Consider the following 222130-nt stretch of genomic DNA (forward strand, 5'->3'; position numbering starts at 1 on the left):
CGACCTTCGTGTTCAACGTGACCTCGAAGAGGTTGGAATGAGGAATGTTGCCGAGCGCCAACAGCCCGGTGTGCACTGCCTCCACATCCGCCTTGCGCCTAGCGCTGAAGAAAACGATATGCCGGATCAATCCCGCCTCCTGATCTGAATGCCGGGGTCTTTTGTGACGATGGGCTCTTCGCGTCAACCATCCATGGCGACACGCGTCCTTGCGACGCGCCCAGGACAGCAGGGACCTCGTCTCGCGGCTACAACATCCTGGATGAGGGACCTGGCCGCCACCTTTGGAGCGTATCTCTAGGCTTTGCCGGTGACGTAGCGCACGACATGGGAGAGTTCCCTGACCGAGATGTCGAGATACCGGCCCTGATTGTAGAGGCCGTCCCAGATCAGGAAGAACGCGATGGCGGCAATGACGATTACATAACGCATGGCTAACGCTATCGCACATGCGTTGCGGCGGCCATAGGCGTTTTTGATATCTCAGCGTCTACTCCACGCTCGCCTTAAAACAGGCAGAAACATCCGGGCTGTTGGGGATATCCAGGCCATGTCGTTGCGATGGCACAACAAGCCTGTGCGAGGAAACCAGCTGTCAAACGCTACGTGGCCCAGCCCAGCCAATGGCTTGCCTCTTGAAGTTCCCCATAACGATGTGGAAGATTGTCGCGGGGATTCACCGGCAAACGCTGAAACTCTGGTTAGTGGGCGAGCGTTTTTATTGGAGTCTGCCTGTCGCCGTTTCTGCCGTATACGGCGGATAGGCAACGACGTTCGAACCCGGCCTATGAACTGTGAGACGCGGTTGGCAATTGCGCTGGCCGCGCAGGAAATTCAAGGGTGTGACATGGCTCACAACGAACTTTCTGGCACGATGCCGGGCGAAGCCGTCAGGCTGGACGAGTTCAATTTCGCTGAGATCGTCAAGGGACTGCCGGCCAAGGCGCGCATGGTGCTGTCGATGGCGATGAACCTGCCGCGCGGTTCACTCAAGGTCAGGATGCCGGACGGCCGCGCCGTCCTTGTCGGCGGCAAGGCACCAGGTCCCGATGCCGAGCTGGTGCTCAAGAACTGGCGCCTGCCCGGCCGTGCCTTTTCCGGCGGTACGATCGGCGTCGCCGAATCCTACATGGACGGCGATTGGGAGAGCCCCGATGTCACCAGTTTCCTCGAACTCTTCGTCGTCAACTCCGCCTTTGGCGAGAAGATCGCCGGCGGAGCGAGCTGGCTGATCAACACGGTCCAGCGCATACGCCACTGGTTCAACGAGAACACGCGGTCGGGTTCGAAACGCAATATCTCGGCGCATTACGATCTCGGCAATGCCTTCTACAAGGAATGGCTCGACCCGAGCATGACCTATTCCTCGGCGCTCTACGCGAACGGCGCCAACGACCTGGAGAGCGCCCAAGCCGCCAAATACCGGGCACTGGCCCGGGATACAGGGATCAGCAGGAAGGACCATGTTCTGGAGATCGGCTGTGGCTGGGGCGGCTTTGCTGAATTCGCGGCGCGCGAAATCGGCTGCCGCGTTACCGGGCTGACGATCAGCCGCGAGCAACACGACTTCGCCAAGGCGCGCATCGCCAAGGCCGGGCTTGCCGACAAGGTCGACATCAAGCTGCAGGATTATCGGGACGAAACGGGGACTTACGATCGCATCGCCTCGATCGAGATGTTCGAGGCCGTGGGCGAGAAATACTGGCCTGTGTTCTTCTCGAAGATGAAAGCCTGCCTGAAGCCCGGCGGCACCGCGGGCCTGCAGATCATCACCATCAACGAAGCCGCCTACGACACCTATCGCGCCAGGCCGGATTTCATCCAACGCTACGTGTTTCCGGGCGGCATGCTGCCGACACCGTCGATCTTGAAGGCGCTCGGCAGGGATCATGGCCTCGCGCATCTGCGTGAGCGCGTTTTTCCCGACGACTATGCGCGCACGCTCGCCGAATGGCGCAATCGCTTCTGGGCTTCGTGGGAGAAGATCGTGCCGCTCGGGTTCGACGATCGTTTCAAGAAGCTCTGGGAATTTTACCTGCACTATTGCGAGGCCGGATTCCGCGCCAGCTACATCGACGTGCGCCAAGTGGTCTACAAGGCGTAAGCCGGTTCGCTCATCGAGTTCCTTCCCAAGGCAGCACGGCTGGACATGACGGCAGGTCGATTGCCGACTGGCTCGCTTGGCCATTTCGATCGCGATTTCCTGATGCCAACGTGATGCAACCGTGAGCATTTGGCAGGCGTTCTCACGCATCCGACGCCCCGCGCCAAAATCAACGCCGAGCGCCTCTGACCATAGGAGGCTTCCTTGAAGCGAACTGTTGCCGTGATTACCATCCTGCTTGCCGCCATATCCGCTGCCGACGCACGGCGCATAGCGCCACCCACTGTCATGAACGATCCGCTGGGCCACAGCATCAGCCCGACAATGACGCCTGGTGCCAGTGATCTCATCGACAACACACCGACCTCGACCATCCACGAGGTTCATGCTCCAGCCGGGATGGCGCCACTGACCGTGCCCAGCGACCCGAATGGCATGTCGCTTGAGCCCACTCAGCCAGTCAGCCCGCAAGCTCCCGCGACAGCCTTGCCGCTAACGCCTGCGACCAACTGAGCCTTTGCATAAAAACAAACAGACAGAGCGGTTCGGCGTTTCGGTGAAACGTCGAACCGCTCTGGACGGCTTCATCAGAGCAGGATGCGATATCTGGCGAAACCCGCTTCGCCCTCGCCCGCCGATTCGATCTTCAGCGACTTCACATCGGCGATGAAATCCTTTGCCTTGACGCCTGTCTCGAACACGACGCTGGCTCCTGGCAGCGGCGCGAACGACCAGTTGTCGTCGGCCGACGGATTGATGGTGCCCTGGCTTACGATATAGCGAACGATGACATCGCGGTTGGTGTCCGGCGCCTCGTAGATGATCTTCGAGGCATTGATGCCGGGGAAATTGCCACCGCCGCCGGCCCGGTAATTGTTGGTCGCAACGACGAATTTCTGATTTGGATCAATCGGCTTGCCATCGAACATCAGGTCGACGATGCGGTTGGCACCGGCATTCGCCACGCCGCCCTTGGCATCGTATTTCGGCGGCTGCGACAGGTCTATCTTGTAGGTGACGCCATCAATGACGTCGAAATTGTAGGATGGGAAATCGGTGTTGATGAGCACCTGGTCGGCCTTCCCTGCCTCGATCCTGTTGAAGATGCCGGCCGACATTTCCAGCCATTCCTTCACCTGCACACCGTTGATTTCGACGGCCCGCACGGTGTTGGGGTAGAGATAGAGGTCGGCGACGTTCTTGATGGCGATGTCGCCGGCCGGCACGTCGGTATAGTAGTCGGCGCCATTGCGCCCGCCGGCTTTGAAGGGCGCGGCGGCCGACAGCAGCGGCACATCCTTCCACTGCGTGCTCTTGAGAATGTCCTTCAAGTACCAGGTCTGTGCCTGGTTGACGACCTGCACCGACGGATCGTCGGCAACCAGCGAGAAATAGGAGTAAAGCGGCGCTGAGGTTTTACCGACGGGACGGCGCACATAGGCCAAGGTCGCCTGGTGGTCCTGTTCGAGCGCAGTGATGATGCGCTTGTCGTCCGGAACCGTCGGCTTGTTCTTGTTGTCGACGCGCTCGAAGATCGGCCGCGCCTCGGACGTGGCGGAAACGACCCGCCATTTCGATCCGTCGCGCTCCAGCATCAGGTCGATCAGCCCCATATGCGAGCCCCAGAAACCACCCATGACGGCGGGCTTGCCCTGCAAGGTGCCTTTTTGCGTGTCGACGCCCTCGAGCGACTGGAAATCCTTCTTGCCCGGAAAGACCAGATGCTGGTGGCCAGTGAACACGGCATCGATGCCATCGACGCCGGCAACGAAGAACGACGCGTTCTCCATCATGTCGCCCTGCTTCACATCGATGCCGGAATGGGAGAGGGCAATGATGATGTCAGCTCCCTCCTCCTTCATCTGCGGCACCCATGCCTTGGCCGCCTCGACAATGTCTCGCGTCTTGACGTTACCTTCCAGATTCTTGAGGTCCCAGACCATGATCTGCGGCGGCACGAAGCCGATGATGCCGATCCTGATCGGCTGCTCGGCGCCCGAACCATCCTTGATCTTCTTGTCGAGGATCACATAGGGCTTGAGATAGAGCTTGTCGTCACGCGGGTTGGCGGCAAGCGCGGTGCCGCGGATCAGATTGGCGCAGACGAACGGGAAATTGGCGCCGGCCAGCGCCTTGTCCAGGAAGGACAAGCCGTAGTTGAACTCGTGGTTGCCGAGCGTCGAGCACTCGTAGCCGAGCAGGTTCATGCCCTTCATGATCGGATGGAGATCGCCGTCCTTCAGGCCCTTTTCGTAGGCGATGTAGTCGCCCATCGGGTTGCCCTGCAGCAGGTCGCCATTGTCGATCAGCATCGAATTGGCGGCTTCCTTGCGCACTGCTTCAATCAGCGATGCCGTGCGCGACAGGCCCATCGTGTCGTTGGCTTTGTCGGCGTAGTAATCATAAGGCAGTACATTCACATGGATATCGGTTGTCTCCATGATCCGAAGATGCGCCTGATTGGCCTGCGCACGGGCAGAGAAGGGATGAAGCACGATCAGCGCCCCTGTGGCTGCGACGCCAGCGAGGAAATTGCGGCGAGAGACGGGATGGAGCAGTTGTGACATATTTTCTCCTCTTCGACGACGTGACGCCCTGCCCCCGAAGCAAACTTGGCGCTGAAATGGGCTCAAGTCCACTCAAGAAGTCGCGTGCGTCCGGACATCAGTCCATCAGCCAGAGATGACGCGCGGATGAATGGGACGGTGAAGAAAGTCAGGTCTTGTCGTCGTCGCCCTGGGTGATCAGCCGGGCGCTGCGCTGGCCCGTGACGTAGATCCATAGCCAGCTCAGGGAAACCGCAAGCCGGTTGCGGAAGCCGATCAGAAAATAGATGTGTGCAATTCCCCACAGCCACCAGGCGAGCCAGCCGGTGAGTTTGATCCAGCCGAAATCGATCGCGGCGGCGCGTTTGCCGATCGTCGCCAGATCGCCGGCGTGTTTGTAGCGAAATGGCCGCGCGGCATTGTCACCGCCGAGCCTGGCCTTGATGGTGGCCGCAACATGTCGGCCCTCCTGCTTGGCGGAAGGCGCTACACCGGGCACCGGCCGTCCATCCGGCCGCAGCACGAGGGCGGCGTCGCCGATGACGAAAATCTCCGGACTGCCGGGCACGCTGAGGTCAGGCTCGACAAGCACCCTGCCCGCGCGGTCCGCCTTCGCTCCCAGCCATTCGGCGGCGGGCGAAGCGGCAACGCCGGCTGCCCACAGGATCGTTCGGGCCGCCAATTGCTTGTCGCCGAAGACGACGCCCTCGGCATCGCAGCGCGTGACAGCCCGCCCGAGCTCGACCGTCACGCCGAGGCGTTCGAGCGCCTTGCTGGCATAGTCGGAGAGTTTTGGCGCGAAATTGGCAAGGATGCGGTCGCCGGCCTCGATCAGCACCACGCGCGTTTGCCGCGTATCGATGTTGCGGAACTCGCCGCGCAGCGTCTCGTGCGCCAGTTCGATGATGGTGCCGGCCAGTTCCACACCGGTCGGCCCGCCGCCGACGATCGCAATGGTCAGCAGCGCCTGGCGCTTGACGGGATCGGTTTCCCGCTCGGCCTGCTCGAAGGCCAGCAGAATGCGCCGCCGAATGGTGGTGGCGTCCTCCAGCGTCTTCAGGCCCGGCGCGAAAGGCTCCCATTCGTCATGGCCGAAATAGGCGTGGCGCGCGCCGGTGGCCAACACCAGCGTGTCGTAGGCGACGGCGCTGCCGTCATCGAGCAGCACGCGTTTACCGGCACGGTCGACGCCGGTGACGTTGGCCAGCAACGTCGTCACGTCCTTGCGCTTGCGCAGGAGATGGCGGATCGGCCAGGCAACCTCGGAGGTTGCCAGCGCGGTCGTCGCTACCTGGTAAAGCAGCGGCTGGAAGAGATGATGGTTGCGCTTGTCGATCATGGTGATGCGCACCGGCGCGCCAGCAAGCGCGCGGGTGCATTCGAGACCGCCGAAACCCGCACCGACAACGACGACATGATGGCTGGCTTCACTCATCTCATTCACCCCGTTTGTCTGCCAGTTATGTAGTGGTTTTTGTGCATTGCAACAACGTCGTGGCGCGCAGGGCTGCCCTGCACTAAGGGGCTGCCCGGAGCTCGCCTTCCCATGTCGTTAATGCACGTGTCCGCGGGCTCATAGGGGGTATAGCCTCCCCGAAACGAGATCACGGGAGTGAGGCATGGCCAACGGTCATGACGACGCCGAGGACTGGGCCGACGTCAGGCGCTGGCGCAAGGCCGAGCGCGAGCGACTGATCGCGGCGCGTCTCGCAGTGCCGGCGGACGCGCGCACCGCTATGTCGCAACGCATTGCCGAATGCCTCGATGCGATCATCGGCGAGATCGCCGGCCGCATGGTGAGCCTCTACTGGCCGTTTAGGGGCGAGCCGGATTTGCGGCCATGGATGACATCCGTCAATGAACGCGGCGGCCGCACCGCACTGCCCATTGTCATCGAGAAAGGACAGCCGCTGATTTTCCGGGCCTACAAAGCGGGCGATCGGCTGGAAAAAGGTATCTGGAACATTCCGATCCCGGCCGAGGGCGATCCGGTGCTGCCGGACATCGTCATCTCGCCGATCGTCGGCATTGATCCGGCAAATTTTCGCCTGGGATATGGCGGCGGCTTCTTCGACCGCACGCTGGCCGCCATGCCGTTCAAGCCGCTGGTCATCGGCGTCGGCTACGAACTGCAGCGCATCGCCACCATCTATCCGCAACCGCACGACATTCCGATGGATCGGATCGTCACCGAAGCCTGAGGGCCCGTCGCCGCGTAGCAGCGCATATGTCACGTGACAAAAATCCGACTTGGTCAATAATATGGTCTCTGGGACCATGCGCGGAGGGCCGTTTCGACGTGCGTTCTGGGCGGATCCAACAGCGTCCGGTCGCTCTTTGGGAGGAGGATACGATGCGATATCTCTGTAGAGCTATTTTCGTTTTTTCGCTTTCATTAAGCGTCGCAACTCCGGCTTTTGCGAGCGGCAAGCTGGTGTCAGGACCGCGCATCGGGGATGAGGTCGATATTGTCAGCAGCTCTGGAATAGGCACGCGCCACGCGGTCATAAAAGTAAAACTTGACGAAGGAGACGAAAAGTATCTTACAGATCATATTGAAGGTGACTGTGTAAGCGGATGGTTCACAATGCTATATATTGGAATGGGTCGTCTCCGATTCCTTGGAAAGTTGAAACATCCCGCAAGTGCCGGTGCTCATTACCTCATAGTAAGCAGCAAATATGGTCCACTCGATGGGTCTACCGTCTCTAGTTATGGCGAAGCCCTTGAACAATATAATGCCCTCTGCCCTGGCCATGCAGATATGACGCTCGACCAATAAACGGAGCCGTAAAGTTAAATTGGTCAAAATTGGGGTGCCGGATCGGCCTTTGGTTAAGCCATTTCCGGCTTCATGCCCATCGCCGTTCGGTCGACGATTTCACGCAAGGCGAATGACGAGTTGATCTTCGTCACATGCGGCATGGCCGATAGCCACTCCTTGTGGATGCGCTCATAGTCGACGAGATCCTTGGCCGCGATACGCAGGATATAGTCGTATTCGCCCGACATCAGGTGGCAGGACAGCACGTTGGGGCAACGCTTGATCGCCGCTTCGAAATCCGACAGCGTCTTCTCGAACTGGCCCGACAGCGATATATGCACGATCGCCGTCATCTGGTGACCAAGGGCCGCATTGGACAGCCGGGCGTGATAGCCGCGAATGGTTCCGGATTTCTCGAGATTGTCGAGCCGGCGCGAACAGGCCGACTGCGACAGGCCAACCTTCTCGGCAAGCGCCGCATTGGGTATCCTGCCATCCTTCTGCAAAGTCTCCAGAATGGCGATATCGATCCTGTCGAGCGGCATTTTTCGTGAATCCTGCTGATATTCTGCTATTTTGCGCAATGATTATCGAAACCGGCCTTCCTGCGCAAGCGCATTCGCAAACACCTGCAGCCCGATTCATGGTTCACTTAACCAATACAGGGAGTGAGCCCAAAAGGGCCTGGATCAGGAGAAGAAAATGCGCGTCGGCTGCCCCAAGGAAATCAAGAACCACGAATACCGCGTCGGCCTTACGCCCGGCTCGGTGCGTGAATACGTTGCGCACGGCCACGAAGTGCTGGTCGAGACCGGCGCCGGTGCCGGCATCGGCGCCGATGACAATGCCTATCGCGCGGCCGGCGCCACTATCGCCAAGACCGCCGCCGACGTGTTCGCCAAGTCGGACATGATCGTCAAGGTCAAGGAGCCGCAGCCCAACGAATGGGCCCAGCTGCGCGACGGCCAGATCCTGTACACCTATCTTCACCTGGCTCCGGATCCGGAGCAGACCAAGGGCCTGCTCGCTTCCGGCGTGACCGCGATCGCCTACGAAACCGTGACCGACGACCGCGGCGGCCTGCCGCTGCTCGCACCGATGTCGGAAGTCGCCGGCCGCCTGTCGATCCAGGCCGGCGCCACGGCGCTGCAGAAAGCCAATGGCGGCCGCGGTGTGCTGCTCGGCGGCGTGCCCGGCGTGCTGCCGGGCAAGGTTACCGTGCTCGGCGGCGGTGTTGTCGGCCTGCATGCGGCCCGCATGGCGGCCGGCCTTGGCGCCGACGTCACCATCATCGACCGTTCGATCCCGCGCCTGCGCCAGCTCGACGACCTCTTCGCCGGCCGTGTGCACACTCGTTATTCCACGGTCGAAGCGCTTGAAGAAGAATGCTTTTCGGCTGATATCGTCGTTGGCGCCGTGTTGATCCCGGGCGCCGCGGCACCCAAGCTCGTCACCCGCGAAATGCTTTCGGGCATGAAGAAGGGCTCCGTGCTGGTCGACGTCGCCATCGACCAGGGTGGTTGCTTCGAGACCTCGCATGCGACGACTCATGCCGAGCCCACCTACGAGGTTGATGGCGTTATCCACTACTGCGTCGCCAACATGCCGGGTGCAGTGCCGGTCACCTCGGCCCATGCTCTCAACAACGCAACGCTGCACTACGGCCTGCAACTCGCCGACAAGGGCCTGAAGGCCCTGGTCGACGACCATCACCTGCGCAACGGCCTCAATGTCCACAAGGGCAAGATCACCAACCGCGCCGTCGCCGACGCGCTCGGTTACGAGCTGGTCGAGCCGAAAGCCGTTCTGGCTGCGTGATCTAAGTTACAAGAGGTTCCCTCCCGTCAGCCCGCCGGTTTATGCCGGCGGGTTTTTTCTTGGCCCGTGACACCGCAGGCAACAAAAAAGCGGAGCCAAAGCCCCGCTTCCTCGATATCGAGATTGCCGCCGGTTCATCCGCGGTCGGCCAATCGATCGACACTTGCCTTTTATCGCCTCTATGCGACGGGAGTACGACAGAACGCCTGCCGGCAACCTTTGCCGCTTAGGCGCGCTCGATACGGCATTGATAACAATTGTTGCGCGCCGAGCGGACATGCACGTAGGCAATATCGTCGCGTTCGAACAGCGTCTCGGCCCGCGCAGCAATCGCCTCAGTCGGGATGACACCGCCGCTGCCGTAGACGATGCGGTTATCCCTGCCATAGCCGCGCACGATATAGTCCGGGCTTTCGAGAATCTCGGGAAGCGCCCCGGTCTCGTTGGCCCGGCCGCATTCTTCGGCATGCAGAAAAATCGGCCCGGTTTCAGCATAGGGCTGAAGGTCCGGAAATGGCCGGTAAGCCAAAATGAGATAGGCGTCGCCCGCGGCGATGTTCTTCAGACAGTGCCGGCAAGGCATGCCGTCACCGTCGGAGATCTTTCGCTCGGGCGTGTGGCCGTAGGCATCCGGGCCGCCAAACTGCAGGGCCCTGACATCCTGGGTCGGCAGTGCTTTGAACTGAATGGTCATGGTGAAATCTCCGGTGTGGTTGGCGGAAATTATTCACTCAGACCGAAACTTCCCACCCGATTCCTGCCAAGTGACGAAGGACCGATCGGCGTTCTACAATCGGTCCTGACGCGCTTGGCTCGACTGAATGATCAATGATAATCCGACTAATAAATTCGCACGGGCGCTCGCGTATCAGCGGATAAAGTCGTCAAAGCGGCGCAGCGTTACGCGGCGATTCTGCCAGTTTTCGTTCTGCGTCTGCACGAGCAAAAACTCCTCACCATAGCCGACTGTCTCCAGTGCATAGCCGGGCACGCCGAATTCACGCACCAGCGTGCGCTTCAGCGAGCCCGCGCGCTGTTCCGACAACACCTGGTTCGACTGGGAGGAGCCGACGGCATCGGTATGACCCTCGATCAGCACACGGGCACCCGGATCGCGGCGCAGGATGCGCTGCAGCGCGTCAGCGACATTCTCGATCTTGTCGTATTGCGAACTGGAAATGGCGGCCGAGCCGAAGGCGAAATTGATCGACTGGATATCGATGGAGCGCGCTATGCGGCGAAGATCCGGCCGGCGCTTGAATTCACGAATGGTGACGCGCTCGCTCGGCCGCAGCTTCACCCGGGGCGCGGCCTCGAGCTTTCGCTCGATCGTCGCGGCCGAAGGCGTTGTCGCCTGGGCAGCGGCAAGGCTCGGCATGGCAATCGCAGCGATCAGCGCGGCGGCAAGTGTACGGCGAGTCAGCATGTCTTTTCTCCTTCGGCGTCAGCCGCATTGATGGTGCGGGCAACATGCCAAAGGCAGGCTGAAGCGGCGATGAACGACGGGTTCAGGATCCGGCTGGCGTCGGATTCCGGTTGAAATCAGGGCCGCATGACGCTGGCCGAGCGCTCGAGGAACGGCAGCGGATGCACAGTCTCTTTCTTTTGCGCCACCGGTGCAAAACCGAGTTTCTGGTAGAGCGGCAGAGCCGCGGGATGATCGAGCGTGCAGGTCTGCACCGTCACCCGCTTCGGTCCATACGACCATGCGGCGGCAATCGCCGAGCCCAGGAACCAGCGGCCGAGGCCCAGGCCGGTGGCATGTTCCATCATGCCGAAATAGGCGAGTTCAACTTCTTCCGGCAGATGCGGCTTGAGGTCAAAGAAGCCGGCCGGCGCACCGTCGAGGTAGAGCACCCGGATGTCACGGTCCTCGCGGTGGATGCCGGCCGAAAGCTCGTCGTCGTCCAGCCTCAGGACATTCACCCAATGCCATTTGCGGCCGACCCGATCCATTAAATAACGGTAGAAATGCAGGGGAATGTCCTTGGTCTTCAGCAGTGCGACCTGCCTGTTATAGGGCGCCGGCGGCGTATAGGTCGGCGGCACATGCATCTCGAGAAATGTAACGGTGACTTCTATGTCTTCCAGCACGCCATTTTGCATCGTCTTTATTCCTTGCCGGTCACGACAGGCGTGTCGGAGAGCCCGCCCCACTCGGTCCATGAGCCGTCATAGAGCCTGTTGTCAGTGTGGCCAAGCGTCTCCAGCGCCAGAGTGATCACCGCGGCGGTGACTCCGGAGCCGCAAGATGTGACGACGGGCTTCGACAGGTCAATGCCGGCCTCCTCGATCACTTCGCGCAAACGGTCCTTCGACAACAACACGCCGTTTTCCGACAGTGCGGAGTACGGCACATTGCGCGCGCCTGGCATGTGGCCGGAGCGGACACCCGCACGGGGCTCTGCCTCGGCACCGGTGAAGCGGCCCGGTCCACGGGCATCGGCGATCTGACTGGCGCTGGTATCGACGATCCGGCGCATGTCCGCCAGGCCGACGACGCGAGCGGCGTCGAAATCGGCGTGAAACACGTTTGGCGCGATCTTCGTGGGTTCGGCCGTTACAGGCCGGCCGGCCGCTTTCCAGCCATCGAAACCACCGTCCAGTATGTAGACCTGAAAAACGCCCATGACACGAAACATCCACCATGCGCGAGGCGCCGAGAAGAAGCCCGGGCCGTCATAAACGACGATGGTATCATCGGCCGAAACGCCCATCGCACCGACATACTGGGCAAAATGCTGGGGTGACGGCAGCGTATGCGGCAAGGCTGCGTCCGGATGCGAAACCGCATCCTGATCCAGGAATCGCGCGCCTGGAATGTGCCCTGCCTCGTACTCCCCGCGCGCGTCGCGTTTTTGCGCCGGGAGATACCAGGACGCGTCAATGATCGTCATGCCCGGCTCGCCGAGGCGCGTCTGCAGCCAATCCGCGTCGACTGTGAAAGGGCTGTCTTCGGCCATTCTTGTTCTCCTGCTTCGGCTTCGGCAAATTTTGTTCAGCTTGGCAATTTGGACGCGTTCAGAGCACGCGACATTCGCTTTGGATACGCGGCATAGTCAGCCGCGGCAGTCCATTGATTCCGATTGTTTTCATGTTTCGTGGCGAGTACGGATTGATCGTTATGATCTGGGGTGGGCGGGGTCAACAATCTCGGCATGAGCAATCTTCTGTTTTCGCGTATTCCCAGCAATCCGGTTTCGCTGGGACTCGTTTGCAACTTCATCGCGCATTATCCGCCATTCGATGGTTACGAGTTCGGCTTGATGGTGAAGACGCTGCGCTACCAGCTGGATCAGCAGACACACATGATCGGCTCGATCGACGACGCCATTGTCGCTTACGTCGGCTGGATCCAGACCAGCCGCGAGATAGCCGAGGCCTGGGCGACGAATGGCGGGCCACTCAATCCCTTTCCCGGCGGCGACGCCACGGCAGTGACCGTTCTGGCGACGCGGTCCTCGTCCCACATCCTGCCGATGATCAAGGAGGCCAAGCGCATCAACCTGGACAAGTCGGTATTCTGGAAACGCGACTTCATCGACAACCGCGGCTCGGTCAAGCGTGCCGTCCGCAAGCGCGACGTCTGATGCACCCGAAAGGCTCCGCCGAGGCGCTGACGCAAGAGATCCTCATCCGGCTGGATGACCGCTATGCCGCGATGTTCGTGCGCATCTGGCGGCCGGCCGGCACGCCGCGCGCAACAGTGTTCTGCCTGCACGGCTTTACCGGCAATGGTGCCGACTTTGATTACCTCGCCACTTTCCTGTGCCGTAACGGCTTCCTTGTGATCTGCCCCGACCTATTGGGACGCGGGCGCAGCGCCTATCTAGGGTCGGGTTATGACATCAACGTCTACACCAAATGCCTGCGTGCGCTGGGCGAGTTCGCCGGCACGGAGAACCACTTCATCGGCACTTCGTGGGGCGGTACGATCCTCCTGTTGTTTCTGCAGATGACCGGCTCCAGGGGCTCGAAGATCGTCCTCAATGACGTGCCCATGCGCGGAGGACCCAAAGTCGACGCGATGAGAAACGAGGTTTTGGCCGAGAGTGCGCTTACATTTCCCACACGTGCGGCCGCCAAGGATTATGTGAGCGCCACTAGAGCCGTCATGGGCCCGGTCGAGGACACGGTGTTCGACCGTTATGTTGAAAACAGGATATCCGCGGGAACGGACGTCTTCCGGCTTGCCTATGACCCCTCAACGACCGGCAATTTTGGCGCCCTGGCCGGACGCGAATATGATCTGTTCCCGATAGTCGCCAAGATCGACGCACGCACGCTGATGATGCATGGCCGCGGCAGCCGTGTTCTGGACCGGGAGGCCATCGAGCGCACCCGGCTGGCACGGCCCGATCTATGGCTCATCGACAACATGGATGCGGGTGATCCGCCGTCGCTTATGACACTGGACCAGGCCCTGCTTATCCTGGGGTTCCTGTCTGCCGCGTGAAAGTTTGAATTCTGTCGAAGCGGAGTTGGGTCCGGAGATGAATTTCGACGATCTGTACAGTGAGTATGTCGATGCGACTTATGATCGGCGGAGCTCCAACGAAAACCCCGCCAAGATCCTGATCTGCACAACGCCTCGCACTGCCGGGCATTCCTATTGCCAGGTGTTGCAGCAGTTTGGCCTGGGAATACCGACCGAGTATTTTCAGTGGCAGTATGCGTTGCCGTTGATGAGGCGTTGGTCGGGTGACCATGCCATGGACCTTGAAACACTCAATGAGCAGGCGCCAGCCTACGGTCGGCATCTCCTGAACAACAGGAGCGAGAATGGCATATTCGGCGCCAAGATCTTCTTTGAGAATCTGCCATTCGCACGCAGCGCAATCGGCGATGACGACGGCAATTCGTTCTATGTCTTCCTGTCACGGAGAAACAAGGTCGATCAGACCATAAGCCTGCTGTCGATGCTCCACACGGGCCAGCCGTTCGACAGCCACGAGCATCTGCCTGGCATTCCGAAGGTAGCAGTTTTGACCGAGAGGATCGTCCGGGATACCGCGCAGCATATTTTCGACAGCGAGATACGTTGGAAAAACTATCTGAACACTCTTGATCGCCACAGGGTGGCTCACGTGGGCTACGAGGATTTTGTCGCAAACCAGCGGGAAAACGTATCCGCCACGATGCGCAACTGGTTTCCGGGCCTCGAACTGAAGTCAAAGGCGGTATCGGCAAGCACTCGCTATGCGCATGACGTCGAGTTCAAGACCATGATCAAAAGGCAATTCGGGAACTATCTGCAGCGGTTCTGGCAGGATCATACAGGGCCTGAATCGTCACCGCCTTGAAACGCTGATTGAAGCCCCCTGCGCCGGACGGAGAGCCAGCGCATAATCGAACCGGATCACATCGTCGGCTCGACTGAAGGCAAACTGGCGCACAAGGGCGACAACTGCCTCCTTGATTTCCAGGCGGCCGAGACGCGCGCCTCCACACATGCGTGGTCCGGTCAGGAAAGGAATGAAGGCCCGGCGATCAAAGCTGTTGTCGAGGAATTCCTTCCGGCTGGCGTCGAAGACACGCGGGTTCGACCAGAAGGATGGATTCTGGTGCACGCCGACGATCGACACCATGATCAGTTGCCCGGCATAGAGCTTTCTGCCGTCGAGAACCGTATCGGCGCCGACTTCGCGGGTCAGGAACGGGATCGGAGGAAAGTAGCGCATCGTTTCGTTGATGATGCAATCGGTGTACGGCGTCTGCGCCTCACCCGAGAGAATCTCGGCATGGATACGCTCCTGTACCTGCTGGTTGGCCCCCAACCGATCGATCACCCAAAGTGCCGTTGTCACTGTCGTCTCGACGCCGGCAAAGAAGTTCATGACGAACTCCTCCACCGGGGAGAAGCCTTCCAGGTCAGGCGCCTGATTCTTGAAACGGTCCATCTCAGCGGCAGCGCGGGGCTCAGCCATCAGCAGCGATGTGAAATCGGCGATCACCGCGCGGGAGTCCTCGATAACATTGGTGCGCTCGACGTTCGTCGGCGACACCCAGGAATAATATTGGAGACGCCGCAGCACGTTGCGGACCCGGTCCAGCAGCAAAAGCGTCGCCGCCATATCGGGGACAAGGCCGAAAGCCCGGTAAAATATCGTCATCGACGCTGCGAACAAAGCCTGTTGGATGGAGGGCAGTGTCGCGTCGCTCTCAGAGAGACTGGCGGTATAGAGTTCCGCCACGAGACGTTGCTGCGCCGGCTTGGCAGCAGCCAAATAGGTGTCCTGGGTGATGGCGCGCCGGACCGACCAGTCCTCGCCATTGGTGTTGAAGCGGCTGAAACCGAGTGCCGAGATCAAGGAGAAGTTCTTGCGGAAGAGTTCCGGCGCCTTGACGATGGTGTCGACGGCTTCCGGGTTATCAAAGACAATCAGATTGCCGAGGTCGCGAGCCCGTCCATTCGTTTCCGCCTGCCCGCTTTGGGCAAAAAGTGCATAGACGAGGTTGTTGAGAACGCTTTCGATTTGCGTCTGATTGTCCATCAATGCTCCCAAGCGGCCATGAACGCCAAGCGGATGGCGCTGACATCTCGACCAGAAAACCCGGCGCTATCCTATTTGATTCGCTGGGATAAATCGTCTTCTGTGGCAAACGCGTAACACTGCCGGATCAAATTATTATAGCAGCTATGATGCGCGATGCCGCTGCGGTAATGTGCGAGTGGGCTAATATCAGTTCACTTTGATTGATTCCAGGCGGGGAAAAATGCGAAATCACGTTTCTAGCAAGCTTCTTGCTACGGTTGCGGCGTCTGCTGCTTCGGTAGCATCTGTTGGTGTGGTCACGGCTCATGCAGCCGATGCGGTGGCCGTCGACCCTACGGTGGTCGATTCCCGCATCAAGATTGCCTTCGAAGGCGCGGTCTATCAGTCCAATGTCGACAAGCTTGGTGACACCAGCGACAAGCTGGGCAACGGCAACAGTTTCGGCGATCTGTATGGGTCGGTCGCGCTGACCAAAGCAATTTCTGCGGATGTCGACTGGCGTCTCGCTGGCTCCTATCACGCGGGCCAGGATAATGACTTCAGCCTGAACATCCCAGAGACCAACCCCAACGGAAACGCCAATGTCTCGTTCGGGAACAGCTACAACTTCCAGACGCTGGATTTCGATCTCGGCAAGCACGTCGAAGTGCAGGCTGCAGACATTCGGTTCTTCGGTGGGCTGCGCTTCCTGCATTCGAAAGAAAAACTGAATTTCCACGAAGGCTTTACGCCTGACGATCCGGCGAATGACAAGTCCGGCAATGCCGACAAGCTCGGCTCGTCCGAGTTCTACGGTATCGGCCCGCGTGTCGGCGCTGAAGTCTATTACCCCTTGGGTGAGACATGGGGCTTGACTGGAGCACTTTCCGGTTCGGCCATGTGGGGCCGGCGGACCAACGAACTCTCTTTCGATTCTGTGACCAACGATCCCAATGGTACACCTCCTCAGCCAAGAGAAACACATGTCAGCGAAAGCCAGCATTCCAGCGAGGTCGTGACCAATATCGACCTTTCCGGCGGCGTGACTTTCAAGCCTTGGGAAAACACGACGTTCACTGCGGGTTATCGGGTCGAACAGTGGCACAATCTGCTCCAACTTTCGGACAAGAGCACCCAGACGTTTGACGGCCCGTTCCTGCGCCTCGAAGTCAAGATGTAAGCTAGCCGTTCGAGCTTCCGAGTTCGGACTGCAGCGTCGAATGGATTGCAATTGACTGAACTGGACGTGGCGTTTGAATCCAGGGTTGCCGTAAACGGCAACGTCAGACTGCACTACACGGCGGCGGGCTCAGGCCCGCCGATTGTGTTTCTGCATGGCTTTCCCGACCACGGCATGGGCTGGCGCCGGCAGATGCAAGCGCTTTGTGGCCGCTACCGCGTGATCGCGCCGGACCTGCGGGGTTTTGGGCAAAGCGACGCGCCGGAGGGGTACGGCAACTATGTGCTGACAAATCTGGTCAACGACGTGCTGGCCGTTCTTGCAGCCGAAAAACTGACCCAGGCGGCCGTTGTCGGCCATGACTGGGGCGGCATCATTGCATGGTGGCTGGCCATACGGGCGCCTCAGGTCGTGCGCCATCTCGTCCTGCTGTCGACGCCGCATCCACGCAATCATCTGAATGCCATTGCCGATCCGGCCAACGCCGAGATGATCGCTTACATACGCAGCTTCCAGGTGCCCGGTGCAGCCCAGATGCTGAACACCGACGAACTCGCCACCTGGGTCGCCGATCCGCAGGACCGGCAGGCGCTGATGGACTCGCTCAGGCGATCCAGCCCGGAAGCGATGCTAGGCTACTACAGAGCCAACATACCGCTCGGCAAGGTACCCAGCCTGGGACAACTGCCGATGGTCAAGGCGCCGACCCTGGTGCTGTTTGGCACTGCCGATCCCTATGTTCCGGTCAGCGCTTTCGATGGCACGTTCCGCGAGGTCGACAATGTGACCGCGCTGGTGGCACTGCCCGGCGCCGGTCATTTCATCCACCATCAGGCAGCCAGGTTCGTCACCGAGCAGATCGAAGCGTGGGTGGAGCGACCACTTTCCAGTTTCCGACACCTTGGGTAAGTGTTTCAGGATCGACCGAGCAACTATAGAAAGCCGAGGGCTGTCTGACCTCAGGCCGCCGGCATCGGGCCAAAGCGGATCCGGAAGCGCCTGTTCTCGCGGCCCTTCTTTTCGATCTTGCCGATGTGGATTTCACCGATTTCGCCGGTGCTTTTCACATGCGTGCCACCGCAGGGCTGGCTGTCCACAGCCCCATTCTCACCGATGCAGACCAGGCGGATCTTGCCGGTGCCGACTGGCGGCCGGACGTTCTTCGATTTCACCAGGCCAGGGTTGGCAGCGAGTTCCTCTTCGCTGATCAGCCTGGTGAAGATCGGGTGATCGGCCCGCACCAAATCCATCAGGCTCGCCGTTACCTCCTCCTTGTTGAAGCTGGCGTCAGGAATATCGAAATCGACACGGCTGTCGTCGTCTGAAACGGAAGCGCCGGTGATCGGGAACGGGCAGACGACCGTGAGCAGGTGGCAAGCCGCGTGCATGCGCATCAGCAGGTGCCGGCGTTCCCACAGAACCGCCAGTTTAACCTTCTCGCCGACCGTCAGGGCCGCCTGCGCCGGTGCCGGCACATGGATGATCTCATCCTTGGTCTCACCGGTGATGGTGGCGGCAATCTCTATGCGATTTCCGTCGGCGCACTCCAATAGCCCGGAGTCACCCGGTTGGCCGCCCGAGGTGGCATAAAAGATCGTCCGGTCGAGGATGATGCCACCCCGGTCGTTGATGGCAACGACCGTGGCGTCAGCTGTCTTCAGATAAGCATCGTCGCGAAACAGTGTTTCAGTCTTGTGCGCCATCACGCGATCTTTTCGAACGGCACCGAAATGGTGCTCTTCAGCTCCATCCAGCCCGGCACCGGCAAATTCTTCTCGCGCAGGAATTCCGGATTGAACAGCTTCGACTGGTAGCGCGTGCCGTAGTCGCAAAGAATGGTCACGATGGTGTGGCCGGGACCCAATTCCCTGGCCAGCCGGATCGCGCCGGCGATGTTGATGCCGGTCGAGCCGCCGACGCAAAGGCCTTCTTCCTGGATCAGGTCGAAGACGATCGGCAATGCGTCCTCATCCGTGATCTGGAAGGAAAAGTCCGGCGTGAACCCTTCGAGATTGGCGGTGATGCGCCCCTGCCCTATGCCTTCAGTGATCGAACTGCCTTCGGCCTTCAATTCGCCGCTGGTGTAGAAATTGTAGAGTGACGCACCCAGCGGATCGGCGAGCGCGATCTTGACGTCCTTGCTCCTGGCCTTCAGTCCTAAAGCGACACCGGCAAGCGTGCCACCCGACCCAACCGCCGAGACGAAACCGTCGACCTTGCCACCCGTCTGGTTCCAGATTTCCTCGGCGGTGGTGCGGATATGGCCATCGCGATTGGCGACATTGTCGAACTGGTTGGCCCAGATGGCACCGTTCGGTTCGGTTCGCGCCAGTTGCTCAGCGAGCCTTCCCGACAGCTTCACATAATTGTTGGGATTCTTGTACGCCACAGCCGGCACCTCGATCAGCTCGGCGCCAAGCAGCCGGATCGTGTCCTTCTTCTCCTGGCTCTGTGTGTCGGGAATGACAATGACCGTGCGGTATCCCAGCGCCTTGGCGACCAGCGTCAACCCGATGCCTGTATTGCCGGCCGTGCCCTCGACAATGACGCCGCCCGGCTGCAACAGACCGCGCTGTTCGGCGTCGCGGATGATGAACAGGCCGGCGCGATCCTTAACCGACTGTCCCGGATTCATGAACTCGGCCTTGCCCAGTATCTCGCAGCCGGTTTCTTCGGACGCTTTGTTGAGGCGGATCAGAGGCGTGTTGCCGATCGCGTCGATCACAGAACGAGGCATTCAGGATTCCTTGTGTGCATGCGCCGAAACCCTAGAAACCCGACGCTTCGGTTTCAAGGCAAGAATTTGTCTGGTCCAGTCGCATTTCCAGCACAGCCGTGCATGGACACCCCCAAGACCGGGTGGATATCGCACAGTTCATTTGCACCTGGCGTCGAAAAGCACTCTTTTCATTCGATTCCTTCGTCGCTAGAGCAAGACACCAACAAGTGACAGGGCACAGCATGACACTCTATCGGGCCGATCCGAAACATGGCGTCGCCTGGGTCACTGGCGGCTCAAGCGGCATTGGCCGCTCGCTGGCCAGGGATCTGGCGTCCCAGGGCTATGCTGTGGCGGTGACCGCGCTCGACGACGATCCGATCGACACGCTCATCGTCGAGACCGCGCAGATGCCGGGCAGCGTCACGGCTTTTCCCTGCGACGTCAGCGACGAACCGCGCATGGCAAGAACGGTTGCCGCGATCGAGAACGAACTCGGCCCGATCGTGCTCGCCATCTTCAATGCCGGAAACTACATTTCGACGCCCGGAGAGGCTCTCGTCGTCAAGGATTTTCGCCGCTCCTTCGAGGTCAATTATTTCGGCATCATCAACGGGTTGGTACCGGTCGTGGACTATATGCGCGTTCGGTCGCGCGGCCATGTCGTGCTCGTCGGATCGGTCACCGCCTATTTCGGCTGGCCGACCACGGCCGCCTATGGCGGGACCAAGGCAGCGATCAACATCCTGGCGGAGTCGCTGAAATACGATTTCGACAAGATGAACATCCGCGTCCAGGTGATAAATCCCGGTTTTGTCGACACGCCGCTGACCGAAAAGAACATGCTGCCGATGCCCGGCCTGATGCCGGTCAGCCGTGCGACGCGCCGGATGGTGAAGGGAATCAAATCCGGTGGCTTCGAAGTCACTTTTCCATACCGGACGAGCTGGCCTCTGAAATTTCTCAGTCTGCTGCCGAGGCCGGTGTGCAGAGGAGTGATCACCCTGATGACCAGTTGGAAGGCAAGGCCGCTGAACTACGACCGCAGGCCGCCAGGCAAATAGTACGCCGCCGAAATTGTTGCGTGCCGCGCCTCGGCCGGCGTTGCCTGATTGTGGCCGTCGCCATACGTTGAGATAATCTTGCGTGGAGTTTGCCATGGGGCGACGGATCGTGCTTGCCGTGCTGGGTCTCGTCGCCATCCTTGCACTGGCCTTCGTGCTTGGCCCACGCGTTCCCGTCGACACCACGATCCGCTTCGATCCCTCCGTCATCGGTGACGATCCGCAGGCCTATGTGGCCAAGGTGGAGGCCGCCGTGCCCGGCATCCGCGACGGGCTGGAGAAGGAGATCGTCTGGGCCGATCCGATGGTGCATGCCAGGACGCCGCTGTCGATCGTCTATATCCACGGCTTTTCCGCATCGAAGGGCGAGGTCCGCCCGCTGCCCGACGATGTGTCCGACCAGCTCGACGCCAACCTGTTCTACACCCGCCTTACCGGACACGGGCAGGACGGCGCAGCGATGACGCAAGGCAGCGTCAATGCCTGGATAAACGACTATGAGGAAGCGCTCGCCGTCGGACGAGCGATCGGCGATAAGGTGATCGTCATCTCGACTTCGACCGGCGGCTCGCTCGCGGCATGGGCGGCGACACAGCCCGGCGCTTCGGATGGGGTGGCGGCCATTGCGTTCATCTCGCCGAATTTCGGGGTGAAGGCATCCGGCGCCGAGATCCTGACCATGCCATGGGGCAAACAGATCGCCGAACTCGTTGCCGGCAAGGAACGCAGCTTCGTGCCGCGCAACGCACTGCACGAGAAATTCTGGACCCCCAAATATCCGATCGCCGCGACGATGCCGATGCAGGCGCTGACGGAACTTGCCTATGGCGCGCCAGTGGAGAAGGCTGATATCCCGGCCTTGTTCATTTTCTCGGACATGGACAAAGTGGTGCGGCCCGACCGCACGCGTGAGATCGCCGCCCGCTGGGGCGGCGCGCATGAGCTGGTCCCTATCGAAAGCTCTGGCGATCCCGACAATCACGTCATTGCCGGCGACGCGCTGTCGCCGTCGACCACGGCTTTCCTTGCGCAACGGATTGCCGTCTGGATCGAGGCGGTGGCGAAGTGAGGCTCTGAGACGAAAAAGGGCGGCTGAAGCATCGCTTCAGCCGCCCTTTCTTTCAGCCATCGTCAGTCAGGACGGACCGACTGGTCCGCCCCAACGGATGATGGGTCAAGCGGCGCGCGCTGCCGGACGCTTGCCGCCGAAGCGGCGCTTGTTGTTGCCCTTGAAGGCCGGCTTGGCGCCTTCCGGCTTGCGCTCACCGGCAAAGGCCGGCTTGTCGCCGAAGCGCTTCTTGCCAAAACCGTTGCCCTTGTTCTCGCCGCCGGGACGCCTGCCATCACGGCGACCGTTACGGTCGTTGCGATCATTGGCGGGCTCGAAGCGCTCGTTCTTTTCAGCCGGATTGCGCTGAGGATCGGGGCTGCCGAGATGGTCGGCAACGATCGGCAGCTTGGTGCGGATGATGCGCTCGACCTGGCGCAGCTTGCTGTTTTCGGAAGGATCGCAAAGCGTGATCGCAATGCCATCCATGCCGTTGCGGCCGGTACGGCCGATGCGGTGGACGTAGCTTTCGGCTTCGTCCGGCAGATCGAAATTCACGACATGGCTGATGCCGGGGACATCGATGCCGCGCGCGGCAATGTCAGTCGCGACCAGAATGCGCACCGAGCCCTCACGGAAGTCGTTGAGCGCCTTCTGACGGGCATTCTGCGACTTGTTGCCATGAATGACGGCGGCCTTGAAGCCGTCGCGCTCGAGGTCCTTGGTCACCCGGTCGGCACCATGCTTGGTACGCGAAAAGATGATGACGGACTTCATCGCCTCGTCGGCGAGCATCGTCGACAGAACCTGGCGCTTCTGCTTCGTGCGGGCGAAGACGACGCCCTGCACAATCTCGGCGGCAGCGGTGCTCTGCGGCGAGACTTCGATGCGGACGGGGCTCTTCAACAGGCCCTTGGCCAGTTCGGCGATCTCGTCGGGCATGGTGGCCGAGAACAGCGCCGTCTGGCGATCGGGCGCGGTCGCCTTGGCGATGCGCTTGACGTCGTTGATGAAGCCCATGTCGAGCATGCGGTCACCCTCGTCCAGCACCAGCCATTTGGTGTCGGAGAGGATGAGGTCACCCTCGCGCACGAGATCGGTCAAGCGACCGGGCGTGGCAATGAGGATGTCGACGCCGGGAGCAACCTTCTTTACCTGGCTGAAGCGCGAGACGCCGCCCAGTACCAGTGCGGTCGAGACGTGCTGGCCCTTTGCGAGGATCTTTATGGTGTCTTCGATCTGCACGGCGAGTTCGCGCGTCGGCGCCAGGATGAGCGCGCGGGTCGTCTTGGCGCGCCGCTTGGTGCCGAGTGCGATGATCTTGGAGAGAATCGGCAGTGCAAAGGCCGCGGTCTTGCCGGAGCCGGTCTGTGCGATGCCGAAAATGTCACGGCCTTCCAGCTGAGGCGGGATGGCCTGCGTCTGGATCGGCTTCGGTTCGGTGAAGCCGGCGGCATGGGTGGCCTTGAGCAGCGCACCCGTAATTCCCAGCGCCGCGAAACCGGAGAGTTCCCCAGTATCCTTGGCGGGTGAATTGTTTTCGTTGGTCAAAATAATCTTCTTTCACGCGGCCTCTTGGCCGCAAACATCGATGGCGGCAGGGCGCAACCTGCCGTCGAAAAATTTGATATGAAACGACAAGGCGGGCGGACGTAAACGTCCACTCGGCTGCGCTGTCGTGCCCGCAGGCATCATGCCACGGGGCTTTTTCACCGCTTGCCAACCAATCGGGGGCCGATCAGCCGAAAAAGAGGGAAAACAGACGCAACCAGTCTCATTTGTCGAGAAGGCCGGAATCTCCCGGCCCAAGCGCCTATGGGCTGCATATGGCTGAGTTCGCCCCGGAATGCAAGGGGCGTCATGTTGCAGCGCAGCAAAAACCGACCAAAAGCCAACGCTTGCGCTCACCGGCGGGCATCATTACCACAAATGCAGCTTCCATGTGGGGACCGAACGATGAAGGACGTGCTGAAGGAACTCGAGCGGCGCCGCGAGATCGCCCGCATGGGTGGCGGCCAGGCGCGCATCGATGCCCAGCACAAGAAGGGCAAGCTCACGGCGCGAGAGCGCATCGAGGTGTTCCTCGACGAAGGCTCTTTCGAGGAGTTCGACATGTATGTCGAGCATCGCTCGACCGATTTCGGCATGGAAAAGACCAAGATCGCCGGCGATGGCGTCGTCACCGGCTGGGGCACCGTCAACGGCCGCCCGGTCTACCTCTTCGCCAAGGATTTCACCGTGTTCGGCGGCTCGCTGTCGGAGGCGCACGCCGAGAAGGTCATCAAGGTGCAGGAAATGGCGCTGCGCAACCGCGCGCCGATCATCGGCCTCTACGATGCCGGCGGCGCGCGCATCCAGGAAGGTGTCGCGGCTCTCGGCGGCTATGCCGAGATCTTCCAGCGCAATGTGCTGGCGTCCGGCGTCATTCCGCAGATTTCCGTGATCATGGGCCCGTGCGCCGGCGGCGACGTCTATTCGCCTGCCATGACGGACTTCATCTTCATGGTGCGCGACACCTCCTACATGTTCGTCACCGGGCCGGATGTGGTGAAGACAGTGACCAACGAGACGGTCACCGCCGAGAGCCTCGGCGGCGCCTCGGTGCACACGACGAAATCCTCGATCGCCGACGGCGCCTACGACAATGATGTCGAGGCGTTGCTGCAGATGCGCCGGCTGGTCGATCTGCTGCCTGCTTCGAACACGTCGGAGCTTCCCGAGATCGAATGCTACCAGTCGGTGACCGACCATGATCTGTCGCTCGACCGGCTGATCCCCGACAACGCCAACAAGCCCTATGACATCAAGGAGCTGATCCTGAAGGTCGCCGATGAAGGCGATTTCTTCGAGATCCAGCAGAGTTTTGCCAAGAATATCGTCACCGGCTTCGGGCGTGTCGAAGGCCGCACGGTCGGCTTCGTCGCCAACCAGCCGATGGTGCTGGCCGGCGTGCTCGATTCCGACGCCAGCCGCAAGGCGGCCCGCTTCGTGCGTTTCTGCGACTGTTTTTCGATCCCGATCGTCACCTTCGTCGATGTGCCCGGCTTCCTGCCCGGTACCGCTCAAGAGTACGGCGGACTGATCAAGCACGGCGCGAAACTGCTGTTTGCCTATGCCGAGGCGACCGTGCCGAAGATCACCGTCATCACCAGAAAAGCCTATGGCGGCGCCTATGACGTCATGGCCTCAAAACATCTGCGCGGCGACATGAACTATGCGTGGCCGACTGCACAGATCGCCGTCATGGGCGCCAGGGGCGCGGTCGAGATCATCTACCGCAAGGACATCGGCGACGCGGAAAAGATCGCAGCCCATACAAAGGCTTACGAGGATCGCTTCCTGTCGCCTTTCGTCGCAGCCGAGCGCGGCTATGTCGATGAGGTGATCATGCCGCACTCGACCCGCCGCCGTATTGCGCGCGCGCTCAGGATGCTGCGCAACAAGGACATGCAGAACCCCTGGAAGAAGCATGACAACATCCCGCTGTGAGAGGTAGCTGTCGAGCCCTCACTCTTCCTCCGCAGCGCCGAACCCTGCGTCCAAGGTGGTGCTGGTAGGGCTCGCCCAGGGTGTCGCGTGGTTGTCGATGCGCATCTGGAAGATGAAATAGGTCGGCGAGCAGAAGCCGATGCCTTTCACTTTTGAAATGCCCGGCGTGTCAGGCGGCATTGATTGGCACATATAATCCTCGCGGCAGAAATGCTCGGCATCGCAGGCTGGCCGGTTGCCGCGATTGACGGCGCCGCCGAGGCACTGGTCGAAATTGTTGGTCGCCACGCAGACATCGAATTTCTTGCCGCCGACCAGCCCGCAGATCTCGTTCGGCATCGGTTTGCCGGCCTTGAAAGCCGTGAAAGCACGATCCTTGTCGTCGCAGGCGCGATAGGCGATGCCGGCCGGCACGCCGATCTTCGGCGGGCGGCACGTATAGGCGGTGCGCGAGACATCCGGCGCGAAGGCCGCGAACTGACCCGTGATGCCGTAGCGGTCGTTGAACGGTTGCGCCGCGTTGCTGGTGATAGACCCGGTCAGGCAGGGATGGCCGGAAAACATCTTTTCGCTGTCCTTGGGCAACAGACATTGCGCCAGAGTGGTGCGCACACCTGATGCGGTTGCCAGCGGCGTGCAGACCGTGCCGCTGCCGCATTGCCAGGTCGCGCCGAAGCGCTTTGCATCGTCCGGCATCAGGCATGGCATCGTCATCTCGGCCGGCGCGTAGTCGACATCGCCTGCATCGGTCCACGTGGCAGGCGGTGCGAAGGACAGCGGCCGGAAGCGGTTCGGCTCCTTGCCCTCGGCAGTAGCGTGCAGCCAAGCCTGGCGGCGCGGGATCTCGGCATGGAGATGCGGCGAGATGCCGACCTCGATGTGGTTCAAAGGCGACGTGGTCTTGTCGTCGAGGCCGATGAAATGAAAACCGGCGGTGGAACCTGCCTGATGACAGCCCTGGCAGGCGCCATTGTCCAGCCGCTCGACCAGCGCCTCCGGCGTGCGGACCAGTTTTAGCGCCGCATAGTCCAGTCGGGCGAAATCCGCTGGCTGGAACAGTGGTGTGAACGGATGGTTGGCCTGTCTGGCGCTGCCGAAGGTCGACCACGAGATGACCTTCTTCGCCAGGAATTCATCGGGGATTTCGTAGGCGCCAAGATCGACCGCCGTAACATTGGCGCTGACGTAATCGGCGAGCCTTTTCTTCAGCGTCGCATCATCCGAGAGCCGCGCGACGTCAGGCGTGTTCTCCAGCGGCTTCTCGCTGACGGTGGCGCCATCGATGGCGAAGATTCGCATGAGGTAGGCGGCCTGCCCGCCGAATTCGGTCTCCTGGCCGGAGGGAAAGCGCACCACCTGTGCGTTGAGTTCGAGCTGCTTGAAGGTCAGCCCCGTCTTTTCCAGCGGCCCACCGATCAGCCAGCCGGCGTCGACGCTCTCGTCCAGCTGCGGCGTCCAGCGCCCGGCAACCCCGACGCAGCCACCATCGGCATCGGGCGCTACGCTGTAGACGGCGTTGAAGTTGAACGGCAGCCGCGAGGCCAGCAGTTTGCCGCTCTTCCGGAAGCTGTAGGCCAGTCGATAGATGAAACGCACCTCGCCGCAGCTCTTGTCACCCAGTAGCGCGGCAAAGTCGCGACGGTCGAGCCTATTGACGACGCCGACCAGCCGGAAGCGTGCCGCCTCGGTCTTCAGCCAGCGCATATCCATGATGCGGCCGACGTTGCCGTCGGTCACCTCGTAGAGCGTGCGCCCGCCGGCCTTCATCTCGGCGCGCAGCGTGGCAATGTCTGATGCCACGGTATCGACGATCGCATGATAGGCTGGCGCCTTCTCATAGAGGGTTTTCAAATCGCCCTCGCCCGCCACGCCAAAAAGTGCGGCGAAGCCGTAGCCCTTGGCATCGAGGGTGGCGAGCACCGCCGGGTCATCGACGATGGTCACCGGATTTTCGGCGGCATTTGCCAACTGTGCCGCGAGGGCCACCATGACGAGCGTGGTGAGAAGGAGAGCAAGTCGTCTCATCGAAGGTCCGGCTGGCTTTCGATCAGGTCACGCAGCACCGGGACCAGGGCCATCGGCAAATCCTCGGCAATCAATCCTGGCCCGAAACGGCGGCCGGCTTCAGCGTGGATCCAGACTGCGGCACAAGCTGCCTGGAAGGGCGCCATGCCCTGCGCCAGCAATCCAGCGGCGATACCCGACAGAACGTCACCCGACCCAGCCGTAGCGAGCCACGGCGCGCCGTTGGCGTTGATTGCCGCCCTACCATCAGGAGCCGCGATCACGGTGTCGGCGCCCTTGTAGACGACAACTGCGTTCGCAAGCTTAGCAGCCGCTCGCGCTTTGGCCAATTTGGAGCTTTTTTTGTTGCCTGCAATGTCCGGGAACAATCGGCCAAACTCGCCTTCATGCGGTGTGATGATCAAAGACGGTGCTCCGACACGGCCTGCCGCCCCGAACAATATCGCAGGATCGTCTCGAAACGCCGTGATGCCATCGGCGTCCAGCACGATACCACCCAGATCGATTCTACGTTGCATGTCATAGAGAGGTTCTTGGGCAAGCAACCACAAGGCAAAATCGCGAGCCTTATCGCCAAAGCCAAATCCGGGGCCGAGCACATATGCCGATGGCTGGCGTTCGCTCATGAATTCGTCGATGTCCGCAGTTGTGTCGGCCTTGCGCAACATGATCGATGTCAAATGCCCGGCGTTCACCTGCATGGCATTCCCGGGCGAAAGGATGGTTACCGCCCCCGCCCCGATTCGAGCTGCAGCCAAGGCCGACAACCTCGCAGCCCCGGTCGAGCTTGGCCCACCGGAAAAGACAGCAACATGGCCGCGTTTGTATTTATGGGCATCGACAGCCGTTCTCGGGAAGTACCATCGCAGCCAAAGGTCGGGCGTGTTCTCGAACGCCTCGACCTTGAGCTGTTCGACGATCCCATCCGGGATGCCGATATCGGCGACGATGATCTCGCCGCACACCCTGCGTCCCGGCATTAGAAGATGGCCGGGCTTTTTTCGCACGAAAGTCACCGTCACGGCGGCGTCGAAATACCCTCTCATCTGCCCAGTCTCGCCGGACACACCTGAAGGCAAATCGATCGCCACGACTGGCACTTTCTCCGCACCGCTAATCCCTGAAGCCGCCTGAGCGTAGGGAGAAAGGTTCTTTGAAAGTCCGGCGCCATAGAGCGCGTCGACGACAACCTCGCCTTCTGTGGTATCGAAATAATTCAGATGGTTGACCGGCAGATTGCAGGCCTCGGAAGCCAGCGACGCATCGCTCCCAGCTTCTTGCTTGCCTTCGGCCCAGACGGCGACGTTCATGCCAGCCTCGGCCAGCAACCGCGCCACCACATAGCCATCGCCGCCATTGTTGCCGGGACCGCACAGCACGTGCACGCGGCTCGCCGCGGGATAGCGCGCCAGGACGATGGCAGCGACCGCCTCGCCGGCGCGCTGCATCAGGCCATAACCGTCAAGTGGGCCGGCTGCGATTGCCAGCCGGTCCGCCTCGCTCATTTCGGCGGGAGAAAGAAGTTCGTTGCTCATGGATTGCCGATCCGCATTCGATCAAGCATTGTCCAGTTTGTGGTTCGAAGCAAACAGGAGGAGTTGCAACGATCTGCCGCCATACCGTTCAGATGGATGTCGCGGCGCAGAACTGCCCGCAACATGGGCGATCTGCCTAATTTTTGTGCGGACATGAGGGCGACAACCGATCGGGCTTCAGCAGCCATGCCGCATCCGGTGCAGCGAATGACGCGAAAGTGCATCTCGGCGTGGCGCGACTTTGAAATCATATGATACCGCTTCGAATCCGTCTATCTGGCACAGTTCGTGCTTGAAAGAGGCGCAAGCGGGGGGTCAAAACCCGTTTTTTGGCAGTGGAGGCCACTTTTTACATGAAAAAGATCGAAGCGATCATCAAGCCATTCAAGCTCGACGAAGTGAAGGAAGCGCTTCAGGAGGCCGGACTGCAAGGCATCACGGTGACCGAGGCCAAGGGTTTCGGGCGCCAGAAGGGCCACACCGAACTCTACCGTGGCGCCGAATATGTCGTCGATTTCCTGCCCAAGGTGAAAATCGAGGTCGTGCTCGGCGACGATGCTGTCGAAGGCGCGATCGAAGCCATCCGCAAGGCGGCCCAGACCGGCCGCATCGGCGACGGCAAGATCTTCGTCTCCAACATCGAGGAAGTCGTGCGCATCCGCACCGGCGAGACCGGAATGGACGCGGTCTGACGAGGCCATCCTCCAGGAAACGTCATCCATCAAAAAACACGTCACCAAACAGGGATACATGACATGACGACAGCCAAAGACATCATGAAGCAGATCAAGGACAACGACGTGAAATTCGTCGACCTGCGCTTCACCGACCCGAAGGGCAAGCTGCAGCACGTGACGATGGATGTCGTCGAGGTCGAGGAAGACATGTTTGCCGACGGCGTCATGTTCGACGGCTCCTCGATTGCCGGCTGGAAGGCAATCAACGAGTCCGACATGGTGCTGATGCCCGATCCGGACACGGTCCACATGGACCCGTTCTTCGCGCAGTCGACCATGGTCATCCTGTGCGACATTCTCGACCCGGTCTCGGGCGAATCCTACAACCGCGATCCGCGCGGCACAGCCAAGAAGGCCGAAGCCTACATGAAGGCCGAAGGCATCGGCGACACTATCTATGTCGGCCCGGAAGCCGAATTCTTCGTCTTCGACGACGTCAAGTACAAGGCCGATCCCTACAACACCGGCTTCCAGCTCGATTCCACCGAACTGCCGTCCAATGACGACACCGACTACGAGACCGGCAATCTCGGCCACCGCCCGCGCGTCAAGGGCGGCTATTTCCCGGTGCCGCCGATCGATTCCGCGCAGGACATGCGCTCCGAAATGCTGACCGTGCTCGCCGAAATGGGTGTGCGCGTCGAAAAGCATCATCATGAAGTCGCTGCCGCCCAGCATGAGCTTGGCATCAAGTTCGACGCGCTGGTGCGCAACGCCGACAAGATGCTGATCTACAAATATGTCGTGCACCAGGTCGCCAACGCCTATGGCAAGACGGCAACCTTCATGCCGAAGCCGATCTTCGGCGACAACGGTTCGGGCATGCATGTCCACATGTCGATTTGGAAGGGTGGCAAGCCGACCTTCGCCGGCAATGAATATGCCGGCCTGTCGGAGAATTGCCTGTTCTTCATCGGCGGCGTCATCAAGCACGCCAAGGCGGTCAACGCGTTCACCAACCCGCTGACCAACTCCTATAAGCGCCTGGTGCCTGGCTACGAAGCGCCGGTGCTGCTCGCCTATTCAGCGCGTAACCGCTCGGCCTCGTGCCGCATTCCGTTCGGCTCGTCGCCGAAGGCCAAGCGCGTCGAAGTGCGCTTCCCCGATCCGGGCGCGAATCCCTACTTGGCCTTCTCCGCGTTGCTGATGGCCGGTCTCGACGGCATCAAGAACAAGATCCATCCGGGACAGCCGATGGACAAGGATCTCTACGACCTGCCGCCGAAGGAACTGAAGAAGATCCCGACCGTCTGCGGGTCGCTGCGTGAAGCACTCCAGAGCCTCGACAAGGATCGCGGCTTCCTGAAGGCCGGCGGCGTCTTCGACGACGACCAGATCGACAGCTACATCGAGCTGAAAATGGCCGAGGTGATGCGCTTCGAAATGACCCCGCATCCGGTCGAATACGATATGTATTATTCGGTTTAAGATCCCGCTGGGATAACAATGAAAGCCCTTGAAGGTTTTCCGCCTTCAAGGGCTTTTTGCTGTCACCCAATGGCCATCGATCGCGTGGCGGGCCACGCAACAACGGGCACTCTCTTCTGGTTTTAGGGATCGTTTGATAGCTGGACTTGCCTGGGCCTGTGGCCACCAGCAGAAGCCGCGAATAAAGGCTGGCCGGCGACTCTTCGATCGCAATCGATCGCCAGGAGCGAGCGGCGCACTGCCTCAGGCTGCAATGCCCGCTCGTCCGGCGCCCCCGCCAATGCCGTCGTTCAAGAAACCCCGCCCCGTTCGAACAGCATCGCTTTGGCGTAACCCCGGCCACGAATACGCATGCCGCGGCGTGATCTGTCAACGCCGCCGGCCAGAGGTGTTGAACGTCGATTTCGGTGTTTGATCAGAGGCTTATATAACTGATCATTGGTGTACGGACGACCTGAAACAGGCCGTTTTCCGGGCTTTTTCCGGGAACGCGGAACAGCATGCCACCCGTGGTGGCATTCAGCGTCAGCCAAAAGCCTCTCGGCCCGGTGAATTTACCCGATCCTTTTCAACCTGACTTTTTTTGGGGGAATTCGCTTCGCCGGGCCAGCAGGACAAAAAGAACCCCGGCAAGGGCCGGGGTTCTCGCACAGACAGAGCGTCGGAGGGCGACGCCTATCCGGCAAGCTCGTCGGGGCCGTGCAGGTTCCAGTCCGTTCGCCTGGCCAGCACCAGCACATAGTAGATCGCCGCCACGGCCATGATCAGCAGCGTCGCAATCAGGCTCGGGCGCCCGAAGGCGGCATCGAGCAGGTTCTGGTAGGCGACATAGATCAGTGCCACGAAGGCAAGGATGGCTGGAACCGGAAACAAGGGCATGCGGTAGTGTCCGCCAGAGGTGCTGCCGTTGCGGCGCCCGGCAAACACCGCCACGCACAGAAGCGCGTAGATCACCACCAGCGAGGTGCCGCTGACCACCAGCAGCAGGTTGATGTCGATGAAGCAGGCGATCGCCGCCAGTACCGACACGACAATGGTGGCGATCCATGGCGATGCGTAGCTGCCATGGACGGACGCGACCGCGGCATTGATCGGGCCGAACCAGGTCTTGTCGCGGCCGGAACTGAACAGCAGCCGCGCCGCCTGCAGGATGATGGCGATGACCGCGTTGAAGATGGCAACCGCGACGGCAAGGCTGATCAGCACCGTCAACGCATGGCCACCGCGCGCCTCGAGGAAATATTCTATCTTCTGGGGCGCGGCGAGCAATGCTGCAATATCCGGCGACCCCAGCAACACGGCCGTCAGCGGAATGAGTTCCGCCGCGACGGTGATCAAAAGCGCCCAGACCACGACCTTGCCGATGTTGCGCTTGGCGTCCTGCGTCTCCTCACCAAAATAGGCGGCCGCGCCATAGCCATTATAGGCAAACAGCGAAACGGCGGTGGCCGCTAGGATGATCCCGGCCGACGCCGGCACCAGCGTGTTGGTGGCATCGAGCAATTGCGGCGACGTGAACAGGCTCGACAGCGGCCGCTCGACATGGGCAAAGCCGAGCCCGGTCAGGACCAGCAGAGCCAGCATTTCGATGCCGAGGAAGATGCCGGTGACGAAGGCGTTGAGCTTGATACGCATGGCCGCGACCGTGCCGGCCAGCGCGATCGTCACCACGCCAACCCATTGCGGGCTCAGATTGGGAATGAGCACACCGAGATAGGTGCCGACGCCGAGCGCGATGACGGCGACGATCAGCACGATCGAGACGAACACCAGCACCAGTGTGACAAAGCCCCAGAAGTGGCCGAGCGTGCGGCCGATCATGGTGTATTCACCACCCGCCATCGGATAGGCCGACGACAATTCGGCATAAACGAAGGCCATGAACAGCCCGATGACGGCGGCAATGACGAAACTCAGGAATGAGCCGGTGCCAGCGAGCGCGATGACGCCGGGCACGATGATGAACACCGAGGATGCCGGCGTCACGGCCGACAGCACGATCATCAGCGTGCCCAGAGCATTGAGCGCCCGATCCAGTCCCTTGGCGGTTGGAGCAGCCTTGTCGGCCGCTCCTGTTGTTGCTTCGTTTGTAGACATCGTCCTCCCCTTTTTTTAATAAGATAAAAATTATCCTCCGCAGCGGAACCTATCGATGGAGTCAGATATCGTCAACAAATATGGTTCATTGGTGCTTGCAAAATTTCGCGCACTCGCTTTAAACTGAATTGAATTCAGGAAACAGAAATGGGACGACCCAAAACTCAGACCGATCGCCGCCTCACGCTCGTCGCGGCGGCAGAATCGATGATCGCCAGGCGCGGCCTCGCCGCCGTCACGCTGCGCGACGTTGCCAATGAGGCAGGGATGAGTTCGAGCGCCCTGCTCTATTACTATCCCGGCCTGAAGGACCTGCTGGACGATGTGCAGCGCAAGGCTGTCGAGCGGTTCTGCACGATACGTGCGGCGTCGGTCACCGAGATCGCCGATCCCCGGTTGCGCCTGAAGACGATGATCGAGAACGGGCTGCCGACCGATGCGGACGACCAGCTCTGCCGGCTGCTGCTCGAACTCGGCGCCTATTCGCGCTCGGATGCGAGCTATGCTGCCCGCCACATCACTTTGTTCGAGCGACAGGTGTCGATCTATGTCGGCATTCTGGAAGCGGGTGCCGCCACCGGCATCTTCAAACTGCAGGCCACCAGCGAGACGATCGCGCGCAGCCTTGTAGTGCTCGAGGACGGCCTGGGGCTGCATCTCGTCAATCTCGTGCCGGCGGTCGATCAGGCTTCGGCGCTGGCAATCCTGACCAGCTATGCCGAGCTCGCGACCGGCTGCAGCCTTCGCTGAGCCGGCTTACATCAGCGGAGCGAGACCCAAGCATGGACCAACTGCCGACCCACACCGCCACACCAGCCGGCAAAGCGCGGGCCCGCGCGCTCGGCATTCTCTTGCAAGGCACGCCCGGCCCCGCCAATGCCATCACCGATGTCGGTGGCGTCCTGGTCGGTTACTCCACGATCGTCAAGGGCGAAGGCAAGCTCAGTCTCGGACAGGGACCGGTGCGCACCGGGGTGACGGCCATCCTGCCGTTCGGCCATGACGGCGTCGGCATTGCTTGCGCCGCCGGCTATCATTCCTTCAACGGCAATGGCGAAATGACCGGCGCATCATGGATCGAGGAGGCCGGCAGCATCAGCCTGCCGATCCTGATCACCAACACCCATGCGGTCGGCCCTTGCCATCGCGGCGTCATCGACTGGGTGGCGCGCCACAAACCGGATCTCGCCAACCAGTGGCTGCTGCCGGTGGTGGCCGAAACCTGGGACGGCTATCTCAACGACATCAACGGCTCGCATGTCACTGTCGATCACGCCATGGCCGCAATCGACAACGCGGCTGGCGGCCGCATCGAGGAAGGCTCGGTCGGCGGTGGCACCGGCATGAACTGCTATGCCTTCAAGGGCGGCTCGGGTACGGCCTCGCGGATCGTCGACTACGGCCATCGCTCCTACACGGTCGGTGTCTTCCTGCAGGCCAATTTCGGGTCGCGGCGCGAACTCACCATCGCCGGCGTACCGCTTGGTGATCAGCTGGCAGACGACAACCCGATGGAGGCGTACTTCCGGGGTGGCCCGACGGGCGCTGGCTCCTGCATCGGCATCATCGCCACCGACGCGCCACTCTTGCCGGGCCAATGCAAGGCGCTGGCCCGGCGCGTGCCGCTCGGCCTGGCGCGGACCGGGACTACAGGCTCGCATTTCTCCGGCGATATTTTCCTCGGCTTCTCAACCGCCAACCGCGATGCGCTCACCGGCCGTTTCCCGAAGGGGCCGGCCGGCGAATTGAGCTACAGCCACATGGACTTCATCCCGTGGGGCCGCATGGATGATTTCTACACCGCCGTCGTGCAAGCGACCGAAGAGGCGGTGCTCAATGCGCTCGTCGCCAACAGCGACATGACCGGCCGCGACGGCAACCGCAGTCCCGCCTTGCCACATGCCAAGGTGCTGGCCGCGTTGAAAGCACGCGGAGCTGTTGCCGCTTGAAGGCGGCCAGCTAGACACCTTGCGCGAGCATCACGAAAAAGGCCCCGGCGTTTTGCGCCGGGGCCTTTTTTCGATCGGTTGTTTCTCTGCAGCGAGGACCTTGCGATCCGCGCCGCGAAACAATCAGGCAGCGGCCGAAACCTTCGCGTCGGTCGCAACTTCCGAGATTGTCTTCAGGATCTGCGAGGCGATCTGGTAGGGGTCGCCTTGCGAATTCGGGCGACGGTCTTCCAGATAGCCCTTGTAGTCATTCTTGATGAAGGAATGCGGCACGCGGATCGACGCGCCACGGTCGGCGATGCCATAGCTGAACTTGTTCCATGGCGCGGTCTCGTGTTTGCCGGTCAGACGCTTGTCGTTGTCGGGACCGTAGACGGCGATGTGGTCCATCAGGTTCTTGTCGAACTGCGCCATCAGCGATTCGAAATACGCCTTGCCGCCGACTTCGCGCATATAGGCAGTCGAGAAGTTGGCATGCATGCCCGAGCCGTTCCAATCGGTATCGCCGAGCGGCTTGCAGTGGAACTCGATGTCGATGCGGTATTTTTCGGTGAGGCGCAGAAGCAAATAGCGGGCGATCCACATCTGGTCGGCGGCCTTCTTGGAGCCCTTGCCAAAGATCTGGAATTCCCACTGGCCCTTTGCCACTTCGGCATTGATGCCTTCATGGTTGATGCCGGCTGCAAGGCAGAGGTCGAGATGGTCCTCGACGATCTGGCGCGCGACATCGCCGACATTCTTGTAGCCGACGCCGGTGTAGTACGGACCCTGCGGTGCGGGATAGCCGGTCTCCGGGAAGCCGAGCGGGCGACCGTCCTTATAGAAGAAATACTCCTGCTCGAAGCCGAACCAGGCACCCTCGTCGTCGAGGATGGTGGCGCGCTTGTTGGAGGCGTGCGGCGTGACACCGTCGGGCATCATGACTTCGCACATGACCAGCACGCCATTGGTGCGGGTCGGGTCCGGATAGGCCGCGACCGGCTTCAGAACGCAGTCGGAGCTGTGGCCCTCGGCCTGCATCGTGGAGGAGCCATCGAAACCCCACAGCGGAAGTTCTTCGAGGGTGGGGAATTCGGCGAATTCCTTGACCTGCGTCTTGCCGCGAAGGTTGGGGACCGGGGTGTATCCATCGAGCCAGATATACTCGAGCTTGTATTTCGTCATTCTAGCCTCTCGTTGCTTGTTCACCGAACACCAAACGGCGTCGACATGCGTGCGCCGTCAGCAGCCGGCGCTGCCGATTCCTAAAATGCAAATCGTGTGCCACTCCGACATCGTCGGGTGCGGCAAAATGGCCGCGATATCGCGCTGAATTTGCTGAGCCGCCTCATCACTGGATCGAGATCGATCAGAGGCATCAAATGCACAAATAGTAGGCAAACAATGATCTTTTCGTAGGCATATTGCCTAAAGGAATCGCAAGACTTATCTTCATTGAAAGATGAATCGCAAAACTCCTGAAAGAGAAAGGAGGCCGCTTATGGAAGCCACCATCTCCCGTCCGTCGGCAACAATCCTGATGTTCCCTCTGGCAGGGCGCAAATCTGCCTCAAATTTAGGCGCCAAGGCCAAATTCGCGGCAGAAGTGGCCTCGTTGCGTTATACGCACGCCGATTTTGACGGCTGGTATCACGAAGCGGCGGTCGAGGAAGACAATCAGCGCAAGAGCTGACCGCTTCTTCAGGTCTCAGATATGAAAAGCCCGGCGTGATTGCTCACCCCGGGCTTTTCATTGGACGATGATCCGCTGGCTACTCCTTGGCGTGCAGATTGGTGCCAAGCGTATCCTTGACGAAGATCATGCCGATGACGAGCGTGAATGCCGCGATCACCACCGGATACCAGAGGCCGTAGTAGATATCGCCCTTGTAGGCACTGAGCGCGAACACTGTCGCCGGCAGCAAGCCGCCGAACCAGCCATTGCCGATGTGATAGGGCAGCGACATGCCGGTATAGCGAATGCGGGTCGGGAACATCTCGACCAGGATCGCCGCGATCGGCCCGTAAACCATGGTCACGAACAGGATCAGGATGAACAGGATGCCGATTGTCATCGGCCAGTTCACCGCCGCCGGATCGGCGAACATGGCAAAGGCGCCGCCGCCCGGTATGTTGTAGACGGTGACCTCGGGTGCGCCCGTTGCCTCATCGCTGGTCAGCAGCTTGTCCTTGACTGCCTGGTCGGCCGGCACGGCTGTCTTTTCGCCACCACGGATGGCGGCCGCGTCCAGCTTGAGCTCAGGGTTGGCCGCGATAAACGCATCGAGTTTCTGGTCGGCAACCTTGATCGCCGCACGCTTCAGAGGATAACCGCCGTCCTGCAACGACATGTTGACGGCCTTGACGAAGGCGGCGTCCTTGGCTTTGGCCTGATCGCCGGCGGCGACAGCATCGTAGGACGCCACAGTTTCTGTTCCGATCTTGACTGATGCAGCGGTTCCGGCCGCGGCCGTCGACACCACGTCATAGGGAACCGAGTTCTTGGTGAGGAACGAAGTCGCGATGTCGCAGGACGTCGTGAACTTGGCGGTGCCGACCGGATTGAACTGGAACTTGCAGTCGCCAGGCGCCGCCGTCACCGTCGCCCGCGTGTTCTGCTGGGCCTTGGCAAGTGCGGGATTGGCAGCCCAGGTCAATGCCTTGAACAGCGGGAAAGTACAGACGATGGCGAGCGCAAGCCCAGCCATGATGATCGGTTTGCGGCCGATCTTGTCGGACAGCCAGCCGAAGACGACGAAGAAGATCGAGCCGAGCGCCAGCGCGACGGCGATCATGATGTTGACCGACTGCGCGTCGACCTTGAGCACGTTCTGCAGGAAGAACAGAGCGTAGAACTGGCCATTGTACCAGACGACGGCCTGGCCGGCGGTGAGGCCGAGCAATGCCAGCAGAGCGATCTTGGCGTTCTTCCACTGACCAAAGGCTTCCGAGAGCGGCGCTTTGGAGCCCTTCCCCTCGTCCTTCATCTTCTGGAAGGTTGGAGACTCCGAGAGAGACAACCGAATCCAGATCGAAACGGCGAGCAGCAGGAAAGAGACGATGAACGGAATGCGCCAGCCCCAGGCGGCGTAGGTCTCCTTGCTCAGCGATCCCTGCACGATGAGGATGACGATCAGCGACAGGAACAGGCCGAGCGTCGCTGTCGTCTGAATCCATGAGGTGTAGAAGCCGCGGCGGTCATCGGGCGCGTGCTCGGCGACATAGGTCGCCGCGCCGCCATATTCGCCGCCCAGCGCCAGGCCCTGCAGCATGCGCAGGACGATCAGGATCACAGGAGCCGCGATGCCTAGGGTTGCATAGCCAGGCAGCAGACCGACCAGGAAGGTCGACAGACCCATGATCGTCATGGTGACGAGGAATGTGTATTTGCGGCCGACAAGGTCGCCGATGCGACCGAACAGCAGCGCACCAAACGGGCGCACCAGGAAGCCTGCGGCAAAAGCCAGCAGCGCGAAGATGTTGCGCGTCGCCTCGGGAATGGTCGGGGCGAAAAAGGTCGAGCCGATGAAGGCCGCCAATGAGCCGTAGAGATAGAAATCGTACCATTCGAAAACGGTGCCGAGCGAGGAAGCGAAAATGACCTTCTTCTCTTCCCGCGTCATGCCGCGGCTTGCTCCGCCGGCGGTCGATGCAATTGCCATGGAATTGTCCTCCCGTGAGACCCTGTCCTCGATGCTGCGCCTATTCCGTCCGCGTTCTCCTCCGAGCGCGGACTCACGACAGCCATCAAGGAAAAAATGACAGAAAGCGCTCGCCAACGGCAGAGCGCCTTTGGGATTATGACTTTGGTATTAGGTGCGCTGCGGTAAAGCCTTAAGCGCTTCGAGAAGATCGACGGCAGCGATCATGTCGCGCTTGCGGGCGGCGCGGCGCGCGACAGCTTCGGCGTCCTGTCCCCACTGTTCGATCTGCCAGTCCTCGTCGACATGGCCGGCGGCCCAGGCGGCCTCCACGTCGAGCTCACCGAAGTCGACGGCCAGCGCCAGCAGCGCCGAACCGGTCAGCGACGTCATGACGTGGATGGCGGCCAGCCGCAGGGGTTCCGCACGCTGGCTGAGATGGACACCCAGCACCGCAATGGTTTCGCGCGGCTGCTCGACATGGATGATCCCCTCGGCAAGGTTGAAGCGTGCCCCTAGTGCGGCGCGTGCCCAATCGATGACCGGATCCCAGTGCTCGTTCTGCCGCTCGACCAGCCCTTGCGGTGCATCCGTGCGGTAACAGAGCAGATCGGACGAGGCAAAGCGCAATATGTCTTCCAGCACCGCCTGCGGATCGCTGGCGACGCCATCGATGGCGGTGTTGACCAGGCGCATCACCGGCATCGACACCGGATTGATCGTCTCGCCTTGCTCGGCGAACTCGTTTGCAACCAGCGTTGCAGCCGCTTCGGTCGGCAGCGCCAGCAGCGCCTTGCCCGGCGTGCGCACCGGCTTGCCGTCGAGATGCACGGCAAAACCGCCCTCCACCGGCGCAACGGAAACGGTCTTGTAGAAGCGCTTGGGCAGCGGCGTCTTCATCTGGATCTGGGCGCGACGCACCGGATCCGGATCGGAAAGATACTTGCCCGCTTCGAGGTCGCTGAGGATGTCACGCATGAAGAACCTCACTCACACCGGGGTCAGCTTGCGAGCTGGTCGGTTGACGATGATCAGGCCCGCCGCAATCAAGCCAAGTGCCAGGAAAATGCGAATGGTCAGCGGCTCGTTCAAGATGACCGCGCCGCACAAAACACCGAAAACCGGCGACAGGAAGGTGAAGCTGGACAGGCCGGAGGCCGGATAGCGGCGCAGCAGCCAGAACCACAGGACATAGGTGAAGGCAACGATAAAGACCGCCTGAAACAGCAGGGCCGACGTCGCCAACATCGTGGGATCGCGCACCGGTGGACCGGCAAGAGGCATCACCAGCATACCAACGACCGCCGCGCCCGCGAGCTGGTAGAGCAGCAGTTTTTCGGCGCTCGCCTCAACCAGTTTCGATCGCTTGATGAGGATATTGGTCAGCGCCCAGAAAAACCCGGAGCCAAGGCTCAACAGGTCACCGAACAGCATGTCGCCGCCGCCGCCGAGCTTGTCGGAAAAGACGGCGGCAAGGCCGGCGAAGGCCAGCAGCAGGCCAAGGAACTTGCGCAAGGTGATCTGTTCGCCAAGCAGGAAGTGGCCGCCGACCAGCATCCAGAACGGCATGGTGTTGACCAGCAGCGTGTTGCGGGCAACGGTCGTGTGCTCCAGGCCGACATAAAGGCAAAGGAACTCGATGCCGAACAGCACGCCAACCAGGATGCCGGCCAGCAATGTGCCATCGCGCGTGAACAGCGCGATGCCGCGCCAGCGGCACCAGAGGAAGACGCAGAAGCCGCCGATGACGGAGCGCGCGATCGACAGGAAGACCGGGTCGTAGCCGGTGTAGGAGATTTTCGCGGCGACGTAGTTCAGGCCCCAGGAAAAGGTCAGGCCGACCATGATGGCGGCGGCGGCCATGTCGACTGTGTCGCGCCGATCCAGCGCGTCGGCGGCGCCACTCAAGATCAATCCTCCGCGCTGGCGTCGTCGAAGCCGATCAGGTTCCAGCTCTGGCGCATATGCGGCGGCATCGGCGCGGTGACATCGATGACGCCCTTGTCGGGATGCGGAATGATGATGCGGCGCGCATGCAGATGCAGGCGGTTTTGAATGCCACCAGGGAAATCCCAGTTGGTGTCGGCCTCGAAATATTTCGGGTCGCCGATGATCGGGCAGCCGATATAGGCGGCATGAACGCGAAGCTGGTGGGTGCGGCCCGTATAAGGCTCCATCTCCAGCCATGTCATGGTCTGCGCCGCCTGCTCGATGATGCGGTAGTAGGACACGGCGTGGTCGGCGCCCTTTTCGCCATGCGCGGCCACCCGCACGCGGTCGCCGTCCTCGGTCGGCTCCTTGATCAACCAGGTCGAGATCTTGTCCTCGCGCTTCGGCGGCACGCCTTTGACCAGGGCCCAGTAGGTCTTCTTCGTTTCGCGGGCGCGAAACGCTTCCGATAGCTTCATGGCGGCAAGCCGGCTGCGCGCGACGACCAGAACGCCCGACGTGTCGCGATCCAGACGATGGACCAGCCGCGGCTTCTCGCCCTTCTGGTTGCGCCAGGCTTCCAGCATGTCGTCGACATTGCGGGTGACGCCAGAACCGCCCTGCACCGCGAGGCCTGCCGGCTTGTTGAAGACGAAAACCTTCGGGTCCTCATGGATCAGCATTTTTGCCAGGACGTCGGCATCGCCCTGGTTGCGGATCGAGTGGCCGGTCAGCGCGCTCTCGCCCTTCTTGTCGACCTCGAGCGGCGGAACACGGACCACCTGGCCAGGCTCGACACGGCTGTCGGCCTTGACCCGGCCGCCATCGACGCGAATCTGGCCTGAACGCAGCAACTTCTGCAGATGGCCGAAGCCAAGCCCCGGGAAATGGGTCTTGAACCAGCGATCGAGCCGCATGCCCGCCTCGCCGGCCTCCACCGTGATCTGTTCAACGCCTGCCATATTGTCTTCGCTTATCCGTTTTTTAGCAGCGCTTGGCCTGCTCTTGGCGCGGCAATAGCACTAAGGCAGGCTTCTTGCGAGCCAAAGTCCCAGGAACAGGGCGATAATGGCGCCAATGACGCTGGCCAGCGCGTATCCAAATGCCGGCAGCGTGGCTCCCCGCTCCCACAGCGTCGCGAAATCCAGTGAAAAGGCTGAAAAGGTGGTGAAGCCGCCAAGGATGCCGGTGGCGACGAAAAGCCTTAGTTCGTTCGACCCGCCACGGCGCATCAGGGCGGCGATAAACAGGCCCATGGCAAAGGAGCCGACGATGTTGATGACGATCGTGCCCCAGGGATAATTTGGCCCGATTAGGCGCAGCGCGCCGATGTTGGTGAGATGTCGGATGCCAGCGCCAATGCCGCCGCCAATGACTACGAGAAGCAGATTGAACATCGTCGTTTATTGCCCCTGCCGGGGCAGCAACGTCAATCCCTTCAAGCCTGAGTTGATACTTCCGGAATGGCACAGACGGTTGAACGTGTCAGGAATCGCCTCTCGCGACCGTTGTCGAGCGAGAACATCCCGCCCCTGCCCGGCACCACGTCGATGATGAGGTCGGTGTGCTTCCAGACCTCAAACTGCGAAGAACTGATATAGACCGGCGTCTCGCCGATCTCACCCAGCATCACATCATTATCGCCGACGATAAAATCGTTCTGGGGATAGCACATCGGCGAGGAGCCGTCGCAACAACCACCCGACTGGTGGAACAGCACCGGACCGTGATCGGCGATGATTTCTGCCAGAAAAGCTCTGGCCTCCGGCGTCGCCGAGACTTTTCCGAGGGAAACCTTGTCGAGCATGCCGTCCTCCTTCGTGAATGGATCAAGGCGAGGCCCGTGAGCCTCGCCTTGCAAGTAGAGCGCGCATGATCCCTCGGAAAGGATCATGCGCTGCCTCGGGAGGCTCTCAGAAGAAGCCGAGCTTCTTCGGGCTGTAGCTGACCAGCATGTTCTTGGTCTGCTGATAGTGGTCGAGCATCATCTTGTGGTTCTCGCGGCCGATGCCGGATTGCTTGTAGCCGCCAAACGCCGCGTGTGCAGGATAGGCGTGGTAGCAATTGGTCCACACACGGCCGGCCTGGATGGCGCGGCCGAAGCGGTAGCAGCGGTTCGCATCGCGGCTCCAGATGCCGGCGCCGAGGCCGTAGAGCGTGTCATTGGCGATCGACAGCGCCTCGTCGTCATCCTTGAAGGTGGTGACGGACACCACCGGCCCAAAAATCTCCTCCTGGAAGACGCGCATCTTGTTGTGGCCCTTGAACACGGTCGGCTTCACGTAATAGCCGCCGGCAAGATCCCCAGGCAGATGGTTCTGCTCGCCACCGATCAGCACCTGGGCGCCTTCCTGCTTGCCGATGTCGAAATAGCTCAGGATCTTCTCCAGCTGTTCGCTCGATGCCTGCGCACCGACCATGGTTGCCGGGTCGAGCGGATCGCCCTGGACGATCGCCTCGACGCGCTTCAGCGCCTTCTCCATGAACTTGTCGTAGATCTTCTCATGCACCAGCGCCCGGCTGGGGCATGTGCAGACCTCGCCCTGGTTGAGCGCGAACATGACGAAGCCTTCGATCGCCTTGTCGAAGAAATCATCATCCTCCGATGTCACGTCCTGGAAGAAGATGTTGGGCGACTTGCCACCGAGTTCCAGCGTCACCGAGATCAGGTTCTGGCTGGCATATTGCGAAATCAGCCGGCCGGTCGTGGTCTCGCCGGTGAAGGCGATCTTGGCGATGCGGTTCGACGAGGCGAGCGGCTTGCCGGCCTCGAGGCCAAAGCCGTTGACGATGTTGAGCACGCCGTCCGGCAACAGATCGCCGATCAGGTCCGCCCACAGCATGATGGTGGCCGGTGTCTGTTCGGCGGGCTTCAGCACAACGCAATTGCCGGCGGCAAGTGCCGGCGCCAGTTTCCACACGGCCATCAGCAGCGGGAAATTCCAGGGAATGATCTGGCCGACGACGCCCAGCGGCTCATGGAAATGATAGGCAACGGTGTCATCGTCGATTTGCGACAGGCTGCCTTCCTGAGCGCGAGCGGCAGATCGGCGGCGGTCGTCTCGCGGATCGGCTTGCCATTGTCCCAGGTCTCGGCCAGCGCCAGCAGGTCGAGATTGTCTTCCATGCGGTCGGCGATCCGGTTGAGGATCAACGCGCGCGCAGCCGGGCTGGTCCTGCCCCAGGCGTCCTTGGCCTTATGGGCGGCATCAAGTGCCAGTTCAATATCGGCGGCATTGCCGCGGGCGATCTCGCCCAGCGGGCGGCCGTTTACCGGGGATATGTTCTCGAAATACTGTCCCGACGACGGAGCGACCCATTTGCCGCCGATATAGTTGTCGTATCGCTTGGCGAAGGGAACCTTGGCCGTGCGGGAAAATTCAACTTTGTTCATCGTCTTCCTCCCAAGAAGCAGCGCCACGGAATGTGACGCGTCATCGTGAAGAGTTGGCGATGATGTCCGGCTTGTCAGCCCTGGCCGGTCACTCGCCGTGGCCGACTGTCGCAGATCTGCGACAGTCGCCAACCGGAAAGCTCAGTGCGGTCGGCGAATGCCGAAACGGGCAAGCTTGCGGTGCAAGGTCGCCCGCGAGATTCCGAGACTGCCGGCCGCCGCCGAGACATTGCCTTCGGCCCGCGCCATGGCGCGCTGCACCACGCCACGCTCGGCTTCATCCAGGTCTTCAGTTGCCTTGGCCGAGCCGCCGAGGATATCGGCGGCAGGCAGGCCCTTGGCCAAGGCCTGCTGTGTGATCCCAAGACCGAGGCGCGCCGAACGCGTTGCGCCGACCACCAGATCGTCGGCATCGACGGCGATCAATGCGCTGGCGCTGCGTTCGGCGACCGGCGCCAGCAGGATGCGGGCATCGGAAAATGCCAGGCGAAAATTCTCGGCCTCGATGCGGCGCGCGGCGTCGCCCACGGCCATGGCGATCAGGTTGACGAAGCCTTCGGTCAGGTCTGACCGGCAGGATGACACATCGAGCGCAGCGGCCAGATTGCCTTCGTGATCGTAGATCGGCGCCGTGGTGCAACTGAGCAGTGTGTTGCGTGAGAAAAAATGCTGGTCGCGGTGGATGGTCAGCGCGCGCTGGTCGGCAAGGCAAGTGCCGATGCCGTTGGTGCCCTCGGAGTCCTCGCTCCACACCGTGCCCGTCCACAACCCCCACTCGTCGAATGTATCGTCATCAGCGACGGCGCCGCGGCGTTGGACCGGAATACCGTCACGGTCGGCAAGCAGCACACAGCAGCCAACGCCGCCAACGGCAAGGTAAAGACGGTCAAGGCTCGCATCCGCGGCGCGCAGCAATGGCTCGATGCGTTGCCGGGCCTCGCTCAACTCGCTTTCGGTGAGACGTCGCGGCGCCTTGCGTTCGGCCGGATCGAGGCCGTGCAGAGTGAGCGAGCGCCGCCACGACGCAACCAGCGCCGAGCGCGCCGCATCGTTGCTGGCGATGGAGGCCTGGATGAAATCCGCATGGTGACCCGTCGGCTGCCGTCCGCTCACCTCATCCTCCCAAGGCGATTGTCGCTTCCAACTCAAGCAGCGTTATATCCGTTCAGATATATCCGCAGCATTGAGTTTTAGAGGACCGGGGCTTGAGGGCGCTATAGGACGATGGTGCAAGAGCGGCTGCGCAGTGCGGCCAGGCCGGGAACCTGTACCGGGATAGGCCGTCGATCGTCACCGTTGAGGCGTTGTCCAGTCCGGATATTTCTTTCTGAACTCGGCGTAGAGCGCTTCGATCTCGGCTTTGCTGACCGGGCGCATCTGCTCATAGAGATAGCCGGCGACGCCGCCGGAGAGCTGATAGGTTTCGATACGTTTGTATGCCGCCCCGATGCCCTTGCCTTCGAGGATATATTGATCCGGGATCGTGATGCAGAGCTGCGCGCCCGGCTGCAAATGCGCCACAGGAGGATCGGTTGCGACGATGTATCTGGATTGCAGTGTCTCGGGCCTGAATTGCTCCCGGCTGTCCACCTGGCAAGCCAGGCTTACGTGCGGGGACAAATCCTTGTTCATCTCGTAAAGCAGCGCCTCGTTCATCACAGGGCTCGAAGCAAACACCGAGAAACGGTCCTCGGGTCCCATCCTGCTGGCGAGGTCGTCCATCAGCCGTCCGTATTCAGGGAGATTGTCGAGGTGAAGAGGAAGCGTGTCTTCCCTGGCAAAAACGAAGCTGACCGGTGACAGCAACTGGCGACCGATCGGGAAGAACGTGCCTGCAAAAGCCAATATGGCGGCAATGGCTATGACTGCGGTTGACCACCGCCATCGCAACGCCGGCATTGAAACGATCGCAACGATCGCCTGGGCATAGGCAGGAAAGAGCCAGAGAAACATCGGCAAGGAATGGTGGCGGTCCGGATCCTGCGTGTGCGAAAAAATCAGAAAGGTGAGCACCGAGGCAACGGCGCACAACAAGGAAAATCTGTTGCGGCGTACAACAGAGATGCAGAGGCCCAACAGAATCAGCAGCCAGTTCAGATAGCTCAATCGCGAGCCTACCTCGGCAAGCTGCGATACGAAGGTGGTCCTGTAGCCGCTGTAGAGGTCGGCGTAGCTGGTTCCCATGATCCTGACGACCAGAGGCTGCTGGAAGATCAGCGCGGCCGCGACAATGACAAGGATTGCATAGATCCCTCCCAACGCGGCGTTCCGCAAGGGCAAAAACTTCCGCTCCGTTGCAGCCTGAAACAAGCAAAAGAAGGCAGCCGAAATGGCGATCCCCATGACAGCGAAGGCGTACCAGCGACGCAGCATGAATGCCAACCACAGATAGGCGCCGACGCGTACACCGCTGCTCACCGGTTCACGGGTGAGGAATTCTGATTTCCAGAGATAGTAGGTCGCGCCGGCGAGCGCGAGGCAACCGGCAATGTCCGGCAGCCCACGCAGCGTCGGCGCCCAGAACGGCGTATAGAGAAAGGCTGCGATCCAGACGGCAAGCACAGTTCGCGATGAAGGAGCCCCGGAAACCGCCTCCATATGGCTCATTCTTCCGATGAAAAGAGCCGTGGGAATGAGGTAAACCGTGACGATCCCGGCGATGTATGAAAGCCTTGAACCGCCGAAAACGACGTGAAACGGCATCAGCGGCGCAAGGATGGCGGCACTCAAATCTTCCGTCGCTATCGAGGTTTTCAGTTGGCCGAGCCACTGAACGGGACTAGCGGCCAGGAGCGCGCCCTGTTCGTTGAACCTGTCGAAATAGCCGGCGAAATCCCAATAATAAACGGCGTCTTCGAGATTGAGGTAAATCGCGGTCAATGCTGCGCCAAGCAGCGCGCTGACGATGTAAATTCCCGACCAGAATCCGAAAACCTTATTCTCTCGAGGCCGCCGCCCGCTCGGGCCGATCGTCACCATTGCGGCGTTGCCCAGTCCGGATATTTCTTCCTGAACTCGGCGTAGAGCGCATCGATCTCGGCTTTGCTGACCGGGCGCATCTGCTCATAGAGATAACCGTTCACGCCGCCGGACAATTGGTACTGCGCAATGCGCTTGTATGCGGCACCGATGCCCTTGCCCTCGAAGATATACTGGTTGGGAATCGTGACACAGATCTGCGCGCCCGGCTGCAGATGCGTAACAGGCCGGTCCGTCACGACGACATACCTGGATTTCAATGCGTCCGGCTGGAAGCGATCACGACTGTCCACCTGGCAAATCCACCCGACATACGTAAACAGGTCCGGTTTCATGCCGAACAACAGCGCGTCGCTCATCACAGGACCCGAGGCAAACACCGAAAAACGGTCCTGCGGTCCCATCCTGCCGATGAGGTCATCGATCAGGCGTTTGTATTCAGGAAGATTGTCGAGGTGCAGGGGAAGCGTGGCTTCCCTGGCGAAGACGAAGCCAACCGGCGACAACAGCTGACGGCCGGCTGGAAAAAACGTGCCCAGAAAAGCAAGTCCGGCAAAAGCGGCCATGGCGGCGGTCGACCATCGTGATTTCAGGGTTGGCGCCGAGACGATGGAGACGATTGCCTGGGCATAGGCGGGAAAGAGCCAAAGGAATATTGGCAGCGAATGATGACGTTCCGGGTCCTGCGTCCGGATAAAGATCAGGAAGGTGAGCACCGAAGCCATGGCGCAGAACAAGGCAAACCCGTTGCGGCGCACTACGGAGAAGTAGAGGCCTGCTATGATCAGCGCCCAGTTCAGATAGCTGAGCCGGGATCCGATTTCACCGAGTTGGGTGACAAAGTTTGTCCTGTAGCCGCTGTAAAGGTCGCCGTAGCTGGTTCCCAGGATCTTGCCGATCAGTGGCAGCTGGAAGTTCAACGCTGTGGCGGCAATGAGGAAAAACACACACGCGCCGCCCAGAGCCGCGTTGCGGAAGGCCGGCAAATCCCGGTCTCTTGCGATCTGCCGCAAACCCAGCAATGCCGCCGAAACGGTGATCCCGATGGCGGCATAGGCGTACCAGCGGCGTAGCATGAACGCCAACCACAGGCACGCGCCGACGGACATTGCGCTCAACACGGGTTCGCGGGTCAGGAACTTTGACTTCCAGAGAAAATAGGTTGCCGCGGTCAAAGCGAGACAGCCGGCAACATCAGGCATTCCACGCAGCGTCGGCGCCCAGAACGGAGTATACAGAAAGGCGGCACTCCAGACGGCGATCCAACTTCGGGAAGGCGTCTCGGACGTCGCCTCCAGATAGCTTATTCTGCCGATGAAAAGAACCGCCGGGACCAGGTAAACCGCGACAATCCCGAAAACGAAGGAAAGTCGTGAGCCGCCAAAAACGATGTGAAACGGCATCAGGGGCACCAGGATCGCCACGCCGTAATCTTCGGTCGCGATAGAGATGCTCAATTGGCTCAGCCACTTGAAGGGGCTCTCGACCATGAGAGCGCCCTGCTGGTTGAACATGTTGAAATAGGCAGCGTAGTCCCAATAGTAGACGGACTCTTCGAGATTTACGTACACAGCGCTGAGGGCGACCCCAATCAACACTGTGCATAGGTAGGTACCCGTCCAGAATCCGAAGATCTTGTTCTTTGTCACTCGAAGCCGCCAAGGAGGGGAAGAGAACTGCCGGGACCGAACCGAAGCCATCCCCTGACACCGCCAGGGGCCGCTCCAGCGAATCTTGTGACTAGATTCATATAGTGAATTGTTGAGAGCCCAAATGGGCCGATGCTTGAAACGCGCACGTCGCAAGCATAGAGAACGCCCATAAAGGGCCCAGGAAGCTGCCGTTAGCGGCGCTGCCGGCAGCGTTGACGGGCTCTCAGTTCAGGTGGTTTCGACCTTCTTCGGCTTGGTCGAGCCGATCATCTTCCAGTTCTTGTAGAACATCGAATTGATACGCTCGACGCTGACCGAGACCACCGCGAGCATGCCTGCGATCAGCCCCGGGAACGGGGACGGCCTGATAATGTCCATGAACACGCAGTAGCGGCGGCCATCATATTCATTGACCGAGCGATGCAGCAGCGTGTCGTCGAAAATGAACAGCGGATTGTCGTACCAGTAGTTCTTGACGCTGCCGCATTCGACGAAGATCTCCGACTTCACCGGGACCAGATTGTAGAGGATGCGCAGACTGAGCCGCAGCGGTCCGAAATGCCAGGAGGTCGATTCGCGCTTGCTGAAAACGGAAACGGCGATCGTCTTGATGTATTTGAAATCCTTGTTGAACTCGGCGACGTTGTCGATTTTGTGCTTGCCGTACCACTGGTAGACATACATGCCGCGTCGGCCGGCGCCGAAATTAGCGTCGATGTCGGCGATGATCTCGTCCTTGCGCGCTTTGAAGATGTCCAGGACCTCATTGACCTCGCGCTGATAGTCAGCGGGAAACTGCTCCAGCTTCCACACGCCGGGATTTCTGTAGCAGAAGAGATCGACCAGTAGATTGAACGGCGACAGCAGCCAGGTGAACAGGCCGTTGCCGAGGAAGTAGCCTGAGAACAGCGACAGATCCTTCCTGTCGTTGCGCAGCACGTCGATCAGGCCGCAAACGATGAAGATCGTCGTCAGGATGGGGATGAAATAGAAGCCAAGGGCGAGAAGCGGGATGGCAATGGCGAATTTGCGAAGCGATTTGCGAAGGGTTTTTGTCATTTTTCCACGCGCGGAGCGCGATCCTGTTGCGAATGAGGTGCCAAAATCTCGGCAACGACCACCGCCCGGTCGTGCGCCTTGATAAGGTTTTTTGGGTCACCACACAACGGCCACGGCATTGTGGCCAGGCGGCTGCCTGGTGGAGCCCGCCGGATTTCGGTTAGTGCACCGCCGGCAAGCCAAGCTCGTCCCATTTTTCCCTGGCCACGGGATCGCCGACCAGGAACTCAAAGCCGATGACGCTTTCGCCGTCCTGTGCGAGCTGGCATTTGAATTTCAGACCATACCAGTTTCTGCGACTGCGGAAAGCCGCACCAGTTGCTGCAATCGTGGTTCCTGTGATTTTTTCCTCCGCCATTGCATAGGGCACGACCCGCTCCGGCTGAAAGTCCGCGCGCCAGCGGCGAATCTGGTCCATGGCTTCAAGATTGCACAATTGCACCATTCGTTCGTCGGAGGCGAAGGTCGCGAGATCGGCGCGCGCCTGCCGGCTGCGCGGATCGGCAAGCGTCTTGGCCGACAGCATTTCAGTCGGCCGGATCATGGCCGGAGCAGTGGGCAGTTGAGTTTGAGGGGCATTCGGCGGTGGCGTTGGTGTTGGTGCCGGCGCTCGCGCCTCTGGCGCCGGAAGCGGTGCTGGCGCTGGCCGTGGCCTTGTCGAAGCCTCGAACTGCTGCGGTGTCAGGATGTCGACCGACACCCGCTCTTCCTCCAGCCGTTTGGGCGGCTTGGGCAATGGCATCAAGGCCAGAGTGGCGGCGAGCAGCGTGTGGAGAACGACCGAGGCTGGAATGCCCCAAGGCGAGGCCTCGGTTCGCAGCGTGACGACCACCGGGCCGCGCAAGCCTGTTATTCCCGCTCTTTGCGCAGCTTCGCCCAATAATCGAGCCGCTTTCGGATGTCGCGCTCGAAACCGCGCTCAGGCGGATCATAGAAAGTCTGGCGGCCCATTTTCTCCGGGAAATAGTCCTGACCCGAAAAGGCGTCCGGCTCATCGTGATCATAGCGATAGCCAGCGCCATAGTCCTCTTCCTTCATCAGCTTGGTCGGCGCGTTGAGGATATGCTTCGGCGGCAGCAGCGAGCCATGCTCCTTGGCGGCGCGCGTGGCCGCCTTGAAGGCGGTGTAGACGGCGTTGGATTTGGGCGCGGTGGCGAGATAGACAGTGGCCTCGGCAAAGGCGAGTTCGCCCTCCGGTGAGCCGAGATAATCGTAGGCGTCCTTGGCGGCATTGGCGATGACCAGCGCTTGGGGATCGGCAAGGCCGATATCCTCCATCGCCATGCGCACCAGCCGGCGGCCGAGATAGAGCGGATCCTCGCCAGCATCGAACATGCGGGCGAGATAGTAGAGCGCGGCATCGGGATCGGAGCCGCGTACCGACTTGTGCAGCGCGGAGATCAGATTGTAGTGCCCGTCCTGGCCCTTGTCATAGATCGGCGCACGGCGCTGGACGATGCGCTGCAGCCCCTCAGGATCGAAGATCTCGCCAGGCTTGGCGGCACGCCAGACTTCCTCGGCGAGCGTCAGTGATGCGCGTCCATCGCCATCGCTCATGCGGATCAGCATCGTACGCGCCTGGTCGTCGAGCGGCAGCGCCCTGCCCTCGGTCTCCTCTGCCCGCGTCATCAGCTTGGCGATGCTCTCCTCGCCCAGCGAATGAAAGACCATGACGCGCGCACGAGACAACAGAGCCGCGTTGAGTTCGAAGGACGGGTTTTCGGTTGTGGCGCCAACCAGGACGACCGTCCCATCCTCCATGACAGGGAGAAAGGAATCCTGCTGGGCCCGGTTGAAGCGATGGATCTCGTCAACGAAAAGCAGCGTCTGGCGGCCGTTGGCACGACGCAACTTGGCGCCCTCGAACACTTTCTTCAGGTCGGCAACGCCGGAAAAGACCGCCGATATCTGCTCGAAGGCCAGGCTGGTCTCGCCGGCCAGCAGCCTTGCCACCGTGGTCTTGCCGGTGCCGGGCGGACCCCAGAAAATCATCGAACCGAGCGAGCCCGAACCGATCAGCCGCGTCAGTGCGCCATCGGGGCCTGTCAGATGCTCCTGGCCGACAACTTCGTCGAGGTTTTTCGGTCGCAGCCTGTCGGCCAGCGGCCGCCCGGGCGGCACCTTCTCCGGTTCGTCAACGCTGAACAGATCGGCCATTTATGTCTTCAGGTTGGGGCATATCTTCAGGTTGGAGCCCGGCCCTTCCGGATCGAGCTCAGTAACGCAATACCTGGCGCAGTATCTGCCCGCCGCGCTCGACGGTAAAGCGCCACCAGCGCGTATCCTGCTGGGCTACCTGCGCCAGCGTTGTGGCGGTGTCGATGGTGGTGCCGTTGACCTCGCGCACGATGTCGCCCGGCTGGAAGCCGAAATCGGCGGCCGGCGAATCGCGATTGATGTCGATCACCGTCACGCCCTTGAGATCGGTGCGCAGGCCGAGCTTCTGGGCAAGCCGCGGGGACAGTTCCGCAACCTTGGCGCCCGAGAACGGGCTGCGGCCATGCAGCGTCACTTCCGAGGCTTTCGCCCCCTCCGGCGCGCGCTCCAGCGCGATGTCCATCGCCGCCTGCTGGCCCTTGGTCAGGATTGCGAAATTTGCCTTGGTGCCGATCGACAGCGTCGCCATACGATAGTCCAGCGCCTCGATGCTTTCGACGGGCTTGCCGTTGATCTGCAACACGACATCGCCCGGCTTCAACCCGGCCTTGCCGGCAGGCCCTGTCGCCTCGACCGAGGACACCAGGGCGCCAGTCGGCTTTTCCATGGCAAGCGATTCGGCGATCTGCGGCGTCACTGCTTCGAATTCGGCGCCGATATAGGGCCGTTCGAAGAAGTCGAGGCCGGCCTTGGCGGCATCGGCGAAAGCCCGCACCATATTGGCGGGGATGGCAAAACCGATGCCGATCGAGCCGCCACTGCGGCTATAGATGGCCGTATTGATGCCAACCAGCTGGCCGCCCATGTTGATCAGAGCACCGCCGGAATTGCCGGGGTTGATGGCGGCGTCGGTCTGGATGAAGTAGCCCGAATCCGAGACGCCGATATGGCTGCGGGCAAGTGCCGAAACAATGCCGCTGGTGGTGGTCTGGCCGACACCGAAGGGGTTGCCAATGGCCAGCACCAGATCGCCGACCTCGAGCGCGTCGGAATCGCCGATGGCGATGACCGGAAACGGCTTGTCGGATTCGATCTTGAGCACTGCGAGATCGAGCGTCTCGTCCTTGAGCATCACCTTGCTGGTGAATTCGCGCCCATCGGCGGTCGCCACCTTGACCTCGTCGGCATCCTTGATGACGTGGAAATTGGTGACGATGACACCGCTTGGGTCGACGAGCACGCCCGAGCCCAGCGATGACTGCGCGCGCGGCTGGGCGCGGCCGAAAAACTCCTCGAAGAATGGATCGCCTTCAAAAGGTGATGTGACCTTGGCCGTCTGCGAGGCGTAGACGTTGACCACGGCGGGCGCCGTCTGCTTGACCAGCGGCGCGAACGAAAGCTGCACCTCCTCACGGCCGAACGGCACCCGCTTGTCCGGGCCGGAGGTCGAGTTTTCGCCCTCGACGCCGTGCAACAGGTCGGTCAGCACATCGGAGAGACCAGGATCAGCCTTGGGAGCGGCGGCGTCCTCGGCAAGCGCTTGCCTCACTGCCGGCGCGGCTGCGAACACCATGAAGGCGCAGAGCAGAACAAGGGACAGTCTTTTGGCGCGCATTCGCGAATCCTCCAAGGCAAGTTCGGGCGCATTGTCCCGACGATTGTGCAAAATGAAAGGCTAAGCCGCTGAAATCCGACTATTTTTAGCAGCAAAAGAGCTACAGCTGAACTTGAAACCGAAAAACCGCGCCGGACCTCATGAAAACACAACTGGTGTCATTCCGTGACTTTTTGAAGACCGGCAGATTGGGTGCGGTCTCTCCTGATATGACAATGGCCGAGATTGCCGACGTGATCGGCATACCTGAGCATGCCGATCCGGACTACTGGACGTTCGGAAAACTCGAAATCTCCTTTGATGTCGAGCCGCCTTACCGGATGAACTGGTTTCAAATCGAAGAGGCCGGTTACCTCAAAGGCGATTTGGAGGTTCTCACCGATCGCTTGGTACTTTCCCTCGACGGCTTCAGCGGAAAGACAAAGCCATCAGAGTTCCTGGAGGCCGGCCTTTGGACACCAGATCAGGCCAAGGTTTTCTACGCCGCGTCCTGCTATGACATCGGGATGAATATCTGCGCCGGAACTATCCAGATGCATTTTCATGTACCCACCGACTTCATCGCCGACCAAGACGCCGAAGCATATTTGAGCGCGTCCTCCCCGTCGCAATCGATGGCGAAAATCGACTCCCGAGCCGTCCTCGACAGTATCTATTCATACCCGCACCCGAAGACTGAAGAGGTACCGGGTGCATTCAATTGGAAGCTGTTGAGCGGAAGCCAGTACCTGGCGCTGGCCGATGGACGGTAAACCTGACGAACAAAAAGGGGCCCGCAGGCCCCTTTAATTCTCTCCGGAAAGACCGAGCCTTATGCGGCTGCGGCCTCGTCGGTGCCTTCGGCTTCGATGCGGGCGCGATCGCCGGCGCCCTTGGCCGAGGTGTCGCGATCGACGAATTCGATGACGGCCATAGCGGCATTGTCGCCGTGACGGAAGCCCGCCTTCATGATGCGCAAGTAGCCGCCATTGCGGTTGGCGTAGCGCGGCGCGATCGTGTCGAACAAGCGCTTGACGACGCCTTCATTGCCGATCTGGGCAATGACCTGGCGGCGGGCGTGCAGGTCGCCGCGCTTGCCAAGCGTCACCAGCTTCTCGACGATCGGACGCAGGTCCTTGGCCTTCGGCAAGGTGGTGACGATCTGCTCGTGCTCGAGCAGCGACACGGCGAGGTTGGCGAACATCGACTTGCGATGGCTAATGCTTCGGGCGAAGCGGCGGCCTTTGAAACCGTGGCGCATGGCTCTTTTCCTTCTTCAGTTGTTCAAGAGGCCGCGGCCTCTGATGGTTTTCCGCATGACCGTCGGATCGGGCGGCCCACGCCGCCGATCCTTGGAATTCATGCTCAATATTGGTCTTCGTAACGCTTGGCGAGGTCTTCGATGTTTTCCGGCGGCCAGTCCGGCACTTCCATGCCGAGGTGCAGGCCCATCGCCGCGAGCACTTCCTTGATCTCGTTCAGCGACTTGCGGCCGAAGTTCGGGGTGCGCAGCATCTCGGCTTCGGTCTTCTGGATGAGATCGCCGATATAGACGATGTTGTCGTTCTTCAGGCAGTTGGCCGAACGCACCGAAAGCTCGAGCTCGTCGACCTTCTTGAGCAGCGCCGGGTTGAAGGCGAGCTCGGTGACAGCTTCGGCAGCGACTTCCTTCTGCGGCTCGTCGAAGTTGACGAACAGTCCGAGCTGGTCCTGCAGGATACGGGCGGCGAATGCCACCGCGTCCTCGCCGGTGATCGAGCCATCGGTCTCGATGGTCATGGTCAGCTTGTCGTAGTCGAGAACCTGGCCTTCGCGGGTGTTCTCGACCTTGTAGGACACCTTCTTGACCGGCGAATACAGGCTGTCGACCGGGATGAGGCCGATCGGCGCGTCTTCAGCGCGGTTGCGCTCTGCCGGAACGTAGCCCTTGCCGGTGTCGACGGTGAATTCCATGCGGATTTCAGCGCCTTCGTCCAGCGTGCAGATGACGTGGTCGGGATTGAGGATCTCGACATCGCCAACCGTCTGGATGTCGCCAGCCAGAACCGCACCCGGTCCCTGCTTGCGAACGACCATGCGCTTGGGGCCATCGCCTTCCATGCGGATGGCGATTTCCTTGATGTTCAAGACGATGTCGGTCACGTCCTCGCGCACACCGGCGATGGACGAGAATTCATGCAGAACGCCGTCGATCTGCACGGCGGTGACAGCCGCACCGCGCAGCGAAGACAGAAGCACGCGGCGCAGCGCGTTGCCCAGCGTAAGGCCAAAGCCACGCTCGAGCGGCTCGGCGACCAGCGTGGTCAGAGTCTTCTTCTTCGACGAGAACTCGATCTTGTTCGGCTTGATCAGTTCCTGCCAATTTTTCTGGATCATGATGCTTTCCTTCCGTTGACCCGCCACCATCCAATCGTGGCGGGCGACCTGGAATGCCGTGGAGGAGCGCCCCGGGGGGCGCTCACGCGGCGTTCGATAAATTGCTTAGACGCGGCGCTTCTTGCGCGGGCGGCAGCCATTGTGCGGGATCGGCGTCACATCACGGATCGAGGTGATGGTGAAACCGGCCGCCTGCAGGGCGCGCAGAGCAGACTCACGACCCGAGCCAGGTCCGCAGACCTCGACTTCGAGCATGCGCATGCCGTGTTCCTGGGCCTTCTTGGCAACATCTTCGGCAGCCATCTGGGCAGCGAACGGGGTCGACTTGCGCGAACCCTTGAAGCCCTGGGCACCGGCCGACGACCACGCAATCGAATTGCCCTGCGCGTCGGTGATGGTGATCATCGTGTTGTTGAAGGTCGAATTGACGTGGGCAACGCCCGACGAGATATTCTTGCGTTCGCGACGGCGAACACGAGCGGCTTCCTTGGCCATGATAGTCCTTTCAGTTGATCTCTACACCGCCGTAATGCCAGCGGCTCCACCGGGGAGAAGGCAGTAGGGGAATATGGCAGTAGGGCAGTATGTCTGCCGATCCTATTGCCTTACTGCCCTACTCCCTTACTGCCCAAATTACTTCTTCTTGCCGGCGATCGACTTGGCCGGGCCCTTGCGGGTACGCGCATTGGTATGCGTGCGCTGGCCGCGAACCGGCAGCGAGCGGCGGTGGCGCAGGCCGCGGTAGCAGCCGAGGTCCATGAGACGCTTGATGTTCATCGACACTTCGCGGCGCAGATCGCCCTCGACCTGATAGTCGCGGTCGATAGCCTCGCGGATCTGCAGCACTTCCGCATCGGTCAGCTGGTTGACGCGGCGCTCGGCCGGGATGCCGACCTTGTCGACGATCTCCTGGGCGAACTTCTTGCCAATGCCGTGAATGTACTGAAGCGCAATGACGACGCGCTTGTTGGTCGGAATGTTGACGCCGGCTATACGAGCCATATTCTTCTCTTCTCCATTTGGGCGGACCAACCCTCAAAACGAGGTAGGCCCGGCGCTGTCAAAGTTGCCCCGCGTCCGGTGGAGGCCGGCCCTTGCGGGAGTTTCCAGTTCAAAGCGACCGCCTTGCCCTTGCGGACAAGCAAAGTGCGCATCTGATAGGAAGACGGGCCGCCATACCGCAGCGAACCGCCTTCGTCAAGTGCAATCTTTATTTTCCCCTAACGCGCCTTGGCGGCCGCAGCGAGCACGGCTTCTATCTCGGCGGTCACCGCGTCGATGCTGGCCATGCCGTCGACAGTCTTGAGCCTGCCCTTGGCGTAGTAGTAGCCGGTCAGCGGCGCGGTTTTCTTGTAGTACTCGCGCAGGCGCTCTTCGAACACCGCGGGGTTGTCATCCTTGCGCACTGGCTGGCCAGCGGCTTTGGCATCCTCGGCGCGCTTGACGATCCGGCCGACCAGGGCCCTGTCGTCGACGACCAGCTCGATGACCGTATCGAGGCTGATGCCACGATCCGAAAGCATCGATTCAACCGCATCAGCCTGCACCAGCGTGCGCGGGTAGCCGTCGAGGATAAATCCCTTGGCGCAGTCGGCCTGGTCGATCCGCTCGGCAACAATGGCGTTGACGATGGCGTCGGATACCAGCTCACCGGCATCCATCACCGCCTTGGCGCGCTTGCCGACTTCGGTACCGGCCTGAACGGCGGCACGCAGCATGTCGCCCGTCGAAAGCTGGGGTATGCCGTATTTGTCTACCAGTCTTTGTGCTTGTGTCCCCTTGCCCGCCCCTGGCGGCCCAAGCAAAATCAACCTCATCTGGCTTTCTTCCCCCCGCGCAGCTTCGACTTCTTGATCAGGCCTTCATACTGGTGCGCAATCAGGTGGCCCTGAATCTGCGCAACCGTATCGAGCGTTACACTGACCACGATCAGAAGCGATGTGCCACCAAGGTAGAATGGTACGCCAGTCGCCGAGATCAGAAACTCCGGCAGCAGGCACACCAGCACCAGATAGATGGCGCCGACGACGGTGATGCGGGTGAGAACGTAATCGATGTAATCGGCGGTACGCTCGCCCGGACGGTATCCCGGGATGAAGCCCGAATGCTTCTTGAGCTGGTCGGCGGTGTCCTTCGGGTTGAAGACAATCGCAGTGTAAAAGAAGGCGAAAAACACGATCATCGCCGCATAAAACAGCATGTAGAGCGGCTGGCCGTGGCCAAGCGAGGCCAGAATGGTGCTCGCCCAGGCCGGCATGTTGGTCGTCTGCGAGAAGCCCGCAATGGTAGCCGGCAGCAGCAGCAGCGACGAAGCGAAGATCGGCGGAATGACGCCTGACGTGTTGAGCTTGAGCGGCAGGTGCGAGGTGTCGCCCTGGAACATGCGGTTGCCGACTTGCCGCTTCGGATACTGGATCAGCAGCCGGCGCTGGGCGCGCTCAAAGAACACGATGAGCGCGATGACGACAATGGCCAGAACGATGATCGCCAGGATCAGGCCGGTGGACAGGGCGCCGGTGCGGCCCAGCTCCAGCGTGCCGGAAATGGCATGCGGCAGGCCGGCGACGATGCCGGAGAAGATAATCAGTGAAATGCCGTTGCCGATGCCACGCGCGGTAATCTGCTCGCCGAGCCACATCAGGAACATGGTGCCGCCAACCAGCGTGACGACGGTGGAGATGCGGAAGAACATGCCGGGATCGCTGACGATGCCGGCGCCGTTCTCCAGACCCACCGAAATGCCATAAGCCTGCACCAACGCCAGCAGGACCGTGCCGTAGCGTGTGTACTGGTTGATGACCTTGCGGCCCTGCTCGCCTTCCTTCTTCAGCGCTTCCAGCGAGGGAATGACCGATGTCATCAGCTGCATGATGATGGAGGCGGAGATGTAAGGCATGATGCCGAGTGCAAAGATCGCCATGCGCTGCACGGCACCGCCGGCGAACATGTTGAACATGCCGAGCACGCCCTTGCTCTGCGAGGAGAAGGCCTGGGCGAAGGCGTCGGGATTGATGCCGGGAAGCGGGATGTAGGTGCCGAGGCGATAGACGAGCAGCGCGCCAATGGTGAACCAGATGCGCTTCTTCAGGTCCTCTGCCTTGGCGAAGGCCGAGAAATTCAGATTCGAGGCTAGTTGTTCAGCAGCCGAAGCCATGCCTGATTCTCCGCTTGGTAACGCTTGATGGCCCGTGAGGTCAGGCGGTGCGTTTCACCGAAGCTCACGAGATAAGCTCCGGGCCCTAAACATGCAAGCGGCCGCGTTGACGCGGCCGCCTAATTGAACACATCAAAGCTTGATCGTAAGCAAAAACGGGATCCCATTCCTGCCGATCGCGCTTCAAATTGCCGTTACTCGGCAGCTGCCTTTTCCGGCAGCTTGACCGAACCGCCAGCCTTTTCGATCTTCTCGATCGCGGCCTTGGAGGCACCGGCGACGTCGAAGGCGAGCTTCGCCTTGATCTCACCGTCCGAGAGGATGCGCACGCCGTCCTTGACGCGGCGAATGACGCCGGCGGCAACGAGCGATTCAGCCGTCACGGTTGCCTTGGCGTCGAGCTTCTTGGCGTCGATGGCGACCTGGATGCGAGCCAGCGACACGACGGTGAAGCTCTTGGCGAAGATGTTGTTAAAGCCACGCTTCGGCAGGCGACGGTAGAGCGGCATCTGGCCACCCTCGAAGCCGTTGATGGCGACGCCGGAGCGCGCCTTCTGGCCCTTGACGCCGCGACCGCCGGTCTTGCCCGAGCCGGAACCGATGCCGCGGCCGAGACGCTTCTTGGAGTGCGTCGCGCCGTCCTTGTCACGCAGATCGTTGAGTTTCATCTGGGTTCTCCTGCGCTTTGGCTCAGCCCTCGTCCACGACGCGGACGAGATGCTGAACGGCGGCGATCATGCCGCGCACGGAAGGCGTATCTTCCAGGGTGCGCTGCTTGTGCATCTTGTTGAGGCCGAGGCCGACCAGCGTTGCGCGCTGTTCCTTCGGGCGGCGGATCGGCGAACCGATCTGCTCAACGGTGATGGTCTTGGTTGCTTTCTTGGCCATGGTCAAAATCCCTGGTCAGATCGACTATTCTTCAGCCGCTACGGCGGTGCCGCGGCGGGCCTGAAGGGTCGAATACTTGATGCCGCGAGCAGCAGCCACATCCTTGGGATGCATCTGGCTCTTCAGCGCGTCGAAGGTGGCGCGAACCATGTTGTAGGGGTTCGACGAACCCATCGACTTGGCAACCACGTCATGCATGCCGAGCGTCTCGAAGACGGCGCGCATCGGGCCGCCAGCGATGATGCCGGTACCCTGCTTGGCAGCGCGCAGCAGCACGCGTCCAGCACCCCAGCGTCCTTCGACGTCGTGATGCAGCGTACGGCCCGAACGCAGCGGCACGAAGATCATGTCGCGCTTGGCCGATTCAGTTGCCTTGCGGATAGCCTCAGGCACTTCGCGCGCCTTGCCGTGACCAAAGCCGACACGGCCCTTCTGATCACCGACGACGACGAGTGCCGCAAAACCGAAGCGACGGCCGCCCTTGACGACCTTGGCGACGCGGTTGATGTGAACAAGCTTGTCCACCATCCCGTCATCGCGTTCTTCACGATCGCGGCCGCGGCCGCCATCCCTACGTTCCTGTGCCATATCCTGTTCCTTGTTTTTTTCCGGAAGCACGGTTGCTGATAAGATCCGGCGCCTCTGTGGGTCACCGGGGGCGAAAGCTTTTTAGAAGCTGAGACCGCCTTCACGGGCAGCTTCAGCCAGGGCCTTGACGCGGCCGTGATAGATGTAGGCGCCGCGATCGAAGACGACTTCCTTGACGCCGGCCTTGGTGGCGCGCTCGGCGATCAGCTTGCCGATCGCTGCAGCAGCCGCGGTGTCGGCGCCGGTCTTGAGCGAACCCTTGAGGTCCTTCTCGAGCGTCGAAGCAGCAGCGATGGTGTGACCCTTGGCGTCGTCGATGACCTGAACGTAGATGTTCTTCGACGTACGGTGGACCGAGAGACGCGGACGCTCGCCGGCGACCTTCTTGATCTGACGGCGGACGCGCTGCGCGCGGCGCTGAATGGATTCCTTGGTAGCCATGATAGTTCCTTGCCTTCAAAAAACGGGGGCCGCCATATGCGGTAGGCGAAAGCGCCTCCCGCGACCGCTCCCCGCGGCGTTACGTTTCTCTGGCCTGGTTCTTTCCGAAAAGTCCGCGACTTCCCGGGGCCAAGCCCACTACTTCTTCTTGCCTTCTTTGCGGACGATCTTCTCGCCTGCGTAGCGGACGCCCTTGCCCTTGTAAGGCTCGGGGCCGCGGTATTCGCGGATCTCGGCAGCCACCTGGCCAACCTGCTGCTTGTTGATGCCGGTTACGGTGATCTCAGTCGGCTTCGGCACGGTGATGGTGATGCCTGCCGGCGTCTCGTAGACGACGTCATGGCTGAAGCCAAGTGCCAGTTGCAGGTTCTTGCCCTGAAGTGCGGCGCGATAGCCGACGCCGGTGATCTCGAGCTTCTTTTCGAAGCCGTCCTTCACGCCCTGCAGGATGTTGACGATCTGCGTGCGCGACATGCCCCACTTCGAGCGAGCCGTCTTGGTCTGGTCGCGCGGCTGGACGGCAATCTCGCTGCCTTCCATCTTGACCAGGACTTCGTCGTTCACCACGAACTTCAGCTCGCCCTTGGGGCCCTTCGCCGTCACGGTCTGGCCGTTGACGGTCGCGGTAACGCCCTGCGGCAGCGAAACGGGTTTCTTTCCAATACGAGACATTTTGTTGTCCTCGTCACTTCTCTTGTTTCAGGTCTCTGTCTTCGGAAACGATCCGAAGACCGGATTCCACTTTGCGGGTCAGCTGCCAGATCAGAAGATCTGGCAGAGGATCTCGCCGCCGACATTCTGTTCACGCGCTTCATGGTCGGCCATCACGCCCTTCGGCGTCGAAAGGATGGCGATGCCGAGACCGTTGGCGACGTGCGGGATCGACTTGGCCGAGACGTAAACGCGGCGGCCCGGCTTCGAAACGCGGGCGATTTCACGCACGACCGGCGCGCCGTCGAAATACTTCAGCTCGATTTCGATTTCGGACTTGCCGTTGTCGAAGTCCGTCTGGCTGTAGTCGCGGATGTAGCCTTCAGCCTTCAGCACGTCGAGGACGCGGGTGCGCAGACGCGAAGCCGGGGTCGAGACACTCGACTTCTTGCGGCCGTAGGCGTTGCGGATGCGGGTCAGCATATCGCCGAGAGGATCGCTCAATGACATGTTATGTGCTCCTTACCAGCTCGACTTGACCAGGCCCGGGATCTGGCCGTTGTTGCCGAGATCACGAAGCGCGATGCGCGATACTTTGAGCTTACGATAGTAGGCACGCGGACGGCCGGTGACTTCGCAGCGGTTGCGGATGCGGATCTTGGCCGAGTTGCGGGGCATGGCGGCAAGCTTGAGCTGAGCGCGGAAGCGCTCTTCCATCGGCTTGGACTGATCCATGATGATCGCCTTGAGCGCAGCGCGCTTGGGACCGTACTGGTCGGCAAGCTTGCGGCGCCTGTTGTTCTTCTCGACTGAGCTGGTCTTTGCCATTTCAGATTTTTCCTTTTCTCGCTGCCGTTACTGGCGGAAGGGGAAGTTGAAAGCCTTGAGCAATGCCCTGGCTTCGTCGTCCGTCTTCGCAGTCGTACAAACGATGACGTCCATGCCCCAGATCTGATCAACCTTGTCGTAGTTGATCTCCGGGAACACGATGTGTTCCTTGATGCCCATGGCATAGTTGCCACGGCCATCGAAGCTCTTCGGATTCAGTCCGCGAAAGTCGCGGACGCGTGGCAGCGCGATGTTCACGAGGCGGTCGAGGAACTCGTACATGCGTTCCTTGCGCAGCGTGACCTTGGCGCCGATCGGCATGTTCTCGCGGACCTTGAAGCCGGCGATCGAATTGCGGGCGCGGGTGACGACGGCCTTCTGGCCGGCGATCATCGCCAGGTCTTCGGCGGCAACCGAAGGCTTCTTCGAATCGGCGGTCGCTTCGCCAACGCCCATGTTCAGCACGATCTTGTCGAGGCGCGGAACCTGCATTTCGTTGTCGTAGCCGAACTGCTCCTGCAGCGCCTTGCGGATGGTCTCGTTGTAGACCTGCTTCAGGCGCGGCGTGTTGGTGGCAGTCGCCTGCTTGGTTTGAGCCTTAGCCATTGATGACTTCTCCCGAGCGCTTGGCGACGCGCACCTTCTTGCCGTCCTTCTGGAAGATGAAACCGACGCGGGTCGGCTTGCCATCCTTGGGGTCGGCCAGCGCGATGTTCGACAGCTGGATCGGCGCTTCCTTGGTGATGATCCCGCCCTCTTGGGACTGGGACTGCTTCTGGTGACGACGGATCATGTTGACGCCGCGCACCAGCGCGGTGTCTTCCTTCGGCTGAACCGAGAGGACTTCGCCCGAACGGCCCTTGTCCTTGCCGGCCAGAACGACGACCTTGTCGCCTTTTCTAATCTTTTGCATTGGTCCGGCTCCTTACAGCACTTCAGGCGCGAGCGAGATGATCTTCATGTGGTTCTTGGCGCGGAGTTCGCGCGGAACCGGTCCGAAGATACGCGTGCCGATCGGCTCTTTCTTGTTGTCGACGAGAACGGCCGCGTTCTTGTCGAAACGGATCACGCTGCCGTCCGGGCGGCGGATGTCCTTGGCCGTGCGAACCACGACCGCCTTCATCACATCGCCCTTCTTAACGCGGCCGCGCGGAATGGCTTCCTTGATCGACACCACGATGATGTCGCCCACGGAAGCGTATTTCCGCTTCGAGCCGCCCAGCACCTTGATGCACATGACACGACGCGCGCCGGAATTATCCGCCACGTCGAGGTTTGTTTGCATCTGAATCATGACTGGCCGCCTTCTTCTTTTCTAACGGGATGGGCTCTAAGCCCCTCCCCGGTCTGTCCAAAATTCGTTTGTTTACGCCTGGTCCGAAGACACAACGATCCAGCGCTTATCCTTGGAAATCGGCTTCGATTCCTGGATGAACACCTGATCGCCAACCTTGTGGGCGTTGTTCTCGTCGTGCGCCTTGTACTTCTTGGTCATGCGCACGGTCTTCTTCATCACGGGATGCGTGAAGCGCCGTTCGACCTTGACGACAACCGTCTTCTCGTTCTTGTCGCTGACGACGGTGCCCTGCAGAATGCGCTTTGGCATGGTTTTCGTCCTTAAGCCTTCTTAGCCGCGGACTTTTCCGCAGCGATGGTCTTGATGCGCGCAATGTCCTTACGGACCTGTCTCACGCGCGCGGTCTTCTCGAGCTGGCCGGTGGCCTTCTGGAAGCGCAGGTTGAACTGCTCCTTCTTCAGGCTGGCCAGGTCGTCGGTCAGCTGATCCTGGGTCTTGGTCCGGATGTCTTCGGCTTTCATGATCAGCCCGTCCTTATTCTGCGATGCGCTGTACGAAGCGCGTCTTGACCGAGAGCTTGGCCGCGCCGAGACGCAGCGCCTCACGGGCGGTTTCTTCATTGACGCCGTCGATCTCGAACATGATGCGGCCCGGCTTGACGCGCGCCGCCCAGTAGTCGACCGCGCCCTTGCCCTTGCCCATGCGGACTTCGGTCGGCTTCGAAGTGACCGGCACGTCCGGGAAAATACGGATCCAGACGCGACCAGCGCGCTTCATTTCACGGGTGATCGCGCGGCGGGCCGCCTCGATCTCACGTGCAGTGACGCGGTTCGGCTCAAGCGCCTTCAGCCCGAAACCACCGAAATCCAGGTTGGTGCCGCCCTTTGCGGTACCATGGATACGGCCCTTGAACTGCTTGCGGAACTTTGTGCGCTTTGGCTGCAGCATCGTTCTAACTCCAAATTCCTAAATGTCTCAGGCGTTTTCGCGACGACGACCGCGTTCGCGATCACCACCACCGCCATGCGCAGCATCACCCTCGGTCGCGCGGCGTTCCGAAGCCATCGGATCGTGCTCGAGGATCTCGCCCTTGAATACCCAGACCTTGACGCCGCAGATGCCGTACGCCGTATGCGCTTCAGCCGTGCCGTAGTCGACATCGGCACGCAGCGTATGCAGCGGAACGCGACCTTCGCGGTACCATTCCATGCGCGCGATCTCGGCGCCGCCGAGACGGCCGGAGCAGTTGATGCGGATGCCTTCGGCACCGAGGCGCATCGCCGACTGGACGGCGCGCTTCATGGCACGACGGAAAGCGATACGGCGCTCGAGCTGCTGGGCGATCGACTGGGCGACCAGGGTCGCGTCGATTTCCGGCTTACGCACTTCGACGATGTTGAGGTGCGTCTCGGACTTCGTCATCTCCATCAGCTTCTTGCGAAGCTTCTCGATGTCGGCGCCCTTCTTGCCGATGATCAGACCCGGGCGCGCGGCATGGATGGTGACGCGGCACTTCTTGTGCGGGCGCTCGATCACGACCTTGGAGATCGCGGCCTGCTTGAGTTCCTTCTCAAGATACTTGCGGATCTTGATGTCCTCATGCAGCAGCTTGCCGTACTCGCCGGTGTTCGCGAACCAGCGCGAATCCCAGGTGCGGTTGATGCCGAGGCGCAGACCGATCGGATTGACTTTCTGGCCCATTATGCGGCCTCCCCTTTTTCTTCGACTTCACGAACGACGATCGTGAGGTGCGAGAACGGCTTCTCGATGCGGCTGGCGCGACCACGGCCACGGGCGTGGAAACGCTTCATGACGATCGACTTGCCGACATAGGCTTCCGCCACCACCAGCGCATCGACATCGAGGTCGTGGTTGTTTTCCGCGTTGGCGATCGCCGATTCCAGCGTCTTCTTGACCGTGCCGGAAATCCGCTTGGCCGAGAATTCGAGGTCGGAAAGCGCTGTCGCGACCTTCTTGCCGCGGATGAGCGCGGCAACGAGGTTCAGCTTCTGCGGGCTGATACGGATCGTGCGCAATACGGCGCGCGCTTCGTTATCAGCAAGCCTGCGCGGAGCTTTGGCCTTGCCCATGATTATTTCCTCTTCGCCTTCTTATCCGCGCCGTGACCGTAATAGGTCCGCGTCGGAGCGAATTCACCGAACTTATGACCGACCATGTCCTCGTTCACCGAGACGGGAACGTGCTTCTGGCCGTTGTAGACACCGAAGGTGAAGCCGACGAACTGCGGCAGGATGGTGGAGCGACGGCTCCACATCTTGATCACCTCATTGCGACCACCTTCACGAACCTTGTCCACCTTCTTGAGAAGGTAGCCGTCGATGAAGGGGCCTTTCCAAATAGAACGAGTCACTTGGCGTTACCTCTTCTTAGCTCTTGCGCTGATGGCGCGAGCGCAGGATGAACTTGTCGGTCGCCTTGTTGGACCGCGTCTTCTTGCCCTTGGTCGGCTTGCCCCACGGGCTGACCGGATGACGGCCACCGGAGGTGCGGCCTTCGCCACCGCCGTGCGGATGGTCGACCGGGTTCATGGTCACGCCGCGATTGTGCGGGCGCTTGCCACGCCAAACCGTGCGGCCGGCCTTGCCGTCGTTGATGTTGCCGTGGTCCGGATTGGACACGGCACCGACGGTGGCCATGCAGGAGCCGTGAACGACACGCTGCTCGCCCGAATTGAGGCGCAGGATCGCCATGCCCTGGTCGCGGCCGACCAGCTGGCCGTAGCCACCGGCCGAACGAGCGACCTGGGCACCCTTGCCCGGCTTCAGCTCGATGTTGTGGACGATCGTGCCGACCGGCATCGAGGCCAGCGGCATCGCATTGCCCGGCTTCACGTCGACCGCTTCGCCGGCCACGATCTTGTCGCCGGGAGCCAGACGCTGCGGGGCAATGATGTAGGACAGCTCGCCATCATCATACTTGATCAGCGCGATGAAGGCGGTGCGGTTCGGATCGTATTCGATACGCTCGACCGTGCCGACGACGTCGAACTTGCGGCGCTTGAAGTCGATGATGCGGTACGAACGCTTGTGACCGCCGCCGATGAAGCGGGCCGTGATGCGACCGTGATTGTTGCGGCCGCCCGACTTGGTCAGGCCTTCGGTCAGACCCTTGACGGGCTTGCCCTTGTAGAGGCCCGAGCGGTCGACGATGACCAGCTGGCGGGTGCTCGGCGTTACCGGGTTGAATTTTTTCAGTGCCATTGTTCTGTCCTCGCGGCCTTGCTCAGAGACCCGTCGCGACGTCGATCGACTGGCCGTCGGCCAGTGTCACAATCGCCTTCTTGACGTCGCTCTGGCGGCCAACCGTGCCACGGAAGCGCTTGATCTTGCCCTTGCGGACAAGCGTGTTCACGGCCATCACCTTGACGCCAAACAGCGCTTCGACGGCAGCCTTGATTTCCGGCTTCGACGCCTTCTTGGCGACGTTGAAGACGACCTGGTTGTTCTCGGAGGCCATGGTCGACTTTTCAGTGATCGCCGGCGAGACGATCACGTCATAATGACGAAGGTCGGTCATTTAAAGCGCTCCTCGAGAGCCTCGACGGCGGCCTTGGAAAGGACCAGCGTGCCGCGGCGCAGAATGTCGTAGACGTTGATGCCCTGGATGGGCAGCACGTCGATGTTTGGAATGTTGGTCGCGGCCAGCTTGAAGTTATTGTCAAGCTCGGCGCCGCCAATCAACAGGGCGTTGGTCAGGCCCAGCGTCGCAAAATTCGCGATCAGCGCCTTGGTCTTGGCCTCGGTCAGCTTCAGCTCGTCGATGATGATGATCGACGCGCTCTTGGCCTTGGCCGAGAGTGCATGCTTGAGGCCAAGCGCACGAACCTTCTTGGGCAGTTCATGCTCGTGGCTGCGAACGACCGGGCCGTGGGCCTTGCCGCCGCCGCGGAACTGCGGAGCGCGTGCCGAATGGTGACGGGCGCGGCCCGTACCCTTCTGCTTGTACATCTTGGCGCCGGTGCGCGCGATTTCGGCGCGGCCCTTGGCCTTGTGCGTGCCCTGCTGCTTCTTGGCAAGCTGCCAGCGCACGACGCGCTGCAGGATGTCCTCGCGCGGATCAAGGCCGAAAATCCCGTCGGAGAGTTCCACTTTGCCGGCGTCTTTACCGCCGAGCGTTGTGATCTTGAGATCCATTATTCTGCTCCCTCTGCGGCCGGAGCCTCGTTCTTGACGACGGCACGGATCGCGGCGGGCTTCGGCGCATTGGCCGGCAGTGCCACCTTGGCCGCATCGCGGACCAGGATCCAGGCGCCCTTCGATCCGGGAACCGCACCGCGGATCAGGATCAGGCCGCGGTCGGCGTCGGTCGAAACGATCTCGACATTCTGTGTGGTGACCCGGGTGTCGCCCATGTGGCCAGCCATATGCTTGCCCTTGAACACCTTGCCCGGGTCCTGACGCTGGCCGGTCGAACCGTGTGTACGGTGCGAGACCGAGTTACCGTGCGTCGCGCGGCCACCACCCATGTGGTGGCGCTTGATGACGCCCTGGAAACCCTTGCCGATCGTCGTGCCCGTCACATCGACCTTCTGGCCGGCGACGAAGTGCTCGACGGTGATCTCGGCGCCGACATCGATCATATTGTCGGCGGAGACGCGGAATTCGGCGACTTTCGCTTTCGGCTCGACGGAAGCAGTCGCGAAATGGCCGCGCAGCGCCTTCGACGTGTTCTTCACCTTGGCGAGGCCAACGCCGAGCTGAACGGCGGTGTAGCCATTCTTCTCCTGCGTGCGCTGCGCCACGACCTGGCAGTTCTCCATCTGGAGAACGGTGACGGGAACATGTTCCCCGGCATCGTTATAGATGCGGGTCATTCCCACCTTCTTTGCAATCACACCTGAACGCATCGGTTCAATTCCTTTAGAGTTCCGGGCCAGGGGCACCGCCCCTTACCGCGCTCTCATTCCCTTAGAGCTTGATCTCGACGTCGACGCCGGCGGCCAAATCGAGCTTCATCAAAGCATCGACGGTCTGCGGGGTCGGATCGACGATGTCGAGCAGACGCTTGTGCGTGCGCATCTCGAACTGCTCGCGGCTCTTCTTGTCGACGTGAGGCGACCGGTTAACCGTGAACTTTTCAATCCGCGTCGGCAGCGGAATGGGGCCGCGGACGTTTGCCCCGGTGCGCTTGGCCGTCGACACGATTTCCTTCGTCGAGGCGTCAAGCACGCGGTGATCAAACGCCTTCAGGCGGATGCGGATATTCTGTCCGTTCATGCGTCAATTCCTTGTTCTGGCGCGGCGCGGGCAACTTCCGCGCCCGCGACAGATCGGTTTAAGTCCAAATTACTCTTTGATGGTGACGACGATGCCGGCACCGACGGTGCGGCCGCCTTCACGGATGGCGAAGCGCAGCTTCTCTTCCATGGCGATCGGCACGATCAGCTCGACATCGACCGTGATGTTGTCGCCAGGCATGACCATCTCGGTGCCTTCCGGCAGCGACACGATGCCGGTCACGTCGGTCGTGCGGAAGTAGAACTGCGGACGGTAGTTGGTGAAGAACGGCGTGTGACGGCCACCTTCGTCCTTGGTCAGGATGTAGGCTTCGGCCACGAACTTCTTGTGCGGCTTCACCGTGCCGGGCTTGGCCAGAACCTGGCCGCGCTCGACACCTTCACGATCAACGCCACGCAGCAGCGCGCCGATGTTGTCGCCAGCCTGGCCCTGATCGAGCAGCTTGCGGAACATTTCAACGCCCGTGCAGGTCGTCTTGGTCGTCGGACGGATGCCGATGATCTCGAGTTCCTCGCCAACCTTGACGATCCCGCGCTCGACGCGGCCGGTCACGACCGTGCCACGGCCCGAGATCGAGAACACGTCTTCGATCGGCATCAGGAACGGCTTGTCGAGCGGACGAACCGGCGTCGGGATGTAGGCGTCGACCGCAGCCATCAGCTCGCGGATCGCGTCTTCGCCGATCGTCTTGTTGGAATCTTCAAGAGCAGCCAGCGCCGAACCCTTGACGATCGGAATGTCGTCGCCGGGGAATTCGTTCTTCGACAGAAGCTCGCGAACCTCGAGCTCGACCAGTTCGAGCAGCTCGGCGTCGTCGACCTGGTCGACCTTGTTCAAAAACACCACGATCGACGGCACGCCGACCTGACGGGCAAGCAGGATGTGCTCGCGGGTCTGCGGCATCGGGCCGTCGGCGGCCGAAACGACCAGGATCGCGCCGTCCATCTGCGCGGCACCAGTGATCATGTTCTTCACATAGTCGGCGTGGCCGGGGCAGTCGACGTGGGCGTAGTGGCGGGCAGCCGTCTCGTATTCGACGTGAGCCGTCGAGATGGTGATGCCGCGGGCCTTCTCTTCGGGCGCCGCATCGATCTGGTCGTAGCGTTTGTACTCGCCAAAATACTTCGTGATCGCCGCCGTCAGCGACGTCTTGCCGTGATCGACGTGACCAATCGTGCCGATGTTCACATGAGGCTTGTTACGCTCGAATTTACCTTTTGCCATGTGATGTCTCCAATCCTGCTCGCCCGTGCGGGCCTTGAATTAAGTTACTGCTGCAACCCGTTGGGGTTACGCGTATTTCTTCTGAACTTCCTGAGCGACCGCGGTCGGCACAGGCTCATAGTGATCGAACTGCATCGTGTAGGCCGCGCGGCCCTGGCTCATCGAGCGCAGGTTGTCGACGTACTTGAACATGTTGGCGAGCGGCACCATCGCGTTGATGACGACGGCCACGCCGCGCGCTTCCTGGCCCTGGATCTGGCCGCGACGGCCGTTCAGGTCACCAATGACGCTGCCGACATAATCTTCCGGCGTGACGACCTCGACCTTCATGATCGGCTCGAGCAGCTGCACACCAAGCTTGGGTGCGGCTTCACGGAAACAAGCGCGACCGGCGATTTCGAAAGCCAGAACGCTCGAGTCCACATCGTGGTAAGCGCCGTCGATGAGCGTCGCCTTGACGCCGATCATCGGGAAGCCCGCGAACGGACCCGAAGTCATGACGCTGTTGATGCCCTTTTCGACACCGGGGATGTATTCCTTCGGCACGGCGCCGCCGACGATCTTGGTCTCGAACTCGAACTCGCTGCTTTCCGGGTTCGGCTCAAAGACGATCTTGACGCGAGCGAACTGACCGGTACCGCCGGTCTGCTTCTTATGCGTGTAGTCCTGCTCGTGCCTGCGGGTGATCGTCTCGCGATAGGCCACCTGCGGTGCGCCGACATTGGCCTCGACCTTGAACTCGCGACGCATGCGGTCGACGATGATGTCGAGGTGGAGTTCGCCCATGCCGGAAATGATGGTCTGGCCGGATTCTTCGTCGGTCTTGACGCGGAAGGACGGATCCTCGGCGGCCAGGCGGTGAAGGGCGAGGCCCATCTTTTCCTGGTCGTTCTTGGTCTTCGGCTCGATCGCGATCTGGATGACCGGATCGGGGAATTCCATGCGCTCGAGGATGACCGGGTGCAGCGGATCGCTCAGCGTGTCGCCGGTGGTCGTGTCCTTGAGACCAGCCAGAGCGACGATGTCGCCGGCAAAAGCCTCTTCGACGTCAGCGCGCGAATTCGCATGCATCTGCAGCATGCGGCCGATGCGCTCTTTCTTGCCCTTGACGGTGTTGTCGACCGAGATGCCCTTGGTCAGCTTGCCCGAGTAGATGCGGGCAAAGGTGAGCGAACCGACGAACGGGTCGTTCATGATCTTGAAGGCGAGCATCGAAAGCGGCTCGTTGTCATCGGCATGACGCTCGATGTCAGCGTCGGTCTTGGCGTCAACGCCCTTGATGGCGGGAACATCGGCCGGCGAAGGCAGATATTCGACGACGGCGTCGAGCAACGGCTGCACGCCCTTGTTCTTGAAGGCCGAGCCGCAGAACATCGGGTAGAACTTGACCGCAATGGTGCCCTTGCGGATCAGCGCGCGGATCTCGTCATTCGACGGCATCTTGCCTTCGAGGTAATTCTCAAGCGCCGTCTCGTCCATTTCGACGGCGGCTTCGATCATCTTCTCGCGGTATTCTTCCGCACGAGCCTGAAGGTCGGCCGGGATCTCGACGACGTCCCAGGCAGCGCCCAGCGTCTCGTCGCGCCAGACCAGCGCGTTCATCTCGACGAGATCGACAACGCCCTTGAACTCGGTCTCGGCGCCGATCGGCAGCTGCATGACGACGGCATGCGCACCGAGGCGCGAACCGATCATCTCGACCGAGCGGTAGAAGTCGGCGCCGATCTTGTCCATCTTGTTGCAGAAGATCATGCGCGGGACGCGGTACTTGTCAGCCTGGCGCCAGACGGTTTCCGTCTGCGGCTCGACACCGGCATTGGCATCCAGCAGCGCGATAGCGCCGTCGAGCACACGCAACGAACGCTCGACTTCGATGGTGAAGTCGACGTGTCCGGGGGTGTCGATGATGTTGAAGCGGTACATCTTGCCGCTGCGACCCTTCCAGAAGGTCGTGGTGGCAGCAGACGTGATGGTGATGCCGCGCTCCTGCTCCTGCTCCATCCAGTCCATGGTGGCAGCGCCGTCGTGCACTTCGCCAATCTTGTGCGACTTGCCCGTGTAATAGAGGACGCGCTCGGTGGTCGTCGTCTTGCCGGCGTCAATATGCGCCATGATACCGAAATTGCGGTAGTCTTCGATTTTGTATTCGCGGGCCATCGTAGCTGCCTCTCAGTCTCGTTCGCGCTTTACCAGCGGTAGTGCGCGAAAGCGCGGTTGGCTTCAGCCATCTTGTGGGTGTCTTCACGCTTCTTGACGGCCGTGCCGCGGTTGTTGGCCGCGTCCATAAGCTCGCCGGAGAGGCGGTCGACCATGGTGGTCTCGTTGCGGTTGCGGGCGGCAGCGATCAGCCAACGGATGGCCAATGCCTGACGACGCTCGGGGCGCACATCGACCGGAACCTGGTAGGTGGCGCCGCCGACGCGACGCGAACGCACTTCCACATGCGGCGCGACATTGTCGAGCGCCTGATGGAAGACGGTGACCGGCTCCTGCTTGGTCTTCGACTGAACCTGGTCGAGCGCGCCGTAGACGATGGTCTCGGCAACCGACTTCTTGCCGTCATACATGACGGCGTTCATGAACTTGGTGACGATCAGATCGCCGAACTTCGGGTCCGGATTGATCTCACGCTTTTCTGCACTGTGACGACGCGACATGGCTTTTGTCTCTCAATCTCATAGCCCGACGCATTCGAGCGCCAGGGCCGGAAAATCTTACTTCGGCCGCTTGGCGCCGTACTTCGAACGGCGCTGCTTGCGGTTCTTCACACCCTGCGTGTCGAGCACGCCGCGGATGATGTGGTAGCGAACGCCCGGAAGATCCTTGACGCGGCCGCCGCGGATCATGACCACGGAGTGCTCCTGAAGGTTGTGACCTTCGCCGGGGATGTACCCGATCACTTCAAAACCATTGGTCAGGCGGATCTTGGCCACCTTGCGCAGCGCCGAGTTCGGCTTCTTCGGCGTCGTTGTATAGACGCGCGTGCAGACGCCCCGCTTCTGCGGGTTCTGCTGCATGGCCGGGACCTTGTTGCGCTTCACCGGCGCAATGCGCGGCTTGCGGATCAGCTGGTTGACGGTAGGCATTAAACCCTCTTGTCTCTCAATTCCGTGTCTCGCCCGGTCAGGGCCGCTCAAAGCGTCATTTCCATACGCAAATTCGGGCCATAAACCGCGCCTCGCGGTCTTGCCCGAACAAATGGCAGAGGAAGCGGAACTCGCTTCGTGCACGCCGGAAATGTCTTTTCGCTCGTAAAACGAACCCTGTTTGAGGCAAACTCCAAAGCGTGTCGCTTCGGAAGGGAGAGCCTCACATCGGTTCTGACTGGGCGGCTTCTACTCGCAAGCCCGCGAACCGTCAACCCCGGAGTGCCAAATATTGCATTGAAGCCGGGGCTTGGCAGCCATGCGAAAACCGCATGTAATTTTCTTTCGTCATTTTGCAAGGACGGAGAAGAAAGTGACCGGTTTTCGACTGTTGCGAAGTCATGCTTCATGCGAAAAGTCCGCATGAACAGCCCAAATCTCCTCATTCGAAGGAATCGACCCGTGAACGACAATGAGGAACGGCCGGTCACCATCGTCACCGGCCGGGTGTGGAAGAAGAAGGGCGGCAAGCCGGAAGGCGTGCATGTCATGCTGGTTGCGCCCGATGACGATTCGGCGGTGCGCCGCGTGCTCGAATCGCTCGCCGCGGAGGGCTACGCCGAGGCCGAACTCGACCAGATCGGCGACATGGAAGGCGTACCCGACGACGAACCGCATCTGTCGGCATTCCAAGGCGCGCTCGAAGGCGAAGTCTCGATCGTCACCTTCGACGTGCCGATCTGAAACCAGGGCACAGATGATGGCAGGATCGAGAATGGTTGAACCTGCATCCCGGGCCTGGGCCGACAAGGCGGTCGCCGCGATCGAGGCCGACCAGCACCGCTCTGCGGACACGCATCTTTGGAAACTCGACCTGCCGGCGCCGATGGGAATTGACTTCTATCTCAAGGATGAATCCACCCATCCGACCGGCAGCCTGAAGCACCGGCTGGCGCGTTCGCTGTTTCTTTATGCTCTGTGCAATGGCCTGGTCCGCGAAGGCTCGCCAGTGGTCGAAGCCTCATCAGGCTCAACAGCGGTGTCGGAAGCGTATTTCGCCCGCATGATCGGCGTGCCTTTCTACGCAGTGATGCCCCGATCGACGTCGCGCGAAAAGATCGCCGCGATCGAGCATTATGGCGGCAACTGCCATTTCATCGACGACGGCAGGCGCATCTATGCCGAGTCGGCCGAACTCACCGAACGGCTCGGCGGCCATTTCATGGACCAGTTCACCCATGCCGAACGCGCCACCGACTGGCGCGGCAACAACAACATTGCCGATTCCATCTTCGGACAGATGCGCGAGGAGCGGCATCCCATCCCAAGCTGGATCGTGATGAGTGCCGGTACGGGCGGCACGTCAGCCACGATTGGCCGATACCTGCGCTACAAGCGGCACGCCACGCGGCTGTCGGTTGCGGATGTCGAGCGCTCCGCCTTCTTCAAAGGCTTTGCCACGCACGATCGCGATTGTCGCTGCGAACAGCCGTCGCGGATCGAGGGCATTGGCCGGCCGCGCATGGAGCCGTCCTTCGTGCCTGGCGTCATCGATCACATGCTGCGGGTGCCGGATGCCGTATCGCTGGCGGCGATGCGGGTTTTGTCGCGCCGGCTCGGCCGCCGTGTCGGCGGCTCGACCGGCACCAACTTCATCGCCATGTGCTTTCAGGCCGCACGTATGGTCGAGCATGGCAAAACCGGTTCGCTGGTTACGCTGATCTGCGATTCCGGTGACCGCTATGCCAACACCTACTATTCGGATGAATGGCTGGCAGCCAACGGCCTCGACCCCTCGCCTTTCGAACCAGTGATCGAGGCCTTTCTGGCGGGCGGAAAGCTGACGTTGCAATTCGAGGAAAGCTGGGGCTGAGCTTTCGGCTCCCACTGGGCGGCTTCGGCTTGCCCGGAGCAAGTCTTCTGCTAGAAACGCTCACCATCATCAAACAGACGGAGCGGCCGTGTCTGAGCCCATCAACATTGGCATCGTCGGCGTCGGCAAGATCGTCCGCGACCAGCACCTGCCGGCCCTGGCGAAAGACCAGGACTATCGCCTGGTCGCGGCCGCCAGCCGGCACGGCAAGGTCGACGGCATTCCGAATTTTCCCACCATCGAAGCAATGCTCGACGCGGTGCCGGAGCTCGACGCCGTTTCGCTCTGCATGCCGCCGCAGTTCCGCTACGATGCGGCGCGCACGGCGCTGATCGCAAAAAAGCATGTCTTCCTGGAAAAGCCGCCCGGCGCCACGGTCAGCGAGGTCGAGGACCTGAAGAGACTTGCGACGGCCAGTGGCGTCTCGCTGTTCGCCAGCTGGCATTCGCGCTACGCGCCGGCTGTGGAGGCCGCGCGCAACTTCCTCGCATCGACCCGAATCCGGTCAGCTGCGATTGTCTGGAAAGAGGACGTACGCCGCTGGCATCCGAATCAGGACTGGATCTGGGCGCCTGGCGGCTTCGGTGTCTTCGATCCCGGCATCAACGCGCTGTCGATCGCAACCCACATCCTGCCGGCGATGTTCATCACCGCGGCCGTGCTCGACTTTCCGGAAAACCGCGCCGCCCCGGTCGCAGCGCAGGTCACCTTCCGCACGTCGAACGGACTGCCGGTGACAATGGACCTCGACTGGCTGCAGACCGGCCCGCAAAGCTGGGACATCCTGGCCGACACGGATGCCGGCAAGATGGTGCTGTCGGGCGGTGGTTCGAAGCTCGCGGTCGACGGCCGTGTCGTGCACGAGGAGCCGGAGGCGGAATACCCGATGCTTTACAAGCGTTTCGCCGAGATCGTGCGCGCCGGTGCCTCAGATGTCGATCTGGCGCCGCTGCAGCATGTCGCCGACGCCTTCATGCTCGGCAAGCGCAATGTGGTCGAGGCGTTTTTCGATTGAATCGAGGTGTGCTATCGTGAGCCTTGGCCGGGATATGTTCCCGGCTTAGGTCCGGAGACGATTGGTGCGGTGCGATGTCCGAATTCCAATTCGGTCAGCACATCTTGAACGGCAATCTCAAGAGATCACAGTTCGGCCGATCAGCGCTACAACCCAAATGCGATGATCATCGCCAGCCGAGGTCCGGTGAATCCATTGCTCGGGGTCGATCCCGATCAAATCCCAGAGCCTTCGCTGCGCAAAGTTCATGCGCTCGCGGCCCGTATTGATTAGGTCCCAAAGGGCTGCCTCGTTCATCTGTCCAACACTCTTCGACATCAGAGTTGCGTTTTCACTCGACGATCGCAATCGCAAAGCCGTCATAGCCCTTGGCGCCAACCGTCTGAATGGCGGTGCCATCCAACCGCTTATCGCTGCCGATGAACGAGAACGCTGCCCGGGCGCCCACGACGTTGGCGTCATGGCCACCCTCATCGAGCACGGCGCCGTCGCGGATGACGTTGTCACAGACAATGACCGTTCCCGGCCGCGAAAGCCGCATCGCCCAGGACAAATAATTCGGGTTGTTCGGCTTGTCGGCGTCGATGAAGATGAGATCGAACGGTCCGGCGTTCTCAGCGCTCAGCGCGGCAAGTGACTGAACGGCCGGCCCGACCCGCAGTTCCACGCGCTCCGACACGCCTGCCCGGACAAAGTTTGACCTCGCGACGCTGGCGTGGTGCGGGTCGAGTTCAAGCGTCACGATCTTGCCGCTTGCAGGCAAGGCGCGCGCCATCCAGATCGTCGAATAGCCGCCCAGCGTGCCGATTTCGAGAACCTTCTTCGCTCCCTGAATGCGCGCAAGAAGCGAAAGCAGCTTGCCCTGCGCCGGCGAGACGTCGATCGGCGGCAAACCTTGGTCACGGTTGGCGGCCAGAACAGTGTCGAGGGCGGGATCCGCCTCGAACAGGGCATCAACGATGTAGTCGTCGACAGCAGCCCAGGTCTTCTTGCTCATCGTTCTCTTCTCCGATCGAGAGCCGAAACGCGAAAGAGTAGGAACGCGTGGACCTCTCGCCACCATGGATACCAACTTCGCCATGCCCAGGAAAACAAAAAGGCCGCCGGGTTGCCCCGACGGCCTTGTTGCCTGAGATTTTTGGCCGCCGCGCTTACTGCGCGGCGGTTGTCATGTCGGCCAGCATAGGCTCGGCAACTTCCACACCGGAGGCCTTGCGGCGCTCATCGATGATCAGTTCGTCGCGCGAGGTGGCGATGCGCCGGATCTGGCTCATCGTGCCGCCTGTGCCGGCCGGGATCAGCCGGCCGACAATGACGTTTTCCTTCAAGCCCTGCAGCATGTCGGTCTTGCCGGCAACCGCGGCTTCCGTCAGCACCCTGGTCGTCTCCTGGAAGGAGGCGGCCGAGATGAAGGACGGCGTCTGCAGCGAGGCCTTGGTTATGCCCAGCAGCACCGGCTGGCCTTCGGCCGGCTTCTTGCCGTCCTCGACCAGGCGCTCGTTGACCTCTTCCAGCTCGATCACGTCGACGTGGTCGCCCGGAATGTAGGTCGAGTCGCCCTGCACCGTGATCTCGACCTTCTGCAGCATCTGGCGAACGATCACCTCGATGTGCTTGTCGTTGATCGACACGCCCTGCAGACGATAAACTTCCTGGATTTCGTTGACGAGGTAGGAAGCAAGTGCCTCCACGCCCTTGATCGCCAGGATGTCGTGCGGCGCCGGATTGCCGTCGAGGATGTAGTCGCCCTTCTCGATGACGTCGCCGTCCTGGAGATGGAACGGCTTGCCCTTCGGGATCAGGTATTCGACCGGCTCAAGCGTCGAGTCGTGCGGCTCGATGATGATGCGGCGCTTGTTCTTGTAGTCGCGGCCGAAGCGGATCGTGCCATCGATCTCGGCGATGATGGCGTGATCCTTCGGACGACGTGCCTCGAACAGTTCGGCAACACGCGGCAGACCGCCGGTGATGTCCTTGGTCTTGGCACTTTCCATCGGGATACGCGCCAGAACGTCGCCAGGGCGAACCTGCGAACCCGGCTCGACCGAGAGAATGGCCTCGACCGAGAGCAGGAAGCGGGCGTCGCCGCCCTTCGACAGCTTGCCGACCTTGCCCTTGGCGTCCTGGATGGCGATCGCCGGCTTCAGGTCGTTTCCACGCGGCGTCGAGCGCCAGTCGATGACCTCACGCTTGGTGATGCCGGTCGACTCGTCGGCCGTTTCCTGGACGGAGATGCCATCGACCAGATCCTCGTACGACACCCTGCCCTCGATTTCGGTGAGGACCGGACGGGTATAGGGATCCCACTCGGCGATACGCTGGCCGCGCTTCACCTTGTCACCATCGTCCACGAAGATGCGCGAACCATAGGTGAGGCGGTGCGAGGCACGCTCCTTTCCGGCTTCATCGAGGATCAGCACCGCCATGTTGCGGCCCATGACCATCTGCTGGCCGTCGGAGTTGCGCACCACGTTGCGGTTGCGGATCTCGACCTTGCCCTCATAGGAGGCTTCAAGGAACGAAGAGTCCACCACCTGCGCGGTACCGCCCATGTGGAAGGTACGCATAGTGAGCTGGGTACCCGGCTCACCGATCGACTGCGCCGCGATGACGCCGACCGCTTCACCCTGGTTGACCGGGGTACCGCGAGCCAGATCGCGTCCGTAGCAGACCGCGCAGACGCCGATCCTGACCTCGCAGGTCAGTGCCGAGCGAATGCGGACCGACTGCACGCCGGCCTTTTCGATCTTCTCCACGTCACGCTCGTCCATCAGCGTTCCGGCCTTGACCAGAACATCGCCCGACACCGGATGGGTGATGTCGTCGAGCGAGGTACGGCCCAGCACGCGCTGGCCGACCGAAGCAACGACCTGACCGGCATCGACGATCGGCTGCATGGTGAGGCCCTTGTCGGTGCCGCAATCCACGGAGTTGACGATGCAGTCCTGCGCCACGTCGACCAGACGACGGGTGAGGTAGCCCGAGTTCGCCGTCTTCAGGGCGGTGTCGGCCAGACCCTTGCGGGCGCCGTGGGTCGAGTTGAAGTACTCGAGCACGGTCAGGCCTTCCTTGAAGTTCGAGATGATCGGCGTCTCGATGATTTCACCCGACGGCTTGGCCATCAGGCCGCGCATGCCGGCAAGCTGGCGCATCTGGGTGGGCGAGCCACGCGCACCGGAGTGCGACATCATGTAGATCGAGTTCATCGGCTTCTGACGGCCATTGTCCTCGAACTCGACCGCCTTGATGCGGGCCATCATTTCGTCGGCGACCTTTTCCGAGCACTTGGCCCAGGCGTCGACGACCTTGTTGTACTTCTCGCCCTGCGTGATCAGGCCGTCATTGTACTGCTGCTCGTATTCCTTGGCCAAAGCCTCGGTGTCGGACACCAGCTTGATCTTGCTGTCGGGGATCAGCATGTCGTCCTTGCCGAACGAAATGCCGGCACGGCAGGCATGGCTGAAGCCGAGCGCCATGATGCGATCGCAGAAAATGACCGTCTCCTTCTGACCGCAATGGCGGTAGACGGTGTCGATCATCTTGGAGATGTTCTTCTTGGTCATCTCCTGGTTGGCGGTCTCGTAGGGCACGTTGACGTTCTTCGGCAGAAGCTCGCCGATGATCATGCGGCCAGGGGTGGTGTCATGGATCTTCGACACGATCTTGCCTTCGGCATCGACCGTGCGGAAGCGGCCCCTGATCTTGGAGTGCAGCGTCACGGCCTTGGTCTCGAGCGCATGCTGGAGTTCGCCCATGTCGGCAAACACCATGCCTTCGCCCGGCTCGTTCTGGTTGACGATCGAGAGATAGTAGAGACCGAGAACCATGTCCTGCGACGGCACGATGATCGGCGCGCCGGAAGCCGGGTGCAGGATGTTGTTGGTCGACATCATCAGCACGCGGGCTTCAAGCTGCGCTTCCAGCGAAAGCGGCACGTGAACCGCCATCTGGTCACCGTCGAAGTCGGCGTTGAAGGCCGTGCACACCAGCGGGTGCAGCTGGATCGCCTTGCCTTCGATCAGGATCGGCTCGAACGCCTGGATGCCCAAGCGGTGCAGCGTCGGCGCGCGGTTCAGCAGAACCGGGTGCTCGCGGATGACCTCGTCGAGGATATCCCAGACCTCCGGACGCTCCTTCTCGACCAGCTTCTTGGCCTGCTTGACGGTCGAGGAGTAACCCTTGGCGTCGAGACGGGCGTAGATGAAGGGCTTGAACAGTTCGAGCGCCATCTTCTTCGGCAGGCCGCACTGGTGCAGCTTGAGCTCCGGACCGGTGACGATGACCGAACGGCCGGAATAGTCGACGCGCTTGCCGAGCAGGTTCTGACGGAACCGGCCCTGCTTGCCCTTCAGCATGTCGGACAGCGACTTCAGCGGGCGCTTGTTGGCGCCGGTGATGACGCGGCCGCGACGGCCATTGTCGAACAGCGCATCGACGGCTTCCTGCAGCATGCGCTTTTCATTGCGCACGATGATGCCGGGAGCGCGCAGCTCGATCAGCCGCTTCAGACGGTTGTTGCGATTGATGACGCGACGATAGAGGTCGTTCAGGTCGGACGTGGCGAAACGTCCACCATCCAGCGGAACCAGCGGGCGCAGGTCCGGCGGGATCACCGGAACCACCTTCATGATCATCCATTCCGGACGGTTGCCGGATTCCATGAAATTCTCGACGACCTTGAGCCGCTTGAGATACTTCTTCTGCTTCAGCTCGGACGTGGTCGAAGCCAGTTCCGAACGCAGGTCGCCGGCGATCTTCTCCAGGTCCATGCCGGCCAGAAGGTCATGAATGGCCTCGGCGCCGATCATGGCGGTGAACGAATCCTCGCCATACTCGTCGACAGCGATCATGTACTCTTCCTCGCTGAGCAGCTGGTGCTCCTTCAGCGCGGTGAGGCCAGGCTCGGTGACGATGTAGTTCTCGAAGTAGAGGACGCGCTCGATGTCCTTCAGGGTCATGTCGAGCAGCGTGCCGATGCGCGACGGCAGCGACTTCAGGAACCAGATGTGAGCGACGGGTGCGGCGAGCTCGATATGGCCCATGCGCTCGCGACGGACGCGCGACAGCGTGACTTCGACGCCGCACTTTTCGCAGATGACGCCCTTGTACTTCATGCGCTTGTACTTGCCGCACAAGCACTCATAGTCCTTGATCGGGCCGAAAATGCGCGCGCAGAACAGACCGTCACGCTCCGGCTTGAAGGTGCGGTAGTTGATGGTCTCCGGCTTCTTGATCTCGCCAAACGACCAGGACAGAATCTTCTCAGGGCTGGCCAGTGAGATCCGGATGGAATCGAACACCTGCGCAGGCGCCTGCGGATTGAAGAGATTCATGACCTCTTGGTTCATGCCGTTCTCCTTTTCGGGGTCCTCGAAAACCCCTTGCATCTAGCGCGGGCCAAACGCCCGCCGTCTTGTGTCGGCCACTGGCCGTCGAATTTATTTGGCGCGCCGCAGCTTGTGCGGCGCGCCGTAGCCTTACTCAGCTGCGTCGGGCAGCCGGACAGGGTTGTCGTCGAGCTTGGTATTCTCCAGCTCGACATTGAGGCCGAGAGACCGCATTTCCTTGACGAGAACGTTGAAGCTCTCGGGGATGCCGGCCTCGAAGGTGTCGTCGCCGCGTACGATCGCCTCGTAGACCTTGGTGCGGCCGGCGACGTCGTCGGACTTCACCGTCAGCATTTCCTGCAGCGTGTAGGCGGCGCCGTAGGCTTCCAGCGCCCAGACCTCCATCTCGCCGAAGCGCTGGCCGCCGAACTGCGCCTTGCCGCCCAGCGGCTGCTGGGTAACGAGCGAGTACGGGCCGATCGAACGCGCGTGGATCTTGTCGTCCACGAGATGGTGAAGCTTGAGCATATAGATGTAGCCCATCGTCACCTTGCGATCGAACGGCTCGCCCGTGCGTCCGTCATAGAGCTGCGACTGACCTGATGTGTGCAGGCCCGCCTGCTCCAGCATGATGTTGATGTCAGCCTCATGCGCGCCGTCGAACACCGGGGTCGCGATCGAGACGCCGCGGCGCATCTGCTCGCTGAGGCGAACAATGCTCTCATCGTCATATTCGCGGACCGGCTCGTTGCGATCGTTGGCCGGAATGAAGCTCTCGAGCGTCTTGCGCAGCGGCTTGATGTCACCCGCCACCTTATACGCGTCGATCAGCTCGCCGATCTTCTTGCCCATGCCAGCGCATGCCCAGCCCAGATGCGTTTCCAGGATCTGGCCGACATTCATGCGGCTCGGCACACCCAGCGGGTTGAGCACGATATCGGCATGCGTGCCGTCCTCGAGGAAAGGCATGTCTTCGACCGGAACGATGCGAGACACGACACCCTTGTTGCCGTGACGGCCGGCCATCTTGTCGCCCGGCTGCATCTTGCGCTTCACGGCCACGAAGACCTTGACCATCTTCATGACGCCCGGAGGCATTTCGTCGCCGCGCTGCACCTTCTCGACCTTGTCCATGAAGCGCTGTTCGAGCGCCTTCTTGGAGTCGTCGTACTGGCCACGCAGGGCTTCCAGTTCGCTCTGGAGCTTTTCGTTCTCCACGGCAAACTGCCACCACTGCGAACGCGGATACTCGTCGAGCGTATCCTTGGACAGCGTCGAGCCCTTCTTGAAGCCCTTCGGTCCAGCGATCGCTTCCTTGCCGACGAGCACGTCGGAGAGACGCGCGTAGACGTTACGGTCCAGGATAGCCTGCTCGTCGTCACGGTCCTTGGCGAGGCGTTCGATCTCCTCGCGCTCGATCGCCATGGCGCGCTCGTCCTTCTCCACACCGTGGCGATTGAACACGCGCACCTCGACGACGGTGCCGAAGGTGCCCGGAGGCATGCGCATCGAGGTGTCGCGCACGTCGGAAGCCTTTTCGCCGAAGATGGCGCGCAGAAGCTTTTCTTCCGGCGTCATCGGGCTTTCGCCCTTCGGCGTGATCTTGCCGACCAGGATGTCGCCCGGCTGAACTTCCGCACCGATATAGACGATGCCGGCTTCGTCGAGGTTCTTCAGCGCTTCTTCCGAGACGTTGGGAATATCACGCGTGATTTCCTCCGGTCCAAGCTTGGTATCGCGAGCCATGACTTCGAACTCCTCGATATGGATCGAGGTGAAGACGTCATCGGCCACGATGCGCTCGGAGAGCAGGATCGAGTCCTCGTAGTTGTAGCCGTTCCACGGCATGAACGCGACCAGCACGTTGCGGCCGAGCGCCAGATCACCGAGCTCGGTCGACGGACCGTCGGCGATGATGTCGCCCTTGTTGACCCGGTCACCCATACGCACCAGCGGACGCTGGTTGATGCAGGTGTTCTGGTTCGAACGCTGGAACTTCATCAGCCGGTAGATGTCGACGCCGGACTTGCCCGGATCGAGATCTTCCGTCGCGCGGATAACGATACGCGTCGCGTCCACCTGGTCGACGATGCCGCCACGACGGGCGCCGATTGCGGCGCCCGAGTCACGGGCAACGATCGGCTCCATGCCGGTGCCGACGAACGGCGCCTCGGCGCGTACCAGCGGCACGGCCTGACGCTGCATGTTCGAGCCCATCAGCGCGCGGTTGGCGTCGTCGTTCTCGAGGAACGGGATCAGGGCCGCGGCCACCGACACCATCTGCTTGGGCGACACGTCCATCAGGTCGACGTTTTCGCGCGGCGCCATCATCACTTCGCCGGCGCTGCGGCAAATGACGAACTCGTCGACGAAGCCGCCATTCTTGTCGAGCTCGGCATTGGCCTGCGCGACATGGTGCTTGGCTTCTTCCATCGCCGAGAGATAGACGACGTCATTGGTCAGCTTGCCATCGACGATCTTGCGGTACGGGCTCTCGATGAAGCCGTACTTGTTGACGCGTGCGAAGGTGGCCAGCGAGTTGATCAGACCGATATTCGGGCCTTCCGGCGTCTCGATCGGGCAGATGCGGCCGTAATGCGTCGGGTGCACGTCGCGCACTTCGAAGCCGGCGCGCTCGCGGGTCAGACCACCCGGTCCAAGCGCCGACAGGCGACGCTTGTGGGTGATCTCCGACAGCGGGTTGGTCTGGTCCATGAACTGCGACAGCTGCGAGGAACCGAAGAACTCGCGCACGGCGGCAGCCGCCGGCTTGGCGTTGATCAGGTCCTGCGGCATGACCGTGTCGATCTCGATCGAGGACATACGCTCCTTGATCGCGCGCTCCATGCGCAGCAGGCCGACGCGGTACTGGTTTTCCATCAGCTCGCCGACCGAACGCACGCGGCGGTTGCCGAGATTGTCGATGTCGTCGATCTCGCCCTTGCCGTCGCGCAGTTCAACCAGCGTCTTGACCACGGCCAGGATGTCGTCCTTGCGCAGCACGCGCACGGTGTCCTCGGCCTTGAGTTCGAGGCGCATGTTCATCTTGACGCGGCCAACGGCCGACAGATCGTAACGCTCGCTGTCGAAAAACAGCGAGTTGAACATGGCTTCGGCGGTCTCGAGCGTCGGCGGCTCGCCGGGGCGCATGACACGATAGATGTCGAACAGCGCGTCCTGGCGGCTCTCGTTCTTGTCGACGTTGAGCGTGTTGCGGATGTAGGCGCCGACATTGACGTGGTCGATGTCGAGAACCTTGATCTCGTTCTCGCCAGTGCCAAGCAGCACCTTCAGCGTCTTTTCGTCGATCTCATCGCCGGCTTCGAGGAAGATCTCGCCGGTGGCGTAGTTGACGATGTCCTCGGCGAGGTAATTGCCGAGCAGATCCTCGTCGGTCGCCTTGATCGCCTTGAGACCCTTTTCGCCAAGCGCCCTGGCCTGGCGGGCGGTGATCTTCTTGCCTTGCTCGACAACGATCTCGCCGGTATCGGCGTCGACCAGATCGCCGACGGCCTTGAGGCCGCGGAAACGCTCGACGTTGAACGGGATGCGCCAGTGGTCGCCGGCCCGCTTGTAGGTGATCTTGTTGTAGAAGGTCGACAGGATCTCTTCGCCGTCCATGCCGAGCGCCATGAGCAGCGAGGTCGCTGGAATCTTGCGGCGACGGTCGATGCGGGCGTGCACGACGTCCTTGGAATCGAACTCGATATCGAGCCACGAACCACGATAGGGGATGACGCGCGCGGCAAACAAAAGCTTGCCCGACGAGTGCGACTTGCCCTTGTCATGGTCAAAGAAGACGCCCGGCGAGCGGTGCATCTGCGAGACGATGACGCGCTCGGTGCCGTTGACGATAAAGGTGCCGTTCAAGGTCATGAGCGGCATGTCGCCCATGTAGACGTCCTGCTCCTTGATGTCCTTGATCGACTTGGCGCCGGTATCTTCGTCGATATCGAACACGATAAGGCGCAGCGTCACCTTCAGCGGCGCGGCATAGGTGAGGTCGCGCTGACGGCATTCGTCAACGTCGAATTTCGGTCCTTCGAACTCGTACTTCACGAACTCCAGCATGGAGGAGCCGGAAAAGTCCTGAATCGGGAAGACCGACTTGAAAACGGCCTGCAGTCCCTCGTCCGGACGCCCACCCTTGGGCTCCGCCACCATCAGGAACTGGTCATAGGATGCCTTCTGAACCTCGATCAGGTTCGGCATCTCCGCAACTTCCGGAATCTTTCCGAAGAATTTGCGTACGCGTCTGCGGCCATTGAAAGTCTGGGTCTGGGCCATCGTCGCTCCTTAGCTCTAAACTCGGGACGAACCTCGCCGCGGCTCGCCTTGCATACCGAGCCGCCTGGGCGGCGGCCCTCTGTCTGTTCTCCGGCGGCTTTTCGGCCGACCGGCTAAAACGGTAGAAAACCCGTTTCCTGAAGGCCGTTTGCGGCCCTCAGGAAAGAGGTTCTCGTACATCTCGCGCTACGCGTGCTCCCTTCCGAGTGAAGGGAGTGGCGGACGGCGCGAGGCCGCCCGCCGCTTTTTACGCTTACTTCAGTTCGACCTTGGCGCCGGCTGCTTCCAGCTGGGCCTTGAACTTGTCAGCGTCGGCCTTGGAAACGGCTTCCTTGACCGGCTTCGGAGCCGCTTCGACCAGATCCTTGGCTTCCTTGAGGCCAAGACCGGTGATGGCGCGGACTTCCTTGATGACGTTGATCTTCTGAGCGCCGGCCTCGACGAGGACGACGTCGAATTCGGTCTTCTCTTCAACCGGAGCTGCGGCAGCAGCGCCACCGCCAGCAGCGGCAACCGCCACCGGAGCAGCAGCCGAAACGCCCCACTTTTCTTCCAGAAGCTTCGACAGCTCGGCCGCCTCAAGGACGGTCAGCTTCGAAAGGTCGTCTACGATCTTTGCGAGATCAGCCATTGTTGTAATCCTTCATAAGGTTCGAACGTGTGTTTGTGATAGCGAGGAACGGCCTCATGCCGCCTCGTCCTTCCGGGCGTAAGCGCCGATGACGCGCGCGACCGAAGCCGCTGGCGCATTGACGATCTGGGCGATCCGGGTTGCCGGCGTGGCGATCATGCCAACCAGCCTGGCGCGCAGCTCATTGAGCGACGGAAGTGTGGCGAGTGCCTTCACACCGTCGGCATTGAGCGAGGTTGTGCCCATTGCACCGCCGAGAATGATCAACTTGTCATTCCCCTTGGCGAAATCGGACGCGACCTTCGGCGCCGCAATCGGATCCTCCGAATAAGCAATCAGCGTCTGTCCCTTGAACAGGTCGATGATCGATGCGGAGTCCGTGCCCTGAAGAGCGATTTTGGCGAGACGGTTCTTCGCGACTTTAACGGTGCCACCGGCAGCGCGCATTTTCGACCGAAGGTCGTTCATTTGCGCGACGGTGATACCGGCATAGTGGGCCACTACGACTGAACCTGCGCCCGAAAACGCATCATTCAGGCCCGTGACGAGTTCGCGTTTTTCCGCTCTGTCCACTGCCTATCTCCAGTTGACCCCTATCCTGTTAATGGGAACATCCCATTCGCGAGGACAGGCGTCGGGTTGCCTTTTGCCGGTCGGGCCATCCAGTAACGGATCTCCCGAACGACGCTCGAGGATCCTGCCCCCTTTCGCCACACCACCGGCCAGGCCGACGATGCGCAGACAAAAGGCAAACACGGTTCGAACCTTTCATTGGAGCTTGTCGCTCCGTTGTCCGGTTTTCACCCGTCTCATGCAGGCCCAATTGAATTAAGGCTTCTGGGCCGCCTGCAATCTCGGACAGGATGTCCGGAAGCCTCTCGGCTTCCGGTACCGGGCCACCAACAAGTCGGAGGCCCGGAATTCAGTTGCGGATCAGCCGCTTAGCGGCCAATCCAATATGTTCGTATCAGGACGCGGTGAGCGTCGAGACGTCGAGCTTGAGGCCCGGGCCCATCGTCGAGGTGACTGACACCTTCTTGACGTAGTTGCCCTTGGCGCCAGCCGGCTTTGCCTTGGTCACCGCATCGGTGAAGGCGCGGATATTCTCTTCCAGCGCCTTGACGTCGAACGAGACCTTGCCGACGCCGGCATGAACGATGCCGGCCTTCTCGACGCGGAATTCGACAGCGCCGCCCTTCGATGCCTTGACGGCAGCCGCGACGTCGGTGGTGACGGTGCCGACCTTCGGGTTCGGCATCATGCCGCGCGGGCCGAGCACCTTGCCGAGACGGCCGACCAGCGGCATCATGTCCGGCGTGGCGATGCAGCGATCGAAATCGATCGTGCCCTTCTGGACGATGTCGACCAGGTCCTCGGCACCAACGATGTCGGCACCGGCGGCCTTGGCCTCTTCCGCCTTGTCGCCACGGGCGAACACGGCAACGCGAACCGAGCGGCCAGTGCCGTTCGGCAGGTTGACCACGCCGCGGACCATCTGGTCGGCATGGCGCGGGTCGACGCCGAGGTTCATCGCCACTTCGACGGTCTCGTCGAACTTGACCGAGGAACGGTCCTTGAGCAGCTTCAACGCATCGCCCAAGGCATAAGCCTTGTTGGGATCAATGCCTTCGCGGGCCTTCGATACACGCTTTGCAATCTTTGCCATGATCTCAGCCCACCACTTCCAGACCCATCGAGCGGGCGGAGCCCTCGACCATGCGCATGGCCGCTTCGACGTCGTTTGCGTTCAGATCCTTCATCTTGGCAGTGGCGATCTCGCGAACCTTGTCGCGCGAAACGGTGCCAGCCTTGACCTTGCCCGGCTCCTTCGAACCTGACGTGAGGTTCGCTGCCTTCTTCAGGAAGTAGCTCACCGGTGCCGTCTTCATGACGAAGGTGAACGACTTGTCCTGGTAATAGGTGATGACGACCGGAACCGGCGATCCCTTTTCCATTTCCTGGGTCTGCGCGTTGAACGCCTTGCAGAATTCCATGATGTTGATGCCACGCTGACCAAGCGCCGGGCCGATCGGGGGAGACGGCGTAGCCGATCCCGCTTTCACCTGGAGCTTGAGCTGGCCTGCAATTTTCTTAGCCATCTCTTTTCCTGCCTTTGTCTATGCCGGCCCCAACCATCTTGGGAAACACCGGCGGTTGCAGTCTGGTGGTGCGATCCGTGCAGCCGGCTAAAGCCGCACTCATCTCCCACCGTTCTCGAGGCTGCACGTTTCCGCGCCGCCTCCCCTGATCGCCGAACCGGCGCCAGGAGTTTCGGATCAGCCCTTTTCGACCTGTCCGAATTCCAGATCGACAGGCACGGCGCGCCCGAAGATCGAAACTTCCACCTTGAGCCGCGCCCGCTCCTCGTCCACTTCCTGGACGAAGCCGTTGAAGGACGCGAAGGGACCATCCGAAACGCGGATCGCCTCGCCGATCTCGAAGGTGACCGAGGGCTTCGGCCGCTCGACGCCTTCCTGCACCTGGTTCAGGATGCGCTGCGCTTCCGCCTCGGTGATCGGCACCGGCTTGGAGTCACCCAGAAAGCCGGTGACCTTCGGCGTGTTCTTCACCAGCGAGAACACCGCGTCGGTCAAGTTGGCCTTCAAGAGCACGTAGCCCGGGAAGAATTTGCGCTCGGCATCGACCTTGCGGCCTCGACGAACCTCTACGACCTTCTCGGTCGGCACCACGATCTGCTCGATATCGGCGGACAGGCCCTTTTGCTTGGCCTTGTTGACGATGTCTTCAGCGACCTTCTTTTCAAAATTCGAATAAGCGTGGACGATGTACCAGCGCGCAGTCATTTTTCGACTTCTCCGTAATCGCCGGACTTAACGTCCAATTCCCAGAAGCTGTTCGACAGCGAGGCCCATCAGCTGATCGGCGCTGAAGAAAAAGATCATCGCGATCACAGCAAAGGCCAGAACCATGATCGTCGAGATCATCGTCTCGCGACGCGACGGCCAAGTCACCTTGGCTGTCTCCGCGCGGACCTGCTGGAGAAAGACGAAAGGATTTGTGGTTTTCGAAGCCATATGCCGCCTGTCTTCAAGACCCGTTGGCCGGGCCCCCTGGATGATCCCGCTGACCGGGACGTGCCGCCTGAGCCAATCTCGCGCCGAATCAGCGCAAACGTTTCGCCCATGCAAATCAGACGCGTAAAGCCGGCTTCCCAGCTCCACGCGTCGCGTGTCTGTTCTGTCTACATAAAACCGATTCTTGATCCACGCAAGTGGCAAGTGCCCGCTTTATGACCAAACACCGCCTCGGAACCATCCAGTCGTTCCGTCCCGGCTATGGCGCCCTTATGCCTCAACTGGCCTAATATGGCAAGCGGGTCGCCGATTTTCAAAGGTCAACCCGCAAAAATCTCGTTTTGATGGCCATTTCTGGAAATGGCACGGGCAGCAGGGCTCGAACCTACGACCTGCGGTTTTGGAGACCGCCGCTCTACCAACTGAGCTATGCCCGTATCGCGCGCCTCGGCGCAGCAGGGGCTTCCTAAAAGCTTCCGCGCTCTGTGTAAAGAGTGGTTTGCACGCAAACGCGCCTTCATTCCCTTTGCCAGAAATCGGGATAGGTGACGACCAGCCCGTCAGCGTCGATCTCGAGTTCCCGCCTGAAGTCGCTGGCTCGCGATTCATAGAGATATCGCCTGCCCTCCTCGAGGCATGTGTAGCGTTGCGGGTTGGCGACGACCGTGAGCGTCGGGAGCCTTATGAAGGCGGTGGTGATGTCGGCGCTCTGTCCGGTGGAAAGCCGCAAGCGCCGGATCGGCAGCGTGTTGGTGAACGGCGTGACGGTGACATCAGGGTCGAGCACACCATCGAGCTCGGGCACGGCGGAGCCATCCCGGATCCAGTGGCCTTCACCATCGGAGACGAGGACAAGGGTCTGGCCAGAGCCGATCATGTCGACCGTGACACTCCTGGCGCGCCAGTTCGCATCGCATTCTATGCGATAGCGGACGGCAAACGGGGTTTGGCCGGAGCAAATGACGACGGAGTCGGCCAGAACCTCCCCTGCCCGCTCGCGCAGTTCAAGATGCTCGATACCGGGGCCGTCCCACTCGTGCCAGCGCACGATCTTCATATCTTCCGACATCAGTCCTGCACTCCGGAGCGGCAAGGAAGCTACTTTGTTTCCGGCGGCGTATACGGCCCGCCGGGCACGCCCCAGCCCCAGGCCGGCATCGGTTCGGTTTCCGGATCGCAGGTCTCACCGAGATTCGAGTTCATCTTGGCCAGCCGCGATCCCCATTCGACATAGCCCATGAAAGCGGAACGGAATTCGGGATCGTCGGGCAGACCGACGGTATCGGCGGCGTCGGCAAGGAGATTGATCCAACGGCGGCGCTGTTCTTCGGTCAGATGCTTGCCCAGATGATGCATGACCATCTCGCGGTGGCCGCCAAATTTTTCGCTGTAGGTTTTTGGCCCACCAAACACCTCGCCGATGAAAGCGGCGACATGGGCGGGATGGTCCGGCGACATCGCCTTGAACACTGGTCCGACGACCGGGTCCTGCGCCACCTTGTCATAGAAGGTCTGTGTCAGCCGGTTCAGGGCGTCGCTGCCGCCGGCCCATTCGTAGAGTGTCGGAACATCCTTGCGCATGGCGGTCCCCTGTCCTCGATCGCCGCAGACGATAACGGAAAGGCCCGGCAGGCCTCAACCTGCCTCGATGGTCAGTTCAAAAGATGCAGCGCTACAGTTTGGCCGGCATGTCGGCTTCCGCGTTGGCTGACGGCATGACCCGGCAATTGTCCGGCCTTGGAGCAGACCTGCATATGGTCGCGCCCGTCATTTCGTCGGCGGACTGAGGCCCGGTCGCCAGCCCGAATTTCAGTATCGCCTGCGGATAGAGCTGCCGGTTGGATGAGGAGAGCTGTATGGCGGCGAACAGGCCGGGTCCGATCGCCATCTCCTCAAGATAAGCCTTGACCTTGTCCCCAACCTTGTCCCCTGGCCCAACGGAACTCACGCTGAGGCGCGCGGCCGGGCCGATGATGCGTTTGACGCCACCGGCAACCATGATCGGACAGGACGAAGCACATTCGCCTTCAGCTTCGATGGTGAGACCAGTGTGCACGCCATCCTTGGCTAGGCAATCGGCCGAGGGATCACAATCCACGAAATCGGTGTGGGCAACGACAACGTCGAGCTTGTGCTCCCGGATCAGCCTGCCGGCGGCAAGCGCGCCCTCTACATCGCCTCCTTGCGAGCTGATGACGATCGGCAGCCGCCGGCCGGCGACGGCATCGAGCGCCTGGCGCAGCTTTTCCGGCGTCTGCGCGGTGATCGTACCCTCCGCCGAGATCCATTCCGGGCAATCGGGATTGCAGAGCGGGTTGCTGCCGCGGACAAGTACGAAGCGCATGTCTGCGCCCTTCGGCGTCGTCGCTTCAGCCGGGTTTGCCTGGGCGGTCGGGAGGTCCGCCGGCTTCGTATCTTTGCCCGCCGGGATCTCCCGGCAATTCGCCGGCATCGGATTTGCCCTGCAGATGGTTGCGGCGGTGAAAAGGTCGACGGTGTCCAGGGAGGTGACGAGGTTCATCCGGAGCATATTCGCGAGAACCAGCTGATGGATTTCGCTGGCCGGTGTGTTCTTCATCGTCAGGAACACGCCATCGCCTATCCCCATTCCCTGCAAATAGGCCGAAAGCTTCTTCTCGACCACCTGGCTCATTTCATAGGTCTTGTAGCTGCCCGCGTTCTTGCGGCTGACGACCTTGGTGCTGAGGATCTTCTTCTTGCCGTTCACGATCCGGTAGGTGGTCCGGTAGAGCAGCTTCTCGCGCCTGAAAGTGGTGGTGACCTGGTGGACGCCGAGATAGGCGAAATCCCCGACGACGCGGCGAACACCGCCGGAAAACATCAGTGGGCAGGCAGAATTGCACATGGCGCCGTCGTCATGAGCCGTGCCGAAATAGTCGGCGCCCTTGCCTTTGTTGTCCCTGCAATCCTTCATCTCCGGCTCGCAGCCGGAAAAAACCGTCGTGCCGACGGCGATATCGAGCTTGTTCTTGCGGATCAACTGGCCAAGCGCCACCGCCGCATCGACATTGCCGCCGGGGGAATTGACGACCACCGGCAATTGCCGGCCTTTGAGCGCCTTGAGCGTGCGCTTGAGCAGCGACGGCGTCTCAGCCTCGATGGTGCCTTCGGCCGATATCCATTCCGGACAATTGGGCTCGCAGCCTGGCGCATTGCTGCGCACGACAGCGAACCGCATCGACGGGATGTCCAGCGATTGCTCCTGGGCCCGCGCCGGCGGGACGGACAGGACGATGGCAATCAATAGCGCCAGACCAGCCAGCGCTTGCAACCACCATTCATCCCTGTCCAAACGGCGCTCCAGAACCACTGTTGGCAAAGCTCCCTCGGTGCAACCTATACTAGACAAGGTCCAAGGGCTTGCAACAGGGTTCGAGATCGCTGACACGTGGTGTCGCTGAGGTGAAAAGAGCAAAAAGGCAGCCTGAGAGCCGCCTTGTCATTGGTTGCCGAGGACGGCTACTGAGGTGTTGAAAGGGGCGTCTGGCCTTTGGCTTTTTTCGGAGCCAGGGCGCGGTCATGGTTCGCTCCTGTGCCAGCCGCGTTCTCGAAAATGCACCCGTTTCCGGCGGCACGCCGCAGACCTTGTCCAGAGCCTTGAACCCGACACACTTGCCGTCAGGCCCACGATAACCAGGTCCTCCTTTGCAGCCGCACCCCTTGCAGGCCGGGCGTTCGGGACAACCGGTTCCAAACGCCGGATTTTGAAACGCCAGCGCTGCTGTCAACAGAACCAGTAGAGCCATGACTTGGCGCGATCCGGCCCAACCATGCAAACGGCTCCCTGCAACCATTTGAACAGGCCCCCTCGATGCAAGCTATACTAATCGAGGTCCAAAGGCTTGCAACAGGGTCGCCGACAATACGGGGGCCGATCGCTTACCCAAGAAAAAGGGCGGCCCGAAGACCGCCCTTTCCTTGTCTAACCGGCAGAGCCGGTGTCGATTACTCTTTGATGGTGACGACGATGCCGGCACCGACGGTGCGGCCGCCTTCACGGATGGCGAAGCGCAGCTTCTCTTCCATGGCGATCGGCACGATCAGCTCGACATCGACCGTGATGTTGTCGCCAGGCATGACCATCTCGGTGCCTTCCGGCAGCGACACGATGCCGGTCACGTCGGTCGTGCGGAAGTAGAACTGCGGACGGTAGTTGGTGAAGAACGGCGTGTGACGGCCACCTTCGTCCTTGGTCAGGATGTAGGCTTCGGCCACGAACTTCTTGTGCGGCTTCACCGTGCCGGGCTTGGCCAGAACCTGGCCGCGCTCGACACCTTCACGATCAACGCCACGCAGCAGCGCGCCGATGTTGTCGCCAGCCTGGCCCTGATCGAGCAGCTTGCGGAACATTTCAACGCCCGTGCAGGTCGTCTTGGTCGTCGGACGGATGCCGATGATCTCGAGTTCCTCGCCAACCTTGACGATCCCGCGCTCGACGCGGCCGGTCACGACCGTGCCACGGCCCGAGATCGAGAACACGTCTTCGATCGGCATCAGGAACGGCTTGTCGAGCGGACGAACCGGCGTCGGGATGTAGGCGTCGACCGCAGCCATCAGCTCGCGGATCGCGTCTTCGCCGATCGTCTTGTTGGAATCTTCAAGAGCAGCCAGCGCCGAACCCTTGACGATCGGAATGTCGTCGCCGGGGAATTCGTTCTTCGACAGAAGCTCGCGAACCTCGAGCTCGACCAGTTCGAGCAGCTCGGCGTCGTCGACCTGGTCGACCTTGTTCAAAAACACCACGATCGACGGCACGCCGACCTGACGGGCAAGCAGGATGTGCTCGCGGGTCTGCGGCATCGGGCCGTCGGCGGCCGAAACGACCAGGATCGCGCCGTCCATCTGCGCGGCACCAGTGATCATGTTCTTCACATAGTCGGCGTGGCCGGGGCAGTCGACGTGGGCGTAGTGGCGGGCAGCCGTCTCGTATTCGACGTGAGCCGTCGAGATGGTGATGCCGCGGGCCTTCTCTTCGGGCGCCGCATCGATCTGGTCGTAGCGTTTGTACTCGCCAAAATACTTCGTGATCGCCGCCGTCAGCGACGTCTTGCCGTGATCGACGTGACCAATCGTGCCGACGTTCACATGAGGCTTGTTACGCTCGAATTTACCTTTTGCCATAGTCTCTTTCCTTGGACGGCCTTGACCTTCAGTTCAGTCGAATGCGGGGCGATTAGCGACAAAGGCCAAAAAACACAAGCGTCTTTTGGCCGGGTGCCGTCTCACTCAGTCCGAACCTGGGATCCGATTGCAGGGATGTGGCGCTGATATAGGAAGGCGAAGCGTGAAATGAAATGGGCGACAGGCCGATCGACCGAGGCCCGCATCAATTGCTACCATCGGCCAATCCCTGTCTGAGTTCACGGCCAGTTGATGGCCCATTGCGGTCGCTATCGAGGTCTGATCTCTTGATCCGATGCATTTCATTCCTGCCTCAATCCGCGGCCCGCTGTTCATGATCGTTTCGACCGGGTCGTACCTGGTCAACGATACGATGATGAAACTCGCAACCGCGGGGTTGCCGTCCTACGAAGTGCTTTTCCTGCGCGGCGCGGCGGCAACGCTCTGGGGTTTTCCGCTGTTGTTCCTGCTCGGTTACGGCAAACAGATTCCGCTGATCTTCGACAAACGGGTGCTGCGCCGGAACCTGCTCGAGCTGGCGGCGATCCTTTGTTACGTCGTGGCGCTCGCCAACATGCAGATCGCGGATTCCACGGCACTCGGACAAATCACGCCGCTGCTGATGCTGGTCGGCTCGTCGATCCTGTTTGGTGAACGCATCGGCGGCCAGCGCATGGCTCTGATCGGGATCGGCTTCGTCGGCGCGCTGATGGTGGCGCAGCCGACCATGCAAGGCATTTCGGTCTACGCCCTGCTGGCGCTCGGCAATGCCACGCTAGCAGCCGCGCGCGACCTTGCCGGCAGACACGTCCCGGCAGAGGTGCCGGGGATGATCGTGGCGATTTCCGCCGTCGTCGTGGTGCTGATCGGCGCCGGTGCCGCGCATCTGCTGTCCGAGCGCTGGGTCATGCCCGAGGCACGCCATTTGCTGCTGATGGCCGGCGCCGGGTTCTTTCTCATCTTCGGCCATTTCTTCATCTTCATGGCCTACCGCGTCGGGCCGACCAGCGCGGTGGCGCCGTTCTATTATTGCTTCACCGTCTGGGCGGTGATTTCAGGCCTGCTGGTGTTCGGGCAGTTTCCCAATACGCTGGCGGTCTGCGGCATCCTGCTGGTGGTCGCCAGCGGGCTGACCATCGTGTCGCTGGATCAGCGCAAGCGCAGGCTGACCGTCGTCGCCTAGCATCTCCATCCGAGCGCCTGTTTGTGATGTTGCATAGGCCAGATTGATCGTCTATTCAGCGATGTATCGCCTATCAGGCGAAGGCATGATCAATCAGCCACGGGAGCTTCCCCATGACCGATTTTGATCAGAACAGGAACTCCGACGCCGAGCACAGGCCGCCATTCGCAAGTCGCTGCTAGGCTGGGCGGTGTTCATCGCCGGAACGCTCATCTTCTTCGCCGCGGCCGATGCGGTGCTGATGCCATAGGCAAGCTGCCGCAAATACCGGCCTGAAGCTGGTCCTGCCTCAGCAAAATTTTGGAACTTCAGACGTTCTGGGCGACACCTGCAGCGGTCGACCGTTTCACGGAAACGGCGACCGCTCCAGGCCTTTTGTCTTGACGCAATTCCGGACGGAAAACCGTTTCACACTTTTCCTGGAATTGCTCTAAAGCGTCCGCCTTCCGCTGAACTGGTGGTAAGCCCACAGCACAACTATCGCGCCAACCACTGAGACGATCAGGCTGGAGATGTTGAGCCCGGTGACACCCACGCCAAAGATCTGGCTGCAGATCACGCCGCCGACGATGGCGCCGACAATGCCGAGCACGATATCCATGAGCAGACCCTGACCGGTCTTGTTGACGATCTTGCTGCCGATGAAGCCGGCGATTGCGCCGAGAATGATCCAGCTGATGATACCCATTTTTTCCTCTCCATCCCTCGCCAGCCCGACATTTTCATATGATTGTCAAAACCACAAGCGAGCTTGAAATCCCGCCCGGATGCGCCATTGTTGAAGATGGGCTGGGCTTGGTTGAAACGGAGGATCCACCTATGGGACTTTTTGACAACGCCGTTCCCGGCGGCAACATCACCAAACCACTGATGATCGCGCTCGGCGCGTTGCTGGTCGGAAAGATGCTGAGCGGCAGAAGCGCCGAACAGCCGGATCAAGCGCCTGCGCCAGCCGACCCAACCCCTGCCGGAACCACCGCCAGCGACGGCGGCCTGCTCGGCGGTCTGGGCGGCCTGCTCGACAAGCTCAGGGATGCCGGTCACGGCAACGCCGCCGACTCGTGGGTCGGCACCGGGCAGAACCAGTCGATCAACGCCAATGATCTCGGAGCAGCGCTTGGGCCGCAGGTCATCCGCGAGATCGCGCAGCGCACCGGAATGGATGAGGGAGAACTGCTCAAGCAGCTGTCCACGGCCCTGCCCGGCATCGTCGACAAGCTGACGCCGAACGGCCAGGTGCCGCAGCAGCACCAGGTGGCTTCCGCGTTCAACAGCTAGAGCTGCTCCCGCACTGAAGCGTTGCGCGCATCGCTGCGCAGCGCTTCGGCTTGCTCGTCATGTGATGAAAATCTGGAGCGGGTAGCGGGAATCGAACCCGCATATTCAGCTTGGAAGGCTGCTGCTCTACCACTGAGCTATACCCGCGCCTTGCACTGAAGTACCGGATTCACTGGAAAAGCGCCATGCGCTTTTCGTCTCCGATGCTTTTCGTGTTTTTACGTTTCAGGGCTTCCGGGCCGGCAGTGGTGGAGAGGGTTGGATTCGAACCAACGTAAGCTAAGCTAACGGATTTACAGTCCGTCCCCTTTAACCACTCGGGCACCTCTCCAGTCTGCCGCCGGAGCCATGCAACGAGGCATTCGCGCCAATTCGGACCCGAGTTGTGTCTTCTCCGAAACCAGCGAAGCGCCTTATGGCGGCAAGGCCATTGGGTGTCAACCGCGCAGGAAGGGTTTTTCGATGTTGTTCGCCGGCTGCGGCGACAGGGCATATCCTTGGCGGGAGGAGACGGCTATAGAAGCCGGCCATGAGCAACAATTCCAACACCCCCAAAGACACCCATTACGCCAAGCTGCGCCGCGCTTTTCGCGACGAGAAAAGCGGCGGCGCGCCGGCGTTCAAGCCACGCCAGCCCGTACCGCCCGGTGAAAACGCCGCCGACGGCCTGGTGCGGCTTTATGGCCTGCACACGGTGCGGGCGGCGCTCGACAATCCCCGGCGCAAGATCCGGAAAATGCTGGTGACGCGCAACGCGGCCGAGCGTCTTGAGATAGCCGATCTCGCCGCCCTGCCCTTCAAGACCGAACTGGTCGAACCCAGGGACATCGACAAGATCACCGGTTCGGACGCCGTGCACCAGGGCGTGCTGATCGAGGCGGAGCCGCTGAAGCCCAAGCGGCTCGATGCGCTCGGCGACGCAAAGCTGGTGCTGGTGCTCGACCAGGTCACCGATCCACACAATGTCGGCGCCATCCTGCGCTCGGCGGTCGCTTTCGGTGCCGGTGCGCTGATCACCACGGCGCGCCACAGCCCGCAGGAATCGGGCGTGCTGGCGAAAGCCGCTTCCGGGGCGCTCGAGCATATCGACCAGATCGAGGTGAAGAACCTCGCCGACGCGCTCGACCAGCTGCACGAGGCCGGCTTCCGCACCATCGGGCTTGATTCGGAGGGACCGGCGGAACTCGAGAAGAGCTTTGCCGGAGAAAAGATTGCCCTGGTGCTGGGCGCCGAAGGCAAGGGCCTGCGGCAAAAGACACGCGAGACGGTCACGACATTGGCACGGCTCGACATGCCCGGCGCGATCCATTCGCTCAACGTCTCGAATGCGGCGGCGATCAGCCTTTATGTCGCGCAGGCATTTTTGAAACGCAGCTGAGCCGAAAGCGGCCGGTCGTTCACCAAACATCTCGAAACGAGAAACGGGTTCCGGCGACAGCGCCGGAACCCGTTCTTGTGTAGGACAGGACGTGGCGGCTTGGGAACGTTGCGCCGCCCTCTCCTGACCTATGCCGCTTTACCTTTGACGTCGGCTGGCTCGCTGCCGATCTCGAAATCGGCCATCCGCTCCAGCGCCCTGACCAGGGCCGAATGATCCTCCTTAGCCCCGCCATTGGCCGCACAGGAGTTGAACAGCTGCTGCGTGGTCGAGGTGTTGGGCAGTGAAACGCCGAGCGTCTTGGCGCCCTCCAGTGCGAGGTTGAGATCCTTCTGGTGGAGTTCGATGCGGAAGCCGGGCGCGAAGGTGCGCTTGACCATGCGCTCGCCATGCACTTCGAGAATGCGCGAGGCTGCCAGCCCGCCCATCAGCGCCTGCCTGACCTTAGCCGGGTCGGCGCCGGCTTTCGATGCGAAAACAAGCGCTTCGGCGACGGCTTCAATGGTCAGCGCAACGACGATCTGGTTGGCGACCTTGGTGGTCTGGCCGACACCGTTCGGCCCGACCAGAGTGATGTTCTTGCCCATCTTTTCGAAGATAGGCCTGGCGCGCTCGAACGGTTTTTCCTCGCCGCCGACCATGATGGTGAGGGATGCCGCCTTGGCGCCGACCTCGCCACCCGACACCGGCGCGTCGAGATAGTCGCAGTCGAGATCGTTGATCTTCCTGGCAAAGGTCTTGGTCTCGATCGGCGAGATCGAGCTCATGTCGATGACCAGCTTGCCCTTGGTCAGGCCCGATGCGACGCCGTTGTCGCCGAACAGCACCTCGGCGACCTGCGGGGTGTCTGGTACCATGGTGATGATGATGTCGGCGGCTTTTGCCACGGCGGCATGGCCGGTAACGGTCTTCAGCCCCTTGGCGATGAGATCGACCGGTGGCTTCGAGCGGTGCCCGCTGGCGATGACCTTGTAGCCGGCATCCAGCAGATGCCCCGCCATCGGCGCGCCCATGATGCCGAGGCCGATGAAGCCGATGGTTTCCATGATGATTCTCCGTCCCTTGTTAGGTCGCGTTCTGTCGCGCCCCTCTCTGTCCTGCCCGACATCTCCCCCACATGGGGGGCTTCAGCGCCGGCTCCTACGCCGCAGCACTTCCCTGCCCGGCCAGGTCCCGGAACCAACCCAAGCCAGCCTCCGTCCCTGCCTTCGGCTTGTACTCAGCCCCGATCCAGCCGGAATAGCCGATGCGGTCGATGTGATCGTAGAGGAAGGGATAATTGATCTCGCCCGTCCCCGGCTCGTGACGGCCGGGATTGTCCGCAAGCTGGATATGCGCGATGCGGCCGAGGTTTGTCTCGATCTTACGGGCGAGATCCCCCTCCATGATCTGCATGTGATAGATGTCATATTGCAGGAACAGGTTCTTCGAGCCGACGCGGTCGATCAGCGCCAGCGCCTGGTCCGAATAGTTGAGGAAGAAGCCCGGAATGTCGCGGGTGTTGATCGGCTCGATCAAAAGCCGGATGCCGGCCTGCTCCAGTTTCTCCGCCGCGAAGGCGAGGTTTTCGGCAAACACATCCTCGAGCACCTTGCGGTCGGCGCCGGCGGGCGCGATGCCGGCCAGGCAATTGACCTGCGGGCAGCCGAGCGCCTGTGCGTAGGCGATCGCCTTGGCGATGCCCTGACGAAATTCCGGCACGCGGTCCGGCAGCACGGCAATGCCGCGCTCGCCCTTGCCCCATTCGCCGGCCGGCAGGTTGAACAGCACCTGCGTCAGGCCATTCTTCTTCAGCCTCGCGGCCACCACTTCGGGCGCGTGGTCGTAGGGGCCAATATATTCGACGCCCTTGAAGCCGGCGCGGGCGGCGGCATCGAAGCGGTCGAGGAACTCATGCTCGCCAAAGAGCATCGACAGATTGGCTGAAAAACGCGGCATTTTTTTCTCCTAATCCAGCATCACGATCGCGGTCGGCGCATCCTCATGGCTTTCGGCAAGGTCCTCGAATTCGGTGATCTTGTCGATCTCGGTGCCCATCGAGATGTTGGTGACGCGTTCGAGGATGAATTCGAGCACGACCGGAACCCGGTGCTCCTTCATCAGTTGCTGCGCCAGCTTAAAAGCGCCGGCAAACTCCTCCGGCTTGCGCACCCGGACCGCCTTGCAGCCCATCGCCTCGGCAACGGCGACATGGTCGACGCCGTAGCCGGCCTCGGGATCATCTGTGCGGTTGATGTTCTCGAAGGCCAGACTGACCTCGTAATCCATTGAGAAGCCGCGCTGCGCCTGGCGGATCAGGCCGAGATAGGCGTTGTTCACGACGACGTGGATGTAGGGCAGCTTGTGTTGTGCGCCGACCGCCAGTTCCTCGATCATGAACTGGAAATCATAGTCGCCCGACAGCGCCACGATGGTGCGGTCCGGATCTGCGGCACGCACGCCAAGCGCTGCCGGCAAGGTCCAGCCGAGCGGGCCGGCCTGGCCGCAATTGATCCAGTTGCGCGGCTTGTAGACATGCAGGAACTGCGCGCCAGCGATCTGCGACAGGCCGATCGTGGTGACATAGGTGACGTCGCGGCCGAACGCCTTGTTCATCTCCTCGTAGATGCGTTGCGGCTTCAGCGGCACCTGGTCGAAATGCGTCTTGCGCTTCATCGTCTTCTTGCGGGCCTGGCACTCCTTCCCCCAGCCCGACCAATCGCGCAATTTGCCAGCCGTCTTCCACTCGGTGGCGACGTCGAGCAGCATCTTCAGTGCGGCACCCGCATCCGAGACGACGCCGAGGTCCGGCGCGAAGACACGGCCGATCTGCGTAGGCTCGATGTCGACATGGATGAATTTTTTGCCCTTGGTGTAGACGTCGACCGAACCGGTGTGACGGTTGGCCCAGCGGTTGCCAATGCCGAAGACGAAATCGGCCTCGAGCATCGTGGCATTGCCATAGCGGTGCGAGGTCTGCAGCCCACACATGCCGGCCATCAGCCGGTGATCGTCTGGGATCGCACCCCAACCCATCAGCGTCGGGATGACGGGCACGCCGGAGATTTCGGCGAACTCGATCAGCAGATCCGACGCATCGGCATTGATGATGCCGCCACCGGCGACGATCAGCGGCTTTTCGGCCGCATTGAGCATCGCCAGTGCCTTTTCGGCCTGGGCACGCGTCATCGCCGGCTTGAACGGGACCAGCGGCTCATAGGTTTCGATATCGAACTCGATCTCGGCCAGTTGGACATCGACCGGCAAATCGATCAGAACCGGCCCGGGACGCGACGAGCGCATGAGATGGAATGCCTTCTGCAGCGCCATCGGCACGAGATAAGGCTCCATGACGGTGACCGCCCATTTGGCGACCGGTGCGGCGATGGCAGCGATGTCGACCGCTTGGAAATCCTCCTTGTTCAACCGCGCGCGCGGCGCCTGGCCGGTGATGCAGAGGATCGGAATGGAATCGGCCGCCGCCGAGTAAAGTCCGGTGATCATGTCGGTGCCGGCCGGCCCCGAAGTGCCTATGCACAGCCCGATATTGCCTGCCTTGGCTCGCGTATAGCCTTCCGCCATGTGCGAGGCGCCCTCGACGTGGCGAGCCAACACATGGCGGATCGTGCCCCTTGCCTTCAGCGCCGAATAGAGCGGATTGATCGCCGCGCCCGGCACGCCGAAAGCACAGGAAATGCCTTCTTTTTCGAGAACGAGAACGGCGGCATCGACAGCGCGCATCCTGGCCATTTTTCCGGCCCTCCACAGGGTTTGTCATTGTTGGATGGCCAAGAATGTCAGCACGTCGGCTATTTTTCAATTTTTTCAGAATATTTTTTCATTTCTAGAAAACGGCGACTGAATGCTGATTTTATTGACTTTTCGGTTTTCCAAGAATTTGCCTTCCCGCCCGAGTGAAAAAATTTTTCATTGCTTGTTTGGTGAAATCAGCAAGGATGGCGCCATGGATACGACCGAAAAACGCCAGCGCGGCCGGCCGCGCGCTTTCAACGGGCCTGCCGAGGCCAGTTCGGTGCAGTCGCTCGACCGGGCCTTGCGCATCCTGGCCATTGTCGCTGAGGGCAGCGGCCTGTCGCTGAGCGAAATATCAGCGCAGAGCGGCCTTGCCGCCTCCACCGCCTACCGCATGCTGACGACACTGCAAAACCACGGCATGGTCGAGTTCGATACGTCAGACCAGTTGTGGTCGATCGGCGTCGAGACCTACCGCATGGGCGCGGCCTTTCTGCGCCGCCGCAAGCTGGTCGACCGTGCCCGCATCGTCATGCAGGAGCTGATGGAAAAGACCGGCGAGACCGCCAATCTCGGCGTCGCCGAGGATGATTGCGTGGTGTTTGTCAGCCAGGTCGAGACACATCAGGCGATCCGCGCCTTCTTCCGGCCGGGGACGCGCAGCCCGTTCCACGCGTCGGGCATCGGCAAGGCGGTGCTGGCGCATCTCGAACCGGAGCGCGTAGGCATCATCTTGCGCAAGGCCGGACTGCAGCGTTTCACCGACAAGACGCTGTCCGAGATCCCTGCCCTTGCCCACGATCTGGCTGTCATCAAGCAGCGTGGCTGGTCTGTCGATGACGAGGAACGGCATCCCGGCATGCGTTGCGTGGCGGCCGCCATCTTCAATGAATTCGGCGAGCCGATCGGCGGCGTCTCGGTGTCGGGGCCAACCGTGCGGGTGACGCCGGAGCGGCTGGCCGAGATCGGACCGATGGTGCGCGGTGCCGCAGCTGAGGTGACCAGGATGATCGGCGGTGTGCAAGCCGGCTGATCAGCTTGCCCCGGGCAGCGCACTCCTCGTCGCAATATCGAAGAAATCGAGCAGGATAGCCATGCCGACACCACAGGCGGTGAAGATGAGGCCTGCGATGAAGATGCGGTTGGCGCGTTCATAGACACGCCGCTGCAGGGACTTGATGTCGAGCAGCAGCGACAGCGCCCGCATCTGCAAGGCGATCCCGGCCAGGATCGGCAGAACGGCGACAAGATGGTAGGCCCGCCAAGGGATCGGGTTGGCGGCCCAATGAGTGATGAACCCAAGCGAAAATGCCAGCAGGATGCCGACAGTGGTGACGGTGCCGTTGCGGAAAACCGTCTCGATCAGGTCTTCCCTGGGATCCTGCTCGTCCAAGCCACCCTCCCTCAACCGGCCATCGGGGTAGACTAGACTCTGCTAAAATCGCTGTATAGCGCCCGCCAGATCGGATTTCACCGCCTTGCCGTGGCGTTCGAATGCATGCGAAAGGGCGCGGATGAGGAAAACGCTTCAGCTTTTGCTTATCGCTTCGCTTTACGGATGCGTAGCGACGACACCTCAACCCGATGCCGGCGATCAACGCGTCGACCCTATTCCGTTCTCGCTCGCGCTTGAGGAGATCGTCACCACCGGCATTCGTCAGCGCTTGCCAGATCCTGCTTCCGCCAGGTTCGGCAGGACGCTTGCCGGCGAGCGGACGCTGAACGGCCGCAGGGAGATTGTGGTCTGCGGCTTCGTCAACGGCAAGGGTCCGCCCGACGGCTCTGGCGGCGACCAAGCCTTCATTGCCAAGATCTACCCGGATTCGGGAAGCAGCTTCGAACTCGTCACCATGGGCAGCGCTTCGGAAACGCGGCGTCTCGTCGGCAGGACCTGCAGCGCTGCCGGATTGCCGATCGCCGATTCCGACCTGAATATGCAACTGTAACTATCTGTGAGACGAACGAAAGAGGGGCTCGCGCGAGCCCCTCTTTTGTTGCGGAAATGGTCCTCCTCTCAGAGCCGGCAGTAGTGGCTGTAGCCGTCATGGCCGATGTAGGTGTCGGAGTCCGGATCGTAGCTCGAATAACGGTCGAAGCAGCGGCGGACGTGCCAGGAACCTCCGTCTTCGTCGACATAGACGGTGCGCGGCGGCTGCTGAGCGAGCAGGCTGCCCAGGACAAACCCGCCAACGCCGGCGGCGATGCCGATGCCGAGGTCGTGGTGATGCGAATGGGCCGCCGAAGGCTGGACGGTGCCGACCAATGCGGTGGCGGCGACGGTGGAGGCGATGAGGCCAGAAACGAGTGTGCGCTTGAACATGACGATCTCCTTGGTTTGGTTACCGAGGCGATCCATCCGCCTCTTGATCATCTGTCGCTGCGACAACGAAAAAGGTTCGAATATTTTTTCGAACAGATGGTGATCGCCCAATTCGAAGTGGCATGTGACGCCAATCATCAGCGATGGTCGCGCATGACGACACGCAGACGCGAAAAAGGGCGGTCGAAGCCGCCCTTCTCCAATCGCGTCGCCAGATAGGTTCAGTAGATGATGATGTGATGATGATGGTGGTGGTGATGATGATGATGGTGCCACCAGTAGTCCGGATAATCCGGATAATCCGGATAGTCCGAGTAATCCTCGTAATAACCGTGGTGGTGATGATGGTGCATGCCATGGGCCGACGACGTCTGAACCGTGGCGGCTAGCGCGCCCGTGGCGACGAAAATAGCTACGAGAGCGGAAGTGAGCGTGCGCTTGAACATGATGATCTCCTGGGTCCTTGACCGAGGCGACCATTCGCCTCTGGAGATCAGTCGGCGTGGCCGGCCAAAAGGTTCGAGAGGTCGAGGAGATTTTCGGCTGAGCCGGAGGAAAAGCGAGTGGCAATAGCGAAAAGCAGTGACACCAGAGTGCCCCTCGTTTCCGACTATTCGCTATTTCGCTCTCTCACCCCATGCCCGTGACATGGCGAAGCCAGAAGGCGAGCGCAATGAAGCCGATGATCGTGGTGACGCCGGTCCAGTCGACATTGGCCTTCTTCACATCGCTGATGATCTTCACCACCAGCATCCAGGCGATGACGACGATGGGGAGAATGATGACGAGCCGCATCATGCGACACTCCAGTCCGAAGCGATTGCACCTCACAGATATGTAGGAAATGGCTTTGCGGATTTCAGCACCCCGCCTGCACCGCGTCATCCACCGCTGCGGGTAACCGAAAACGGAGTTTTGTCTTTACTGGCGCAACAAATATGCTAACCGGAGCGCCGTGCCCTTGTAGCTCAGCTGGTAGAGCAGCGGTTTTGTAAACCGAAGGTCGGCGGTTCGATTCCGTCCGGGGGCACCAGTTTCCTCCAGACTTAGGCCACGCGACACGGCTGGCGCTAGTCCATTCTCATGCTCGGTTTGGTCGGTGATAAAGGTGCAAGGCACATCATTCGCCGATGAGATAATCGATGTCCTAGTTCGGGCACTTCTCAAAAAAAGCCGACCGTTGGATTTCCGGCAGGCCTTCGAACTGAACCCGAACCACTTCGATTCTTGCTCCAACCTTTTGAAAGACAAGATGCATGTTGTCGTATTCGTGTTGGGATGCTGCTTTGCCATCTGATCGGGTGACCGTGACGGGGTGGAGGCCTATCCCGATTTCGTCGCTGGCAACGAGTGCAGATTCAGTGACTTGATCGACAGTGGTAACCAACACTCCGCTATTCTTGTCCAGAATGGTCGCCGTCATCTCTCCGCCAGACGGCCCCGCAAAAGTAACTCTATCCATCTTCGGCTGAGAAATGTCCCTGCCGCAATTCGACGACCACGCCCCCATGAGGCCAAATTGCTTCATGGGGCCTTCGATGTCAGCGCCAAAGGCTGGCGCGGAAAACACCCCAGATGCCAAGAGAGCCCCGAAAAAGATGCGCATTGCCCCTCCTGCACGCGTTCCCATGCCGCACGCGCAAGTTGGGCACTGAACTTAGGCACGTCTATGACCGACTCTCGAGTGGTTCACGCAGGCTGCGCCAAGGGTGGGCGGTTCGATCGCCAGCCCCCGCCCGCTATGAGGCGCGGGCAACTTGCCCAGATGCGCCCGTCCTGTTGAACGTGTTCCTCACCCTGATCGACTTATAGACATAAGCGACCCAGATGCCGGTCCCAACAAATGAGGCTATCGGTGCCACCAGCGCATCGCCTGCCAGCACTTGGTTCACCGGCACCTCCAGGATTGAAGAAATCCAGATCGTGTCCAGGACGAAAACGACAGGGATCGCAAGCCACTGAAGCAGAAACAATTGCGGGAACCGGCGGCTCCGCCGCAGCATCGAAACGAGCACAACGAGTTGAAGCGCCAGAAATGCCAGATTGAGAGCGACCTCGCCATATACCGCCAGCGGCCCATTTGAGAGGGTCATGAGTTGCTGGTAGCCGTCGGCCGAATTGGCGAAGTCGGCGAGTGTGCGCAGCGGTGACAATGCCTGACCGATCGCCAGCAGCATCAGCCAGCCGCCGAAGCCCACCAGAGCCTCAGGATTCTGTGGCGCCTTAGCGGCTGATCGAACAGCAAAGAAAACGGGCACGCCGATCAACAGCAGCAATATTGCCCAATGCCAGATTGAAAATGCCCCCATTTGCCTCTCCCCTTTTTAATGCCCCTATAGGTTGTATCAGGTTTCAAACTCAACTCAAGAGGCGAGCCCCGCGCAAAACGACGTTTATGCCGAAGCGACGATTTCTCCTGCCTGCTGCTGACTCCCTCACACCCCGATCGCCGACACCAGAATCCGGTTCTGCCTTCGTATCGCTGCCCGCAGTTCCGGTATCCTTGCCTCGTCGCGCTTCACGAATTCGATGAACATCATGTTCATGTTGTTGAAGATCAGCTCGCCCAGCGCTGCACCGTCTATATCCTGCCGCACCAGGCCAATCTCCTGCAGCCGGGCGATCAATGCGCGGATCTGTTCGGTCAGCGAGTGGTCCAACTCTGTATAGGCCTGGCCGAACGGGCTGTCGGGCAATTGCGTCGAGATCGCCATCGCCTGTCGCCACATCTCCTTGCTGAGATAGTGCAGCGAGTGCTCGATATAGATGCCGATCAGTGTGTCCAGCGCGTCGCCGACGTTGGCCGGCGGCCTGGCAACGACGCCACGCCCGGCATTGAGCACCTCGTTGACCTCCAGCGAGACGATGGCGCCAAGAATGTCGCCCTTGTTCTCATAGTAATTGTAGATGGTGCCAACCGAGACTTCAGCTTTAGCTGCGATCGCCTCGATCTTGGCGCCCTCATAGCCGGCCTCGCGGAAAAGCTCTGCGGCCGCCTCGATGATACGCCTGTGCCGGTCCGCCTTTTGCCTTGCCCGCAATCCGCTCATATCAGCCTCTTGCCACAAAAACAGAATTGACTCAATTTTAGAATTGGTTCAACTTTTTGCAAGAAGCCACAAAGGCAAGGGAGAACACTCGATGTCCGTCAAATCCAGGAATCCACTTTCCGTCCTGAAGCGCCATCTGCGGGTGGCGTGCGCTGCCACGGCACTGCTGCTTGGCGCCGGCAGCCTCGCCGGGGCCGCCGATCTCAACGCTCTGATCTGGTGCGATCATTCCGATCCGGCACTGCTGCAGCCCTTCGAGGAGGCCAACAACGTCAAGGTCAACGTCAAGGAGTTCGAAGGCACCGGCGCTGGGCTGGCGATCGTCGAGCAGTCGCAGCCAGGCGACTGGGACGTGATGGTGATCGACTCGATCGACGTGCCGCGCGGCGTTGAGAAAGGCCTGTTCGAGCCGCTTCCGGAAGACAAGCTGCCGCTGGCCGACCTCTTCCCGCAGGTGAAGATGGACGGCTCGACCGTGGTCGGCGGCAAGCGCTACGGCATCACCGAAAAATTCGGCTACAACACGATCGGCTTCAACAAGACCAAGGTCGATCCGGCCGACATGCAGTCCTTGGCGTCGCTGACATCAGACAAATACAAGGGCAAGGTCGCCATCTACGACTACTACCTGCCGGTCATCGGCATGGCGGCGCTGGCCATCGGCAAGAAGACGGCGGATCTGACCGAAGCCGACCTTCCCGCCCTCAAGGCAGAGCTGCTCAAGATGAAGGCCAACGCCAAGCTGGTCGGCGAAGTCACCGCCAGCCAGACGGCGCTCGCCACCGGCGAGGTCGACATACTGGTCGGCGGCGGCGAATGGGTGACGGCGGGACTGGCCAAAGAGAATCCTGCCCTCGACTTCTCCATCCCCAAGGAGGGCGCAGTGCTGTGGTCGCAGTCGCTGGCCATGTTCAAGGATTCCAAGAACAAGGACATGGCGCTGAAGTTCATCCAGTACATCATGAGCCCGGAAGGCCAGGCGCGGCTTGCAACCTCCTCCTGCTACTGGGGCATGCCGTCCAACACCAAGGCGGCGCTGACCGACGACCAGAAGAAGGTGCTGCGCTTCGACGAGCAGCCTGGCTTCCTTGCCCGTGCGCAAGCCTATCCGGCGCCGAATGCCGATCTCGACAAGAAGATGCAGGACATGTGGACCGAAATGCTGCAGGCAAAGTGATCGGTTGCCGCTCGTGAGTTCAAATGGGAACAGCGGACGCGCCCTGCCCCGGGCGGGCCGTGCCCTGCCCTGGGCTCTGGTCACGCCGGCGCTCGGCTGGACGCTGCTGTTCTTCGTGCTACCCTTCATCGCCATGGGGTTTTCGAGCCTCACGGCGCATGAGGGCGGCGGCTTCACGCTTTCCAACTACAGCCAGTTCTTCACGAATCCCTCTTACTGGCAGGCGATGGTGAACTCGCTGCAGGTGACGGCGATCGTCACCGTGGTTTCGGTGCTGCTCGCCTATCCCTTTGCCTGGATACTCGCCGAACAGGTGCCCGAGCGCTGGCAGAGGCTGGCGCTGATGCTGGCCGTGCTGCCGTTCTGGACGTCTTACGTCGTGCGCTCCTATTCCTGGCTGCTGGTGCTGGCGCAGAACGGTGTCATCAACCGCGCGCTGACCGGTTCCGGCCTGATGACCGAACCGTTGCAGCTCGCCAACACTCGGTTCGCCACGGTCACCGGCTTCGTGCATTTCTTTGTCATGCTGCTGACGCTGACCATCTTCGCCAATTTGAAGCAGCTCAGCCCAAGCTACCGCAAGGCGGCCGCCGATCTCGGTGCCGGGCCGGTGCGCACCTTCCTGCATGTCGTTTTGCCTCTGACACTGCCCGGCATCATGGTCGGCGCCTTCCTGACCTTCGTGCTGTGCATCGGCGACTACATCACGCCGCAGATCCTCGGCGGCAACAACGAGTTGCTGATGCCGCAGCTGGTGATGATGCAGATCGGCCGTCGCGGCGATTTTCCCCTCGCATCGGCGCTGTCGATTATCCTGATGGCGGTCGTAACGATCGCCTACCTTGCCTGCGCGCGCTGGCTGAAGATCGAGCGGGCCTGAGATGCGCTGGTTTGTCCGCACCGCATCCTGGGCCTATGCGCTTGCCGTCTACGGCTTCATATTCCTGCCGGTGGTGGTGCTGGTGCTGTTTTCGCTGCAGGCGACATCCTTCCCCATTCCACCCTTCACCGGCCCGTCGCTGCGCTGGTACGACGCCGTGCTCTCAGACGTCAGACTGACCTCGGCGCTGGTCAATTCACTGATGGTTGCGGTGCTTTCCTCGGCCACCGCCGTCACGCTCGGCTTTCTCTCTGCCTGGGGTTTCGCCCGCTTCGTGTTGCCGGGCTCGGGCCTGCTGCGCGGGCTGATCACGCTGCCGCTGACGGTCAGCTACCTCATCATCGGCATGGGGCTCTTGGTGCTGTTCAACTGGGCCGGTGTGCCGAAATCGCTGCTTGCCGCCGGCATCGGTCATGTCGTGATCAACCTGCCGCTGTGCTTCGCCATCATCTACAGCCAGATGGGCGACCACCAGATCAACATCGAACGCGCCGCGCGCGATCTCGGCGCTCCGGAATGGAAGGTGCTGCTGCTGATCACCGTGCCGGTCTTGGCGCCGGCGATCTTCGCCGGCTTCTTCCTGTCGATGACCTTCTCCTGGGACGAGTTCGTGATCTCCTTCCTGCTGACGCGCTTCGAGACCACACTGCCGGTGGAAATCTGGAACCTGCTGCGCTCCGGCCTCAATCCGAAAACCAATGCGGTCGGCTCACTGGTCTTCGCCGTTTCCATCGTGCTGGTCGTACTGTTCGAACTGACATTGCTGCGTCGGAGAAAACCATGACCGCGCCTCTGGTCGATATCCGCGCCGTCTCGCACCGTTTCGGGCAGCTGGCCGTGCTGAAGAACGTCTCGCTCAAGATCGAGCCAGGCAGCTACACGATCCTGCTCGGGCCGTCGGGTTCCGGCAAGACGACGCTGCTGTCCATTCTTGGCGGCTTCGTCACCCCCAGCGAAGGCAAGGTGTTCATCCGTGGCGAGGACTGCACCGCGGTGCCGCCGGCGAAACGCCCGACGACGACCGTGTTCCAGGATTATGCGCTGTTTCCGCATATGAGCGTCGGCGGTAATGTCGGCTTTGGGCTGCGCATGCAGGGCGTCGACGGTGCCACACGCGCCGCAAAAGCGCGCGAGACGCTGGCGCTGGTCGGCCTCGCCTCCGCCTTCGACAAGAAGCCGCACCAGCTTTCCGGCGGCCAGCGGCAGCGCGTGGCGCTGGCGCGCGCGCTGGTCATCGAACCGGCGGTGCTGTTGCTCGACGAGCCGCTCGGCGCGCTCGACCTCAAACTGCGCCGGCAGATGCAGGACGAGTTGAAGGCAATCCAGAAGCGCGTCGGCACCGCCTTCATCCATGTCACCCACGACCAGGAAGAAGCCATGGCGCTGGCCGACCACTGCGTGGTGATGAATGACGGTCGCATCGAGGACGAAGGCCCGCCCGAGCGCGTCTATGCCAGGCCAGCGACGCGCTTTTCGGCGACCTTCATGGGCGAAAGCACGATCCTTGCCGGCACGGTCACGCAGGCCGGAGACAGGACCAGCACAGTCTCGACGCCGGTCGGACCGGTTTTAGTGCCCAGCGCATTGCCGGTGGGCTCAGCAGTTGCCTTGGCCATACGGCCGGAGCACCTTGCTTTCGGCGCAGCGCGGGCCGTGAAGCTGGGGATGGCAGAGGTACGCGACGTGGTCTTCCAGGGCAGTTTCAAGCGGGTGCTCGCGGTCTCCGTCGAAGCCCCCTCGCTGCAGTTCATCGCCAGGTTGCCGGCGTCAGCCACCGTTCAGCCCGGCGACACCGTTGCCGTTTCGTGCGATACCGACCAGATCATCGTTTTGACGGACTAACATGGGAAACCTTCCGGTTATCGACGCGCCAGACTGGTACGAGACCATCCGCATGGCCGACGGCGTCACGCTGATCCATGAGCCATGGATAAAACCGTTCTTCCGCTGCAACATGTGGCATGTGCGCGGCCGCGACCGCGATCTCCTGTTCGACACCGGCCTCGGCCATTTCAGCTTGCGCGCACATGTGCCTTTGGTCAGCGAGCGTAAACTGACCTGCGTCGCCAGCCACACGCATTTCGACCATATCGGCTGCCATCACGAATTTCCCGACCGTTGCGTGCACCGTGACGAAGCGGAAATCCTCGCCGATCCGCGCAATGAATGGACGGTGGCCGACCGCTATGCGACCGACGATATGTTCGATCGATTGCCGCAAGGTTGGGAGTCGTCCCGCTATCGGATCCTGCCCGCGCCGGCCGACCACCTGCTCGAGCATGGCGACGTCGTCGATCTCGGCGACCGCGCCTTCGAGGTAATCCACACACCCGGCCATTCGCCCGGCGGCATCGCTCTCCATGAGCGAAAGACCGGCATCCTTTTATCCGGCGACGTCATCTATGACGGCCCGTTGATCGACGACGTCTATCACTCCGACATTGCCGACTACGTCGAGACGCTGCTCGCCATGCGCGATCTCGATGTCTGCGTCGTGCATGGCGGCCATTTTCCGAGCTTCGCCAAGGTGCGCTACCGCCAGCTGATCGACGAGTACCTGGCGCAGAAGCGGCAGGCGGGCTGCCATCTGAGCCAGCGGCCCTGAGAAACAGCTACGGCATCAATTCGAAATGCCGCGGAAATGCCTGATGCAGTAGCAGCAGCATGGTCTTGCGCAGCACATTGGTGTCACGGCCCGAAGGGTTGAGATGGTCCCAGTACCAGGCACCGTGAACCAGATAGTTCAGGCTCTCCGACAAGGTGTTGATGTCGACGCCGGCATAGCCGCCGCTGCGTGAAATCTCGAACAGAAACTCGCGCGCTTCGGCGGTGTAGGCGAGATCGCTCGGCAGGCCGATTTCATTGTAGATCTGCATGCTCTTGCGGTCGCTGGAGAAGACGACAAAAACGGAAACCCATTTCGGATGCTGCCTGGCGAAGCGTTGCGCGCATTCGACGGCGCCGAGTAGTCTTTCAACCGACGACAGGCCCGGCGCTCGCACCAGCGTCACCCACAGCTCGTCGTAGCGATCGCTGAGATACTGCAGGACAGCCCGGAACAGGTTTTCCTTGCTGCGAAAGTGGAAAACCACAAGCGCATTGGACGAGCCAACATGTTCGGCGATGCGCTGCATGGTGACGCTGGCCAGGCCCTCCTCCGCGATGAGATCGATGGTGGCATCGATGATGCGCTGGACGCTTGCTTCGCCGCGCTCGCGCCGACGGTCTTTCGACACGGCATCGTTCGCCGAGCCCCTGCCCTCAGCCATCGTAGCCCTGCGTTTTTCGGTCGCGGTTGCCTCGCGTTGTGCCATTTTCATCCGGCCTTTCGAACTGTCAGCGAGAATCCCCGGCTCACCATAGCCGACGCCCGAGATCAAGCACCAGTCGCAGACGCTGCCGTCGATCAAAGCGACGGACGTGTCTCGGCATTCCTGTACCACTGGCCCTGTGCCGTTTCATAGGCGAGTGCCGCCCGGAACACATCGGCGTCGCAATAGGTGCGGCCGACGATCTGGATACCCGTCGGGACACCGTTCGCAGCCCAGCCCGAAGGCATGGAGAGAACCGGACAACGGCTCATCATGTTGAACGGCGTCGTCATCACCCAACCCAGCGAGGGGTTCACCTCCCTGCCGTTGATCTCGACCGTGTCCCTGGTCTGATCGAACTCCGCCGGCACCGCGGGAAGCGCATTTGTCGGGCAGATCAGCACGTCGTAGGTCTCCAGCAGTGGACCCAGCGTCTGGTACATCCTGGCCGCCACCTCAAGTGTGGCGACAAAATCCGCAGCCTTCGACTTCTGCCCATCCTCGGCGAACTGCCTGGCATAGCTCGTCATGTCGTTGCCGTGCTTCTCCAACAGTTGCGACAGCGAGGCGCCGAACAGATGTTCGAGATAGGCCATGCCCGCCTTCAGCACCTCGTCGCCCCAGCCAAGATCGACCTCCTCGACCGTGGCGCCGAGTGACCGAAACACATCGCAGGCGGCAAGCGTGTTCCTGCGAACATCATCGTCCACCTCAAACGAACCGAGGTCCATCGAGAAAGCGATTTTCCAGCCTTTGATCGGCTTGTAGTCGAGCGGCAGGCGCAGCTTGGGGCGTAGCGTGGCGATGTCGAGCGGGCTCGGTCCGGCCATGACGTTTTGCAGCAGGATCGCATCCCTGACGTTTCGCGCCAGCGGTCCGGTGTGGCAATAGAAATCGAGGTTGAAGGGCGGCTCGTCGGGATTGCGCCCGTAAGGCGGCTTGAAGCCGACGAGGCCGCAGGCCGATGCCGGAATGCGGATCGACCCGGCAATGTCCGAACCGGTGGCAATCGACGATGTGCCGGAAGCCAGCGTTGCCGCCGCGCCGCCCGACGAACCGCCTGGCGTGAAATCGCGATTCCACGGATTGCGGGTAACACCCCATCGCTTCGACCAGGTATAGCCGGCGCAGCTGAATTCCGGCGTCGCCGTACGCGCATGCACGATGCCGCCCGCCTTGATGACGCGCTCGTTCATCGTCGAGGTGTGACTGCCGATGGCGTCCTTGGTCAGCAGCGAGCCATGCGAGGTCGGCTTGCCCTTGATGTAGCTCTCGTCCTTGATGCCGATCGGCAGGCCCTCGAGCGCGCCGGTTTTGGCGCCCTTGGCGTATTTCGCCTCGGCTTTCCTGGCCAGTTCCATCGCCTCGTCGAAATGGGTGAAGGTGAAGCAGTTGATCGTCGGCTTCGTGGCCTCGGCGCGGCTGATGGTGGCTTGCATCAGTTCGACGGGCGAAAGGCTCTTGGCCTTAAACCGCCGCAGCGCTTCGCTCGCCTGGATATAGCAGAGGTCGAGATCGGTCATGAAAGTCTCCTGCGATCGCCGGATCGCCTTGGCTTGATGGATCGAGAGGTGGCCGCGCCGCATTTCGCGGCGCGGAAAATAACGGATCAGGCTATTTCTGCAGGTCGGTCCAGATTTTCGTGTAGAGCGCCTGCACATCCGGCGGACAGGCCGCCATGAACTGGCCCTTGGCGGCGAATTCGGCCGGCACGTTCACCTCCGGCGCGTCCTTCATGTCGGCGGGCATGAAGGCTTCCGAACCCTTGATGCCGTTCGAATAGCGGGCAAAGGCCGAGATCAGGGCGGCGTTCTGCGGATCCATGATGAAGTTCTGGAACAGCTTGGCGTTGTCGACGTTCTCGGCGTCCTTGAGAACCGCAACGTTGTCCATCCAGATCGGATAGCCCTCCTTGGGATAGCCGTAGACGATCTTGTCGTTCTGCAGCCGCTGGCGTAGCGAAATGCCGTTCCAGTTGACGCCGGCGGCGATGTCGCCCTTGCCCAGGCCGTCGACGGCACCGTAGTCGAAGGACAGCCATTTCGCCTTGGCCTCGACCAGCTTGTCGCGCACCTTCTTCAGCAACACCTTGTCGTCGGTGCAATACTGGCCGCCTTCGTAGGCAATGGCGAGGAACATGATGTCCCCCATTTCGGGCACGACATTGATCTTGCCGACCAATTCGGGCGGCGGGTCGAGGAAAATTGCGGACGTGTTCACATCGCCCGAATAGACCGATTTGTTGACCGATATGCCTGTCGTGCCCCACTGCCACGGAACCGTGTATTTGCGGCCCGGGTCGAAGGGAACATCGACCCATTTGGGATCGACATTCTTGAAATTCTCCATCTTGTCGGGATCGGTCTCCAGCAGCAGCCCCTCGCTGATCCAGATGGGGACGACGCTGGCCGAGGGCACGACGATGTCGAAACCGGCGCCGCCCTGGCGGATCTTGGCGAGCGCGGTGTCGTTGGAATCGAAGTCGGTGACGGTGACCTTGACCTTGTAGGTCTCCTCGAACTTCTTGATCAGGTCGGGGTTGGTGTAGTTGCCCCAATTGTAGATGTTGAGCTCGCCATCGGCACGCGCCACGCCCGTCACAGCCAGCAGCGATAGCCCGACGGCTGTCGCGGTCAGTTTCCAGTTCATGCTCTTTGCTCCCATTGTTGGGACCGGCGGCGATGCGGCCTCAGGTCCGTTTCCTGCTGAAGAAAAAGAAAGCCGTGACAATGCCGATCGACAGGACAAGGAAGACTGTCGAGATCGCATTGATTTCCGGCGTCACGCCGCGACGTATCTGGCCGAGCATGAAGGTCGGCAGCGTGTCCTGGCCGCCGGATTTGACGAATTCGGTGATGACCACGTCATCCAGCGAGACAACGAAGGCGAGCATCAGCCCAGCCAGGATGCCCGGCCAAAGCAGCGGCAGCGTCACGTGCCGGAAGGCCTGCCATTTGCCTGCATAGAGGTCGGCCGCCGCCGTTTCGAGCGAGAGATCCATGCTTTCGAGCCGAGCACGGATCGGCAGATAGGCGAACGGGATGCAGAAGGCGGTGTGGGCTGCGATCAGGTATCCAAGACCCGAATAGCCGGTCCAGATCTTGATGCGCGAGAACACAATCAGCAGCGCCACCGCGGTGACGATCTCCGGCACCATCAGCGGCTGGTTGATGAACGCGTATTTGAGGGTCAGCCCGCGGTATGGCTTGGTCCTGGTCGTCGCCAGCGCCGCCATCGTTGCCGTGATCGTCGCCAGAACGGCGGCGACGGCTGCGATCTGGAACGAGCGAATCGAGGATTCGATCACCAGTGTGTAGTTCCAGGCGACATGGAACCAGCGCAGCGAAAAGCCCTTCCAGATCGCCAGCGATTCGTTGTCGTTGAAGGCGAAGACGACGAGCGTGCCGATCGGCAGATAGAGGAGGAAGAAACACACCATCGCTATGGTGACGAAGCCGTTCTGCTGGCGGACATCGAAGCGCTTAGCCATGGCTGCCATCCGACCTTGTCATGTTGCGGACGTAGAACAGCAGCGCCACCATCACGATCGCCATCAGCGTGATCGACAGCGCCGCACCGAGCGGCCAGTTGCGCCCTTGGCCGAATTGCAGTTCGATCAGATTGCCGATCATCAGATTGGTGCCGCCGCCCAGCACACGCGGCGTCACATAGGCGCCGAGCGAAGGAATGAAGACTAGGATCGAGCCGGCGACGATGCCCGGCGCGACCAGCGGCACGATGATGCGCCGCAACACCTGGAACCGCGTCGCGTACAGGTCGTAACCCGCCTCGATCAGCCGGAAGTCGATCTTCTCCATGCTGGCGTAGAGCGGCAGCACCATCAGCGGCAGGAACACATAGACCATGCCGAGCAGGACGGCGAAATTCGTATACATCAGCTGGATGGGATGATCAGTGATCCGCAGCAGCTGCAGCAGCCAATTGATGAGGCCGTCATTGCGCAGCACTTCCTGCATGGCGAAGGTTCGGATCAAAAGGTTGGTCCAGAACGGGATGGTGATCAGGAACAGCCAGATATCGCGCCGGTGTTCCGGCCGTGTCGCGATGAAATAGGCGGTCGGAAAGCCGAAGATCAGTGTCAGGATCGTGGTCATGGCCGACAGCGACACCGAGCGCCAGAAGATCGACAGATGCGCACTGGCGAAGGACAGCGTGTCGTCGAAGGCGTCTCGCTGAAGCAGCACGCTCACCCAGGCGTCGGTCGAAAACTGCCATTTCACGTCGCCGTAATTGCCTGGAGTGAGGAAGGAATAGACGACCACGATCAGCAGCGGCCCAAGCGCCGCGAGGAAGACGATCAGCAGCGCCGGCGCGGAAAGCAGCCAGCGCGAGCGGATATCGTTGCTTTCGGCCTTGTCGGCGATCTCTTTCGCGGTCGCCATGACCTAATCCTTCAGCAGCTGCGCGGCGGCATCGCCGATCTGAATGCCGACCTTGTCGCCGGCTTCGAAGCCGCAGCCGGCACAACGTGAATTCTGCTGGCGCACGATGAAGGGACCGCCGTCCGCCAGTCGGACATGGATATGCGTGTCGGTGCCGAAATAGACGACGGTCTCGACCGTGCCGCTCAGGTCGCCGGCGGCCTTGACCAGCCTGGCATGCTCGGGCCGCACCATCAGCGTCGCCTGGCTGCCCGGCCGGAAATCGCTGGCGGTGGTCGCGAGGATCCTTGCTCCCGAGCGCAGTGTGACCCGTGCCTTGCCATCAGCGGCGCCTTCGACTGTGCCGTCCAGGAAATTGGTCTCGCCAATGAAGTCGGCGACGAAGCGTTGCGCCGGGTGATCGTAGATGTCCCAAGGGGTACCGACCTGCAGGATCTTGCCTGACGACATCACCGCGATGCGGTCCGACATGGTCAGTGCTTCTTCCTGATCATGGGTGACGAAGATGAAGGTGATGCCGGTTTCGTGCTGCAGCCGCTTCAACTCGATCTGCATCTCCTTGCGCAGCTTGTAGTCGAGCGCCGACAAGGGTTCGTCGAGCAAGAGTACCTTCGGCTGCGGCGCCAGCGCCCGCGCCAGCGCCACGCGCTGCTGCTGGCCGCCGGAAATCTGGCTGGTGCGGCGGCTCTTCAATTTCTGCATGTGGACGAGCGTCAGCATCGCATCAACGCGAGCCTCGATCTCGGCCTTGGGCTTGCCCAGCATCTTCAGGCCGAAGCCGATGTTCTCGGCCACCGTCATGTGCGGGAACAGCGCATAGGACTGGAAGACGGTGTTGACCGGGCGCTTGAACGGCGGCAGCGGCGCGATGTCCTGGCCGTAGAGCAGGATTTCGCCGGCGCTCGGAAAATCGAAGCCGGCTATCAGCCGAAGCAACGTTGTCTTTCCGCAACCGGATGGGCCGAGCAGCGTGAAGAACTCGTTTTCGCGGATGGAAACTGAAACGTTGTCAAGGGCTCGGACCGCGTCCTGGCCTGTCCCCTGGAAAACCCTAGTGACGCCCTTCGCCTCAACGGCTGGCCGCATGGCTGTCAAGATATTCCCCTCCTTAGCGGCCATTCACGGGCGGAAGCCAGCTGGCCGACTTGGTAATCTGCGCTAGGATTAATTGTAACTAACTATACAGTCAATATCTTTTCGTCGTTGCGCGGATGCTATGACACCGGCGGGGCGGCCGATGCGCTGCCTCCCCAAACGTGCTATGGTTACAGACGAGGCCATTGATGGATTGGGGCAAGCTCTGGCGTAATCGCAGCGGCTTGTGGGCTTGGGTCAGGGTCATGCGCCTTCTTGTGGCGACCGTGCTGCTGATAGCCATGTCGTTCTTTTCCGCCGCGCGCGGCGAAGAGCGGCTCGCCTTGGTTGTGGCCAATCCGGGATATGAGGGCTCGCCGGCGATCGCCAACGCCGAACCTAGCGCCGAACTCGTTGCGACCAGCCTACGGTCACTCGGCTTCACCGTGCGACAAGTCTCTGATGGCGACCGCGCCGATGTCGCGCACGCCATGTATGATTTCGCCAAATCCCTGGCCGACCCGGATGCCGTCGGCATCTTCTACTATGTCGGCCATACGGCTCAGGCCAATGACAGGAACTATCTGCTGACGCGTGGCTCGCGGACAGATTCCAAGGAGGCGATAGACCAGACGGCATTGCCTCTCGACCTGTTCACGAAGGCGCTTGAGGCGACACCGACATTCAAGGTGATTTTGCTGGATAATCTTGACGACGGAGACACCTCCACCCCAGGTGTGACGCGGGGTCTGGCTGCGGTTGGTCCGCTGCCCAACGGCATCGTCGCCTTTTCCGCTCAACCAGGAAGCGTCGCACTGAATGGCGCTGGACCGGTCACGGTGTTCGCCGATGCGCTGGCAGCCGCACTGGCCAGAAGAGGCGTGAGTATCCAAGCCATGATCGCGTCGGTCAGCCAAGGCGTGGCGGACCAGACGCTCGGCGCCCAGCGGCCATGGACAGGCCCGGGCCTGTCGGCAGACTTCGTGCCAACGCCGGACAATTCGATTGCCGCCGAGCCAGCACCGCCGGAGCCGGCTGGCGACGCCACAAGCGGCTGCCCCGGAAGCAGTTGCTCCCGAACCGGCATCGCCACCGATGCAGAGTGGCGCCAATGAGGGCGGCGACAATAGCCCACCGGCCAGCCCCGATTCCGCAAATGACGGTTCGAGCGCCGGAAGCAGTGACTATGGCTCCGGCAATTTCGATGGCGGCAGCCAGGAAGTCCCTCCGGCGGATGTTGCACCGGGCTCCAGCAATCCCGACGCCATGACGGGCAACAGCGCCGATGAGGCAGCCCAATACGAGGAATACAAACGCCAGGAGTTGCAGCGCCAGCAATATGAGGAGCAGGCTCGGCAGCAGTCCGAGGCGCAAAGGAAATATCAGGAAGATGCCGCCAAGTCGTCGGCGGCCGCCCAGAACAATCTCGCCGATACTTATCCGAAGGGCGGCGCAGCCGCCGGTGCGGAGCCTCTTCAGCCGCCCGATGCGCAGTCAAGCACCGAGCCGCCACCGCCGCCTGTCGACCAGGCGGAGATTGCGCCGGGAGGCGGCGATAACGCGCCATTGCCCGCACCAGCTTCGGCTGCAACCGGCGCCGAGAGCCCGCAAGAGGCGGCGGCGCCAGCGGATGTCGAACCACCTCCGCCACCCCTCGATCAGGTGGAAAATGCTCCCGGGGACGCAGGCGGCTCGCCCGCCCCACCTCCGACAACTGTCCCTTCGCCGTCGGGGAATGGGGCTGAAGTCGAAGTAGTCCGCCATCCGACGATCGACGCGCCAGACGAAGTGGTGGCCGGTGAGACGGTGACCGTTTCAATTGCCTTGACCGAAGAGCAGCTCACACCGGAGGTGAAGGTGAAAGCCGCTCCGGGATCGTCGGTGACGGCGGATGGCGCCTTGGCCATGGCAATGCCGGCAGGCACCGATCAATGGCCCATCGACATCGACCTCTTCGCTACGGGCTTTGATCTTGCCGACGGCGGCAAATGGAGCCGGCTGACTACCCTCTATCGTGAAGGTGACAGCGATTTCGTCCGCTTCGACCTCAAGGTACGGCCAATTGCAAAGGACAGCAAACCAAGCCAGTTCATTGCCCGAATCTACAGTGCGGGAAAATTCCTGGGATCGGCGTCGCGGCCCGTTATCGTGCAACGAGCAGCGCCGGTTGAGGCCGCCGCGCCAAGTGCCACGGCCCAAAGGACGGCCGCGCCCGCCATGTTGATGCTCGCCTCCGCTCCGCCCCAGCCGGCGCTGACCGGCAGCGTCCAACTCGATAATGCCGCAGCCGACGAGGTGCCTGACCTCGATGTCACCATCCTCTATGACGATCCAAGCGGATTGGGCCCGGGCCAGATCATCATCCATTCGCCGCATCTGGCTGGACCGGTGACCGATACATTCTCAACACCGCCACAAATGGCGACCTGGCTTGATTCCGAGTATCGCCGCTTGCTGCAACTCGGCCTCGGTCTGCGCAGTGCGGTGTCGCTGCAACAGTCTGCCGCAAGCAGCGACCCCGAAGCGCAAAAGCACTTCGTCACACTGGCCGCCGAAGGTTTCGGCGATGCGCTCTACAAGGATTACGTGCCGCAGGCATTCAAGGATGTGTTCTGGTCGCTGCGCGACAAGGGCAAACTGCATTCGATCCAGATCACCTCGAACAGTCCCACCCTGCCCTGGGAGTTGATCCGCCCGCAAAGCGCCGATGGCGCAACCCGCGATGGTTTCCTCGGCATGAACTACCGGCTGGCGCGCTGGGCACCGCGCAGCACCTCCTCACAGGTCGACAACCCACTGGACCGGATGGCTTTTACCGGCGTTGCAACGGTTGCTCCTTCCTATGTCGACAAGCAGTCACTGCCGTTCCAGGAGGTCGAGATCGACGCGCTAAGCAAGCTCGCCGGCTACCGCCGCTTCGGTGGCGATTTCGTCTCCTTCGAGAAACTGGTCGGCGAGGTGTCGACCGGCTTCATCCATTTTTCGGGTCACGGCGAGGTCAATCAGCCGAGCAGCGGGCGGCCGGTTTTCGCCATTGACCTCGCCGACCAGTCGCTCGACCCCGACACGTGGGGTGCGCTGGTTGCCGCTGCACACGGCAAGGGCAACCCATTCTACTTCTTCAATGCCTGCGACACGGGCAAGTCCCAGATGCTCGGTGGCTTTGTACAGGGATGGGGTCCCGCAGTGCTGGCGGGCGGCGCGTCCGGCTTCATCGGCGGCATGTGGCCTTTGACCGATCGCGCCGCCGCTGCCTTTTCAAGCGATTTTTACGGCGGCATCAGCACCCGGCTCAAGGACGGGCCGGTTTACCTCGCAGAGGTCCTCCAGGGCGTCCGCAAGCGCTTCTACGAAACCGGCGACCCGACCTACCTTGCCTACACTTTCTACGGCAACGCAAACCTTCAGGTGGTGACACAGTAGGCGGCAGCTTACTCCCGACACGGCCGCAATCAGGGCATCAGTCGGAAATGATTGTCGGAAGCGAGATCGCATAGCCCGGTGGCACCGATCCCCTCCGGCGTCTCCTCCACTGCCTCAGCCGCTCTCTCCAACTGACCGGAGGCTTCTCGTAGACCGGGGGAGCCAGGCCGGCGAGCTCATAGTAGCCGTCGAGAATGTTGGTGCGCAGCAATTCGCGCTCCTGGGTGTAGAAGCTGAAATGGGCAATGATCAGGTCGCCAAAAATCTTGCCCGGCCGGTCCAGTTTTGCCGGTAGCGTCGCCGACAGCCACTCTTCCTCATCGCTGCCTGACGGCGGATGGAAACCCTCTCCAAGACCGACAATATCCGATCCGAAGAAACCGATTGCGTTGATCGAGAAGCGCGACAGCCTGATCTCCCGGTCAGGCACGCGAAAGTCATCAAGCCGGTTGGAGCGGACAGCTTCGGTGAACACCGGATGAAGCGCCTGCGGAAAGCTGGGATAGGCCCAGGAGAACTGGCAGGATGCCTGACATGTCAGCGGGCCGTCGACCAGAACCCTGGAGAGTTGCTTGATCAGTGAGTTGCAGATTGCGTTGTTGATGATCAACGGCGCGTACCAGATAGCCGATCCTCTTTCGGCCATGACCCTTGCCATGAATTTTTGAAAAAAGCCGTCCTCGACAAAAACCACGTCATCGTCGAGGCGAAGGTAGAAAGCATCGGGGTCGTCGCAAAAACGGTAGAAGTCGCCGATGACATTGACCCCGCCATCGGCATGCGGGAGTTTTTTTATCCGGCAACGTGGATCGGAGGCGGCCAGTCGTTGCAGGTAGGCTCGATCGGCCTCGTTGCGGCAGTTGTCCCACAGGTGCCATTCGTACACCTCAGCACTTTTAAGGACATGGTGGCTGAGCAGGCGAAGATATTTCTCGCGGCCGGCCGGGGTCACAACAATCAATTTCATAACGTCCCGTCCCGAAATGGTTGCGTGTCTTGGTCAGCGTGGCAGCAGTGACCCGACGTGTCGCGACTCCAGGTTCGCGTTGTATTGCAAATCGCAGCGCCGGACATCCGCTGACAATGCCAGATGAACAATTTGCTCTCATCCGTGGCTCTTCGCATTCATCCGGCTTTGGTGTAGGGGCTCGCCATGACTGCCATGGACCAAGATATTAGTGGCGAAAGCAGAACTTTGACGGGGGCCAGCCGCAATCTCGTTATCGTCAGGGCCGGCGACAGCTCTCTCCACCGCGGATGGGGTGCGGGCGATCCAGGATGCGCGTTTGATCTGATCGTCAGTTACTACGGCTCCGCCCCGTCGGCGTTTCGGCAGCCCCATGAAAACAGGGTCGACTACGTCGGAGGCAAGTGGGATGGCCTTCACGCCCTGCTCGTTCAGAAGCCGGAACTCCTTGATCGCTACCAGTATATCTGGTTTCCGGATGATGACCTGGAAGCAGACAGGACGACGATCGAGGCGATGTTCGCCAACATGAGACGGCTCGACCTCCACATTGCCCAGCCGGCGCTGACGCCCGACAGCTATTATAGCCATCTGCCGTTTTTGCGCTCCAAAAGTTTCGAGTTTCGTCTGATTGACAAGGTCGAGATCATGGCCCCGTGCATGAGATCGGACGTGGCAGGCAAGATGCTACCTTTATTCAAGGGATCCATGAGTGGGTTCGGTCTCGATCATCTGTGGACCAGACTTGCCGAGCAGAATCTCGGAAAATCGGCTGTCTTCGACGCCTTGACCGTCCGCCACACGCGGCCAGTTGGAATTCATCTGGCGGCAACAATACTCAAGTCCGGCCGGTCGGCCGAGGCGGAATACCGCCAGTTGGCGATGCGATATGGCTTCGGCGAGTTCTTTCCGCTGTCTTATGGCGCCGTCGACCACGCAGGCAGACGCTGGCGATCGCGATCCATGATCGGCCTGCGCATGATGGCCGACTATTTTGTCGAGCGAAAGGATTTCCGGCGGGCGTTTCGGCCGAAAAAGCTGTTGTGGCGCTTTCTGCGCAGGCAATGCGCCGAACCGATCGACCTGTCGCAGATAGTACTCGACGCATGAGGACGACAGCGCCGCGAATAGACAAGGCTTTCATCGGGGAAGCCGACATCCTCATAGTCGGCGCGGGTTTTTATGGCGCAACGCTTGCCGAGCGAATCGCCACAAAACTCGGCCGGCGCGTGCTGGTGATCGACCGGCGCCGGCATATCGGCGGCAATGCCTATACCGAACGAGATCCCGCCACCGGCGTCGAGGTTCATCGCTATGGACCGCACCTTTTCCACACATCCAACGAGGACGTCTGGAACTACCTGCGGGGCTTCACCGATTTCACGGCCTATCGCCATCGTGCGTTCTCGACCTATCGCGACAAGGTCTATCCGATGCCGATCAACCTCGCCACGATCTGCCAGTTCTTCGGCAAGCGGCTGAGCCCGGACGAGGCACGTGGCATGATTGCCGGGCAAGCAGCCGAGCTTGGTGACCGCCAGCCGGCCAATCTCGAGGAGAAGGCGATCTCCCTTGTTGGCCGTCCCCTCTACGAGGCTTTCATCAAGGGCTACACCGCCAAGCAATGGCAAACGGACCCACGCGACCTGCCAGCGCAGATCATCGCCCGCTTGCCGGTCCGCTACACATTCGAGGATGGCTATTTCAACGACCGCTTCCAAGGTCAGCCTGTCGACGGCTATACGGCGATCTTCGAAAAGATGCTCGCGCACGAGATCGTCGAAACACGGCTTGGCGTCGATTTCTTCGATATCAAGCCCTTGCTGCCGAAGGAGCTACCGGTTGTCTACACCGGCCCAATCGACCGCTATTTCGACCGCTCGGAGGGCGAACTCGGCTGGCGAACGATCGATATCGATCTCCAGGTCATGGACACGCCGGACCATCAGGGCACGGCGATCATGAACTATGCCGACGAAGCCGTACCCTACACCCGCATTGTCGAATTCAGGCATTTCAATCCGGAACGCCAGCACAAGAGCGACAAGACCCTCATCGGCCGCGAGTATTCCCGTTTCGCCGGCCGCACCGATGAACCCTATTATCCGATCGACACACGCCGGGATCAGGCGATTTACCGTCGCTATCTCGAACGGGCCGCGGCAGAGCGAAACCTGCATCTCGGAGGACGGCTGGGCACCTATCGGTATCTCGACATGCATCAGGCGATCGGCGCGGCGCTGAAGGCTTTCGAAACCGTGTTCGAACCCTATTTCACCGGCAAGCTTGATTCTCTTTCGCGGTTGCCATGACGGAACGGGCCGCAAGATTTTGAATCCTCAGGCTAATGCCGCCGACTTGCTGCCAGTCACAATCTCCCGCCGGAACCATTCGAAGGTGCGCCGGATCCCGTCCTGATAGCCGATCGTTGCCTCCCATCCGGGAAGAACCTGCCTTGCCAGGGTCAGGTCCGGGCACCGGTTTGTCGGATCCTGCAGGACAGGCGCATGGTGTTCGATGCGGCTGCCCGGAACCAGCGAGCAGACGAATTTCGCGATCTCGAGAACCGAGATTTCGCGGTTGTTGCCAATGTTCAGGGGACCCCGGTGCGAGATGCTGTCGCGCCAGAAGAACCGCTCCAGACCATCGACGATATCGTCGACAAAACCCCAACTGCGCGACTGGGAGCCGTCGCCATAGACGGTGAGGATTCCCGTTGTCAGAGCCTGACTGATAAAATTCGAAACGGCGCGGCCGTCATCGACGCGCGTTCGCGGGCCATAGGTGTTGAACAGCCTGACGACGCGGACATCGAGCCCGCTGACGCGCTGTTCTTCGAACAGCAGCGCCTCGGTGCAGCGCTTGCTCTCGTCATAGGAAGCCCTTGGCCCGGTGCAGTCCACGGACCCCCGGTAGCTTTCTGGTTGCGGCGACACCACGGGATCGCCATAGACTTCCGAGGTCGAGGCAAAGCAGAAGCGACCGCCGGGCTTTAGCAGCGATAGAAGATTGAGCGCGCCGCCTATGTTGGCCCTGATCGTGCGGGCCGGCTCGCGCATGTACCATACAGGCGAAGCCGGTGACGCCAGATGGATGATCTCGTCGAAATGCTGGCCGGCCGTGAAGCTTTCGGCATCGGCGATCTGCAGGTTGAACCGCGGATCCGCGACATGGGCAATGTTGTCGCGCAATCCGGTCCATAGATTGTCGACAACGACCAGTTTTTCCAGATCATTGCGCCGCAGCAGGCGATCGACGAGATGAGAGCCGATGAAGCCGCAGCCACCAGAAACCAACACGCTGCGCCGCATGTGCACTCCCCTCCAGAAACACGGCCGATCAACGCGCCGCAAGGTTGTTTCCCAAGGGTGATGGGAACAGGGTCCTATCCAGATCCGAGACGTCTTCTACCAGTGCTTTCATCGATGTCGCAATTGCAACGATCAAACTTGTGTTGCGCCAGCCGATGTTCGGTTGCCAAGGGATGAACTGCATGCAGCGAACGACCAGGCGGCGGCGGTGCTTGCATGGCCCTTCGGTGAACGTATTTAGCGCTCTACAGCGCCCTTTGCGGGCAAGGCATTCCGATAGCATCGCCGCAGCGTGATGCTGTGGGCAGCGGTCTGATGCTCATCTCTTCCGACTGGCGCACTAGCTCGGCGAAGATCAGCGCGAAGCCGCCCAGCATGACAAAAACGATGATCAGGCGTGTTACCGGCAATATGTCGGCCTCATCTGGCTGGTGCGTGCCCCCCGAACATCAGGATGTTCCCAGGGATCGTGCGCACAGGTCAAAAGTGCCACAGCGCCCATTTGCCGTCCCGAAGGATACGGCGGTACTGCGGGCGCCCCCACGCCATTCATGCCGGCTAACATGATCGATCCGGCTTTACGAGAGTTTAAGCTCCGTCTTAACCATCACATTCGTTCGTGCCCTGTCATGAAAAGCGATCTGCCTGCCCGGGCGTCGCTGTCGCCGCTTTGCCGGCTCGCACAACGGCTCTCTTTGCAGACCCGCCCGCCCCATGCTACCCCGACGCTGGCGCGGCCGGACCTGCCACAGCCAATCGGTCGCGATCGGGGAGCCATGAGCACAGCCGCCAACAGCATCGCCTTCGTTTCGTCCGACACAGCAGACGCCAAGGCGGCGCTGGAAAGCCTGTCGGCACGCTACGGCCAATGTCCGGTCGCGGAGGCCGCTGTCGTGGTCGCCCTTGGCGGCGACGGTTTCCTGCTGCAGACCTTGCGCGACACGATGGGAACGGGAAAGAGGGTCTACGGCATGAACCGGGGCACCATCGGATTCCTGATGAACGAGTATCGTTCCGGCGGCCTCACCGAACGCATCGCGGCCGCCGTCGCCGAAACGATCCGCCCGCTGGAGATGCTGGCCGTCACCTCGGAGGGTGAAACGGTTTCGGCGCTGGCCATCAACGAGGTGGCGCTTTGGCGCCAGTCCTACCAGACGGCCAAGATTCGCATCAGCATCGACGAGCAGATAAGGCTCGAAGAGCTGAACTGCGATGGCGTCATGATCGCGACGCCGGCCGGGTCGACCGCCTACAATCTTTCCGCGCATGGGCCGATCCTGCCCCTCGACGCGCCGTTGCTGGCGCTCACACCGGTCAGCCCGTTTCGCCCACGCCGCTGGCGTGGCGCATTGCTCTCCAACAAGGCGACCGTGCGCTTCGATATTCTGGAGCCGGAAAAGCGGCCCGTGAACGCCGCCGCCGACCACACGGAGGTCAAGGCAGTGACGTCGGTAACGGTGCGGGAATCGCCGGCAGCAACGGCGACCTTGCTGTTTGATCCCAATCACTCCTGGAACGAACGCATCCTGGCCGAACAGTTCCGTTACTGAGCCGGCACAAAGACAGGCGGCCGGATTAAGCATCGCGATTAAGGTTACGACTTCACAATCGTGCCAATCCCGCCCGTTTCTGTTGACAAATCGCGGGCTTGCGCCTAATCGCAATGCCAATCTTGCAGGCGCGCGGCGCTTGCCGCGACAAACGCCGTTGCGCTTCCCCGAACCAGCCAAAGACAACAACACTTGTCCTCAGACACCACGATCGCTCAAGAAGCGTTGACCTTTTCAGACCTCGGCCTGTCGCCGAAGGTGCTTTCCGCAGTCACCGATGCCGGCTACACCGTGCCGACGCCGATCCAGGCCGGTGCCATTCCGCACGCCCTGCTCGGCAAGGATATTTTGGGCATCGCCCAGACCGGCACCGGCAAAACGGCTTCCTTTGTGCTGCCAATGCTGACCCGCCTCGAAAAAGGCCGGGCTCGCGCCCGCATGCCGCGCACGCTGATCCTGGAGCCGACGCGCGAGCTCGCCGCACAGGTCGAAGAGAATTTCATCAGATACGGCAAGAACCACAAGCTGAATATCGCACTTTTGATTGGCGGCGTGTCCTTCGATGAACAGGACAAGAAGCTGGAACGCGGCGCCGACGTGCTGATCGCGACCCCTGGCCGCCTGCTCGATCACCGGGAGCGCGGCAAGCTTTTGCTCAACGGCGTCGAGATCCTCGTCATCGACGAGGCCGACCGCATGCTCGACATGGGCTTCATCCCCGATATCGAGCGCATCTGCGAGATGATCCCGTTCACCCGGCAGACGTTGTTCTTCTCGGCGACGATGCCGCCGGAAATCACCAAGCTCACCGAAAAGTTCCTGCATGCGCCGGTGCGCGTCGAGGTTTCCAAGGCTGCGTCGGCCGCTACCAACATCATCCAGCGGCTGGTCAAATCCGGCTCCAAGCCTTGGGACAAGCGCGAGACGCTGCGCAACCTGATCAAGGCCGAAGACGCGGAACTGAAGAACGCCATCATCTTCTGCAACCGCAAGATCGAGGTGTCGGAGCTGTTCCGCTCGCTGCTGAAGCATGATTTCGATGCCGGCGCGCTACATGGCGACATGGACCAGCGCGCCCGCATGCAGATGCTGGCCAATTTCCGGGACGGCAAACTTCGTTATCTCGTTGCTTCGGACGTCGCCGCGCGCGGCCTCGACATCCCCGACGTCAGCCACGTCTTCAACTATGACGTGCCGATCCATGCCGAGGACTATGTCCACCGCATCGGCCGCACCGGCCGCGCCGGGCGCTCGGGCAAGTCCTTCACCATCGCAACAAAGTCCGACACCAAGTACATCGACGCCATCGAACGGCTGATCGGCAACAAGATCGAATGGCATGACGGTGACCTGTCGACCGTGGTCGCCAGCGAAGGTGGTGAAGACGATGCTCCGCGCCGGGGCAAAGGCGCGCCGCGTCGCGCCGGCCGCAAGGACGAGGACCGCAAGGACCGGGGCGAGCGCAAGCGGGGCGGCGAACGTCGCGCGAAGCCTAGCGAAGAGGTTGTCCCGGCAATCGTCCAGCAGGATCAGCAGGCCGATGTGATCGAGGCGCCTGTCGCCGACATGGGCGAACGGCGTGCGCGCAAGGAAGCGATTCGTTCGGAAAACGGCGAGCGCAAGACGTCCGATCGCAACGAGCAGCGCGCACCGGAGCGTGGCGACACCAGGCCGCAGCGCAGCAACGCACGCCCCGCCCGCCATCACCAGGAAGACAACGACACCACCGTCGGCTTCGGCGACGACATGCCGGCCTTCATGCGCATCGTTGCCAAGGTCTGATCTCGGTCCGCTTTGGAAGGCAAGCCAGCGATCCGGCTTGCCTTCGCAGTAAGCTTCAGGCTCGGCTCGGCCGTTACATCGGCCCGGGCATCATCTTGGTCGGTTTCTCCAGCATCGGAAACTCGGCCTTGGTGCATTTCACGTTCGGGTTCGTCGGGCTGAACATGCCGTTCGGATTGTCCCTGAACAGCCAGGCGTGAAGATCGTAGTGGACGAACTCCCTCGGAATGAGCGGATAGTGTCCCTCCATCGGACCCATGAAGGTTTGGCCAAACAGCTTCGGCGGCGCTTTGACGTCCGGCGTCAGCGGCACCAACCATTCCACGCCGACCAACTTCAGGCCTTTCTTGGTCGGCTCGTAGATCAAGACGTTGGGCTTCATCGGGTCGAGTTTCTGGCCGACGCTTGGGACGTTGACGAAATGGATGCCCATGGCGCCTTTCGGGTATTCCATAGAGCCCGCTATCTTTTCTCCGCTGTAATAGACGCAGCCGACGGTCGACAGATAGAGGTCGCGAACGGCAGCGGTGTAGTCTTCATATTTGGTGAGCGATTTTTTCAAAGCATCGATGTCGGCCTTGTTGGCGTCCTCGGCCCAAACCGTAGCGACCCCCAACCATGCGCCTACAACACCGGTCAAAACGAGGACGCCGCAGCGCCCAAGGCCTGTTCTTGTCATGCATTCCTCCCAGACTTTCTGATCTGGCCGTGCAAGACCGAGGCGGAAAAATGCTTATAGCGCGGCCAGTTGTACCGCCTCATCCCCTCTGGAACGGGACGATGCTATTCCTTTCCGTGACTGCCGGAAAGTCGTTAATTAGGACTAGCTAATTCTCTGGCGCCGTAGCCGAAGAGTGTCGATGTCCACAAACAAGAACGGCCCCTTCCGGGGCCGTTTTCGTTTCAGATCGATGCCGCTCAGGTAAGCGGCGAAAGCTGGATCTCGACACGACGGTTCTGCTCGCGGCCGGCGGCCGTCGCATTGGAAGCGATGGGCCGCGTCTTGCCGAAGCCGGTGACGGCGAAGCGGCGCTGATCGACGCCCTGGCCGGACAGATAGTTGGCGACCGCCAATGCGCGGCGCTGCGACAGATCGAAATTGTGCTGCTCGCCGCCGGTCGAATCGGTATGACCGAAGACGTCGACAGTCGTCTGGCGGAACTTCTTCAGCACCAGCGCGACGGAATTCAGCACCGGATAGAAGCCGGGCTTCACCGCATCCTGATCGATATTGAAGGTGATATCCGACGGCATGTTGAGGATGATCTGGTCGCCGCTGCGGGTGACGCTGACGCCAGTGCCTTGGAGCTGCCGGCGCAGTTCAGCCTCGTTCTGGTCCATGGTTGCGCCGATGGCGCCGCCGGCCAATGCACCGATGCCGGCGCCGATCAGCGCGTTGCGACGATCATTGCCACCGGCAAGCAGGCCAAGGCTGGCGCCCGCCAGGGCACCAAGGCCGGCACCCGCGGCCGTGTTCGAAATCTTCTGATCGCCCGTATACGGATCAGTGGTGGTGCAAGCGCTCACGAGCAGAGCCGTCGCCACGACGACGAGCACGGTCTTCTTCATAGATGGTCCCTCTCCAAGTCGCGCCTTTTCGGCGCCAAATCAGCCCTTCCCGCGACTTGTACCATGAATTGCGGCAAAAAGCGGAACGGGAAAGGCGCCTGCAACGGCTTTTCCCGGGGTTGGTTGCGTGACGAACGGCCTTGGCCCGGCTACCAAAGATTCTTGCCGTCAATGACCACCACTTCCACCTTGTCGAGATCGAAATCATCGAACAGCCGCGAATTGACGCTGATCTTGGGATTGTCGAAATCCGGCTCGCCGGTCGACCAGTCCGGCGTCTCGGTGAAGGTGCCGCAGCCGCAGATCGCGCAAAAACCATGCTTTACGGTTTTCGAGCCCCATTGATAGAAGGACACGTTTTTCAGTGGCGTGATCAACTTGAACTGCGACGGGATGTAATAGGCCCAGAGCGAGCCGCGCTTCGAGCAGAACGAACAGGTGCATTGCGTCACTGTCCGCGGCGCCTCAGAAACCTCGAATGCCGTCGCCTTGCAGTGGCAGCTTCCCTTGATGGTCATCAACATCACCTCTCATTGCCCGCCACCCAGGCGGCAAGGCACCATAAAGAGGTGATCCTGACAACTGTCCGTCAGCAGGCTTTGTCCCTCAAACAGCGATTCCGGGTCAGACGGTCCAGGTCCAGTCGATCGGGTAGTTGAAAATCGGGGTAAATGTCACCCCGACCGCCTCCATATCCCTGCGGCCGTCGACGACCATCTCCTTCAGTCGATCCAACTGTGCCGCATGCTCGTCGGTATCCCAGACACTGACTTGCACGATCGAGCCCTTCGGCGAGACGCCTGCATAAAAATGAAGGAGCCCCGGCAGCCGTCTGATGGCCGGGATTATGTACTGCGAGGTCTTCTTGCTCGCCGCGTCGACCTCGGCGAACCGGCTCGGATCGTAGCTGGCGCGCGAGACGCGCACGACAGCGGTTGCCGGTAATGACTCGGCCATGGTGATTCTTTCAGTCATAGGGATCCTGTCTCCTGGCAATTCCGTTACGATCTACCATCCGTTTACGACAACCGAAACGCCAAGACTGTCGTCGCTGCGTTCGGCATCGCAGCCACTGTCTCCTCCTGATTATGAGTCCGGACCTTAATAGGACTGTGGCGGCACGAACAGGCAGATGGTCTTGCCGGCATCGAGCCCGGCCTCGTGCGCGCACCAATGGAACTCGCCGTCGGGCGAATCCTTGATCCGTCTGTCGCTGTAGGCCAGCACCTCGCCGGTGTCCTTGATGACATAGCCTTCGGGGCGTTCGCTGATCGAGGTCTGCGATACCTCGTGGCAATCATAATTGGCGCAGCAGGCGAATGGATAACTCCAGCCTTGCGGCTTGGCCGCGGTTGGCTTGGCGTCATGCGCCAGGGCCGGCGCCGACACGACCGCGATTACACAGGCAGCACATAGCGGCAGGAGAAGCTGGCCAACCGTCTGAACGGCGATGGCCGATCTGGAACTGGCAGCAAACATGGGAACGTTCCTTTCAAACGAGGTTCAAGCGTTTTTGCTTGCCCGTTCCCGGAACGTGTCTTCCCAGTGGCCGGATCGTCAGCAGATATGCCGCGACCGGCCATAAATGCTTTTGTCTCCTCCTCCTTCGATGGTGAGCCGATTTATGAGTCGGCGCAAGGGATGGCAGTCACCACCAAGCCTGCCGGTCGATGGATCGGGCTAGGTAGCGTGTCCTTCAAATTGGGGGAGATCGTCGGTGATTATGAACCACGGCGCCTTGGAGCCGACAAAGATGTGCATTGTCGGTCGGATTGCCGGAGCATCGACGAGCGTTCCCATGGCGACGTGGGCGAACGCACCCTCTTGCACGACCGAATAGAGTAACGATCCGCACAGCTTGCAGTGGGTATCGTGATTGGCGCGCTCGTCGCCAAAGATCATGAGATCGCTGGCGCCGTTGGTGAGGTTGAGCTTGGCGCGTTCGATGCCGGCGAATGGCTTGAAGGCCGAACCGGTCGAACGCCGGCAATTCGAACAATGGCAATTGGCGGCGTAAACGAACTCGTCAGCCACCGCGTATTGAACCGCGCCACACAGGCATTTGCCGGCAAGCTTGCGGCCGGTGGCTGTTTGCCGGTTCGTCATCCGCTGATCCTCTCCGCGAGGCTTGACGGTGCATCGGGATTCAGCCCAAGCCAACCCGCCTGGGCATGACAGTCCTTAGTCCAGATCGGCCACGGCTTCGCCAGCGCCACCCTCGATTCGCTGCGACAGCGAGGCTTCCATGAAATCGTCGAGGTCGCCGTCGAGCACGCTCGACGGGCTGGTGCTTTCAACGCCGGTGCGCAGATCCTTCACCAACTGGTAGGGCTGCAGCACGTAGGAGCGGATCTGGTGGCCCCAGCCAATGTCGCTCTTCGACGCTTCGGTGGCGTTGGCGACGGCCTCGCGCTTTTTCAACTCTTCCTCGTAGAGGCGCGAGCGCAGCATCTCCCAGGCCTTCGCCTTGTTTTTGTGCTGCGAGCGTTCAGCTTGGCAGGCGACCGCAATGCCGGTCGCGATATGGGTGATGCGTACAGCCGAATCGGTGGTGTTGACGTGCTGGCCGCCCGAACCGGACGAGCGATAGGTGTCGATGCGAACATCGGATTCAGAGACGTCGATCTCGATCCTGTCATCGACGACAGGATAGACCCAGATGCTGGAGAAGGACGTATGGCGGCGCGCATTGCTGTCATAAGGCGAAATGCGCACCAGGCGGTGGACGCCCGATTCCGTCTTCAGCCAGCCGTAGGCATTGTGGCCCTTGATCAGCAGCGTGGCGGACTTGATGCCGGCTTCTTCGCCATCGTGTACTTCCAGCACCTCGACCTTGAAGCGGCGGCGTTCGGCCCAGCGCGTATACATGCGCAACAGCATCGAGGCCCAGTCCTGGCTTTCGGTGCCGCCGGCGCCGGCATGAACTTCGAGATAGGTGTCGTTGGCGTCGGCTTCACCCGACAGCAGCGTTTCGACCTGGCGGGCCTTGGCCTCGCCCTGCATCGAGCGGATCGCCGCTTCGGCCTCTGCCACGATACCTTCGTCGCCCTCTTCCTCGCCAAGCTCTATCAGGCCGATATTGTCTTCGAGCGCCTGGGTGAAACCCTTGACCGCCGCGATGCCTTCCTCGAGGCCCTGGCGTTCGCGCATCAGCTTCTGGGCTTCCAGCGGTTCGTTCCAGAGGCTGGCGTCCTCGGCGCGGACATTCAGGTATTCAAGCCGCTTTATGGCCTGATCCCAGTCAAAGATGCCTCCTCAGCAGGGTTATCGCCTGCCTGATCTCGTCGACAATATTCTGCGTTTCCGCGCGCATGGCCTGGTATTTTGTCCTGTTGCTGAAGTGACACTTCGGTCGGCGCGATACATAGGGACGGCGCCGCCATGTGTAAAGCGAAATGGGCCGGCCCCGAGGCCAGCCCAGCGGTCGACATCTGGACCGGTCAGTAGAGGCCGCCGCCGCCATCCTGAATGGCCTGGTTGGCCTGCGGCGACAGCGGACCGCCCGATGCGTTGGAGCCGTCGGCGCCCATGCCGATCACCCAATAGCTGTCGGCGGGACCGGTGCCGGGCTTGAAGGCCTCGATGATGGTGCCCGCATCACCCGACGTGGCACGCATGCCGGTCTTGCGGTTGATGGCGATCAGGTTCATGCCGTCGGGAACCTTGAAGTCGACATTGGGCGTACCGTCCAGCGCTACGCGCATGAAATCCTTGAAGATCGGGGCGGCGAGACCGCCGCCGGTGGCGCCATGGCCAAGGCCGCGCGGCGTGTCGTAGCCCATATAGAGGCCGACCACGAGGTTCGGCGTGTAGCCGATGAACCAGGCGTCCTTCTCGTCGTTGGTGGTGCCGGTCTTGCCGGCGATGTGACGGCCCAGTTCACCGATGGTGGCGCCGGTGCCGCGCTGCACCACGCCTTCCATCATCGATGTGATCTGGTAGGCGGTCATCGGATCGAGCACCTGCTCGGAATTGTCGACCAGTTCCGGCTCCGGCTGATTCTTCCATTCCGGCGCGTTGCAGCCTTCGCAGCCACGCTCATCCTGCTTGAACACGGTCTTGCCGTAGCGGTCCTGGATGCGGTCGATCAGCGATGGTTTGATCGACTTGCCGCCATTGGCCATGATCGAATAGGCCGAAACCATGCGCATGACGGTCGTCTCGCCGGAGCCCAGCGCCATTGGCAGATACGGCGCCAGATGATCGTAGACACCGAAGCGCTCGGCATATTCGACGACCAGCTTCATGCCCATATCGTTGGCAAGCCGCACCGTCATCAGGTTGCGCGACTTTTCGATACCGGAGCGCAGCGTTGCCGGTCCGGCGACCGTGCCGTCATAGTTCTTCGGCGTCCAGGTCGTGTTGCCGCTCTGGATGGTGATCGGCCCGTCCATGATCACCGAGGCCGGCGTATAGCCATTGTCCAGTGCGGCGGAATAGACGATCGGCTTGAACGAGGAACCCGGCTGGCGCATCGCCTGGGTGGCGCGGTTGAATTCCGACTGCGAATAGGAGAAGCCGCCGACCATGGCGAGCACACGGCCTGTATGCGGATCCATGGCGATCAGGCCGCCTTCCACTTCGGGAACCTGGCGCAGGCTGTAGGCATTCTCGGAGCCTTCGTTCTTCTGAACGAAAATGACGTCGCCAGGCTTGAGCACTTCGGCCGGCGACTTGGCCTTGACGGTCTTGCCGTCGACCAGATGGCGCATGGCGAAACCCATGTCGTCCTTGCTGACGGTGCCTTCGACACGTTCCTTGACGATCTCGCCCGACGCCTGGCGCGCGGGCTGCAAGCCGATCGAAAGGCCGGTCGCCGAACTGTCGAGCACGACGGCCAGCGACCATTCGGGAACGTCTTCCAGTCCCTTGACGGCGCCCAGCGGGACGCCCCAGTCGCTCGACACGTCAATCGACGTTACCGGCCCGCGATAGCCGCGCAGCGTGTCGTATTTCATCAAGCCGTTCTGCATCGCCTTGCGGGCGATGAGCTGAACCTTGGGATCAAGGGTGGTGCGAATGGAAAGACCGCCCTCATAGAGCGCATTCTCACCATAGCGGGCGATGATCTGGCGACGAACCTCTTCGGTGAAATACTCGCCCGCGAACAAATACGAGCCGGTGCGGCGTGGGGCGACACCAAGCGGCTCGGCCTTCGCCTTGGCACCCTCTTCCGGGGTCACGTAACCGTTCTCGACCATCTGGCCGATGACCCAGTTTCGCCGCTCGATCGCGCGATCGGCATGCTTGAACGGATTGTAGTTGGCCGGACCTTTCGGCAGCGATGCCAGATACGCGGCCTCGGCCACGGTCAGTTCGTTCACCGACTTGTCGAAATAGGTCAGTGCGGCGCCGGCGACGCCATAGGCATTGAAGCCGAAAAAGATTTCATTGAGGTAGAGCTCAAGGATACGATCCTTGGAATAGGCCTGTTCGATGCGGAACGAAAGAATGGCTTCCTTGACCTTGCGTTCCAGCGAGCGCTCGTTGGTGAGAAGGAAGTTCTTGGCAACCTGTTGGGTGATCGTCGAACCACCCTGCATCGGGCCACCCGAAACATAGGTCAGCACCGCGCGGCCCAAACCCGTTATATCAACACCGGGATGGCTGTAGAAATTCTTGTCCTCGGCGGACAGGAAGGCCGCCTTGACGCGATCCGGTATCGCCTGGATCGGCAGATACAGGCGCCGTTCGCGCGCATACTCCGCCATCAGCGAACCATCCGAGGCATGGATGCGGGTGGTCACCGGCGGCTCGTACTTGGCCAGCACCTCGTAGTCAGGCAGATCCTTTGCTACATGGCCGATGTAAAGCGCAACGCCCGCCGCGACCAGCAGGGCCAGCGTCGTGCCTACGCCGAAGAAATAGCCAATAAGACGAATCATACCCGCTCCAGTCCTTGGTTCGGGAATTTCCTAAACGAAGCCGCCTTCCACGCAAGCTTTCGAGCCGGTCCCAATCCGTAATCGAAAACCCATGTCGCCACCATGTGGACAAAATACGGCAAGGCCTGATTTCGTGACCATGCGCCAGAAATAAAGGCACCGGGTGTTGTCAACGCGCAACGCCGCCCCTGGTTGCAGGCGTCGCCAGCCCATGTCAGCCCCCGGTTGCCGTTCCGACACGGGCCGAAGCGAACAGCGCGACGGCGTTGGTAATGCTTTGTGCGGCCTTGCCGCGCCATTCGGCGTCGAGCAGTTGCGCCTCGTCCTTGGCATTCGAGAGATAACCGAGTTCGACCAGCACCGACGGAACGTCCGGCGCCTTCAGCACCTTGAAGCCGGCCGAACGCTGCGGATTGTTGATCAGGCCGACGCTGGTCGACAGCTGGCCGACCAGAGTGTGCGCAAAACTCATCGAGAAATTGTGGGTCTCGCGGCGGATCAGGTCGATCAGGATGTCGGTGACTTCCTTGTTGTCGTCCTTGATGACCATGCCGGCGAACTGGTCGGAGAGATTTTCGCGGTCGGCAAGCGCCTGCGCCTGCGGATCCGACGCCTTGTCGGAGACCGTATAGACGGTGGCGCCACGGATGCCCTTGACGCTGATTGTGTCGGCATGGATCGAAATCAGCAGATCGGCCTCGTGCTGGCGGGCGATGCGCACCCGGTCGTCCAGGCGCAGATACTCATCGGTGTCGCGGGTCATGAAGACATCGTATTTGCCGATAGCCGTGAGCTTGTCGCGCAGCTCCGTGGCGAAGGCCAGCGTGACATTCTTCTCGATGGTGCCGTTCAAGCCCTCGGCGCCGCCGTCGATGCCGCCATGGCCGGGGTCGATGACAACGGTGAAGCGATGGCCCGGATTGGAGACCGGCCCGGTGCCAACGCGCCCGCCCTTGTCGGTCGAAACCGTCGATCCCGTGGTCAGCGCCTGGTTGGCAAGGGCCACGTCGAACTCGCGCTCGGAGGCGGCCGACATGTCGATGGCAATGCGGTAGCCGGTTCCGTCCTCATTCTTGAGCACATCCAGCTTGTCGACAGCAAATGGCCCCTTGCCGGTAAGGATCAGCCGCGAAACGCCCTCGCCGAGTTCGCCCAGGCGCACGCCCTTGACCAAGCCGCGCGGCTTCAAGTCCTTGGCATCGATGGCCAGCCTCGTATTCGCCAGGTCGATAACCAGACGATTGGGCCCGCGCAGCAGGAACCATTTGATGTCCGGCTCGCGATCGAAATCCAGGACGATGCGCATCTTGGTGGCATCGCCCGCCATCTTGTAGTCTTTTGCCACCAGCGGCGCGTCGGCGGCGTTGGCAACAGGGGAAAAGGCCTGGGAAATCGCCACCAGCAGCAGAAGGCAGAAAGCGCCAAGAATCCGGCCGCCAACACGACATCCCTTGTCTGTGAAGTCTGCCAGTCCCATTTCTCTTCCAGTCGCTCCGGTTTGGCGCCAGGCGCCCGCTCGTTTCGTCGAAGTGCCGGTTAGGCCGCGAACTCGATTAACGATTGGTATCCAGAGAAGGTTAACCAAGCCTTTTCACAGGGATCAGAACCCAGACTTACGCTGCGGAACTGCTTTTTGCCGGCATCGGAAATCGGGGTTGCCTTCCAACCCGCCAAATCATAAAAGCGATAGTGGATCACTGCAATCCTGGAACCGCCCTCCTCCGCAGCTTCCTGCTACAGGGTCAGATGAAAGGCGGCTCCTTTCGCTTCACGCGAAAAGGGTTCAGGTGATTGCGACGAATTTCGCAGGCGTGCTCCCGTGGCGGGGGAATCGCCTGCGTGAGGAAAACGGCCGGGTTTGTTCCCGCGCCGGCTCTGTATGAGCAAACAAGCTGGTCCGGTTTCCGGGCTTTGGTTCAAAAGGTTCTGCTGGTGACGATGGCTTCAAGCGCAATCATGGAAAGGTCCGCATCAAACCGCGCCAATATGGCTGCGGGCGGCACCGCCATGGCGCGCAGGCACCGTCCGGCGGACATTCAGACATCCGGCACCCACACTCCAGACACGCAGCAGCGGGCTTTGTTGCCTTGCAAGCTGCGGCTGACGGCTGCCGGGAGGAAACGAAATAATGCCCAACAAAATGCTGATAGACGCCTCCCACCCGGAGGAAACACGCGTTGTCGTCGTACGCGGTAACCGTATCGAAGAATTCGACTTTGAATCCCAGGACAAGAAGCAGCTCAAAGGAAACATCTACCTCGCCCGCGTAACGCGCGTCGAACCTTCCCTTCAGGCAGCCTTTGTCGAATATGGCGGCAACCGTCACGGTTTCCTCGCCTTCAGTGAAATACACCCCGACTACTACCAGATTCCGGTCGCCGATCGTCAGGCGCTGCTGCGCGCGGAAGCGCAGGAGGCCGAGGGCGAAGAGGACGAGGACGGTGACGGCGATGACCGCCAGAGCCGCGATCGCGGACGGCGCGGGCGCCGGCGCGGCGGCAAGAGCCGCGACCGGGCCGAGCACAAGCGCGATGCGGGCGAGGCAGGCGAAGGCTCCGGCGAGCCAGGCGAAGGCAGCGACAATGGCGACATCGTTGTCGAGGAGATCTCCCACACCTCCGAGATCATCGAACACGCAGCCGATACATCGGAACATCCGGATACCTCCGGGCATGCCGATACATCTGGCCATGATGAAGGTTCCGCCGAGCAGGACGAAACCGAAACCCGCGAGGGTGGCCCGACATCGATCGCCGCCGCGGTCGAAGGCGATGTGATCTCCGAACCCGTCTCGCAAACGGAACAGGGCACTGAAGCAACGTCCGGCGACAATGATCGCGGCATGCTGGAGGAAGTACAGTCCTCGCATCCCGATGACCACGAGGTCGAATCGGTCGGCGCCGAGGATGCGCTGGAAGAAGTGCGCAATCGCCGCAAGCCGGTGCGCCGCCAGTACAAGATCCAGGAAGTGATCAAGCGCCGGCAGATCCTGCTGGTGCAGGTCGTCAAGGAAGAGCGCGGCAACAAGGGCGCGGCGCTGACCACCTATCTGTCGCTTGCAGGGCGATATTCGGTGCTGATGCCCAACACGGCGCGGGGCGGCGGCATTTCGCGCAAGATCACCAGCGCGGTCGACCGCAAGCGTCTCAAGGAGGTGGTTGCCGATCTCGAAGTGCCGCAGGGCATGGGCGTCATTCTGCGCACCGCCGGCGAGAGCCGCACCAAGGCCGAGATCAAGCGCGACTACGAATATCTGATGCGGTTGTGGGAAAATGTCCGCAACCTCACGCTTCAGTCCACCGCCCCTGCCCTCGTCTATGAAGAAGGCAGCCTGATCAAGCGTTCGGTGCGCGACCTCTACAATAAGGACATCGACGAGATTCTTGTCTCGGGCGAGGAAGGCTACCGCGAGGCCAAGGACTTCATGCGCATGCTGATGCCGAGCCACGCCAAGGTGGTTCAGCCGTTCCGCGACACGACGCCGATCTTCGTGCGCAACGGCATCGAGGCACAGCTCGACCGCATGCTGCAGCCGCAAGTGACGCTGAAGAGCGGCGGCTACATCATCATCAACCAGACCGAGGCACTGGTTGCCATCGACGTCAATTCGGGCCGCTCCACCAAGGAGCACTCGATCGAGGACACCGCGCTTCACACCAATCTGGAAGCAGCTGAAGAAGTCGCGCGTCAGCTCAGGTTGCGCGATCTCGCCGGCCTGATCGTCATCGACTTCATCGACATGGAGGAGAACCGCAACAACCGCTCCGTCGAGAAGCGGCTGAAGGATCACCTCAAGAACGACCGGGCACGCATTCAGGTTGGCCGCATCTCGCATTTCGGCCTGATGGAGATGTCGCGCCAGCGCATCCGCGCAAGCGTGCTGGAATCGACCATGAAGCCGTGCCCGCATTGCGGCGGCACCGGCCATGTCAGGTCCGATTCGTCGGTCGCGCTGATGGTGGTGCGGGCGATCGAGGAATTCCTGCTCAAGGATTCGCGCAGCCACATCACGGTGCGGACCCCGGCAGCGACCGCGCTCTACGTGCTCAACCACAAGCGCGGCACGCTGGTGGAACTCGAAAGCCGCTTCGGCCTGACCATCACGATCGAGGCCGACGACACGGTTGGTGCCCAGCACTATGCCATCTTCCGCGGCGCGCTGGCTGAAAAGCCGGAAGGCTTTGTCGAGGCGCGCAGCTTCCCGGCCTATGTCGAGCCGGAAGAGCCCGAGGACGAGATTGTCGTCGTCGAGGAAGATGACGAGGTGCCGGCACCGGCCGAGCAGCCACGCCAGCAGCCGCAGCAGCAACAGCCGCGGCCCGCCGCCGGTGGCGAGGACGGCGAAGGCCGTGACCGCAAGCGCCGCAAGCGTCGCAGACGCCGCGGCGGCAAGGATCGCGACCGCGAACATGGCGCCCCGACAGACGGCTCGTCCATCTCCGCTCCGGCCGGCGATTTCGCCGAATCGGCAGAAGACGCGGATAATGACGAGGCCGAAACGGACGATGCCGCTCCGGTCACGGCCAGCGAGTCTGATGAAGCAGTGCAGGCTTCGGATGATGGCCAGGGCAAGAAGCGCCGTCGCGGCAAGCGCGGCGGCAAGCGCAATCGTCGCGAGGATGGTGAAGGCGAGACCGAGGCGAGTGCCGAGGAAACGACCGAGCCTTCCCAGGCAGATGCTTCGGAAAGCGAACCTGCGTCGATCGAGCCGCTGGTTGGCGCTGCCGTGGAAGAGCCGGTCATTGCGGTGAGCGAAGAGGTGCCGAGCACCGAGAAGCCCAAGCGGGCGCGCCGCCCGGCCAAGCCGAAGAAGGCAGCCGCTGAGGCCGTCGCCGAAACGGCTGTTGTCGAAGCGGCCGCGGAAACGCCGGTCGAGGCCCCGGTGGCCGTCGCTGAGGAAACAGTGGCTGCGGCCGTTGCGGAAGAGCCTGCGAAGGCCCGGCCGTCACGACGCAAGCCGGCTGCCATCGATGCGCCTATCGCGCCGGTGGTTTCCTCGACCGTCGCCGATGAACCGGAAGCCAAGGCCGAAGAAAAGCCAAAGCGCGCTGGCTGGTGGCAGCGGAAAGGCTTTTTCTAGGCTTTTCAGCCAGTTGAACTGATTGCCTGATTAACAAAAATCCCGCGCCGCCCTTGAAAGGTGCCGCGGGATTTTTGCTTCAGGCACTATAGAATTGAACCAGTGAATTGGCCGCTTCACCTGCTAACGCAGTTTTAGCACCTCACCGTCCCTGTAAACCAGGGACGCTTGGCGATTGGCTGCCATATGGGTCCGTGCAGACTTGCGGCAGCGTTCGTCAGCGTTGATTTGACGCTCCACCCAACGACGCCAGTGAGGATCCGACAAGGCGATACGTTCCGCCTCAAGAAGGCTCACGCCATGGCGAGAGCGAACTTCCTTAATGTGCAATATCCAGCGATCCCGCTCTTCCATGGCTGCTTGCTGACCCTGTCGTATTTCCTAAGGCGCGAAGATTGACCAGTTCATCATCCTGGCCAGCTTCTCCAGCGCGATCGAACCCAGCTTGGAATTGCCGTTGGCGTTGAGGCCGGGCGACCAGACGGCGAGCGAGGCGACGCCCGGCACGATGCCCAGTATGCCGCCGCCGACGCCGCTTTTTCCCGGAATGCCGACGCGGAAGGCAAAGTCACCGGAGCCATCATAGTGGCCGCAGGTCAGCATCATGGCGCCGATACGCCGCGCCCGCTCAGCTGACACCACGGAATGCCCGGTCGCCGGGTTCTTGCCGCCATTGGCTAGAAAGCGACCGGCCATCGCCAGCTGCCGGCAGCTCATGGCAATGGCGCAGTGGTGGAAATAGACGCCCAGCGCAAGTTCCGGCGCATGATGGAGATTGCCGAAGGATTTCATGTAGTTGGCGAGCGCGAAGTTGCGATAGCCGGTGGCCCGCTCGGACGCGGCGACCTCTCGGTCGATGATAACAGTCTCGTCGTCGGCGAGGAACTGGATGAAGCGCAGGATTTCGCCGATCGCCTCGCGCGGCTGGTGGCCGGCAAGCAGGATGTCGGAAACAACGATGGCGCCGGCATTGATGAATGGGTTGCGCGGAATGCCGTTCTCGTGCTCGAGCTGGACGATCGAATTGAACGGATTGCCTGACGGCTCACGCCCTACCCGCTTCCATAACGCATCGCCGACATTGCCGAGCGCCAGCGTCAAGGTGAACACTTTCGAGATGCTCTGGATGGAGAAGGGCTGATCCGCGTCGCCCGCCATCAGCACACGGCCGTCATTGGTGACGGCGGCGATACCGAATTTCTTCGGATCGACCTTGCCCAGTTGCGGAATGTAGGTGGCGACATCGCCGCGATCGGTACGCTCGGCCATTTCCGCCGCGACTTCGGCCAATGCTTGATCAAGTTTGGGGGCTTGATCAAGTTTGGGGGCCTGTTCGAGTTCGGGCATGGTGCTACCTCAACCAGCGTTCGATGCGCGCCATCGCCTCGACCATGTCGTCGTGGCTGCCGGCATAGGAAAACCGCATCGTGCGATGCCCCGCCCGGGTGTCGAAGTCGCGGCCGGGCGTCGCCGCCACATGCGCCTCGGCCAGCATCTTGCGCGCAAAAGCCATGCTGTCATTGGTGTGGCGGGTGACATCGCAAAAGGCATAGAAGGCACCGTCCATGGGCGCGGCCAACGGAAAGCCAAGCTCCGGCAGGCGCTTCATCAGCAGCTCACGATTCCAGGCGTAGCGGCCCTTGACCACCTCCAGTTCCTCCGTGGCGGCAAAGGCCTCGATCGCCGCGATCTGCGACAGCTCCGGCGGTGAGATATGGAGGCTCTGGGCGATGCGCTCGACCGGCCTCACCAGCTCTTCCGGCAACACCATCCAGCCGATGCGCCAGCCGGTCATGCAATAGTATTTCGAGAACGAATTGATCACCGTCACGCTGTTGCCGAAGGCGAGTGCCGTGGTGTCTGGGGTGCCATAGGCCAACCGGTGGTAGATCTCGTCGGAGATGACGGCGACCCCCAGTGTTTCCGCCATATTGACCAACGCCGACAGTTCACTGGGCGGTATGACGGCGCCAGTCGGATTGGCCGGACTTGCAAACAGGACGCCCTTCAACGGCTTCTCGCGATGCGCTGCCTCCAGATGGCCGGCATGCAGATAGGCCGCGTCGCCGAGTTCGATCTCGACCACCTCAATGCCGAGCGCCGACATGATGTTACGATAGGCAGGGTAGCCGGGTGCTGCGATGGCGACGCGGTCACCGACATCAAACATCGCCAGGAAAGCAAGATTGAAGGCCGCCGACGAACCAGTGGTCACCGCGATCCGGTCGGGCTCGATTTCAAGCCGGTAGTGATCCGCATAGTGCTCGGCGATCGCCTTGCGCAGCCCCGCCAGCCCCAGCGTGTCGGTGTAGCCTATGCGACCATCCTGCAAGGCCTTGGCCGCCGCGGCGCGAACCCGTGCGGGTGCCGGATCGGACGGCTGGCCGACCGCCATGGAGATCACCGGCACCCCCTGGGCTTTCAGCCGGTTCGCTTCGGCCAGCACATCCATGGCGTGGAATGGCTCGACATTGCCACGACGTGAGAGCGAAACGACCATTTTATGCCTATCCCGACAGTTGAGCACGCCATGCCCTTGATGCATGCGCCGCACAAATGCCCGATTGGTGTGAGGATCACAAGTTGAGGAAGTTTTCCCGGTGCCGACTTTTCATCTTTCGCGCGCTCGTCTACCAGTGGACACGTCATGTTGAGCCGACCCAGATCGACGATTGCCCAGGCAGAGCGCGTCCCCGCGAAGCTAGCACCTGCGGCTGCCATCGCGATGGCAGCCCAGGCAGTGCGCGTCCCCGCGACGCTATCGCTTGCTGCTGCCATCGGGGTGGCAGCCCAGGCAGTGCGTGTTTTCGCGACGCTTTCGCTTGGCTTCGCCGTTGCCGTGGTGAGTTCTGTCACTGCCTTCGCCCAAAACGTGCCGGTGGTACGCGATGCCGAGATCGAGGCCCTGGTGCGCGACTACGCACGGCCGATTTTCAAGGCGGCCGGGCTGACGAATGACGGCATCGACATCGTGCTGGTCAACGATTCCAGCTTCAATGCCTTCGTCACGGGGCGCCGGCTGTTCATCAACACCGGCGCCCTGATGACGGCAGAAACGCCCAATGAGATCATCGGCGTCATCGCGCATGAAGCCGGTCACATCGCCGGCGGCCACCAGCAGAAACTGCGCGACCAGCTCGAGCGCGCCAAAACCATGGCCATCATCACCACCTTGCTTGGCGCCGGCGCCATCGTTGCCGGTGCGACCACCAACAGCCGCGGCCTTGCCGGCGCCGGCATGGGCGTGGCGGCCGGTGGCGGCGAGATGGCGCAGCGCAGCATCCTCGCCTATCAGCGCACCGAGGAAATAACCGCCGACCGTTCGGCGATCACCTATCTCAACGCCACCGGCCAGTCCGGCATGGGCATGCTGAAGACGTTTCATCGCTTCCAGACCGCGCTATCGCTGTCGGGCACGCAAATCGATCCCTACCGGATCAGCCATCCGATGCCGCAGGATCGAATCTCAAATCTCGAAGTGCTGGTCAAGCAAAGCCCCGATGTCGACAAGCTCGACCCGCCGGCGCTGCAGCAGCGCCATGACATGATGCGTGTGAAGATCGCCGTCTACATGGAAGGCCAGGCCACCGCGTCGCGGCTGATGCGGAAGATGCAAGGGACCCTCGCAGGGCAATATGGCGATGCCCAATCGACCTACCTTTATGGAGATATCGCTGCTGCGCTCGCCAAGACCAACGCGCTTATCAAAGCGCAACCCAGGAATGCCTACTTCCAGGAGTTGCGTGGCGACATCCTGATGAAGGCGAACAAGCCTGGAGATGCGGCCGAAGCCTACGCCAGGGCGGTCAGCCTCGATCCGGCGCGGTCCGGCTTGCTGCCGGTCTCGCTTGGTCAGGCGCTGATGGCGGTCGGCACGCCCGACTCGCTGAAGAAGGCCGTGGTGCAGATCAACAGTGGCCTGGGGCGCGACAAGGAAAATTCCGTCGGGTATCGTTACCTGGCGCAGGCTTACGGCGAGTTGGGGGACATACCAGGCGCCGAGCTTGCCACGGCCGAAGGTCATTTCTATTCTGGTAATTACAAGGATGCGAAGATCTTCGCCATGCGCGCGCAGCAACAGATGAAGCGCGGCGAGCCGCGCTGGATACGCGCCCAGGACATCATAAACTACAAATCGTCGAGCAATATCTAGTAATTCTCATGAACCCTCCGGCCCCGCGCTGCGACACAGCCAGACCGGAAGACAGGCAAAAGGAACGAGAACGATGAAAAAGGCACTGCTGCTGGGCACCACTGGGATCGCTGTAGCCCTTGCCATGCTGGCATTCGGTTTCGTGGCCGGCAGCCCGCAAATCGCCAAGGCCGGTACGACGCAGCCTGCCCAGGTAGCTCAGCCTGTCCAGACGGTGGCCGACACCAAGATCGACCGGACCGAGGTCGAAGGCATCATCCGCGACTATCTGTTGAAGAATCCGGAAGTGCTGCTCGAAGTGCAGGACGCACTCGAGGCCAAGCAGAAGGAAGAGCAACGCATCGCCCATCTCGGCGTCATCAAGGACGCCAAGGACCAGATCTTCAACTCCGCCTTCGACGGCGTCGTCGGCAATCCGAACGGCAAGGTGACGATCGTCGAGTTCTATGACTACAATTGCGGCTTCTGCAAACGCGCCATCGAAGACATGCAGGCGCTGACCAAGTCCGACCCCGATCTGCGCTTCGTGCTCAAGGAATTCCCGATCCTCGGCCCTGATTCTCAGAAAGCCAGCGTCGTCTCGATGGCGTTCCACCTGATGATGCCGCAGAAATACGGCGAGTTCCACAATGCGCTGCTCGGCGGCCAGGGGCGCGCCACCGAGGCGACCGCGATCAAGATCGCGCTTTCGCTGGGCGCCGACGAGGCGACGCTGCGCGAGAAGATGAAGGATCCGTCGATCCCCGAGGCATTCTCCAAGACCTACGATCTCGCCAACAAGCTGGCGATCACCGGGACGCCGTCCTACGTCGTCGGCAACGAAGTCGTGTTCGGGGCTCTCGGGCAGGACGTGCTGGCGGAAAAGATCGAGGCGGCGAAAGCCGCGCTTTGATCAGCCATCGGTTTTCTTCACGGGCGCATTTCGGCCTGTTGTGGACAGTGAAAGAACGCACTTGCGCTCTTTTCGCGGACGACTATGCCCGGTATAGAGGCCCAGCGCGCCGGCTTGATGCCGGCGCCGGAAAAGGTCTGGCTTTTTGAAAACGGTTTTCGTCCTGAACGGTCCCAACCTCAACGCGCTCGGCAAGCGCGAGCCGGGCATCTATGGCGGCAAGACGCTGGCCGCGATCGCCGACGACTGCAAGCAGGCAGGCGCGTCGCTTGGGCTCGAGATCGATTTCCGCCAGTCGAACCACGAGGGTGACCTCGTCGACTGGATCCAGGAGGCCGGCGACAAGGCAGCCGGCATCGTCATCAATCCGGGCGCCTACAGCCACACCTCGATTGCGATCCACGACGCCATCCGTTCGGTTGCGCCGCTGCCGGTCGCCGAAGTTCACCTTTCCAACATCCACGCGCGGGAATCATTCCGCCACGTCTCCATGGTCGCGCCGGTCGCCGTCGGCATGATCTGTGGCTTTGGGCCGCTCGGCTACACGCTGGCGCTACAGGCGCTGGCCGCACGCCTATGACCGGCCAACAAACAGAAGGCTCGAAAATGTCGATAAAGAAGACCGGTGTTGACCAGCAACTGATCCGCGATCTGGCGGGCATACTGAACGACACCAACCTGACCGAGATCGAGGTTGAACTGGGCGACCTGAAGGTGCGCGTATCGCGGCAGGCACCTGCCGTCCACGCAATCGCGGCACCCCAGCCCAGCTATGCGCCGGCGGCAGGCGCCCAGCCCGCAGCGGCGGCCGCCCCGGCGGTGGTCGACGTGTCGAAGAACGCGGTCACCTCGCCGATGGTCGGCACCGCCTATCTGGCGCCGTCGCCCGATGCCAAGGCGTTCATCGAGGTCGGCCAGAAGGTCAAGGAAGGCCAGACGCTCTTGATCATCGAGGCGATGAAGACGATGAACCAGATCCCCTCGCCGCGCGCCGGCACGGTGACGGCGATCCTGTTCGAGGATGCTTCACCGGTCGAATACGGCATGCCGCTCGTCGTGGTCGAGTAGAGCGGGCCGGATGTTCCAGAAAATCCTCATCGCCAATCGCGGCGAAATCGCCCTTCGGGTGCTGCGCGCCTGCAAGGAACTCGGCATCCAGACGGTGGTGGTGCATTCAACCGCCGACGCCGACGCCATGCATGTGCGGCTGGCCGACGAGAGCGTATGCATTGGCCCGCCGCCATCGCGTGACAGCTATCTCAACATCCATCAGATCGTCGCGGCCTGCGAGATCACCGGCGCTGACGCCGTGCATCCGGGCTACGGCTTCCTGTCGGAGAACGCCAAGTTCGCCGACATCCTGGCCGCGCACAACATCACGTTCATCGGCCCGTCGGGCGACCACATCCGCATCATGGGCGACAAGATCGAGGCCAAGCGCACCGCCAAGCGTCTTGGTATCCCGGTTGTGCCCGGTTCGGACGGCGCTGTCACCGATCAAAAGGAAGCCAGGCGCATTGCCGCCGAGATCGGCTATCCCGTGATCATCAAGGCATCGGCCGGCGGCGGCGGGCGCGGTATGAAGGTCGCGCTCACCGAGGACGACCTCGAGATTGCCTTGCAGACAGCGAGCACGGAAGCCGGCGCTGCCTTCGGCGACGACGCCGTCTACATCGAGAAATACTTGCAAAAGCCGCGCCACATCGAGGTGCAGGTGTTCGGCGACGGCTTCGGCCGCGGCGTGCATTTCGGCGAACGCGACTGTTCGCTGCAACGCCGCCATCAAAAAGTCTGGGAAGAGGCGCCCTCGCCGGCCCTCAACGCCGAGGAGCGGGCCCGCATCGGTGGCATTTGCGCCAAAGCCATTGCCGATCTCGGCTATTCCGGCGCCGGCACGATCGAGTTCCTGTACGAGAATGGCGAGTTCTATTTCATCGAGATGAACACCCGCCTGCAGGTCGAGCACCCGGTGACGGAAGCGATCACCGGCATCGACCTCGTCCACGAGCAGATCCGCGTCGCTTCCGGCGGCGGACTTTCGGTGAGGCAGGAAGACATCAAGTTCAATGGCCACGCCATCGAATGCCGCATCAATGCCGAGGATCCGCGCACCTTCACCCCCTCGCCCGGCACGATCACGCATTTCCATACGCCGGGCGGCCTCGGCATCCGCGTCGATTCCGGCGTCTATTCCGGCTACAAGATCCCGCCCTACTACGACAGCCTGATCGGCAAGCTGATCGTGCATGGGCGCAACCGCGTCGAATGCATGATGCGGCTGCGCCGGGCGCTTGATGAATTTGTCGTCGACGGCATCAAGACGACACTGCCGCTGTTTCGCGATCTGGTCGGCAACGCCGACATCGCCAATGGCGACTATGACATCCACTGGCTGGAAAAATACCTGGCCAAGGAAGAGTAGTCCGGGGACGCGATGACCCGCCCCTACGCGCCTGGCTATCGCATCCCCACCGACCTTCTGCTCAAGGCCTATGCCTCGGGCGTGTTCCCGATGGCTGAGAGTGCGGCCGACCCGGAGGTGTTCTGGGTGCGGCCGGAGACGCGCGGCATCATCCCGCTTGACGGTTTCCACACGCCCAAAAGCCTGAAGAAGACGATCCGCAAAAGCCCGTTCGACATCCGCTTCGACTTCGATTTCGAGGCGACGATCGATGGCTGTGCGGAAAGACGCGAGGAGCGGCGCTCGACCTGGATCAATGGGCCAATACGCGAGGCCTATGTGCAGTTGCACCGCATGGGCCATTGCCATTCTGTCGAGGCCTGGCGCGAGGACCGGCTGGTCGGCGGCCTCTACGGCGTGTCGCTCGGACGGGTGTTTTTCGGTGAAAGCATGTTTTCCAAGGAGACGGATGCATCGAAAACCTGCCTCGTGCATCTCGTCGAGCGCTTGAAGGCGCGGAGCTTCGCCCTGCTGGATACGCAGTTCACCACCGAGCATCTGAAGCGCTTCGGCGCGGTCGACGTGCCCCGCGGCAAATACGAAAAGATGCTGGCCGAAGCCCTGAAAGGCGAGGCGATCTTTTTTCCGTAGGGGTCGAGCCCTACTTGGCCGCAGCCTCGATTGGCGTCTGCGAATGGAACATCATCTTCCAGCCGTTGACGCGATGGACATAGCCGGTGCTGACCAGCGCCGCGTAGGGTTCACCATTCTCCCGCGTCGCATGCGCCTCATAGGTCAGCATGATAATGTCGCTGCCCGGTTCGATTATTCCCTTGAGCTCGATGTCGAGGTCGCGCCAGCGATTGGGCTTCGTTGCGGTCTTGGCCAGGTCGGCATTGTCCATCGCTTGTGCCATTCCGGGGAAAGCTACCAGGCATTCGGTATCGACATTAGCCGCATAGTAGGCCTCGTCGCCCGTCCAGAAGCCCTTTTCGAGTTCGAGCAGCTCTTTCTTGCTTGCTGTGATCCGCTTGCTGTCTGACATCAGGATATCCTCCGGGCGCATCGATGCGCGGTCGTCCGTGGCCCAACGTGTGATGGCCACGACGGTTCCCAGAGATCAGTTGGTGTCTGACGTATCCGGTTCCGTGGGATCGGACTGTTCCACATCCGGGGTGGTCGCGGGCTTTGGCTTGGCTGAAGCGGGCTTTGGCTTGGACGTCGCAGGCTTCGCAGCATCCGCCTTGGTGGCGTCAGCCTTGGTGGCGCCAGGCGCCGGCACATCCGACTTCTGCTTGCATTCCTTCAGCCAGACGTCATAGACGGCATGTTCGACGGCGTTGAGGCCGGGGCTTTCGGCAAACATCCAGCCGGTGAAGATGCGGCGGATCTTGCGGTCGAGCGTGATCTCGTCGACCTCGACGAAGGAATCTGTCTTCGGCTCCTCGGTCTGCGGCCGCGAATAGCAGACGCGCGGCGTCACCTGCAAAGCGCCGAACTGCACCGTCTCATCGATATAGACATCGAAGGTGATGATGCGGCCGGTGATCTTGTCGATGCCGGCGAACTCGGCAACCGGATTGGTGATGCGGTCCGAGCCGGCGGTCGCTGCAGGGGCTGCCGGCTGTGCGGCGGGTGCGGGCGACGCCGCAATGGCCGCGGTGCTGACGGCGAGGCTGGCGGCTAGCGTCAGACCGCCCGTCGATATCAGGTTGAAAAAGCTCATATAGGGGTACCGGTGGTTCGTGCCCGGGTGATTCCGTCGATCGCCAAGGCTAGTCGCCGTTTTCTGATCAGCAAGCAGCTAAACACCAATTGTGGCGATAAAGGACCGGCCTGCAGCTTGTGCTGTTACAAGACGGGGCGCCGTTACAGCCGGGGCGGTTACGATCCGGGCGTCCAGGCGTCGTAGTCACCCGTGACCTGCGGGCGATGCTGATTGGTCAGCACCGAGCCCTTCGGGCGATAGGCGGCCGGGCTGCCGGTCAGATTGGGCTGGTGTGGCTTCTGCCAGTCGCGCGGCTTGTAGTCTTCGCTCGGCGGCGCGACATCGACGCGATGATGCATCCAGCCGTGCCAGCCGGGCGGAATGGCCGAAGCTTCGGAATAGTTGCGGTAGATTACCCAGCGACGCGTGCGGCCTTCCGAATCGATGCCACCCTCGTAGTAGACATTACCGACCTCGTCCTGGCCGACCCGCTTGCCGTACCGCCAGGTGTGCAGGCGGGTCCCTATCGTCTGGCTGTTCCACCAGGTGAAAAACTGCGTCAGGAAAGTCTTCATCGCAAAACCCTCGCGCTGGCGGCGCCTGTTTCCTGCTTATGGCGTCAGGCCTTCGGGAAGGCAAGGGTTTTGCCGCAGGCAGCGCGCAAATGGCGCGCTGGGGATCCGACACGAGCCTGTGATCGCGCGAGGCGGCAGGATGCACGCTTGCCAAGCCTTTCGGCTCTTTCTAAAGCTCAGCGCGCCCTTGCGGGTATCCATCCGGCCAGGGGCCGAAGGGGGTGACGATTGGCCACAAAATTGCCGACCACCGACATTCGCATCAGCACCGAGTTGATTCGGCGCCGCAAGGGCGGCACGCCCCTGGTCTGCCTGACGGCCTACACTTATCCCGTCGCCCGCCTGCTCGATCCCCATGTCGACCTGCTTCTGGTCGGCGACAGTGTCGCCATGGTCCTGCATGGCCATGAGACGACACTGGGCGCCTCGCTCGAGATGATGATTGCGCATGGCCAAGCCGTGATGCGCGGCTCTGCCAGGGCCTGCATTGTTGTCGACATGCCAGCCGGCAGCTACGAGGAATCGGCTGATCAGGCCGTGGCCTCGGCGCGGCGCATCGTAGACGAGACCGGCTGCCAGGCGGTGAAGCTCGAAGGCGGCGTCGACATGGCCCGTCAGATCGCGGCGATCGTGGCCGCCGGCATTCCGGTGATGGGCCATATCGGCCTGCTGCCGCAATCGGTCGAAAAGGATGGCGGCTACAAGATCAAGGGCCGCACGGACGAGACCATCGCGTCGCTGATAGCCGACGCGCTCGCCGTCGAAAAAGCCGGCGCGTTCTCCGTGGTCATCGAAGGCACCATCGAGGAGGTCGCCGCCGACATCACACGCCGCATCGCCATTCCAACCATCGGCATCGGCGCCAGCGGTGACTGCGATGGCCAGATCCTGGTCATCGACGACATGGTCGGGCTGACCGTCGACCGTGTGCCGAAATTCGTCAAGGAATACGCCGATCTGCGCGGCGTGATCGCGCACGCCGCCGAGCGCTACGCATCGGAAGTGCGAAGCCGGACATTCCCCGGCCCTGACCATGTCTTTTCGGCAACGAAACACGGGGATGAGGCATGAGCGGTCCGGACCTCGTCGACAGCGTCGCCGCACTTCGCGCGCGGATCCGTGACTGGCGGCGCGATGGCCTGCGCGTCGCCATGGTGCCAACCATGGGTGCCTTGCATGAGGGACATCTCTCCCTGATCAGGATCGCACGCGAAAAAGCCGAACGCTGCGTGGTGTCGATCTTCGTCAACCCGACGCAGTTCGCACCGAGCGAGGATCTCGACAAGTATCCGCGCCAGCTCGCCCGCGACCTCGACATGTTGGCGACGGTCAAGGCCGATCTTGCCTTCACGCCGACGGTTGGCGCGATGTATCCTGCCGGCTTTGCCACCAAGATCTCGGTCGGCGGCCCGTCCGCGGGGCTCGAATCGGACTTTCGCCCGACCTTCTTCGAGGGCGTCGCCACGGTGGTGGCCAAGCTTTTTCTCCAGGCGACACCCGACTACGCGGTCTTTGGCGAGAAGGACTACCAGCAGCTTTGCGTCGTCAGGCAGCTCTGCCATGACCTTGACCTGCCCATCGAGATCATCGGCGCGCCGACCATACGCGACGCGCAAGGTCTCGCCATGTCGTCACGCAACGCCTATCTCGGTGAAGCCGAACTCCAGACTGCGCGCCAGCTCAACCTCATTCTGCGCCGGACGGCAGCGGCGCTGGTGTCCGGCGTACATCGAGATGACGCGACCGGCGAAGCCAGCCGCGCCCTGATCGCCGCCGGTTTCCAGACGGTCGACTATGTCGAGGCCCGTGAAAGCCTGACGCTTGCGCCATGGCGCCGTGACCGCGCGGGGCGCCTGCTCGCCGCTGCCTGGCTTGGCAAGACACGACTCATCGACAATGTGGAAATTCCCACAAGCTAAGTCGGAAGTTGGATCAGCGATGATTGCGCTACCAGCATGCACAGACCTGTTTGAATTATGTTAGATGTGGCTAAGATAGCTAACATAAGCAGCAATTCGCACATTGGCCTTGCGCGCCGACGTAACAATTCCTGACTACTGCGGCATGATCAAGTTACACAGCGGCGCTAGTGTGCAACTTAGCGCAGTGTTGTTGTGGAACCTGGCACTGCGTTACCTCTGAGGCGGTACGAGAGGGCCCATGTCACTGTCGGCGAACACGATCGACCGCACCCTGCCGCAGGTGGTCGAGGCCATATACGATTCGGTTGCCGACGTTGACCGCTGGCAGTCGACACTCGAAGCCATTCGTCGGCTGGCGATTGGCCAGCTTGCTATGCTGGCGGTCGTCGATACAGCGACCAATTCCGCTCGGTTTTCCGTGTCCTGCGGCGATCCCGCGATCCTGGAGCCGTTGCAACGCGACTATCGGTCGGAGGTCCCCTTCTTCACGGCCGTGCCGAAGATGGATATCGACATGCCCTTCACTGTCGATTCCTTCTATGCGCTGCAAGGACCAGACGCGCGGCAGAACTGGATCGACAGCCGCATCGTGCGCGAATGGGTGGAGCCTAACCGCCTGGACGACTTCTTCTGGGTAGCGCTGATGAAGCGACCAACGCGCATCGGCACGCTGATGGTTGTGACGGACAAGGACAGGCCGCAAATCTCGACGGAGGATCTGGCGCTGGTTTCGTCGCTTGCACCGCATGTACGGCGCGCGGTGACGATCGGCGACCTGTTCGAGGCTGAACGACGCAAGGCCGAGATTTTCCGCTCGATCATCGAAAACCTCACGCACCCGGTGATGATCGTTTCCAACGACATGCAGATCATCTTTGCCAATTCCGCTGCCGAAGCCCTGCTGATGGAAAGCTCGGCCGTCTCATCGGTGCGTGGCCAGCTGGCATTCGCCTATCCGCAAGCCAATGCGGCGATCAGCTGCGCGGTCGAACTCGGCACGCGCGATGAGTTCGCGCTTGGGCCTTCCGGCATCAACATTCCGCTCGCCAAAGTCGGCGTTGCGGCCGTGGCGCATGTGATGCCGCTGGCCCGGCGCGAAATTTCGGCGCGGATGTCGCAGCGCGCCGCCGCCGCGATCTTCATTGCCGCCGCCGGCGCCACGCCGACCCCGGCACTGGACGCGATCGCCGCGCTGTTTGGCCTGACCGCGGCGGAAAAACGCGTCACCGGCCATGTCGCCTGCGGCAAGACGCGCAAGGAGATCGCATGCGCCAGCGGTGTTTCCGACGGCACCATCAAATCGCAACTGGCGACGATCTTCGACAAGACGGGAACCGGCGACCAGCGGGAGCTCGAATTGCTGATACGCGAACTGTCGCCACCGCTGCGCTCGCGCTGATCTGGTTTTTGCCCTTCGTCGTACCTTGTTGGAGCTATTCCTCCGTCGGCATATGCAGGTACATTGACTGGATGCCGACACGGCCCGGGCCGGTGAAGCGGTTGACGATGAAGTTCATATTGGCGCCGAAGAAGCCGCTCGACAGGCGGTCGATCTTGGTTTCCATCCGGACCGAGGCATCCTTGTACAGCCAGCCGCCCGGCTCGATGTCGATGGTCTCGCCGGCGGCCAGCGTTTTCTCGAAGACATTGCCGTAGCCGTGCAGCCAGACGATGCCGTCACCGGTATCGCCGCGAAAACGGTCGATGAAGAAACCGCTCTGGCCGAACAGCATCGTCGCCAGGCCGCGAACCCGCTCGAATGTGTAGTCGACGTTGCCGGTGGCGGCGAGAAACTGGTGTTCGCGCACCTGGATCTCTTCGCCGTGCCTGAGATGGATCGGCACGATGTGGCCAGGCCCGTCGCGGCTGAAGGCGATGATGCCGGCGCCTGAGGCCTCGGTGACGAAGATCTGCATGCCGGCCATCATGCGCTTCAGCGCACCCTTCAGCGACTTCAGGCCGATGGTTATGGTGGAGTTCTTCCAAAGCAGGATGTGGTGTTCGAAATAGACCGGCATTCGTGTCACATCGACCGAAAGCACCGGCACCAGTTCGCCCGCTATGTGATAGGTGACGCCACCAAAAGTCTCATCCGACACCTGTGTCGGCATCAGTTCCGGCAAGCTTGGCATGGTTCCCCCCTCGCCGCCTTGCGCGCCAGCCCATTCCGGCTTCCGCACGGTCAGCTGCACAAGCTTGGTGCCGGACTCTCGGATCGTCAAACGAAAACGACCCTTCACCGCACGGCTCGCGCGAAGGTGATCCAGACAGGTGCGCGTCGAAGCGATCAGCCGGCAAGAGGCCGGCGATAGACCAGCGTCGGCTCGCCAGAGGCACCGGTGTGATCACCGGCCGCGCCGGATCGCACGAAGCCGTTGGCTTCGTAGAAGGCGATGGCGCGTGTGTTTTGCGCCTCCACTTCCAGACGGATGGCATCGGCCTCGGGAAAACTTTCGATGATCTCATCGAGAAGCATGCCGCCGATGCCCCGCCCTTGCAGGCCGGGCAGCACGTAGAGCTGTCTCAGGACAACCGTCTTGCCGCCGTCGATGCTTTCGGCGAAGGCCACGCCGCCAATGCGCTTGCCGTCATCGGCAACGAGGAAGTCGCTGTTGGGTTTGATCAGCCGGGCCTTCAGCGAAGCGATCGAATGCCATTCGTCGGTGATCTCGGTGACCTTGGCCGCGCCGTATATGGCGTCATACGTCGCATGCCAGGTTTCGACCAGCACTGCCCGAATGGCATCAAGGTCGCGTTCGCCTGCGGTGCGGACGAACATGGCCTTACTCGATGCCGAGCTTGGCCTTGACGAGGTCGTTGACGGCCTGCGGATTGGCCTTGCCGCCGGTCGCCTTCATCACCTGGCCGACGAACCAGCCAGCCATGGTCGGCTTGGCGCGCGCCTGTTCGACCTTGTCTGGATTGGCCGCGATCACCTCGTCGACCGCCTTCTCGATGGCGCCGGTGTCGGTGACCTGCTTCAAGCCACGGCTTTCGACCAACTGGCGCGGATCGCCGCCTTCGTTCCAGACGATCTCGAACAGGTCCTTGGCGATCTTGCCTGAGATGGTGCCATCCTTGATCAGGTCGATGACCGCACCGAGCTGATCGGGCGAAACCGGAGCATTTTCAATGTCCTTGCCCGCCTTGTTCAGCTGTCCGAGCAGATCGTTGATGACCCAGTTGGCGGCAAGCTTGCCGTCACGTCCGGCGGCCACCTTCTCGAAATAGTCGGCAACCGACTTTTCCGACACCAGGATCGAAGCATCATAGGTCGAGAGACCCAGCGAGGAGATCAGCCGTGCCTTCTTGTCGTCGGGCAGTTCCGGCAGTCCTATGGCCAAAGCATCAACATAGGCCTGGTCGAATTCCAGCGGCAGAAGATCGGGATCGGGGAAATAGCGGTAGTCGTGCGCTTCTTCCTTCGAGCGCATCGAGCGCGTCTCGCCCTTGACGGCATCATACAACCGCGTTTCCTGGTCGATCTTGCCGCCATCCTCCAGGATGGCGATCTGGCGGCGCGCCTCATAGTCGATGGCCTGGCCGATGAAGCGGATCGAGTTCATGTTCTTGATCTCGCAGCGGGTGCCGAACTCGCCACCGGGCCGGCGGACCGAAACGTTGACGTCGGCGCGCAGCGAGCCTTCATCCATATTGCCGTCGCAGGTGCCGAGGTAGCGCATGATGGTGCGCAGCTTGGTGACATAGGCCTTGGCCTCATCCCCCGAACGCAGGTCAGGCTTGGAGACGATCTCCATCAGCGCCACGCCGGAGCGGTTGAGGTCGACATACGACATGGTCGGATGCTGGTCGTGTATCGACTTGCCGGCATCCTGTTCCAGATGCAGCCGCTCGATGCCGACCTCGATATCCTCGAACTCGCCCTGCCGGTCCGGTCCGACCGAGACGATCACCGTGCCCTCGCCGACGATCGGCTGCTTGAACTGCGAGATCTGGTAGCCCTGCGGCAGGTCGGGATAAAAATAGTTCTTCCGGTCGAAAACCGACTTGTGGTTGATCTCAGCCTTCAGGCCGAGACCGGTGCGGATTGCCTGCTTGACGCATTCCTCGTTGATGACAGGCAGCATGCCCGGCATGGCCGCATCGACCAGGCTGACATTGGCATTGGGGGCCGCACCGAAAGCGGTCGAGGCGCCGGAGAACAATTTTGCTTGCGAGATGACCTGCGCGTGCACTTCGAGACCGATGATGATTTCCCAGTCGCCGGTGGTGCCGGAGATCAGGCGTTTTGCGTCGGGCGTGCGGGTATCGATGAGGGTCATGGTAGCCTGCGCTTCTTGCTCACGAATATTGCGATTTTCGCGAATTTGGGTGTTGGCACTTCGCTAGTGCAAACCGCCAAAAGAGACAAGCGCAAAGCCGCGGGCTGGCCTTTTCGGCCACTTTCGCCTATAGGATGCCCATCCCAATGGAGAGTGGATGTCCACTTACGCTCAGTCCCGGTAGGGCCCTGACCTCTTAGCGAGGCAGGGCAGAAAACCTGAAACCCCGTGCCGCGAAGCTTCGCGGCGGCGGCATTTTTTGTTTTCCCGGAAAAACTCTCCCATGGATATTTCGCGCAGCGCATGACCCCGAAAATCGGAATCGATTTTCGGAAAGGATCATGCGCCAAGTGATAGGTGCCACAGCGTCCTTTGCGCGTCCAAGAGGACGCGCGGCGCTGTGAGACAGCGCATCCTGCACCTGTTGGCGCAGGGCGGACGCATTGAAATCGAAAAGAACCAGAAAAAACGGATCGCCTCCGTCAAAAGCCTGACCCGCGACGGCTGGCACTATCCGGGCGTCGATCTCGACCTGTTTCGAAAGTTGAAACGCAAGAAGGCGGTTTCGTCGTCGGATGGCGGTCCCTACCGCATCACAAGGCGTGGGCTCGAACTCGTGCGCTCCGAACTGGACAACAGATAGACTGTGGTTCCGCCGGTCGGCACTCCGGCCGGCGGTTCCGTTCGCCGCTCAGGCAGTGGCGATGTAGGCCCTGATCTCGTCGGCCTCACGCTCGACATCCTCGATACGGCGCTTGACCACGTCGCCGATGGAGACGATGCCGTCGAGCAGGCCGTCCTTTTCCACTGGCAGATGGCGGAAGCGGCCCCTGGTCATGATTTCCATGACCTCGTTGACGGTGTGGTTCTCATTGCAGATTTTCACCTTCGGCGTCATTGCCGAACGCACCGCGATATCGAGTGCCGCGCCACCTTCCTTGGCGACGACCCGCACGATGTCGCGCTCGGACAGGATGCCGACGATCTTGCGATCGCCATTGGTGATGACCAGCGCACCGATCTTGTGTTCGGCCAGGATGCGGATGGCTTCGCTGAGCTTTTCGTTCGGCCCGAGCGTCATCACGTCGTGGCCTTTTCTCTCGAGAATTGCCTTAACAGTCATGGCTTCCTCCTCCGCTTTGCTTTCCGGTCCCCTGCCCAGACCGGCTTCACATAAGAGTGAACATCGTGCGCCGTGATCGGTTGCATTTCAAGTGCGGCGGTCGGTGCTCTCCCATTCGGCCGGCTGCCATCGCCGATCGAACCAGCGTAGGCCGAAGAAGCCGGCGACAAAGCCGCCAATGTGGGCCTCCCAAGCGATCTGGCCGTCCACTCCTGGGGCAAAGCCGAGGAGGCCGGTGGCGAGGTTGATGATCATCCACACAGCGAGGAAGATCACGACACCGCGCAAGCGCAAGACGATGGCGATCGGCAGCACCGGGCCGGCGAAGGCCGCCTTGCCGGCCGAACGGTCGGTGCGGAAACCGAAACGCGCCGCGGCACCCATCATGCCCGATATTGCGCCGGAAGCGCCGACCAGCGGCGCTTCACCGTATGGGTGCATGGCCCAGAAGAGCACCACTGAGGCCAGTCCGGTGGCCGCGAAGAACAGCGCGAACCAGAGCGCGCCAAGGCGATTGGCAAGTGGCGACCCAAAGGCGGCCAGCCAGACCATATTGATGGCGATGTGGGCAAAACCGCCATGCATGAAGGCGTAAGTGAAGGGGCGCGTGAACAGGAACCAGTCGAAGCCGTATTGACCGGTATAGAGGACAGGGATGAAGGCTCCGTCGTAGAGCAGCGTCATCTGCTGGGCGTCGTTGAGCACATATCGCTGCAGCAGGAAGACGGCCGCGCAAATGCCGATCACCGCCAGCACGATGGGCGGCAGATTGAACACCGGCTCGCGCCGGGGCTCCGGTGTCGGTTCGGTGGATTCGGTTTCCGAAGGGCTTACCGGTTCACTCATGCGCATCTGGTCCAGGGATTCGATGCGCGAGCTTTAGAGCAAGGATGCTCGGGTTGGAACAATTCTGTTTCTCGAACGGCAAACGCGCCGTACGGCGTCGCCGGCATTTGCTATGAAACGAAAGGAAACGAAGCGGAATTGCTCCGGGATTTGAAAAACTCGCAACGCGCGTTCTCGGAAGCGACGAGCCGCCTCCCTACAATGCCGCGCCATACCGGGTGAGAAAGACGGCCAAAACTCGCCGCCCCAAGCGCAATGCCATAACCCGAAGCTCACGCATCTTGCCCTCAGCAAATTCAGCCATCGCCGTCTCCGTCAACGGCATCGAGAAATCCTTCGGACCGACACGCGCGCTCGCCGGCGCCGATCTTGCCGTGGCAGCCGGAGAGGTCGTGGCGCTGATGGGCGCCAATGGCGCCGGGAAGTCGACCTTGGTGAAGATCCTTTCGGGCTCGTACACGCCCGACACGGGCACCATCACGCTGGGCGGCAACGCCGTCACCTTCGCCTCGCCCAGCGCCGCCAAGGCCGCCGGCATCGCGACGGTGCACCAGGCGACCGACCAGGCGGGTGCCGCCGGATTGACGGTTGCCGAAAACCTCCTGCTTGACGAGCTTTGTGGCCGCACGGGACGTTTCCTCGTGTCGGCGGCATCGATCCGCCGGCGGGCGCGCGCGATCGCCGCGCTGATCGACCTCGATCTGCCGCTCGACCGCGACTTCATCGATTTGCGCCCGGCGGAACGCCAGTTGATCGCCATCGCCCGCGCCGTCGCAGCCAAGGCCTCGGTGCTTATCCTCGACGAGCCGACGTCGAGCCTGTCGACCACGGAAGCCGAGCGGCTGTTCGCCATCATCCGCCGGCTGCGCGCCAGCGGCATGGCAATCCTCTATATCTCGCACAGGCTTGGCGACCTTGCGGCAATCGCCGATCGTGCCGTTGTCATGCGCGGCGGCCGCATCGTTGGTGCCTTTGCCAGGCCGATCGATTTCCCAGCGGCTGTCGCGGCCATGATCGGCCGGACACTGGAAGCCGCCATGCATGACGGCAAGACATCAGCCGCCCCGATCATCGCCTCCATTAGGCGCGCGCGGCTGGTTGCCGGAGCGCCCCCCTTCGATCTCGACCTGCGCTCCGGCGAGGTTGTCGCCATCACCGGCACGCTCGGATCGGGCAAGAGCCGGTTGCTGCGCGCGCTTTTTGGGCTCGAAACGCTGGCGCAAGGCGGCGTCATACTCGATGGGAAGCCCTGGCTTTCGAGCGGGCCGGCACAGTCGATCGAAAGCGGTGTCTTTATGGTCGCCGAGGATCGCTGGCAATCTTCGCTGCTGCCACCGGAAGTTCCCGGCGCCTCGATCGCCGGCACGATCGCCTTGCCGCATCTCAGACGCTGGTTTCCGGGCGGTCTGCTCAGAACCCGGCGCGAGCGCAAGGTGGCCACGGAGGCGATCTCGCGGCTCGGCATCAAGGCCCGCGGACCCGACGACACGCTCGACGAGCTTTCCGGCGGCAACCAGCAAAAGGTCGTGCTCGCTCGATGGCAGGCCGCGCCTTGCCGGCTGCTGCTGCTGGACGAACCGTTCCAGGGCGTCGACGTCGGCGCGCGCGCCGATCTGATCGCCGCCATCCGCAACAGCCAAGGCGGCTCCGCCACGCTGATCGCGACCAGCGACACAGAAGAGGCGCTGGAGGTTGCAGACCGCATCCTCGTTATGCGCAATCACTCACTTCATGAGGCCGGAGACGGCCATGGCTCGCTGACCGACCAGATCGGCAAGGTCGAGAGCGACAAGGCCGGAGACCACCGATGACCTATCCGACAACGGCACAGCCGACCGCCTCGCGCACATCGCTTGTCCGCGAAACCCGCCGCTATGCCCTCTTCGTACTGCTGGCGCTGATGGTGGTCGGGTTCTGGTACGCGCAGCCTGCCTTCATCCGCTCGGCCAATTTGTTCTCGATCCTGCAGGCGGTTTCGGTGGTGGCGATTCTCGGCGTCGGCGTGTCGATCACCATGGCGGCCAACGGCTTCGATCTGTCGGTCGGCAGCATCGCCGCTTCGTCGGTGATGGCGGCCAGCTACGCCATGGTCGTGTGGCAGCTGGACGCGGCTGAGACCATGGTTCTGGTCTTGGCGATGGGTGCCTTTATCGGCCTCGTCAACGGGCTGCTGATTGTCCGCGTCGGCGTGCCCGATCTTCTCGCCACGCTGGCGACCATGTTCCTGCTCGCCGGCCTGCAACTGATCCCGACGGGTGGCCGCTCGATCACCGCCGGCATGGTGCTTCCCGACGGCACATCGGCCCTTGGCGCCTACGATCCGGCGTTCCTGATCCTTGGCCGGTCGCGGCTTTTCGACACGATTCCCCTGTCTGTCGTGGTGATGGCAGTGGTCGCCGTGCTGGCGTGGTTCCTGATGGAGCGCACGCGCTGGGGCCGTGTCTTCTACGCGATCGGCGGCAACGAAACGGCCGCGCATCTTGCCGGTGCGCCAACCAAGAGATACCGGCTCTGGGCCTACATCCTGTCAGGCACGCTTGCGTCGCTGGGAGGGCTGATCGTAGCCTCGCGTGTCGGCCGTGGCGACGTTTCGGCGGGCAATTCGCTGCTGCTCGATGCCGTGGCAGCCTCGCTGATCGGCTATGCCGTGCTCGACAAGCGCCGCCCGCATGTGATCGGCACGGTGGTCGGCGCCATCTTCGTCGGCGTGCTCCTCAACGGCCTCACCATGCTGAACGCACCCTATTACACGCAGGATTTCGTCAAGGGCGTCGTGCTGGTTGGCGCGCTGGCGCTGACCTTCGGCCTGGGAAAGAAGCGGTAACCCAACCTCCAACCGACATCTCCTCTCCCTCGCGGCAAACGAGGGAGAGGAAAAGAAAAGTCAGTTGGACGGGATCCAGCTGGCCGCCGCCGCATCGCTCTGGCCGAAGGCTGGAAGCTTGGCGTCGAGATCCTCGACTGTCTTGATGCCATTCTTGCGCAGTTCTTCCTGTGTCAGCAGCACCGGCTTGACGATGATGTTGTGACCGGGATCCTCGCCGGCGATCAGCTTGGCCGCCGCACGCACCGAAACCGCGCCGACGACGGCCGGATTGGTGGCCGCGGTGGCGACCCACGGGCTTCCTTCCGCGGTGATCTCGGTGATGTCGGCGGTCGACACGTCGGCCGAATAGATCTTCACCTTCTTCGAGATGCCGAGTTCGTCAGTGGCAAGCTTCACGCCACGCGCGAACTCGTCATAGGGGGCAAAGACGACCGAGATGTCTGGGTTGGCCTGGAATGCCGCCTTGGTCTGGTCGGCGGTCGATACGGCGGTCGTGTCGTTGACCGTCCCCCAGCGCGCTTTCTCGACGATGCCGGGATTGGCCTTCCTGGTCTCGTCCCAGATTTCGTTGCGGCGGTCGAGCGGCGCAAAGCCGGCGACATAGACATAACCTACCTGGAACGAGGTGCCATTGTCCTTGAGCGCCTGGCCGAGCGACGCCTTGGCAAGGTCGTGATCGGACTGTTCGACTTGCGGGATCTTCGGATTGTCGAGATTGACGTCGAAGGCGACGACCTTGATGCCGGCATCGAGCGCCTTCTGCGCGACGTCCTTCAGCGCCTCGGGCTGCCCATGGTCGATGATGATGGCCTGGACACCGAGATTGATCGCCTGGTCGATCTGGTCGCGCTGCGCAGCGGCATCCTGCCGGCCGGAAAAGATCTGTAGGTCGATGTCGAGCGCTTTGGCCTGTTTCGTCGCGCCGGCCTGATAGGCTTGAAAGAAGTCGCCGGCCGAGATGAAGGTGACAAGCGCCACTTTCACGCCGCCCTTGTCGAAAGGAGCGGGAGCGCCCGCAATTCCGGCAGCATGAGCGGCGCCGATTGGAATTGCACTGGCGAGCAGACCGGCGGTGATCAGTCCAAGGATAGAAGTCTTCATGAAGGTTTCCCCAGGGAATTACGCTGACGAGACACGTCTCCGGACTGCGGGATCGCCGCCGTCGCGCCTCAAGAAGCGAATTCACGAAGGGTACAGCGGCAACAGAACCGCTCGGAACGCAGATTTTTCTCTTTCGCGGTGCGTGATTGGCAAATGTTGCTGCCGCCTGTCGCACAGCGCGGGGATCAGGCTATGCCGGCACCATTGATCATCGGACCGCCGCAGATGCTGCGAAGGGCGAAAATCATGCCCACCGTTAACCGCGAATCATGCGGCGCGAATCAAAAAAGAAGCCGTTCAAGGTTTCCCTTGAACGGCCGGTCGAGCCCCCTGCTCCCCTAAAACTCTTGACTGAAGTGCTGCCGATCGTCGCGAAACGACCGCTTCTGGAGTGGTTTTGGTGTGCCACAGGGCCTGCTTCGGCGCAACGTAAACCAGTTGTTAACCTTAACGGCCCCGACCCGTGAACAAGTGTTAACGACGCTGGCACGCTTCCTGCTCTGCAACGCATGTAAGTCATCGGAGGGCGCCCTTCTGTTCACCGATGGGACATCAGACGACAGAATGCGCGGAGCAGCATATTATGAACCAAAACGGATCGATCACGCTGTTCCACTATTGGAACCGCCTGCGTGACGGACGCCCTGCTCCGAAGCGTTCGGAAGTCGAGCCGGCCGACATCAAGTCGCTGCTGGCTGATACATTCATCCTGGAAAAGGACACGCGCGGGCAACCCGTGTTCCGTCTGGCCGGCACCAGGCTCTGCGCCTGCTATGGCCGCGAACTCAAGGGGTTCTCGTTCCCGTCGCTGTGGCGCGAGAAGGATCAGCGCCTGGTCTCCAGGCTGATTCATGGTGTCTTCGACCAGAAATCGGTCGTGCTGATCAATTTCGAGGGCTTCAGCCGCAACGGCCGCTCCAACAAGTTCGAACTGCTTGCCTTGCCGCTTGACGGCGGCGTCGAAAATCCGCGCTGCCTCGGCGTGATCAGCGCGGCAGAGAAGCCGTTCTGGCTGGGCGCCGACCCGATCACGGACGCAATGATCGATTCGATCCGTGTCATCGATCCGGAGAAGGAACTCCTCAACAACCGTCCGGCGATCAACGTTCCCTCGCTTGTTCCAGCCGAGCTCGAGGCGCCCGAAACGATCTCGGCGCTTGGCCGGGCGCGCCGCATCCGCCACCTCGTCGTTTTCGACGGCGGGCGCGAGGAATAGTTGATGATCCCATGGTCTTGCGGGCTCGTTTTTTCCCTTTGTTAACCCGCTTTGTTGTACCTCTTTGATGAAGTCCTTCGCATTGACGCGCGGGAATGCCAAACGGGGTGTAGGCAGTCATGAGGTCAGCGGCGGTCGACTACGCGCCGTCCCAAGCTGAAAGGCGTAACTTTCAGCGCGTCCGCGTCAAGATATACGGGCGCTTCATGCTGGAAGACCGCACCGAACACCCTTGCCAGGTTGTCGACATGTCGCCCGGCAACGTTGCGTTCCGCACCGACCGGGTCGGCATGCCCGGCGAAAAGGTCATCGCCTATATCGACCATATCGGCCGCATCGAAGGCGTCGTCACGCGCACCTTGCAGGACGGCTTCGCCATGACGGTGATTGCGTCCGACCGCAAGAAGGACAAGCTTGCGGCACAATTGACCTGGCTTGCCAACAAGCACGAGCTCGACCTGCCGGAAGACCGCCGCCACGAGCGCGTCGCGCCGCGCAACCCGACGAGCGTGCTGCAGCTTACCGACGGCCGTCAGTACCAGTGCCGGATCATCGATCTGTCGCTGTCGGGCGCCGCGGTCGAGATCGACGTCAAGCCGGCGATCGGCATCCAGGTCATGCTTGGCACCATGCGCGGGCAGATCGTTCGCCATTTCGAAGATGGCGTCGCCATCGAATTCGCCGTCATCCAGCGCCCCGAAACGCTCGATTCCGAATTCAACACGCCGCGCGCCTGACCGGATAGGACAGGCAATCAAACCGGCCCTTCGCGGCCGGTTTTTTGTTTCTGGCGAAAGCGACCGACATCCCCTGGAAAGCGATCGACGTCGCTTCGGGTAATCCGAGGCCGCCATCTGCGGGGACAGGCCGCAAAGCCACGCATCCCAGCAGGCCAGATTCGGCAATCCAAACAATTCAATACTCAAATGATTCAAATTTTATGTTTATTCTACTGGCGTTTTACTTAAAGTCTGCTTCGCGCTTTTGCGTCAAATAAATCCAGCTGTGGCAATGTCTCCTTCGAACGGGGAGACTAAAAATGAAAAAAACGAGGGGCAAGCTGTTGCTGGTGGCAATGGCGATGCAGCTTTTCGCTTGGGGATCAGCATATGCCGCGGGACCGGCCTATATGCACACCGGCGGCCGCACCACACAGCCTGTTGGCCATTATGAATTCTGCCAGCGCATACCAATCGAATGCAACGAGAAGACGCCCAAGGGCGAGCCGGTCGACCTGACCCGCAAGCTCTGGGCGACGATCATCAACGTCAACAATTCAGTCAACACCCGCATCAAGCCACGCACCGACATGGAAAACTACGGTGTCGAAGAATACTGGTCCTATCCCGACAATGGCTATGGCGATTGCGAGGACTACGCGCTGGAGAAGCGTCGCGAGCTGATGAGTGCGGGCGTGCCGGCCGGAGATCTTCTGATGACGGTTGCGCGCCAGCCGAATGGCGACGGCCACGCCGTGCTGACCGTGCGCACGAGCCTCGGCGAGTTCATTCTCGACAATCTGGAAACCAAGGTGCTGTCCTGGACGGACACCGACTATACCTATCTCAAGCGTCAATCGACGGAGAATTCCGGCGTTTGGGTGACGATCAACGACGGCCGCTCCGACGCGGTCGCCAGCGTCCGCTAGGACGTAACGAGAAACCCGGTCGAGTCCCCACCCTCCCCGTCCCCAACGACCGGGTCAAAGGAGCCGGCCCCGTCCCCGGGCCGGCTCCGCCATTTCTGGGGGAGCTTGAGGCGACGACTATTGAGCTTTGAATTGACCACGAGGGTCGTCTCGGGCGTCGGGCACCAGGTCATAACTCTCAAGATTTGCCATATCTAAAAAATACTTCGACTTTCGTCTTGGCGCTCCCCGAAGCCAATCAGCGAGTTCTGATTGGGTAACCATCAACCAATCTGGAAATTCATCGGGGCAGCGGAACTCTCCTTCGATCAAACCGACCAAAGCGCTGATGTAGATAACACGACCAACACCGGGAAACTCGTAAATCTCAGTCCCACGCTTGCCTTGGAGGCGGTCTTCAATCAGCCGGTTTGCGACATCCAAAACGATCTTGTCGGTCGGGTATCGGTCATCCACCAGAAGCCAATTTACAATCTCCTGCCTGCGATCGCTGTCTGTCGAACCGTGAAAGGCACCAAGCCCCATGTTGCAGATGGTACAACAAGGGACCAGTTTGCACTGACCAAACCTCTCCCGGATTGCCTTCTTGGTAACCAATCCGCCGTCCGCGAACCTGTGAAGGACATATACTGGAGGTTGATGATCAGATTTGCCGTCATTCGGCATCCCGCAATAGATGCAACGGTTACCCTTGACGGTTTCATATACTCGCTCAAAACGCATTTCGGCTTCACGTCTGTTGTACTTTTGCTTTACCCGACCCATGGGATTTTCCGTAACTCTTTGCCCGCTCCGGCGCCAGCGCGCCATTCGCCTGGTATCCAGATCGACTTGATTGTCGCCAAACTCTAGAATATCATAGGTATGTGGAGACGTTCTAAAGTTCGTCTTGTAGCCGTTGTGGGTGACCTAATGGGTGCTGTTGTTTATCGGCATCCACCACTAAATACTGCGGAGTGGCGCTCTACTGGGTGCCGTCTCGTGCGAGGGCTCGTCCCTTCCGAATGAGGGGCAATCTTTTAAAGGGTTGCTGCACATCCGCTTCATGTTGATGAAGCAAAGGATGTGCGAAATGTGCAAATCAAACAGGCTGGTAGAACTTAGAACAACGCAGGCAGTAAGGCAGAATTGGCGATGCTTCTACTGCGATTTTCCGATGTGGGATGGAGACCCGCGGGCGGCGGCGAAGCGCAATCTCCCTGAAGGACTGCTCAACCGCTTCCGCTGCACCGCGGAACATTTAATACCGCGAACGGACGGCGGCCGGGACAACCTCGATAACATTGTTGCAGCGTGCGTATTTTGCAATAGAACTCGCCATAAGATGCGAGATGTGTTGTCGCCCGTTGCTTACCAGCAGCGCGTCCGAAGGCGAGTAGCGGTCAGGAAATGGCATCCGCTTGAGTGTCATCGCTTGCTAAAATGATATTTCAAATGGCTTTTGATCGCTCCAGTATTAGCGATCAAAAGCCACCCTTGGACCACGGCGATGTTGGAAATCCCGGAAGATCGGTGCGAGCGCCATCGCCTGTTCAAGGCGATTGAAGATGCCTTCAAAGCCGGCGACTTCGAGACGCTAGGTGCAGCCCTGGGCGGTTCGCTCCGCTGGTTCGACGAGCGCATGCCGTTTGAACTCGGCCTCGGCCATCCGCTGGAATACGCGATCTATTGGAGTTCCGTCGGCTTCATCACGACCTTGCTGGGTGCGGGCTCAGACCCGAACTACGGGGATCACGGCGGGTTTCCGGCAATCATTGCCGCGCTGTCCGCCGACCGGGCCGACAGGCTGGAAGTCGTCCGGCTGTTGATCGAGGCTGGCGCCGACCCCAACATGCGGGGCGTGAATGATTGGACGCCGCTTCACTACTCAGTGGCCATTCGCAGCGCCGACGCGATCCGCCTGCTGTTGGCGGCAGGCGCCGACCCGACGCTCGAAACCCGCGTCGACGACTATCGTACAGCCGCCGAGGAAGCCGACATTACCGGCTTTGAAGCCGGCGCGTCATTGTTGCGCGATGCGATGGCCGGGCGTGGCTCCAGCGGACAGTAAGTCAGCTCGCGATTAAAACGGTAAGCGACAGCTATTGGCCAAGCTGCCTCAAACCTTGTTCAGCCCAGCCTTGAAACGTTTGCCGTTGGCGACATAGTGCACGGCCGAGCCGCGCAGCCTGGCGACAGCCGCATCGTCCAGCACCCTGGTCGCTTTGGCCGGCGAGCCGACGATCAGCGAATTGTCGGGAAATTCCTTGCCCTCGGTGACCAGCGCGCCCGCACCGACCAGCGAATTCTTGCCGATCTTCGCACCGTTCAGCACGATGGCGCCCATGCCGATCAGGCTGTTGTCGCCGATCGTGCAGCCATGCAGCATGGCCCGGTGGCCAATCGTGCAGCCTTCGCCAATGGTCAGCGGAAAGCCGGGATCGGCGTGCATGACCGTGTGTTCCTGCACGTTGGTGTCGGCACCGATAGTGATCGGCTCGTTGTCGCCACGAATGACGACGCCGAACCAGAACCCGGCATTGCGGCCGACCCTGATGTCGCCGATCAGCGTCGCATCGGGCGCGATCCAGTTCGTGTCCGCATCCGCGAAGCTGGGCTCAGTTCCGTCGATCGCATAAAGCGGCATTGTCGGCCTCCGAATCGTCTCAGATGCCGGACCCTAGGAGACCGATCGTCCATGAGGCAATGGCAAGTACAACGATGCCGAGCGCCAGGGACCAGGCAATCGCGGTGCAGCCGCATGACAGGAGCGCCACTGTCGAAATGCGATTCTCGCGCCGGGCATCGAGAGCAGCGTTGACCAGCATGAACGGCCCGGCGCCAGCGGTGGCCGCCAGCGAGCGCAGCACATGCGAGGCCGACACATAGGGCTCGGTGAAGGCGACCTTGCGGCCCGACACCAGTTCCATCGTCGAGCCCGTCAGCCCGCAAACCGTCAGCCCGACGACAAAAGCAAACAGGAAGAGTTCCATCTGGGCCATCTTAACCTTCCATTTACCATGAAATCGCACAGTCGTTTCAGGAAGGCTGCAAGGGCCGTGCCGTGCGATGTGTGCCGTCGAGGGACACCTGAATGGCGGACGGGCGGTTGGGATGAGGACCGAGATGAAGCAGGCAGCAATCGCCGACGGCCCCGAATTCACCGTGGTCGATTCCATGCTGATGAGGCGGGTGTTCTATGCCTTCGCCGCACTTGCCCTGCTGTCGATGGCGATCAGCGTTGGCGGCAAATGGTTCGGGCATACCATCGCCATGGCCGGATACACGGACGATCCGACCATCCGCCAGATCGTGATCGGCAACAATGTCATCGCAGTGCCGGCCAACATCATTCGCTTCGCCCAGGCCCGGCGCGACGGCATTGCCTCACGTCTCGACCTCTATCTGCGTTACCCGCAGATGGACGGCTACAGCGAGGCGGCTCGCGACGATTTCAATCACTCGGAAGCCAACAGGAACATCATCTTCCTGTCTTTGGAACAGCAGATGATGTCGCGCGACATGAGCGGCCGGTTCGCACCGATCTACAGCGCGCTGATCGTCCAGACCGGCATTCCCGGACCTGGCGGCACGACGGTCTACGCTTTCAACGAGAAATCAGGCTATCTGAACGAGGTGCTGGTGGTCGGCAAGCGCGAGGGCAAGGACCCCTTCGTGGCCCGCTGCCTGAGCGGGCCGAGTGCCGGAGAATCGCTGGCGCCCTGCGAGCGGGACATCCATGTCGGCAACGATCTCAGCCTCATCTATCGTTTTCCCAAGGAATTCCTTGGCGACTGGCAAGCGCTCGATGCGGCGATGGCCGCCGAGGCCGGGCATATTCTGAAGACCGGACATTGACAGGGGCCCCGAGCAGTTCGCCGTTTCACGGAAACGGCAACCCGCTCTAACTCTTTGTTTTGACGCAATTCCTGACGGAAAACCGTTTCACACTTTTCCTGGAATTGCTTTAGGCCGGCCGCGCTCGACGCGGCCTGCCGTTGGATCGTGGCTCAAGCCAGATCGATGTCGAGGATCGCCATCGAGAAATTGTAGTCGCCGTCGTCCTCGTCCTTGAAGACGATGCCGAGGAACTCGTCACCGACATAGACCTCGGCCGAATCTTCCTTACGCGGCCGTGCCTTGACCTCGAGCTTGGGGTTCTGGAAGACGCGCTTGAAATAGGCGTCCAGCTTTCTGATTTCGTCCGGCTTCAACAGTCTTCTCCGATCATCGGGCTTGCTGGTTTGAAGGGCGCTTCTGGCACGTCGACAATGGCGATGTAAAGGCAACCCGGCCGTATTGCACCAGAAGCGATACGCCGCCGGGCAAAATCGCAATCATGCCGGACAACGCGCCGGCGCCAAAAATCAGATGTCGAAACTGACCACCTGGTCCATCGTCTGCGACGGCAGAAGCTGGTCCATCTGTCGCGAAGGCTGGTCGCAGCCGGTCTCGCCAACGACGCGGGCCGGCACGCCGGCAACGGTCTTGTTGTGCGGCACCGGCGACAGAACAACCGAACCGGCGGCAATCTTGGAGCAATGGCCGATCTCGATGTTGCCGAGAATCTTGGCGCCGGCGCCGATCAGCACACCACGGCGGATCTTGGGGTGGCGGTCGCCACCGGCCTTGCCGGTACCGCCCAGCGTCACGCCGTGCAAGATCGACACATCGTCCTCGATGACCGCGGTCTCGCCGACGACGAGGCCGGTGGCATGATCGATGAAGATGCCCTTGCCAATGCGCGCCGCAGGGTTGATGTCGGTCTGGAAGACCGAGGAGGAACGGCTCTGCAGATAGAGCGCGAAGTCCTTGCGACCCTGGTTCCACAGCCAGTGCGCCAGCCTGTGGGTCTGGATGGCGTGAAATCCCTTGAAATAGAGCACCGGCATGATGAAACGGTCGCAGGCCGGGTCGCGGTCGTAATAAGCCTGGATGTCGACGCGTACGGTCGTTGGCCAGTCCTTGTCGTCGGCCAGCATCGATTTGAAGGTCTGGCGGATGAGATCGGATCCGATGTCCTGATGGGCAAGCCGCTCGGCGATCCGGTGGATCACGGCCTCTTCCAGGCTCTCCTGGTTCAGGATGGTCGAATAGAGGAACGCGGCAAGAAGCGGATCGCGGTTGACCGCGTCCATCGCCTCGTCGCGGATCGAACGCCAGATCGGGTCGACCGGCTGCAACATGCTGTGGCGGGAAATGCTGATGCTGTTCATCGACGTCTCGTCCTGGATCCTGCTGGCTTGCCTGTCATCCGGCCGCTTATATAGGCCAAATCATAGCACGATTGAACTCAATTTTCCTTAGTGCTTCGTCAAATGGATTTGGTTCGCAGGAATTCAAGCAGCCATGGAAAACGAACCCTTGATCGACACAGCTCTGAAAACCGAACTTTCGGCTCTCTACAAAGCCGAGGATCGCCACTACCACAACCTTGCCCATATCGAGGCGATGCTGGCGCTGGCTACCGACTATCGAGCGTCGCTCGGCGATCCCGAAGCCGTCGAAGCGGCGATCTGGTTCCACGACGCCATCTACGACAGCAAGGCCAAGGACAATGAGGCCAGAAGTGCCGCCCTTGCCGAAAAAGAGCTCGTGGGCCGCATGGATGCCGGACGCCTGGGCCGCATCAGCGCGATGATCCTCGCCACCGCCACGCACGAGTTGCCCCGGTTTGACGACGCGGCAGCCACGCGCGACGGCAGCCTGTTCCTCGACATGGATCTGTCGATCCTGGGTGCCGCGCCGGATGCGTTCGACGCCTATGAGCGCGCCGTCCGCAGCGAATATGGCTGGGTGGAGGAACCGATGTGGCGTGCCGGACGGGGTGCTGTGTTGACGGGTTTTCTCGCCCGCCCACATATCTTCCACACGCAGGAATTTCGCCAACGTTTCGAGCCGCAGGCCAGGCTGAACCTGGCCCGGTCGCTGGCGGCCCTGCAAAAGCCCTCATGATTTTCCGCCTGACATCACCCGGCACGCTTGCATGTGGCCCCCAAAAGGCCATTGGCTGGTCGATGACCGCGAGAGGCGGATCGCTGAAATAGCCAGACGTGAATTCTTCCGAGGTGCCGACATCATGAGCAGCAATTTCTTCCAACCGGTCGACGCTTCGGTCGTTCCCCGCTTTGCCGGGCTCTCGACCTTCATGCGGCTGCCGGCGGTGGCGAGCGCCGAGGGGCTCGACATCGCGCTGGTCGGCATACCCTGGGACGGCGGCACGACCAACCGCGCCGGCGCGCGCCACGGCCCGCGCGAAATCCGCAACCAGTCGAGCCTGATGCGGCGTGTCCACCACGTCTCGGGCATCGAGCCGTTCAGCATCGCCAATGTCGCCGATGTCGGCGATCTCTCGGTCAATCCGATCAACCTCATGGACGGATTGAAACGCATCGAGGACGGCATTGCTGCAATCGTGGCGGCAGGCGCCATTCCGCTGGCCGCCGGAGGCGATCATCTGACGACGCTGCCGGTGCTGCGCGCCGTCGCCAAGCACAGGCCAGTCGGCATGATCCATTTCGATGCGCATTCCGACACCAACGACCGCTATTTCGGCGACAATCCCTACACCCACGGCACACCCTTCCGCCGGGCCATCGAAGAGGGCCTGCTCGACCCCAGGCGGGTCGTGCAGATCGGCATTCGCGGCTCGATCTACGAGCCCGGCGAGCATGACTGGGCGGTCAGCCAGGGTATTCGCATCATCTACATGGAGGAGTTCGTCAGGCGAGGTGCTGCCAGCGTCATGGAAGAAGCGCGCACCGTCGCCGGAACCGGACCGACCTATGTGACCTTCGACATCGACTGCATCGACCCGTCGATGGCGCCGGGAACCGGCACGCCCGAGCTCGGCGGCTTCACCACACGCGAGGTCCAGGAAATGGTTCGCCTGCTCGACGGGTTGAACATTGTCGGCGCCGATGTCGTGGAAGTCGCGCCGCCATTCGATCTTGCCGGCATGACGGCGCTGGCTGGCGCGACGATGATGTTCGAATTGCTGTGCGTGCTGGCGAAGTCCATTCAAGCAGCGAGAGCGCGCAAGATCAGGTAAAGGCGCCTATCGTCGACGCCATTGCCGCAAGAATACCAAGCCCTGCCATCACCGACAGGCCATTGAGGATTATGCCCAGAAGGCCAAGCGAACGACTTTCGTTCGAACGCACCAGCGCCATGATGCCGAAGACCACGCCGGTGATATGCGCCAGCGGAGCGGCGAGCAGGAACACCGCCATGAAGAAGCCCGTGGCGATGTTCTGGACGAGCTGCGACGTGTCGCTCGGCATCGCCACCAGGATGGTTATGGCAAGCGCCCCCGCCGCGAATGCCGACAACGCCAGGACGACCGAACGTTTGCCGAACTTGCCTTGCGCCACGGCGCCCGGCATGGCGGCCGTGCCTCTTCCCCATTGTGCCACTGTTGCCCCCCGGTTAGAGCGGTTCACCGTTTCACGGAAACGGCGAACCACTCTAACTCCTTGTTTTGACGCAATTCCGGACGGAAAACCGTTACACACTTTTCCTGGAATTGCTCTAGCCGCTCAAAGCGGATATTCAGCATAAAACTCCAGCACGCGTTGCTTGAAGGTCTTGTCTCCGACCGCCAGCATATGGTCGCGGCCCTCGATATGAAAAGCCCTGGCGTTGGGCATCAAAGCGGCAAGCTCGTCGGGCGAGCCGCCGATATCGTCCGTCGTGCCGACCGCAACGAGCGTCGGTTGAGCGATGCGAGCGATGTCGTCCTCGTCAAGCAACTCCCGCGATTTTGCAATGCAGGCGGCAAGTGCCCGGCGATCACTGCGGGTCTGATCGGCAAAGGCGCGAAAAGAGCGCCCGCGCGGATGGGTCGTCGTGGCCGGATCGTCGGCAAGGAGGGCCGCCGCAATCGGATCCCAATCGCCGACGCCGTCGATCATGCCGATGCCGAGGCCGCCAAAGACCAGCGTCGCTACCTTGTCGGGATCGGACAGTGCCAGGAACGCCGCGATGCGCGCGCCCATCGAATAGCCCATAACATGGGCGCGGTCGATCCCGAGATGGTCGAGCAAGGCGGCGGCGTCCGAAGCCATTTTCGCGGGTGTGTAATCGGCCTCGTCGTAGCTCTTCGACGACGAGCCATGGCCGCGATTGTCGAAGCCGATGGCGCGGTAACCGGCATCGTTAAGCGTCTTGAACCAGCCGGGCGATACCCAGTTGACGTAGTGGCTCGAGGCGAAGCCGTGGATCATGAGCACAGGATCGCCTGCGCCCGATGCCGGCTGGCGGTCGAGGAAGGCGAGATCGAAGCCATCATGGGAAAAGAACTGCATCGGAAGGCGATCCTTGCGATCAGTTCGATTTGACGTTGGGGGAATCGCCCTTGTCCGCTGGCGGCATGCCGGGACCTGACGCCGTGCCGATCGCCGGATGGCGCAACAGATCGCCGTCGGCGATACCATCTTTGGCAGCCGTGCCGGCCTTCAGCTCGAGCACGAAGCGAACCGGCTCCCCGGGTGAGATGATTGCTTCGGATTGCGGCTCGCCTTTCTTGATCGCCCGGATCCTGCCGTCCTGGCCGACGAAGATCAAATCCAGCGGCATCGGCGTGTTCTTCATCCAGAAACTGACGTCGCGTGTCTCCTCGAAGACGAACAGCATGCCATGATTGGCCGCCATGTCCTCGCGATACATCAGGCCGGCCTCACGCTCGTTTTCGGTATCAGCGACTTCGATCGAGAAGGAGCGTTCACCGTTTTTCGTCACCGCGACCAGCGGTGCGGGGTCGACGGGCAGAATCATCGCCCGGTCATCGGCCGCGCTGGGTACCTGGAAGTAGAAAAAGGCGCCTGTGGCGATGATCACGGCAGCAACGGCACACATCGCGCCCGCCGTCAGCCAGTTCCTGTGAGCCATGCAAAATCCTCGGTCGGTATCGCCCTAATGCGAGACCGGCAAGGTGCCCATATCGGGGTGAATTTCGGCAGCCATAAGGCCTTTGTCGCCACGCCCGAACCGAACAAGCACCACCTGCCCCGGCCGAAGCTCGGTGATACCGTACCGGCGCAAGGTCTCCATATGGACGAAAATGTCCTCGGTGCCCTCACCGCGCGTCAGGAAGCCGAAGCCCTTGGTGCGGTTGAACCACTTGACCAAAGCGCGTTCGAGCCCGCTTTCCGGCGTCACCGCGACGTGGGTGCGTTGTTCCTGCATTTCCGCAGGGTGGACGGCGGTGGTGATATCCATCGAAAGCACACGAAAGGCCTGCAGCCCGCGATCGCCCTGCTTGACAAGACAGACCACGCGCGCGCCTTCCAAGGCTGTCTGGAAGCCGTCCCGCCGAAGACATGTCACATGGAGGAGGATATCGCCCGAGACACCATCATCGGGAAGGATGAACCCGTAGCCCTTGGCCACATCGAACCACTTGATGGCGCCGGCAATTTCTGCAAGGTCGGCATCGCCGCCTTCGTCGCGCGTCAAGGCGTCGCCAAGGGTTCCGGCCCGCCCCGTCAAAGAGGCCTTTTCCCCCATAAGAATGCCCCCTTTTTTCAAGAACACCGCAACTGATTCTTGACACCAGATTAACACCGCGGCTTCCGGTGTGTGCAAGACCTTCCCTGCCTTTTTTCACGGTTCATTACGGGAATACCGGATTTGTTCTTTGCCGGCGTCGCTTGTCGCCGGAGATTGCCCTTTGAGCGGGCCGACCCTATGTTGCGCCGCAGCCCAACGACCTCAGGAAAATCACATGCGCTATCTGCACACCATGGTCCGCGTCGCCGATGTCGATGCCTCACTCGATTTCTACTGCAACAAGCTCGGGCTGAAGGAAGTTCGCCGCTATGAAAACGAGCAGGGCCGCTTCACGCTGATCTTCCTCGCGGCTTCTGAAGACGAGGAAAGCGGCATTGCCGACAAGGCACCGCTGATCGAACTGACCTACAATTGGGATCCGGAAGACTACAAGGGCGGCCGCAATTTCGGCCACCTCGCCTATGAGGTCGACGACATCTACGCCACCTGCCAGCATCTGATGGACAAGGGCGTCGTCATCAACCGGCCGCCACGCGACGGCAACATGGCCTTCGTCAAGTCGCCAGACGGCATCTCGTTCGAGCTGCTGCAGAAGGGGCCGGCCAAGCCCAAGGCCGAGCCCTGGGCCTCGATGCCGAACACCGGCACCTGGTAGCGATCACGCCATCTTGAGCAAGGCGGCCGCGCGGACAAGGCGGCCGCCTTTGCCGTTTTAATCGACGGCACCTATCTACCTGCCTGACGCGCCAGCCAGGCAAAGCCAGCGCCGGATCCAGGAGAATTCATTCATGCCGACCAGCCGTGCCGATGTCGCCACTGAACATGCAAGCCGCTACCTGCAGCAGCTGTGCAAGCACTGGGCGCACAAATTTCCCGTCGAATTCGACCCCACCCATGGCACGATCGATCTCTCGCTCGGCCGCACCGTCATGGATGCCGATGCGGACACGCTGCACATCACGGTTTCGACCGAGGAAGCCGGGTCGATCGAGCGGCTGGAAAGCGTTGTCGCCGACCACATCAAGCGCTTTGCTTTCCGCGAGGAACTGACCTTCGACTGGAAGCCGGCGGCGTAGTCGGCCTATTTCTGATCGGCCTGACTGGCCATCTCCAGCAGCGCCAGCACCGAGCGCCAGTTGCGCGCGGTGCCCGGCACCTTGAGGACGCGCGGAATGAGGTTGGCGAACACGGATTTGCCGAGCCCGTCCGGGGCGCTGAGATAGAGCACGTCACCCTTGACCTCGAAGCGCTCGGGGCCGGTGCACTTCTCAGTCAGCCGCGCCACCTCATCGGTGTTCGGCTCGCGCTCCAGCGCATAGGCATGGAGCTTGGTGTGATCAGCGGCCGCTTCCGGATAGGGATTTTCGCTCACCAGCCGTTCGAGCCAGGAGAGATCGCGCACCATGATACGCGAGTGAAAACCCCATTTCTTCTCGAAAGCCGCTTCGATCTGTTTGGTCAGAGTGGGCGCGTCGCCCTTGCCGGCCCGGAACACGGCATTGCCGCTCTGCACATAGGTGGCGACATCGGAAAAGCCGAGATCCTCGAAGAACGAGCGCAGCTCCGCCATCTTGACGATGCGGTTGCCGCCGACATTGATGCCGGAAAACAGGGCGATGAAGACCTTTCCGCTCATATGATGAACCCGGCCAATGTCTCGTTGTCGGTGATGTCCTGATACTGCACACCCTCGGCCTCGAAATTCGCTCTCAGCAGGTCGAAATTGCGGCGGTCCTTAGTCTCGATGCCGATCAGCACCGAGCCGAAATTGCGCGCCGATTTTTTCAGATATTCGAAGCGGGCAATGTCGTCGTCCGGTCCCAGCATTTCGAGGAAATCGCGCAGTGCGCCGGGCCGCTGCGGAAAGCGGATGATGAAGTATTTCTTCAGGCCCTCGAAGCGCAGCGCCCGTTCCTTGACATCGGGCAGCCGCTCGAAATCGAAATTGCCGCCTGAAACCACGGCGACAATGGTCTTGCCGCGGATCTCCTTCCTGGAAAAATCCTTCAGCGCGTCGATGGCCAGCGCACCGGCCGGCTCGAGCACGACGCCTTCTACGTTGAGCATCTCGATCATGGTCGCGCAGAGCCGGTTTTCCGGGATCAGCCGCACCGTGTCGGCGGCGAATTCCTTGAGGTATCGCAAGGGTTCGCGGCCGATCTCGGCGACCGCAGCACCATCAACGAAGTTGTCGACCTTGGCGAGCTTCAGCCGTTTTCCCGCCGCAAGGCTGTCATGAAGGCTGGGCGCTCCGGCCGGCTCGCAGAAGACGAAACGGGCTTCGCGGCCCTGATCGGCGAAATAATGGGTGACGCCGGCGGCGAGCCCGCCACCGCCAACCGGCAGCATGACGATGTCGGGCATGCGCGCGCCCGGCATCTGGTCCACGATCTCATAGGCGACCGTCGCCTGGCCCTCGATGATGTCCTTGTGGTCGAAGGGCGGCACCATGTGGGCACCGGAGCTTTCGGTGAATTCGAAGGCGGCACGATAGCAGTCGTCGAAAAAGTCGCCGACCAGCCTGATCTCGACGAACTCGCCACCGAACAGCCTGGTCTTGTCGATCTTCTGCTGCGGCGTCGTCACCGGCATGAACACCACGCCCTTCTTGCCGAAATGGCGGCAGACGAAAGCAAAACCCTGCGCATGGTTGCCGGCCGAGGCGCAGACGAACAGTTCAGCCTGATTGCCGGCCGCAAGCGCCTTGCGGAAGAAATTGAAGGCGCCGCGGATCTTGTAGGACCGCACCGGTGACAGGTCCTCGCGTTTCAAAAGCACCCGCGCGCCGGTCTTTTTCGACAGATAGTCGTTTTCCTGCAGCGGCGTTTCCGGAAAGATCTGGCGTATCGCGGCGGCGGCGGTAGCGACGCGCGAGGAAAAATTGGTCATCGGAAAGTCACCTTGTGCCGCATGTCTGCGCGGACCCCTGTCATCAACCTGGCTACACTTGTGTCTGTTTGTTGCATCCTGACCTCGCGCAGCCGATCCTGCCTATTGCATATCCCGCCCCGCAACGCCATTGTCCGGCCGTTCATGCCCCTCCCGCAAAGGGCATTCGCAGAATCCTTGCAAGCACTTGGGGGCGTTTGTTCATGCCTGTCGCGTCGGTCGGCCTGAAATTGATGTCGCTGCCGGAATTCGGCGAACCGACGGTGATGCCGCTGGTTGCCCGGAATACCCATGAGGCACGCATCGAGGCGCTGATCGCGCGCGGCGCCAAGGCCGGCTTCGATGGCTTCGCCATCTATGGCGACCGCGAACACGCGGCCAATGTCGCCTATCTCTCGGGCTACGATCCGCGCTTTGAGGAGACATTGCTGGTCATCGTTCCGGGCCGGCAGCCAAGACTTCTCGTCGGCAATGAGGGCTGGGGCTATGCCGAACTCTGCGATGGGCCCTATGAGCGCGTGCTCTACCAGACGTTCTCATTGCCGGCACAGCCGCGCGACCGCTCGGACGCGCTGCCCGACATTCTTGCCGCCTGCGGCCTGAAGGACGGCCACAGGATCGGCGCCATCGGCTGGAAGCCTTTTGGCGCCGGCGACGCCGGCTTCGGTGAGACGACGCTCGATCTGCCCTCGTTTATTGCCGATACGCTGCGCACGCTTGTCGGCGACAAGGGCGCGGTCGTGAATGCCGCCAATCTGCTGATGAACCCCACCGACGGCCTGCGCGCCGTCAACGAGGCCGACCAGTTGGCTGCCTTCGAGTTCGCCGCGACCTTCACCTCGCAAGGGCTGCGCAATGTCCTCAGAAGCATCGAGCCCGGGATGACCGAACTGCAGGCGGCGCGGCTGATGGGCATGAACGGCCTGCCGCATGGTTGCCACCCGATGCTGTCGGCGGGAAAGCGTGCCGCCTATGGCCTGCCAAGCCCGCGCCTCGATGTCATCAAGCGGGGCGACCCCATCACTATGGCCTACGGCATCCAGGGCGCGCTCAATGCCCGCGCGGGCTTCCTGACCGAAGACGCCTCCGAACTGCCTCCTGCCATCGGCAATTACGTCGAAAAGCTGGTCGCGCCGTATTTCGCGGCGGTTGTCGACTGGTACGAAGCAATCGGCATCGGCACCACGGGCGGCGCGTTGTGGAAGGCGGTGCATGACCGCATCGGCGACCCGTTCTTTGGCGTCTCGCTCAATCCCGGCCATCTCGTCCATATCGATGAGTGGATGCATTCGCCGGTGTTTTCCGGCTCCGACATCAGACTGAGATCCGGCATGGCGTTGCAGGTCGATATCATCCCGGCGACCGGCAGCGACTATTTCACCACCAACATCGAGGATGGCATCGCGCTCGCCGACGAGGTGCTGCGCGAGGAGATAGCGGCACGCTATCCCGAGGCCTGGAGCCGCATCGAAGGGCGCCGCGCCTTCATGGCGGATGTGCTCGGCATCCGCCTCAAGCCGGAGGTGCTGCCCTTCTCCAACATTCCGGCGTTTCTTCCGCCATTTTGGCTTTCGCGCAACAGTGCGATGGCTGTAACCAGCCGCTGACCACATTTCGGCTGGACACGACTTAGTTCTGCCGCACTCTCCCTGTCCGGGAGGTGTCGCGGGGGTGGATGGGCCTTTTGGCCGGAGTGGAATTTCAGACGTGCCTTTGAAGAAGATTTTTGCTCTTGTCCTTGCCTTGCTCGTTGCCGGCTGCGCCGGCCCGCAAACCCAGGAACTGCTTGGCAGCGCAGTCATGTCCGCGCCGGTGACGGAAATCGCTGGCAACCACTCGATCTTCATCGCCACGACGCGCAAGAAGTCCGACGATCCCAACAAGGTTTTCGATGGCGAGCGCTCGGCCACGCTGAACTATGCCCGCGTCAACGTCACCGTGCCGGGCATCCATCAGACCGGCCAGATCGAGCGGCGCTCACGGGGCAAGTCGAATGATCCGGCCAAATATTTCATGGCTTCCGAGGTCGTCGGCTACGACACGCAGCCGAAATTCTCCAGCGCGCTCAACGCCGATATCGCGGCGCGCGGTGGCCGCGTCATGGTCTTCGTGCATGGCTACAACACCGGCTTCGACGATGCCGTCTACCGCCTGACCCAGCTCGTCCATGATTCTGGCTACCCGGGCACGCCAGTGCTGTTTTCCTGGGCCTCGGGCGCCAAGACCACCGACTATGTCTATGACAAGGAAAGTGCCAGTGCCGCGCGCGACCAGCTCGAAGTGACGCTGCGGATGCTGGAGCAGTCCGGCGCGCGACGCATCGACATTGTCGCCCATTCGATGGGAACCTGGGTGACGATGGAAACGCTGCGCCAGATGGCCATCAGCGGCGACCGCGATTTGGGCGGCAAGCTCGGCGACGTGGTGCTGGCCTCGCCCGACATCGATGTCGACGTGTTCAAGAGCCAGATGCGGCGCTACGGCAAGCCCGACAAGCCATTCATCCTGCTGCTGTCGGATGATGATCGGGCGCTGCGGCTTTCCGGCCTGATCGCCGGTTCGCGGCCGCGCGTCGGCGACTACAAGGATGCCGCCGATCTTGCCTCTTACGGCGTGACGGTCGTCGATCTTTCCAAGGTCAAAGGCACCGACAGCTTCAACCACACGAAATTCGCCGACAATCCGGCGCTGGTGAAGATGATCGGCCAACGGCTGCGCGAGGATGACGGCTTTGCCAGCGACCGAGATGTGACCGACCGTATCAGCCAGCTCGGGCAGTAGATGCGGTTTGGTGACAGTCGCCTTGCCCATTCACCCTTGCGGACGCCCCGGTCCACTTTGAACTGGACCGCGCCCGGCTCTGGCCTTATCGGAATACCAAGCGACGTCATTTTTTTGACGTCGCCCTTTGCGGGAGCCGGCGCGTGAGCGTGCGTTTCAAGAGTGTCGTCGCCATAAGCTTCGCTGTGCTGGTCGCCGGCTGCGCTGGAAATACGCACGATCTGCTCAACAAGACGACGGTCGCGGTGCCCGCATCCGACATCGCCGCCACGCACGAGATTTTCGTCGCCACGACCCGGCAGAAAGCGACGAAGGATCCGCGGCAGGTGTTCGACGGCGATCGTTCGCTGACCACCAGCTTTGCGCGGGTCGATGTCACTGTTCCGAAGAGCCATCAGGTCGGCGCCATCGAGCGCGCCAAGGGTTCCGCCAACAGCAATCCGGCCAAGGATTTCACCGCCAAGGACGTCACCTACTACGAAGACGCGCCGCAATTTGCCAAGGCTGTCGGCGCCGACATCGCCATGCGCGGTGATCGCGCGCTGGTTTTCGTGCATGGCTTCAACAATGGCTTCGACGACGGCATCTACCGGCTGACGCAGATCGCCCACGACACGAAATATCCGGGCACGCCGGTGCTGTTTTCCTGGGCGTCGAGCGCCAAGACGACCGGCTACATCTACGACAAGGACAGTGCCAACGCCGCGCGCGACGATCTCGAGGCGACGCTCAGGATGCTCGCCAAGACCCGGGTCAAGAGCATCGACATCATCGCTCATTCGATGGGAACCTGGCTGACGATGGAGGCGCTGCGCCAACTCGCCATCACCGGCGATCGCGATCTCGGCGGCAAGCTCGGCTATGTCGTCCTGGCTTCACCCGACATCGATGTCGACGTGTTCAAGAAGCAGATGATGCGTTACGGCAAGCCAAACAAGCCGTTTGCCGTGCTGCTTTCAAGCGATGACCGGGCGCTCAAGCTGTCATCCATCATCTCGGGTGACAAACCCCGGGTCGGCGACTACGGCAATGCCGCCGATCTCGCCAGCTATGGCGTCTCCGTGGTCGACCTGTCCAAGATCAAGGGCGGCGACGGTGGCCTCAACCACGCCAAATTCGCCGACAATCCGATCCTGGTGCAGTTGCTCGGCGACCGCCTGCGCACGCCAGCCGGCCTCGCCTCGGACGAACCCGATCCGGCACAGCTCAACAATCTCGGCCAGGGCCTCGGCAAGGCCGTCGGCTCAGTCGCCGAAGTCGTCATCACCACGCCGTTCAAGGTGCTGACTATCGTCACTGGGGGGTGATAGCATCAACTAATGACCCGCCAGCGTATGCCGAGCTTCTGACGAAGCCGGCCTCGTCAGGATATCGACACACCCTAAACGAACAGGTCGACCTTCTGGAAGGTCGTCACGTCGATCAGGCCGACATCGGAAATCCTGAGCTCAGGAATGACCACCAGTGCCAGCAGCGAGTGCTGCATGTAGGCGTTGTTCAGGGAACAGCCCATCTTGCGCATCGCCTCGGTCAGCTTTTCGGCCTTGGCGGCGACGATCTCGGCGCGCTCGTCCGACATCAGTCCGGCGATCGGCATTTCGACCAGCGCCAATTCCTTGCCCTTGGAAAACAGCACGACGCCGCCGCCGACTTCGCCCAGCCGGTTGACCGCCAGCGCCATGTCCTGCTTGTTGGTGCCGACGCAGATGATGTGATGGGCGTCATGCGCCACGCTCGACGCCATGGCGCAGTCGCCCATGTAGCCGAAGCCTGAGACGAAGGCGTTGGTGACGCCGCCGGTGCCCCTGTGGCGCTCGACCAGCGCGATCTGGCAAACATCGTTGCGGCGGTCCATGGCGACCAGCCCGTCCTCGACGGCAAGATCCGCCTCCAGCGCCCGCGTCGGCGCCTGGTTCTCGATGACGCCGATCACCCGCACCCGCACTTCGTTGGCGCCCTTGGGGGCCGTGATGTCGAAATCGCCGGCCTTCAGCTTCTTGCCCAACTTGACGGTGTTCTTCGCCGTCTCCGGATAGTCATAGGCCGGAATGTCGATGTCGAGCTTGCCGCCCTTGGCCAGCCTGACGCCGCGCGCATAGACCTCATCGATGGTCATTGCGGCGAGATCGGAGACGATCAGCAGGTCCCCCAATCGCCCCGGCGCGATCGAACCGATCTCGCGTTCCAGCCTGAAATGCTGGGCAGTGTTGATCGTCGCCATCTGGATCGCCGTCACCGGCTTCAGCCCCTGTTGGATGGCGTGACGCACCACCCGGTCCATATGGCCTTCATGGACAAGCGTGCCGGAATGGCTGTCGTCCGTGCACAGGATGAAGTTGCGCGGATCGATGCCGCCTTCGGTCACCGCCTTTATCTGCGAGGCAACGTCATACCAGGCCGAACCCAGCCGCAGCATTGCCTTCATGCCCTGGCGCACACGGGCAATCGCATCCTCGGCGCGCGTGCCTTCATGGTCGTCCTCGGGTCCGCCGGCGACATAGCCGTGGAACGGCAGACCGAGATCGCGCGAGGCATAGTGGCCGCCGACCGTCTTGCCTGCTTTCACAGTGGCGGCGATCTCGCCGGACATGACAGGGTCATTGGCGACGACACCAGGGAAATTCATCACTTCGCCGAGCCCGATTATGTTTTCCCAGGTCATCGCCTCGGCAACATCGGCGACCGTCAGCTCGGCACCGGCATGTTCGAGCCCCGGTGCCGAAGGCACGCAGGACGGCATCTGCACATGCACGTTTATGGGCATGGCAACCGCCTCGTCATGCATCAGGCGAACGCCCGGCAGACCGAGCACGTTGGCGATCTCATGCGGATCGATGAACATCGAGGTGGTGCCATGCGGGATGACCGCGCGGCAGAATTCGGTCACCGTCACCATACCGCTCTCGACATGCATGTGCGCGTCGCAGAGGCCGGGCACCAGGTAGCGCCCGCCGGCATCGACCACCTTGGTACCCTGACCAATCGCGTGGCTGGCATTCGGCCCACAATAGGCAAAGCGGCCGCCTGATATGGCGATATCGGTGCCGGCGATGATCTCGCCTGAGTGAACGTTCACCCATCGGCCGTTGCGGATGACGAGATCGGCGGGCTTGCGGCCCATGGCGACGTCGACCAGATGTGTCGCCATCTCGGTCCAGGGCTTGGGTTTCGTCGCATGCGCCGCCGGCTTCTTTGCCATCAAGAGACTCCTGTTTACGCGACTGTGCCAAGCCTGCCTGGTTTTGGCCAGCGCCAAACAGACGGTGAGGCCTGCCCAGCCTTCACGAGGGCTATTTTGCCGTCACGAAGGCTGTTCCGCCTTGACCTCGACCGTGACTTTCGCACCGCCGGCCGAAATCCGTTCCGCGAGACGCTGGAGCTCGCCCGCGGCGAAGGTGCCGTTGAGCATCACCTCGCCGCCGAGGATGGGTTCGACCAGGCGCGGCGACGCCACCACGGCACCGTCGACGCTGAGATCGACCACCTTGCCGACATTCGCCTTGGTGAAGTCGGCGAAAGCCTTTGCTGTCCGATGTCATCTTGAGGTTAAGGACCAGCTGTCCCGACGCTGCATCGGATACGACCGCGGCCTTGGCAATGGCGAGCGTCAGTGGTTCGGCCATGGCGAAGCCGCAGGTAAGCAGCATGATGGCCACTCCAGCGATGAGACGAGCCAGGCTGTTCATCAGGATTTCCCCTGCAGAGACGACCATCTTGCACGGTCACGCCGGCAATGCCAGCCATCCTCGGCTTGCCCACTCCGGTTCGGCGTGCGACAGCCGTGGCGGGAAATTCAGGGACGGCCGACGCCCGCAGGGGGCGGGGGAATGGGTTGGGCCTGATGGCGCCGGCCTTGGCGGATCAAATCCGCCGCGCCGATATTTACCCGTGCCAGCGCTGCGGATAATTCCGTGATCGCACCAGTATCCCAAAGCCTCCTCCTCTGGGCTGCGCGTTCAGACAGCTTAAGAACACGACTTGACGACCTGTGTCTGGCATCTGAAAAGGGCTGGCCTGCGGACGTGGCGGAATTGGTAGACGCAAGGGACTTAAAATCCCTCGATCTCTGATCGTACGGGTTCGATTCCCGTCGTCCGCACCACCCTTCGCTCTTTGAGCTTCGGGTGGCAGGCCACCTGGAGCTCGTTAGACGAAGGAGTGGCCTCCAAAGCCTTGGCGAAGGAGGACCGGCGAAGTCTCCACCCGGCCAACCATCTCCAATGGCTCGGCTCAAACCCCCATCGGGTACAATTTCAAATGCTGGATCAGGATAATCGTCTTGGCGTCGATGATGCGGCCGTCGGCAATGCCGGCCAGCGCTTCGTCGAGCGGCATTTCCAGGACCTCGATGTCCTCGCCCTCCTCCGGCGCACCGCCACCGGCTGAGATGCGGTCGGCCGGCGAGTAGCGGGCAACAAAGAACCAGAGCCGCTCGGTGACGCTGCCCGGGCTCATATAGGGCGAAAACAGCCGCTCGATCTTGTCCAAGTGGTAGCCGAGTTCTTCCTCGGCTTCCTTGCGGATGGCGGTCTCGGGATCGTTTTCGTCGAGCAGCCCGGCACAGGCCTCGATCAGCGGCTCGCGGTGGCCGGTGACATAGGCGGGATAGCGGAACTGGCGCACCAGGAGCACGGTCGAACGCTGGGGGTCATAGGGCAGGATCACCGCGCCGTCGCCGCGATCATAGGTCTGACGGATCTGCGTCTCCCACTGGCCGTCGCGCCGGCGATAGTCGAGGACGGTCTTCTTCAGGACAGCCCAGTCGTCGGACAGAACCTCTTCCGAGCGGATGCGAATGCGATCTTCCATCATGGTCTCCATGCTATTGGTCGAGGCGTAGCCGCCAAGCGGCATTTGCGCAATGCAGGCGAATGGTTCAAAAACGCGTCTCACCGTCTCGTGTCTGGCGCGCTCTCGATCCATTGCCTAGACAGCGGTCTACCCCTTCCGGAGCGCCCTTTTCATGACAGCATCGCTTTTCCAGCCGATCACGCTTGACGGCCTGACCTTCCCCAACCGCATCGCCGTGGCGCCGATGTGCCAGTATTCCGCCGAGGACGGCTCGGCCAGCGACTGGCACCTTTACCACTGGATGAACCTGGCCATGTCCGGCGCCGGCATGGTCACGGTGGAGATGACCGATGTCGAACGGCGCGGGCGCATCACGCATGGCTGCCTGGGGCTTTACTCCGACGACAATGAAGCCGCGGCGCGCCGCACCCTGGATGCCGCACGGCGCGTCGCCGCGCCGGGCACGAAGTTCGGCACACAGCTGGCACATGCCGGTCGCAAGGCCTCGAACCGCAAGCCCTGGGAAGGCGGCGGGCCGCTGCAGCCAAACGAGGATCCCTGGCAGACCGTCTCGGCCTCGGCCATCGCCTACGACACCGGCTGGAACGTGCCGCACCCGCTGGAGGACGAAGAGATCCTGCAGCTCATCGAGCGCTTCGCCGAAGCCGCAAGGCGGGCCGAACGCGCCGGCTTCGACTTCATCGAACTGCACGCAGCACACGGCTATCTGATCTTCCAGTTCCTCTCGCCGCTGTCCAACCAGCGCACCGACCGCTGGGGCGGCTCCTTGGAAAACCGGATGCGTCTTGTCGTCGAAATCGCCAGGGCGGTAAAGAAGGCTGCACCAAAGCTCATGCTTGGCGCGCGGCTGTCCGTAAAAGACTGGGTCGATGGCGGCTTCGACGTCGAGGACGCGATCGAGGTGGCGAAAGCATTGAAGGCCGAGGGTGTCGCCTATCTCTGCTGCTCGAGCGGTGGCAATTCGCCCTTGCAGAAATTGCCCACCGGTCCCGGGTACCAGGTGCATCTGGCGGAGGCCGTACGCAAGGGCGCCGGCATCCCGACCCGCGCGGTCGGCCTGATCGACGATCCCAAGCAGGCCGAAGCTGTTATCGCCGAGGGCCGCGCCGACATGGTGGCGCTGGCGCGCGCCTTCCTCGCCGACCCGCGCTGGGGATGGCGTGCGGCCGCCACATTCAGTGAAAAGATCCATCCGGCACCGCAACTCGCCCGCTCGGTCACGACCATGGAACACTGGATGAAGGCCGCCAGCTGATCGGCCCGACCTCCTCCTGATCCGACGTGATCCGGCCCAGCCCGTTGCAACAGCCGGCTTCAATTCTGTCCTCAACCTGTTACCTTGGGTAAGGCTGCGGCGGGCGCGGCCGGGCTTGGGAGGAAATCATGTCGTTCAGGGCATTGGTACCGGTTGCCGCGTTGGCGGCTATCGCCGGACTTTGGATCGGCGCATCGACGCCGGCGGGAGCGCAATACTGCGAAGGCACGGTGCACGGTCTGTCCGGGCGCTACAATCTGGCAACCGGCAGCGGCTTTCTCGCCGTGCGGACACGGCCGAATTCGTCATCGCGGATGATCGGCCAGTTGTTCAACGGTGATCACACCGAGATCTTCGACCGGCGCGGCAACTGGTACCAGGTCGAAATCGGCGGCACCACCGGCTGGGCAAACGCACAGTGGCTGCGCAATGACTGCGGTTACTGAGGGGCTGTTTCGAACGTCGCCGCAGTGAGATGGCCGCCGGAGCAGAGTTCCAGACATCCTCTGAGACGTTTGGGCGCAGGCTGACGGCCACTTTTGCAACCAAATTGGCTGTTTTGCGTTGCGGCCATGATGGACAATAAACCTTTTGAAACGCCGGTCGTGGTCGAACTCGGCCATGTCGGCAAATATCGCCATATCCGCAGCACCCAGGAAGCGGCAGAGTGTCTGATGACGGTGTGGCCGCTCAATCGCGGCCCGCGTCATCGTGATGCCCTCGACACTTGCCTCAAAGTGCTGGAAGGTTATCGTTCGACGGCGGATGCGCGCCGGGCACTGATCGAAGCCGCCAGGGAATCGGAAGTGCTGGTGCCCGACGACAGGCTGTCAGACGACCGGCTGCATTAGCAGGCGGACCTTTTCAACCGGAGGATTTCATGGCGAAGCTGACTTACAAGATCGTCGAACATGACGGCGGCTGGGCCTACAAGGTCGGCTCGACCTTCTCGGAGACATTTCCCACCCACCAGGACGCGTTGCGCGCTGCCGAAATTGCTTCGGCCGAGCAGCAGGTGGCAGGCGCCACGGACGGCATCCAGTACGAGGATGCCGACGGCAAGTGGCACGAGGAACTGGCCGATGGCCGCGATCGGCCGCAGACCGAGGTTTCCGACTGATTTCATCGCCAAAGGCCGCAGGCCACGGACGTCCGGAGAGAGGGACGTCTCGTGGCCAGCTGCGAGCCCTCGCGGCCGATTATTTACCGCAGTACTGGTCGTTCACGTTTCCCTGAGCATTCGCGTCAGGACCGGCCGTGTTCGACGCACAAGGGCCGACCGCGCCAGAACTGCCAAGGGTGTCCAGGCCAGACCGGTCGCCATTGATGCTTCCCGTCGTGTTCTGGTCGACGCCTGATGACTCTTCGTTGCCGAACGGCCACCAGTTGTGATGATTGGAATATGCGCCGTCGGACGATTGGGCCATCGCCGATGTGGCAAGACCGATCGTGAGGACGGATGCTGCGAGAATTTTCCTGTACATTGAATTACTCCGTGTCTTGGTCGCCTTGGGTGCGACACGGGGTAAACCCCTCAGTCAGCCGGATGGTTCATTGAAATTGTCGTGAGGCTTTAGTGATGGAAACGCGCGCGCGGCCATCCGCTCGATGAAACCGATCACCCGCTTGGGCTCTACAAACTGCGGCATGTGACCGACGCCGTCGAGCGCTTCGAAATCGAGCCCTTTGATCTTGCCTTGCATTGGTTCGCCGTGGGTGCGGATGTCAATGACGCGGTCGGCCGCTCCAAAGAGGATGCCGGCGGGCATGGTGATCTCACCATAGCGCTGCTCGATGCGGCGGAGATCCTCTTCGACCGCAACGATATCGGTCGACGTTGCGTGGAAATGAGCAGGCCGCAGTCCAAGCCATCCTCCGCCCTCGACCATATAGTCGGAAGGAAAAGCCTGCGGCGCGAATATGAATTCCATCGTCGGCCGCGCATATCGAAGGCTTGTCGGTATCGCCACCGTATAAGCCATGATCCAGCGCCAAAGACGTGACCGGATATAGAGCAAACCGGTCTTTTCACGCATACCGGTTTCCAGATGCGTCAACGGCGCCAGCAAGGCCATGCCCGAAATCGCCTCGGGATGTTCCACGGCGAGCGTCAGCGTGATGGCGCCACCCAGCGAGTGGCCGACCACCAGCGGCCTTTCGAGGCCCAGCGTTTCGATGAAACGGCGCACCAAAGCTGCCTGTTCGGGCAACCGGCCCGTCGCACCGTTGGCGCGCACCGAATAGCCCGATCCCGGACGATCGAGCGCGATCAGCCGGTAGCCTTGGCCGAAATGCGCAAACAGTGTGTGCCGGAAGTGATGGAGTTGAGCACCAAGCCCGTGCACGAAGACGATCGGCCTGCCCTCGCCCACATCGACATAGTGGATGCGGTTGCCGTCGATCTCGACGAATTTTCCGACCGGCGGCACCAGTCTTTGCGCCTTCGCCGCGATCCACATTGTTGCGAGCACGAGACAGGCAATCCCCAGGACCGCCAGTAGAAACAAAGCGGCCAGCAGCCACGACAGAATTGACAGGAGCATTGTTCACCCGGATCAGGACCGGGCCAGCTTAGAGCAATTCCAGGAAAAGCGTGAAACGGTTTTGCCGGAAAAGCGCGTAGCGCTTTCCCTAGGGAATTGCGTTAAAACAAAGAGTTACGGTCGCGCCGCAGCCGCCGAAACGGGCGGCCAAAGGACCGCCCGTTGACCTTCTGTTTTCAGCGTGGATGACGCCAAACAACGTGCCGATGGCGAAAAATCAGCCGTGCAGTTTGGTGGCGATCTCGGCGACACGCTTGCCCTGGAATTTCGCGCCTTCGAGTTCCTGGGCCGAAGGCTGGCGCGAACCGTCGGCGTCGCTGGTCGTGGTCATGCCGTAGGGGGCGCCGCCGCGCACGACATCGTTGCCCATCTGCGCCTGGTAGGCATAGGACAGCGGCACGATGATCATGCCGTGATGCTGCAGCAGTGCCTGCGTGGTGATCAGGGCGAGTTCGGCGCCACCGTGCTGGGTCGCGGTCGAGGACATGACCGAGCCGATCTTGTTGACCAGCGCGCCCTTGGCCCAGAGCGGGCCAGTCTGGTCGAAGAAATTCTTCAGCTGCGAACACATCATGCCGAAGCGCGTCGAGGCGCCGACAATGATCGCGTCATAGTTGCCAAGCTCGAGCGGATCGGCGATCGCCGCTTCCTGGTCGAGCTTGTAGTAGGCAGCCTTGGCGACCGCCTCGGGCACCAGTTCGGCAACACGCTTGATGGTCACCTCGGCGCCAGCCTCGCGGGCGCCCTCGGCGGCTGCCTTGGCCATCTGCTCCATGTGACCCCAGCTCGAATAGTAGAGAACAAGTACCTTCGCCATTTCCATCTCCTTGATTGCGCAACGGAGGCTGACACTGCCTCGTCGCCCAAGGTGTTACTGGCCCGGGTGTTCGCTGGATATCTCGTATATGGGCACAGATTGTTCACCGCCCGGGTGGCATTGCCGCTTGCCCCGCGCCGCGCTATTTCAGGCGACCCCGTCCTGCCGGAGCCTTTCCATGCCTGAAATCGTTACCGCCGCCATGCTCGTCATCGGCGATGAGATACTGTCCGGCCGCACCAAGGACAAGAATATTGGTCACCTCGCCGACATCATGACGGCTGTAGGCATCGACCTGAAGGAAGTGCGTATCGTACCCGACGAGGAAGACGAGATCATAGCTGCCGTGAACGCGGTGCGCGCACGCTACACCTATGTCTTCACCACCGGCGGCATCGGTCCGACGCATGATGACATCACCGCAGATTCGATCTCCAAGGCGTTCGGCGTTCCCTGCGAATACGATGCCAAGGCCTATGCCATGCTGGGCGAGAGCTACGCCGCGCGCGGCATAGAATACACCGAGGCGCGCAAGCGCATGTCGCGGATGCCGCGCGGTGCCGACCACATCGACAACCCGGTATCGGTTGCGCCCGGATTCCGCATCGGCAACGTCCACGTCATGGCCGGCGTCCCCTCGATCTTCCAGGCCATGCTCGACAATGTCGTGCCAACGCTGAAGACCGGCACGAAAATGCTGTCGGCGACGGTGCACTGTCCGTTCGGTGAGGGCCTTATCGGCGGGCCATTGGGCGACATCCAGAAGGCGCATCCGGACACGATCATCGGCTCCTACCCGAAATATGGCGACGGCAAGTTCTGGACCGAACTGGTCGTTCGCGCCCGCAGCAAGGAGACGTTGGAATCCGCGCGCGCCGATGTCGAGGCAATGGTTGCTGGTTTCGCCGCCACTGCGAGTTGATCGATTTAAAGCCGGAACCAAGCACGCCGCGCTAACGTTTCCTTGCACGCGGGATCGAAGGCTCGCAAGATTGAGGGATCATCATGCGCTTCAAGACCATCGTTGCCATTCTGCAGAACGAGCAGGACGCCGAGCGCGTGCTCGACTGCGCCATTCCGCTCGCCAGCCGCTTCGAGAGCCATCTGGTTGGCATCCATGCCGAGGCGCTTCCGGTGCCCTACACATCGGCGACCGGCTTTCCCGATACCGAGTTCCTGCAGGTCTCGGCCGACATGAACCGGGAGCGGGCCGACAAGCTGCAGGCTGTCTTCCTCAGGCGTATCGAGGATTCCGGACTCTCCTTCGAGTGGCGCAGCCTGGAGAGTTTCTCCGGCGACAGCGCGCTGACCGGCATTTCAAGCGTGCGCGCCGCCGATCTGATTGTCGCCGCCCAGCGCGATACTGGCGGGGATCCGAGCGCCGATGTCGACACGCTTGTCTATGATGCCGGCCGGCCGGTACTGGTGGTGCCGAGCGCGGGTCCGCTGGTCACCACCTTCAAACATGTGCTGCTCGCCTGGAACGGCAGCAAGGAAGCCGCGCGCGCCGCCTTCGACGCCCTGCCCTTCATCATCGAGGCCGAGAAAACCGACATACTGGTCATCGATCCGCCCGATACGCTCGACGAAAGCCCGGAGGCATCAGGAGCTCAAATTGCGTCGGCCCTGTCACGCCACGGCGCCACCGTCAGCGTCTCGGTGCAGAAATCGGGCGGCACCTCGGTTGACGACATGATCCAGAACAGGGTCGCCGAGACCGGCGCTGATCTCCTGGTGCTTGGCGCCTACAGCCACTCATGGCTGCGCCAGCTGCTGTTTGGCGGGGTGACGCGCACGGTGCTGCGCACAACCCAGGTGGCGGCCTTCCTGTCGCGATAAGTCCACAGCCATCGCAGCCGGCCACCCTTGCCAAGCCCAAGGTTTTCCAGTTAATTCCGCGCGCATTCCCCTGTTTTCTTGCACGCGGCCTTCGCGTGCTGCGGAGTGCGCAAGAAATGTCTCTTCCCGAAAAAGCCTTCCCGGTCTCCTGGGACCAGTTTCATCGCGATGCGCGCGCGCTCGCCTGGCGGCTAGCGAGCGCCAACAAGGGGCAATGGAAAGCGATCGTCTGCATCACGCGTGGCGGGCTGGTTCCCGCTGCCATTATCTCACGCGAGCTTGGCATCCGTGTCATCGAGACGGTGTGTGTCGCCTCCTATCATGACTACACCAGCCAGGGGCAGATGCAGGTGCTGAAGGAGATTACGCCGGCATTGCTGGTCGACGAAGGCGTCGGCGTGCTGATCATCGATGACCTGACCGACACCGGCAAGACGGCGGCGATCGTGCGCGCGATGATGCCCAAGGCGCATTTCGCCACCGTCTACGCCAAGCCCAAAGGCCGGCCGCTGGTCGATACTTTCGTCACCGAAGTGAGCCAGGACACCTGGATCTATTTCCCCTGGGACATGGGCTTCACCTATCAGAAGCCGATCGCCGACGACCACGCCGGCTGATTCGAAGCAGGCCGCTTTTCCAGACAAGTCGCCATAGACGGCAATATTTTGCTTCCGCGAACCGGTCCGGGGGCAAGATATCCTGTAAAATAGACCTTTGGTGACGGGATTCGGCCAGCCTGATCAAAGTTTTTACTTTTATTGGTCACGATTAGCCGTAAGATTCATGAGGCGGCAAACGATTCTGGAGGCTGGGGCTAGCTTTCTCCGATGTTGACGAGGCCAACGACGCATAACCATCTGGCTGAAAGGGTCCGGCGACTCTTCGGCACCGCGCCGTGCCGTCTGCAGGTTGCCGCCTTGCCCTGGCGCGATGCCGGGAACAACGTCGAGATCATGCTGATCACCAGCCGTGATACTGGCCGCTGGGTGTTGCCAAAGGGCTGGCCGGAAGCCAGGGAGCCACTGTGCGAGGCAGCTGCGCGCGAGGCCGGCGAGGAAGCCGGATTGCGTGGAAGCATCTCCCATCTGGAGGCCGGCCGCTACTTCTATGCCAAGGTGCTGGCATCGGGCGAAGAAGTGCCTTGCGAGGTGCTGGTGTTTCCGCTGCATGTCGACAAGATCGCCGACCGCTGGAAGGAAAAGCGCTCCCGTACCCGCAAATGGGTCAGTTCCAGCGAAGCGGTGCGCATGGTCAATGAACCGGACCTTTGCCAGATCATCGCCTATTTCTGCGCCGACCCGCACAGATTCGCCTGAGAGCGTGTATCGCCGCAGATTCACAACCATGTGATGTGCCGCGTGAATGGTTTGCTAAGTTTTCTTCGCTAGGAATTGGCCAATCCGGCAGTTTCATGATGGCGAATCCTGTAAACCCACTTCAGCAAGATCCCGACGGCCCCAAGCGCGAACATCGTCCGCGCGTGCTCAAGGGTGGAACTGTTATTACCGGAATTCAAAACTCGGAAGTCGCCGTTATGCTGCGCAACCAGCATGCGGGCGGCGCCGAATTGAAAGTACCGCCCGAATCGCGGGTTCCCGATCATTTCCTTCTTTATGTGCCGCTCGACGGCGTCGCCTATCGCTGCGAGGTCCGCTGGCGCCGCAGCGACCGGGTCGGTGTACGGTTCACCGGCACCGAGCCGAAGCCCAAGTTGCATTACGGCTGATATCAGGCGTATCGGCCTGAGAGGCTTTTGCAGCCGACCGGATTGCCTCTTGACCATCGGCAGCGCGCAACCCCACTGCCGCAAACGGCAATCGTAGCAGCGCGATCTATCCCCGTTATCCACATATGTGACACACAAGATGTTGGGGTCACAAAAGCTACGCAAACGAATCCTTGACGGCGCAAACCGAGTCGCCTTTTATACGCCATGCGCTCCTGTTGAGAGTGCGACCGGAAAGTTCTGAGCCCGGTCTTTTTCCCGGATTATGTGCGTTTTTGCTCGCATTTCCGCCTGTTTACGAGGCCGGCGGAAGCGTTGGGATTGTGGGTGGTGGGGCGACGAAAGGGAGAATTGTCGGACTGGAATAAATAGTCTGTTAACACTATATTTAGTGTTTGCAGGTAGGTTCGACGCTAGATAGTGTGAATTTCCCTCCAGCGAGGGAATCGAAAAAATCAGATTTGAGGGACCCGCGGGTTTCGTCGGCGTGTTGGGCAGAGGCTTCGCAGGAAGCATCATCAGCAAGGGCCGGGAAAGACCGCGAAATGGAGAGCCGGCCGTTTTCGAACGCCGGCAAGCGGCGGACACGCGCGTTTCGCTTTAGGGGGCAGAAATCCCCTGACGAAAGCGCTATATATAGACGAAAGGGACCGGACCAATGCGCATCGAGCGTCGTTTCACCAAGCCAGGGCAATCTGCTTATGCGGAGATTGAATTCCGCAAGGCACTTTCCGAGATCAAGAATCCGGATGGCTCGGTGGTGTTCCGCTTGGACAATATCGATGTGCCGGCGCAGTTCTCCCAGGTAGCCGCCGACATCCTGGCGCAGAAGTATTTCCGCAAGGCCGGCGTTCCCGCCCGACTGAAGAAGGTCGAGGAAAACGACGTACCCTCCTTTCTGTGGCGCTCCGTTGCCGATGAGGCGGAACTTGCCAAGCTGCCGGAAGCCGAGCGCTATGGTTCCGAAATCGACGCCCGCCAGGTCTTCGACCGGCTGGCCGGCACCTGGACTTATTGGGGTTACAAGGGCGGCTATTTCAAGTCGGAGGAAGACGCGCGCGCCTTCCGCGACGAGCTCGCCTATATGCTGGCCACCCAGCGCGTCGCGCCAAACTCGCCGCAATGGTTCAACACTGGGTTGCACTGGGCCTATGGCATCGATGGTCCGAGCCAGGGTCACTTCTATGTCGACCCCTTCACCGGCAAGCTGACCAAGTCGAAGTCGTCCTATGAGCATCCGCAGCCGCATGCCTGCTTCATCCAGGGCGTGCAGGACGACCTCGTCAACGAGGGCGGCATCATGGATCTGTGGGTCCGTGAGGCGCGCCTGTTCAAATACGGCTCGGGCACCGGCTCCAACTTCTCGCTGCTGCGCGGCGAAGGCGAAAAGCTGTCGGGTGGCGGCCGCTCGTCCGGTCTGATGAGCTTCCTGAAGATCGGCGACCGTGCCGCGGGCGCCATCAAGTCGGGCGGCACGACGCGCCGCGCCGCGAAAATGGTCATCGTCGACGCCGACCACCCCGATATCGAGGAATTCATCGACTGGAAGGTCAATGAAGAGCAGAAGGTCGCCTCGCTGGTGACCGGCTCGAAGATCGTCAAGAAGCATCTCGAAGCCATCATGAAGGCCTGCGTCAATTGCGAAGGCAATGGCGACGACTGTTTCGACCCGTCGATCAACACCGCGCTGAAGCGCGAGATCAAGGCGGCCAAGAAGGACGCGGTGCCGGAGAACTACATTTACCGCGTCATCCAGTTCGCCAAGCAGGGCTACACCTCGATGTCGTTCAAGACCTACGACACCGACTGGGATTCGGATGCCTATCTGACCGTTTCGGGCCAGAACTCCAACAATTCGGTGTCGCTGAAGGACAATTTTCTGCGCGCCGTCGAGGACGATGCCGACTGGCACCTGACCGCCCGCAAGGACGGCAAGGTGTTGAAGACCCTGAAAGCCAGGGATCTCTGGGAAAAGATCGGCTACGCCGCCTGGGCGTCGGCTGACCCTGGCCTGCATTTCAACACGACGATGAACGACTGGCACACCTGCGCCTCCGCCGGTGCGATCCGGGCCTCGAACCCGTGCTCGGAATACATGTTCCTCGACGACACGGCCTGCAACCTCGCCTCGATCAATCTGCTGCCCTACCGCAACACCGATGGCACGATCGACATCGCTGCCTACGAGCATACGGTGCGGCTGTGGACGATCGTGCTCGAAATCTCGGTCATGATGGCGCAGTTCCCGTCGAAGGAGATTGCCAAGCAGTCCTACGAATACCGCACGCTCGGCCTTGGCTACGCCAACATTGGCGGCCTGCTGATGACCTCGGGCATTCCTTATGACTCCGACGAAGGCCGCGCCATCTGCGCCGCCCTCACCTCGATCATGACCGGCATGGCCTATGCCACTTCGGCCGAAATGGCCGGCGAACTCGGCGCCTTTGCCGACTATGACCGCAACGCGCAGAACATGCTGCGCGTCATGCGCAACCATCGCCGTGCCGCCTATGGCGAGAAGCAGGGCTATGAGAAGCTCGCCGTCAACCCGGTGCCGCTGGTCGCCTCCGACCTCAAGCAGCAGGCGCTTGTCGAGCATGCGAAAGCCGCCTGGGACCGCGCCATCGAGCTCGGCGAGGAGCATGGCTACCGCAATGCGCAGGCGACCGTCATCGCGCCGACCGGCACGATCGGCCTGGTGATGGATTGCGACACCACCGGCATCGAGCCCGACTTCGCCCTGGTGAAGTTCAAGAAGCTGGCCGGTGGCGGCTACTTCAAGATCATCAACCGCGCCGTGCCGGAAGCGCTGCGCACGCTTGGCTACTCCGAAGCCCAGATCGGCGAGATGGAGGCCTATGCGGTCGGCCACGGCAATCTGAACCAGGCTCCGGCGATCAACCCAGGCTCGCTGAAGGCCAAGGGTTTCAGCGACGACAAGATCGCGGCGCTCAATGCGGCGCTGAAGTCGGCCTTCGACATCAAGTTCGTCTTCAACCAGTGGACGCTCGGCGCCGACTGGGTGAAGGAGACGTTTGGCTTCACCGACGAGCAGCTCAACGACTTCTCGTTCGAGATCCTGCCGGCGCTGGGCTTCTCCCGGAAAGACATCGAAGCCGCCAACATCCATGTCTGCGGTGCCATGACGCTGGAAGGCGCGCCTTTCCTCAAGGCCGAGCATCTTGCGGTGTTCGACTGCGCCAGCCCATGCGGCAAGATCGGCAAGCGCTCGCTTTCGATCAACAGCCACATCCAGATGATGGCGGCGGCACAGCCCTTCATCTCGGGTGCCATCTCCAAGACCATCAACATGCCCAACGATGCGACAGTGGAAGACGCCAAGGGCGCCTACATGCTGTCGTGGAAGCTGGCGCTGAAGGCCAACGCGCTCTATCGCGACGGCTCGAAGCTGTCGCAGCCGCTCAACTCCTCGCTGCTCGCCGATGGCGAGGACGATGAGGACGAAGCCCTCGAGCAGCTGATCCAGGCGCCGGCGGCAGCACGCGCGGCGCAGATCACCGAGCGCATCGTCGAGCGCATCATCGAACGCGTGTCGCGCGAGCAGGAAAAGTTGCCCGGCCGCCGCAAGGGCTACACCCAGAAGGCCAAGATCGGTGGCAACACCATCTTCCTGCGCACCGGCGAATATGATGATGGCCGCCTCGGCGAGATCTTCATCGACATGAACAAGGAAGGTGCCACGCTGCGTGGCCTTCTCAACAACTTCGCCATCGCCATCTCGCTTGGCCTGCAGTACGGCGTGCCGCTCGACGAATATGTGCACGCCTTCACCTTCACCAAGTTCGAGCCGGCCGGCATGGTGCAGGGCAACGACGCGATCAAGAGCGCGACGTCGATCCTCGACTACGTGTTCCGTGAGCTTGCTATCTCCTATCTCGGCCGCAACGACCTCGCCCATGTCGACCAGTCGGACTTTTCCAACACCGCACTTGGCCGCAACATCAGCGAAGGCAAGACCGACGCCGTCTCCAAGGGCCTGACCCGTGGCGCCTCGCCGGTTAAGCTGGTGTCGCGCGCGATCAGCAACGAGCCGAAAGGCTTTGCCGGTGCGGGAGCCCCTGCCCGCTCGGTGCCGACAGCCTTCTCCGGCTCCAACGTGCTGGCGCTGAAGCCGGCCAGTGACGAAGCGGTCGCCTACAAGCGCGACTATGAAGAGCGGGCCAAGGAATTGGCGGAAGACATCGCCTTCGAGGAAGCGGCGGGCTCTGCTTCCGACACCACGGCGGGATTGTTCACCGACGCGGCAGCGAATGAAGCGGCCGAGGCGAAGAAACTCGCCAATGACCGCCGCGCCAAGTCACTGCTGCAAGGCTACACCGGCAATTCCTGCTCCGAGTGCCAGAACTTTACCATGGTGCGGAACGGGACTTGCGAGAAGTGCGATACGTGCGGCTCGACGAGCGGGTGCAGCTGAGCGGATTTGAAGCGCTGAACGAACGAAACATCATCGGCCCGGTCGCAAGATCGGGCCGAAATGGCAACATAGAGCAAAACGAGAACCAGAAGCTTTATGAGATACGCCTGAACCGTTTGACGCCGGCGGACACGGTCTCCTTCGTGTAGAGTGTCAGCTTTGCTACGCCAGACTCTCCGACATAGGAACGATGCGAGGGTTCACCGGAAAATTCTCGGGCCTGTAACTTGCGATCGCGTCCATCTTATTGACCACAGATTGGTGAACAAACGCTCCGTTTGGTATGAAGCGCGGCTCGGCGTCAGGGATGTAGTGGCCTAGGAAGGACTTGCGAGCGGTCCAGTCCTTGTATTTGTCTGCCTTCGGCAACCATTCCAGCAGGCGCCAACCGGCCGACATCGAGTTATGCGGATCGCACATAATATCGGGTCGGACGTAGCTGAACGGACTGCCTTTTCTCTGGACGCCCCAAGCCAACTGGTTGACGGTCTTGGTGTCGACGGCCAAGCCGTGCTTCACCGCTTCGTCGATCATCCAGATCAATGGAAATTTCGAAAGACCGCTCTCTTGCTCCGGATAGCCTCCCCCGATATCGGCGTGAACGCCTGAAAACCAGACTTGCTTTGCGTCCTGCGGTTCCGAATTGTTCGTCGCGCTGAACCTATTGTGCATAAACGTTTGGGGTTCATCCCAGGTATCCAGCCTGAACATTCTCCTTCGTTCATCGATCGCAATCGCCTGGCGAAAAACGCGAACGCTGGGATTGTCTCTGGTGTTGGCAAGCGTCTGCAGGCTGAACGTGTAGAACCTATCCGGGCGCGGGACGATTACGCTCGCGACCGTGTCCCATACTCCAACGAATTTGATCGTCGGCCATCTCGAAGAGACAATCCGGGCGAACTGCGAGGCGCGATCGTCCTTCGTCGATGGAGCAGGCTGGCCACCTGCTTCTCCGGGTTCAGATGCCCCTGTCATTGCAGGCGAAGCCGTATCGATCGTCGTCTGTTTGTACGCGGTCAATGCAGCACCGGCGAGATTCCACTGATGCGGCGAAAGCAGTCCAATTCTATGAACAAGGCCCGCCAGAACGCGGACCGTGTAGGCGCCGCGACTGAAGCCGAAGAGATAGATTTCGTCACCGTCTTCGTACTGAGTCACCAGAAACTCATAGGCGGCAAGCACGTTGTCATCGAGGCCGTAACCTGTCGCCAAACCAAGCACCGCGATGGCATCTTGCCTGAACTTGGTCCATGGGTTCGGTCTCGCGAGTGTTCCAACGCCCGGATCATAGAAAACCACTTGGGCCGGCTGGGTTTTTCCCGTTTTTCGAAGTACGCGGTAAAGCTTCAGGACGTTCGAGATGTTCTCACTGATCTCGTTTCCAGTTCCATCGGAACAGACAACTATGTTTTTCATTTCGTCCCCTCCCCAGCTGCGCGTGCGGGTAAGTCTACCACCAATCCTCGGCCACGGATGCACGCGCATTAGACTTCAACAGGAGATCCTTTTTCTGATTTCGCCCCCTATCCCGCCTGCAACACCCGCAGCGTCTGCTCACGGCGCTAGTCATCGCTGCATCCTGTCAACGTGAAGGCATCCCATGCCGAGCCGTCCGGATTGGCGTTGGCGAAATCGGCCCATCCAGTGAAAGCCACGCCGAAATCGGGCAAGAGCAGCCCTTTCGGCGCCGGTGTCGCTTCGCGCGAGTTCAACTGCTCGGCGCCGCCTCCGGTCAGGGCGTAGACCTGACCATCCCATATCCTGCACAGCCCGCTGCCATCCTGAAGGCCCGCCTCGCGATCGTCGTCGGTGCAGGTATGGCGGATGGTGCCGAGCGGGAACGAATTCCGGCCATTGGTCCAGGTGATGTCGGCCGGCAGGTTTTTTTCCGTGTTGGGCACGCTCAGCGAAAACACCTGCGCCGTCAGCGCCGCCGGCTCATTGTCGATCGGCCGAAATTGCAGAACCGCGCCCGAGCGCGGCTCGCGGTAGGTGGCGTGGCTCAGCATGCATTCCCTGGCGCTCGCCACCTGCAAGGAACCGAGCAGTGCCAGGATAAAAAAGACCGGTGTGCGGATGATCATCTGAGGTCTCCGGAAAGCGTCATGAAAGCCCACGCTCACACCAGCCCAACCAGCAAAGCAGCGCCGCCGAGAAATCCTGCCGAACAGACCCACAGCAGCCAGAGCCCGCGCACCCGGCATTCGAGCACGGCCGAGCCGGGGTTGGCGGGGTCATAGTGCACATCGACCTTGCTGCCCTCGGCGTAGCTTCGCGCCTGACCGCTGACGAGGCCGGGCAGCGAAGCCGTGACCGTGGCGCCGAAGCTGATGCGGTCGGAACTGTAGCGTTGGCCGGCAACGCCATAGCTGTAGACGATGCGGGCTTTGAAGACGGTGCGCCAGTGCCGATAGCCGCTATAGTTTCGCAGCGCCTGCAGGCCGGAGTTATCGATGCGGCCGGCGGTGACCGGCCATTTCGCCGCCTGCTCGGCGAGCGACTTCTGGGCGAAACCCATGCGCAGGATCATCAGGCCCATGAACAGCAACAACGCCGCCGCGCCGAGGTTCTGTGGCTTGGGCAGATGCGGCCGGATCGCCTCGAGCAAGCCGCCGACGGAAAACACCAGCACCAGCGCGCCGATCACCAACCCGGCCGAAAGCTGGAACATGAACTTGAAGGCGCCGTCCGGCATGGTGCGCTCGATCACGGCTTTGCTCGGATCGGCCGGATTGTAGAAGACCGTCACATCCGCCCCACGCGGAAACTGCGCCAGGGTCTCGGTGACTTCGAAATTCCCCAGATTTTCCTTCACGCTGTAGCGCGAGCTTTGAAATTTCTTGGCCCCCACCTTGTATTCGAAGGTGATCGCCGGAAAATTGCGCATCTCGGTGGTATCGCTGCTGTCCGAGCCAACACCCGAGCTTCTGACCTCACGCGCCTCGACGCGCGACGACATGATCTTTCCCGGCGTCGGCAACCAGTGGCTGAGTGCCCGCACCTCGCGCCATTTCAGGAAGGTGATGAGCGACAACATGCCGGCGACCGCGCAGGCAAAGCCGACAAGCAGAATCTTGAGTTCCACCCTGATCCCCCCGGAGTGCAGGAACCGGCACTAGACAGCACCGCGGTGGCAATGTCTCGCTTATTCGCAGAGCCACCGGAGTGAGCGGCCCCGCGAATCCAGATGGCTCGACGCTGCGAGCGGCGCTTTACTCATCGATCTCCATGACACGGACATACCCTTCCAGCAGAAGCGCACGATCCCGGATGACATTGGTCGCGTCGGCAGCCTGCATGGGCACGTACATCGTGCCTTGCCTTGTTTCATAGAGCGCGTCTCGTGCCTTCGCTTCGGCATCGCGAAAAGCCAGCCAGGCGCGCTGCGACAGACGCAGCTGTTGCGCTGCCTCGTGCGGCAATTTGTGCATCAGCGTCGCGTAGGCGGTATTCATGCGGTGATCATAATCATCCGTCGCCGTCGCCTCGCATTCGGTTTGGCCTGCGGTCGAGCCATGGTCTGGGTCGTTCAGGCAGCGGTCGAGTGTCTCCGCCGTGGGGTCTTTCAGACCCGAGGCCAACAGGGGCGCCGGCGACAGCGCCATCAACAAGCAGGCCAGCGCTCCGCTGATGAGCTTTCCGCCAACGTTGTGCATTGCTCCCCCATAGATGACCCGACGCACGGGTGACGTTCGCGCACCAAGATCGTCTTCCGGCATTGTGGAGGCAATATGCCCGAACGCAAGTCGGCGTCGGGCCATCAGGCCGGTCTCACAGCCAGGAAGGTGTTCCATTCTTCGTCGTTGCGGCCCAGGTTGAAGTCGTCTCTGAGAATGACCAGCCCGGCGGTTTCGAGACGCGCCGCGAAGTCGTCCCGGCGCCAGTAGACCGTATGATATTCGCCCGATGTCTCGCCATCGCCATTGCGCATCGACACAAGGAAGGCGCCGCCCGGCCGCAGCGACGCGGCTATCTTGGCAAGCACCTGGTCGGTCTGGTCGCGCGGCACATGGATCAGGACGGCGAGCGCCAGGACCGCGTCATAGGGGCCGCCGAGATCATCGGTGAGCAGCTCGAGAAGCTCACCGTGTTTGCCGCGCGCAGCCTGCAGCTCGAGAAACCGTTTTGTCGCGTCGGTGCGGCGAACTTGGACACCCAACCCCTCCAGAAAGTCCGCATCGTAGCCCGCTCCAGATCCGACTTCCAGAATCTGGCCGCTCGTTCCGGCGATCGCCAAAAGGCGCTTGAGCGATACCTGCTCTCTCTCGTTGGGGACATGCCGCACGATCGCATCGTAGCGTTCCGCATAGTCCTCGTATGCACCGATCGTTTGACGGCTCTTCGCCAATGCATCCGATGACGCGTCCATCGTTCCCTCCCTTGCATCCATCAAAGCTTCTTCAGCGGCTGGTGCCGGGAGGCACGTGTCCGTCGAGCACACCGATGTCACGCAGAAAATGATCCGACAACGAACGGTGATCAAGCAGGCCGCGCCTGCGGGATCTGAACGGCGCGGCGAAGAAGTCGAGCATCGGACGACGAAGCGTGTTGTAGAGGGTCATTGCCGTGTCCTTCCAGGTTCGAGTTGATGATCAGAGAATGCCGTGTTCTGCCCTTGGTTTCCAATCGAACGTCGCGTAGCATGCATCAGGAGGATTGATGCGTCATGAGCTGGGACCTACCGCCACTGGGCGCTATCCGGGTGTTTGAAGCCGCGGCGCGGCTTGGCAGTTTCACCAAAGCCGCCGAAGAATTAGGGATGACCCAGTCAGCGGCCAGCTATCAGATCAAGGTGCTGGAGGAACGCGCCGGGACGCCGCTTTTCATAAGAAAAACAAGACAGATCGCTTTGACCGAGGCCGGGCAGCAATTGGCGCCACACGCCACAGGTGCGTTCTCGGCGCTGGCCGATGCCTGGGTCGCCACCAAGGGTGGCGCGAGCGGTGTGCTTTCCGTCACGACCATGGCAACATTTGCATCGAACTGGCTGGCCGTGTGGCTTGGAACATTCCAGCTGATGCATCCAGACCTCGCCGTGAAGGTCGATACATCGTCCCGGCTGATCGATTTCGGGCGCGAGGGCATGGATATCGGGATCAGGACCGGCACCGGCAAATGGCCTGGCCTGACCGCCCACTATCTGTTCAAGGCGGACTACACGCCGATGCTCAGCCCAAGATTGGCCGAGAGCGTCGGCGGCATCCGCCACCCCGAGGACCTCTACAAGGTGCCGCTCTGCGGCCCTGACGATCCCTGGTGGAAAGTCTGGTTCGAAGCAGCCGGCGTGCCCTTCGACCCCGGTCGTGTCATCGCGCGTCCGGCGCTTGGCGGACAGGCCTATGACGCCATGGCGGCACTGACCGACCAGGGCGCTGCAATCCTCACGCAAAACCTCTACAGCGTGCTGTTGGCGAAGGGACAGCTGATAAAGCCTTTCGACATTGTCGGGTCCGATGGCGACGGCTACTGGCTGGTGCACCTGGAAAGCCGCCGCAACACACCCAAGATCAAGGTGTTCCGGGATTGGGTGCTTGCCCAGACGGCGGATATTCGAGAACAGGAAGCGCGCCAGACGCAGGCTTCCAGGGCGCACGCGCAATTGAGGACAGAATGATCGATCACATAACCATCGAAGTGAGTGACCTGGAGAAGAGCAAGCGCTTCTATGAACGCGCTTTCGCGCCGCTCGGATATCGCCTGTCCTTCGGCAAGGAAGGCGTGTTCTGGGCCTTCGATGTCGGCAATGGCTGCCTGTTCGAGATCCAGCGATCCGGCGAGACCTTGCCGCTCACCCATCTGCACGTTGCTTTCCGCGTCGGCAGCAAGGCAGAGGTCGATGCATTCCATCAGTCAGCGCTGGCGGCCGGCGCCAAGGACAATGGCGCACCTGGGCCGCGTCCCGACTATGCGCAGAATTACTACGCCTGCTTCGTCCTTGACCCCGATGGCTACAACATCGAGGCGATGATCAACGAGCCTTCGGCCTGATCTCACCTTTACCAGCCTCCGCTATTCATCGGCATGAGGTGAACATAAAGCCTTCCAACCGAATCGCGCAATCGGGCGCCGGCGCCCGCATCGGCCAGTCAGTTGATCGAGATCAATGCAGAAGCGTCGCCAGTGCTGTCTCCTCGGCTATCATTCCAAGGAGAGCGAACATGTCGACTTACGACCTCATGGTTATCACCGCGGTCCTGCTTAGTTTCGCGTCATTTTCCGGGGCACTGGCGTTTGCCACCTTCGACGAATCGCGTCGCCGTCACCGAAGATAGGGTTTGGCGTTTCGACCGGATGGATGGGCGGTCCGGCGGCCATCCACACGACGAAGTGATACGGGTCCAATTTGACGATGGAACAGATCGAATGAGAACATCTGCAAGATAACAACCGGAAACGGGCCATGAGCGACGAAGCCGACGACGATTACGACATCGTGAACCAGCTTGCCTATGTCAGGGCTGATCCAACCCAGCACGACACGCTGACGCTTCTGACCATGATCGATGCGGCACTTGCCGAGATCATGAGCTTGAGGGCGAGGCTGCGGCTGAGCGAGGAACGCAATGGCGGCAGCCGCCAGCTCCAATGAGGATCAGCGGTCGGCGACACTTTTCCTAGGAAAGCCGTTTCACACTTTCCTGGAATTGCTCTTGGCCTAATCCACGTCAGCCATCATCTGCCGGCCACCGCCGCCGGCCCAGACGCGCCATTGCTGCTCATCGCCATGGAAGACGTTGAGATCGATGCGGCCGGTGACGCCATGCGACAGGCCGGAGCCGGAATATTGCCAGAACAGCCATTTGCGGTCGGGATAGACCTTTGACGGATGCCGCGCCACCGCGCGCACCCAGAAGGGGTAATCCATGAAGGCGCCCTGGAGATTGTCGCGGTAGAAGTCAGGCGATGTGTAGATAATGGGCCGCTGGCCGTAGTGACGCTCCAGCCTGTCCATGAACACCTGCATCTTCTCCAGCACCTTTTCGCGTGATGGGCGCCGCGTGCAGGAGGAGTCGCCGTTCCACTCGACATCGATCACCGGCGGCAGCGCGCCGTCGACCTTCGGCACGTTGCGGATGAACCAGTCGGCCTGCTCGCTGGCGACTCGGCACCAATAGAAGAAATGGTAAGCGCCGCGCTTCAACCCGGCGGCGTCGGCATTACGCCAGTTTTTCATGAACATCGGGTCGAGATGGTCGCCGCCATCGGTTGCCTTTATGTAAGCGAAGTTGGCGCCTTGGGCGCGCAGCTTCCCCCAGTTGACGTCGCCTTGCCAGCGCGACACGTCGACACCGTGGACGGCGAGATGCCTGGGTGAGGCTTTGCCGAAATTGATCGGCTTGGCGTCGCGAAAGCCGTAACGCATGATCGACCCGGCAAACATGGGCGGCGAATTGCGGCTCAACAGCTTCGACGTCGAGACCAGCGCGGCCGCCCCGACCGGCGGCTCGGCACTGTCGGACGGTTCAGGTGTCGCGAGCATCACCGTTTCTTCTTCCGCCAGGCCAAAAGGTCGAGCAGGCTCATCCACGGGCGCTGCCTCGGCCCGCTTGCGTGCCTTGGCCTTGGCTACAGGGACCGATGCGATCGGCGCGCTTGGCCGCACCACCGAGCTGGTGGTCTCGTTCGACGGCTTTTGCACGTCAAGCGCGTCCATGCCCGATGTCGACGAACAGCCGGCAAGGCACAATGATGCGATCATGAAACTGACGACGCCTGGTAACCGCATCTGGACCTGTACTCAGAACACAACAGACCGAAGGCGACGGGCCGACGGACAACCAGCCCAGTTATGAACGAGAAATTACCAATAAAGTTTGAATCAAGTTTTTTACCATAGCTGTGGCTCGTTTAAGACATCCGCCGCCAACGTCCGGCCAAGCCTTGACAGCGCCATGATGTGGCTGTTGAGACAATCTGCGGCCACCGACATTTTCCGCGATTTCCGAAAAGGCGCCCAATGACTGCGTTGCAGCGGCTTCTCCTCATCCCCCTGCTCGCCGCCTTCTCCTGGAGCGGGACGGCGCAAGCCAGCGGGCTGGTCGTCGTTCCCCCCGGCAATCGCTCGCAGACACAGCCGACGATCCCGGATGCATCGGCGACGCGAACCCGCGCGTTCAAGACCACCTACGCGGAGAAATACGAGAAGATCATTGCGCTCTTGAAGCGCGAGAAGAAACTGGTGGCGCATATCAAGCAGGTCGCCGCGGCTTACGATATCGATCCCATCCACATCGTCGGCGCGCTGGTCGGCGAACATACCTACAATGTGACAGCCGTCGGCTCGGTGCAGACCTATTATGTGAAGGCGCTGTCCTATTCCGGTCTCGATTTCTCCTTCCGCTACAAGGGCGTGCCGGTGCAGACCTTTGTCCAGCGGCCTGAATTCGCCGCCTGCGCGCAGGCCGGGGACAGTTCTGCCCTGTGGAGCTGCCGCGACCGGGTCTGGGTCGAGCATTTTCGTGGCAAGACGGTCGACGGCGTCACCTATGAAGCCCAGACCTTCCAGCAGGCGTTCTTCCAGCCCTTCTTCGCCGGCCAGACCTTCGGCCTCGGCCAGATCAGCCCGTTGACCGCGCTCGAGGTCACCGACCTGGTCAACAGGGTGAGCGGCTACGACAAGCTGACACCGGATCATCCGCAGGCGATCTATCGTGACGTCATGGATCCGGACCGCAGCATCGTCTACATCGCCGCGATCGTGCGCGACGCCATCGACGCCTACAAGGAACAGGGCTTCGACATTTCAGGCAATCCGGGGATCACGGCCACGCTCTACAATGTCGGCCAGCCCCGGCAGCGGGCGGCAGCCCTCGCCAACGGCAAGGGCCGCAAGCTGCCGGTCGAGAATTATTACGGCTGGCTCGTCAACGACAAGCTCGACGACCTCAGAAGCCTGCTCGACAGCGGCAGCTGAGAAACGCCTTTTATCAGGAGCCTGCGTGCAGTCGTTCATCGACCAGAGCGTTTGTTTCATCGAGAACCATCAGGCCTGGGCCGGCCTCGTGGTCGGGCTGCTGGCATTCGGCGAGTCGCTTGTGCTGGTCGGCATCCTCTTGCCCGGCACCACAGTGCTCATCATCGTCGGCGGCCTGGTGGGGGCCGGCATCGTGCAGCCTTTGCCAGTCCTTCTGGCGGCGATGATCGGGGCAGCACTCGGCGACACCATCTCCTATTTTCTCGGCAGATGGCTGGGCCGTGGTGTCGTTCACAAATGGCCGCTCAACCGTTACCGCCGCGAGGTCGCCAGGGCGCGGCTGTTCTTCCACCGTTACGGTTTTTGGGCCGTTTTCATCGGCCGCTTCTTCGGCCCGGTCCGTGCCACCGTGCCGCTGGTCGCGGGCATGATGGGCATGCACCGGCGCCGCTTCCAGATCGCCAACATCCTGTCGGCGATCATCTGGGCCCCGGTCGTGCTGTCGCCTGGGTGGTTGGTGGCCAAGGGCGCCGGCAGCTTCCCGGAGCTCGATGTGACCAGCCTGTTTGGGATAGCGGCGATGGCCTCAATCGCCTTGATCATCATAGCGGTGATCGCTTTTAGGCTGCGGGGCAAGCGAACGTCCCGAGCCTAAAGCGCGTCGCGTCGAAACGGATTCATCCGACGCGCTTTAGGTCCTTGTTCTTATGCATGTCGTCTTCCCAAAACCGAGGTCACTTTTGGGCGACATGCCCTAGCCGCGCTTCCTGAACACCCCGATCATCGGGCCCAGGTTCCAGTAATCTTCGTTGCGGCCGATTGCAGGCGCCAGCAGGCTTGAAATCGAGCCATCGAGAAACAGCGCATTGTCGCAGCCGAGCGCATCACGGAACAGGCGGGCGAATGCATGGAAATTCACCGTGCCATTTGAAATGGCGAAAACGGCTACCCCATCCTTGCGCACGCCGACCCCGTCTCGGGTCTTGAGCGACGTGCCGTCGGCCTGGAATTTCGGATGCAGCTTGCCGTCGATCACCAGCATCGGCCCGGATTGCGTGGCATAGTCGGTGTGTGGACGCTTCCTGACGAAATCCCTGGTCGCCCGCACACTGGCCTTGCCGTTGCTGATGTAGAAGATGCCATTCGGCTGCAGCGAGAAATTGCCGGTTCCCGATCCTGTCTTCACATCAGCCATTTCCTGGCCACGTTCGACATACAGCCCAACCGGCCTGAGATCGGGATGATACATGCCGGCGTTGATGGCAAACAGCATGGTGCGGCCAGCGGCGCGCTGGGCGTCATCGAGATTGTGAAGCGACTGGAAAGGCTTGCCGGCCTGATCCTTCCAGAACAGTTCGATCGAATAGAGCTTCGGGTCGACCTCGCAGACCAGATAGCTGGTCGCTTCGAAGGCAAAGTCGCGGCACGGCGGCACCGAGGCGAACCATTGGCTGAATGCCATCGTGGTGGCGACCGCCTGCGGCAGTGCGGCCTTGACCAAGGTCGACAGCAGAGGCGCCGCGTTGAGAAGTGTCAGAAAATCCATGCATCTATCCGATTGTCAGCTCCAACGAGCGGCCGTGGATAGCACCGTCGACCGGCACTATGAAGGCCGGCCCGGGAGTATGGACAGTGTATGTGGGGCCGGCGCGGCAGCACCGACGAGACTATTTGACCGAACTGACCAACTGTTCGTCGCCACCAAGGATGGAAACCCAGTGCCCGGTGTTGTCGCTCGCCTGCCGTTTCAGGTAGCGATAGCTCGTCTGGTTCCAGAGGCGGACCTTGTCGGTCAGATTGTCGAGGATGAAGTCGCCCTTGTCGGTGCGCACCGTCAGCACGGCATGGCCTTCGCCATCGGGCTTGCGAACCACGGTCATCAGCAGATTGGCGACCGGAACACCCAAGTTGCTGAGTTCGCGCCGCTTTTCCAGTGCGTAGTCCTCGCAGTCACCAAAACCATTGTCCGGATACGCCCACCACTCGTCCTTGCCGTAATTGTCCATGTCGCTCATCGGCTTGACGCGCTTGTTGACCGAGAGATTTACCGCCGAGATATCATGCAGCAGCTTGCTGCTCATGTGTTCCGGCACGCTGTTGGGCGAGCGGATAGAGCATTCGGCGGCATGTATCTTGCAAAAATCATAATGGCCGATCGGCTGGGAAGTCGAGCCGCCGACAACCATGGAAACAGGCGCGGCATAGGCGGAACCCGCCACCACACAGAAAGCGGACAGCGCAAACGCCAGCCCCAGCCCCTTCGCCTTGCGGCGCCAACCCATCGAGGATGCCATCCGGCCCCACCCATCTGTTTTGTTAACAGAACGTTAAGGGCTGTTACATTCCGAAGTCAATGAATGCGTTTGATCACATCTGCGAGTGGCGACTCATCAGTCCAAGGGGTTGCGCGCGCGCAACACTGGCCTGGTTTAAGCCAGCCATCCCATCGCCACGGCCAGCAGGAGGACGACGCCGAGCAGTCCACGATAGATGACGAAAGGCCAGGCGGAGAACCGCTCCAGCACGCGCATCAGGCCCCAGATGGCGAAGAAAGCGGAAATCGAGGCGACAACCAGCCCGGTGGCAAGAACCGACCAGCCATGGGCGTCGAGATGAACCTTGTGCAGTTCCCACAACTCCTTGAGGCCGGCAAGCGCGATCGCGGGCAGCCCAAGCAGGAACGAGAAGCGCGCCGCTTCGGCCCGCTTGAAGCCGAGCCCAAGTGCAGCCGTCAAGGTCGAGCCGGAGCGCGAGACGCCAGGGATCAGCGCGCCGATCTGGGCAACGCCGACGAGCAGCGCGTCGGCCAGCGAGGCTTCGCCGATGGTGCGCTTGTGGCGGGCGAAAATCTCGGCCAGAGCCAGCAGGATCGCCATGGCGATGCAGGCCCAGCCGATCACGCTCAGGCTGCGCAGCGGCGAATTGCAGGCGTTGAGCACGCCCGACAGCGCGACGCCGGCAATGACGATCGGGATCGTCGCCAGCACGATCCAGGAAGCCAGCTGGAAATGCCGGTCGGCAAAATCGCGCCGCGCGAGAGCGTCGAGCGAGCCGAACAGGAGATCCCTGACATCGCTCCAGAAATAGCTGATCACGGCGGCAAGGGCGGCAAGCTGCATGGCGGCGGAGAAGGCGGAACCCGGATCCTGCCAGCCGAGCACCGCCGGCACAATGCGCATATGGGCGGTCGAGGAAATCGGCAGCAATTCGGTGATGCCTTGCACCAGGCCAAGGAATGCGACCTTGGCATATCCCAGGCCGACAAAGCCGGTGTCCACGCCCTGGGTGCAGATGTCAGCCATGTCGGGTTCCGTGTGTGAGAGATCGAACTTGCGCTGGTGGACCGGTGTTGGTCAGTCCCGGGCAAGCCATACCGTCATGGGGTGGATAATCAATTTACGGATTTGTAATCTGGCGCCGCTGCGCCGAATGCGCAAGGCTCAAAACCGGCCCAAGCGGCCGGCCTGTGTCCTCATGGGGAAAAACGGCAAAGCGATTACGGGCACAGCCAGAGTTTCTGGCAAGTCCTGGCAATCACATGCGCCGGCGGAACGACAGGTTCTTCGGCCGAAGGGCGGCGCGCCCGTTCGAGCAGCATGCGTACCTGTTCGGGGCGCACGCGATCGCGCTCCATGACAAGCAGAACCATCGGATCGCTCAAGAGCTCGTCCAGGGTGCTGATGCTGTGGTCCATCCGTCGTCTCCTCGAATGCCGGCCCGCGCTGCATAGATAGGAAGACAATGATGGCCCGCCAATGACGATTTGCCGGCTATCGCGTGGTGATTTGGATTAAATTTTGGTCATGGTCGCGCATGTCCTTCTCCTCCAGCAGAAGGACAGACCTAGCCCGGCGGCGGTCCGGCCTCATACTGTGGCAGCCCGTCATCGAGCACCACCCAAGGCTGCCTTGAGGCTGTGAAAATGTGCATCTGTGGCCTGAAGAGCGTGGGATCGTCGAGCGAACCAGTTGTGACGCCGATGATGCCTGCGGAATCACGACGCGAAAACATCGTCGTGCCGCAGCTTGGGCAAAAACCGCGCTTGAGATCGGGCGAAGTGTTCACCGTCGCCAGCGGCCCTTCGATCGTCACCTCGTCGATGCGAAACAGCACGCGCGCGTTGAAGGCGGCGCCGATCGCCTTCTGGCAAAGCCGGCAGTGGCAGATGCGCTCGTTGATGGGATCGACGTCAGCGCGATAGCGAACCGCCCCACACAAACATCCGCCCTGATATCTTGCCATGGCCTTGATCCAGAAATCGAGAGAATAGGCGTCAAGGTTAGTCGCGCGACCGACAGGGTCAATTGAAAAGCTTAGATACAAAGCCATCGATAACCGTGATGCGGGTGAGGCTCGTCATGACGCAAGACATCGAAACCATCGGCATCGCGGATCTGTTCGGGCCGCCCTCGGCCGCCCGCGACCGCGCTGACGCCAGGATCATGGCCGCTGCCTCCGGAATAGGCTTCATGGCGGTTCGCGATTTTCCTGGCGATGCCTGGCTGACGCCGGACAGAAGAGCGCAATTGCTGCGCATCTTTGCTCTTCCCGGCAGCGAGAAGCAGAAATTGCTGCGCTGGAATTTCGACCAGACGAACAAGAACGTCTATCGCGGCTGGTTCCCGCTGCAGCCGACAGCCGTTTCCTACAAGGAAGGCATCGACATGGGGCCGGACCTCGCCGATACAGCAGGGGTTTCGGCATCCGACGATCCGCTGTGCGAGACGACGCCATTACCAGCCGAAGAGACCTTGCCCGGTTGGCGCGCGGCCGCGGCGGACTACTACCGCGCGATGGGGACGGTCGGCAACGCGCTGATGCGGTCGATCGCGCGCGGGCTTGGCCTGCCGGAAACGATCTTCGATCCGTATTTCGAGGATGGCATCTCGACACTGCGCCTGATCCGCTATCCCTTGCGCGACGCCACTGCCGGTGTTGACACCAGCGGGCCTGAGTTCTCGGTGGTTCACAAGGGCGAGAAACGCACCGTCATCGGCCGCGAGCATGCCGATTCCGGTTTCGTCACCTTGCTGGCGCAGGACGGCGTCGAGGGCTTGCAGGCAAAAACCCTCGCCGGCGAATGGATCGACGTGCCGCCGGCCAATGGCACGCTGGCGGTCAATTTCGGCCAATTGCTGGAGCGCTGGACCGGTGGGCGCGTCCGGGCGACGCGACACCGGGTGATTGCGCCGAAGACGGCGCGGTTCTCGATCCCGTTCTTCTATGAACCGCGTGTCGACGCCGAGATCGCGCCCTTGCCGTTGAGCGGCACCGAACCTTTCCTGCCGTTTCTCTATGGCGACTATCTCTGGGAATCGGCGACGAACTTCGTCGAGATGAGCGGCATCAAGCATTTGCGTGAGCCACGCCGCGCCAGGGCTTCCTGAGCCTGGCGCGGTTGTCGTGGAGGCAGCCCTGTATCAGAGCGTCCTGGCGAGTTCCTCGAGTTGGTCGGTGCACTGGCCCCAGCCGACGTGAAAACCCATCGCCTCGTGCTGTTCGCGGCCGGCGACACTCCAGTGCCGGACGCGTGCGGTGTAGAGGGTCTTGCCCTCGCCTTCGTCCTCGAAGGTCAGCACGCCGGTCATGAACGGCTTTTCCGATGGCTCCCAGGCCTTTGTATAGGCATCGGTGAAGACGATCTTCTTGCCGGGAATGACTTCCAGGAAGACGCCGGGGTTGGGAAACTCATTGCCGTCAGGGCCAGCCATGATGACCAGGCTCGAGCCGCCCGTGCGCACGTCCATCTCGGCGCGTGGTGTCGTCCACGGCTTTGGTGCGAACCATTGCGTGATCAGTTTCGGGTCGCTCCAGCAACGATAGACGTTCTCGCGCGGCGCATCGATGATGCGGGCAACAACCAGTTCACGGTCATTGGCGGGGGCGATGTCGAGCTTTGTGGTCACGGAGGTCTCCTCAGGTTTGATCTTGGCTTCCGTGCCGAGGACGAGCAGATCAAACGCAAGCCGACACTTTCAGCGAAAAATTCTGGCAGTGAAAAATTCTGGAACCGCCCGCATTGCGACAAGGCGGGCAGAGTCAGTGGCGCTTGGCTTGCACCAGATAGGCGTCGATTTCGGTCTCGCCGAGCCACCTTGCCGCCTCCAGCCGATGCAGGCCTTCGACGAGGACATGACGCTTGCCGTCGTGGCGGACCTGGATCGGCGTCTTCATGCCATTCTCGAGAATGTCCTCGGCGAGACTGCGCACGGTCTCTGGGTGCAGCGTCTTCTTGCGCGCCGTCGGCACGTAGATATCGTCGAGCTTGACCTTTTGCACTCTGAGCATACTGGCTCCCGAGGCGGAAAATACCGCCTTGCCTGAGATAGTCGCTTTGCCGGGTGCGGCCAAGAGCGGCTAAGCAAATGCTGGCCCGATCGTTTCCATTTGACGCTTGGTGGGCAGATGGCCGAAATGGCGGCCTTCGATCCTTTCCGGTGTTCATGACCCATCTGCCTACCGAATTCCCCGATTTCGGGTTGACGCCCGAGCAGCGCCGCCACGCGGTGCGCGGCCACTATTACGAATGGCCAGGCATGGATGGCGAGCGCGGCGAGATCTGGTGCTACAGCGACCGCTTTTCCTATCGCGCCGGGGAGACGGTAATGCTGCATGTCAGCTCGACCGCCCCAGCCTTCAACATGGCGATCGTTCGTGACGGCGGCACCGAGACGAAAGTGTTCGAGATATCAGGCATCGCGGCGGTCTGGCAGGACACTTCAGACCAATGTTCCGCCGAGGGTTGCGGCTGGGAAGTCGCGTTCGAATTCCGTGTCGGCAACGACTGGCCGTCCGGTGCCTATCGGATAACGCTGACTGCCGCTGGCCATGACGGCAAACAGATCCAATCCCATCATCTCTTCATCGTCAGCCCCCGGCCCGGCAAGAAGCCCGGCCGCGTGCTGCAGGTGGCGGCGACGGGCACCTGGCTTGCCTACAACACCTGGGGTGGCTCGAACCACTACCAAGGCATTACCGGGCCTGACCGCAACCAGTACTCGCCTATTGTGTCGACGCAGCGCCCTTGGTGCCGTGGCTTCGTCGTGCTGCCCAAGGATGCGCCGCGCGTGCCGCTGGAAGTGGCCGTCCCGCCGAAGACAATACCGCGCTATCCCCACATGGAGTGGGCGCTGGCTACCGGACATTCGAAGAAATACGCCTCATCGGGCTGGGCGAGCTATGACAGTCATATGTTCCGCTTCGCCGAGCGGGCCGGCTATGACATCGACCTAGTGAGCCAGCACGATCTGCATTTTTCGCCTGACATTCTCGACGGTTACGATTGCGCGGTCTTCGTCGGCCATGACGAGTACTGGACCTGGGAAATGCGCGACGCGGTCGACACCTATGTCGAGCGCGGCGGCCATGCGGCGCGCTTTGCCGGCAATTTTATGTGGCAGACACGGCTGGAAGACGAGGGCCGCCGGCAGGTCTGCTATAAATACCGCGCGCGCGCCGAGGACCCAGCCTATCTCGGTGGCAGCGACGTTACCCGTGCCACAAATTCCTGGGAAGCGCCGGAAATCGGCCGACCGGGTTCGGCGACCTTCGGGCTCAACGCGACACGCGGGGTGTATGCCGGTTGGGGCGGCTGCGCGCCGCGCGGCGTGCGCGGTTTCCCGGTCTACCGGCCCGAACACTGGGCCTTTGCCGGCACCGGCATCTATTATGGTGACCTGCTCGGCGCCGACAGCCATGTTTATGGTTATGAGGTCGATGGGCTCGACTTCGAGATCCGCGGCGGCCTGCCCTACCCCACATCAGACAGCGGCGCGCCGGATGGCTTGCAGGTTCTCGCGGTCGGCATGGCCAGCCAGGTTGAGGAAAGCGCCGACATCCCGATCGAGGACCAGTTCCTCACCGACGAGGATGGCCGCTTCACCGCCGAAACCCTGTTTGGCGAAGCGAGCGACGCCAATCTCGAAAAGGTCAAACGCGGCAATGGCATGATCGTCAATTTCCCGCGTGGCAAGGGTGAGGTGTTCCACGCCGGAAGCTGCGAATGGGTGGCCGGCCTGCTGAGACAAGACCCGATGGTCGAACGCGTTACCCGCAATGTCCTTGATCGCTACCTTGGAAAGTCCTGACATGTCGAAGACCCAGACCGCCGCTCAAGACACCGAGGCCCGGCGAGAATCGCATCTGTTCTATCTGTCCAGCCTGCGCCGGCCGCTGATCGACCGTGCCGAAGGCATTTACATGTGGACCCAGGATGGCAGGCGTTTCATCGATGGCTCGAGCGGGCCGATGGTCGCCAATATCGGCCATTCCAACCGCAATGTGCTCGATGCCATGAAGCGGCAAATGGACCGCGCCACCTTCGCCTACCGGCTGCATTTCGAGAACGAGCCGGCGGAAGAACTGGCGCGTGAGCTGGCCGGCAAGCTGCCGGAGGGCATGGATCGCATCTTCTTCGTCTCTGGCGGCTCGGAGGCGACGGAATCCTGCATCAAGCTGGCGCGGCAATGGGCTGTCGCCACCGACCAGGCTAGCCGCTGGAAGGTGATCACGCGTTTCCCCTCCTATCATGGCGGTACGCTGGGTTCGCTGTCGATCACCGGCGACGACGCTCTGGCCGAAACCTTCGAGCCGATGATGCGGGTGATGCCGACCGTGCCGGCACCGACCGCCTGGCGCGACCGCGACAATCTTTCGATGGAGCAGCGTGGCGTCCGCTATGCCGACATGCTGGAAGACAAGATCCTCGCCGAAGGTCCGGAGAGCGTCGTTGCCTTCATCATGGAGCCAATCGGCGGTGCGGCGACAGCGGCTCTGGTGGCGCCAGACAGCTACTATGCGCGCATCCGCGAAATCTGCGACCGCTACGGCATCCTGCTGATCCACGACGAAGTGATGAGCGGCGCCGGTCGCACCGGCAAATTCCTCGGCGGCGACCACTGGAACTGCAAACCCGACATCGTCGCGCTGTCGAAGGGGCTGGGCTCGGGCTACGCGCCGCTTGGCGCGCTGGCGGCGCCCATGCGGCTGGTGCAGCCGCTGCTCGCTTCCGGCGGTTTCCAGCACGGCCACACCTATGCTGGCAATCCGCTGGCCTGTGCTGCCGGCCTTGCCGTGCTGGGCGAAATGGACCGGCTCGACCTGATCGCCAATGCGGCTGCGATGGGCGACGTGCTGATGGAGGGACTGAAAGCGCTGGCCAAGCGCTTTCCCTTCATCGCCGACGTGCGCGGCAAGGGCCTGCTCACCGGCGCCGAGATGGTTGCCGATCCCGAGACGCTGCGTCCGATCGACCAAAACAAAAAAGCCACGCAGCGGCTGCTCGACCTCGCTTATGAGCGTGGTCTGATCATCTATGGCCGCAGGGTCAAGGGTGGCGTCGAAGGCGACAATTTCATGGTCGCGCCGCCGATGATCGTCACATCAGAACAGGTCGGCGAGATCATCTCCATCATCGGTGACTCGCTGGAGGTGCTGGCCGCCGAGCTCGACCTGCCAGTCGAAGGCCAGGGCTAAAAAGATGGCGCCGCGAAAAGTCATCGTCACCTGCGCCGTCACCGGCTCTGTGCATACACCGTCGATGTCGCCCTATCTGCCTGTGACGCCGGACCAGATCGCGGCCGATGCGATCGCGGCGGCGGAAGCCGGCGCCTCGATCCTGCATCTGCACGCCCGCGACCCCAGGGACGGACGGCCGACCGCCGATCCGGACGTGTTCATGCAATTCCTGCCGCGCATCAAGCAGGCGACCGATGCGGTGATCAACATCACCACCGGCGGGTCGTCGCTGATGACCCTGGACCAGCGACTGGCGGCACCCTTGCGCGCCGAGCCCGAAATGTGCTCGCTCAACATGGGTTCGATGAATTTCGCCCTGTTCCCGATGCTCGACAAGCCGCGCGAATGGCAGCACGAGTGGGAGCCGAAGCTGCTCGAAGCCACCCGCGACACCATTTTCAAGAACACCTTCGCCGACATGGAAAGCGTTCTCGAAAGGCTGGGCAAAGGCTGCGGCACACGCTTCGAATTCGAGTGCTACGATGTCGGCCATCTCTATTCGCTGGCGCATTTCCGCGACCGGGGCCTGGTGTCGGGGCCGCTGTTCATCCAGTTCGTGCTGGGTATTCTCGGCGGCATCGGCGCCGATCCGGACAATCTCATCCATATGAAGCGGATCGCCGACAAGCTGTTCGGCGACAGCTACCAGTTCTCGGTGCTGGCCGCCGGCCGCCAGCAGATGCCGCTGATCTCGATCGCCGCGGCGATGGGTGGCAATGTCCGTGTCGGCCTGGAAGACAGTCTCTACGATGGCCGTCAGCTGGCGAAATCCAACGCCGACCAGGTGCGCCGCATCCGTGGCATTCTCGACGGGTTGTCGCTGGAGGTTGCAACGCCGGCCGAGGCGCGCGAAATGCTGGCGCTGAAAGGTGGCGATCGGGTCGCTTTCTAGGGGCCAGGGAGGAGCTGACATGGAAAGGGTTCTCGTCTCCGCCTGCCTGCTCGGCAGTCACGTCCGCTACAACGGCTCCTACCGGCTCAACAACCATCCGGTCCTGATGCGCTGGCAAGCGGAAGGGCGGGTCGTGCAACTCTGCCCTGAGGTTGCCGCGGGTTTCTCCACGCCGCGTCCCGCTGCAGAAATTCACGGCTCAGCCGATGCTGTGCTTCGCGGCCAGGGTCGAGTGATCGAGCAGACGGGAAATGATGTGACCGCACTTTATCTCGAAGCCGGGCAAATTGCGCTCGACCTCGCCCGAGAAACGGGATGTCGCTACGCGGTTCTTACCGACGGCAGTCCGTCCTGCGGCAGCAGCTTCGTTTATGACGGCAGCTTTTCAAGCAGGCGCGTAGCCGGTCGCGGCACGACCACCGCTCTGCTGGAAGCCAATGGCATTCGGGTCTTTTCGGAAGACAGTATCGGCGACCTTGACGATCTCCTAAAGAAGTCCGGTTCAGCCGAAACCGCGGCCTGATTCATGTCAGACAAGATCCAGCCCCCGACCAGCGACACCGTCATCCGCCCCGGCACCATCGACGACGCCGAGACCATCCACGCCGCGCTTCTCAAACTTGGCACCCATATCGGCGCGCATCAGGAGATCGTATCCACTGTTGACGATCTCCGCGCCTATGGCTTCGGCGAAAAGCCCGCCTTCTCTACCCTGATCGCCGAAGTCGGCGGCGAATTCGCCGGCCTCTGCCTGCATTTCCCGATCTTCTCTACCTGGATGGGCCGGCCTGGGGTCTATGTGCAGGATCTCTATGTCGAGGACCGGTTTCGCGGCCGCAAGATCGGCGAGCGCCTGCTGCGGCGTGTCGCTGCGGAATGCCGGAAAGAGGGCGGCGTGTATCTGCGGCTGTCCGTCGACACCGACAATGAAGGCGCGAAGGCCTTTTATGAAAGGCTGGGCATTGCCTGGTCGAGTTACGAACAGACGCAGAAGATCATCGGCGAGGCCTTTTTCACCTTTGCCGACGCACCGGAAAATGGGGATCAGGAATGAAAGCCTTTTATGCGCAGGAGCAGAAGCGACACGACCCCAAGGCCTTTCTTTCGAGTGGTGCCGCTCAGCCCAATCCGGAAAAGCCGGAGCGCGTTGAGAGATTGTTAGCCGGCGCAAAATCTGCCGGCTGCACGACCGAACGGCCCCGGAATCACGGACTTGGACCGGTAGCGGCGGTCCATACGCCGGAGTATCTCGACTTCCTCGAACACATCTTCGAACGCTGGCAGCGCATCGAAGGCGCGTCGGCGGAGGTGATCCCCAACATCCACCCGATCGCCCGCAACGGCTCTTATCCGGCCTCCGCCGTTGGCCAAGCTGGATATCACATGGCCGACACGGCCTGCCCGATCTCGGGCGAGACCTGGCAAAGCGCACTATGGAGCGCCTGGAGTGCGGTCGAAGCCGCCGAAACGGTGATAGCTGGCGCGCCGGCCGCCTATGCGCTGTGCCGCCCGCCCGGCCACCACGCCTTTGCCGACGTCGCCGGCGGCTTCTGCTTCATCAACAATTCGGCTGTCGCGGCGCAGGTGCTGCGCAAGCAGGCGGCGCGCGTCGCCATCCTCGATGTCGACCTGCACCACGGCAATGGCACGCAAGGCATTTTCTATGCACGGCCTGACGTGCTCACTGTCTCGCTGCACGCCGATCCGGTGCGCTTTTACCCCTTCTTCTGGGGTCATGCCGACGAACGCGGTGAAGGTCCGGGCCTCGGTTACAATTTCAACCTGCCCCTGCCGCGCAAATCCGCCGACGCGGCGTTTCTGGAGGCGCTCGAGGCGGCCCTCCAGCGCATCCGCGCCTTCTCGCCCGATGCGCTGGTCGTGGCGCTCGGCCTCGACGCCTTCGAGGGCGATCCGTTCGGCGGGCTTTCGGTGACGACGCCAGGCTTCTCGCGCATCGGCGAGGCGATCGCCAAGCTTGGCCTGCCGACGGTCATCGTCCAGGAAGGCGGCTATCTCTGCGACGCGCTCGGCGACAACCTTACCGCCTTCCTCACCGGATTCGGCGGCAAGGCGCGGTAACAATTCAAGCTCCGCGTCAGGACCGCTGCTGCCTGAGCATGGCAATGACCCGATGTACGCTTTCCAGCGTCTCGTCGATCTCAGCCATCGTATTGTAATGCGCGATGCCGATGCGCACGACGCCTTGTTCGGCCGGAATACCGAGCTGGTGGACAATCTCCCAGGCGTAGTTGTGGCCGGACCACAGGAAGATGTTTTCGCTATTCATCTGCCGCACGATCGTTTCCGGCACGATGCCTTCAACGGTAAAGGAGACCGTCGGCACACGATCGACGAGCAGGTTCGGATCGGTGATGCCATGGATGGTCAGGCCCGAAATGTCGGACAGGCCGTCGATCAGCCTTTGCGCCAACGGGTTTTCATAGGCGATGGACACTTCGAACGCCTTGGCAATCTTCTGCCTGCGCGAACCGCCCTCGCCTGCCGCAGCGCCAAGGTCAGCAAAATAGTCGACCGCCGCCGTCAGGCCGGCCATGAGTTCGATCTGCGGCGTGCCGAGTTCGAACCGCTCCGGCAGGCCATTGGACGAACAACGACATTTGTAGGGCTTCAGGCCTTCGACAACGTCACGCCGCCCCCACAAAATGCCCATATGCGGCCCGAAAAACTTGTAGGCCGAGCAAATGAGGAAATCGCAGCCGAGATCGCTGACGTCGATCAGGCCATGCGGCGCGAACTGGACGGCATCGACATAGACTAGCGCGCCGGCCTGTTTTGCAATGGCAGTCAGGGACTTAACCCGGTTGATCGAACCGGTCAGGTTCGAGGCATAATTCAACGCGACCAGCCGTGTCTTGTCACACAAGAGATCAGCCAGCGTCGCCTCTTCGACCTGCCAGCTCTTTTCATCGAATGGCAGCCAGCGCACGACGAGGCCGAGGTCCTCGGCCAGTTGCAGCCAGGGCGAGACATTGCCCTCATGGTCCATGCGGGTGAGGATGATCTCGTCACCGGGTTTGAAGCCGCGGCCAAGCGTGCGCGACATGTGATAGGTCAGCGTCGTCATGTTGGCGCCGATGATGATCTCTTTGGGGCTCGCCGCACCGAGGAAATCAGCCATCGCCTGGTGCGCGTCGTCGACGACAGCTTGAGCGGCGATCGTCGTTTCGAAATAGCCGCCGAGATTGGCATTGGTGGTCAGCAGGCAGCGCGATACCGCATCGGCCACCGCCTGCGGCACCTGCGTGCCGGCGGGGTTGTCGAGATAGATGCGCCGGCGCCCCTTGTCGGTCAGGGAAAGCGCCGGAAATTTTCCACGCACGGCCTCGATTGGAAAGCCCACCATTGTCTCCACCCCTCTGCTATTTCCGATAATTCCGTACCCCGCGCCAATCAAGGACAGGGATTGCCGACCCGCTGATGGATTGCATCCACCGCCTTCTGCATCTCTTCGGTCCAGACGACATCCACCGACGACAGCGCCATTTCGAGCTGCGGAATGGTTGTCGCGCCGATGATATTCGAGGTGACGAAGGGCCGGCTCGATACATAGGCATTGGCAAACAGCGCCGGCTCCAGGCCAAAGGAGCGTGCCAGTTCATTGTATTCGAGCTGCGCTTCAGCTGCATTGAGCGTCTCATAACGCTGACCTCGATTGAACAACTGCGAGCGTGACCCCTGCGGGCGCGCGCCATGGTCGTATTTGCCGGTCAAATAGCCCTGCGCCAGCGGCGAATAGGGCAGCAACGAAA

At 61.5% G+C, this 222130-nt stretch carries 234 protein-coding genes, 5 tRNA genes and 1 pseudogene (2 of these 240 only partly in view); 89 read left to right on the forward strand and 151 right to left on the reverse strand.

Features of this window, described 5'->3' with window-relative positions; all coding sequences use genetic code 11:
* Together EB235_RS22270 and EB235_RS35135 are read right to left on the reverse strand one after the other, a co-directional pair.
* A protein-coding gene (locus EB235_RS22270; RefSeq protein WP_027028893.1) for a Dabb family protein crosses the window boundary here: on the reverse strand, window positions 1-130 show its 5' end (the start). 182 nt of this gene lie to the left of the window's left edge; the window shows 130 of its 312 coding nt (coding positions 1-130); it begins with the start codon at window positions 128-130; its stop codon lies beyond the left edge, outside the window.
* A gap of 167 nt (window positions 131-297) precedes the next feature.
* A complete protein-coding gene (locus EB235_RS35135) occupies window positions 298-432 on the reverse strand; it encodes a hypothetical protein (protein ID WP_274608581.1) in 135 nt (44 codons plus the stop codon).
* A 415-nt stretch (window positions 433-847) separates the two neighbouring features.
* Here EB235_RS35135 and EB235_RS22275 point away from each other — a divergent pair, with 415 nt between their 5' ends.
* Together EB235_RS22275 and EB235_RS22280 are read left to right on the forward strand one after the other, a co-directional pair.
* Entirely contained in the window at window positions 848-2104 is a 1257-nt protein-coding gene (locus tag EB235_RS22275) for an SAM-dependent methyltransferase (protein ID WP_027028892.1), read from the forward strand.
* A gap of 204 nt (window positions 2105-2308) precedes the next feature.
* On the forward strand, window positions 2309-2617 hold the full coding sequence (locus EB235_RS22280) for a hypothetical protein (protein ID WP_027028891.1): 309 nt from the start codon (window positions 2309-2311) through the stop codon (window positions 2615-2617).
* Between the two features lie 74 nt (window positions 2618-2691).
* Here the strand turns inward: EB235_RS22280 and EB235_RS22285 are convergent, their stop codons facing one another.
* Together EB235_RS22285 and EB235_RS22290 are read right to left on the reverse strand one after the other, a co-directional pair.
* Complete coding sequence (locus tag EB235_RS22285; RefSeq protein ID WP_027028890.1) at window positions 2692-4671, reverse strand: bifunctional 2',3'-cyclic-nucleotide 2'-phosphodiesterase/3'-nucleotidase; 1980 nt, start codon at window positions 4669-4671, stop codon at window positions 2692-2694.
* A 148-nt stretch (window positions 4672-4819) separates the two neighbouring features.
* Window positions 4820-6085: an NAD(P)/FAD-dependent oxidoreductase gene (locus EB235_RS22290; protein WP_027028889.1), complete on the reverse strand. Its 1266-nt coding sequence runs from the start codon at window positions 6083-6085 to the stop codon at window positions 4820-4822.
* 184 nt (window positions 6086-6269) lie between these two features.
* Here EB235_RS22290 and EB235_RS22295 point away from each other — a divergent pair, with 184 nt between their 5' ends.
* Window positions 6270-6851, forward strand: a complete 582-nt coding sequence (locus EB235_RS22295) for a 5-formyltetrahydrofolate cyclo-ligase (protein ID WP_027028888.1) — start codon at window positions 6270-6272, stop codon at window positions 6849-6851.
* Window positions 6852-7003: 152 nt separating this feature from the next.
* Complete coding sequence (locus tag EB235_RS22300) at window positions 7004-7432, forward strand: hypothetical protein (RefSeq protein ID WP_155256248.1); 429 nt, start codon at window positions 7004-7006, stop codon at window positions 7430-7432.
* 53 nt (window positions 7433-7485) lie between these two features.
* On the opposite strand, the gene EB235_RS22305 is transcribed toward EB235_RS22300, so the two are convergent.
* The gene (locus EB235_RS22305) at window positions 7486-7959 is read right to left on the reverse strand and encodes an Lrp/AsnC family transcriptional regulator (RefSeq protein WP_010909317.1); all 474 of its coding nucleotides are present in this window, start codon (window positions 7957-7959) and stop codon (window positions 7486-7488) included.
* Between the two features lie 157 nt (window positions 7960-8116).
* On the opposite strand from EB235_RS22305, the gene ald reads away from it, so the two are divergent.
* The gene (ald, locus tag EB235_RS22310) at window positions 8117-9232 is read left to right on the forward strand and encodes an alanine dehydrogenase (protein ID WP_027028887.1); all 1116 of its coding nucleotides are present in this window, start codon (window positions 8117-8119) and stop codon (window positions 9230-9232) included.
* 226 nt (window positions 9233-9458) lie between these two features.
* Here the strand turns inward: ald and EB235_RS22315 are convergent, their stop codons facing one another.
* From EB235_RS22315 to sseA, 4 genes are all read right to left on the reverse strand, one after another.
* The gene (locus EB235_RS22315) at window positions 9459-9926 is read right to left on the reverse strand and encodes a DUF1203 domain-containing protein (protein ID WP_027028886.1); all 468 of its coding nucleotides are present in this window, start codon (window positions 9924-9926) and stop codon (window positions 9459-9461) included.
* A 174-nt stretch (window positions 9927-10100) separates the two neighbouring features.
* Window positions 10101-10658 (reverse strand): OmpA family protein, encoded by a 558-nt coding sequence (locus EB235_RS22320; protein WP_027028885.1) that lies wholly within the window; start codon window positions 10656-10658, stop codon window positions 10101-10103.
* A 116-nt stretch (window positions 10659-10774) separates the two neighbouring features.
* Complete coding sequence (locus tag EB235_RS22325; protein ID WP_027028884.1) at window positions 10775-11338, reverse strand: GNAT family N-acetyltransferase; 564 nt, start codon at window positions 11336-11338, stop codon at window positions 10775-10777.
* A gap of 5 nt (window positions 11339-11343) precedes the next feature.
* Window positions 11344-12195: a 3-mercaptopyruvate sulfurtransferase gene (sseA, locus tag EB235_RS22330; protein ID WP_027028883.1), complete on the reverse strand. Its 852-nt coding sequence runs from the start codon at window positions 12193-12195 to the stop codon at window positions 11344-11346.
* 195 nt (window positions 12196-12390) lie between these two features.
* Here sseA and EB235_RS22335 point away from each other — a divergent pair, with 195 nt between their 5' ends.
* The 3 genes from EB235_RS22335 to EB235_RS22345 are packed head-to-tail and all read left to right on the forward strand — an operon-like array spanning window position 12391 to window position 14535.
* Window positions 12391-12822, forward strand: a complete 432-nt coding sequence (locus tag EB235_RS22335) for a hypothetical protein (RefSeq protein ID WP_167334847.1) — start codon at window positions 12391-12393, stop codon at window positions 12820-12822.
* Window positions 12822-13688 (forward strand): alpha/beta fold hydrolase, encoded by an 867-nt coding sequence (locus tag EB235_RS22340; protein ID WP_027028881.1) that lies wholly within the window; start codon window positions 12822-12824, stop codon window positions 13686-13688. Before EB235_RS22335 ends, EB235_RS22340 begins: the two co-directional genes overlap by 1 nt.
* Window positions 13689-13725: 37 nt before the next feature.
* Window positions 13726-14535 carry a Stf0 family sulfotransferase gene (locus tag EB235_RS22345; RefSeq protein WP_027028880.1) on the forward strand — a complete coding sequence of 270 codons (810 nt, stop codon included), beginning with the start codon at window positions 13726-13728 and terminating at the stop codon, window positions 14533-14535.
* On the opposite strand, the gene EB235_RS22350 is transcribed toward EB235_RS22345, so the two are convergent.
* Window positions 14524-15726 (reverse strand): cytochrome P450, encoded by a 1203-nt coding sequence (locus EB235_RS22350; protein ID WP_027028879.1) that lies wholly within the window; start codon window positions 15724-15726, stop codon window positions 14524-14526. The two genes, EB235_RS22345 and EB235_RS22350, sit on opposite strands and share 12 nt — an antisense overlap.
* 223 nt (window positions 15727-15949) lie before the next feature.
* On the opposite strand from EB235_RS22350, the gene EB235_RS22355 reads away from it, so the two are divergent.
* The gene (locus EB235_RS22355) at window positions 15950-16888 is read left to right on the forward strand and encodes an Lpg1974 family pore-forming outer membrane protein (RefSeq protein ID WP_155256244.1); all 939 of its coding nucleotides are present in this window, start codon (window positions 15950-15952) and stop codon (window positions 16886-16888) included.
* A 51-nt stretch (window positions 16889-16939) separates the two neighbouring features.
* Complete coding sequence (locus EB235_RS22360) at window positions 16940-17797, forward strand: alpha/beta fold hydrolase (RefSeq protein ID WP_051429570.1); 858 nt, start codon at window positions 16940-16942, stop codon at window positions 17795-17797.
* Window positions 17798-17847: 50 nt separating this feature from the next.
* Here EB235_RS22360 and EB235_RS22365 read toward each other — a convergent pair whose 3' ends face one another.
* The gene (locus EB235_RS22365) at window positions 17848-18591 is read right to left on the reverse strand and encodes an alanyl-tRNA editing protein (protein WP_027028876.1); all 744 of its coding nucleotides are present in this window, start codon (window positions 18589-18591) and stop codon (window positions 17848-17850) included.
* Complete coding sequence (locus tag EB235_RS22370) at window positions 18591-19625, reverse strand: cysteine synthase A (RefSeq protein WP_027028875.1); 1035 nt, start codon at window positions 19623-19625, stop codon at window positions 18591-18593. Before EB235_RS22370 ends, EB235_RS22365 begins: the two co-directional genes overlap by 1 nt.
* 224 nt (window positions 19626-19849) lie before the next feature.
* Between EB235_RS22370 and EB235_RS22375 the strand changes: the two genes are divergently transcribed.
* Window positions 19850-20671 carry an SDR family oxidoreductase gene (locus tag EB235_RS22375; RefSeq protein ID WP_027028874.1) on the forward strand — a complete coding sequence of 274 codons (822 nt, stop codon included), beginning with the start codon at window positions 19850-19852 and terminating at the stop codon, window positions 20669-20671.
* 94 nt (window positions 20672-20765) lie between these two features.
* Window positions 20766-21740, forward strand: a complete 975-nt coding sequence (locus EB235_RS22380; protein ID WP_027028873.1) for an alpha/beta hydrolase — start codon at window positions 20766-20768, stop codon at window positions 21738-21740.
* Window positions 21741-21845: 105 nt separating this feature from the next.
* On the opposite strand, the gene EB235_RS22385 is transcribed toward EB235_RS22380, so the two are convergent.
* Window positions 21846-23270 carry a DEAD/DEAH box helicase gene (locus EB235_RS22385; RefSeq protein WP_027028872.1) on the reverse strand — a complete coding sequence of 475 codons (1425 nt, stop codon included), beginning with the start codon at window positions 23268-23270 and terminating at the stop codon, window positions 21846-21848.
* 405 nt (window positions 23271-23675) lie between these two features.
* On the opposite strand from EB235_RS22385, the gene EB235_RS22390 reads away from it, so the two are divergent.
* Window positions 23676-25208: an acyl-CoA carboxylase subunit beta gene (locus EB235_RS22390; protein WP_027028871.1), complete on the forward strand. Its 1533-nt coding sequence runs from the start codon at window positions 23676-23678 to the stop codon at window positions 25206-25208.
* An 18-nt stretch (window positions 25209-25226) separates the two neighbouring features.
* On the opposite strand, the gene EB235_RS22395 is transcribed toward EB235_RS22390, so the two are convergent.
* Window positions 25227-27233: a hypothetical protein gene (locus EB235_RS22395; protein ID WP_027028870.1), complete on the reverse strand. Its 2007-nt coding sequence runs from the start codon at window positions 27231-27233 to the stop codon at window positions 25227-25229.
* Window positions 27230-28768, reverse strand: a complete 1539-nt coding sequence (locus EB235_RS22400; protein ID WP_027028869.1) for an NAD(P)H-hydrate dehydratase — start codon at window positions 28766-28768, stop codon at window positions 27230-27232. Before EB235_RS22400 ends, EB235_RS22395 begins: the two co-directional genes overlap by 4 nt.
* Window positions 28769-29121: 353 nt before the next feature.
* On the opposite strand from EB235_RS22400, the gene EB235_RS22405 reads away from it, so the two are divergent.
* Window positions 29122-29460 (forward strand): P-II family nitrogen regulator, encoded by a 339-nt coding sequence (locus EB235_RS22405; RefSeq protein WP_006205430.1) that lies wholly within the window; start codon window positions 29122-29124, stop codon window positions 29458-29460.
* Between the two features lie 63 nt (window positions 29461-29523).
* The gene (glnA, locus tag EB235_RS22410) at window positions 29524-30933 is read left to right on the forward strand and encodes a type I glutamate--ammonia ligase (protein WP_027028868.1); all 1410 of its coding nucleotides are present in this window, start codon (window positions 29524-29526) and stop codon (window positions 30931-30933) included.
* 675 nt (window positions 30934-31608) lie between these two features.
* Here the strand turns inward: glnA and EB235_RS22415 are convergent.
* Window positions 31609-33030 carry an APC family permease gene (locus EB235_RS22415; RefSeq protein ID WP_051429569.1) on the reverse strand — a complete coding sequence of 474 codons (1422 nt, stop codon included), beginning with the start codon at window positions 33028-33030 and terminating at the stop codon, window positions 31609-31611.
* Between the two features lie 147 nt (window positions 33031-33177).
* On the opposite strand from EB235_RS22415, the gene EB235_RS22420 reads away from it, so the two are divergent.
* Window positions 33178-33780, forward strand: a complete 603-nt coding sequence (locus tag EB235_RS22420; RefSeq protein WP_027028866.1) for a TetR/AcrR family transcriptional regulator — start codon at window positions 33178-33180, stop codon at window positions 33778-33780.
* A gap of 32 nt (window positions 33781-33812) precedes the next feature.
* A complete protein-coding gene (locus EB235_RS22425) occupies window positions 33813-34979 on the forward strand; it encodes a P1 family peptidase (RefSeq protein WP_032925345.1) in 1167 nt (388 codons plus the stop codon).
* Between the two features lie 123 nt (window positions 34980-35102).
* Here EB235_RS22425 and EB235_RS22430 read toward each other — a convergent pair whose 3' ends face one another.
* A complete protein-coding gene (locus EB235_RS22430) occupies window positions 35103-36143 on the reverse strand; it encodes a glutamine synthetase beta-grasp domain-containing protein (RefSeq protein WP_027028864.1) in 1041 nt (346 codons plus the stop codon).
* A 316-nt stretch (window positions 36144-36459) separates the two neighbouring features.
* Between EB235_RS22430 and EB235_RS22435 the strand changes: the two genes are divergently transcribed.
* Window positions 36460-36651, forward strand: a complete 192-nt coding sequence (locus EB235_RS22435) for a DUF2735 domain-containing protein (protein WP_027028863.1) — start codon at window positions 36460-36462, stop codon at window positions 36649-36651.
* 79 nt (window positions 36652-36730) lie between these two features.
* On the opposite strand, the gene EB235_RS22440 is transcribed toward EB235_RS22435, so the two are convergent.
* From EB235_RS22440 to EB235_RS22505, 14 genes and pseudogenes are all read right to left on the reverse strand, one after another.
* The gene (locus tag EB235_RS22440) at window positions 36731-38620 is read right to left on the reverse strand and encodes an MFS transporter (protein WP_027028862.1); all 1890 of its coding nucleotides are present in this window, start codon (window positions 38618-38620) and stop codon (window positions 36731-36733) included.
* 150 nt (window positions 38621-38770) lie between these two features.
* A complete protein-coding gene (locus EB235_RS22445; RefSeq protein WP_027028861.1) occupies window positions 38771-39577 on the reverse strand; it encodes an ATP12 family chaperone protein in 807 nt (268 codons plus the stop codon).
* 12 nt (window positions 39578-39589) lie between these two features.
* Entirely contained in the window at window positions 39590-40462 is an 873-nt protein-coding gene (locus EB235_RS22450) for a DMT family transporter (protein WP_051429838.1), read from the reverse strand.
* Between the two features lie 47 nt (window positions 40463-40509).
* Complete coding sequence (locus tag EB235_RS22455) at window positions 40510-41490, reverse strand: RluA family pseudouridine synthase (RefSeq protein WP_027028859.1); 981 nt, start codon at window positions 41488-41490, stop codon at window positions 40510-40512.
* A gap of 60 nt (window positions 41491-41550) precedes the next feature.
* Window positions 41551-41925 carry a fluoride efflux transporter CrcB gene (gene crcB, locus EB235_RS22460; protein ID WP_027028858.1) on the reverse strand — a complete coding sequence of 125 codons (375 nt, stop codon included), beginning with the start codon at window positions 41923-41925 and terminating at the stop codon, window positions 41551-41553.
* Window positions 41926-41966: 41 nt separating this feature from the next.
* Window positions 41967-42335 carry a DUF779 domain-containing protein gene (locus EB235_RS22465; RefSeq protein ID WP_027028857.1) on the reverse strand — a complete coding sequence of 123 codons (369 nt, stop codon included), beginning with the start codon at window positions 42333-42335 and terminating at the stop codon, window positions 41967-41969.
* Between the two features lie 106 nt (window positions 42336-42441).
* Window positions 42442-43922: pseudogene (adh, locus tag EB235_RS22470) on the reverse strand (aldehyde dehydrogenase).
* Window positions 43923-44063: 141 nt separating this feature from the next.
* Window positions 44064-45035: a GAF domain-containing protein gene (locus EB235_RS22475; RefSeq protein ID WP_027028856.1), complete on the reverse strand. Its 972-nt coding sequence runs from the start codon at window positions 45033-45035 to the stop codon at window positions 44064-44066.
* 177 nt (window positions 45036-45212) lie between these two features.
* Complete coding sequence (locus tag EB235_RS22480; RefSeq protein ID WP_051429568.1) at window positions 45213-46901, reverse strand: hypothetical protein; 1689 nt, start codon at window positions 46899-46901, stop codon at window positions 45213-45215.
* The gene (locus tag EB235_RS22485; RefSeq protein ID WP_027028854.1) at window positions 46895-48550 is read right to left on the reverse strand and encodes a hypothetical protein; all 1656 of its coding nucleotides are present in this window, start codon (window positions 48548-48550) and stop codon (window positions 46895-46897) included. The genes EB235_RS22480 and EB235_RS22485 overlap by 7 nt, the downstream gene beginning before the upstream one ends.
* A gap of 231 nt (window positions 48551-48781) precedes the next feature.
* Window positions 48782-49612, reverse strand: coding sequence for an aspartyl/asparaginyl beta-hydroxylase domain-containing protein (locus tag EB235_RS22490; protein ID WP_027028853.1), 831 nt, complete (start codon window positions 49610-49612; stop codon window positions 48782-48784).
* Window positions 49613-49772: 160 nt separating this feature from the next.
* Complete coding sequence (locus EB235_RS22495; RefSeq protein WP_245268740.1) at window positions 49773-50138, reverse strand: DUF930 domain-containing protein; 366 nt, start codon at window positions 50136-50138, stop codon at window positions 49773-49775.
* A 323-nt stretch (window positions 50139-50461) separates the two neighbouring features.
* Window positions 50462-51769, reverse strand: coding sequence for a replication-associated recombination protein A (locus EB235_RS22500; RefSeq protein ID WP_027028851.1), 1308 nt, complete (start codon window positions 51767-51769; stop codon window positions 50462-50464).
* Window positions 51770-51827: 58 nt separating this feature from the next.
* Window positions 51828-53324: a DegQ family serine endoprotease gene (locus EB235_RS22505; RefSeq protein WP_027028850.1), complete on the reverse strand. Its 1497-nt coding sequence runs from the start codon at window positions 53322-53324 to the stop codon at window positions 51828-51830.
* Window positions 53325-53464: 140 nt separating this feature from the next.
* On the opposite strand from EB235_RS22505, the gene EB235_RS22510 reads away from it, so the two are divergent.
* Window positions 53465-54076 (forward strand): hypothetical protein, encoded by a 612-nt coding sequence (locus EB235_RS22510; RefSeq protein WP_027028849.1) that lies wholly within the window; start codon window positions 53465-53467, stop codon window positions 54074-54076.
* A gap of 59 nt (window positions 54077-54135) precedes the next feature.
* Here the strand turns inward: EB235_RS22510 and rplQ are convergent, their stop codons facing one another.
* From rplQ to rpsL, 31 genes are all read right to left on the reverse strand, one after another.
* Complete coding sequence (rplQ, locus tag EB235_RS22515) at window positions 54136-54564, reverse strand: 50S ribosomal protein L17 (protein ID WP_027028848.1); 429 nt, start codon at window positions 54562-54564, stop codon at window positions 54136-54138.
* Window positions 54565-54668: 104 nt separating this feature from the next.
* On the reverse strand, window positions 54669-55679 hold the full coding sequence (locus EB235_RS22520; protein WP_027028847.1) for a DNA-directed RNA polymerase subunit alpha: 1011 nt from the start codon (window positions 55677-55679) through the stop codon (window positions 54669-54671).
* Between the two features lie 105 nt (window positions 55680-55784).
* Window positions 55785-56174, reverse strand: a complete 390-nt coding sequence (rpsK, locus tag EB235_RS22525) for a 30S ribosomal protein S11 (protein ID WP_006205444.1) — start codon at window positions 56172-56174, stop codon at window positions 55785-55787.
* A 138-nt stretch (window positions 56175-56312) separates the two neighbouring features.
* The gene (gene rpsM, locus EB235_RS22530; RefSeq protein ID WP_023757968.1) at window positions 56313-56681 is read right to left on the reverse strand and encodes a 30S ribosomal protein S13; all 369 of its coding nucleotides are present in this window, start codon (window positions 56679-56681) and stop codon (window positions 56313-56315) included.
* A gap of 218 nt (window positions 56682-56899) precedes the next feature.
* Window positions 56900-57496: an adenylate kinase gene (locus EB235_RS22535; RefSeq protein WP_027028846.1), complete on the reverse strand. Its 597-nt coding sequence runs from the start codon at window positions 57494-57496 to the stop codon at window positions 56900-56902.
* Window positions 57493-58833, reverse strand: a complete 1341-nt coding sequence (secY, locus tag EB235_RS22540) for a preprotein translocase subunit SecY (RefSeq protein ID WP_027028845.1) — start codon at window positions 58831-58833, stop codon at window positions 57493-57495. Before secY ends, EB235_RS22535 begins: the two co-directional genes overlap by 4 nt.
* Before the next feature lie 194 nt (window positions 58834-59027).
* Complete coding sequence (rplO, locus tag EB235_RS22545; protein WP_027028844.1) at window positions 59028-59501, reverse strand: 50S ribosomal protein L15; 474 nt, start codon at window positions 59499-59501, stop codon at window positions 59028-59030.
* A gap of 22 nt (window positions 59502-59523) precedes the next feature.
* Complete coding sequence (gene rpmD / locus EB235_RS22550) at window positions 59524-59721, reverse strand: 50S ribosomal protein L30 (RefSeq protein ID WP_006205449.1); 198 nt, start codon at window positions 59719-59721, stop codon at window positions 59524-59526.
* 24 nt (window positions 59722-59745) lie between these two features.
* On the reverse strand, window positions 59746-60309 hold the full coding sequence (gene rpsE / locus EB235_RS22555) for a 30S ribosomal protein S5 (protein ID WP_006333394.1): 564 nt from the start codon (window positions 60307-60309) through the stop codon (window positions 59746-59748).
* Between the two features lie 81 nt (window positions 60310-60390).
* Entirely contained in the window at window positions 60391-60750 is a 360-nt protein-coding gene (rplR, locus tag EB235_RS22560; RefSeq protein WP_032925343.1) for a 50S ribosomal protein L18, read from the reverse strand.
* A 138-nt stretch (window positions 60751-60888) separates the two neighbouring features.
* Complete coding sequence (gene rplF, locus EB235_RS22565) at window positions 60889-61422, reverse strand: 50S ribosomal protein L6 (protein ID WP_027028842.1); 534 nt, start codon at window positions 61420-61422, stop codon at window positions 60889-60891.
* 90 nt (window positions 61423-61512) lie between these two features.
* Complete coding sequence (gene rpsH, locus EB235_RS22570) at window positions 61513-61911, reverse strand: 30S ribosomal protein S8 (protein WP_006205453.1); 399 nt, start codon at window positions 61909-61911, stop codon at window positions 61513-61515.
* A gap of 12 nt (window positions 61912-61923) precedes the next feature.
* Window positions 61924-62229, reverse strand: coding sequence for a 30S ribosomal protein S14 (rpsN, locus tag EB235_RS22575; protein ID WP_013895695.1), 306 nt, complete (start codon window positions 62227-62229; stop codon window positions 61924-61926).
* 27 nt (window positions 62230-62256) lie between these two features.
* On the reverse strand, window positions 62257-62835 hold the full coding sequence (gene rplE / locus EB235_RS22580; protein ID WP_051429567.1) for a 50S ribosomal protein L5: 579 nt from the start codon (window positions 62833-62835) through the stop codon (window positions 62257-62259).
* Window positions 62828-63142: a 50S ribosomal protein L24 gene (gene rplX, locus EB235_RS22585; protein ID WP_013531428.1), complete on the reverse strand. Its 315-nt coding sequence runs from the start codon at window positions 63140-63142 to the stop codon at window positions 62828-62830. Before rplX ends, rplE begins: the two co-directional genes overlap by 8 nt.
* Window positions 63143-63154: 12 nt before the next feature.
* The gene (rplN, locus tag EB235_RS22590) at window positions 63155-63523 is read right to left on the reverse strand and encodes a 50S ribosomal protein L14 (RefSeq protein WP_006205457.1); all 369 of its coding nucleotides are present in this window, start codon (window positions 63521-63523) and stop codon (window positions 63155-63157) included.
* A 72-nt stretch (window positions 63524-63595) separates the two neighbouring features.
* A complete protein-coding gene (gene rpsQ, locus EB235_RS22595; RefSeq protein ID WP_010909280.1) occupies window positions 63596-63835 on the reverse strand; it encodes a 30S ribosomal protein S17 in 240 nt (79 codons plus the stop codon).
* A gap of 11 nt (window positions 63836-63846) precedes the next feature.
* Entirely contained in the window at window positions 63847-64047 is a 201-nt protein-coding gene (rpmC, locus tag EB235_RS22600) for a 50S ribosomal protein L29 (protein ID WP_006205459.1), read from the reverse strand.
* Between the two features lie 13 nt (window positions 64048-64060).
* Window positions 64061-64474 carry a 50S ribosomal protein L16 gene (rplP, locus tag EB235_RS22605; protein ID WP_013531427.1) on the reverse strand — a complete coding sequence of 138 codons (414 nt, stop codon included), beginning with the start codon at window positions 64472-64474 and terminating at the stop codon, window positions 64061-64063.
* A 27-nt stretch (window positions 64475-64501) separates the two neighbouring features.
* Window positions 64502-65227 (reverse strand): 30S ribosomal protein S3, encoded by a 726-nt coding sequence (rpsC, locus tag EB235_RS22610; RefSeq protein ID WP_027028840.1) that lies wholly within the window; start codon window positions 65225-65227, stop codon window positions 64502-64504.
* Complete coding sequence (gene rplV, locus EB235_RS22615; protein WP_010909277.1) at window positions 65227-65616, reverse strand: 50S ribosomal protein L22; 390 nt, start codon at window positions 65614-65616, stop codon at window positions 65227-65229. The genes rpsC and rplV overlap by 1 nt, the downstream gene beginning before the upstream one ends.
* Before the next feature lie 2 nt (window positions 65617-65618).
* Window positions 65619-65897, reverse strand: a complete 279-nt coding sequence (gene rpsS / locus EB235_RS22620; RefSeq protein WP_006205463.1) for a 30S ribosomal protein S19 — start codon at window positions 65895-65897, stop codon at window positions 65619-65621.
* A gap of 16 nt (window positions 65898-65913) precedes the next feature.
* Window positions 65914-66747, reverse strand: a complete 834-nt coding sequence (rplB, locus tag EB235_RS22625) for a 50S ribosomal protein L2 (protein ID WP_015317983.1) — start codon at window positions 66745-66747, stop codon at window positions 65914-65916.
* 22 nt (window positions 66748-66769) lie between these two features.
* The gene (locus EB235_RS22630) at window positions 66770-67063 is read right to left on the reverse strand and encodes a 50S ribosomal protein L23 (protein WP_027028839.1); all 294 of its coding nucleotides are present in this window, start codon (window positions 67061-67063) and stop codon (window positions 66770-66772) included.
* Complete coding sequence (gene rplD / locus EB235_RS22635; protein ID WP_027028838.1) at window positions 67060-67680, reverse strand: 50S ribosomal protein L4; 621 nt, start codon at window positions 67678-67680, stop codon at window positions 67060-67062. The genes EB235_RS22630 and rplD overlap by 4 nt, the downstream gene beginning before the upstream one ends.
* Complete coding sequence (rplC, locus tag EB235_RS22640; RefSeq protein WP_027028837.1) at window positions 67680-68393, reverse strand: 50S ribosomal protein L3; 714 nt, start codon at window positions 68391-68393, stop codon at window positions 67680-67682. Before rplC ends, rplD begins: the two co-directional genes overlap by 1 nt.
* A 61-nt stretch (window positions 68394-68454) precedes the next feature.
* Window positions 68455-68763: a 30S ribosomal protein S10 gene (gene rpsJ / locus EB235_RS22645; protein ID WP_010909272.1), complete on the reverse strand. Its 309-nt coding sequence runs from the start codon at window positions 68761-68763 to the stop codon at window positions 68455-68457.
* A gap of 69 nt (window positions 68764-68832) precedes the next feature.
* Entirely contained in the window at window positions 68833-70008 is a 1176-nt protein-coding gene (gene tuf / locus EB235_RS22650; protein ID WP_023723394.1) for an elongation factor Tu, read from the reverse strand.
* A gap of 66 nt (window positions 70009-70074) precedes the next feature.
* Window positions 70075-72165, reverse strand: coding sequence for an elongation factor G (gene fusA / locus EB235_RS22655; protein WP_027028836.1), 2091 nt, complete (start codon window positions 72163-72165; stop codon window positions 70075-70077).
* Between the two features lie 29 nt (window positions 72166-72194).
* Complete coding sequence (rpsG, locus tag EB235_RS22660) at window positions 72195-72665, reverse strand: 30S ribosomal protein S7 (protein ID WP_008875664.1); 471 nt, start codon at window positions 72663-72665, stop codon at window positions 72195-72197.
* A gap of 57 nt (window positions 72666-72722) precedes the next feature.
* Window positions 72723-73094: a 30S ribosomal protein S12 gene (rpsL, locus tag EB235_RS22665; protein ID WP_006333356.1), complete on the reverse strand. Its 372-nt coding sequence runs from the start codon at window positions 73092-73094 to the stop codon at window positions 72723-72725.
* A 462-nt stretch (window positions 73095-73556) separates the two neighbouring features.
* Here rpsL and EB235_RS22670 point away from each other — a divergent pair, with 462 nt between their 5' ends.
* The 3 genes from EB235_RS22670 (at window position 73557) to EB235_RS22680 (ending at window position 75982) form a co-directional block, all read left to right on the forward strand.
* Window positions 73557-73838 carry a hypothetical protein gene (locus tag EB235_RS22670; protein ID WP_027028835.1) on the forward strand — a complete coding sequence of 94 codons (282 nt, stop codon included), beginning with the start codon at window positions 73557-73559 and terminating at the stop codon, window positions 73836-73838.
* 31 nt (window positions 73839-73869) lie between these two features.
* Complete coding sequence (locus EB235_RS22675) at window positions 73870-74967, forward strand: PLP-dependent cysteine synthase family protein (protein WP_245268739.1); 1098 nt, start codon at window positions 73870-73872, stop codon at window positions 74965-74967.
* A gap of 88 nt (window positions 74968-75055) precedes the next feature.
* Window positions 75056-75982, forward strand: coding sequence for a Gfo/Idh/MocA family protein (locus EB235_RS22680; protein WP_027028833.1), 927 nt, complete (start codon window positions 75056-75058; stop codon window positions 75980-75982).
* A gap of 117 nt (window positions 75983-76099) precedes the next feature.
* Here the strand turns inward: EB235_RS22680 and EB235_RS34850 are convergent, their stop codons facing one another.
* From EB235_RS34850 to tuf (EB235_RS22755), 15 genes are all read right to left on the reverse strand, one after another.
* Complete coding sequence (locus tag EB235_RS34850; protein ID WP_245268738.1) at window positions 76100-76279, reverse strand: hypothetical protein; 180 nt, start codon at window positions 76277-76279, stop codon at window positions 76100-76102.
* Between the two features lie 34 nt (window positions 76280-76313).
* Window positions 76314-76979 (reverse strand): O-methyltransferase, encoded by a 666-nt coding sequence (locus tag EB235_RS22690; RefSeq protein WP_027028832.1) that lies wholly within the window; start codon window positions 76977-76979, stop codon window positions 76314-76316.
* 154 nt (window positions 76980-77133) lie between these two features.
* A complete protein-coding gene (gene rpoC / locus EB235_RS22695; RefSeq protein WP_027028831.1) occupies window positions 77134-81330 on the reverse strand; it encodes a DNA-directed RNA polymerase subunit beta' in 4197 nt (1398 codons plus the stop codon).
* Between the two features lie 129 nt (window positions 81331-81459).
* Entirely contained in the window at window positions 81460-85596 is a 4137-nt protein-coding gene (rpoB, locus tag EB235_RS22700; RefSeq protein ID WP_027028830.1) for a DNA-directed RNA polymerase subunit beta, read from the reverse strand.
* Between the two features lie 253 nt (window positions 85597-85849).
* The gene (gene rplL / locus EB235_RS22705) at window positions 85850-86227 is read right to left on the reverse strand and encodes a 50S ribosomal protein L7/L12 (protein ID WP_027028829.1); all 378 of its coding nucleotides are present in this window, start codon (window positions 86225-86227) and stop codon (window positions 85850-85852) included.
* 54 nt (window positions 86228-86281) lie between these two features.
* Window positions 86282-86800 (reverse strand): 50S ribosomal protein L10, encoded by a 519-nt coding sequence (rplJ, locus tag EB235_RS22710; protein WP_027028828.1) that lies wholly within the window; start codon window positions 86798-86800, stop codon window positions 86282-86284.
* Window positions 86801-87194: 394 nt separating this feature from the next.
* Window positions 87195-87893 (reverse strand): 50S ribosomal protein L1, encoded by a 699-nt coding sequence (gene rplA / locus EB235_RS22715; RefSeq protein WP_027028827.1) that lies wholly within the window; start codon window positions 87891-87893, stop codon window positions 87195-87197.
* A gap of 4 nt (window positions 87894-87897) precedes the next feature.
* Window positions 87898-88326 carry a 50S ribosomal protein L11 gene (rplK, locus tag EB235_RS22720; RefSeq protein ID WP_013531410.1) on the reverse strand — a complete coding sequence of 143 codons (429 nt, stop codon included), beginning with the start codon at window positions 88324-88326 and terminating at the stop codon, window positions 87898-87900.
* A 177-nt stretch (window positions 88327-88503) separates the two neighbouring features.
* Complete coding sequence (gene nusG, locus EB235_RS22725; RefSeq protein ID WP_027028826.1) at window positions 88504-89031, reverse strand: transcription termination/antitermination protein NusG; 528 nt, start codon at window positions 89029-89031, stop codon at window positions 88504-88506.
* A gap of 27 nt (window positions 89032-89058) precedes the next feature.
* Window positions 89059-89262, reverse strand: coding sequence for a preprotein translocase subunit SecE (gene secE / locus EB235_RS22730; protein WP_027028825.1), 204 nt, complete (start codon window positions 89260-89262; stop codon window positions 89059-89061).
* A gap of 361 nt (window positions 89263-89623) precedes the next feature.
* A tRNA-Trp gene (locus EB235_RS22735) sits at window positions 89624-89699 on the reverse strand.
* Between the two features lie 80 nt (window positions 89700-89779).
* Window positions 89780-90331 (reverse strand): putative glycolipid-binding domain-containing protein, encoded by a 552-nt coding sequence (locus EB235_RS22740; protein ID WP_051429565.1) that lies wholly within the window; start codon window positions 90329-90331, stop codon window positions 89780-89782.
* A gap of 29 nt (window positions 90332-90360) precedes the next feature.
* Entirely contained in the window at window positions 90361-90843 is a 483-nt protein-coding gene (locus EB235_RS22745; protein WP_027028823.1) for a group II truncated hemoglobin, read from the reverse strand.
* Between the two features lie 91 nt (window positions 90844-90934).
* The gene (locus EB235_RS22750; RefSeq protein ID WP_245268949.1) at window positions 90935-92461 is read right to left on the reverse strand and encodes a hypothetical protein; all 1527 of its coding nucleotides are present in this window, start codon (window positions 92459-92461) and stop codon (window positions 90935-90937) included.
* 767 nt (window positions 92462-93228) lie between these two features.
* Entirely contained in the window at window positions 93229-94404 is a 1176-nt protein-coding gene (tuf, locus tag EB235_RS22755) for an elongation factor Tu (RefSeq protein ID WP_027028821.1), read from the reverse strand.
* A gap of 295 nt (window positions 94405-94699) precedes the next feature.
* Between tuf (EB235_RS22755) and EB235_RS22760 the strand changes: the two genes are divergently transcribed.
* Window positions 94700-95587 carry a DMT family transporter gene (locus tag EB235_RS22760; RefSeq protein ID WP_027028820.1) on the forward strand — a complete coding sequence of 296 codons (888 nt, stop codon included), beginning with the start codon at window positions 94700-94702 and terminating at the stop codon, window positions 95585-95587.
* Window positions 95588-96017: 430 nt separating this feature from the next.
* On the opposite strand, the gene EB235_RS22765 is transcribed toward EB235_RS22760, so the two are convergent.
* The gene (locus tag EB235_RS22765) at window positions 96018-96275 is read right to left on the reverse strand and encodes a GlsB/YeaQ/YmgE family stress response membrane protein (protein ID WP_027028819.1); all 258 of its coding nucleotides are present in this window, start codon (window positions 96273-96275) and stop codon (window positions 96018-96020) included.
* A 131-nt stretch (window positions 96276-96406) separates the two neighbouring features.
* On the opposite strand from EB235_RS22765, the gene EB235_RS22770 reads away from it, so the two are divergent.
* Window positions 96407-96865, forward strand: coding sequence for a YidB family protein (locus EB235_RS22770; protein WP_027028818.1), 459 nt, complete (start codon window positions 96407-96409; stop codon window positions 96863-96865).
* A gap of 73 nt (window positions 96866-96938) precedes the next feature.
* Here the strand turns inward: EB235_RS22770 and EB235_RS22775 are convergent.
* Window positions 96939-97012 (reverse strand) — tRNA-Gly (locus EB235_RS22775).
* Window positions 97013-97111: 99 nt separating this feature from the next.
* Window positions 97112-97196, reverse strand: a tRNA-Tyr gene (locus EB235_RS22780).
* 198 nt (window positions 97197-97394) lie between these two features.
* Between EB235_RS22780 and rlmB the strand changes: the two genes are divergently transcribed.
* Window positions 97395-98243, forward strand: a complete 849-nt coding sequence (gene rlmB / locus EB235_RS22785) for a 23S rRNA (guanosine(2251)-2'-O)-methyltransferase RlmB (protein WP_027028817.1) — start codon at window positions 97395-97397, stop codon at window positions 98241-98243.
* Between the two features lie 128 nt (window positions 98244-98371).
* Here rlmB and EB235_RS22790 read toward each other — a convergent pair whose 3' ends face one another.
* The 3 genes from EB235_RS22790 to gcl all read right to left on the reverse strand — a co-directional run bounded on the left by EB235_RS22790 (window position 98372) and on the right by gcl (window position 101972).
* Window positions 98372-99289, reverse strand: a complete 918-nt coding sequence (locus tag EB235_RS22790; RefSeq protein WP_027028816.1) for a 2-hydroxy-3-oxopropionate reductase — start codon at window positions 99287-99289, stop codon at window positions 98372-98374.
* A gap of 94 nt (window positions 99290-99383) precedes the next feature.
* Window positions 99384-100181, reverse strand: a complete 798-nt coding sequence (otnI, locus tag EB235_RS22795) for a 2-oxo-tetronate isomerase (protein ID WP_027028815.1) — start codon at window positions 100179-100181, stop codon at window positions 99384-99386.
* 9 nt (window positions 100182-100190) lie between these two features.
* On the reverse strand, window positions 100191-101972 hold the full coding sequence (gene gcl, locus EB235_RS22800; RefSeq protein ID WP_027028814.1) for a glyoxylate carboligase: 1782 nt from the start codon (window positions 101970-101972) through the stop codon (window positions 100191-100193).
* Window positions 101973-102186: 214 nt separating this feature from the next.
* On the opposite strand from gcl, the gene bhcR reads away from it, so the two are divergent.
* Window positions 102187-103008: an HTH-type transcriptional regulator BhcR gene (gene bhcR, locus EB235_RS22805; RefSeq protein WP_027028813.1), complete on the forward strand. Its 822-nt coding sequence runs from the start codon at window positions 102187-102189 to the stop codon at window positions 103006-103008.
* Here bhcR and EB235_RS22810 read toward each other — a convergent pair whose 3' ends face one another.
* Complete coding sequence (locus tag EB235_RS22810; RefSeq protein WP_027028812.1) at window positions 103009-103368, reverse strand: hypothetical protein; 360 nt, start codon at window positions 103366-103368, stop codon at window positions 103009-103011. It lies immediately after the preceding gene.
* Between the two features lie 121 nt (window positions 103369-103489).
* Between EB235_RS22810 and EB235_RS22815 the strand changes: the two genes are divergently transcribed.
* Complete coding sequence (locus tag EB235_RS22815) at window positions 103490-103921, forward strand: hypothetical protein (RefSeq protein ID WP_027028811.1); 432 nt, start codon at window positions 103490-103492, stop codon at window positions 103919-103921.
* A gap of 68 nt (window positions 103922-103989) precedes the next feature.
* Here the strand turns inward: EB235_RS22815 and EB235_RS22820 are convergent, their stop codons facing one another.
* The 3 genes from EB235_RS22820 to EB235_RS22830 form a co-directional block, all read right to left on the reverse strand.
* Window positions 103990-104295, reverse strand: coding sequence for a BA14K family protein (locus tag EB235_RS22820; RefSeq protein WP_027028810.1), 306 nt, complete (start codon window positions 104293-104295; stop codon window positions 103990-103992).
* 221 nt (window positions 104296-104516) lie between these two features.
* On the reverse strand, window positions 104517-104741 hold the full coding sequence (locus tag EB235_RS22825; protein WP_080680703.1) for a hypothetical protein: 225 nt from the start codon (window positions 104739-104741) through the stop codon (window positions 104517-104519).
* 184 nt (window positions 104742-104925) lie between these two features.
* Window positions 104926-105093, reverse strand: coding sequence for a hypothetical protein (locus EB235_RS22830; RefSeq protein WP_080680702.1), 168 nt, complete (start codon window positions 105091-105093; stop codon window positions 104926-104928).
* Between the two features lie 159 nt (window positions 105094-105252).
* On the opposite strand from EB235_RS22830, the gene EB235_RS22835 reads away from it, so the two are divergent.
* Window positions 105253-105328 (forward strand) — tRNA-Thr (locus EB235_RS22835).
* A 114-nt stretch (window positions 105329-105442) separates the two neighbouring features.
* Here EB235_RS22835 and EB235_RS22840 read toward each other — a convergent pair.
* From EB235_RS22840 to EB235_RS22850, 3 genes are all read right to left on the reverse strand, one after another.
* Window positions 105443-105901: a hypothetical protein gene (locus EB235_RS22840; RefSeq protein ID WP_027028808.1), complete on the reverse strand. Its 459-nt coding sequence runs from the start codon at window positions 105899-105901 to the stop codon at window positions 105443-105445.
* 133 nt (window positions 105902-106034) lie between these two features.
* Window positions 106035-106604 (reverse strand): DUF2569 family protein, encoded by a 570-nt coding sequence (locus EB235_RS22845; protein ID WP_027028807.1) that lies wholly within the window; start codon window positions 106602-106604, stop codon window positions 106035-106037.
* Window positions 106605-106730: 126 nt separating this feature from the next.
* Window positions 106731-107345, reverse strand: coding sequence for a TetR/AcrR family transcriptional regulator (locus EB235_RS22850; protein WP_027028806.1), 615 nt, complete (start codon window positions 107343-107345; stop codon window positions 106731-106733).
* 91 nt (window positions 107346-107436) lie between these two features.
* On the opposite strand from EB235_RS22850, the gene EB235_RS22855 reads away from it, so the two are divergent.
* The 5 genes from EB235_RS22855 to EB235_RS22875 are packed head-to-tail and all read left to right on the forward strand — an operon-like array spanning window position 107437 to window position 112007.
* Window positions 107437-108522: a polyamine ABC transporter substrate-binding protein gene (locus EB235_RS22855; RefSeq protein ID WP_027028805.1), complete on the forward strand. Its 1086-nt coding sequence runs from the start codon at window positions 107437-107439 to the stop codon at window positions 108520-108522.
* A gap of 13 nt (window positions 108523-108535) precedes the next feature.
* The gene (locus EB235_RS22860; RefSeq protein WP_032926206.1) at window positions 108536-109402 is read left to right on the forward strand and encodes an ABC transporter permease; all 867 of its coding nucleotides are present in this window, start codon (window positions 108536-108538) and stop codon (window positions 109400-109402) included.
* 1 nt (window position 109403) lies between these two features.
* Window positions 109404-110186, forward strand: a complete 783-nt coding sequence (locus tag EB235_RS22865) for an ABC transporter permease (RefSeq protein WP_027028803.1) — start codon at window positions 109404-109406, stop codon at window positions 110184-110186.
* On the forward strand, window positions 110183-111244 hold the full coding sequence (locus EB235_RS22870; RefSeq protein ID WP_027028802.1) for an ABC transporter ATP-binding protein: 1062 nt from the start codon (window positions 110183-110185) through the stop codon (window positions 111242-111244). The genes EB235_RS22865 and EB235_RS22870 overlap by 4 nt, the downstream gene beginning before the upstream one ends.
* Window position 111245: 1 nt before the next feature.
* Window positions 111246-112007 carry an MBL fold metallo-hydrolase gene (locus EB235_RS22875; protein WP_027028801.1) on the forward strand — a complete coding sequence of 254 codons (762 nt, stop codon included), beginning with the start codon at window positions 111246-111248 and terminating at the stop codon, window positions 112005-112007.
* Between the two features lie 7 nt (window positions 112008-112014).
* Here the strand turns inward: EB235_RS22875 and EB235_RS22880 are convergent, their stop codons facing one another.
* The 6 genes from EB235_RS22880 to EB235_RS22905 form a co-directional block, all read right to left on the reverse strand.
* A complete protein-coding gene (locus EB235_RS22880; RefSeq protein WP_245268736.1) occupies window positions 112015-112671 on the reverse strand; it encodes a TetR/AcrR family transcriptional regulator in 657 nt (218 codons plus the stop codon).
* 137 nt (window positions 112672-112808) lie between these two features.
* On the reverse strand, window positions 112809-114236 hold the full coding sequence (locus EB235_RS22885; RefSeq protein WP_027028799.1) for an amidase: 1428 nt from the start codon (window positions 114234-114236) through the stop codon (window positions 112809-112811).
* Between the two features lie 91 nt (window positions 114237-114327).
* Window positions 114328-115362 carry an extracellular solute-binding protein gene (locus EB235_RS22890; RefSeq protein ID WP_027028798.1) on the reverse strand — a complete coding sequence of 345 codons (1035 nt, stop codon included), beginning with the start codon at window positions 115360-115362 and terminating at the stop codon, window positions 114328-114330.
* A 40-nt stretch (window positions 115363-115402) separates the two neighbouring features.
* Window positions 115403-116203 carry an ABC transporter permease gene (locus EB235_RS22895; RefSeq protein WP_027028797.1) on the reverse strand — a complete coding sequence of 267 codons (801 nt, stop codon included), beginning with the start codon at window positions 116201-116203 and terminating at the stop codon, window positions 115403-115405.
* Window positions 116196-117116, reverse strand: coding sequence for an ABC transporter permease (locus EB235_RS22900; protein WP_027028796.1), 921 nt, complete (start codon window positions 117114-117116; stop codon window positions 116196-116198). Before EB235_RS22900 ends, EB235_RS22895 begins: the two co-directional genes overlap by 8 nt.
* Window positions 117117-117119: 3 nt before the next feature.
* Window positions 117120-118202, reverse strand: a complete 1083-nt coding sequence (locus EB235_RS22905; protein WP_027028795.1) for an ABC transporter ATP-binding protein — start codon at window positions 118200-118202, stop codon at window positions 117120-117122.
* 197 nt (window positions 118203-118399) lie between these two features.
* Between EB235_RS22905 and EB235_RS22910 the strand changes: the two genes are divergently transcribed.
* On the forward strand, window positions 118400-119305 hold the full coding sequence (locus EB235_RS22910) for a caspase family protein (RefSeq protein ID WP_027028794.1): 906 nt from the start codon (window positions 118400-118402) through the stop codon (window positions 119303-119305).
* A complete protein-coding gene (locus EB235_RS22915) occupies window positions 119286-121613 on the forward strand; it encodes a CHAT domain-containing protein (protein ID WP_027028793.1) in 2328 nt (775 codons plus the stop codon). Before EB235_RS22910 ends, EB235_RS22915 begins: the two co-directional genes overlap by 20 nt.
* 37 nt (window positions 121614-121650) lie before the next feature.
* Here EB235_RS22915 and EB235_RS22920 read toward each other — a convergent pair whose 3' ends face one another.
* Window positions 121651-122580 carry a hypothetical protein gene (locus EB235_RS22920; RefSeq protein ID WP_027028792.1) on the reverse strand — a complete coding sequence of 310 codons (930 nt, stop codon included), beginning with the start codon at window positions 122578-122580 and terminating at the stop codon, window positions 121651-121653.
* A gap of 186 nt (window positions 122581-122766) precedes the next feature.
* Here EB235_RS22920 and EB235_RS22925 point away from each other — a divergent pair, with 186 nt between their 5' ends.
* Together EB235_RS22925 and glf are read left to right on the forward strand one after the other, a co-directional pair.
* Entirely contained in the window at window positions 122767-123690 is a 924-nt protein-coding gene (locus EB235_RS22925) for a hypothetical protein (RefSeq protein ID WP_155256239.1), read from the forward strand.
* The gene (gene glf / locus EB235_RS22930; protein ID WP_051429563.1) at window positions 123687-124892 is read left to right on the forward strand and encodes a UDP-galactopyranose mutase; all 1206 of its coding nucleotides are present in this window, start codon (window positions 123687-123689) and stop codon (window positions 124890-124892) included. The genes EB235_RS22925 and glf overlap by 4 nt, the downstream gene beginning before the upstream one ends.
* Before the next feature lie 27 nt (window positions 124893-124919).
* Here the strand turns inward: glf and EB235_RS22935 are convergent, their stop codons facing one another.
* Complete coding sequence (locus EB235_RS22935; protein WP_027028790.1) at window positions 124920-125891, reverse strand: NAD-dependent epimerase/dehydratase family protein; 972 nt, start codon at window positions 125889-125891, stop codon at window positions 124920-124922.
* Window positions 125892-126667: 776 nt separating this feature from the next.
* Between EB235_RS22935 and EB235_RS22940 the strand changes: the two genes are divergently transcribed.
* Window positions 126668-127441: an NAD kinase gene (locus EB235_RS22940; RefSeq protein WP_027028789.1), complete on the forward strand. Its 774-nt coding sequence runs from the start codon at window positions 126668-126670 to the stop codon at window positions 127439-127441.
* Window positions 127442-127633: 192 nt separating this feature from the next.
* Complete coding sequence (locus EB235_RS22945; protein ID WP_027028788.1) at window positions 127634-129223, forward strand: DEAD/DEAH box helicase; 1590 nt, start codon at window positions 127634-127636, stop codon at window positions 129221-129223.
* Between the two features lie 73 nt (window positions 129224-129296).
* On the opposite strand, the gene EB235_RS22950 is transcribed toward EB235_RS22945, so the two are convergent.
* The 9 genes from EB235_RS22950 to EB235_RS22990 all read right to left on the reverse strand — a co-directional run bounded on the left by EB235_RS22950 (window position 129297) and on the right by EB235_RS22990 (window position 138154).
* A complete protein-coding gene (locus tag EB235_RS22950) occupies window positions 129297-129902 on the reverse strand; it encodes a hypothetical protein (RefSeq protein WP_027028787.1) in 606 nt (201 codons plus the stop codon).
* A gap of 239 nt (window positions 129903-130141) precedes the next feature.
* A complete protein-coding gene (locus tag EB235_RS22955) occupies window positions 130142-130792 on the reverse strand; it encodes an OmpA family protein (protein ID WP_027028786.1) in 651 nt (216 codons plus the stop codon).
* Between the two features lie 149 nt (window positions 130793-130941).
* Window positions 130942-131310, reverse strand: a complete 369-nt coding sequence (locus EB235_RS22960) for a GFA family protein (protein ID WP_027028785.1) — start codon at window positions 131308-131310, stop codon at window positions 130942-130944.
* Window positions 131311-131416: 106 nt separating this feature from the next.
* Entirely contained in the window at window positions 131417-131767 is a 351-nt protein-coding gene (locus EB235_RS22965; RefSeq protein WP_027028784.1) for a hypothetical protein, read from the reverse strand.
* Window positions 131768-131893: 126 nt separating this feature from the next.
* Window positions 131894-132271 carry a hypothetical protein gene (locus tag EB235_RS22970; RefSeq protein ID WP_027028783.1) on the reverse strand — a complete coding sequence of 126 codons (378 nt, stop codon included), beginning with the start codon at window positions 132269-132271 and terminating at the stop codon, window positions 131894-131896.
* A gap of 201 nt (window positions 132272-132472) precedes the next feature.
* Window positions 132473-132898 carry a GFA family protein gene (locus EB235_RS22975; RefSeq protein ID WP_027028782.1) on the reverse strand — a complete coding sequence of 142 codons (426 nt, stop codon included), beginning with the start codon at window positions 132896-132898 and terminating at the stop codon, window positions 132473-132475.
* 75 nt (window positions 132899-132973) lie between these two features.
* Window positions 132974-134105 (reverse strand): peptide chain release factor 2 gene (gene prfB, locus EB235_RS22980; RefSeq protein ID WP_155256237.1). Its coding sequence is split into 2 segments (ribosomal slippage): window positions 132974-134038 and window positions 134040-134105, totalling 1131 coding nucleotides; the frame shifts between segments, so codons are not numbered across the junction.
* Between the two features lie 127 nt (window positions 134106-134232).
* Window positions 134233-136677 carry a penicillin-binding protein 1A gene (locus EB235_RS22985; protein ID WP_027028780.1) on the reverse strand — a complete coding sequence of 815 codons (2445 nt, stop codon included), beginning with the start codon at window positions 136675-136677 and terminating at the stop codon, window positions 134233-134235.
* A gap of 214 nt (window positions 136678-136891) precedes the next feature.
* Window positions 136892-138154, reverse strand: a complete 1263-nt coding sequence (locus tag EB235_RS22990) for an N-acetylmuramoyl-L-alanine amidase (protein WP_027028779.1) — start codon at window positions 138152-138154, stop codon at window positions 136892-136894.
* Window positions 138155-138805: 651 nt separating this feature from the next.
* Here EB235_RS22990 and EB235_RS22995 point away from each other — a divergent pair.
* Window positions 138806-141757, forward strand: coding sequence for an Rne/Rng family ribonuclease (locus tag EB235_RS22995; RefSeq protein ID WP_027028778.1), 2952 nt, complete (start codon window positions 138806-138808; stop codon window positions 141755-141757).
* A 381-nt stretch (window positions 141758-142138) separates the two neighbouring features.
* Here EB235_RS22995 and EB235_RS23000 read toward each other — a convergent pair whose 3' ends face one another.
* Window positions 142139-143104: a glutaminase gene (locus EB235_RS23000; RefSeq protein WP_051429562.1), complete on the reverse strand. Its 966-nt coding sequence runs from the start codon at window positions 143102-143104 to the stop codon at window positions 142139-142141.
* Window positions 143105-143108: 4 nt separating this feature from the next.
* On the reverse strand, window positions 143109-144257 hold the full coding sequence (locus EB235_RS23005; protein WP_027028776.1) for a pyridoxal phosphate-dependent aminotransferase: 1149 nt from the start codon (window positions 144255-144257) through the stop codon (window positions 143109-143111).
* Window positions 144258-144482: 225 nt separating this feature from the next.
* On the opposite strand from EB235_RS23005, the gene EB235_RS23010 reads away from it, so the two are divergent.
* The 6 genes from EB235_RS23010 to aat all read left to right on the forward strand — a co-directional run bounded on the left by EB235_RS23010 (window position 144483) and on the right by aat (window position 149854).
* Entirely contained in the window at window positions 144483-145910 is a 1428-nt protein-coding gene (locus tag EB235_RS23010; protein ID WP_245268735.1) for a tetratricopeptide repeat protein, read from the forward strand.
* A 73-nt stretch (window positions 145911-145983) separates the two neighbouring features.
* Window positions 145984-146802, forward strand: a complete 819-nt coding sequence (locus EB235_RS23015) for a DsbA family protein (protein WP_027028774.1) — start codon at window positions 145984-145986, stop codon at window positions 146800-146802.
* A 145-nt stretch (window positions 146803-146947) separates the two neighbouring features.
* Window positions 146948-147382 (forward strand): type II 3-dehydroquinate dehydratase, encoded by a 435-nt coding sequence (gene aroQ / locus EB235_RS23020; RefSeq protein ID WP_019857903.1) that lies wholly within the window; start codon window positions 146948-146950, stop codon window positions 147380-147382.
* A gap of 26 nt (window positions 147383-147408) precedes the next feature.
* Entirely contained in the window at window positions 147409-147870 is a 462-nt protein-coding gene (accB, locus tag EB235_RS23025; protein WP_027028773.1) for an acetyl-CoA carboxylase biotin carboxyl carrier protein, read from the forward strand.
* A gap of 10 nt (window positions 147871-147880) precedes the next feature.
* Window positions 147881-149224, forward strand: a complete 1344-nt coding sequence (gene accC / locus EB235_RS23030; RefSeq protein WP_027028772.1) for an acetyl-CoA carboxylase biotin carboxylase subunit — start codon at window positions 147881-147883, stop codon at window positions 149222-149224.
* A gap of 12 nt (window positions 149225-149236) precedes the next feature.
* Window positions 149237-149854 (forward strand): leucyl/phenylalanyl-tRNA--protein transferase, encoded by a 618-nt coding sequence (gene aat / locus EB235_RS23035; RefSeq protein ID WP_027028771.1) that lies wholly within the window; start codon window positions 149237-149239, stop codon window positions 149852-149854.
* A gap of 10 nt (window positions 149855-149864) precedes the next feature.
* Here the strand turns inward: aat and EB235_RS23040 are convergent, their stop codons facing one another.
* The 3 genes from EB235_RS23040 to EB235_RS23050 form a co-directional block, all read right to left on the reverse strand.
* A complete protein-coding gene (locus tag EB235_RS23040; RefSeq protein ID WP_027028770.1) occupies window positions 149865-150248 on the reverse strand; it encodes a hypothetical protein in 384 nt (127 codons plus the stop codon).
* A 75-nt stretch (window positions 150249-150323) separates the two neighbouring features.
* The gene (locus EB235_RS23045) at window positions 150324-150929 is read right to left on the reverse strand and encodes a DUF2155 domain-containing protein (RefSeq protein ID WP_027028769.1); all 606 of its coding nucleotides are present in this window, start codon (window positions 150927-150929) and stop codon (window positions 150324-150326) included.
* A gap of 158 nt (window positions 150930-151087) precedes the next feature.
* Entirely contained in the window at window positions 151088-151486 is a 399-nt protein-coding gene (locus EB235_RS23050) for an NADH:ubiquinone oxidoreductase subunit NDUFA12 (protein WP_027028768.1), read from the reverse strand.
* Window positions 151487-151714: 228 nt separating this feature from the next.
* Between EB235_RS23050 and panB the strand changes: the two genes are divergently transcribed.
* The 3 genes from panB (at window position 151715) to EB235_RS23065 (ending at window position 154807) form a co-directional block, all read left to right on the forward strand.
* Complete coding sequence (panB, locus tag EB235_RS23055; protein ID WP_027028767.1) at window positions 151715-152557, forward strand: 3-methyl-2-oxobutanoate hydroxymethyltransferase; 843 nt, start codon at window positions 151715-151717, stop codon at window positions 152555-152557.
* Window positions 152554-153405 carry a pantoate--beta-alanine ligase gene (panC, locus tag EB235_RS23060; protein ID WP_027028766.1) on the forward strand — a complete coding sequence of 284 codons (852 nt, stop codon included), beginning with the start codon at window positions 152554-152556 and terminating at the stop codon, window positions 153403-153405. The genes panB and panC overlap by 4 nt, the downstream gene beginning before the upstream one ends.
* Window positions 153406-153646: 241 nt before the next feature.
* Entirely contained in the window at window positions 153647-154807 is a 1161-nt protein-coding gene (locus EB235_RS23065) for a helix-turn-helix transcriptional regulator (protein ID WP_051429561.1), read from the forward strand.
* Between the two features lie 34 nt (window positions 154808-154841).
* Here the strand turns inward: EB235_RS23065 and EB235_RS23070 are convergent, their stop codons facing one another.
* From EB235_RS23070 to gatB, 3 genes are all read right to left on the reverse strand, one after another.
* Window positions 154842-155540 carry an AIM24 family protein gene (locus EB235_RS23070; RefSeq protein ID WP_027028764.1) on the reverse strand — a complete coding sequence of 233 codons (699 nt, stop codon included), beginning with the start codon at window positions 155538-155540 and terminating at the stop codon, window positions 154842-154844.
* A gap of 155 nt (window positions 155541-155695) precedes the next feature.
* The gene (locus tag EB235_RS23075; RefSeq protein ID WP_027028763.1) at window positions 155696-156187 is read right to left on the reverse strand and encodes a GNAT family N-acetyltransferase; all 492 of its coding nucleotides are present in this window, start codon (window positions 156185-156187) and stop codon (window positions 155696-155698) included.
* Window positions 156188-156191: 4 nt separating this feature from the next.
* Window positions 156192-157691, reverse strand: coding sequence for an Asp-tRNA(Asn)/Glu-tRNA(Gln) amidotransferase subunit GatB (gene gatB, locus EB235_RS23080; protein WP_027028762.1), 1500 nt, complete (start codon window positions 157689-157691; stop codon window positions 156192-156194).
* Between the two features lie 400 nt (window positions 157692-158091).
* Between gatB and EB235_RS23085 the strand changes: the two genes are divergently transcribed.
* On the forward strand, window positions 158092-158334 hold the full coding sequence (locus EB235_RS23085; protein ID WP_027028761.1) for a YjhX family toxin: 243 nt from the start codon (window positions 158092-158094) through the stop codon (window positions 158332-158334).
* A gap of 48 nt (window positions 158335-158382) precedes the next feature.
* On the opposite strand, the gene EB235_RS23090 is transcribed toward EB235_RS23085, so the two are convergent.
* Entirely contained in the window at window positions 158383-158814 is a 432-nt protein-coding gene (locus tag EB235_RS23090) for a CBS domain-containing protein (protein WP_027028760.1), read from the reverse strand.
* Between the two features lie 87 nt (window positions 158815-158901).
* A complete protein-coding gene (locus EB235_RS23095; protein WP_032926198.1) occupies window positions 158902-159660 on the reverse strand; it encodes a rhomboid family intramembrane serine protease in 759 nt (252 codons plus the stop codon).
* Between the two features lie 281 nt (window positions 159661-159941).
* Between EB235_RS23095 and EB235_RS23100 the strand changes: the two genes are divergently transcribed.
* Entirely contained in the window at window positions 159942-161471 is a 1530-nt protein-coding gene (locus tag EB235_RS23100) for a sugar ABC transporter ATP-binding protein (RefSeq protein WP_027028758.1), read from the forward strand.
* Window positions 161468-162484, forward strand: a complete 1017-nt coding sequence (locus EB235_RS23105) for an ABC transporter permease (RefSeq protein ID WP_027028757.1) — start codon at window positions 161468-161470, stop codon at window positions 162482-162484. Before EB235_RS23100 ends, EB235_RS23105 begins: the two co-directional genes overlap by 4 nt.
* 60 nt (window positions 162485-162544) lie before the next feature.
* Here EB235_RS23105 and EB235_RS23110 read toward each other — a convergent pair whose 3' ends face one another.
* Entirely contained in the window at window positions 162545-163588 is a 1044-nt protein-coding gene (locus EB235_RS23110; RefSeq protein ID WP_051429560.1) for a substrate-binding domain-containing protein, read from the reverse strand.
* A 583-nt stretch (window positions 163589-164171) separates the two neighbouring features.
* Between EB235_RS23110 and EB235_RS23115 the strand changes: the two genes are divergently transcribed.
* From EB235_RS23115 to EB235_RS23125, 3 genes are all read left to right on the forward strand, one after another.
* Window positions 164172-164804 carry a PAS domain-containing protein gene (locus EB235_RS23115; RefSeq protein WP_027028755.1) on the forward strand — a complete coding sequence of 211 codons (633 nt, stop codon included), beginning with the start codon at window positions 164172-164174 and terminating at the stop codon, window positions 164802-164804.
* 119 nt (window positions 164805-164923) lie between these two features.
* Complete coding sequence (locus tag EB235_RS23120) at window positions 164924-165541, forward strand: PilZ domain-containing protein (RefSeq protein ID WP_027028754.1); 618 nt, start codon at window positions 164924-164926, stop codon at window positions 165539-165541.
* A 302-nt stretch (window positions 165542-165843) separates the two neighbouring features.
* Window positions 165844-166452 carry a transglutaminase-like cysteine peptidase gene (locus tag EB235_RS23125; protein WP_027028753.1) on the forward strand — a complete coding sequence of 203 codons (609 nt, stop codon included), beginning with the start codon at window positions 165844-165846 and terminating at the stop codon, window positions 166450-166452.
* A 117-nt stretch (window positions 166453-166569) separates the two neighbouring features.
* Here the strand turns inward: EB235_RS23125 and EB235_RS23130 are convergent, their stop codons facing one another.
* Entirely contained in the window at window positions 166570-167217 is a 648-nt protein-coding gene (locus EB235_RS23130) for a hypothetical protein (RefSeq protein ID WP_155256235.1), read from the reverse strand.
* 391 nt (window positions 167218-167608) lie between these two features.
* Here EB235_RS23130 and EB235_RS35300 point away from each other — a divergent pair, with 391 nt between their 5' ends.
* Entirely contained in the window at window positions 167609-167878 is a 270-nt protein-coding gene (locus EB235_RS35300) for an HNH endonuclease (RefSeq protein WP_432443032.1), read from the forward strand.
* Between the two features lie 15 nt (window positions 167879-167893).
* Window positions 167894-168502 (forward strand): ankyrin repeat domain-containing protein, encoded by a 609-nt coding sequence (locus EB235_RS23140; protein WP_245268734.1) that lies wholly within the window; start codon window positions 167894-167896, stop codon window positions 168500-168502.
* Window positions 168503-168550: 48 nt separating this feature from the next.
* On the opposite strand, the gene EB235_RS23145 is transcribed toward EB235_RS23140, so the two are convergent.
* Both EB235_RS23145 and EB235_RS23150 read right to left on the reverse strand, forming a co-directional pair.
* Window positions 168551-169078, reverse strand: a complete 528-nt coding sequence (locus tag EB235_RS23145; protein ID WP_027028750.1) for a gamma carbonic anhydrase family protein — start codon at window positions 169076-169078, stop codon at window positions 168551-168553.
* Window positions 169079-169097: 19 nt separating this feature from the next.
* The gene (locus EB235_RS23150) at window positions 169098-169433 is read right to left on the reverse strand and encodes a DUF6949 family protein (protein WP_027028749.1); all 336 of its coding nucleotides are present in this window, start codon (window positions 169431-169433) and stop codon (window positions 169098-169100) included.
* 124 nt (window positions 169434-169557) lie between these two features.
* Here EB235_RS23150 and EB235_RS23155 point away from each other — a divergent pair, with 124 nt between their 5' ends.
* The gene (locus EB235_RS23155; protein ID WP_027028748.1) at window positions 169558-170289 is read left to right on the forward strand and encodes a hypothetical protein; all 732 of its coding nucleotides are present in this window, start codon (window positions 169558-169560) and stop codon (window positions 170287-170289) included.
* 152 nt (window positions 170290-170441) lie between these two features.
* Here EB235_RS23155 and EB235_RS23160 read toward each other — a convergent pair whose 3' ends face one another.
* Together EB235_RS23160 and cysE are read right to left on the reverse strand one after the other, a co-directional pair.
* Window positions 170442-170645, reverse strand: a complete 204-nt coding sequence (locus EB235_RS23160; protein ID WP_006200852.1) for a DUF3126 family protein — start codon at window positions 170643-170645, stop codon at window positions 170442-170444.
* Between the two features lie 153 nt (window positions 170646-170798).
* Window positions 170799-171647: a serine O-acetyltransferase gene (gene cysE, locus EB235_RS23165; protein ID WP_027028747.1), complete on the reverse strand. Its 849-nt coding sequence runs from the start codon at window positions 171645-171647 to the stop codon at window positions 170799-170801.
* Between the two features lie 133 nt (window positions 171648-171780).
* Here cysE and EB235_RS23170 point away from each other — a divergent pair, with 133 nt between their 5' ends.
* Together EB235_RS23170 and speB are read left to right on the forward strand one after the other, a co-directional pair.
* Window positions 171781-172386 carry an HD domain-containing protein gene (locus EB235_RS23170; protein WP_027028746.1) on the forward strand — a complete coding sequence of 202 codons (606 nt, stop codon included), beginning with the start codon at window positions 171781-171783 and terminating at the stop codon, window positions 172384-172386.
* A gap of 124 nt (window positions 172387-172510) precedes the next feature.
* Entirely contained in the window at window positions 172511-173482 is a 972-nt protein-coding gene (gene speB / locus EB235_RS23175) for an agmatinase (RefSeq protein WP_027028745.1), read from the forward strand.
* Here speB and EB235_RS23180 read toward each other — a convergent pair.
* The 4 genes from EB235_RS23180 to EB235_RS23195 form a co-directional block, all read right to left on the reverse strand.
* Window positions 173475-173816 carry a hypothetical protein gene (locus tag EB235_RS23180; RefSeq protein ID WP_027028744.1) on the reverse strand — a complete coding sequence of 114 codons (342 nt, stop codon included), beginning with the start codon at window positions 173814-173816 and terminating at the stop codon, window positions 173475-173477. The genes speB and EB235_RS23180 overlap by 8 nt on opposite strands.
* Before the next feature lie 153 nt (window positions 173817-173969).
* Window positions 173970-174737: an alpha/beta fold hydrolase gene (locus EB235_RS23185; protein WP_027028743.1), complete on the reverse strand. Its 768-nt coding sequence runs from the start codon at window positions 174735-174737 to the stop codon at window positions 173970-173972.
* A 19-nt stretch (window positions 174738-174756) separates the two neighbouring features.
* The gene (locus EB235_RS23190; protein ID WP_027028742.1) at window positions 174757-175320 is read right to left on the reverse strand and encodes a DUF192 domain-containing protein; all 564 of its coding nucleotides are present in this window, start codon (window positions 175318-175320) and stop codon (window positions 174757-174759) included.
* Window positions 175321-175344: 24 nt separating this feature from the next.
* Window positions 175345-175938 carry a cold-shock protein gene (locus tag EB235_RS23195; RefSeq protein ID WP_032925338.1) on the reverse strand — a complete coding sequence of 198 codons (594 nt, stop codon included), beginning with the start codon at window positions 175936-175938 and terminating at the stop codon, window positions 175345-175347.
* Between the two features lie 217 nt (window positions 175939-176155).
* Here EB235_RS23195 and EB235_RS23200 point away from each other — a divergent pair, with 217 nt between their 5' ends.
* The gene (locus tag EB235_RS23200) at window positions 176156-176596 is read left to right on the forward strand and encodes a VOC family protein (RefSeq protein WP_027028740.1); all 441 of its coding nucleotides are present in this window, start codon (window positions 176156-176158) and stop codon (window positions 176594-176596) included.
* A 133-nt stretch (window positions 176597-176729) separates the two neighbouring features.
* Entirely contained in the window at window positions 176730-177017 is a 288-nt protein-coding gene (locus EB235_RS23205) for a DUF2218 domain-containing protein (RefSeq protein WP_027028739.1), read from the forward strand.
* A 5-nt stretch (window positions 177018-177022) separates the two neighbouring features.
* On the opposite strand, the gene EB235_RS23210 is transcribed toward EB235_RS23205, so the two are convergent.
* On the reverse strand, window positions 177023-177577 hold the full coding sequence (locus EB235_RS23210; RefSeq protein ID WP_027028738.1) for a DUF1697 domain-containing protein: 555 nt from the start codon (window positions 177575-177577) through the stop codon (window positions 177023-177025).
* The gene (gene ilvA, locus EB235_RS23215) at window positions 177574-178830 is read right to left on the reverse strand and encodes a threonine ammonia-lyase IlvA (protein WP_027028737.1); all 1257 of its coding nucleotides are present in this window, start codon (window positions 178828-178830) and stop codon (window positions 177574-177576) included. Before ilvA ends, EB235_RS23210 begins: the two co-directional genes overlap by 4 nt.
* Window positions 178831-179033: 203 nt before the next feature.
* Between ilvA and EB235_RS23220 the strand changes: the two genes are divergently transcribed.
* The 3 genes from EB235_RS23220 (at window position 179034) to EB235_RS23230 (ending at window position 182918) form a co-directional block, all read left to right on the forward strand.
* The gene (locus tag EB235_RS23220) at window positions 179034-180437 is read left to right on the forward strand and encodes a M24 family metallopeptidase (RefSeq protein ID WP_027028736.1); all 1404 of its coding nucleotides are present in this window, start codon (window positions 179034-179036) and stop codon (window positions 180435-180437) included.
* Window positions 180438-180537: 100 nt separating this feature from the next.
* Window positions 180538-181611: an alpha/beta hydrolase gene (locus EB235_RS23225; protein WP_027028735.1), complete on the forward strand. Its 1074-nt coding sequence runs from the start codon at window positions 180538-180540 to the stop codon at window positions 181609-181611.
* 143 nt (window positions 181612-181754) lie between these two features.
* The gene (locus EB235_RS23230) at window positions 181755-182918 is read left to right on the forward strand and encodes an alpha/beta hydrolase (protein WP_027028734.1); all 1164 of its coding nucleotides are present in this window, start codon (window positions 181755-181757) and stop codon (window positions 182916-182918) included.
* A 74-nt stretch (window positions 182919-182992) separates the two neighbouring features.
* On the opposite strand, the gene ade is transcribed toward EB235_RS23230, so the two are convergent.
* Both ade and EB235_RS34855 read right to left on the reverse strand, forming a co-directional pair.
* On the reverse strand, window positions 182993-184810 hold the full coding sequence (gene ade / locus EB235_RS23235; protein ID WP_027028733.1) for an adenine deaminase: 1818 nt from the start codon (window positions 184808-184810) through the stop codon (window positions 182993-182995).
* 102 nt (window positions 184811-184912) lie between these two features.
* Window positions 184913-185095 carry a hypothetical protein gene (locus EB235_RS34855; RefSeq protein ID WP_245268733.1) on the reverse strand — a complete coding sequence of 61 codons (183 nt, stop codon included), beginning with the start codon at window positions 185093-185095 and terminating at the stop codon, window positions 184913-184915.
* A 532-nt stretch (window positions 185096-185627) separates the two neighbouring features.
* On the opposite strand from EB235_RS34855, the gene EB235_RS23245 reads away from it, so the two are divergent.
* Window positions 185628-185713, forward strand: a tRNA-Leu gene (locus EB235_RS23245).
* A gap of 128 nt (window positions 185714-185841) precedes the next feature.
* Here the strand turns inward: EB235_RS23245 and EB235_RS23250 are convergent.
* Window positions 185842-186420, reverse strand: a complete 579-nt coding sequence (locus EB235_RS23250) for an NUDIX domain-containing protein (RefSeq protein WP_027028732.1) — start codon at window positions 186418-186420, stop codon at window positions 185842-185844.
* 154 nt (window positions 186421-186574) lie between these two features.
* On the opposite strand from EB235_RS23250, the gene EB235_RS23255 reads away from it, so the two are divergent.
* The 4 genes from EB235_RS23255 to EB235_RS23270 all read left to right on the forward strand — a co-directional run bounded on the left by EB235_RS23255 (window position 186575) and on the right by EB235_RS23270 (window position 188798).
* Complete coding sequence (locus EB235_RS23255) at window positions 186575-187678, forward strand: NADH:flavin oxidoreductase/NADH oxidase (protein WP_027028731.1); 1104 nt, start codon at window positions 186575-186577, stop codon at window positions 187676-187678.
* Between the two features lie 128 nt (window positions 187679-187806).
* On the forward strand, window positions 187807-188124 hold the full coding sequence (locus tag EB235_RS23260) for an SH3 domain-containing protein (protein ID WP_027028730.1): 318 nt from the start codon (window positions 187807-187809) through the stop codon (window positions 188122-188124).
* A 126-nt stretch (window positions 188125-188250) separates the two neighbouring features.
* Window positions 188251-188529 carry a DUF982 domain-containing protein gene (locus tag EB235_RS23265; protein ID WP_032925336.1) on the forward strand — a complete coding sequence of 93 codons (279 nt, stop codon included), beginning with the start codon at window positions 188251-188253 and terminating at the stop codon, window positions 188527-188529.
* A 29-nt stretch (window positions 188530-188558) separates the two neighbouring features.
* The gene (locus EB235_RS23270; RefSeq protein WP_019857848.1) at window positions 188559-188798 is read left to right on the forward strand and encodes a DUF2188 domain-containing protein; all 240 of its coding nucleotides are present in this window, start codon (window positions 188559-188561) and stop codon (window positions 188796-188798) included.
* Between the two features lie 79 nt (window positions 188799-188877).
* Here the strand turns inward: EB235_RS23270 and EB235_RS23275 are convergent, their stop codons facing one another.
* From EB235_RS23275 to wrbA, 3 genes are all read right to left on the reverse strand, one after another.
* Window positions 188878-189162: a hypothetical protein gene (locus EB235_RS23275; RefSeq protein ID WP_032925334.1), complete on the reverse strand. Its 285-nt coding sequence runs from the start codon at window positions 189160-189162 to the stop codon at window positions 188878-188880.
* Between the two features lie 54 nt (window positions 189163-189216).
* Complete coding sequence (locus tag EB235_RS23280) at window positions 189217-190221, reverse strand: alpha/beta fold hydrolase (RefSeq protein WP_027028728.1); 1005 nt, start codon at window positions 190219-190221, stop codon at window positions 189217-189219.
* 217 nt (window positions 190222-190438) lie between these two features.
* On the reverse strand, window positions 190439-191038 hold the full coding sequence (wrbA, locus tag EB235_RS23285; RefSeq protein WP_027028727.1) for an NAD(P)H:quinone oxidoreductase type IV: 600 nt from the start codon (window positions 191036-191038) through the stop codon (window positions 190439-190441).
* A 178-nt stretch (window positions 191039-191216) separates the two neighbouring features.
* On the opposite strand from wrbA, the gene EB235_RS23290 reads away from it, so the two are divergent.
* The 7 genes from EB235_RS23290 to EB235_RS23320 all read left to right on the forward strand — a co-directional run bounded on the left by EB235_RS23290 (window position 191217) and on the right by EB235_RS23320 (window position 199187).
* The gene (locus tag EB235_RS23290) at window positions 191217-191960 is read left to right on the forward strand and encodes a competence/damage-inducible protein A (protein WP_027028726.1); all 744 of its coding nucleotides are present in this window, start codon (window positions 191217-191219) and stop codon (window positions 191958-191960) included.
* Between the two features lie 83 nt (window positions 191961-192043).
* Window positions 192044-192877, forward strand: coding sequence for a universal stress protein (locus EB235_RS23295; RefSeq protein WP_027028725.1), 834 nt, complete (start codon window positions 192044-192046; stop codon window positions 192875-192877).
* Between the two features lie 116 nt (window positions 192878-192993).
* Window positions 192994-193494, forward strand: coding sequence for a xanthine phosphoribosyltransferase (gene gpt, locus EB235_RS23300; protein ID WP_027028724.1), 501 nt, complete (start codon window positions 192994-192996; stop codon window positions 193492-193494).
* A 210-nt stretch (window positions 193495-193704) separates the two neighbouring features.
* Complete coding sequence (locus EB235_RS23305) at window positions 193705-194193, forward strand: NUDIX hydrolase (protein WP_027028723.1); 489 nt, start codon at window positions 193705-193707, stop codon at window positions 194191-194193.
* A 98-nt stretch (window positions 194194-194291) separates the two neighbouring features.
* The gene (locus tag EB235_RS23310) at window positions 194292-194603 is read left to right on the forward strand and encodes a PilZ domain-containing protein (RefSeq protein ID WP_027028722.1); all 312 of its coding nucleotides are present in this window, start codon (window positions 194292-194294) and stop codon (window positions 194601-194603) included.
* 658 nt (window positions 194604-195261) lie between these two features.
* A complete protein-coding gene (locus EB235_RS23315) occupies window positions 195262-199038 on the forward strand; it encodes a vitamin B12-dependent ribonucleotide reductase (protein ID WP_027028721.1) in 3777 nt (1258 codons plus the stop codon).
* Window positions 199011-199187, forward strand: coding sequence for a hypothetical protein (locus tag EB235_RS23320; protein WP_155256231.1), 177 nt, complete (start codon window positions 199011-199013; stop codon window positions 199185-199187). The genes EB235_RS23315 and EB235_RS23320 overlap by 28 nt, the downstream gene beginning before the upstream one ends.
* A 13-nt stretch (window positions 199188-199200) precedes the next feature.
* Here EB235_RS23320 and EB235_RS23325 read toward each other — a convergent pair whose 3' ends face one another.
* The 6 genes from EB235_RS23325 to EB235_RS23350 all read right to left on the reverse strand — a co-directional run bounded on the left by EB235_RS23325 (window position 199201) and on the right by EB235_RS23350 (window position 203600).
* Window positions 199201-200454, reverse strand: coding sequence for a DUF2235 domain-containing protein (locus EB235_RS23325; protein ID WP_027028720.1), 1254 nt, complete (start codon window positions 200452-200454; stop codon window positions 199201-199203).
* Between the two features lie 146 nt (window positions 200455-200600).
* Complete coding sequence (locus tag EB235_RS23330) at window positions 200601-201122, reverse strand: hypothetical protein (RefSeq protein ID WP_027028719.1); 522 nt, start codon at window positions 201120-201122, stop codon at window positions 200601-200603.
* Window positions 201123-201157: 35 nt separating this feature from the next.
* Window positions 201158-202123 (reverse strand): DUF3592 domain-containing protein, encoded by a 966-nt coding sequence (locus EB235_RS23335; RefSeq protein ID WP_245268732.1) that lies wholly within the window; start codon window positions 202121-202123, stop codon window positions 201158-201160.
* Between the two features lie 127 nt (window positions 202124-202250).
* Entirely contained in the window at window positions 202251-202694 is a 444-nt protein-coding gene (locus EB235_RS23340) for a lysozyme inhibitor LprI family protein (protein ID WP_027028717.1), read from the reverse strand.
* 104 nt (window positions 202695-202798) lie between these two features.
* The gene (locus tag EB235_RS23345; RefSeq protein ID WP_027028716.1) at window positions 202799-203407 is read right to left on the reverse strand and encodes a class I SAM-dependent methyltransferase; all 609 of its coding nucleotides are present in this window, start codon (window positions 203405-203407) and stop codon (window positions 202799-202801) included.
* A 31-nt stretch (window positions 203408-203438) separates the two neighbouring features.
* Window positions 203439-203600: a hypothetical protein gene (locus EB235_RS23350; protein WP_167334846.1), complete on the reverse strand. Its 162-nt coding sequence runs from the start codon at window positions 203598-203600 to the stop codon at window positions 203439-203441.
* A 104-nt stretch (window positions 203601-203704) separates the two neighbouring features.
* Between EB235_RS23350 and EB235_RS23355 the strand changes: the two genes are divergently transcribed.
* The 3 genes from EB235_RS23355 to EB235_RS23365 all read left to right on the forward strand — a co-directional run bounded on the left by EB235_RS23355 (window position 203705) and on the right by EB235_RS23365 (window position 205627).
* Window positions 203705-204652 carry a LysR substrate-binding domain-containing protein gene (locus tag EB235_RS23355; protein WP_051429559.1) on the forward strand — a complete coding sequence of 316 codons (948 nt, stop codon included), beginning with the start codon at window positions 203705-203707 and terminating at the stop codon, window positions 204650-204652.
* Window positions 204649-205026 (forward strand): VOC family protein, encoded by a 378-nt coding sequence (locus tag EB235_RS23360; protein WP_027028715.1) that lies wholly within the window; start codon window positions 204649-204651, stop codon window positions 205024-205026. Before EB235_RS23355 ends, EB235_RS23360 begins: the two co-directional genes overlap by 4 nt.
* 412 nt (window positions 205027-205438) lie before the next feature.
* A complete protein-coding gene (locus tag EB235_RS23365; RefSeq protein WP_027028714.1) occupies window positions 205439-205627 on the forward strand; it encodes a hypothetical protein in 189 nt (62 codons plus the stop codon).
* Window positions 205628-205693: 66 nt separating this feature from the next.
* Here EB235_RS23365 and EB235_RS23370 read toward each other — a convergent pair whose 3' ends face one another.
* The gene (locus tag EB235_RS23370; protein WP_027028713.1) at window positions 205694-206764 is read right to left on the reverse strand and encodes a glycoside hydrolase family 25 protein; all 1071 of its coding nucleotides are present in this window, start codon (window positions 206762-206764) and stop codon (window positions 205694-205696) included.
* A 231-nt stretch (window positions 206765-206995) separates the two neighbouring features.
* On the opposite strand from EB235_RS23370, the gene EB235_RS23375 reads away from it, so the two are divergent.
* A complete protein-coding gene (locus EB235_RS23375; protein WP_032925331.1) occupies window positions 206996-207952 on the forward strand; it encodes a DUF1402 family protein in 957 nt (318 codons plus the stop codon).
* Between the two features lie 25 nt (window positions 207953-207977).
* The gene (locus EB235_RS23380; protein WP_027028711.1) at window positions 207978-208607 is read left to right on the forward strand and encodes a DedA family protein; all 630 of its coding nucleotides are present in this window, start codon (window positions 207978-207980) and stop codon (window positions 208605-208607) included.
* Window positions 208608-208706: 99 nt separating this feature from the next.
* Here the strand turns inward: EB235_RS23380 and EB235_RS23385 are convergent, their stop codons facing one another.
* The 5 genes from EB235_RS23385 to EB235_RS23405 form a co-directional block, all read right to left on the reverse strand.
* A complete protein-coding gene (locus tag EB235_RS23385; RefSeq protein WP_027028710.1) occupies window positions 208707-209498 on the reverse strand; it encodes a phosphodiester glycosidase family protein in 792 nt (263 codons plus the stop codon).
* 121 nt (window positions 209499-209619) lie between these two features.
* Window positions 209620-210246 carry a transglutaminase-like cysteine peptidase gene (locus EB235_RS23390; RefSeq protein WP_027028709.1) on the reverse strand — a complete coding sequence of 209 codons (627 nt, stop codon included), beginning with the start codon at window positions 210244-210246 and terminating at the stop codon, window positions 209620-209622.
* Window positions 210247-210381: 135 nt separating this feature from the next.
* Window positions 210382-211254, reverse strand: a complete 873-nt coding sequence (locus EB235_RS23395; protein WP_027028708.1) for an undecaprenyl-diphosphate phosphatase — start codon at window positions 211252-211254, stop codon at window positions 210382-210384.
* A gap of 194 nt (window positions 211255-211448) precedes the next feature.
* On the reverse strand, window positions 211449-211646 hold the full coding sequence (locus tag EB235_RS23400) for a hypothetical protein (RefSeq protein WP_027028707.1): 198 nt from the start codon (window positions 211644-211646) through the stop codon (window positions 211449-211451).
* A gap of 149 nt (window positions 211647-211795) precedes the next feature.
* Complete coding sequence (locus EB235_RS23405; RefSeq protein ID WP_027028706.1) at window positions 211796-212194, reverse strand: GFA family protein; 399 nt, start codon at window positions 212192-212194, stop codon at window positions 211796-211798.
* A 116-nt stretch (window positions 212195-212310) separates the two neighbouring features.
* Between EB235_RS23405 and EB235_RS23410 the strand changes: the two genes are divergently transcribed.
* On the forward strand, window positions 212311-213339 hold the full coding sequence (locus EB235_RS23410; RefSeq protein ID WP_027028705.1) for an isopenicillin N synthase family dioxygenase: 1029 nt from the start codon (window positions 212311-212313) through the stop codon (window positions 213337-213339).
* A gap of 33 nt (window positions 213340-213372) precedes the next feature.
* On the opposite strand, the gene EB235_RS23415 is transcribed toward EB235_RS23410, so the two are convergent.
* Window positions 213373-213858, reverse strand: a complete 486-nt coding sequence (locus tag EB235_RS23415; RefSeq protein ID WP_027028704.1) for an SRPBCC family protein — start codon at window positions 213856-213858, stop codon at window positions 213373-213375.
* A 133-nt stretch (window positions 213859-213991) separates the two neighbouring features.
* Window positions 213992-214240 (reverse strand): ParB N-terminal domain-containing protein, encoded by a 249-nt coding sequence (locus EB235_RS23420; RefSeq protein ID WP_027028703.1) that lies wholly within the window; start codon window positions 214238-214240, stop codon window positions 213992-213994.
* Window positions 214241-214395: 155 nt separating this feature from the next.
* On the opposite strand from EB235_RS23420, the gene EB235_RS23425 reads away from it, so the two are divergent.
* The 6 genes from EB235_RS23425 to EB235_RS23450 are packed head-to-tail and all read left to right on the forward strand — an operon-like array spanning window position 214396 to window position 220439.
* Window positions 214396-216039, forward strand: coding sequence for a N,N-dimethylformamidase beta subunit family domain-containing protein (locus tag EB235_RS23425; protein WP_027028702.1), 1644 nt, complete (start codon window positions 214396-214398; stop codon window positions 216037-216039).
* A gap of 1 nt (window position 216040) precedes the next feature.
* Window positions 216041-217426: an aspartate aminotransferase family protein gene (locus EB235_RS23430; protein ID WP_027028701.1), complete on the forward strand. Its 1386-nt coding sequence runs from the start codon at window positions 216041-216043 to the stop codon at window positions 217424-217426.
* 4 nt (window positions 217427-217430) lie between these two features.
* Window positions 217431-218360: a 3-keto-5-aminohexanoate cleavage protein gene (locus EB235_RS23435; RefSeq protein WP_027028700.1), complete on the forward strand. Its 930-nt coding sequence runs from the start codon at window positions 217431-217433 to the stop codon at window positions 218358-218360.
* 19 nt (window positions 218361-218379) lie between these two features.
* A complete protein-coding gene (locus tag EB235_RS23440) occupies window positions 218380-218883 on the forward strand; it encodes a DUF523 domain-containing protein (RefSeq protein WP_027028699.1) in 504 nt (167 codons plus the stop codon).
* A gap of 3 nt (window positions 218884-218886) precedes the next feature.
* Window positions 218887-219414 carry a GNAT family N-acetyltransferase gene (locus tag EB235_RS23445; RefSeq protein ID WP_027028698.1) on the forward strand — a complete coding sequence of 176 codons (528 nt, stop codon included), beginning with the start codon at window positions 218887-218889 and terminating at the stop codon, window positions 219412-219414.
* The gene (locus EB235_RS23450) at window positions 219411-220439 is read left to right on the forward strand and encodes a histone deacetylase family protein (RefSeq protein WP_027028697.1); all 1029 of its coding nucleotides are present in this window, start codon (window positions 219411-219413) and stop codon (window positions 220437-220439) included. Before EB235_RS23445 ends, EB235_RS23450 begins: the two co-directional genes overlap by 4 nt.
* Window positions 220440-220455: 16 nt before the next feature.
* Here EB235_RS23450 and EB235_RS23455 read toward each other — a convergent pair whose 3' ends face one another.
* Together EB235_RS23455 and EB235_RS23460 are read right to left on the reverse strand one after the other, a co-directional pair.
* Window positions 220456-221724: a cysteine desulfurase-like protein gene (locus EB235_RS23455; RefSeq protein ID WP_032925330.1), complete on the reverse strand. Its 1269-nt coding sequence runs from the start codon at window positions 221722-221724 to the stop codon at window positions 220456-220458.
* Between the two features lie 47 nt (window positions 221725-221771).
* A protein-coding gene (locus EB235_RS23460) for an aldo/keto reductase (protein WP_027028695.1) crosses the window boundary here: on the reverse strand, window positions 221772-222130 show its final stretch. The gene runs 709 nt beyond the window's last position; only the last 359 of its 1068 coding nucleotides appear in the window; the start codon falls outside the window, past its right edge; its stop codon occupies window positions 221772-221774.

Source organism: Mesorhizobium loti R88b, from assembly GCF_013170845.1.
Lineage (GTDB): Bacteria > Pseudomonadota > Alphaproteobacteria > Rhizobiales > Rhizobiaceae > Mesorhizobium > Mesorhizobium loti_B.

Coding starts and splice junctions, on each gene's coding strand:
- EB235_RS35135 (WP_274608581.1), bottom strand. CDS start 432: ATGCGTTATGTAATCGTCATTGCCGCCATCGCGTTCTTCCTGATCTGG.
- EB235_RS22275 (WP_027028892.1), top strand. CDS start 848: ATGGCTCACAACGAACTTTCTGGCACGATGCCGGGCGAAGCCGTCAGG.
- EB235_RS22285 (WP_027028890.1), bottom strand. CDS start 4,671: ATGTCACAACTGCTCCATCCCGTCTCTCGCCGCAATTTCCTCGCTGGC.
- EB235_RS22290 (WP_027028889.1), bottom strand. CDS start 6,085: ATGAGTGAAGCCAGCCATCATGTCGTCGTTGTCGGTGCGGGTTTCGGC.
- EB235_RS22295 (WP_027028888.1), top strand. CDS start 6,270: ATGGCCAACGGTCATGACGACGCCGAGGACTGGGCCGACGTCAGGCGC.
- EB235_RS22300 (WP_155256248.1), top strand. CDS start 7,004: ATGCGATATCTCTGTAGAGCTATTTTCGTTTTTTCGCTTTCATTAAGC.
- EB235_RS22305 (WP_010909317.1), bottom strand. CDS start 7,959: ATGCCGCTCGACAGGATCGATATCGCCATTCTGGAGACTTTGCAGAAG.
- ald (WP_027028887.1), top strand. CDS start 8,117: ATGCGCGTCGGCTGCCCCAAGGAAATCAAGAACCACGAATACCGCGTC.
- EB235_RS22315 (WP_027028886.1), bottom strand. CDS start 9,926: ATGACCATTCAGTTCAAAGCACTGCCGACCCAGGATGTCAGGGCCCTG.
- EB235_RS22320 (WP_027028885.1), bottom strand. CDS start 10,658: ATGCTGACTCGCCGTACACTTGCCGCCGCGCTGATCGCTGCGATTGCC.
- EB235_RS22325 (WP_027028884.1), bottom strand. CDS start 11,338: ATGCAAAATGGCGTGCTGGAAGACATAGAAGTCACCGTTACATTTCTC.
- sseA (WP_027028883.1), bottom strand. CDS start 12,195: ATGGCCGAAGACAGCCCTTTCACAGTCGACGCGGATTGGCTGCAGACG.
- EB235_RS22335 (WP_167334847.1), top strand. CDS start 12,391: ATGAGCAATCTTCTGTTTTCGCGTATTCCCAGCAATCCGGTTTCGCTG.
- EB235_RS22340 (WP_027028881.1), top strand. CDS start 12,822: ATGCACCCGAAAGGCTCCGCCGAGGCGCTGACGCAAGAGATCCTCATC.
- EB235_RS22345 (WP_027028880.1), top strand. CDS start 13,726: ATGAATTTCGACGATCTGTACAGTGAGTATGTCGATGCGACTTATGAT.
- EB235_RS22350 (WP_027028879.1), bottom strand. CDS start 15,726: ATGGACAATCAGACGCAAATCGAAAGCGTTCTCAACAACCTCGTCTAT.
- EB235_RS22355 (WP_155256244.1), top strand. CDS start 15,950: ATGCGAAATCACGTTTCTAGCAAGCTTCTTGCTACGGTTGCGGCGTCT.
- EB235_RS22365 (WP_027028876.1), bottom strand. CDS start 18,591: ATGGCGCACAAGACTGAAACACTGTTTCGCGACGATGCTTATCTGAAG.
- EB235_RS22370 (WP_027028875.1), bottom strand. CDS start 19,625: ATGCCTCGTTCTGTGATCGACGCGATCGGCAACACGCCTCTGATCCGC.
- EB235_RS22375 (WP_027028874.1), top strand. CDS start 19,850: ATGACACTCTATCGGGCCGATCCGAAACATGGCGTCGCCTGGGTCACT.
- EB235_RS22380 (WP_027028873.1), top strand. CDS start 20,766: ATGGGGCGACGGATCGTGCTTGCCGTGCTGGGTCTCGTCGCCATCCTT.
- EB235_RS22390 (WP_027028871.1), top strand. CDS start 23,676: ATGAAGGACGTGCTGAAGGAACTCGAGCGGCGCCGCGAGATCGCCCGC.
- EB235_RS22395 (WP_027028870.1), bottom strand. CDS start 27,233: ATGAGACGACTTGCTCTCCTTCTCACCACGCTCGTCATGGTGGCCCTC.
- EB235_RS22400 (WP_027028869.1), bottom strand. CDS start 28,768: ATGAGCAACGAACTTCTTTCTCCCGCCGAAATGAGCGAGGCGGACCGG.
- EB235_RS22405 (WP_006205430.1), top strand. CDS start 29,122: ATGAAAAAGATCGAAGCGATCATCAAGCCATTCAAGCTCGACGAAGTG.
- glnA (WP_027028868.1), top strand. CDS start 29,524: ATGACGACAGCCAAAGACATCATGAAGCAGATCAAGGACAACGACGTG.
- EB235_RS22415 (WP_051429569.1), bottom strand. CDS start 33,030: ATGTCTACAAACGAAGCAACAACAGGAGCGGCCGACAAGGCTGCTCCA.
- EB235_RS22420 (WP_027028866.1), top strand. CDS start 33,178: ATGGGACGACCCAAAACTCAGACCGATCGCCGCCTCACGCTCGTCGCG.
- EB235_RS22425 (WP_032925345.1), top strand. CDS start 33,813: ATGGACCAACTGCCGACCCACACCGCCACACCAGCCGGCAAAGCGCGG.
- EB235_RS22430 (WP_027028864.1), bottom strand. CDS start 36,143: ATGACGAAATACAAGCTCGAGTATATCTGGCTCGATGGATACACCCCG.
- EB235_RS22435 (WP_027028863.1), top strand. CDS start 36,460: ATGGAAGCCACCATCTCCCGTCCGTCGGCAACAATCCTGATGTTCCCT.
- EB235_RS22440 (WP_027028862.1), bottom strand. CDS start 38,620: ATGGCAATTGCATCGACCGCCGGCGGAGCAAGCCGCGGCATGACGCGG.
- EB235_RS22445 (WP_027028861.1), bottom strand. CDS start 39,577: ATGCGTGACATCCTCAGCGACCTCGAAGCGGGCAAGTATCTTTCCGAT.
- EB235_RS22450 (WP_051429838.1), bottom strand. CDS start 40,462: ATGGCCGCCGCCGCCATCATGGTCGGCCTGACCTTTTCCTGGGGCCTG.
- EB235_RS22455 (WP_027028859.1), bottom strand. CDS start 41,490: ATGGCAGGCGTTGAACAGATCACGGTGGAGGCCGGCGAGGCGGGCATG.
- crcB (WP_027028858.1), bottom strand. CDS start 41,925: ATGTTCAATCTGCTTCTCGTAGTCATTGGCGGCGGCATTGGCGCTGGC.
- EB235_RS22465 (WP_027028857.1), bottom strand. CDS start 42,335: ATGCTCGACAAGGTTTCCCTCGGAAAAGTCTCGGCGACGCCGGAGGCC.
- EB235_RS22480 (WP_051429568.1), bottom strand. CDS start 46,901: ATGGTGACGATCGGCCCGAGCGGGCGGCGGCCTCGAGAGAATAAGGTT.
- EB235_RS22490 (WP_027028853.1), bottom strand. CDS start 49,612: ATGACAAAAACCCTTCGCAAATCGCTTCGCAAATTCGCCATTGCCATC.
- EB235_RS22495 (WP_245268740.1), bottom strand. CDS start 50,138: ATGCTGTCGGCCAAGACGCTTGCCGATCCGCGCAGCCGGCAGGCGCGC.
- EB235_RS22500 (WP_027028851.1), bottom strand. CDS start 51,769: ATGGCCGATCTGTTCAGCGTTGACGAACCGGAGAAGGTGCCGCCCGGG.
- EB235_RS22505 (WP_027028850.1), bottom strand. CDS start 53,324: ATGCGCGCCAAAAGACTGTCCCTTGTTCTGCTCTGCGCCTTCATGGTG.
- EB235_RS22510 (WP_027028849.1), top strand. CDS start 53,465: ATGAAAACACAACTGGTGTCATTCCGTGACTTTTTGAAGACCGGCAGA.
- rplQ (WP_027028848.1), bottom strand. CDS start 54,564: ATGCGCCACGGTTTCAAAGGCCGCCGCTTCGCCCGAAGCATTAGCCAT.
- EB235_RS22520 (WP_027028847.1), bottom strand. CDS start 55,679: ATGATCCAGAAAAATTGGCAGGAACTGATCAAGCCGAACAAGATCGAG.
- rpsK (WP_006205444.1), bottom strand. CDS start 56,174: ATGGCCAAGGAAGCCGCTCGTGTTCGCCGTCGCGAACGCAAGAATATC.
- rpsM (WP_023757968.1), bottom strand. CDS start 56,681: ATGGCTCGTATAGCCGGCGTCAACATTCCGACCAACAAGCGCGTCGTC.
- EB235_RS22535 (WP_027028846.1), bottom strand. CDS start 57,496: ATGAGGTTGATTTTGCTTGGGCCGCCAGGGGCGGGCAAGGGGACACAA.
- secY (WP_027028845.1), bottom strand. CDS start 58,833: ATGGCTTCGGCTGCTGAACAACTAGCCTCGAATCTGAATTTCTCGGCC.
- rplO (WP_027028844.1), bottom strand. CDS start 59,501: ATGAAACTCAACGATCTGCGTGACAAGGACGGCGCGACGCACTCCAAG.
- rpmD (WP_006205449.1), bottom strand. CDS start 59,721: ATGGCCAAGAAAGCAACCAAGACCATCACCGTTGAGCAGATCGGTTCG.
- rpsE (WP_006333394.1), bottom strand. CDS start 60,309: ATGGCACAGGAACGTAGGGATGGCGGCCGCGGCCGCGATCGTGAAGAA.
- rplR (WP_032925343.1), bottom strand. CDS start 60,750: ATGGCTACCAAGGAATCCATTCAGCGCCGCGCGCAGCGCGTCCGCCGT.
- rplF (WP_027028842.1), bottom strand. CDS start 61,422: ATGTCTCGTATTGGAAAGAAACCCGTTTCGCTGCCGCAGGGCGTTACC.
- rpsH (WP_006205453.1), bottom strand. CDS start 61,911: ATGTCATTGAGCGATCCTCTCGGCGATATGCTGACCCGCATCCGCAAC.
- rpsN (WP_013895695.1), bottom strand. CDS start 62,229: ATGGCAAAGACCAGCTCAGTCGAGAAGAACAACAGGCGCCGCAAGCTT.
- rplE (WP_051429567.1), bottom strand. CDS start 62,835: ATGGCTAAGGCTCAAACCAAGCAGGCGACTGCCACCAACACGCCGCGC.
- rplX (WP_013531428.1), bottom strand. CDS start 63,142: ATGCAAAAGATTAGAAAAGGCGACAAGGTCGTCGTTCTGGCCGGCAAG.
- rplN (WP_006205457.1), bottom strand. CDS start 63,523: ATGATTCAGATGCAAACAAACCTCGACGTGGCGGATAATTCCGGCGCG.
- rpsQ (WP_010909280.1), bottom strand. CDS start 63,835: ATGCCAAAGCGCATTCTGCAGGGCACCGTCGTCAGCGACAAGAACGAG.
- rpmC (WP_006205459.1), bottom strand. CDS start 64,047: ATGAAAGCCGAAGACATCCGGACCAAGACCCAGGATCAGCTGACCGAC.
- rplP (WP_013531427.1), bottom strand. CDS start 64,474: ATGCTGCAGCCAAAGCGCACAAAGTTCCGCAAGCAGTTCAAGGGCCGT.
- rpsC (WP_027028840.1), bottom strand. CDS start 65,227: ATGGGCCAGAAAGTCAATCCGATCGGTCTGCGCCTCGGCATCAACCGC.
- rplV (WP_010909277.1), bottom strand. CDS start 65,616: ATGGGCAAGGCCAAAGCTCCGCGCAGGCTTGCTGATAACGAAGCGCGC.
- rplB (WP_015317983.1), bottom strand. CDS start 66,747: ATGGCACTGAAAAAATTCAACCCGGTAACGCCGAGCACCCGCCAGCTG.
- EB235_RS22630 (WP_027028839.1), bottom strand. CDS start 67,063: ATGACCGACCTTCGTCATTATGACGTGATCGTCTCGCCGGCGATCACT.
- rplD (WP_027028838.1), bottom strand. CDS start 67,680: ATGGATCTCAAGATCACAACGCTCGGCGGTAAAGACGCCGGCAAAGTG.
- rplC (WP_027028837.1), bottom strand. CDS start 68,393: ATGCGTTCAGGTGTGATTGCAAAGAAGGTGGGAATGACCCGCATCTAT.
- rpsJ (WP_010909272.1), bottom strand. CDS start 68,763: ATGAACGGACAGAATATCCGCATCCGCCTGAAGGCGTTTGATCACCGC.
- tuf (WP_023723394.1), bottom strand. CDS start 70,008: ATGGCAAAAGGTAAATTCGAGCGTAACAAGCCTCATGTGAACATCGGC.
- fusA (WP_027028836.1), bottom strand. CDS start 72,165: ATGGCCCGCGAATACAAAATCGAAGACTACCGCAATTTCGGTATCATG.
- rpsG (WP_008875664.1), bottom strand. CDS start 72,665: ATGTCGCGTCGTCACAGTGCAGAAAAGCGTGAGATCAATCCGGACCCG.
- rpsL (WP_006333356.1), bottom strand. CDS start 73,094: ATGCCTACCGTCAACCAGCTGATCCGCAAGCCGCGCATTGCGCCGGTG.
- EB235_RS22675 (WP_245268739.1), top strand. CDS start 73,870: ATGGTTGAACCTGCATCCCGGGCCTGGGCCGACAAGGCGGTCGCCGCG.
- EB235_RS34850 (WP_245268738.1), bottom strand. CDS start 76,279: ATGAACGAGGCAGCCCTTTGGGACCTAATCAATACGGGCCGCGAGCGC.
- EB235_RS22690 (WP_027028832.1), bottom strand. CDS start 76,979: ATGAGCAAGAAGACCTGGGCTGCTGTCGACGACTACATCGTTGATGCC.
- rpoC (WP_027028831.1), bottom strand. CDS start 81,330: ATGAACCAAGAGGTCATGAATCTCTTCAATCCGCAGGCGCCTGCGCAG.
- rpoB (WP_027028830.1), bottom strand. CDS start 85,596: ATGGCCCAGACCCAGACTTTCAATGGCCGCAGACGCGTACGCAAATTC.
- rplL (WP_027028829.1), bottom strand. CDS start 86,227: ATGGCTGATCTCGCAAAGATCGTAGACGACCTTTCGAAGCTGACCGTC.
- rplA (WP_027028827.1), bottom strand. CDS start 87,893: ATGGCAAAGATTGCAAAGCGTGTATCGAAGGCCCGCGAAGGCATTGAT.
- rplK (WP_013531410.1), bottom strand. CDS start 88,326: ATGGCTAAGAAAATTGCAGGCCAGCTCAAGCTCCAGGTGAAAGCGGGA.
- nusG (WP_027028826.1), bottom strand. CDS start 89,031: ATGACTGCGCGCTGGTACATCGTCCACGCTTATTCGAATTTTGAAAAG.
- secE (WP_027028825.1), bottom strand. CDS start 89,262: ATGGCTTCGAAAACCACAAATCCTTTCGTCTTTCTCCAGCAGGTCCGC.
- EB235_RS22740 (WP_051429565.1), bottom strand. CDS start 90,331: ATGTCGGAAGATATGAAGATCGTGCGCTGGCACGAGTGGGACGGCCCC.
- EB235_RS22745 (WP_027028823.1), bottom strand. CDS start 90,843: ATGCGCAAGGATGTTCCGACACTCTACGAATGGGCCGGCGGCAGCGAC.
- EB235_RS22750 (WP_245268949.1), bottom strand. CDS start 92,461: ATGCGGTTCGCTGTCGTGCGCAGCAATGCGCCAGGCTGCGAGCCCAAT.
- tuf (WP_027028821.1), bottom strand. CDS start 94,404: ATGGCAAAAGGTAAATTCGAGCGTAACAAGCCTCATGTGAACGTCGGC.
- EB235_RS22760 (WP_027028820.1), top strand. CDS start 94,700: ATGCATTTCATTCCTGCCTCAATCCGCGGCCCGCTGTTCATGATCGTT.
- EB235_RS22765 (WP_027028819.1), bottom strand. CDS start 96,275: ATGGGTATCATCAGCTGGATCATTCTCGGCGCAATCGCCGGCTTCATC.
- EB235_RS22770 (WP_027028818.1), top strand. CDS start 96,407: ATGGGACTTTTTGACAACGCCGTTCCCGGCGGCAACATCACCAAACCA.
- rlmB (WP_027028817.1), top strand. CDS start 97,395: ATGAGCAACAATTCCAACACCCCCAAAGACACCCATTACGCCAAGCTG.
- EB235_RS22790 (WP_027028816.1), bottom strand. CDS start 99,289: ATGGAAACCATCGGCTTCATCGGCCTCGGCATCATGGGCGCGCCGATG.
- otnI (WP_027028815.1), bottom strand. CDS start 100,181: ATGCCGCGTTTTTCAGCCAATCTGTCGATGCTCTTTGGCGAGCATGAG.
- gcl (WP_027028814.1), bottom strand. CDS start 101,972: ATGGCCAGGATGCGCGCTGTCGATGCCGCCGTTCTCGTTCTCGAAAAA.
- bhcR (WP_027028813.1), top strand. CDS start 102,187: ATGGATACGACCGAAAAACGCCAGCGCGGCCGGCCGCGCGCTTTCAAC.
- EB235_RS22815 (WP_027028811.1), top strand. CDS start 103,490: ATGAGGAAAACGCTTCAGCTTTTGCTTATCGCTTCGCTTTACGGATGC.
- EB235_RS22820 (WP_027028810.1), bottom strand. CDS start 104,295: ATGTTCAAGCGCACACTCGTTTCTGGCCTCATCGCCTCCACCGTCGCC.
- EB235_RS22825 (WP_080680703.1), bottom strand. CDS start 104,741: ATGTTCAAGCGCACGCTCACTTCCGCTCTCGTAGCTATTTTCGTCGCC.
- EB235_RS22830 (WP_080680702.1), bottom strand. CDS start 105,093: ATGATGCGGCTCGTCATCATTCTCCCCATCGTCGTCATCGCCTGGATG.
- EB235_RS22840 (WP_027028808.1), bottom strand. CDS start 105,901: ATGCGCATCTTTTTCGGGGCTCTCTTGGCATCTGGGGTGTTTTCCGCG.
- EB235_RS22845 (WP_027028807.1), bottom strand. CDS start 106,604: ATGGGGGCATTTTCAATCTGGCATTGGGCAATATTGCTGCTGTTGATC.
- EB235_RS22850 (WP_027028806.1), bottom strand. CDS start 107,345: ATGAGCGGATTGCGGGCAAGGCAAAAGGCGGACCGGCACAGGCGTATC.
- EB235_RS22855 (WP_027028805.1), top strand. CDS start 107,437: ATGTCCGTCAAATCCAGGAATCCACTTTCCGTCCTGAAGCGCCATCTG.
- EB235_RS22865 (WP_027028803.1), top strand. CDS start 109,404: ATGCGCTGGTTTGTCCGCACCGCATCCTGGGCCTATGCGCTTGCCGTC.
- EB235_RS22870 (WP_027028802.1), top strand. CDS start 110,183: ATGACCGCGCCTCTGGTCGATATCCGCGCCGTCTCGCACCGTTTCGGG.
- EB235_RS22875 (WP_027028801.1), top strand. CDS start 111,246: ATGGGAAACCTTCCGGTTATCGACGCGCCAGACTGGTACGAGACCATC.
- EB235_RS22880 (WP_245268736.1), bottom strand. CDS start 112,671: ATGGCTGAGGGCAGGGGCTCGGCGAACGATGCCGTGTCGAAAGACCGT.
- EB235_RS22885 (WP_027028799.1), bottom strand. CDS start 114,236: ATGACCGATCTCGACCTCTGCTATATCCAGGCGAGCGAAGCGCTGCGG.
- EB235_RS22890 (WP_027028798.1), bottom strand. CDS start 115,362: ATGAACTGGAAACTGACCGCGACAGCCGTCGGGCTATCGCTGCTGGCT.
- EB235_RS22895 (WP_027028797.1), bottom strand. CDS start 116,203: ATGGCTAAGCGCTTCGATGTCCGCCAGCAGAACGGCTTCGTCACCATA.
- EB235_RS22900 (WP_027028796.1), bottom strand. CDS start 117,116: ATGGCGACCGCGAAAGAGATCGCCGACAAGGCCGAAAGCAACGATATC.
- EB235_RS22905 (WP_027028795.1), bottom strand. CDS start 118,202: ATGCGGCCAGCCGTTGAGGCGAAGGGCGTCACTAGGGTTTTCCAGGGG.
- EB235_RS22910 (WP_027028794.1), top strand. CDS start 118,400: ATGGATTGGGGCAAGCTCTGGCGTAATCGCAGCGGCTTGTGGGCTTGG.
- EB235_RS22915 (WP_027028793.1), top strand. CDS start 119,286: ATGCAGAGTGGCGCCAATGAGGGCGGCGACAATAGCCCACCGGCCAGC.
- EB235_RS22920 (WP_027028792.1), bottom strand. CDS start 122,580: ATGAAATTGATTGTTGTGACCCCGGCCGGCCGCGAGAAATATCTTCGC.
- EB235_RS22925 (WP_155256239.1), top strand. CDS start 122,767: ATGACTGCCATGGACCAAGATATTAGTGGCGAAAGCAGAACTTTGACG.
- glf (WP_051429563.1), top strand. CDS start 123,687: ATGAGGACGACAGCGCCGCGAATAGACAAGGCTTTCATCGGGGAAGCC.
- EB235_RS22935 (WP_027028790.1), bottom strand. CDS start 125,891: ATGCGGCGCAGCGTGTTGGTTTCTGGTGGCTGCGGCTTCATCGGCTCT.
- EB235_RS22940 (WP_027028789.1), top strand. CDS start 126,668: ATGAGCACAGCCGCCAACAGCATCGCCTTCGTTTCGTCCGACACAGCA.
- EB235_RS22950 (WP_027028787.1), bottom strand. CDS start 129,902: ATGACAAGAACAGGCCTTGGGCGCTGCGGCGTCCTCGTTTTGACCGGT.
- EB235_RS22955 (WP_027028786.1), bottom strand. CDS start 130,792: ATGAAGAAGACCGTGCTCGTCGTCGTGGCGACGGCTCTGCTCGTGAGC.
- EB235_RS22960 (WP_027028785.1), bottom strand. CDS start 131,310: ATGACCATCAAGGGAAGCTGCCACTGCAAGGCGACGGCATTCGAGGTT.
- EB235_RS22965 (WP_027028784.1), bottom strand. CDS start 131,767: ATGACTGAAAGAATCACCATGGCCGAGTCATTACCGGCAACCGCTGTC.
- EB235_RS22970 (WP_027028783.1), bottom strand. CDS start 132,271: ATGTTTGCTGCCAGTTCCAGATCGGCCATCGCCGTTCAGACGGTTGGC.
- EB235_RS22975 (WP_027028782.1), bottom strand. CDS start 132,898: ATGACGAACCGGCAAACAGCCACCGGCCGCAAGCTTGCCGGCAAATGC.
- EB235_RS22985 (WP_027028780.1), bottom strand. CDS start 136,677: ATGATTCGTCTTATTGGCTATTTCTTCGGCGTAGGCACGACGCTGGCC.
- EB235_RS22990 (WP_027028779.1), bottom strand. CDS start 138,154: ATGGGACTGGCAGACTTCACAGACAAGGGATGTCGTGTTGGCGGCCGG.
- EB235_RS22995 (WP_027028778.1), top strand. CDS start 138,806: ATGCCCAACAAAATGCTGATAGACGCCTCCCACCCGGAGGAAACACGC.
- EB235_RS23000 (WP_051429562.1), bottom strand. CDS start 143,104: ATGCCCGAACTCGAACAGGCCCCCAAACTTGATCAAGCCCCCAAACTT.
- EB235_RS23005 (WP_027028776.1), bottom strand. CDS start 144,257: ATGGTCGTTTCGCTCTCACGTCGTGGCAATGTCGAGCCATTCCACGCC.
- EB235_RS23010 (WP_245268735.1), top strand. CDS start 144,483: ATGGCAGCCCAGGCAGTGCGCGTCCCCGCGACGCTATCGCTTGCTGCT.
- EB235_RS23015 (WP_027028774.1), top strand. CDS start 145,984: ATGAAAAAGGCACTGCTGCTGGGCACCACTGGGATCGCTGTAGCCCTT.
- accB (WP_027028773.1), top strand. CDS start 147,409: ATGTCGATAAAGAAGACCGGTGTTGACCAGCAACTGATCCGCGATCTG.
- accC (WP_027028772.1), top strand. CDS start 147,881: ATGTTCCAGAAAATCCTCATCGCCAATCGCGGCGAAATCGCCCTTCGG.
- aat (WP_027028771.1), top strand. CDS start 149,237: ATGACCCGCCCCTACGCGCCTGGCTATCGCATCCCCACCGACCTTCTG.
- EB235_RS23040 (WP_027028770.1), bottom strand. CDS start 150,248: ATGTCAGACAGCAAGCGGATCACAGCAAGCAAGAAAGAGCTGCTCGAA.
- EB235_RS23045 (WP_027028769.1), bottom strand. CDS start 150,929: ATGAGCTTTTTCAACCTGATATCGACGGGCGGTCTGACGCTAGCCGCC.
- EB235_RS23050 (WP_027028768.1), bottom strand. CDS start 151,486: ATGAAGACTTTCCTGACGCAGTTTTTCACCTGGTGGAACAGCCAGACG.
- panC (WP_027028766.1), top strand. CDS start 152,554: ATGAGCGGTCCGGACCTCGTCGACAGCGTCGCCGCACTTCGCGCGCGG.
- EB235_RS23065 (WP_051429561.1), top strand. CDS start 153,647: ATGTCACTGTCGGCGAACACGATCGACCGCACCCTGCCGCAGGTGGTC.
- EB235_RS23070 (WP_027028764.1), bottom strand. CDS start 155,540: ATGCCAAGCTTGCCGGAACTGATGCCGACACAGGTGTCGGATGAGACT.
- EB235_RS23075 (WP_027028763.1), bottom strand. CDS start 156,187: ATGTTCGTCCGCACCGCAGGCGAACGCGACCTTGATGCCATTCGGGCA.
- gatB (WP_027028762.1), bottom strand. CDS start 157,691: ATGACCCTCATCGATACCCGCACGCCCGACGCAAAACGCCTGATCTCC.
- EB235_RS23090 (WP_027028760.1), bottom strand. CDS start 158,814: ATGACTGTTAAGGCAATTCTCGAGAGAAAAGGCCACGACGTGATGACG.
- EB235_RS23095 (WP_032926198.1), bottom strand. CDS start 159,660: ATGAGTGAACCGGTAAGCCCTTCGGAAACCGAATCCACCGAACCGACA.
- EB235_RS23105 (WP_027028757.1), top strand. CDS start 161,468: ATGACCTATCCGACAACGGCACAGCCGACCGCCTCGCGCACATCGCTT.
- EB235_RS23110 (WP_051429560.1), bottom strand. CDS start 163,588: ATGAAGACTTCTATCCTTGGACTGATCACCGCCGGTCTGCTCGCCAGT.
- EB235_RS23115 (WP_027028755.1), top strand. CDS start 164,172: ATGAACCAAAACGGATCGATCACGCTGTTCCACTATTGGAACCGCCTG.
- EB235_RS23120 (WP_027028754.1), top strand. CDS start 164,924: ATGAGGTCAGCGGCGGTCGACTACGCGCCGTCCCAAGCTGAAAGGCGT.
- EB235_RS23125 (WP_027028753.1), top strand. CDS start 165,844: ATGAAAAAAACGAGGGGCAAGCTGTTGCTGGTGGCAATGGCGATGCAG.
- EB235_RS23130 (WP_155256235.1), bottom strand. CDS start 167,217: ATGGGTCGGGTAAAGCAAAAGTACAACAGACGTGAAGCCGAAATGCGT.
- EB235_RS35300 (WP_432443032.1), top strand. CDS start 167,609: ATGTGGGATGGAGACCCGCGGGCGGCGGCGAAGCGCAATCTCCCTGAA.
- EB235_RS23145 (WP_027028750.1), bottom strand. CDS start 169,078: ATGCCGCTTTATGCGATCGACGGAACTGAGCCCAGCTTCGCGGATGCG.
- EB235_RS23150 (WP_027028749.1), bottom strand. CDS start 169,433: ATGGCCCAGATGGAACTCTTCCTGTTTGCTTTTGTCGTCGGGCTGACG.
- EB235_RS23155 (WP_027028748.1), top strand. CDS start 169,558: ATGAAGCAGGCAGCAATCGCCGACGGCCCCGAATTCACCGTGGTCGAT.
- cysE (WP_027028747.1), bottom strand. CDS start 171,647: ATGAACAGCATCAGCATTTCCCGCCACAGCATGTTGCAGCCGGTCGAC.
- EB235_RS23170 (WP_027028746.1), top strand. CDS start 171,781: ATGGAAAACGAACCCTTGATCGACACAGCTCTGAAAACCGAACTTTCG.
- speB (WP_027028745.1), top strand. CDS start 172,511: ATGAGCAGCAATTTCTTCCAACCGGTCGACGCTTCGGTCGTTCCCCGC.
- EB235_RS23180 (WP_027028744.1), bottom strand. CDS start 173,816: ATGCCGGGCGCCGTGGCGCAAGGCAAGTTCGGCAAACGTTCGGTCGTC.
- EB235_RS23185 (WP_027028743.1), bottom strand. CDS start 174,737: ATGCAGTTCTTTTCCCATGATGGCTTCGATCTCGCCTTCCTCGACCGC.
- EB235_RS23190 (WP_027028742.1), bottom strand. CDS start 175,320: ATGGCTCACAGGAACTGGCTGACGGCGGGCGCGATGTGTGCCGTTGCT.
- EB235_RS23195 (WP_032925338.1), bottom strand. CDS start 175,938: ATGGGGGAAAAGGCCTCTTTGACGGGGCGGGCCGGAACCCTTGGCGAC.
- EB235_RS23200 (WP_027028740.1), top strand. CDS start 176,156: ATGCGCTATCTGCACACCATGGTCCGCGTCGCCGATGTCGATGCCTCA.
- EB235_RS23205 (WP_027028739.1), top strand. CDS start 176,730: ATGCCGACCAGCCGTGCCGATGTCGCCACTGAACATGCAAGCCGCTAC.
- EB235_RS23210 (WP_027028738.1), bottom strand. CDS start 177,577: ATGAGCGGAAAGGTCTTCATCGCCCTGTTTTCCGGCATCAATGTCGGC.
- ilvA (WP_027028737.1), bottom strand. CDS start 178,830: ATGACCAATTTTTCCTCGCGCGTCGCTACCGCCGCCGCCGCGATACGC.
- EB235_RS23220 (WP_027028736.1), top strand. CDS start 179,034: ATGCCTGTCGCGTCGGTCGGCCTGAAATTGATGTCGCTGCCGGAATTC.
- ade (WP_027028733.1), bottom strand. CDS start 184,810: ATGGCAAAGAAGCCGGCGGCGCATGCGACGAAACCCAAGCCCTGGACC.
- EB235_RS23250 (WP_027028732.1), bottom strand. CDS start 186,420: ATGGAAGATCGCATTCGCATCCGCTCGGAAGAGGTTCTGTCCGACGAC.
- EB235_RS23255 (WP_027028731.1), top strand. CDS start 186,575: ATGACAGCATCGCTTTTCCAGCCGATCACGCTTGACGGCCTGACCTTC.
- EB235_RS23260 (WP_027028730.1), top strand. CDS start 187,807: ATGTCGTTCAGGGCATTGGTACCGGTTGCCGCGTTGGCGGCTATCGCC.
- EB235_RS23265 (WP_032925336.1), top strand. CDS start 188,251: ATGATGGACAATAAACCTTTTGAAACGCCGGTCGTGGTCGAACTCGGC.
- EB235_RS23270 (WP_019857848.1), top strand. CDS start 188,559: ATGGCGAAGCTGACTTACAAGATCGTCGAACATGACGGCGGCTGGGCC.
- EB235_RS23275 (WP_032925334.1), bottom strand. CDS start 189,162: ATGTACAGGAAAATTCTCGCAGCATCCGTCCTCACGATCGGTCTTGCC.
- EB235_RS23280 (WP_027028728.1), bottom strand. CDS start 190,221: ATGCTCCTGTCAATTCTGTCGTGGCTGCTGGCCGCTTTGTTTCTACTG.
- wrbA (WP_027028727.1), bottom strand. CDS start 191,038: ATGGCGAAGGTACTTGTTCTCTACTATTCGAGCTGGGGTCACATGGAG.
- EB235_RS23290 (WP_027028726.1), top strand. CDS start 191,217: ATGCCTGAAATCGTTACCGCCGCCATGCTCGTCATCGGCGATGAGATA.
- EB235_RS23295 (WP_027028725.1), top strand. CDS start 192,044: ATGCGCTTCAAGACCATCGTTGCCATTCTGCAGAACGAGCAGGACGCC.
- gpt (WP_027028724.1), top strand. CDS start 192,994: ATGTCTCTTCCCGAAAAAGCCTTCCCGGTCTCCTGGGACCAGTTTCAT.
- EB235_RS23305 (WP_027028723.1), top strand. CDS start 193,705: ATGTTGACGAGGCCAACGACGCATAACCATCTGGCTGAAAGGGTCCGG.
- EB235_RS23310 (WP_027028722.1), top strand. CDS start 194,292: ATGGCGAATCCTGTAAACCCACTTCAGCAAGATCCCGACGGCCCCAAG.
- EB235_RS23315 (WP_027028721.1), top strand. CDS start 195,262: ATGCGCATCGAGCGTCGTTTCACCAAGCCAGGGCAATCTGCTTATGCG.
- EB235_RS23325 (WP_027028720.1), bottom strand. CDS start 200,454: ATGAAAAACATAGTTGTCTGTTCCGATGGAACTGGAAACGAGATCAGT.
- EB235_RS23330 (WP_027028719.1), bottom strand. CDS start 201,122: ATGATCATCCGCACACCGGTCTTTTTTATCCTGGCACTGCTCGGTTCC.
- EB235_RS23340 (WP_027028717.1), bottom strand. CDS start 202,694: ATGCACAACGTTGGCGGAAAGCTCATCAGCGGAGCGCTGGCCTGCTTG.
- EB235_RS23345 (WP_027028716.1), bottom strand. CDS start 203,407: ATGGACGCGTCATCGGATGCATTGGCGAAGAGCCGTCAAACGATCGGT.
- EB235_RS23350 (WP_167334846.1), bottom strand. CDS start 203,600: ATGACCCTCTACAACACGCTTCGTCGTCCGATGCTCGACTTCTTCGCC.
- EB235_RS23355 (WP_051429559.1), top strand. CDS start 203,705: ATGAGCTGGGACCTACCGCCACTGGGCGCTATCCGGGTGTTTGAAGCC.
- EB235_RS23360 (WP_027028715.1), top strand. CDS start 204,649: ATGATCGATCACATAACCATCGAAGTGAGTGACCTGGAGAAGAGCAAG.
- EB235_RS23365 (WP_027028714.1), top strand. CDS start 205,439: ATGAGCGACGAAGCCGACGACGATTACGACATCGTGAACCAGCTTGCC.
- EB235_RS23370 (WP_027028713.1), bottom strand. CDS start 206,764: ATGCGGTTACCAGGCGTCGTCAGTTTCATGATCGCATCATTGTGCCTT.
- EB235_RS23375 (WP_032925331.1), top strand. CDS start 206,996: ATGACTGCGTTGCAGCGGCTTCTCCTCATCCCCCTGCTCGCCGCCTTC.
- EB235_RS23385 (WP_027028710.1), bottom strand. CDS start 209,498: ATGGATTTTCTGACACTTCTCAACGCGGCGCCTCTGCTGTCGACCTTG.
- EB235_RS23390 (WP_027028709.1), bottom strand. CDS start 210,246: ATGGCATCCTCGATGGGTTGGCGCCGCAAGGCGAAGGGGCTGGGGCTG.
- EB235_RS23395 (WP_027028708.1), bottom strand. CDS start 211,254: ATGGCTGACATCTGCACCCAGGGCGTGGACACCGGCTTTGTCGGCCTG.
- EB235_RS23400 (WP_027028707.1), bottom strand. CDS start 211,646: ATGGACCACAGCATCAGCACCCTGGACGAGCTCTTGAGCGATCCGATG.
- EB235_RS23405 (WP_027028706.1), bottom strand. CDS start 212,194: ATGGCAAGATATCAGGGCGGATGTTTGTGTGGGGCGGTTCGCTATCGC.
- EB235_RS23410 (WP_027028705.1), top strand. CDS start 212,311: ATGACGCAAGACATCGAAACCATCGGCATCGCGGATCTGTTCGGGCCG.
- EB235_RS23420 (WP_027028703.1), bottom strand. CDS start 214,240: ATGCTCAGAGTGCAAAAGGTCAAGCTCGACGATATCTACGTGCCGACG.
- EB235_RS23425 (WP_027028702.1), top strand. CDS start 214,396: ATGACCCATCTGCCTACCGAATTCCCCGATTTCGGGTTGACGCCCGAG.
- EB235_RS23430 (WP_027028701.1), top strand. CDS start 216,041: ATGTCGAAGACCCAGACCGCCGCTCAAGACACCGAGGCCCGGCGAGAA.
- EB235_RS23435 (WP_027028700.1), top strand. CDS start 217,431: ATGGCGCCGCGAAAAGTCATCGTCACCTGCGCCGTCACCGGCTCTGTG.
- EB235_RS23440 (WP_027028699.1), top strand. CDS start 218,380: ATGGAAAGGGTTCTCGTCTCCGCCTGCCTGCTCGGCAGTCACGTCCGC.
- EB235_RS23445 (WP_027028698.1), top strand. CDS start 218,887: ATGTCAGACAAGATCCAGCCCCCGACCAGCGACACCGTCATCCGCCCC.
- EB235_RS23450 (WP_027028697.1), top strand. CDS start 219,411: ATGAAAGCCTTTTATGCGCAGGAGCAGAAGCGACACGACCCCAAGGCC.
- EB235_RS23455 (WP_032925330.1), bottom strand. CDS start 221,724: ATGGTGGGCTTTCCAATCGAGGCCGTGCGTGGAAAATTTCCGGCGCTT.